This window comes from Undibacterium sp. MH2W, assembly GCF_049340215.1.
GTDB lineage: Bacteria > Pseudomonadota > Gammaproteobacteria > Burkholderiales > Burkholderiaceae_D > Undibacterium.
In genome coordinates, this window is record NZ_JBMPPA010000005.1 from 172,605 (window position 1) to 398,277 (window position 225,673).

Sequence of the window (225,673 nt, forward strand, 5' to 3'; positions counted from 1 at the left end):
GTGTCGCGACACCAACTGGGCACGTATTGAGGTGACATTTACGCATCATGATGCAACCTTCAACCACCAATGGTGCTGTCGCAAAGCCGATTTCATCGGCACCCAACATCGCCGCAATCGCGACGTCGCGACCCGTCTTCATCTGACCATCAGCCTGAACACGAACACGACCGCGTAAGCCATTCAGTACTAGTGTCTGCTGTGTTTCAGACAGACCCAGCTCCCATGGTGTGCCGGCATGTTTGATGGACGACAATGGAGACGCGCCCGTTCCGCCGTCATGGCCAGCGATAACAACGTGGTCTGCTTTCGCTTTAGAGACACCAGCAGCAATCGTACCCACACCCACTTCAGAAACCAACTTCACTGAAATCGACGCTTTTGGATTCACGTTTTTCAAATCATGAATCAACTGTGCCAAATCTTCAATCGAATAAATATCATGGTGTGGCGGTGGTGAAATCAAGCCCACGCCTGGTACAGAGAAACGTAATTTAGCAATGTATTCAGAGACCTTGTGGCCTGGCAACTGACCACCTTCACCTGGCTTCGCACCTTGCGCCATTTTGATCTGAATCTGATCCGCAGAAATCAAGTATTCTGCCGTGACACCAAAGCGACCAGAGGCCACCTGTTTGATTCGTGAACGCAGTGAATCACCATCCTGCAATGGAATATCGACTTCGATCTGATCACGGCCAATCACCGACGCTAAGCTTTCACCTTGCTTGATTGGAATACCTTTAAGTTCTTGCGTGTAACGCGCAGGGTCTTCGCCACCTTCACCAGTGTTCGATTTACCACCGATACGGTTCATGGCAATGGCCAGTGTCGCGTGTGCTTCGGTACTGATCGAACCCAAGGACATCGCACCAGTCGCAAAACGTTTGACGATTTCTTTGGCTGGTTCAACTTGATCCAATGGAATCGCTTTCGCCGGATCAATTTTGAATTCGAACAAGCCACGCAGAGTCATATGACGCTTAGATTGGTCATTGATGATCTGTGCATATTCTTTGTACGAATTGTAGTTATTGGCACGTGTGGAGTGCTGCAATTTAGCAATCGCATCCGGTGTCCACATGTGATCTTCACCACGAATACGGAACGCATATTCACCACCGGCATCAAGGGCATTTTCCAGAACAGGATCAGCACTAAACGCCAGCGAATGCAAACGCAACGCTTCTTCTGCGACTTCAAACACGCCAATACCTTCGACGTTGGACGCGGTGCCTTTAAAGTATTTATCAACCAACGATTTATTAAGACCAATGGCTTCAAAAATCTGTGCGCCACAGTAAGACATGTAAGTCGAAATGCCCATTTTGGACATGACTTTCATGAGGCCTTTACCAATCGCTTTGGTGTAGTTGTAAATCGCTTTTTCAGCGGCAATGCCACCAGGCAAGCTCGGTGCCATGTCTGCGAGTGTTTGCATCGCCAGGTATGGATGCACTGCTTCAGCGCCGTAACCTGCCAACAACGCAAAATGGTGTGTCTCACGGGCAGAACCTGTTTCAACAACGAGACCTGTTGTCGTGCGCAGGCCTTTGCTGACCAAATGCTGATGCACGGTCGATGTCGCCAACAGAGCTGGAATCGCAACGAAGTTCGCGTCCATTTTGCGGTCAGTGATGATCATGATGTTATGACCGGATTTCACCGCATCGACGACCTCAGCACAAATCGATGCCAAGCGGGCTTCAATCCCATCTTTACCCCAAGCGACTGGATAACAGATATCCAGTTCGTACGATTTGAACTTACCGCCAGTATTAGCGCTGATATTGCGCAGTTTGGCGATATCATCAAAATTCAGTACAGGTTGCGCCACTTCAAGACGCATCGGTGGGTTGATGTTGTTGGTATCAAGCAGATTAGGCTTAGGACCAATGAACGACACCAAGGACATCACCATCGCTTCACGGATCGGATCGATTGGTGGGTTTGTAACCTGCGCAAACAAATGCTTAAAGTAGTTATACAGCGGTTTGAGCTTATTCGACATGACCGCTAAGGACGAGTCATTTCCCATCGAGCCAATTGCTTCTTCACCACTCACTGCCATTGGCGTCATCAAGAATTTGATGTCTTCTTGGGTGTAACCAAAAGCTTGCTGACGGTCAAGCAAGGTCGCGGACTCTGGTTGTGCGTCAACAGTTCCTTTGAGCTCGTTGAGCTTGATACGAACAGAGCTAATCCATTGTTTGTAAGGTTTCGCGTTAGCGTAAGTATCTTTAATTTCTTTGTCATCAATGATGCGACCTGCTTCGAGATCGATCAAGAACATCTTACCTGGTTGCAGACGCCATTTTTTGATGATTTTTGATTCTGGAATCGGCAAGACACCTGATTCCGACGCCATGACGACGAGATCATCGTCGGTCACGATATAACGCGCTGGGCGCAAGCCATTACGATCAAGCGTACCGCCAATCTGACGACCATCCGTAAACGCCATCGCTGCGGGACCATCCCATGGCTCCATCATCGCTGCGTGGTATTCATAGAACGCACGACGGTTTTCATCCATCATGCCGTGGTTTTCCCACGCTTCAGGAATCATCATCATCATTGCCTGTGCAATTGGATAACCCGCCATCACCAACAACTCTAAGGCATTATCGAAGCTCGCTGTATCCGACTGGCCTTCAAAAATCAGCGGATAGAGTTTTTGCAAGTCGTCGCCCAATACGGCCGACTTCATCACGCCTTCACGCGCACGCATCCAGTTGAAATTGCCTTTGACGGTATTGATTTCACCGTTGTGCGCAATCATGCGGTACGGGTGAGCCAATGGCCACTCAGGGAAGGTATTAGTAGAGAAACGTTGATGGACTAAAGCTAACGCAGAGACGCAGCGTTCATCTTGCAAATCTTTGTAGTAGACGCCTACCTGATCGGCCAACAACAAGCCCTTGTAGACAATCGTACGCGCTGACATGGAGGGCACGAAGTATTCTTTGCCGTGGATCAGCTTTAGTGCTTCGATCGCATGCACTGCGGACTTACGGATCACGTACAGTTTGCGCTCTAACGCATCGGTCACCATGATATCTGGACCGCGACCGATGAAAATCTGACGAATCACTGGTTCTTTTTCACGCACGGTCGGCGACATCGGCATATCGCGATCCACAGGCACATCGCGCCAGCCCAAGACGACTTGTCCTTCAGCGCGCACTGCACGCTCGATTTCTTGCTCGCAAGCCAAACGAGAAGCGTGTTCTTTTGGCAAAAAGATCATACCAACGCCGTATTCGCCTGGTGGAGGCAATTGGACGCCCTGCTTCGCCATTTCTTCGCGATAGTATTGATCTGGAATTTGGATCAAGACACCCGCACCGTCACCCATCAGCGCGTCCGCACCAACAGCACCCCGGTGGTCAAGATTCTTCAAAATCAGCAAGCCTTGTTCAACGATGGCGTGATTTTTCTTACCCTTGATGTGCGCAATAAAACCGACGCCGCAGGCATCGTGTTCGTTCGATGGATCGTATAAACCTTGGGCTTGCATAGCTATCTCCAGAGAGCAAAATTGAAAGTCTGAGAAAGAGGATAGTGCAGCGCAAAAGAAACTTCAACAAGAATAAATAGGGTCAGAGTGCATTAAAAATATAAATCATTTGCGTGTTTTTTTATTGGGGTCAGAGTCGATTTTTATCATTAAAAAGAAGCAGATCACCTCTGCTTCATTCTGATACAGCATCACGCCGCATTCAAGCTTGACTACACTTGCTTACGAGGACGTCCCGGTTTGGCAGGCTCAATCCGACGCTCGACCAACTTTGCCATGTCCACTTTAAAATCGGTTGTGCCGAGCAACCACCCTTTATTTGTCGCTTCAGTCAGGACATCAATCTGTTTTGCAGAAACGGATGCGGCAATCATCTCTTTGTAATTGGCCTCCCGTTGGAACGGGGTATTTCCCAGCGCCCAAAAAATCGGATGATCTGAGACCAGCGGATCAAGCCTTTGTCCCGCATGATGTTGATAACTTGACCACGGATAATCGGCTGTCTCACTGACAAGGCCCGCACGAACCGGATTCGTCTCGATGTACACACTACAAGGCAAAAAATACGATTCAGCCTGCAACACCGTCGCCTTGAAACGCCCTTGCCACAAACTACCGCCTCGCTGATATTTGTGATTAAAGTACGGCACGTAATACCGACCGATATGTTGCATCATCTTACTCAACCCCTGTTCGTCGGAAGGAGTCAGGGCAAAATGGACGTGATCCGGCATCAAGACATAAGCATGAATCGCGACCCGAAATTGTTTCGCAGCTTGCGTGAGAAAACGAAGAAAAGTCTGGTAATCATCATCATCTCGAAACAAAGAAATGCCATCGTGACAACGTTGTATCACATGGTGCAGCGCCTGCGGAATGACCAAACGGGGTAATCTTGCCATACTGTAAAGGTAAATTGCGAAATAGCTTGATTGTAGAACAGATCGTTCACCGACCCATCAAAAACCGATGGCGAGACGACATCCACCGATTTTATGAGAGTCATGAAGCTTTCACCATGTTCTGCGAGAATTAACGTTTCGCGATACTTTTGCAAATTTAATAGGCAGTCGACACCACCTACACCACATTCACGTATAAACTGTACATCGTGAACATTGCAGCTTAGCAACAATTAACAACATGACCCTAGCCAAATTAAAACGATCGAGACAAGCATGAATTCATTCACACATCACTTATCCGTAGGAAGACGCCTCGGACTAGGCTTCACGCTCATTCTGGTTTTGACACTGATTACCACACTGATGGCACTCTCGCGCTTAAGTCATGTCGCCACGTCAACGCGAGAATTATTAAACGACCCTCTCACGACTGAGCGCCTCGTCAGTGACTGGTATAGAAATATTCATACGGGTATTCGTCGCACTTCTGCCATTGCAAAAAGTAGCGACCCATCACTGAATGCATTCTTTAAAGCGGATCAGGAAGAATCCACACAAAGCTCGGCGGCACTTCAGAAAGCGATTGAAGCGCACATGAACACCGACAAGGAAAAAAGCCTCTTTAAAGAAATTGGCGAGGCACGCAAAGTCTATGTCGAAGGCCGAGAAAAAGTACTCACGTTAAAAAAAGAAGACAAAGCAGACGAGGCAAACCAAGCATTGGAACAAATTTTTATTCCAGCCTCTGTTAATTACATCAAAAAAATTGAAGAACTGCTCAAGTTTGAGCGAGAGCAAATTGATCAGACCGGTGCAGATATTGAATCAAGTTATCAATCAAGCCGCACAATCATGATCATCTTGTCCTTGATTGCTGTGAGTTTATCCGCTGCACTGGCTTGGATCATTACACGATCCATTACAACGCCATTGATCGAAGCGACCGCGGTAGCAAAAAGAATGGCACAAGGCGATTTGACGCAATCGGTAACAAATCAACGCCAAGATGAGATCGGAGAATTGGTCGATGCCATCAACGGCATCAATACTGGCTTAAGCTACGTGATTGCGGACGTCAGACAAGGCACCGAAACGATTCATGTCGCAGCCAGTGAGATCGCCGCTGGTAATGCCGATTTATCCTCCCGCACAGAATCTCAGGCAGGCTCTCTCGAAGAAACCGCTTCCTCGATGGAAGAACTGACCTCCACCGTCCGCCAGAATGCGGATAATGCCCGACAAGCGAATCAGTTGGTGGTTACCGCCTCAGGCGTTGCAGTCAAGGGCGGAAGCGTCGTCGAACAAGTCGTGACGACTATGGGCTCCATTAAGGAAAGCTCCAATAAAATCGTGGACATTATTTCGGTAATCGATGGCATTGCTTTTCAGACCAACATTCTGGCATTAAATGCCGCCGTCGAAGCAGCACGTGCTGGAGAACAGGGTCGTGGATTTGCGGTCGTGGCGTCCGAAGTACGTAGCCTGGCACAACGCAGTGCTTCTGCTGCAAAAGAAATCAAAACATTGATTGACGATTCCGTCGAAAAAGTCGACTTCGGCAGTAAGTTGGTCGATACCGCTGGGATGACGATGAAAGAAATTGTCTCCAGCGTGCAGCACGTTGCGGACATTATGGCGGAAATTAGCTCAGCGAGTCAGGAGCAAAGTTCGGGCATCGAACAAGTCAATATCGCGATTAACGAAATGGACCAGATGACGCAACAAAACGCGGCGCTGGTTGAGCAAGCGGCCGCAGCCGCTGAGAGCATGCGCGACCAGTCGACAAAATTGTCACAGGTTGTCGCGCAATTCAGGCTATCTGATGAACACAACGCCAAACTCACAGCAACAATCAACAAGCCTGCAAGCCCAACGAGACCGTCTCCACGATTGGCACCATCGACAGTAAGACCGACACCGCGCAAAGCGATAGCGCAAGTGCCGTCTCGCGGCGCGGATAACCCCGCTGAATGGGACGAGTTTTAAGATCGATGCAGAGGGATGCAAGGGCTGTCGTTGTCAGATACCGATTGCATCCCGCTCTCGCAGCATGACAAGAGCGAGAACATCTGACAAAAATACTAACGGTATAAAGAGCACAAAAAACACAAAAAGCACAAACAGCTGCTGACTGTTTGTGCTTCTTTGACTTCAGTAATGCAGACCTGAATTAGAGGTAAGCTGCCACCAAATCACTCTTTTGTGCCTTCAGGCGAAAGGCGCTTAATGCTTTAGAAGCGTCTGGCACTTCACGCACCTCTGGCTGCGCGCTCATCAATTCGGAGATGCGGCTTTTCAGTGCTTTGGCCTGTGTCGCTAATTTGAAGTGTGCCTGACGTGTTGTCTGAACAATACTCCAACGTACAACAGGTGCCTGTAATGTACCGTCGAGCAGTGCACGGTCACGCAACCATTTTTCAAAGGAACGTGAAGGCAAGTCACTTTCAATCCAAATCAAATTGTCCGATGTCATTTTTTTATTATCGGAAGAGCGCACCAAAATTTCGTAAATCATTTCCAGACTCCTTTAAGATGGAACCTTCGCTGTCTCCAATAAGTGCTGGCAAAGATTCTGTAGTATCCAAAACGAGAGTAGCTGGACTCCGGTTGACAAGGAAAGTTACAAAAACCCGAAATTTTTAAATTATTTTTCCTTTTTTTGATAAAAAATTCTGATTACGTGGCTTTTTTAGCAATTAAATTATCATTTTTATTATTTAATGCGCGGAAAAAGTAATACAAATTGTAAGCGCCATTCACTTACCCTCACCCCTTTCTTCAGATATCGACAAAGTGACTGCCATCGATGGTAGGAACTCTGCAACACTCCCTCTTCAATCACCACGGATGTTGTTGCTTTTCTAACGGCAATTATTGACAATAGAAAAGGAAGCTGCGACGCAACAAAGAGCGTGTCACTGCCTACACCGTTCTACCAGAGCATCAAATCTCGCTGCAACCAGCACCACATTCAACACACACCGCACTCTCCTCCCATGAGACGCCCGGCACGTGTTGCACAAGACGCCGCATTCGCAACGCACTATTGTCTGACTCCATCGGAGATATGTATGAATTTGACGTTGAAACAGAAATTGCTTCTTATTGTGTTGGTGGTCGGCATTGGCCTCACCACGATCTCCGGATTTATTCTATTCGAGTTAAACAACGTCTTTAACCAAGCTAATTATGGCAATGTCAATACCGTAGGCAGCGTATTGATCCTTGGCGATACACGAGAAGAATTCAACCGCACGCGTACACTAGTGGAGCTGCACGCTTCCAACAGTGATCGACAAAAGCGCATAGACATTGAAAAAGACATCAAAAAAAGCCGCTACGCACTGACAGAACTTTTGACGAAATATGAAAGGAATGGCTGTGTGAGTACGAGTTGTATTAGTGATGACAAAGATCAACGCTACCTCAACTTACTGAAGTCTATGTTGCAGGACCTGAGTACAGATATCGATACTTTTCTGACTTCGTCAAAAGATAAAAATGGTGACGTGCTGTTAGACGACAATTTAAAGGCGCAATTTGATCAGTGCAACACCCTGATTCAAGACATGCTTTTGTATAACGTCAAACTAGGAAACGATAGCGCGAACGATGCCCAGGCATCAAAAAATCAAGCGCTGATCAATGGCAGCCTGATTTCCATTATTTTATTGGTGATCGTGACACTCATTTGTCTGTTTCTTGCTCGTGCCGTATTACGCAATTTGGGAGGAGACCCACAAGAAGTAACAGACATCGTCAAACGCGTCGCAACGGGCGATCTACGGCTCAGCCATATTTTAGACTCTGCCCCCGAAAACAGCCTGTTAGACAATATTAAAAAGCTCGTCCAAAATCTGGCTGATTTAGCTGTCCAGACCGATCTGATTGGTAAAGGTGATTTTTCCAAAGAGGCGCGTGTATTATCTGATCACGATAGACTCAGTATATCCATCAATAATATGACCAGCCTGTTGCGTGCTGCAAAGCTCGACAACGATACCCGTAACTGGCTCAAGGATGGTAACAGCCAAATAGCCACTGCGCTCACGGGAGACTATTCCATCCAAGAGCTCAGCAATCTCAGCGTCACCATTCTAGGGCGTTATCTCAATGCCGGACGCGCCGTCATGTATATCTACAAAGAAGACGAAGCAGCGCTCGATCTCATGGGTAGCTATATGTACACCGAACGAGAACACCTCGGCGCTCGTTGCAAACTCGGTGAGGGTGCGATTGGTCAAGTGGCACGTGAACGCAAACCCATCATTCTGACGACCATCAGTCATGACTCCGCCCCCATTACGACCGGCACCACAAGCAATAAGCCCTTATTCACTTACACGTATCCACTCATGAGGGATGAAGCACTGCTCGGTGTCATTGAGCTAGCGAGCTTCGTCAAATTTGAACCGATACACTTAGAGTTCGTATCGAATGCGTGTGGCGTCATCGCCTCGTTCTTGTATATCGCTGAACAGCGAGACAGTATCCGCGAACTCTTATCAAAAGCCACCGCTGCAGAACAAGATGCGCGTCAGCAAAGCGAACGCTTGCAAGAAACCAACGCGCAAATGGAAGAACAGCAACAACAGTTGCAACAACAAAGCGAAGAACTACGGCAAGCAAACGCCCAAATGGAAGAGCAGCAGCTTGTTCTGGAACAGAATAATCAGGCATTAAAGCAATCCCAACTTGAACTCAACCTGAAAGCCAAAGATCTCGAAAATTCAGGCAGATACAAATCCGAATTTTTAGCGAATATGTCGCATGAATTGCGGACGCCGCTCAATGCGATTATCTTACTTTCGAAGCTCATGGCAACAAACAGCGACCATTCGCTGTCTTCGGAAGATGTCAAACGCGCCGAGGTGATTTTACGCTCTGGGAAAGATCTCTTGGCATTGATCAATGATGTGCTCGATCTATCAAAAATTGAAGCAGGCCATATGGATATCGCCTATAGCGAGATCACAACCACGGCCTTCACCTCGTATCTGCAAGACCTCTTCGGTGCGCAAGCGGAAGAAAAGAATCTCCAGTTTATCATCGACGATCAGTTGAAATCTGACTTTGTCAGTGATCACGACAAGCTCGCTCAGATCATGAGAAATCTGCTGTCGAATGCATTCAAGTTCACCAAAAAAGGAAGCATCACCCTCCGCATTACAAAACGTTCCGGACACAGGCTACCCATTTGTCTCAGCGTGATCGATACGGGCGTCGGTATTCCAAAAGAAAAACAAGAAGTCATTTTTGAGGCTTTCCGACAAGCAGATGGTTCGACATCTCGTGAGTTCGGTGGTACGGGACTTGGTTTAACGATCAGTCGTAGTATTGCTGCCTTACTCGGTGGGACAATTGATATACAAAGTGTGGAAAATCAGGGAAGTACTTTCTCGCTTTATTTACCTGAAAAACCAGCCGGTTGGGTCGCTAAAGTAAATCATCACACCACGTCCACACCTTTACCAGGATCCATACTCACCCCCGTAACGGATGACCGCTTGCACATCAACCCCGGCGACAAACTGATCCTGCTGATCGATGACGACCCCATATTCCGTATGGCACTACTAGAGATCAACCGTCGTCTTGGTTACAAGACACTGCTTGCAGAAAATGGTACGCAAGGTATTGCCATGGCACATACCTACCAACCCTCAGGAATCCTACTTGACCTCGGCTTGCCGGATATGGATGGCGCACTTGTCCTAGAAAAAATTAAGTCATCGCAAGACCTTGCTTCCATTCCTATTTATATCGTCTCAGCAAGGGATCATAGTGCTGCGAAGGATCTGACACACAGCATCGGCTATCTACAAAAACCTGCAAATGAGAGCCAATTAATCGAAGCGGAAGCGACTTTACTTTCGTTTGTCCGCCAACCGAATGCACACGCCATTCTTACGATCACCAGTGGTGGTGTCACTGCGGAGGAAATAAAAACATTACTTGTGAATCAGCCTGCTCACGATCAAAAAATGTTTCGAGAAGTGCGCGCGGAAGAGGATATCTCCGCTGCTCTTAACGAAGGCATCTGGAGTATCGCCATTATTGATTTAACGGGCATTTCAGTTCAACGCGCCATCGAGATTGCGCAGGCAACGAAAGAAAGGAATACGCATACGGCACTCATTTTTATGAGTACCATTGAACTCAATGAAACCGATGAGGCAAGCTTACATCGCTATTCTGACTGCATTATTATCAAAACACCCCAATCCGAGTCACGTCTGCTACTCAACATTGAACGATTCCTCAATCAAATCAAACATGTCCCAGCGATTAAACAATCGGCCAACCGACCTGAAACACAACGCAAAGAATTAGCAGGCCAATCCATTCTGGTCGTCGATGACGATCCCCGTAATCTGTTTGCAGTCACGGCGGCATTAGAACAACACGGTGCGAAAGTGCTCTGCGCCATCAATGGAAAACTCGCCTTAGCAATGCTAGACAAAGAGGGTGTTGACCTTATTCTGATGGACATCATGATGCCTGAGATGGATGGCTATGAGGTGATCGCCGCTGTCCGTGCCAACGCACAACTATCAGAGATACCCATCATTGCATTAACCGCTAAAGCGATGCCGCAAGATAAGCAAAAGATTCTAGATGTTGGTGCGAACGACTATTTGTCTAAGCCAGTCGATTTTGATGAGTTAATCCATTTGTCAAAAAAATGGATTAGCAGTAAGGGGCAACACTAAGGTGGAGATTTTCGTCAGGCAAACTGAACAATTACACCGAATTTGTATTCTCGGGGCGATCGAGAACGATCAGCACTGTCAGACAGTGTCGTCCGCCATCAATGCAACGCCGATCAATCACGCATTACAAATTGATTTTTACGATGCAGATCATGTGGATAGCAACGTACTAGCAATACTCCGTGATTGTGCTGACAAGCGCCCCGCATTTAAAATCGTCGCTTATCATCATCTGTTGGGCCAACGCTTGGTACGCCTCAATTTACCTGTACTGCAAAAGCAGGTAGAGGCAACGATCACGCATCATGTCCAATGCCAGGTGGTGGCGATCGCAGGATCGGCAAATAGTCTTGATAAATTAATGTACCTTGTTGAACAATTGCCGGTCACGGAAAGTTGCCTCTTCGTTCTACAGCATGTACTAGAAGACCAGATCAGCTTGTTAGACAGTCTCTTGCGGGTAAAAACCGACTACACGGTCGTGATGCCGCATCATATGCAAACTGTCGAACCAGGAACTATTTATGTCGCCCCACCTGGGCATCATATGAGAGTCGCACATGGTCTGATTTATCTCACGAAAGATAAAAAGATCCAATTTTCGAGACCATCGATTGACGTGCTATTGACGTCCTTGGCACTGGAATATGGTGACAAAGTGACCGCGGTTATTTTGTGTGGCTTAGGTAATGACGGAGTCGTAGGCTGCGGCGCGTTGAAGAAAGCAGGTGCCACGGTCATTGTCGAAGACTCGTCGGAATGCGCCGGTGCTGACGCGATGCCAGACGCTATTGTAGAAGCAGGTCATAGTCACTACGTTTTCAAGCATCACGTCATCGCCAGCGTGATGAGAGCGTACCTCGATGGTAAGACCTCCTCGATCAGCGATCAAACAATGAATGGCTTTTTACACGCGTTAGATATTCAATACGGATTCAACTTCTCACAGTATCAACGCGGTAGTCTGATGCGACGCGTTCATCATCTGATGAACCGATTTCACCTTCCCAGCTTCGCTGACTTTCAACTCGCGATTCTCTCCAATAGGGCGTTGTTTGAAAGAATGCTCGCAGAAATGTCCGTCGCTGTAACACAATTCTTTCGTCATCCAGCGCAATTCGCTCAATTACGGCACGTCGTATTACCTTATCTAGCTAGTTTTCCGGTCGTACGCATGTGGTCGGCGGGCTGTGCCACGGGGGAAGAAGCGTACTCGCTATCTATTCTGGTCCATGAGTTAAATATCGAAAAAAAGTGCCGACTATTTGCGACAGATATTAACCAGCATTTACTCAATATCGCCGTTACAGCCTGCTACCCGCTAGAGGAATTGGCGCAAGCATCGAGCAATTATTTGCAAACTCAAGGTACCGGTCAATTTAACAATTATGTCGATATACACTCTCGCTATCTGAGTATCAAAGATCATTACAAAAAACTTCCTGCTTTCCATCAACACTCGTTGCTAAATGATGGTAGTTTTAATGAATTTCAGCTTATCATCTGTCGTAATGTCTTCATTTATTTTGATACTGAATTACAGAAAAAAATATTGCTGCGTTTTTTTGATTGTTTACATAGAGATGGTGTTTTGGTGCTGGGTCCACAGGACGGGATAGACGTTCTGGCACGCTCAGTGGGTTTTACTCCTTTCATTGAAGGTACGACGATTTACCGTCGGAACAACGAGAAGAATAATGGCTGAAGAATTTGTGGTGCTGATCGTCGATGATAATGTGAATAACATCTTCGCATTGAAATTGTTGCTGACAAAATTGCCTGGCATGAAGATCATTGAAGCGAGCTCTGGAGAGGATGCCTTACTACTATGCATCCAACACCAAGTACACTTGATCTTACTCGATGTACAAATGCCCAAAATGAATGGCTACGAAACAGCGCGCCATCTACAAATGATGGAGCGTACACGCACGATTCCTATCGTTTTTCTGACAGCCCATCTGCGTAGTGAAGCGTTTATCCAGCAAGGATATGCACTGGGTGCCGTTGATTACCTCACCAAACCTATTGACGATAATTTGCTCCTCAATCGCGTTCGCCATTATCAGCATCTGCATGATCGCGAAACCAATTTATGGGAACGCACCAAAGAACTGCAAAGCACAACCGATCAATTGCAAAACACCCTGAATCGCTTAAAGCAAACGCAGGCCCAACTCGTTCAATCAGAAAAATTGGCCGCTCTTGGCCGTATCGTCGCGGTTGTTGCACATGAGCTCAACACACCAATCGGTAATTGCCTCACAGTCGCCTCTACGCTCGATGAAAAAAATCAGGCATTTGAGAATATAGTGAAAAGTGGAGAACCCTTAAAGCGCGGACAAATGCTCGATTATCTGTCGCAAACACACGAAGCAATGGGGATGATCTCACGTGGTTTAGGCAGAGCTGGTAAGTTAGTAGAAAATTTTAAAAAAATATCAGTTGATCAGGAGTCGGATGTAAAGAAGCAATTCGACCTCAAAACACTCATCGAAACGACACTCTCCTTGCAGTCCTTAAACGATAAGGAAAATCGTTGGGAGGTGGATATCGATGTCCCACCGACCATCGTTCTCCATAGCTATCCGGAGACGGTCGCACAAATTATTTCGATCTTATTTGATAATGCCGTCACGCATGGGTTTGAAGGTAGACAGAACGGTCATATCCGTATCGCTGCGAGAGACAGCGATGACAAATTATGGCTCGATTTTTCTGACGATGGCTGCGGCATGTCAGAAGAAATAAAGCAGCGTGTTTTTGATCCGTTTTTTACAACCCGCCTGGGAAAAGGAAATAACGGACTGGGTATGAGTATTTGCTATAACCTCATCGAAGGCATCCTTGGTGGTCATATCAGCATTCAGAGCCAACAAGGTAAAGGAACGATCATTCACATTGAAATGCCCTTGGTCGCACCGGCACTTGGTTTTAGCTGAGTTTCGATTTGTCGCCAGTGCGTCGGCGACATGCCTACAACAAGTTTAAATGCACGTAAAAAACCAGCTTGGCTGATATAGCCAACGCGCTCAGCCACAAGTTTTAAGGGGACTCCCTCTTTAATCATGGTTTGCGCTAACGTGACGCGCCATCGAGTCAAATAATTGCCGGGAGAGTCGCCGACCTCATTCTTAAAGGTCGTCGCGAAGCTGCTTCGTGACATACCAGCGACGTCTGCCAATGTTTCCAATGACCACTGACGTGCTGGCTCGGCATGCAATACCGCCAGTGCTTTACTAATTTGCGGGTGCGTAAAACTCCGCAATAGGCCAGGGTCGCGATCTTCTTTGGCGAGCACCGCCCGCAATACATCAATCAATAACACTTCAAACAAGCGATCCAATATCTCTTGTCGTCCAGGTTTGTTATCAAACGCCTCGCCAAACAGCAGAGTCAACAACGCCTCCGCACCATGTAAATCATGCAGCGGACAAGAGAATCGGGCGGGCAACGCCCGTAAAATTGGATTAAAGGTTTGGTGCTCAAAGCGCATGGAAGCACAAACCAAATCGGCACCGCCGTCAGGCGAAGGGAGGAACCGATGTTGGAGAGGTCTGGAGTAAAACACCAGCGTTGGCTCCTGCAAGGTCACCACATAACCAGTGTCATCTTGCATGCTAATGCTACCGGCTTTGAGCAAATGCAGAAAACCCGTTCCAAGGTCCGCACCAAACGTGACGTCGTTACACAAATTACCTGAAAAAAATAATTGGGCTTGCGCTTTGAAATGCGCGAGAAGCGGCGCGAGAGGATCATGGGTCATTTTGGACGATTCGCAATCAATTTGATACTTTTGTTTAACAAACGTCTTTCAGTATAGCCTATTCTCTCTTCTGTCGCTCACATCGAGAGATAACACTTTACTTTCATTGACCAAGGATTAATCATGACTTATATCGCTTCTTTAACGATGGACCAAGCAGATTCAACAACAGCAGCAACCTTAAATGCGGTCAAAGCGCAAATCGGGATGATTCCTAATTTGTTTGCAACGTTAGCAAAATCACCAACAGCATTACATAGCTTGTTAGGTCTGAATCAAACGATTGCCAGCGGTCGTTTATCAGCGAGTGAACGTGAGGTTATCGCGTTAGCTACATCACAAGCAAACAGTTGCCAGTACTGTGTCAGCGCGCATAGCTTGTTAGGTAAGAATGCCGGATTAAACCAAGAACAACTCCATGCGGCGCGTTTCGGTGATGCCGTCACTGATCGTGCTTCTGCCATCGCAGGTTTTACTAAGGCATTAGTAGAGCATCGCGGCCACGTCAGCATTGAGACGCTGGATCAGCTCAAAGCGAATGGCTTGAGCGAAGCGGACTTTTTAGAGATCATTGCTAACGTGGTTGCAACCACATTGACCAACTACACCAATAATATCGCTAGAACAGTGATTGATTTTCCTGTTGTCGCGCTCAACGCGTAAGCAGTTGTGGATGAACGGTGATCGGAGCAACCTACCCTCTGGATTGATGGTAGATTCTCCGGCATCGTATCTTTCTTAAAGAGAGTGCAGGAGCAGATTTCTGATGACATCAACGACATTACCTGAATTGATACATGCGGTCCGTCAATGCACTTTATGCGAGGCGCACTTACCTTCGCCGCCGCGTCCGATCATTCAAGTACATCCAAACGCCAGAATCCTGATCGCGGGTCAAGCACCAGGTAGCAAAGTGCAAGCATCGGGGATTCCATTTGATGATGCAAGTGGGGATCGCTTGCGTGAATGGATGGGGGTGGGCAAAGATACTTTTTACGACGAACGACAGATTGCGATTTTACCGATGGGATTTTGCTATCCGGGCACTAGTCAGTCAGGCGATCTACCACCACGCAAAGAGTGTGCGCCACAATGGCGCTCACAATTATTGGCACATCTACCTCATATAGAGCTTTGCCTCGTGATCGGTCAGTATGCGATGGCATGGCATCTACCTGAGAGTAAAGCGCGCAACGTCACGGAACACGTCAAACATTGGCAGCAGCACTGGCCAACTGTGCTGCCGCTACCGCATCCTAGTCCACGCAACAATATCTGGCTTAAACAAAACCCATGGTTTAACGACGACGTGTTACCTGCGTTGAAAGAGCGTATTGCGCAGCTCTTGGGGTAATCATCATGAAAAAAACATTTACTGACAAGTAATCTGTGCCGTCACACCATTACCAACCGTGCCAGTACCGTTGGTCACGGTACACGTTTGCTTGGAGGGCTGTGTATAAACCGTCACCGTGTAACTCGCACCCGCCGTCAGCGGCGTTGGGAAAATAAAGCTACCACCTGTACTGGTGTAGTTGTCTTTGCCATTGTTCTGCAAAACGACACTCTGTCCTGACTGCAATCCAGTCACATTTCCATAAACATAATTACTACTAGAGATATTCTGCAGACAACTTACTGTAACGTTGGTGACATTCGAACTATTGAAACTGGCAATCGAGCCAGAACCATTTGTTACTGAACATGTTTCATTAATTGGCTGCGTACCCACGGTCACTGCATATGCTGCACCTGCTGAGATTGTTTTTGCAAATGTAAAACTCCCGTTCGCAGTCACCGTCAGAGAATCGGTGCCATTGTTGAGCAAGGTGACCGACGTGCCACCAGCAAGTCCGCTAACCGTACCACCAATGGTTCCCTCAAAAGTACCGCCACACCCACTCAGAACAATAGCGCTTGATGCGCTCAGTAAAGCCAATTTTAAATAATTCATACCATTCATTCTTTCTTCAAAGGGGAGTCCCCTCACGGTTTTTATCGCGAGCGGCAATCGTCACTAATCGGTCCGGATCAATGAAAATGGCCTGTGCGGCTTCAAAGCGATGGTGCGATATGGCAACGTCGCATGGCATGCCATACACTACTAGTTGCATTTTATCCCTCACTAGGGGTGCAATTGGTAACAATTTATGTCTTTTTACCTGCTTTTACGTCCACTCCCAAGATCCGTCCCTTGTGATGAAACATATCAAAGACATTGGACTAATGCCGCCATGACCAAATGTGATGCGCCAACGCGCCTGAAACGAAAATTTACACAAACCCCTTCGTTTCTTTTTGACTTCAGCCACTTGGAGACCTACTGTACCTATATCTATTTATTGACAGAAATAAATAGGTCACAAGCGAAGGTATAGAGAACTATGGTGATGCAGTGTCATTTTTCTTGCTTTCTAAAAAGACCTTGCAATGATGCAATAAGGTCAATTCACAGGAGATAACCATGATTAAAAAAATGTTACGTGGATTATTTGTTTTCTGCTCGCTCTTCCTGTTGCAATCGTTCAGTTACGCAGCTGACGAGCATGGCAACACAGAGGAAGCGACAGCCCTCGTTAAAAAAGCGGTCGCGTATTTAAAGGCCAATGGTCCCGAAAAGAGCTTTACCGCCTTTAACGATAGTAAAGGAGAATTTATCAAAAAAGATCTCTACATCTTTGTGATCAATCGACAAGGCAAAATGCTTTCACACGGGATGCTTCCTAAAATTATCGGAAAAGATGTACTAGAAATGAAGGACGCCGATGGCAAGGCGCTGTTTAAAGATATGCTGACGGCAACAGCGACAAAAGACAGTGCATGGATCAATTACAAATGGCCCAATCCGACTACCAAACGGATTGACGACAAATCAACCTATCTAGAAAAGGTCGATGACATGGTGGTGGGCTGCGGTGTATATAAAAATGGGAATTAGCTACGCGTAACATCAGACATTGGACGTTAATTGGAAGCGAACGCGGCGGCCCTGCCTTCCCTCGCTTCCACCTCAACTCTTACATTCCCCTGCGAAAGGTCATGATCGATAGAGACGCTATCATCACCTTCGCTTCACTACCGTTTTTGTGCGGTCACATCCCAGTTCGCCCCAATGATACGCGTAGGTCGCCCAATCTCGTCCCGGGTGACGCGGCCGGTGCTGCGTAAGAATCGGATCGTTTTGTCAGGCCACAAAATACGAAACTCGACATCAAGTAAAGCGGATCCGGCGATCGCCGTTTGCATGGCGGCATTGGTTGTGGTGACGTCATCGGGATGAATCGACTTCGTCCATAAGTCATAAGCGGAAATACCATCTTCCTTACTCGTGCCATAAAGACGATACATCCAAGCGTCCCAATTCAACGTATTGTTGACCATATCCCATTCCCAGATGCCAATCCCACCAGAATCTGTTGCGAGGGAAATTCTTTCCTTGGCTTCTTGCAAGGCTTTTTGCTCCGCGATTCTTTCCGACACGTCCTCGTGAGTGCCAAACATCCACTCAGGTGCCCCATCAGCGGTCCACGTCATGACTCGCCCCATGCTCCGGATCCAAACCCAATGTCCATCGCGATGCTGCATCCTAAATTCACACTGGTAACTCTTACTCTGATCGGCAAAATGCTGATCAAGACGCACACCCGACATTTTCACGTCGTCGGGGTGCATGTTATTGATCCAATACTGTATCGAGGGTGGCGAAAAATCCGCCAGAGTGTAGCCAAGAATCTCGGCCCAGCGTTCGTTTAATATCACCTCACCACTTTGCACATTCCACTCCCATGTGCCAAGCTGTGTGCTATCAATGATATGCATCAGCCGCTGGTGCTTCTGCTCGAGCTGATGCTTCATGATTCGTCGCAGCGTCACATCTTCAATCACAACAATGCTGTTATAAGAGTTTTCTTTTGCATCATGCGCCAGCACTGCTGAGAGCAACACATCAATGATCTCTCCGCTTTTTTTGACCATTTGGTACGGCACGTTATCACACCGACCCGTTTTCAAAAAATCAGGGAAAACGACACTGTTTGCGTACTCCCTTGACGCTGGCGTCAGAAAATCAATGGAATACCGACCAATCACCTCATCGCGTTCGTAACCCAATTTTGACAACCAGGTATCGCTCACGGTTAATAGGCGACCTTGATCATCGATCGAATGCAACATTGCTGGGGCAGCTTCATACAACCGTCGTAAATGCGCCTCGCTCTGCTGAAGTTCGTGCAGTGCCTGTTTATAGCCCCGAGTCGCGCGACGACCTTCGAGGGCAGCCGCTGCTGCTAGTGCCAAATTTTTTAAAGTAGCACGCTGTTGATCATCTAATTTTTTTGGTTGATGATCGATCACACACAGCGTGCCAACGCGATGACCATCACTCAGGACAATCGGCGCACCTGCGTAGAACCGAATATCAGGCGGACTAACAACGAGAGGATTATCGACAAAGCGCGGATCCGCCAGCGCGTCAGACACCTCCATTAAATCGTTACCAAGGATTGTGTGCGCACAGAATGCGATATCGCGTTGCGTTTGAGAGACGCCTGGTAGACCAACGTTCGCCTTAAACCATTGCCGCTCAGCGTCGATCAGACTAATCAAGGAAATCGGTGTCCCGCAAATGGACGAGGCAATTTGTACTAGCGCGTCAAACTCGGCTTCTGGTGAGGAATCAAGTACCTCAAGTGCTGCTAACGCAGCGAGGCGTTCTTTCTCATTGTTGGGCAAAGGGGCTGAGTTCATGTCGTTTTCAATAGCATCAATTATTAATATACTAACAAAACTATCAGCAAAGCACAGGGAACCTCAAACCGCGCCAGCACGTACTAAAGGGACACAACCACGTTTTTGTTCATCGGAAAGAGTAGCAGAAGTTGATTGCTTACATTCGTGTCTGTACAAAAATAGTTTCAGATCATGCTGAAAAAGGACAAAAATGCGAGGCAAATAGCAACATATAGGCGGAAAACCATACAAATACCGTTTAAACGGTCATTTGACGAAAAAAAACGCACAGAACACTAAGTAGCCTGTGCGTTAGGTAGGTTTCAATGGAGAGGTTACGGTGTTTTTTTCGACGGCTGCGCGACTTTAACGATACTTACTGCAGCGGCGGCGCAGATCAGTAATACGCCAGCCAATCGAATCACATTTTCGGGATTGCCGTTAAGCCATCGGTGATAAATCAGTGGTAACGTAAAAATCTGAATAATCATCGGAATCACGATGAACATATTAAAGATGCCCATATAGACCCCTGTCCGGTGTGCCGGAATACACCCTGCGAGCATCACATAAGGATTTCCCATGATACTGGCCCATGCCAGACCAACGCCAATCATCGGCAAAAACAGCACTGCAGGCGTATGGATATCTGGCAAACTCAACATCGCTATCCCCGCCAGAGATAAGCAAATGGCATGGGTTATCTTCGGACCAAAACGACGCACAAACGGTACCAGCGCAAATGCAGCGATAAAGGCGACAAAATTATAAAAGGCGCCAATTTGTCCGTTGAGTAGTCCTGCATCACGAAAGCCATCTGTCGCCGGATCGTCTGTTCCAAAAATACTACGTCCCAACGACAACACAATATATTGCCAGTAACAGAACATCGCATACCACTGAAACAATTTCACCAGCGCCAACTGCTTCATGGTGAGAGGCATCTCTTTCACCGCCTGCACAATATCGCTGACCGTTGCTTGCCATCCGGAGGGCTGGCTTGCAATCTCTGCGATCTGTTCTGCATCCATTGGGAGCTCTGGTGTCGTTTTAAGACTCCATAGAATACTGGTAATCGAAAACACGGCACCGATCATAAACGCCGTAATCACAATGTAGGGAATATGATTGGTGTTGACCGCATTGCTGTTCATTCCAAATGCAACCAGTAACGATGGCGTCAGATAGGCAAGCGTCTGACCAAGTCCCGTGCACGCGCTTTGGGTCAAAAAGCCCGCTGCATGTTGCTCTGAACGGAGGCGGTCACTGACATACGCACGATAAGGCTCCATCGTAACGTTATTGGCTGCATCGAGAATCCACAGAATACTTGCTGCCATCCATAAGCTTGAGCTAAATGGCATGATCAGAAGCCCCAAGCTACAAATGAGTGCCCCAATCAAAAAGTACGGTGTACGACGTCCCCAACGACTAACGGTACGATCACTCATCGCGCCGATAATAGGTTGCACAATGAGTCCAGTCACAGGGCCCGCTAACCATAAATAAGGCAAGCTCGCCTCATCCGCACCGAGGTACTTATAAATCGGGCTCATGCTACTTTGCTGCAATCCGAAACTAAACTGCAAACCAAAAAAACCAATATTCATGTTCAAAATTTGCCAGAACGAGAGCCAAGGTTTTTTGTTGCCGGTACTTCCGATTGCTGCGTGATTCATGATGTGATTGCCCGATGAGTTACGTTAGACGGTACTAGCCAGCATTGCGACCACGGTGCTATTGTCATTTGATCGCTACACATTTGTTGACTGAGTAAATCCTGCCAATCATGCATACGCAGAGAAGGTGGCAACAGCACTTCTGTCGCAACCGTACACGCATGCTCCGAAAAATTACCAATAAATATCACTGGATGATCATCATCCCCCCGCACAAACGCCAGCGTTTCTGGCGGCGCTGCAGAAAGCAAACGACGCGGCTGGTGAGCAGCCAGTTGTGGCAATGTCCGGCGTGCTGTCAGCAATTTTGTCAGCCCTGCAAACATCACACCAGCATTTGTTTGCGGAAGCAAGCGTTGTTCGTATAACGCTTCTGACCAGTGTGGTCGATGCAACCAACGACTATCGAGCGCTTGCGACGGAATATCGCGGTAATCGACGTCGTTTTCTTGTGCGAGCTCATCCCCCATGTAGATAAAGGGCATCCCTCCAAAGCATAAACTCAGTCCGTATAACAGCAACATCCGATGTAACGCAGGCGTCTGATCTGCCGAACTTAAACTGTCACATCCCGCCAGTGCCGCTGCCATTCCCACGCTGCCGTGTACTGCCGCCGGATCATTCGTCTGAAAACTCGCACCACGCGCAAAGCTCGTACCCTCGCCCGCAAAAAAACGTCCTACGGCAGCCAACCGGCTTTGGACATCCTGTGCACTCAAGCTCGCTTCTGGCCGCAATACATTCCATCCGATATCATCGTGACACCGCACATACGTCAACCAGCTGGTATGTGGAGGTAATGGTGGCGTCGCACGAATCACCTCTTGCATCAGGCTCGTATTCTGCTCGGTGATGGAAAGCCAACCCGACGCCATCAGTGTGCTGTGATACGCCAAATGACACTCGGCTTGTGCGCCATCAGCACTGCCCAGATAAGCAGGCAAATCCGCCGTTGGTACAATAGCTTCGGCTTTGAGTAATACCCCTGGCGCAGCAATATCGATCAGATGTCGCATTGCCCGCAACAGCGTATGCGTTTCTGGTTGATTCATGCAGTTGGTACCAAGGCGCTTCCACAAGAATGCCGTCGAATCCAATCGGAAAACTTCCACACCACGGTTCGCCAATTCCAGCATCGCAATGACCATATCCGCAAACACAGCAGGATTACGATAATTTAAATCCCATTGATAGGGATAAAAAGTGGTCCATACCCAGGACTGCATGGCGTCGTTATACGTAAAATTGCCAGGTGCGACTTCAGGAAACACTTGACCCAAGTTCGCCTCATACTGATCGGGCAACTCGCGATCTGCAAAATGATAGAAGTAGTCTTGGTAGCGTTTATCTCCCGCTTTCGCCGCAACGGCCCAGGGATGATCGTCTGCGACATGATTTAAAATAAAATCAGAACACAAACTAATACCGGCATGACGCAAAGCAAGCGTTAGCTGCGTTAAATCCTGCATCGTGCCAAGCGTCGGCTCAATCTCATCAAACGCAGAAACTGCAAACCCACCATCATTCTCACCTGCTCGCGCCTTTAAAAACGGTAGTAAATGCAAGTAGGTAACACCCATCTCTTTCAGGTGCGGGATCCGCTTCATCACACCCTGCAAATCTCCACCAAAACGATCGACGTAGGCACAGTAAGCGAGCATGTGTTCATCGCAAAACCAATCGGGATGCTGCTGACGTTTCAAGTCCAATGCAATGAGATCAGGTGAGCGCTGCCCAATCGTGTCAGACAAACGAACGCAAAGCTGCTCTACCCAACGTTGAAAATCATGCTGATTCTCAAACGCACTACCGTAGACCGATTCCAGACTCGCCAGAAGATCCGCTGAACGCGTACTGAAACGCCCCACCACAATCGCCTGCATAGCACCAGGCAACGTCGTTGATAAGGCTTGCAAACAAGCCGACTGGAGGGATTGGAAATCCATCGTGAATCACATTTCAAAAAATAAGAGACACCAGAAAAATGGCTCTCCCTGCTACCGGAGTAGAAAGAAGAGCCGAAACACACGGGTAAAGTGTTTATGTATGTTCAACATCGAACCATAGACTGCTAGCGGCACAACATGAGCATCAATGCGATATAACGATCTCACCAGAAGTGCAGCTGATGGGGGAATTATCCGACAAACGAAAATTCTTTGCAATCGATTGCAAAGATGCGCCGCAGCATTCGGCTGTACGCCGATATTTTACAAAGGAAGGTATGCAGCGATGCTGGGTAGACTGCGATTCATTTCGTTTTTCCGTCAGAAAAATGCGTCTATATTTAGCAACACCCTATCCAATTAGTTGAAAAAATGCGGCGATGCAGCATATATTTTTTTCGGAAAACGAGTAGCCAAACGGCATATGAGAAAGATGAACCGCACATTAATTGCAAACGTTTGTAATTGATATGTAAAGATGATATCGAGCATAGAATCAGATATCGCTGGGACGTTGGTATCACTCAATCGAGCGATATCGTCATAAATACGCTATTCGGGTCATCCGCGTAGTCCCCGAAGGGTGGACATAATTCAAACCCAAAGCTCGCGTACAACTGGCGTGCTGGCTCAAAGAACTGCACCGAACCCGTTTCAAGACTCAATCTCTTGTAATGCTGAAGACGCGCTTGCTCAATCAAATGTTCTAGCAAAGCTTTTGCTGCACCACGCCGACGCAATTGACGGGGCGTACGCATCGATTTAATTTCGCCGTGATGCTCATCGATAGATTTCAGTGCGATGCAGCCCACAAGGATGTCATCATCCCAGATCGTCCAGAATGTGATCTCCGGATGACGCAATTTCTCCACATCAAGCGCATGTACACTCTCAGCCGGACTTGTGGCATACATATCATCCAAATGCTCTTGCAGTAAGCGACGGATCTCATCTCCTTGCAAATCATCTATTCTTATTTTCATCTCAGTCTCTTACTTGCAATGACATGTATTCCGATAACAGACAAACAGCACTCCTCGAGGCTTTCTGTCGAGGCCTGCTTTTTCCTATAACTCAGTCCATCGAGGCAACTGATGCTTACGTCCACTGTACGCGTAATATGCCCCCATAGATAATCCAAACAACACACCGGCGCATGAGGCAATGATCAGCGCATCGAACGGCGCTAAACCTTGGCGAGACCACAATGCGGCCCACATCACGAGCCCCCAAGCGATAGCAAATACTGTACCCGTCAGCAACACGTTAGCAAAGAAGCCGCCAAAATGTGGTGGCGGTACATCGAATCCCATTTTCCAGAGAAACCGAACCAGTGGTGGCGCGTAATTACTGCGCCTGATACCGCTGGATTCAAGAATAGCTAACGCCGCCTCTCTCTTTCTAGATACGCTCATTGTTCCACTCCCTGTCAAAAATACGACGACTGTTATGGCCTAAGGCACTCAGTGTTACTCACCACGTTTTGATGTGCAATTTCAAACCGGCAATCAATGCTCTTTTTGATTTTAATTTTAGCATCATGATAAGTCGTTTTTCCCCAAAATTAACTTTTTGGGCAGGGACATTGCTCTACTAGATGAGTACTTGTCGTGATCAAATGAGGAGGTGCGATTAAATGGGCCACCCGCCTGCGCAGCGCGTACGCACCACGCACTTACATATCGAGCTCAAGCTGCCCGTAAAATGGTACTTGATTCCATGTCTGGGAAAGCACTGATACGGCATCATACAAATCAACTTGGGGGTCAATGAACCGCAAATCCGGCGCTTGCTGCCCTCGGATAGCGCACGCGCTCTCGATTCCAATCAAAAACTGATCTTGATCAAATTGACCGTTCCACAGTTGCGCCTGCAAACTTTCCACTATGGCCTCGGCGTGTATCGTTTGAGCTGCTAAAGTTTCATTTTGAATGTCGTGTGACTGCTCCATCACAAGGGCAATCTCAGAACCTTTCGCGACTAATCCCAAAAAGCCATACTCATAACCTAGCGCAGTTTCAACAACATAATGAATCAAATCATGCGGCAATATGCCTTGACGCGGCATCTTTGTTGCCGTCTCAGTTCCATTTGCTCTGATACAACGCAATGCGTCGTATTTTGCCGATTTCTCATGTTTAGTCGCAATTAATTTCATGGCAGTGAAAGAGAAAAGTCATCGAAATAGTTCACCTGATTTTATATGATTTACAAAACATCCTAGTTGCGATCGATGCCTCTTGAGGAAGTTAAAGCACTAAATACCACCACTCCGTCATTCCCGCGCAGGCGAGAATCCAGTGCACACTAGCGCTTTCGGCCTTAATCACATATCACCATCATCCAACCCTCAAGGTGCTCACGCACCACTGGATCACCCGCCTGCGCGGGTGATGACGGTGCGAATGGTAACGTTGTTTTGAACTCTTGATTGTGGTTGATTCTCGACTGTGGTTGATTCCTGATTGTGGTTGATTCCTGACTGTGGTTGATTCTTGACTGCAGTTGACGCTTTTCACCCGTGGTAGAAGCGGGCTTTTCATTGGCGGTCGAATCAACTCTGAGTCAGTACATCTTGGAAAAGTTAAAACACTGCATACCACCACGCCGTCATTCCCGCGCAGGCGGGAATCCAGTGCGCGTCTGCGCTTTCGACCGTAACCACATATCACCATCGCCCAACCCTGAAGGTGCTCACGCACCACTGGATCACCCGCCTGCGCGGGTGATGACGGTGCGAATGGTAATGTTGTTTTGAATTCTTGACTGTGGTTGTTTCTTGACTGTGGTTGATTCTTGACTGCAGTTGACGCTTTTCACCCGTGGTAGAAGCGGGCTTTTCATTGGCGGTCGAATCAACTCTGAGTCGTACACTTTGGAAAAGTCAAAACACTGAATACCACCACGCCGTCATTCCCGCGCAGGCGGGAATCCAGTGCGCGTCAGCGCTTTCGACCTTAATCACATATTCACTTCCCAGGAAAACAAACATTCCTCCTCAACGCGTTGGAACCCAGTTCATAAGTCGATCATACTGTCGACGATATTGGTCGCCTATACATTCAACCAATGCAGGTGCAGTTTCACATGCAGCATTGCGGCTCTTGATCCATGTGCGTTGAAGTACATCTAACTGATTCTGTGCACCAACGGTACCACTACCGCGTCGAATGTCGATATACAGCGCTGCTACATCGAGATCCTGTTTCGCCAACGCGGGATGACTGCAAATGGCAGTCTCAATGTTGGTACTGGCCTTTTTACAATCAAATGAAGGCCCCTCGGGCGATGGGCGAAACTTTTGCTTTGGTAAAAACTGCTCCGAGTTGATATCGGTAACGCGTCCATCACGAGCGACGAACTGAACAGTGTGTGGCTGGATATCAACATCACTTAGCCAAGCAATCAGTGACTGACGAGCCTCAACTGGCAATTCGTCTGACGATAAGCGACTCGATCCGAGGACTAACTTGTCCTCTGAAAGATACGCACCAAGTTCGATGTCATTGAGGGTGTCGATCCAGAAAAATCCTTTGTCCATGCAAGCATGAGGCACACAGGCGGAAACACGAACATAACGGTGGTCAACGACAAGCACCGGATCAGGCGGACCACCTAGCGCAGACAACAAGTCTGCTGCCATCTTAGCGGGAACGCTATTCTTGATAAAACTATGCGCCCGCTTGTCCCAGATAAAAGCATTGGTTGATTGCCCTTGATAGGAAAGCACCCATTCAGTTGCTCTTTCTTTCGCCAGCGCGGTAAGCGGCGCCACAAAGAGGCTACAAGCGATGAGCCACAAGACAGTAAAGACACGTTTTTTCAGGCTGGGTGAGGAGATTAAATTGTGCATGGTCATCATCCTTATAAAATTCGCGCAGCGACATTAACACCGTGAAGACTCAAGCCAACTCACGGTCACAATTCATCTTCAGATAGGGTAGTCAGCTTCCAACTAACATAGAGCGTCGGCAAACTAACAAAGTACGCCGCATTAGCAATAAAAAGGGCAAAAGCAAGACCGATAACATGCTCACGCCCCCATCCCTTTTCTGCGATGGTTAGCAGTATGAATGACTCACCAATAATATTCGACATGGCGAGGAAAGCCATGCAAAATAAAAATGCATTTTTGCGCAGTGCAGCTTCTCTTTCATCATCTTCAATAGCGGGCTTACCTAATGGGCCATTGATAGCGATAGCCGAAACAATCACGGTGATTGCACCGCCAAGGCCATAAATGAAATGAGGTAACGTGGTTGTGATCGCATAGAAGATGAGTGCTGTTCCCAGCGCCATTGGCATCAGCGGTAACCATCGCATTGAATAGTAGCGCCGTTCATTTGAATCCATTGTCATGTCGCATTGAACTCTCTCGGATGCATTAGTCCACCACACCAATGTGTCCATCCTTTGCAATATCGTTTTATGCTTTGCACTCATTCTTCTTCTCCTGCCCGTTTTAGCGTCATGGCGATTGGTTCAAAGCGTTGAAAGGAAAACAGCATTTCAACACTGACATTGAAGTATTGGGATATTTTCAGGGCCAACTCCAAGCTGGGTTTGTAATCACCGCGCTCAAGATAGCCAATGGTCTGATTGTTGACGCCCACGGCTTCAGCCAATTCCTTTCGCGAGATTCCACGCTCTGTACGAAACAGCGCTATTCTATTGTGTATAAACATAATTATATTAAATTAGACAAGGTTATATTGTGAGTACACAACAATTTAATGTGTATGTCAATAAAATCATGCATCATAAGGATGTTCAATTGTCTTGATTTGCCTGTCTGAACAACCATGAACCCGCGGCGCGGCCTACATAGAGTCAGATTCATGGAGGTAGATGTTTTGCTCGTCTATAGGTTTGAAAGGACCGCTTTTTAGTGCCCTCGCTCTTGTTTGGGTCCGACACTTGTGTTGGGGCAAGGATAAATCTGAAATAACATCGAGAAAAACCGTCAACGATGCAATAAATCCTAATGTCTGTCCCTGAACAAACAACTGGCATATGCTGAGCAAATGCAAAGTATCCGTCCGACGCGAAAGGCGCGCACGCGCCACTGGATCACCCGCCTGCGCGGGTGATGACGATGCGAACGGCAATATTGTTTTAACTTCTCGCCTGTAATCACCGCAAATGACACTAAGTCATCGCTGCTGCATCTCATGCGGGGTTGCAGTAGCTCTTTCGTCGTTGGTTGTAGCAGTAGCGAATCTATAGATATTGCAGCTTTTCTTCTTTGCGCCTTGAAAAATTCGAGGCGCTGAATGACATTCTTTGCAAGATTACCCACCACTTCGTCATTCCCGCGCAGGCGGGAATCTAGTGTAACCAACTACATGTTGAGGTACGTCCTCACCCTCTGACATTCTTAATTCCATTGCGCAATTTTTTCCACCAAAAATCCGAATACCAGTAAATTATTTTTTAGCGCGACAAAGCGACAGAGTTCATTTAGTGGAGAGTAATTCACGACTGAGTCGTACCATTTGTTTTTCTTTGCTATGGAAGATAACTTCGTATCCGTGGCGACCATAAAGTGCAATTAACGGATGATTGTTCTCAGCAGTATCTGTAGCAGTTCGAAATAATCTACGACTTAAAAACCAAGTATGTGCAGCACCAAGTAGGGTGCTAGCAATACCCTTCCGACGCATTTCAGGCAATACATAGGCGGTGGTTACGAGGCCAAATTTGCCATGCTCATCCTCCTCTTGTCTCACGATAATATGACCCACATTTTGACTCTCAGGACCAACGCGTGCAATATAGATCGCGCCTAACAGACGACCATCGATATGTGATACGGCACGATCATAAAGCCATTCGAGCGAATACATAGATTCACCGACCTCTTCGCCAAGAACGTCAATTAAGGTATCTCGCATCCTTGAGGCGACGATTTGCAAGTCTGGGCTGCCGAGTTGTATAGGATCAATAATGATGCTCATATAGGACAATTTTCAAAATGAATACATGTCAGAAAGGTTCATAGCGATTCGACGCTACAGATATTTGCACGCCACTGGATCACCCGCCTGCGCGGGTGATGACGATGCGAACGGCAATATTGTTTTAACTTCTCGCCTGTAATCACCGCAAATGACACTAAGTCATCGCTGCTGCATCTCATGCGGGGTTGCAGTAGCTCTTTCGTCGTTGGTTGTAGCAGTAGCGAATCTATAGATATTGCAGCTTTTCTTCTTTGCGCCTTGAAAAATTCGAGGCGCTGAATGACATTCTTTGCAAGATTACCCACCACTTCGTCATTCCCGCGCAGGCGGGAATCTAGTGTAACCAACTACATGTTGAGGTACGTCCTCACCCTCTGACATTCTTAATTCCATTGCGCAATTTTTTCCACCAAAAATCCGAATACCAGTAAACTAGCTTTATCGGCAGTCGTTTCCCAAATCGATTTTTCCGAATAATCCGCTTCGAGAGCCATTCAATGTCAAAGCCAGCCCACTCAGGTGCTGGCAGAAATAATAAATTAAACCAGACAGCGGGGCGTACTTCGTTCCAATAGATCGCCTCTAGTTCATCAATTGAATATTTAGATTCGGCACAAATTTCTATAATCTTAGGCAACAATATTTTTATGTCGGAATCCATCCAGAACATTTGCATCATGTCCCAAATTTTTTTCCTATCATCTAAATCATCAGTCGGTGGCAGCATATCAATTGAAATATGAAATTCGTTATATAGTTAAGTCGCAAAACGACCTTCATTCAAAAAAACCATTAGCTCCAATGCCAAAATGCTCGCGCAATAGACCCTGAGGCGAATTACGATTTTGTGCTGCGAACGATTCAACTGTGAGCTTCCACTTTTGCGTATAAACATGACATCGCTCAGTAAGACGATCATTTCACGATGACTTATATGAGCCTTATCCCAAAGGTGATGATGAAAACGACATATGCTACTCCTGCAACTAAAACACCAATTCCCGCCAATGCGATGAAGAATATCAGCGTAGACATCACGCCATGGGCGTAAATAACTCCACCGACAGAAAAATATTTTTCAATCAATACAAACATCATGATCGGAAAAATCGTCGGTGCGACCAGCGCCTTACCTGACGGTAAACGTTTGTGCTCTTTGCTCACTATTCACCACCTCCTATATCCAGCAAACTTCCTCTTCAAACATCTGAATTTATCAAAATTAATTTACCGGTCTGAGAATTCGTTAATTCTTCTTTCGAGAACATTCACCTTGTTGAAGAGCGGCATATTTTCTGGTGATGACTTTAGCACTTTAGTCGCTCAGATAGGACGACAGTGGCGATCGATTACAGCACCATTCGATGCAATGTTCCCACTGCACCCATACTGAATGTCTGAGCAACATTGGGAGCCGCAATGCTAAGATTGTTAACAACCCGGGTCCATTCTGCCAGTATCTCGTCATCATTCTTAACGGTCATAAGAATAGCCCAACTTTCAACCCACCCGCCTTTCTCAGAACCGCTAGAATTAATGGCAATTGCAATCGCGTTGGTACTATAGCGCGTTACCTTAAAACTATTTGGCATCACTTCGCGCCATTCTCCGTCGTCGAATAAAAATACTTTTGCATTCCAACCATCCAACATTACTCGAAGCTTGAGATCGTCAGTGTCTGGGGACTTTGTAAGGTCCGGGGATGTTAGCGGCTCCCGCTTCTTTAAGCTTCCCTCCCATTGCCCATTTAAAATCGAGTCAACTGGGCGAGTGAATCGCGGCTTCAGAGAATCGATATTGCTCGTCGGTGCTGTGGTACATCCTCCGATTGCACATAGAAGAAAAATAGCATTGGCGCATAACAAAAATCGCGATTGAAACATATATTTAAACTTTCTCTTATCACAGTTAAATAAAAAAAGTGATCTACAATTTCGCTATTGCGATCATTAAAATACCACTCGTCGCTTCGTCATTCCCGCGAAGGCAGGCACTCATTCAACATCAGCACATGCGTTCAACAACATATTCATCATCGTCTTACGCTGGAGGCGCGTTTGCACCGATGGATTCTCCGCTTTCGCGAAGAATGACGGTTGTGTGGAGTGTTTCATCAAAAATAATCTTATTCCGACATTGATCTCTACATTGCCCTAATTCAATTTGTACGGCAGCTTCATTAATTCATCATGGTAAAAATCAAGTGTCGCTTGATTCGGAAATAAAAAATCTTTGTAAGTTGTCCAATCTGGGTCATTTTTAATATTTGTGTATGTCTTGCATTCTGGGCACTCTTTCAAATAGAACGCTTTGAGTGCCTCCTCAACTTTTGAGCTATCTTTCACATAGACATAATGTAGACACTCCCGGTTGTACTTGAATGTCCCCGCATGTACTGCGGCTGTGACATTTTCGATCGTTTCAATCAGCTTTGAGGACAGTTTATTTAAATGATCAAGGTCAGAAGTTTCTGGAAGCCCATCTCTTCTTTGTGTCGCATAAGTGACCCCTGTAATAATTAAGGTCGGATATGTTGACAAAGGTAGCTGCTTTTTCAGTCCAAGATTAACGGTAATTGATCCAGGACCTTGATCATAAGAAGCTAAATAGGCCCACCAGAAATCAGCAGGAATAGCTTGGCTATGCAGATTCAATGGAGTCGTTTCGGTTGCCATTGAAACATCCAGTACCGTAGCAAGAAAAAGCGCGATCAATGGTTGGATTAATTGTTTCTTCATTAGTTATGCGTATTAAAAAATGGAGTGAAGGTCAAGTGAATGCTCCGCAGATCCAGTCATATGTCTGCTTGGTGCAAGAAAGTGACTTTGCACCAAAACTTACCTTTAAAATAATAACTTATTTATATTATTCATATCTCAATTTTTAGCGCATTAGGCTGACGTTGCGTGCGCAACATTGGATTCTCTGCCTTCGGAGAGAATGACGGATGGGTGGAGCGTTTCTTAGAAATGGATCTTGCTCGCGTTAAGGAGCACGGATGCGTCATACGATTGCTTGTACGCATTTTTGGATAAACTAGTCTGCGATCGGTCTTGCATCGAAAAGAACAAGCCAATAAAGAAAAAACCCGTTCTCTTTCGAAGAACGGGTTTCAGTCAACGTTGTCTAATAACGTCCTATTTAAAACGGAATATCATCATCCATATCCGAGAAATTCGGTGCAGGGCGGGATGCTGGTGCTTGTTGACGTGGTGCAGGGGCAGCTTGGCGTGGTGCTGGGGCTGGTGCGCCGCCGTAGCCGCTGTCGTCCATTGCTGCGCCGCCGCCCATGCCTGGACGTCCGCCTAACATTTGCATGCTGTCAGCTTTAATGTCGGTAGCGTATTTTTCTACGCCGTCTTTGTCGGTGTATTTGCGTGTACGCAGGCTGCCTTCGACGTAGACTTGGGAGCCTTTTTTCAGGTATTGGCCTGCGATTTCAGCGAGCTTGCCGAAGAACGTGATGCGGTGCCATTCGGTTTGTTCTTTTTTCTCGCCAGTTGATTTGTCTTTCCAGCTATCGGTTGTTGCGACTGTGATGCTGGTCATTGCGTCACCACTTGGCATATAGCGTGTTTCCGGATCGCGGCCCAAATTGCCAACGATAATAACTTTATTGACGGATGCCATGGTTTTCTCCTGTTTTCCTGATAATTTCCAATTGATAGTGGTCATAGTAAGCCGACACAACATCGCTCCACCACGCGAGCGTGGCAGGGAAGCAATGTTTGCGTCGGTGCTATCGTAATGTGCGGTTTTAGACCTCTTGCGGTGTCTGACGAGCAGAACGGCGGGGTATTTCCGGCATGTTGTACGCGATTATAAGCCAGATAAGTGTCAGTAAAGAACACAAACCGAAGATGGTTGGTGCACTTGCCACCTTACTCATCAAGCCACCCGCTGCGGCACCAGAGGCAATGCCGAGGGCTTGCAGGGTGTTGTAGACGCCTAAGGCGGCACCTTTGGCGGCGGGCGGCGCGATTCTGGATACCAGCGATGGTTGGCTGGCTTCGAGGGTGTTAAAGGCAATAAAGAAACCAAATAACAACGCAATGAGGGCAACAGGATGCTCTAACAATTGCCAAAAGCCAACCTGTACGACGAGTAAGACAGTGATTGCAATCAGAAACACCTGTTTCATTTTTGCATACTTTTCTCCGACGATGATGGCCGGCAACATGGCTATAAACGAGACCAGCATGACCGGCAAATACACTTTCCAGTGACTTGCCAAGGGGATCTCTGCAACGCGCACCAATGCCGAAGGCACAACAACGAACATGGCCATTTGTGCGAAATGCAGGACGTACACGCCAAAATTCAGACGCATCAGCTCGCGATTACCAAGCACTGCTGAAAATGGAACACGTTCTGCAGGCAGCGGTGGTGCATCGGGTGTCACCCAAATGATGACAGCGATAGCGGCAACGCCAGCAATGGCCATCATGACAAACATCGCAGGCATGCCGACCGTTTCAAACAGGACTGGCGCGATCACCATCGCCAACGCAAAGGTAATGCCAATGGAGCCGCCCACCATCGCCATGGCTTTGGTCCGGTGTTCTTCACGGGTGCTATCCGCAATCAACGCAGTAATGGCGGCAGAAATCGCGCCCAGACCTTGGATGCCACGTCCAATCATGATGCCTGTAAGGCTGCTGGATTCCGCGCAAATCAAAGCGCCCAGCACAAACATCGCCATACCAGCGATAATGACAGGCTTACGCCCGAGACGATCCGAGGCCATTCCCAAAGGAATTTGGAAAAAGGCCTGCACGAGACTAAACATCCCCAGCGCCATGCCAACGAGAATGGGATTGTCACCGCCAGTGAGACTTCTTGCATAAATAGCAAAAACTGGCGATAAAATGAACAACCCGAGCATGCGCAAAGCAAAAATAGACGCTAACGATGCACTGGATCGAATTTCTGACCGGCTCATGCCCGGCTTGTCATCCTGAACATCGGAGGCGTTGGTGTAATTTGTTGCCAAAGTCATATTTAAAACCTGGTTGTACAAGGTAATTTGATGAAAGCGCGGAGGAGTCCGCGGTAATTTTCAAAAAACCGTTATAGTAGCAGGTTGATTGCCCCCGCCAACATTCGGATCGGACTGAGAATGAGATCACTGAACATGAAATTAATATTCAGACAATATTCAAACACGACTCAGTCACTACTCGCTACTACTCGCTAACACTTAGTTCATACTCAGTAAAAACTCAGTTCAACATACTATGACGACACGACCAAAAGCCGTAAAAGCCAAAGCAGCAAACAAACCCGCTGAAATCGAGTTCGGCGCAGATGATATCGCACTCATGCAGAAACGTGAGTTGATCAGGATCAGAGGAGCACGCACTCACAACCTGAAAAATATCAATCTTGATCTGCCCCGCAATAAACTGGTTGTCATTACTGGCTTATCTGGCTCTGGCAAATCGTCACTGGCGTTTGATACCTTATATGCCGAAGGTCAGCGTCGTTATGTGGAATCGCTGTCGGCCTATGCGCGTCAGTTCTTGCAATTGATGGAAAAACCGGATGTCGATCTGATTGAAGGTTTGTCTCCAGCGATTTCCATCGAGCAAAAAGCAACCTCGCACAACCCACGCTCGACCGTCGGTACTGTCACAGAAATCCACGATTATCTGCGTCTGTTGTATGCCCGCGTTGGGACACCTTATTGCCCCGACCACCCAGAAAACCCGCTCGCAGCGCAATCTGTGTCGCAAATGGTGGATGCGGTGCTGGCAATGCCAGAAGACACCAAGCTAATGATCCTCGCTCCTGTGGTTGCGAACCGAAAAGGGGAGCATGTCGATTTGTTCGAACAAATGCAGGCACAAGGCTTTATTCGCTTCCGGATTCAAAGTGGCACGCATGAAGCCAAGATCTATGAAGTCGATGATCTGCCAAAATTAAAAAAGACCGAAAAACACACCATTGACGTGGTGGTGGATCGCGTCAAAGTGAAAGAAGACATCAAGCAACGCTTGGCGGAATCGTTCGAAACTTGCCTGCGCATCGCCAATGGCCGCGCGCTGGTGGTCGATATGGATACCAAGGAAGAGCAACTGTTTTCGAATAAATTCGCGTGTCCAACTTGCGGGTACTCATTGCAAGAATTAGAACCACGTTTGTTCTCGTTCAACAATCCCATGGGCGCGTGCCCCGAATGTGATGGATTGGGACATATTGAGTTCTTTGATCCAAAGCGGATCGTTGCGTTCCCTAACTTATCGCTCGCCAGTGGCGCAGTCAAAGGCTGGGACCGTCGTAATCAGTTTTATTTCCAGATGTTGTCGAATCTGGCAGCGTTTTTTGAGTTTGATATTGATACGCCGTTTGAGCAATTGCCTGAATCGGCGCAACAAATTATTTTATTTGGCTCAGGCAAGCAACTTATTCCGTTCACCTACATCAACGAAAAAGGACGCGCTGTCGTCAAAGAACATACGTTTGAAGGTGTAGTGAATAATCTGCAGCGACGTTATCGCGAGACCGATTCGATGGCGGTCAAAGAAGAACTCGCGAAGTTTATCAACGAAAAACAATGCCCTTCTTGCGATGGCGCACGTCTGCGTATTGAAGCGCGGTATGTCAAAGTGGGAACAGGTAAGCAAGAAAAAGCGATTTACGACATCAGCGCCATGCCGCTGCGTGAAACGCTGCATTTCTTTGAACACCTGAAATTACACGGAGCGAAACGAGATATTGCTGACCGCATTATCAAAGAAATTTCTTCACGTCTCACCTTCCTCAACAATGTGGGTCTGGATTATCTGTCGTTGGATCGTAGCGCAGATACGCTCTCTGGCGGCGAAGCACAGCGGATTCGTTTGGCCTCGCAAATTGGCTCGGGTCTGACAGGTGTGATGTATGTCTTGGACGAACCGTCGATTGGTTTGCATCAGCGTGATAACGACCGTCTGATCGATACGCTGAAACATTTACGCGATATTGGTAATAGTGTCTTGGTGGTAGAGCATGATGAAGATGCGATTCGCTGCGCGGACTTTGTCGTCGATATGGGTATTGGTGCTGGCGTACACGGTGGTGAAGTGATTGCACAAGGTACCGTTGCCGATATCATGAAGAGCGAGCGCTCTCTGACAGCGCAATACCTCAGTGGTGCGCTGGAAATCGCTGTGCCAAAAAAACGTACAGTCAGTGATCCAGATAAACAGCTGGTGATCGCTGGAGCACGTGGAAATAATCTTAAAGATGTCACGATGCATCTGCCTGTTGGACTGCTCACTTGCGTCACGGGGGTTTCTGGTTCCGGTAAATCGACATTAGTGAATGACACGCTGTACCACGTGGCAGCACGTCATTTGTATGGTTCACAAACAGAACCAGCCACGTTTGATCATGTGAGTGGCTTGGAGCATTTTGATAAAGTCATTTCGGTTGATCAAGCGCCGATTGGTCGGACACCACGCTCTAATCCAGCCACCTATACCGGTTTATTCACACCGATCCGCGATTTGTTTGCGACCGTGCCAATGGCCAAAGAACGTGGCTACAGTGCAGGACGCTTCTCATTCAACGTCAAGGGTGGTCGCTGCGAGGCTTGCCAAGGTGATGGCGTCATTAAAGTCGAAATGCATTTCTTACCAGACGTGTATGTTCCTTGTGATGTGTGTCATGGCAAACGCTATAACCGCGAAACATTAGAAGTCCAATACAAGGGTAAGAATATTCATCAAATTCTTGAAATGACGGTCGAGGATGCGCATGAATTCTTTAAACCTGTGCCGGTCATTGCACGGAAGCTGCATACCTTACTGGATGTGGGTCTGGGTTATATCCGTCTAGGACAGAGTGCTACTACTTTGTCAGGCGGTGAAGCGCAGCGCGTGAAGTTGTCGCTCGAATTATCAAAACGCGATACAGGCCGTACTTTGTATATTTTGGATGAACCAACGACTGGTCTGCATTTCCATGATATCGCGCTGTTGCTCAAGGTGATTCATCGCCTGCGTGATCAAGGCAATACGCTGGTCATTATTGAACACAACCTTGACGTGATCAAAACCGCGGATTGGCTCATCGATCTGGGACCAGAAGGTGGTGCGGGTGGTGGTTTGATCATTGCCACTGGTACGCCAGAAGAAGTGGCGGCGAACAGCAATAGCGTAACAGGAAAGTACCTGTTACCTCTTTTAAAAAAACATCAGCACTAAGCGACATCAGTGCACATTATGTCAGTGACAGGATGGCTGCGCGCCTGTGCAACCATCCTGCGTAACTTTGTTAAACCAACATGTCTATTCGATTGATAGTAGGACTCGGCAATCCGGGTCCAGAATACGAACAAACCCGCCACAATGCGGGGTTCTGGCTGGTCGATCAGTTCCCAGTCAGTCTGCAACGCGATAAAAACTTCAATGCCTTGGTCGGTAAAACACGCATCGCCGGTAACGAAGTGTGGTTGCTTGAACCGCAAACTTTTATGAATCGCTCCGGCCAATCGGTAGGGGCACTCTGCCGATTTTATAAAATCAATCCTGATGAAGTGCTGGTGGTGCATGATGAACTCGATATCATGCCAGGCATCGCTAAGCTCAAAAAGGGGGGATCTTCTGGTGGTCATAACGGTCTCAAAGACATTACGGCAGCATTAGGCACGCAAGATTATTGGCGCTTACGTATCGGTATCGGCCATCCACGGACGCTCAATCTACAACAAGGCGTTGCCGATTTTGTGTTGCATCGTCCCCGTAAAGAAGAGCAGCCACTCATTGATGAGGCGATTGCCAAAAGCATGGATATTCTGCCCCTGCTTGCCGAAGGAAAGTTTCCAGAAGCAATGACGCAATTGCACACAGCAAAGTGAGCGGCGCATCGTCTCCATCCCTTGGCTTTGAGACCACTGGCTCGTATTTGATTGTTATTGTCGTTGATTGAATTGATCCCTATGCATTCAGCACTACAGATTCACGTCGGAAAAACTGCTTACGCGCACCTGCAACACCATGGCTTGCGGGCGCAGGATATCGCTGTCATCCCCGCTGCGGCTGGCGGACCAAAAGGCTTGATTTTGCAAGCGATGGATCAATGGTTATTTGGCGAGTGGTTGCCATCAGCACCACGTGAGCGAAGCCTCATTGGTGCCTCGATTGGGTCATGGCGAATGGCTGCGGCAAGTTGTGCTGATCCGGTTGCGGCATTCGGGCGACTGGGAGATTTGTACTGCGAACAAAGCTATCCAGAAAAACCGAGTGCTCACTACGTCACCACCGAAATACAAAGCCTGCTCAAGGCCTTTATCGGTGGCTATGAAAAAGAAATCGTAGAGCAACCTTGGCACCGTTTACATTTAATGACCAATCGAGGGCTTGGCAGACTCGATGCGCCTAGTTCTGAGGCCAAGGCCAAGTATGGATTTGTTGCGGCGACCTTTGCGAACCTCGGATCGCGTTCGCGTCTCGCGAAGCATCTCGACCGCGTTGTCATTGGCGATGCACGCGATCCCTTGCCGTGGTTGAAAGCCTCATTTGATCGCTTCAACACCCAGTTTTGCCCCCTAGCACAAGACAATCTCACGCCAGCGCTATTAGCGTCAGGTACCTTGCCGCTGATTATGGAACCAGTCAATCATATTCCCCACGCGCCTCGTGGCACCTACTGGGACGGTGGCATCATTGACTATCATTTGGCATTTCCGTATTCACGACTGAACGACACAACAGACGCCAACAATGCCAGCTCCGAATTGGTGTTGTACCCCCACTTCACCGATCACATCATCCCTGGCTGGCTCGATAAGGCATTGCCGTGGCGTCGTGCACACGCATGGCAGCATCGCCATTGGCTCGACAATGTGATCATGGTCTCGCCGTCGAAAGATTTTTTGAAGATGCTACCGCGCGGTAAATTGCCGGATCGTAAAGATTTTTTTCATTACGGCACCAACCACCATGAGCGCATCTCCGCATGGAAAACCGCCATCGCCGAAAGTGCCCGTCTGCGCGATGAATTGATCGCCTTTATCGAAAAACCTGATCTCAATAAGGTACAACGTTTTTATTGAACGTACCGTGGTCGCTGATGAAGGACCACTACTCTTCTGCAGTGGATGAGGCGTCTGGTCTAGGTGACTCAGGTGACTCAGGTGGCTCAGGTGATTCGAATGGCAACGGAGGTAGTTGACGCCCCCGCTGCATGAGGGCTTGTCGCAACAAGTACTCTACTTGCGCATTCGCACTCCGTAATTCTTGCGCAGCCAACCGTTCGATCTCTGCCCATAAGGCAGGATCGATACGTAAAGGAAACGATTTTTTACCTGGACTTGCCATCGTTATCTTATCCAGACAAACGTTAGTTATACAGCGTACCGGTATTCACCACAGGCTGTGTCTCTTTATCGGAACATAAGACAACCAGCAAGTTGCTCACCATCGCTGCTTTACGTTCGTCGTCGAGTTCAACGATTTTGCGTTCTGACAGTCCTTGCAAGGCAGCCTCCACCATCGTGACCGCACCGTGAACAATTTTTTTACGGGCGCTGATGATGGCCTCGGCTTGCTGACGGCGCAGCATCACCTGTGCGATTTCGGCAGCGTAAGCCAAGTGGGTTAATTTGGCATCTTCTACTTCAATGCCTGCTGCTGCAAAACGTAAATGCAATTCAGCCCGCAATGCCCCCGCGACAATGTCGACACCTGCCCGCAAGGTAGTCTCCCCCGTTGCCAAGTCTTCACCATCATCGTAGGCATATTGTGCTGCCAAATGACGGATCGCTGCTTCTGCCTGTACATTCACAAAGCGGTCGTAATCATCCACGTTATAAATCGCTAATGCCGTATCCTGCACCCGCCACACAATGGCAGCACCGATTTCGATAGGGTTACCGCGTTTGTCATTCACCTTGAGTGGTGCAGTGTTCATGGTGCGCGCACGCAGGCTAATTTTGCGATTACCGTAAAAGGGATTCACCCACCGCAAGCCCTCACTGCGATCTGTCCCTTGGTATCCACCAAACAAGGTCAATAAGATAGCCTCGTTTGGCTGCAACATATAAAAGCCTTTTAAGATAAAGACCCCTACCACGATCATGAACGCTCTAACCGCCACCGCCGACATGCGTGGTTCTGCAATTTGTTGGGATAACTGCACAAACAGATAGACCGCTCCGCCGATTAATCCCAACGCAATAATAAACATCACATAACCATTCCACGACGTGAGATTGCGCTCGCGTAAAAGGAGACGTGCAGTGCTGGCTCTGTGGGATGATGGTTCAGGTACTTTATTAACGGTACTCATGGTGACTCCAATAAGAATTGAATTTCTGGTTTTTATTCTTGAATCAATACTGTGCTCATGACATGTGACTCACATCGTCATCAAGCGATCTCAGGATGAAATCAAAGTGATATCACTTTAGGATAAAATAAGGGGAAGTCAAGGCAGATGTGGCATATATTTCAATTACTAAATTGCCATCGTTCAATACCCTTCATACGTCGGTGTATTTCCGCTGCCCCTCTCCGCCGAGACATATCCCAGAAGTCATACCGCCTATCATCACCAACCACCCCTTTTCATGGGGCAATAAGGTAAGCTAGCGCGCTATTCTGAAAAAAGTCTTTATTTCCTATGAAAACCCGTATCCGCACCGAAGCCGCCGCGTTGTGGCAACTCGCCTGGCCCGTTCTCGTTGGTCAACTTGCTACCGTTGGGATGGGCGTTTCCGATGTCGCCATGACAGGCCATCTGAGTGCAGAAGAATTAGCCGCTGTTTCCCTCGGGGCCTCACTCTGGTCCATTATCTTGGTCACCGTCATGGGTACGATGATGGCAGTCAATGCGGTCATTGCCCACGAAGTCGGTGCCAATAGCCTCGACAAAGTACCGCACACCATGCGCCAAGCCGTGTGGATGGGGGGCGGTGTGGGTCTGCTCGCTTGCCTTATTCTGAATGCAGCCACCATTATTTTTGATTACCTGCACATCGATCCTCTGGTAAATCAAAAGGCGTCGCAGTTTGTGCATGAGATTAGTGTAGGCTTACCTGCGTTTGGGATGTACCGTGCACTGTATGGCTACACCACCAGTCTCAATGAAACCAAGCCCGTGATGATGATTGCTTTGGGTGGTCTTGGATTTAATATCCTCATTAACTGGATTTTTATTTATGGTCATTTGGGGATGCCGCAGCTTGGCGCGACGGGATGTGCTTTGGCAACAGGTGTCGGTCTCTGGCTGATGTTGGTCGCGATGCTATTGTGGATGCGGCGCGCTGAGGTGTATCGCGCTACCTACCCTTTCACCCACGCAGAAGGACCGGTGTGGCATGAAATCCGCTCGATGCTCAAATTGGGCTTGCCAATTGGTGTGACGTATTTTGCTGAGGTGTCGGCATTTGGTGCGGTGGGCTTGCTTGTGGCACGGTTTGGCGTCATTCCAGTATCAGCGAATCAGATTGCCCTCAACTTCTCGTCACTGGTATTTATGGTGCCGCTAAGCATCGGCATTGCCTTGACCACCCGCGTAGGGCAAGCGCTTGGGGAAGGCGACACACAACGAGCACGTTTCATCTCTTGGGTTGGTGTGGGCTTGGGACTGGCTTTTGCGATCCTCTCTGCGACGTTCATTACCGCTTTCAGGGACATCATTGCTGCGGCCTACACCACCGATCCTGCTGTCCAGAAAATGACGGCAACCTTGTTGCTCTTTGCCGCCATTTTCCAGTTATCAGATGCTGCGCAGGTCACGACATCTTGCGCGATCCGGGGCTACAAAGTGACGCGCACTCCCATGTTGATCCATCTGATGGCGTTTTACGGCTTTGCCTTACCGATTGGTTGCTACTTAGGGCTCGCTCCTGCGTGGATGCCATGGGCGCCAGCCACTCCCATGGCTGCACAGGGTTTCTGGATAGGATTGGTACTGGGTCTGACCGTCGCTGGGGGCTTCTTACTGGCTTATTTGCAGCGAATCAGCACGATGCGAGTCAGATTAGCGGCTAATTCCGGTAAAATAGCGGGTTGATTGGATTTATTCAGCGAGTTTCTTGCCCGTCTGGCGCCCGAGTGGCTTGCCTGACTGGCATCTTTATCGTACACCCTCTGTGTACAAGGACATATTATGAGTCTCAAATGCGGCATCGTCGGCCTGCCTAACGTCGGCAAATCTACTTTATTTAATGCACTGACAAAAGCGGGCATTCCGGCAGAAAATTATCCTTTCTGCACGATTGAGCCAAACGTTGGTATCGTTGAAGTGCCTGATCCACGTCTCAAACAGTTGTCTGAGATTGTCAAACCAGAACGCATCCAAAACGCGATCGTTGAGTTCGTGGATATTGCTGGTTTGGTCGCAGGCGCATCAAAAGGTGAAGGTCTGGGTAACCAATTCTTGGCACACATCCGTGAAACAGACGCTATCGTCAATGTGGTGCGTTGCTTTGAAGATGACAACGTGATTCACGTTGCCGGTAAAGTCAGCCCACTGGACGACATCGAAGTCATCCAAACAGAATTGGCGCTCGCTGACATGGGTAGCGTAGAAAAAGCGATTCACCGCGAAAACAAAAAAGCACGTTCTGGCGATAAAGACGCTGCAAAATTGGTCGCTCTCTTAGAGCGCATCATGCCGGCACTCAATGACGCTAAGCCAGTGCGCGCGTTGGGCTTGGATGCAGAAGAAATGGCATTGCTCAAACCACTGTGCCTCATCACTGCAAAACCCGCAATGTACGTCGCCAACGTGTCTGATTCTGGTTTTACAAATAACCCATTACTGGATCAATTGACGGCCTTTGCTGCTGCACAAAACGCACCTATCGTCGCCATCTGCGCCGCGATCGAATCCGAAATCGCTGATCTGGACGACGCTGACAAAGCAGACTTCCTCGCCGACATGGGCATGGAAGAACCAGGTCTTGACCGCCTGATTCGCGCCGCATTCAAATTGTTGGGTCTGCAAACCTACTTCACTGCTGGCGTTAAAGAAGTCCGCGCGTGGACCATCCATATCGGCGACACAGCACCACAAGCCGCTGGCGTGATCCACACCGATTTCGAACGCGGTTTCATTCGCGCTCAAACGATCGCCTTTGAAGACTACATCGCCTTCAAAGGTGAAGCAGGCGCGAAAGAAGCAGGCAAAATGCGTGCTGAGGGTAAAGAATATGTCGTGAAAGATGGCGATGTGTTGAACTTCTTGTTTAACGTCTAAAACATCACTTTCGATCAGCAATAAGATAAAAAAAACCGCGATGGGATTTCTCTCCATCGCGGTTTTTTTACGTCTTCGTTCGTTAAGCTTATTTTTTCGGCTTATCGTTGATGTCGTGACCGTTCACTTTTTTCATGCCATTCGCGTAATCAAATACGACGCTCAGTTGATCATTTTCTTCTTTAATCATGCCTGCAGCAATCAATGCTTGTAGACCCGCATTGGTCTGTTGCTCAGCGTCAGGACCTGGCTTGAGTGAGCTCACCAATTTTGTGATTTTGAGCGCCAGCGCTTTTGGCATCGTCAGTTCAACATGCGCAGCAATTTTCTTGAACAGGAGAGCTGGGCTACTCATGTCTTGTTTTTTAGGATGATCTAACCAGACTGCGCCTTTCAATACAGCTTTCAACGCTTGGTAAACAACCGACAATTCTTTGATTTCAAAACGTGAGTTTGGAGAAATCACTGGCAACAATTTTGTGTCAAAGATCTTTTTGGATGCGACTACGCGTTGGTCAAAATCGGGGGTATTTCGATTGAGATCGACGATTTGACGCAGAAATTCTGCTGCTGGTGCTTCGTTGATATTTAAAATACTGTAGTCAAAACGAATCGGTCCAATCATCTGACCACCAACAAATACCTCGTCGACGCCGCTCGAAATATCCATGTTCATGAGAGGTCCTTGCTGAGTCGTGTTTGAATTCAATTCAACACCACGGACATAACCCATTTTGCCTGCATCGCCGAAATGAAAATTGACTTCGGGGATAGAAAAATGTGCTTTGCCTAACGTCAGAAAGTGCGCATTGTAGAAGGCATCCTGCGAGATATGCATTTTTTTGAATTCAATACTGGCATCATTGCCAAAACCTTGAGAAAAATAAGGCCAATCAGCAGAACTCACAAAGTGTTTGAGGTCCTTGCTGTAAGTCACTTGACCGGACATCGGTTCCCAACGGCTCTGCGTGTTGAATTTGCTGTCTTTATAGTCCAGTGACTGCATCAGGAAAGTCAATTCTACGTCACCGTTGGGTAAATCCCGCAGGCCAAAATGCAATGGATCAGGGTTACCAAACATTTCTTTAAAATCCGCCTGTGCCGCAGCGGAAAATTGGAAATCGACAAAGCGATTCAGACTCGCCTTGGTAACAGGCTTCATCGAATATGGGACTAAGATTTCTTTTGCGACTGCCTCATAGACACGTAAAACCGGCGTATGTTTGACGATGCTCTCGACATCAGGTGCGTGCGGTGTAACCGTTTGCGTTCCGGATGGCGTATCCGTCACCTTGGTCGTTGATGTTACCGCCGGTGGTGCTGGTACGACTGTCGTTGACTGGGTGGATGTTGCGTCTCCAGAAGTAACGGTTATCTGGGGTGTCGCGTCCACTGGCAAACTAACAATTAACGTGGAACACATGGCGGTGAGAAGCGCGGTTTTTTTCATAGTCGTTATAGAGGTCAACTTCAATCAGATATTCCACGGCAGATCAAACTGAAAAAGCATGATAAACGGTGTCGCACAGCGCGGAACGGAGTTGCCAATATATCTACTTATTCATCGAAAGTACAGCATGCACGCGATAAATTGCCTCCTTGTTGAGGTTCTTTGTCGATAGCAACCAACACATCCGAGACGGTCACGCGTTGTGGTGGGTATCAACGATAGCGTGCACGTTGCGGGGCGCTGATTTCATCTGTTTGTCACAAAAAAGGAAACCCGCAAACTATCTCTGCGTCGCGTCGGTATTGCATTAAAATAGCTGATATCCGAATTACAACAACAGAACTTTGACAGGACCCGGCATGCCGAGCATTACCGAGCTGACTCTCTATCCGATTAAATCCTGCGCTGGCATTGCCGTCAGCGAGGCAACAATGACAGCGGCAGGCTTACGTGTCGGACAGGTGAATGACCGCGAGTGGATGCTCGTGACACCACAAGGGCAGTTCATCAGTCAGCGAGAATATCCACAAATGGCACGCATTCGCTGCATGATTGGTGCGCAGCATTTACAAGTCGACGCGCCAGACATGCCGCCCCTCTATTTGCCGCTACAGACAACGTTCTTACCGAAAAGTGACATCAAAAAGCGGTCAGTTGTGATCTGGGAATTTGCGTTAGAAGCGGACGATTGTGGTGACGCGGTCGCTACCTGGTTTAGTCACTACCTTGGTACTGCATGCAGGCTAGTCCGATTTTCTGAAGACGCACAACGCTACGCCAATACCAAGTGGACGGGTGACACGCTCGCTCCTACGCGGTTTTCTGATGGCTATCCCTTGCTGCTGATTTCTCAAGCATCATTGGACGATCTCAATGAGAAATCCATCCAGCAAGGACGTGCGCCCGTTCCCATGAACCGGTTCCGTCCCAATATTGTGGTTGATGGGATTGAGGCATTTGAAGAGGATTATGCGGAAAGCTTTGCGATTCGCAATCAGATACAATTACGCCCTGTCAAACCATGCCCGCGCTGCCCCATGCCTGCGATCGATCAGGAAACCGGCATTCCGGGACCGAGTCCGGTCGATATTTTGCAAGCCTATCGAGCAAATCCTATCGTTGATGGCGAGATTACTTTTGGTATGAACGTCATCCTCGACAGTGGCATCGGCGCAACAATTGCCGTCGGAGACGACGTCGAGATAACTATTGCCTTTTGATACCACATAGATTAGCTTGCATGTCTGCACTCGTGCAATTTGAGAGAAATTGATGAACGGTACTGCCCCTCTTTCCGCCTCACATCCGTCGCACATTTCTGTGCAGGATGAGTTGCGCATGGAAAATCGTATTCTGCGCGCGCGGTTGGATGACATTCTTGAGCATGCACATCGCAATCAGAATATTATGGAGCGGCACCAAAAATTCGAATTACAAATCATTGGTGCAAGCCACTTTCGGGAATTAATTACTAGCGTCTTCAGCTCACTGGCAACAACGTCAGAACTGGATGTGGTTAGTTTGATTTTGATTGATCCACGGCAGGAATTGCAGCAGATGCTGCACGACTTGCGCATCAATTTGCGCGAGTTTCCCCATATGCTGTTTGTACGGACAGAACGCGAACTTCAAACCCCAAGCATTAGTGCGACCAAACCCGTTCTTGGCCCCTACCAGCGCCATCTCTATGAACAGTTTTTTCGTAGCTATAGTAAAAAACCCGCCAGCGTGGCATTGATCCCGCTAATCCGGCAAGGTCGCCTGATTGGTTATCTCAACTTGGGCAGCTATGCTGTTGAGCGATTCTTGCCTACGATGGCAACCGATTTCATTCAGCGACTCGGTTCGATCATTGCGATTTGTCTTGAGAACGTGATTAACAATGAGCGCCTGACGTACATTGGTCTCACAGATCCACTCACCAACGTCAGCAATCGCCGTTATGTTGAGCAACGTACTTTGGAAGAAATTGCACGTGCTCGTCGTCAGGGTTATGGCATTGCTTGTATGTATCTGGACATTGATTTCTTCAAGAAGATCAACGATCAGTACGGGCACCAAGGCGGAGACGATGTTTTGTGCGAAGTCGCCCGTCGTATCAAAGCGGAACTGCGCCTCAGCGATACCTTAGGACGATTTGGTGGCGAAGAATTTGTGGTACTACTCATCAACGCGAATCTACAAGACGCGATGCTGGTAGCAGAACGCATCCGTCGTAGCATTGCGGAAAAAGCGTTTCAGTTATCCGAATCAGGGGTGTGCCAATGCACGATCTCGATTGGCTTAACGACGGTCTCAGAAAAAATAAATCGGGGCGATGAAACGACCGTCGCAAAGGAAATGATTTCTCGCGCTGACCGCGCCTTGTACGACGCGAAACGGTCGGGGCGGAATATGGTTCGCTGCGAGTAACTTGTACTCACTCGCTCATCGTCATCGAGACGACGACCACCATGACTCTTTAGGGTATTACTTTGTTTGTTCCGCCTGCAGACGTTCGTATTTGGCTTGTAGCTGATCTTTCGATTCGCGCCATTCTGGATTGAATGGAATGCAGTTCACAGGGCAGACTTGTTTGCACTGTGGTTCATCGTAGTGACCGACACATTCAGTGCACTTATGGGGATCGATTTCATAAATTTCCGGACCCATGAAAATCGCGTCATTAGGACATTCGGGCTCGCACACGTCGCAGTTAATGCAATCGTCGGTAATCATTAAAGCCATACTTACTCACTTCTCTTTCTACACTTCAGACCAGGCGAGGTGCCCGATCTGATGTTGATGCAGCCGCCATGGGCTGCAGTACTTATTTGTTTTCGTTCGCAGCGGCGACTTTTTGCTTGAGCCAACGATCAACGGAGGGGAAGACAAATTTAGACACGTCACCACCGAACATCGCAATTTCGCGCACAATCGTGCCGGAGATAAACTGGTATTGATCAGAAGGTGTCAAAAACAGGGTTTCTACATCGGGCAGCAGATAACGGTTCATCCCTGCCATCTGGAATTCATATTCGAAATCAGACACAGCACGCAAACCACGCACGATCACGCGCGCGTCATTTTTCCGGACAAAGTCTTTGAGTAGCCCTGAAAAACTCTCCACCCGCACGTTCGGATAGTGCCCCAGTACTTCATTGGCAATATTCAGACGCTCTTCGAGTGAAAAAAATGGCTTTTTGCTTTTGCTATCCGCAACACCCACCACCAGCGTATCAAACAAACCTGAAGCGCGACGTACCAGATCTTCGTGACCGCGGGTCAGCGGATCAAATGTTCCCGGATATACGGCTGTGACCATCTTCACTCCTATTTTCGCTAATTGCATAATCATATGCACCAATTTGATCTGCCATTATGCCTGATTTTCGTGCGGTTTACGTGCTCAGATGTTGCATTGCAAAATATGAAAATACACACTTCCTGCTTTATCGGCACGTATCACCTGCCATCCACTCAGCAGTGCCTGCATATTTTCATCATCGCTCTCGGGTTCGAGCGGGAATTCAGACTCGACATAGACACAAGAACGTGCATGGATCACTTCTTTACACAAAGGCAAGATTTTCGCTAACCAGCCTTGCTCAAACGGTGGATCCAAGAAAATAACATCAAATTGCTGACCCTGCGCCGACGCATTGGCAAGGACTTTGCCTGCATCACCCCGAATTAACTGGCACTGCGCGGCTTGCAATTTCGCTTTGACCTGCTCTAGCTGCTTAAAGGCGGGCGTATGTGACTCCACCATCACCACCTGCGCGGCACCACGGCTCGCGGCTTCAAAGCCCAATGCGCCGCTGCCTGCAAACAGATCAAGACAGCGCAATGGCGTCCAATGGGCATCGACCAAGTGATTGAGCCAGTTAAATGTGGTTTCTCTGACACGGTCTGGCGTTGGTCGTAAGCCTTCGGCCTCGATCACACTCAGCAGGCTACGCTTCCACTGTCCTCCTATGATGCGGACCTGATGGGCGGCGCGTTGCGGGGAAAGAGGCTTTTTGGTCTTGGGTTTCATTGTTTGCTTGACACTGGTAAATCGAATTACCGGGCGTGGTCTGTTAGAATGGCAGCATTCTATAATACTTGGGTGGGCTGTTGACAGCCATCCATCTTCCGACAAAATCATCCCCGATGTTTAGTTTTTTCAAAAGAAAACCCAAAGATGAGCCAGCGCCAGCGCCGCAAAGCGTTGCTGCGCCTGCTTCTCCAAGCGTCAGCCCTGCTCCTGCAGAGGTGATTCCCGCCGCCGTCATAGAGACAGTCGTCGACCACCAAACCCCCGCAACGAGTGAGCCGACGCCAGCCCCCGTGGAGCAAAAACGCTCTTGGTTGAGTCGTTTAAAGACAGGTTTGGCAAAAACGTCGTCCAATCTCACGACATTATTCATTGGCGCGCGAATCGATGACCAACTGTATGACGAATTAGAAGCCGCGCTGCTGACTTCTGATGCAGGCGTCGAAGCGACCTTATATTTGCTGGATGCCCTGAAAAAGAAAGTCAAAGATGAAAAACTGACTGACGCAGAGCAAGTCAAGGCAGCACTGAAGGTTTTATTGTTAGATTTACTGACGCCACTGCAAAAACCCCTCGAACTTGGTCGCCATCAACCAATGGTGATGATGATCGCCGGAGTCAATGGTGCCGGCAAAACGACGACGATTGGCAAATTGGCCAAGCACATGCAAGTTCACGGACAATCGGTGCTCTTGGCTGCCGGCGATACGTTCCGCGCTGCAGCCCGCGAACAATTGTCCGTGTGGGGTGCGCGCAATGATATTACGGTGATTTCGCAAGAATCCGGTGATCCAGCTGCCGTTGCGTTTGATGCCGTTGCGTCTGCCCGCGCCAAAGGAACAGACGTTGTGATGGTCGACACCGCTGGTCGCTTGCCAACGCAATTGCATCTGATGGAAGAGCTGAAAAAGATCAAACGCGTCATCGCCAAAGGGATGGAGGGCGCGCCACAAGAAGTCTTGCTCATTATTGACGGTAATACAGGTCAAAATGCCTTAGCGCAAGTCCGTGCCTTTGACGATGCATTGCAATTGACGGGTTTGGTGATTACCAAGCTGGACGGAACAGCCAAAGGCGGCGTGCTGGCTGCGATCGCTAAAAATCGTCCCATTCCGGTGTACTTTATTGGTATTGGCGAGCAGATTGAAGATTTGCAGCCATTCAATGCGCAAGAATTTGTCGACGCCTTATTTAACTAGAGCCCGCTCATTACTCCGCCATGATCGAATTCGATAACGTCTCTAAACTGTATGCCGGCGATGCCTGTGCCTTACGTGATATTTCTCTGACCATTCAAGACGGTGAGCTGATTTTTTTAGCAGGACCGTCTGGGGCAGGCAAATCAACGTTATTAAAAATGATCGCGGGTATCGAGAAGCCGACCAGTGGTCGTGTCATGGTCAATGGTCAGGACATGAGCAAGTTGCAAGCAGGCAGTCTGCCGTATTTGCGCCGAAAACTCGGCTTGATTCTGCAAGACCAAAAGCTGCTCAATGATCGTAGCATTCTCTCGAATGTGATGTTACCCCTCATCGTGACTGGCGCGGCTGCGCACGAAGCAGAGTCCCGTGCCCGTGTTGCGCTTGAGAAGGTAGGTCTGGTCGATAAAGCCCATGCGCTTCCATTGACCCTCTCTGGCGGCGAACAGCAACGTGTGGCGATTGCACGGGCGATTGTGAATCGGCCCAAAATTATTCTCGCGGATGAACCCACTGCCTTTCTGGACCGCGATAACGCCAACAAGGTGTTAAATGCGCTCAAGGTCTTCCAAAGCGCGGGCGTGACGTGCCTGATTTCCAGCCACGATGAACAGTTTTTGGATCAAGCAAGCCGCGTGATTTATCTCAATAACGGACAAATCACGGATGCCTGGAATGGTAACCATATCGCCGCCTGATCACGTCTTTTCAAGGAATTTTCTATGACCATCTGGTTTCGTGAGCATCTGTTTGCGTTAAAAAGTGCCTTTACCCATCTGCGTGCCGGCACTGGAAATTTTTTATTTAACGTATTGGTCGTTGCCATTGCACTGGCACTGCCGATTGCTGGCCTCACCCTGATAGAAAATATTCGCCCTATTTCTTCGCAATTGTCGATTGAGCCCGAAATCAGTATTTTCGTGAGCCCAGACACACCACGCGAAAGTGCGACAGCCTTATCCCTTCCGATCAAGCGCTTGCTAAAAGAAGACGGTATCACTGGAAAACTGTCTTTTATCCCCAAAGAAAAAGCGTTATCTTCGATGCAAGACTCGTCCAGCCTTGCAGAGGTCTTATCAACATTAGGCGGCAATCCCCTGCCGGATGCCTACGTGTTGTCGCTGTCGAATAACGACGCCGCTCAATTAGACCGCTTGGTTGAACAAATCAAAGCTTTGCAAGATGTCGACGTGGTCCAAGTAGATTCCGCATGGGTCAAACGCTTGGCGGCACTGGTACAGATTTTCCAAATGGGTTTGTTGTTTATGGCCATTACGCTGGGTGTCGTGGTGATTGTGGTGGTATTTAACGCAACACGGCTGCAAGTGATCTCCCATCAAGCAGAAATCTCTGTGACCCGCTTATTGGGGGCAACCAACAGCTTTATTCACCGCCCGTATTACTACACTGGTGCGTTATTAGGACTACTGGCAGGCGTTCTGGCACTCGGTGCGATTGCCGCGTCCCTGGCACCACTGAACAAGGCGATTGCTGAATTTGCCAAGCTCTATGCCTCAGAGTTCCGACTGACACCATTGGGCATCTTACCAAGCTTAGGATTACTGGCAGTCAGTATGTTCCTTGGCTTATGTGGTGCTTACCTGTCCGTACGACGCCAACTGGCCCGAGCGAGCTGATCTTTTGCTCCCACGCGGTCGTGCATCAAACAAGTGATGCAACTTTTTTTGTTTTCACTACTCTAACGAGGGTAAATAGGTAATTGATCAGCCTTAAATACCCTTAAATAGACGCTGAATCGTTATTGATGACGCCATAGACACATGTTGTCGCCATGACGCTGTCGGGAAAATCGTATTTTATTGTCAAAATATAATTTTCAAGGCACAAAAAGGGAATGGTCATCATCTTTCCCCATGGCAAATTTGACGCTTACCAGTCTGAGATTGGACCATCAATTTCAACTATTAGCACTCTTCTTCAGAGAGTGCTAATATAAGGGCTTATACCGCTCAGTTTGATTATTTTTAATCAGACTGGCAGCAATGAGGAGGAACCTTCGCAATGACTTCGACACAACTTATCCCTACGACAGAGAGCACCGCACTGGCACTGGGTTTTAGTGGCACGCTCGGAAATATTGACGCTTACATCTCTGCCGTCAATCGTTTGCCGATGCTGAGCCATGAAGAAGAAATCGATCTGGCAAGTCGCCTGCGCAAAGACAATGATCTGGGCGCTGCGCAGCAATTGGTTATGTCACATCTGCGCTTAGTTGTTTCCATTGCCCGTGGTTATCTAGGTTATGGCCTGCCCCACGCCGATCTGATTCAAGAAGGCAACATTGGTCTGATGAAAGCCGTTAAACGCTTCGATCCAGATCAAGGTGTGCGTTTGGTGTCTTACGCCATGCATTGGATCAAGGCGGAAATGCACGAATACATCCTGAAAAACTGGCGCTTGGTGAAGGTAGCAACCACCAAAGCGCAGCGTAAGCTGTTTTTCAATCTGCGCAGCCATAAAGAAGGCTTGGAAACCATGTCTCCAAAGCAGATCGACGCTTTGGCAAAGACTTTGGACGTAAAACGCGAAGAAGTCATTGAAATGGAAATGCGCCTGTCAGGTCACGATATCGCATTGGATGCGCCAACGGATGACGATGACGAAAAATTCGCACCCATCGCTTATCTGAAGACCGACTCCGATGAGCCAACCCGTGTGCTTGAAACGCGTCAATATGACCGCTTGCAAAGTGAAGGCTTAGAAAGCGCCTTGTCCAAATTGGATGCGCGTTCACGCCATATCATCGAGGCACGCTGGTTGAAAAATGACGACGGCTCAGGCGCGACACTGCATGAATTGGCGGACGAATATGGCGTCTCTGCTGAGCGTATTCGCCAAATCGAAAGTGCTGCATTGAAAAAAATGAAAGGTGCGCTGGCAAGTTACGCGTAAAAAAGCCAAGCGCCCAAAAAAAAGCACACGATTTGCGTCGCGTGCTTTTTTGTTTTCTGGCAGTCTCGATGAGATTGCCAGTGAATGTCTTCTTCGCTGCTTTATTTCAGCAACAATTTGAGATCGTGCACCACTGGTGCTGTTCCCTGTCCATGGCGTAAGAACAGGCGAATATGTCCCTCGGTATCAAACACATAGCTCCCTGCGGTATGGTCCATGGTATAGCTGTCAGGCGCGTTACCAGGTACTTTTTGGTAATACACTTTAAACTCTTTCGCCACCTTTGCTGTCGCTGCGGCATCACCGTACATACCTAAGAAACGCGGATCAAAGTTAGGGACATACGACGCCAGCAACGCTTGAGTATCGCGCTCAGGATCAATCGTCACGAAAATTACCTGTACTTTGTCTGCTTGCGGGCCTAATTGCTTCATGACATCGGCCATCTCGGCCATCGTGGTTGGACACACGTCAGGGCACTGCGTATAACCAAAAAACATGACTACCACTTTGCCTTTAAAGTCGGCCAAGGTACGGGGTTTGCCGTTGTGGTCGGTCAGTGCAAAATCCTTGGCGTAATCAATCCCTGTAATGTCGGTATTGCTAAATTTTTCTGCAGGTGGATTACACGCTGACAACAGTGACGCCATCGCTAAAGTGACGATGAGCAAAAAACGGGAAGAGAGCTTTTTCAGCATGATTAAAATTTCAAGTAATGGTCGACCAATAACGCTGCGAAGAGCAACGACAAGTAGACGATGGAGTAAGTGAAGGTCTTACGTGCCAAGATATCGGTATAGTTGCGCAGCATCTGCCATGCGTACCATAAGAAAATACCACCCAGCAACACCGCACTGATCAGATAAATCAAACCACTCATGTGCACCGCAAACGGCAACATGGTTGTGGCAAATAAAGCGATGGTGTAGAGCCAAATATGCAACAGGGTAATTCGAGGACCATGGGTAATCGGCAGCATTGGCAAACCGGAACGCGCGTAGTCGTCACGGCGATACATTGCCAAGGCCCAGAAATGCGGTGGCGTCCAGATAAAAATAATCATCACCAGCAACCACGCTTGCATCGGCACATCATTCGCCACAGCAGCCCACCCTAGCGCAGGCGGCATCGCCCCTGACAGACCACCGATCACGATATTTTGTGGCGTCGAGGGCTTCAGAATGATGGTGTAAATAATGGCATAGCCCACAAAGGTGACAAACGTCAGCCACATGGTGAGTGGATTCACCATCGTATCGAGGATCCACATCCCTGCCCCGCCAATGACGCCAGAAAACACAAGGGTCTGGAGCGCACTGATCTCACCTTGTGCGGTAGCGCGACGTGCAGTACGTGCCATGCGGGCGTCGATTTCTCGTTCAACGAGGCAATTCACTGCAAAGGCAGCACCCGCCAACAACCAGATACCGATTGTTGCTGGCACAACAATGCGCCAGTCTGGTAAATCTGGGGTAGAGAGAAACATGCCGATGACAGCGCAAAATACGGCTAATTGCGTCACACGCGGCTTTGTCAGCGCCCAATACTGAGCGAGACGGTTGGAGGGCAAACTTAAAGTTGTCATGTTAAATCACTGAACTGGCTGCATGGCTCGCATGCCTAACACGATAGTTTAACATGGTCAGTAACAGCACTAGCATTGCCGCACCACCATTGTGCAAAACTGCTAACAGTAAAGGCCACGAAAAAAAGACGGTAGAAATGCCAATCACAACTTGGAAAATGATGGCCGCCATAAGTTTTTTTCCCAATGATTCAATACCCGGTGTGCGTATCGCCCGCCAAGCAACATAGCTGACAACCGCCAGCACCAACAACGCAACGTTTCGGTGAACCCAGTGAATTGCTACCAGTGCTGGGAAAGGCAAATACTCTCCATTGGCTGTTTTTCCTAATTGGCGCCATAACGTAAACCCCTGTTCAAAATCCATCGTTGGGACCACCTGCCCCTGGCACAAAGGGTAATCAGCGCAAGCAAGTGCCGCATAGTTAGTACTTACCCAACCACCTAATGCAATTTGCACAAAAACCAATAATAAGGCCAAGGCGGCAGGTAAAGCGAGGGCTTTGAGCAATAACGTAGCGGGCGAACTCACGCGCAAAGGAGTCCGGTGTTGCTCAAGCACCGCTGCCAACAGCGCCAGCAAACTCATACCAAGGAGCAAATGGGTAGTCACGATGACTGGTTGCAGTTTCAGCGTCACGGTCCACGCCCCAAAAGCACCTTGAACACAGACGCAAAGCAAGGTCGAGGTGGATAGCCAAGGCGATATCGACGTCGTTTTTCTACGAATCCACGCCAGTGCCACCTGCGCACAAATCAGCGCGCCAACGCTCATGGCCAAATAACGATGAACCATTTCGATCCACGCTTTCTGGACAGTGACAGGCCCTTGCGGCATGGCGATCTCTGCCGCTTTAATCTCTTGATGGGACAATAAAGGATTCGCTTGACCGTAGCAGCCTGGCCAATCAGGACAACCCAGTCCTGAATCGGTGAGGCGAGTAAATGCCCCAAACATAATCAATTCAAACGTCAGTGCCACCGTGACGGCAATGAGCTTGCGATGTTTATTTTTTTCTTTCGACAAGAACACCAGGCAAAACGGGATCACCGCGACACCGAGTCCTGTCAGAGCAAGTTGCAACAACATAAGACTTAACCTATCGCCGAAGCGCGTAATAATTTACCCAGATCTTTTTTGATGCGATTGGGATCGGCATCTTTTGGAAAGCGCATCATCAGGTTGCCGAGTGGATCGATGATGTAAATATGATCACTGACCTGTGACTCACCTGTTGCTGGCAACCATCCTTGCAAGGCCTTCACGTCCGCATGCATCACATGTAAGCCATCGTGTTCACGCAGCAAGGTCGTGGCAACGGGCTGATCGTCGGTCAATAACCAGACGCGCTCAATACGGTCCATTTCCTTCCCTTGCGTTAATCGGACCTGACGAACGTCAATGAGCTTTTTCTGGCACGCGTCAGCGCAAGTGCCACTATCCACCGTTAGCATGATCCACTTACCCTGATAAGCAGCGAGGCCAGTGGGCTTTCCGGTCACAGCAGGCGTCTCGTCGCCGAGTAATCGGGCATGCAGCTCAGGCATAGGGTACTGACGCGGATCGAGAATCGTTCCGTAGTTAGTACGTCCACTGGGCTTAATGACGTAATACGAGAGATAAGACGCAATCATCGGGGCCGCGCAGACGGCGATGATGAGTAATAACTTCCAACGGCCTTTCGCCGTCTCAGCGGGTTGTCGCATGGTCGGTGGCGCTATGGTGGGCATTGGTGTCTGATACTTTGTGTTTTCCACGACGAATTCCTGTCACAACAAAAAAAAGGCATGCCATTGCAGACAACGCATACCATTGGAAGGCATAGGCTCGGTGTTTCTCCACCCCAGCAGACGGCATCGGCCACTGACGCAGCAAACCATCGCCCGTATCCGATACCTGTTCAACAATCAACGGTTCAAATGACAACCGACTTTGTTGAGCAAGTTGAGCGATATCGATATTCTGCACAATCGCCGCTGGCTTGAGGACATCGGCTTGTCCCAACTGCATCACACGATCTAACTGTTGACGCACGATACCTTCAATTTCTACCGTCCCTGTCGGCGTAGACAACGGTGGGAGCATTTTCCTGTCCTGTTGGTTCCGCGCTTGCCATCCACGGGCGACGAGCACGTAGGATTGCGTTCCTTCCAGCCGAAAGGGCATCAAGACATAGAGACCCGCATTCCCCTGCATCGGTCGGTTATCCAAATATAACGGCCACTGTGCAACATATTCACCACGCATCACAACGTGGCTGAACGGTGGGATAGATGATAATGCTTTTTCTGATCCGACGTGCACCGCAGGCTGTTGCGATAGTGCCTTGATTTGGCCAGCGATTTGCTCTTTTTCAAGCGCACGGCGCGTTTGCCATTGTGCGAGGCTTATACCGATGCTGACCACCACAACCGTCGCAACGAAGGGAAAAAATTTCAAGCGAAACGAAATAGACATGGGCACAGAACGAAAGTATTACAATAGAAATCCTCAAGCGCATAACGCGCTGTTGGCAGGCAACGATATCAACATTGAGGCGGATCGATCAATGTCATATCAGCGGACAATGTATTCAACCTAGTATGACGTCATCATAAAGTTTACGCATGAAAATTCTCGTCGCCATCGCTTTTATCCTGATTATAGTCAGTATGGGATCTGCCTTAGTGTTTTTAATGAAAGACAAAGGCAAGAGTAACCGAACAGTCAAAGCGTTGGCATTGAGGGTTGGTTTTTCGGTTAGCTTATTTTTGTTGATTTTGATCGCTCATCACTTTGGTCTCATTCAACCGACTGGTATCCGCTAAACCAAACGCAACGACATCACCGACCATATCCACTTCATGAATCATCATGGATCGTCATGGTTCGTCATGGCTTGATCGGGATCATCCGCTCCTGAGATCAATGCACGGTATGCCGCTGGTAAGGGCACAAAAAAACCGCACTGATGCAGTGCGGCTTTCTTCAGTCAATGCTGTGCGAAACTTGACTTACAACCAGTACACAACAACGTACAAGACGAGCCAAACGACGTCAACAAAGTGCCAGTACCATGCTGCGCCCTCAAAGGCAAAGTGGTGCTCTGGTGTAAAGTGACCTTTCATCACACGATACAACACCACAGACAACATGATCGCGCCCATCGTGACGTGGAATCCGTGGAAACCCGTCAACATAAAGAATGTTGAGCCGTAAATACCTGAAGTCAATTTGAGGTTCAGTTCATGGTAGGCCTCAATGTATTCATACGCTTGGCAACCCATGAACGTTGCACCCAACAAGATCGTCGCAAACAGCCAGAATGCTGTTTTTGCACGATGACCTTCACGCAGCGCATGATGGGCGATTGTCAGTGTCACACCCGATGTCAGCAACAAGGCCGTATTGATCGTTGGGATCGGGAATGGTGTCATTGTTCGGAACGATTCAATCGTGCCTGCAGGACCGGTATTGCCCCACTGTGCAGAAAAATCAGGCCACAACACTTTGTGATCGAGATCAGCCAGCCATGGCATTGAAATACTGCGTGCGTAAAACAATGCACCGAAGAACGCGCCAAAAAACATCACTTCGGAGAAAATAAACCAGCTCATACTCCAGCGGAAAGAGACGTCAATACGCTCACTGTATTTACCACTTTCAGACTCCGCAATCGCATCGCCGAACCAGTTATACAACACGACCAGTGTCAGAAAAATACCAACGCCATTAGCGTAAGGGCCCCAACCTAAGCCGTTCACCCAAGCAGATGCACCGAACATGGTGAGTAATAAAGAAAACCCTGCCAGCACTGGCCATTGCGATGGCCCTGGCACAAAATAATATGGCGCTTTCGCGTTTGAAGAACTCATTTCCATCTCCTGATGCAATTGAATATGCTTACTAGAATTGTTATTTTGCGACAACTTGTTTTACGATCATGATGAGCGTACCGATAAAGAGCAACGCACCAATCAGCCCTGCAATGATCACGTGAATGGGGTTCAGCTTCGCTGCGTCCTGTTCGTAATCATTTTTCTTCCGAATACCAAGAAACGACCAAAATACTGCTTTCATTGCCTGAAAAAAAGACGCATCGCGCTTTTTCGTTTCCTTGCTATCACTCATGACTTACCTTGTTCTGTTGCACTACCCACTTTTGCTGCACCACCAACTTCAAAAAACGTGTACGACAACGTAATCGTCTTCACATCTGGCGGAAGGGCAGGATCGATATAAAACACAACGGGCATTTGTCGTGCTTCATTCGGTCCCAGCGTTTGCTGCTTAAAACAAAAACATTCAATCTTCTTAAAGTAGGCGCTCGCCTGTTGAGGCGCATAGCTTGGAATGGCCTGCGCATCCATCTTGTAAGACTGCTTATTCACCACCTCATACATAATCTGCGACATCTCGCCCGGGTGCACCTTCATACTAGGCACCGTTGGACGAAAACGCCATGGACCTTGCGTATTGGCGTCAAATTCAACCGTCACTTCACGACTGCGATCAATCTGTGAATTCGTCAGATCTTTCGCTGAAATATCTTTTGGCGTCAGAATGTTAATGCCGGTGATTTCACAAATTTGCTTATAAACAGGAACCAGCGCATAGCCAAAACCAAACATCACTACCGCGACAACAATCAACTTCCCTAACATCGTCGCATTTAATTTTTTAACTGAATCCAACAACTTCGGGTCTTCCAGAGACATGCGACTCCCGTTTTAAAAACGCAGGGTTTGCTTCAGGATCACGCCAGCGAAAAAAATCACCGCAACAGACGCAAGGATTAGCGCCGTTCTCAAATTGTTAGGCTTTTTTTGATCATTTTTCATGGTGACAGATGCTTTCCATGACGCTGCGTTGGAGGCGCAGCGTCGGTTTTCATTCATTATTTAAAGACAGGAGGCTCTTCAAACGTGTGGAAAGGAGCAGGACTTGGCACTGTCCACTCTAAGCCTTCAGCACCTTCCCATGGGCTCGCTGGGGCTGGTTTGCCACCTTTGATCGATGGAATCACCACAGCCAGAATAAAGAAGACTTGGCTCAAACCGAAACCAAACGCACCAATCGTTGCAATCTGGTTAAAGTCCGTGAACTGCGCTGGATAGTCGGCATAACGACGTGGCATACCCGCCAATCCCAAGAAGTGCATTGGGAAGAAGGTCACGTTAAAGAAAATCAAACTCGCCCAGAAATGGATTTTGCCGCGTGTTTCGTTGTACATGAAACCGGTCCATTTTGGTCCCCAATAGTAGTAACCCGCAAACAGCGCGAACAGAGAACCCGCCACCAACACATAGTGGAAGTGCGCTACCACGTAGTAAGTGTCTTGCAACTGGATGTCGATCGGTGTAACCGCCAGAATCAAGCCAGTAAAACCACCCATCGTGAACACGAAAATAAAACCAACAGCAAACAACATAGGCGTCTCGAATGTCATCGAGCCTCTCCACATTGTCGCTACCCAGTTAAACACTTTCACGCCTGTTGGTACAGCGATGAGCATCGTGGCGTACATGAAGAACAATTGCGCGGTGACTGGCATCCCTGTTGTGAACATGTGATGCGCCCAGACGATGAAAGACAAAATCGCAATAGACGCTGTTGCATACACCATCGATGCATAGCCAAACAAACGCTTACGAGCAAAGGTAGGAATGATCTGGGAGATGATGCCGAACGCTGGCAAAATCATAATATACACTTCAGGATGACCGAAGAACCAGAAGATGTGTTGATACATCACTGGATCACCACCACCCGCAGCGTTAAAGAACGACGTACCAAAATGGCGGTCTGTCAGCGTCATCGTGATCGCACCTGCCAACACGGGCATCACAGCGATGAGCAAGTAAGCAGTGATCAGCCATGTCCAGCAGAACATCGGCATTTTCATCAATGTCATGCCTGGGGCACGCATATTAAGAATCGTGGTGATGATGTTGATCGAACCCATGATCGAGGACGCACCCATGATATGCACAGCAAAAATTGCCATGTCCATACCAGGGCCCATTTGGGTGGACAACGGTGCATAGAGTGTCCAGCCAGCCGCAGTCGCACCGCCGGGTACCCAGAATGAGGTCACCAGCAAAATCGCTGCAGGTGGCATCAGCCAGAACGAGAAGTTGTTCATCCGTGCAAATGCCATATCGGATGCACCGATTTGCAATGGAATCATCCAGTTCGCAAATCCCACGAAGGCCGGCATAATCGCACCGAACACCATGATCAATCCGTGCATGGTGGTCAATTGATTAAAGAATTCAGGTTGCACCAATTGCAAGCCAGGCTGGAATAACTCGGCGCGGATAATCAATGCCAAGACGCCGCCCGACAGCAGCATCGTGAAAGCGAACCACAGATACAGTGTGCCGATATCTTTATGGTTCGTCGCAAATAACCAACGACGCCAACCATGGGGATGGTCATGGGCGTGGTCATGGTCGTGACCATGAGAATGATCGTGATCGTGTGCGTGATCAACGGTTGTTGTGCTCATCTTGTCTCCTGTACTGTTCTGTGCAATTACTTACGCGCAGCCAACACTTCGGCTGGCTGGACAATGTTTTCTGCGGACTTATTGGACCAGTTATTACGGGTATAAGTAATCACGGCAGCAATTTCGGTATCAGACAGCGTTGCCTTCCAGGATGGCATCACACCTTTACCATTCAACAGCAGATGCACCTGCGCGTCTTTTGGACCAGCAACGACACCAGAACCATCTAACGCTGGGAACGCACCAGGCACACCTTTACCCGACGCCTGATGGCAGGCGACACAGTTCGATGCATACACTTTTTCGCCACGTTGCTTCAGCTCGTCAATGGTCCAGACTTTGTTTGGATCATCGGCTTTGGCCGCCATTTCTTTTTTCTTACCGTCGACCCACAGTTTGTAGTCTTCTTCCGATACGACTTTGACGACGATTGGCATAAACGCGTGCTCTTTACCGCACAGCTCAACGCACTGGCCACGATAGATACCAACCTTTTCGGCTTTGAACCAGGTATCACGAACATAGCCAGGAATCGCATCTTGTTTCACGCCAAAAGCGGGAATGGTCCATGAGTGAATCACATCGTTCGCTGTCGTGATCAAACGTACTTTCTTGTTGACCGGAACAACGACTTCATTGTCAACTTCGAGCAAGTAGTTATCACCACGCGCTTCCGTTGGCGCGACGCCTGGTGCGCCGACCTGCGTCCGTGGAGTAGCAAGTGTGGACAAGAAGGAAATCCCTTCACCCTCGCCCTTGAGATAGTCATAGCCCCATTTCCACTGCATACCGGTGGCTTTAATGGTGATATCCGCATTGGATGTGTCTTTCATCGCGACAACGGTTTTCGTTGCTGGCAATGCCATACCGATCACAATTAAGAACGGAACGATGGTCCAAGCGATTTCAACGGAAGTGCTCTCGTGAAATGTAGCTGGTTTGTGACCAAGAGATTTGCGGTGCTTCAGGATAGAGTAAAACATGACGCCAAATACTGCCACGAAGATCACGAGGCAGATAATGAGCATCAAATTATGAATTGAGTAAATCTGTTCAGCTATTTGCGTGACAGGTGTTTGCAAATTGAGCTCACGTACCGCTGGACCACCTTGGCTATCGACCACGGCCCATGTCGGCAAACTGGCTGCCAGAAGCGACGCCCCCAGCAGGAACGACTTTAATCGCTTTGCTTGTTTCATGTTATCCCCAAAACCCCGATTAGAATTCTTTAGGAGTAACGCATTCAAGCCATAGCAAGCGATGAACCACGGGAACACGATTGTGCCCGTCCGCCGTCGTCCTACCAAAGACCTTCCTGCATCATCCTATTCTTTTATGATTTGTGCACCAGCGCACACCATCATGACAACAATGACATTCAGAGCTCACGCAAACGATCACTGCAAGGCGCAAATGCATTCGGGGCTAGGGAAATATCCATCATCGACCATTGATCAATGCGGTTATTCGTTTTGTCGGTAGGAACCGGACAGCAAAGTGGTTCATTTTCCGACTACACCATATCGACGAAGGCAGTGCAAATTGTACTAGGTTGAACCTTGAAGCTTTGATACCAACAGCGGCATTTTTTGCATAAGACCTAACAAAGTGCGAACTGGCAACTTCTACAACGACTTGAGTATAAGATGGAAAGTGAAAGGATATCAAGCAGAATGCGTGACAGAAATCGTTGATCTGGCTCAAATGAAACAAATCTTAAAGAAATACATTATTTGTTTTTACAACTGTTTTTGATCTGCGTTAAATGTGCGTTTGCACAATGCACCGCATTTTCCAATGAAGCAAAAAAAGCAAAAGAAATACGTTTGATCTAGACCCCACCTGTTCTCCCCCTCTTTTGGCCGCCAATGGCCGAGCACACGACAACCTCAGATAGGTCATACAGTTTTGTGTCAATGCAATATGAATAGTGCCAGCTATTGAGGGGAACACACCGACACGTGAGCACCCTACGTATTTAAAAAGCGACACCTTTGTTACATTTAATTGCCAATAAATTAATAGTTATCGTAGCATCGGGGACACGTTAATCGTGTTGTTTCTGCCTATCTTTCGTTTCTTCCATTATGCTCAAACGTCTACATCAATCTGTCATGGTCACGTTAATGGCCCTTGTTACTGGCCTCACATCGACCGCTTCTCTGCCTGCGAAGGCGACCGAAAAACCACCTATCGATGCATTTTTTCAAAACCCTGAAATACAAAAGCCCACGTTATCCCCAGACGGTAAAACCTTAGCCATGTTGGTTCCGCAAAAATCGAGTGGTTACTTGCAGCTCGTCGTTCTCGATCTCGCTACCATGGCACCACGCATTGTGGCCAACTTCTCCAATGCGGACGTGGCTTCTTTTAGCTGGGTGAACAATCAGCGACTGGTGTATAACGCGGGATTTCACGATGTTGGCGAAGGCGATGTGCGTTTTTATCCCGGTTTGTTCGCTGTCAATATGGATGGCACAGAGCGCATGGAACTCGCCAGCCCTGTACCAGAGAGCATGATTAACAGGATCAGTACGAACATTGTCTCGAAACAACTCACTGGTTATACCTGGCTCATTGCCACCGACCATCACAAGGAAACGAATGATGTTTATGTGGGGCAGTATGCGCGAAGTAATATCGGTGACGTCAAAGCAATTAAATTACTGAAGCTCGACACCAAATCCGGTCGATCAACCGTCTACCAACGCGCGGGCAATACGATTCAATGGCTGATTGATCCTGCCGGTACGCCAAGGGTCAATGTCACACTCGATAAAGGCATCATAAAGGTCTTCTATCTCGATCCTGCCAATGAGGAATGGCGTAAATTGGATGAGTTTCCGCAATTTCCCCCCCGTCAATTTAACCCCGAGTCCATTGGACCAGACGGGTCCCTGTATGTCACAAGCAACGCAGGCAAAGATACCAGCGCAGTCTATCGTTACGACGTCACGCAAAACAAAATAGCATCGGAGCCACTGGTCACCCTTGAGGGATTTGATTTTGAAGGCAAATTACTCATGGACGATACAAAGAACAAGCTTGTTGGCGTCCGCTTTGTGACCGATGCTGCAGGCACTGTCTGGCTCGATAAAGACATTGATGCCATCCAGAAAAAAATCGATCAGTTATTACCAGCCACGATCAATCAATTAAGCTTATCGCGTCATCACACCGATCCCTTTGTTGTCGTTGCAGCATTTTCTGACCGTCAACCCGTCGTCTATTATTTGTATCACCAACAGAGTGGCGAGTTATCGCTGATTGGAAAGACGCATCCTGCCATCAATCCCAAAGACATGGCAAAGCAGGATTTTGTTCATTACCCAGCAAAGGATGGTTTATCGATTCCTGCCTACCTCACCTTACCAAAGGGTGGCGAGAAAAAAAATTTACCGCTCGTTGTGCTCGTTCATGGTGGACCGTGGGTACGCGGAGCGGATTGGGGTTGGAATCCTGAAGTACAGTTCCTCGCTTCACGCGGGTATGCAGTACTCCAGCCTGAGTTCCGCGGCAGCACAGGGTTCGGCTTAAAACATTTCCAAGCGGGATTCAAACAATGGGGTCTCAGCATGCAGGAAGATATCGCAGACGGTGCTCGCTGGGCGATTGCCCAAGGCTACGCTGATCCACACCGCATCTGTATCGCGGGGGCGAGTTATGGTGGATATGCAACGTTGATGGGACTTGCTAAGAACCCTGAGTTGTTCCGTTGCGGCATTGAGTGGGTTGGTGTCACGGACATCAATCTGATGTTTGAATCAAGTTGGTCGAATGACGCAACGATAGAGTGGCAGAACTACGGTATGCCGGTGCTCGTTGGTGATCAGGTCAAGGACGCCGAGCAACTCAAAGCAACATCCCCCGTCAATCTCGCTGCATCCATCAAACAACCATTGCTGATGGCCTATGGTGGTGCGGACCGCCGCGTGCCGATCAAACACGGCGAAATCTTCCGTGATGCCATCGCCAAATCCAACAAGCAGGTGGAATGGGTTGTGTACTTTGAGGAGGGCCATGGATGGCGTCTCCTGAAAAATCGAGTCGACTTCTGGGGGCGTGTAGAAAAATTCTTAGATCAGAACTTGGCACCACAATAAAAGAGTGCTCGCCCACTGAGGGCAAGTCAATGTAGGGCGTTCGTCAGGCAACGAATGCCCTTGTCTTTATTAGGGCGTTCCCTTTTTCGGCAGATCAAACCGGACAATCGATTCGCCTGCCGCCGTTTTCCGACTCACGGGACGGAAGGCATGACCATAAACCACCTCAAAACTCAGTTTGATGCGACCATCTGCACCACGCTGCCGCTCGAGGGCAGCAAGCAGGCGGCGGTAGGGGTTCTTACCAAAGAGACCACGGCGTCGAGTCGCCAGCGGGTTGCCGCCAAGCGCGCGGACCTCTGCCAATAACCGATGGGGGTCTTGGTAGGTCAAGGTGATCTTCTCCATGTCCATCACCGGCGTAGAAAAACCCGCATTCACCAGCATATCGCCATAGTCATGCATATCAACAAACGGCAAGGTATGCGGCATCTCATCGACCTCTGCAAACGCTTGGCGCAACTCAATCAGCGTATCTGGACCAAAGCACGAAAACATCAGCAACCCATCGGTTCTCAATACACGGCGCCATTCCGCAAAAATCACATCAGGCTGCGGATGCCAATGCAATGCCAAGTTAGACCAGATGAGATCGACGCTCTGTGCCGCCAGCGGAATACCGGCAAAGTCACCGCAGAGCAGCGACGCTCCTTGGTCGCCACGTAGCACTGCAGGCGTCCATTTAGCCAGCAAACGCCCAACCGCACTCATCGCTGCTTGCTGTTGCTGTTGAATGTCGGACAGCATCAGTAAAGCGCCATCGAGTCCAATCACATGCGCGTCAGGGTAACTGCGCTGCAATTCAGACAAATCCGCGCCAACCCCGCAACCCGCATCGATGATGCTCAATGGCGTGATTTTGACAAGTTCGAGCTTTTCGCGCATGCGCCCCGCAATTTCACGACGCAAAAAATCGGACGGTGCGATTTTTTCAGGGCGAGAAAACAGCTGACGAACCAGTTGAAGATCGATAGGAGCACTAAGCATAGGATAGAAGCGAACGAACCTTGGTGTTGATGAGAGTAAGCGTATTGAGGCGGGAGTTTACACGTTTGTGATTTCTAATGCTTAAATACGAGCTTTTTTGTGGAAATTGACCGCATCTGACCCGATTTTATGCACGACCTATCTACCATTATCAAAAAAACACTCACTGCCACGTGGCACACACTGATGCCATGCGCATGTGCGTTGTGCCATGCGCAACAAGACGCCATGGTCTGTAGCGACTGCCGTCACACTTATTTTACTTCCGTTAGCGTACGCTGCCAGCAATGCGCCATTCCGCTCTCAGCGAATGAAGACAGTACTCTCTGCGGTCATTGCCTTCAACACCCGCCCGCATTCGACGCCAGTATTGCTGCCTGTGACTATGGAGCCCCACGCGATCAACTCGTCTTAGCATTAAAATTTGGTCATCAATTAGCCCTTGCGCCGTTGTTTGCGTCGATGTTACGTGATGCCATTTTGCGTCACGATCGTCATCGTTTACCGGATTTACTGTGCGCAGTCCCTTTGGGACAAGGTCGATTACGCGAGCGTGGTTTCAATCAGGCAACAGAAATTGCACGGCCCTTGGCGCAACATCTCGGTGTCCCTTTCGCCGTCGACGCATTACATCGCCTGCGTGAAACGACCCAACAAAGTACACTCAAGCCAGATGCGCGCATTGATAATGTCAAAAATGCCTTTATGCTGGATGAAAAATGGCTTCACGAGATCAAAGATGCCCATGTCGCTGTTGTGGACGATGTAATGACCACTGGCATGACCCTGCACGAAATCGCTACAATGCTCAAACGTTTCGGTGCCGCCAAAGTGACAAACTATGTGTTTGCCCGCACCCCACCCCATTTTTAGTAAGGAACTACCTTGTTTCACGTCGTCTTAGTTGAGCCAGAAATCCCGCCAAATACGGGCAACATCATCCGTTTATGTGCAAACACTGGCGTACAGTTACACCTGATCGAACCATTGGGGTTTCCATTGGATGACAGCAAAATGAAGCGTGCCGGTCTTGATTATCATGATTATGCGACGATGAAAGTGCATAAAAACTGGGAAGCGTTTCTTGCCCAAGAACAACCGGATCCAACCCGCATGTTCGCGCTGACCACCCATGGTTCAGGCGTATTCGCTAAAGCTGAGTTCAAACCGGGAGACTATTTCGTTTTCGGCGCCGAAACACGCGGTCTCGCCCCCGAATTACGCAATAGCTTTCCAGAAGCACAACGCATCCGCTTACCGATGCGCCCTGACAACCGAAGCCTCAATTTATCCAATACCGTCGCTGTCGTTGTGTACGAAGCATGGCGCCAAAATGGATTTGCGGGTGGTGCGTAGTGCGAGGATTTACGGGTGTTGCGTAGTGCGAGGGTTTGAGGTTTGAGGTTTGAAGTCCAAGCACTACCATCCCTTTTTCTCGTCATACGCCCGTCTCTTTTTTTTCGTCATACTCCGCGAAAGCGGAGTATCCAGTGCGCGAACGCGCTTTCCCCCAGTAATCAACAAGCGACCAACAAAAATGGCGCTTACGCGCCACTGGGCTCCCGCCTTCGCGGGAGCGACGGGATAGAAGGCATGGGGCTTTACTCCATTCTCCTCGTCATCTTCCGCACAATCCCATCTCTTTTTTCCCTCGTCATACTCTCGACATTTGTTCCGTCATACTCCCGCCCTTTTTTCTCGCCGCACTGCAATCCTTTTCTCTCGTCATACTCCCGTCTCTTTTTTTTCGTCATACTCCGCGCAGGCGGAGTATCCAGTGCGCGAACGCGCTTTCCCCCGGTGATCAACAATCGTCCAACAAAAATGGCGCTTACGCGCCACTGGGCTCCCGCCTTCGCGAGAGCGACGGGATGGAAGGCATGAGTTTTACCCCATTCCCCTCGTCATCTTCCGCACAATCCCATCTCTTTTTTCCTTCGTCATACTCTCGACATTTGTTCCGTCATACTCCCGCCCTTTTTTCTCGTCATACGCCCGTCTCTTTTTTTTCGTCATACTCCGCGAAAGCGGAGTATCCAGTGCGCGAACGCGCTTTCCCCCAGTAATCAACAAGCGACCAACAAAAATGGCGCTTACGCGCCACTGGGCTCCCGCCTTCGCGAGAGCGACGGGATAGAGAACGTGGGGTTTACGCCAATCCTCTCGTGCCTATCTCTTTTTTTCGTCATACTCAGCGAAAGCGGAGTATCCATTGCGCGAACGCGCTTGCTGCCCGTCATCAACCAACAAGAAATCAAAGAACGATACGAAACGACGCCGGGACAGCGTATTAACTAACGCCCCGTACTTTCTGGAGCAACCGCGTTGTCGAACGCTCGTGTTCAAAAGCGATTGCGTGTACCTGTCCGCCGTAGGCCAATACGGCTTGTCCTTCCGGAATCGCGTCCATCTGGTAGTCACCACCTTTCACGTAAATATCAGGTCGTGCTTGCTGAACGACTTCCAACGCTGTGTCTTCATCAAAGGGCACAACAAGGCTCACCGATTCGAGTGCTGCTAACACGGCCAAGCGGTCTTCGCAAAGATTGATCGGACGATCGTCTCCCTTGCCGAGACGTTTGACGGACGCGTCGGTGTTGACTGCGACGACCAACGAGGCACCGATCGCGCGGGCTTGTGCGAGGTAAGTGACGTGACCGCGGTGCAAAATATCAAAGACTCCATTGGTCAACACCACTGGTTTTGGTAAAGCAGCAATACGCGCAACGAGTTCTTCGCGGCTAGTGATTTTTTGTTCAAATGCAGGCATGGGATAGGAACGTTAAACGATCGATAAAAATGAAAAAGCCGCTACGGCGGCGAGGCGTAGCGGCTATTGTACCAGCGAGCTTGTTGGTTGCGGCTTAAACTGGGGTTGGGACAAGTCGTTGTGCAATCTCTTTGCGGTAGCGGTTGAGATCTTGCACCGTTTCGAAACTACGTTCGAATAACAGCGACATGTTGTGCAGAATGCGGTCGACCACTTTCTTTTCCCACACGCCATCAAATTTGATTTGTCCATCCAACCAGCGTTCCAACCAATCTGGATCTGGCAACCGGCTTTGAATCGTATCCTGGGGGAATAGCGCCTGATTCACATGCAGATTGGTAGGATGTAAGGGCTTTTCAGTCCTTCTGGCAGATGCCATCAATACACCAATCTTGGCAAATGCTGCGCGGGCCACATCGCCCACTTCTGCCAATGATTTTTTCATGTAGCGGAGGTAAGCACCGCCGTGTCGTGCTTCATCTTGGCTAATGATTTTGTAAATATGCTTGATAACTGGCTCGGTGTGCCATTCCGACGCACAACGGTACCAATGATTCAGCCGAATTTCACCACAGAAATGCAGCATCAGCGTCTCAAGGCGCGGAGCGGGATCGAATTCAAAGCGCACGTTGTCGAGCTCGGCTTCCGTCGGTACCAGTTCAGGATGAAAACGACGCAAATACTCCATCAGAACCAGAGAATGCTTTTGCTCTTCGAAGAACCAGATCGACATAAATGCAGAAAAATCACTATCGTCACGGTTGTCGCGCAAGAACATTTCTGTGGCAGGCAGAGCGGACCATTCGGTAATGGCATTCATTTTGATGGTCTGCGCCTGTTCTGGTGTGAGTTTCGAGGCGTCGTATTGGTCCCAAGGAATATCGGTGTCCATATTCCAACGTACTTGCTCTAGGGATTTGAACAATTCTGGATAAAGCATGATTAGCCTCGAAAGAATAAACAGGGAAGAATATCCGCGTAAAATTCTAACAGAGACACATGACAGCTGCACGACAGGCCCCAAACACCAGCAGATGGAAAAACCACAGCGTGGCGGAGGGAGAGAAAGGAAGAAAAAGCGGCAAGTAGCAAACTTGCCGCAATGTCAAAATTTACGTCTGGTCAGTTTCGCTGACAGCAGCAATGATCTCTTCTTTGCTGACACCAGGCGCAAACTGACGGATAAAATCATAAGTGTATGTCCGCAAGTACGCGCCACGACGGACGGCCAGACGCGTCACGTTTGGCGTGAACAAATGATCCACGGCAATCGTACGCAAGTTGTTATTGCGGTTAGCCTCAATCGCCATCGATGCCACAATACCAACACCCAGATCCAGTGCCACATATTGCTGAATCACATCAGAATCCATGGCGGTCAGGACGATGTCCGTACGTAGTCCCGCTTCCTGAAATGCGGCATCAATATGACCTCGTCCGGTGAAACCAACGTCATACGTGATCAGTGGATAATTCGAAATATCTTCTAATGAGACATTCTCTTTCTTCAATAGCGGATGATGCTCTGGGACCACGAGAACGTGATTCCATTGATAGCATGCAAACGACACCAAATCCTTAAATTGTGACAAGCCTTCAGTGGCAATGCCAATATCCGCTTTACCAGACATGACCCATTCAGCGATGTGATCAGGAGAACTCTGTTGTAAGGCAATACGTACATCCGGAAATGCTTGGCGAAATTGCTGAACCACTTTCGGCAACACGTAGCGTGCCTGAGTATGGGTAGTGGCAATCGTCAGTGTGCCTTTGGTCTGGTCCGAATATTCGTTACCTGCTTGCTGCAAATTTTCTGCTTCCAGCAATAACCGTTCGACGATAGGCAAAATACCTTTGCCCGGCTCCGTCAAGCCTGTGAGACGTTTGCCATTGCGCTCAAAAATATCAACGCCTAGTTCTTCTTCCAATTCGCGAATCTGGCGGCTTACACCCGGCTGCGAAGTAAAAAGAACGTTGGCGACTTCGGTCAAATTAAAGCCACGACGTGAGGCTTCGCGGATAGAACGTAATTGTTGGAAATTCATAATGAACTCTCGCTTCTGTGCGTCTGTCGATGAATAATTGCTCGGTAATGTGTAACCAGCTTTTGTACTTTTGTTTTGTGGTTATTGCGGCGTATCAACGAATACGTGTAAGCGTTTCGGTTTTACCACCAATACTTCGCCGACCTTCAGTTTTAAATATTGATAACGCTCACTCGAAATCATGACCTCCAGAACATCCCCGTTATCTTCACGCTCAAGCTCTAATTGCGCCAACGGGCCGATACTATGGATACGACGCAGTTGGGCAATCAACCCTTCCGCACCCGGCGAATAGCGATCTACCTCAAACTCATGTGGCCGCACATAAGCTGTACCAAAAGCATCTCGTGTTTCTGCATGTGCAGGCGACGCTAAGGCCACGCCATCGGCGTCTAACACACCTTCATGAACGCGACCACGGAACAAGTTCACATTACCCAGAAAGCCATACACGAAAGGTGTTGCGGGATGCTGATAAACCTCAGCAGGTGCTCCGACTTGTTCCACTTTGCCATGGTTCATCAGGACGATTTTATCGGCAACCTCAAGCGCCTCTTCTTGATCATGCGTCACAAAAATACTCGTGACATGCAGATCATCATGCAAGCGGCGCAACCAGCGGCGCAGTTCTTTACGCACCTTCGCATCCAGCGCACCAAAAGGCTCATCAAGCAGTAAAACGCGTGGCTCTACCGCCAAAGCGCGTGCCAATGCAATACGCTGACGCTGACCACCCGACAACTGTGGCGGATAGCGATCAGCCAACCAGTCTAGTTGAACCAGCTCAAGTAACTTGGTGACTTTTTCTTTGATCTCTGCTTCGCTCGGACGTTGGCCGCGTGGTTTCACACGTAAGCCAAAGGCAATGTTTTCAAAGATCGTCATGTGTTTAAACAAGGCGTAATGTTGAAACACAAAGCCCACCTGACGCTCACGCACATGCTGCTGAGACGCATCCTGACCGTCGAGCAAAATCTGTCCCTGATCAGCGTATTCAAGACCAGCGATAATGCGCAGCAGGGTGGTCTTGCCGCAGCCTGAAGGTCCTAGCAGGGCAGTCAGCTCACCATCTGGAAACTCTAACGATACGTTATCCAGTGCCGTGAATTGGCCAAAACGCTTTTGTAATTGTTTAACAGCGATACTCATCATTTCTCCGGCAAATGCTTAATGAACCTGATCCAGTGGGGTCTGACTTTCATTGGTACGCCATTCAACGAGTGCCTTCAAAGCAAGCGTCAGTAAAGCCAATAAAGTCAACAAAGAAGCGACTGCAAATGCAGCGGCAAAGTTATATTCGTTATACAAAATCTCAACTTGCAAAGGCATGGTGTTGGTCTCACCACGGATGTGTCCCGATACCACAGAAACGGCACCAAACTCACCCATTGCACGTGCATTACACAAAATCACGCCATACAACAAACCCCATTTAATGTTGGGCAATGTCACATGCCAGAAAGTCTGCCAGCCCGACGCACCCAACACCAAGGCGGCTTCTTCTTCCTCACTGCCTTGTGACTGCATCAAAGGAATCAACTCGCGCGCAACAAAAGGAAACGTCACAAAAATCGTCGCCAACACAATGCCCGGCACGGCGAACAAAATCTTGATATCGTGATCACGCAACCACTCACCAAACCATCCTTGCGCACCAAACAGCAAAACGTAAATCAAACCTGAAATCACCGGTGACACAGAGAATGGCAAATCAATCAATGTCAGCAATACACTTTTGCCTCTGAACTCAAATTTGGCGATCGTCCATGCGGCAGCGACACCAAACACCAGATTCAGCGGAACAGAAATACCCGCAGCGATCAGGGTGAGACGGATCGCCGATAAAGCATCCGGATCAGTCACGGATTCGAGATAGACCTGCCATCCCTTTTTAAACGCTTCTGTAAACACGGCCACTAATGGCACAAATAAAAATAAGGTCAGAAAGCCGAAAGCGATCAACATCAGGGTATAGCGGATCCAACGTGGTTCGGTTGTCGCCGCCAGGCTCAGTGGTGGCTCAATGCGACGACCTACTGTCGTTGGTTGTACTGAAATAGCACTCATTACACACTCCCTGATGATTGACGACGACGCATCCACGCTTGCAACGCATTGATCGTCAATAACAAACTAAATGACAACATCAACATCACTACCGCAATCGCCGTTGCACCGGCATAGTCGTATTGTTCCAATTTAGTAATCATGAACAGCGGCGTGATTTCCGAAATCATCGGCATATTGCCGGCAATGAAAATGACCGAACCGTATTCGCCAGTAGCGCGAGCGAAGGCCAGCGCAAAGCCTGTCATGAGGGCAGGTAAAATCGTCGGCAACGTCACACGCACAAAGGTTTGCCAGTGGCTTGCGCCCAAGCTCAGAGCGGCTTCTTCGAGTTCTTTTTCTGCTTCTTCTAAGACAGGTTGTACGGTACGGACCACAAAAGGCAAACCGATAAACGTTAAGGCAACAAGAACACCCAACGGCGTGAACGCCACCTTGATGCCCAAGGGAGCCAACAAATGCCCTATCCAGCCATTTGGCGCATACAGCGTGGCTAAGGTGATACCAGCGACAGCCGTCGGTAAAGCAAAGGGCAAATCGACCATCGCATCAATAAATCGCTTGCCTGGAAATTCGTAGCGAACAAGCACCCAAGAGACAATCCCACCAAACAAAACATTGATTAACGCCGCCAAAAACGACGCACCAAAAGTCAGCCGATAGGAGGCAACAACGCGGTCAGAGCTGATCGTGTCCCAAAATGCCTGCCACGTCATCGTGAACGTTTTCAGGAACACGGCTGACAGCGGAATAAGCACGATCAGTCCGAGATAAAACAAGGTAAAGCCCAGCGACAAGTGAAAGCCAGGGATCACTCGCTTGCGGGTCGATACAGGTGATGAGGTCGTTACAGCCAATGCCATGTCTAGCCTTCAAGAGAGGACAGCCCGAAAGCCATCCCGGTAGCATCGTGGCAGCGTGTGTGGATGGGTCAAATGCCAGACCAACAACGCTTCGCACACAGCGACAGCGATCCGCTGTGCCTTTGTCGTTGGCTACCTTGCCGGGAGGATTTCTTCTTTGTCCTAATTACGAAATCAACTAAAGAACGGACATATTGGCAGGTTTTAGATATATGAAAAACGAATTTTTTGTTATGTCTTTAGACGTTTAACGCATAACGAACCGCATTAGACGCACAAACGGTCCAGCGCAATGGCCGTTTCTGGTGGCGATGTGGCGTCAGCATCGGCGATCAATGTTGCTCTAGGTTGATCAAATAAGAAACCCTGCACAAAATACGGATGCACGGTGTTCAGCGCTTGTTGTAGGTGCGTCCATTGGCGATCTGTTTCGATTTTTCGGAAAATCACCTGACATTGGCTGCGATCAGCCTGTTCTAATAAGGCCAGTTGTGCAGCTGGATGATGCGCAGTACTGACGTCCACTTTCAAGGAATCGGGTCGGACCCGCGCCAGTAAATCACTTCCCTGCTCCACCGTGGCCGCATTGACGCCAATACGAAAACCATTTCGGCGATAATTCTCAGCAACATGGGCTAACACCCAACGTTGGCTGGGTGTTATTTGCGGTAACTGCAAGACAATCTGCTGGTGAGGCAGCTCAAGGACATCCAGAATCCGACGAAAGGCCGCTCCGTGATTCCCTTCAACAGCCGCTAATAGACGACTATGCACGCTTAAAAACAAATCCAACTCACCCACAGTTTGTTGGCGATAAAAGTTAATCGTATGCAGTAAGCGGCATAAGCGATCAAGCTCAACGGATTCTTCATCGTTGGCGACATAGTCGAGCAGTCGCCAGATATTGAGTCCTTGATCGTTTGGATCATAGCTACGCGCATAGCCTTCAAAAGCCACAACACGTAAATCATCACCAGCACGGATGGCCTGAAATGCACTGGTCAGACTTGCATTAAAGTAGCGCCCGCGGGCCCTTCCTTGATCATCCAGCCATAAGTTACTGCTGGCCAATGCGCCCTGCAAGCGGCTCAGATAATGTTGTAAAGTCACGTGTTGCATCGTCTTTATCCTCGTGGGTTCTACTGTCTGACGTCAATCCCCGCTTGTCTTTACAGCTTAGCGATCGACACTTCCGTCGCTTTGACTAAGGCAACGACTTCCGTACCAATCACCAGATTGAGATCTCTGATCGACCGAGTCGTGATCACCGACGTCACGATACCGGCGGGCGTCTCTACGTCGACCTCAGACACGACAGATCCTTCGATAATCGCTTTGATTTTGCCGCGAAATTGGTTACGAACATTAATAGCTTGAATTGTCATGATGAACTTTCTTTTGAGTGAGATGCTGTGTCGTTGTCCAATGACAGATCAACGACCAGCGCAAAATACATAAAGCAACAAAAATAGAAAAATAAAAAGCGCTAGTCTCTACACCGCCCACGCCAATGGATTAAAGGTTGCTAACCCCGACGATGCTAAGGCCTCTTCCGCCTCGCCAAGGCCATCGCCACCATCGCCATCATCAGCAGATGGACGACGTAAAACACGTTTTAATATGTGATCTTCCAACTCTGCAAAGTGCGCATCACCGCGGGCGCGAGGTCGTGGCAGATTCACTTTCAGATCAAGGCTGACCTTACCCTCCTCGATCAAAATGACACGGTCTGCCAACGCGATCGCCTCCTGAACATCATGCGTCACCAATAAGGCAGTAAATCCTTGCTCTTGCCATAATTGCTCAATGAGCGTCTGCATCTCAATACGAGTGAGCGCATCTAAGGCCCCTAACGGCTCATCTAACAATAACAACGACGGTTGATGAATCAAGGCACGCGCCAAGGCCACGCGTTGCCGCTGACCACCGGATAAGATGGATGGCCATTCAGAAGCACGGTCTGCCAAATCGACTTTCGCTAACGCGGCTTGTGCGATTTTTTTTGTATGATCACCATCACCAGATAAGCCGAGCCGAACGTTATCTAGTACCGTTTTCCATGGCAGCAGACGCGCATCCTGAAACATCACACGTGTCCCGCTATCTTCAATGCTTGGTGACGAGACAGTAGATTGATCGTGACCGAGTTGTAAGGTCCCTGCATCAGCGCGTTCTAAGCCCGCCAACAAACGTAATAAAGTGCTTTTACCGCAGCCACTCCGTCCAATGACAGCAACAAATTCGCCCGGTGCGATATGGAGATCAAGCGACTTCAATACCTGACGGTCAGCATACGATTTTTGTACCCGACGCAAATCAATGGTGGTACCGGTTGGGCGATCTGACGTCACCGTTAAACGACCATTGACGGTCAATTCATGATCGTCATCCAGTTCCTGACGTAAGGCAGCAATCCGCGCAACGGTCGATGAGGAATATGCCAGTAGATCAGCCATGACGATGTTTCCTTTGATAACCCGGATGCCAGCGCAATGTACGATATTCAATCGCTCGCGACAGACTATCCGCTAATTTACCCAACAAGGCATATAACAAAATACCCACCAATACGACATCCGTTTGTAAAAACTCTCGGGCATTCATGGTCATATAACCGATACCTGCTTGCGCAGAGATCGTTTCCGCGACAATCAACAACACCCACACCAATCCCAATGCAAACCGCACGCCTACTAAGATCGACGGTAAGGCACCAGGCAAAATCACATCGCGGTATAAGCCCCAACCAGAGAGCCCATAGCTACGAGCCATTTCGATTAAGCCCTTATCGACTGACCGAATCCCGTGAAATGTGTTCAGATACACAGGAAAAAATACACCCACGGATACCAAAAACAATTTGGCCGTTTCATCGATCCCAAACCATAAAATGACCAAGGGTAAAAGAGCCAGCGCTGGAATATTACGGACCATTTGTAGTGTCGTATCGATTAATGTCTCGGCCGTCTTAAACGTTCCAGTCAACAAACCGAGTGCTAACCCTAAACCACCCCCAACCAAGAATCCCGAGACAGCGCGCCACAAACTAGTTTTGACATGAATAAAAATTTCGCCCGATACCGTGAGGCTCCAAAACGCTTTCACTACCGCAAGTGGCTCTGGCAAAATCCGGCTCGATAAATAACCAAACTGCGCAGCCAGTTGCCAACCAATGATCAGAAAAAATGGTACCGCCCACGGTAACAACCAAGGTGTGACGTGCTGTAGTAACCGGCTCAAGTTGCTCAAGATGGCCGCGACGTCATCGCCAATGACCGATGAGGGACGATCATTGACTGAGACACGTTCCGCAACACTCGGATCCGCTGCGACCTCGCTGACTTCTGTAATAAATGGTCCCACTTCTGTGACTCCTCTTGACGCTTCCTGTGTACCTTGCATTTAGCTTTGTGACACTTTGGGTGCAATACCATTGGCCATGATTTCACCGAACGGTCCCGTCACAGAACTCGTCACGCGTGGTAAAGCTTTACCGATCAATGGGAATACCAATTCTGCAAACCGATACGACTCTTCAAGATGCGGATAGCCGGAGAAAATAAAGGTGTCGATACCCAGATCCGCATATTCCTTGATCCGTGCAGCGACTGTTTCCGGATCACCCACCAAGGCAGTACCCGCACCACCACGCACCAAACCAACACCTGCCCAGAGATTCGGAGAGACCTCTAATTTGTCGCGCTTGCCACCGTGCAAAGCAACCATCCGTTGCTGCCCAACGGAATCCATTTTCGCAAACGCTTTTTGTGCACGAGCGATCACGTCATCGTCAACATAACGAATTAAATCATTCGCTGCTGCCCACGCTTCTTCATTGGTTTCACGCACAATCACATGCAAGCGGATACCAAAGCGCAGCGTGCGTCCATGCTTTGCAGCACGTGCGCGCATGTCGGCGATTTTTTCGGCGACGGCAGCAGGTGGTTCGCCCCAAGTCAGGTACACATCCACTTGCTCAGCAGCGAGTTCATGCGCAGGCTCCGATGAGCCACCGAAATACAACGGAGGATGGGGCGTCTGCACGGGGGGATACAGTGTTTTCGCCCCTTTGACATTCAGGTGTTTCCCTTGGAAATCATAGCCAGCATCACCACCCTCTCCGGCTAACGATGCGCGCCAAATACGTAAAAATTCATCGGTAATCTCATAGCGCTTTGCGTGATCAGCCCACAGTCCGTCCGCTTCAAGCTCACCCTGATCGCCACCGGTAACGATGTTGATGAGTAAGCGTCCGTTGGACAAGCGATCAAAGGTGGAGGCCATCCGCACAGCCAGTCCAGGTGTCGTCAGGCCAGGTCGCAAGGCCACTAAAAATTTCAGTTTGCGTGTGGCACTCATGAGGCTAGATGCAACAACCCACGCGTCTTCGCAAGAGCGACCTGTTGGCAGTAATACCCCATCGTAACCTTGGGTATCGGCCGCTACAGCGATTTGACGCAAATAATCGTAATTGATATCGCGTGCGCCTTGCGTTGTTCCTAAATAGCGGCTATCGCCATGGGTAGGGATAAACCAAAAAATATTGAGACTCATGATGTGCTCCTTATTTATTGCTGAATTTGATATCAATGACAGCGTCTTTTATTTGGATCTTTTTGGGAATTAATTTCAGGTCAGCGAAAGTGTCCGCAATACTTTGCTGCTCTCGAATAACTTGTTCTGTGATCGGCTGAACGTGAAAGCTGAAGCGTCCATTGGATAACTCGACCACATCCGCTGGTAACCCTGTCTGCGCAGAGAAAATCGTCGATGTTTCTTTGACGTTTTGCAGTATCCAAGCATCTGCCCTCGCGAGCTCATCAAGTAAGGCTTTGAGTACATCTGGACGCTTTTGGGCGTAAGGACGGGAGGCTAAATAGAACTGATGGTTACTCACGATGCCTTTGCCATCGGACAGAATGCGTGCACCAAGTTGCTTTTCTGCTGCGGCTAAGAATGGGTCCCAAATCGCCCACGCATCGACGCTGCCGCGTTCAAATGCCGCACGGGCATCCGCCGGTGGTAGGAAAATCGTTTCAATATCGCGGTAAGCAACACCCGCTTTTTCTAAGGCCTTCACCAGGAGATAGTGAACATTCGATCCTTTATTAAGGACGACTTTTTTTCCTTTGAGCTCAGCAACCGATTTAATCGATGAATTCTTTGGTACGACAATCGCCTCTCCACCCGGCGCTGCTGGCTCATTGGCGACATACACCAAATCCGCTCCCGCTGCCTGCGCAAAAATCGGCGGGGCTTCACCGGTCGTGCCAAAATCAATACTGCCAACATTAAGCCCTTCCAGCAATTGTGGCCCCGCAGTAAATTCCGTCCATTTCACATCGACACCCAAGGTGGCTAACCGTTTTTCCAGCGCTCCTGTTCCCTTGAGAATCGTCAACGGACCGTATTTTTGATAACCAATACGAAGCGTGCTCGTTGGCTTATTTTGAGCCAAGCCCGAGGTGCTCACGCTGGTCAAACCAGCCGCCACCATCGCGGACAGCAAGGCAATGGTGTGGCGACGTTTTTCTTGGTGATCGGTCATTTCGCTATCCTTCTCGGATGAAATTGTTTGTACTGTTGGCTCACATGAAAAAGGCGAAGACGATACTGCCCCCTGCATCACTTAAGTGCATTCTCTCTCAGGTGAGTGACGATATTTTTTCTGTGGATGAACGGCGCTAGGCTCGCTTACACCGTCAGCGGTTCAACGCGGCTCGACTCTTCTTGAGCGATTCGCCCCTGTTGTGCATAGTGGCATTGCAAACTATCAAGCAATGTATCAACACCTTGTGCAACCCGCTTTTCAATCTCTGAAGCAATCTGCAGACCTGTCGTCTCATTCCAAACGACCTGCGCCTCTGTCGCGTAAATACTTTGCAGAACATGGTGTGCACCGAGTGCTTGCAAGATCGGGCGGAGACCGTAATCCAATGCCAGCATGTGCGACTGACCACCCCCTACTGCTAACGGCAACACAATCTTTCCCGCCAACCCTTCTTGCGGCAACACATCCAAGAAGGTTTTCAGCAAGCCGCTGTAGGCAGCCTTGTAGATCGGTGTAGCAATGACAATCGCGTCCGCTTGCTTAATGAGTTGTTGCGCGGCCTGCAGTTCGGGATCACTAAAATCAGCGTGCATCAAGGCTTGTGCGGGCAGATCGCGGACATGGATACTCACCGTGCGTTCGCCACGCTCATTGAGCCGTTCACCGATATGATGAAGCAAACGACCAGAACGCGATGGCGTCGAAGGACTACCAGAGAGAAGAAGGATAGACATACGTTATTCTTTCAAAAAAACGGACCGCGCCAGGGCAGTAAGGCACCGACGCGGTAGCCGCTTTATTTTTTTCCATTCAGGTAAATCTGATCAAAAATCCCACCATCGGCAAAATGATCTTTTTGCGCTTTGGTCCAACCACCAAACGTATCATCGACATTGAACAATTTAATCGCGGGGAAAGTGCTCGCAAATTTTTTCGCTGCACGTTCGTCGCTTGGACGATAGAAGTTAGCGCCGATAATGTCTTGTGCTGCATCGGTGTAAAGGAAGTTCAGATAGGCCTCTGCAACCTTACGTGTGCCGTGTTTGTCGACTACTTTATCAACCACAGAAACTGGAGGTTCCGCTAACACACTGATCGATGGCGTGATGATTTCATATTTATCAGCACCAAATTCTTTCAATGCTAAATGAGCCTCGTTTTCCCACGACAACAAGACATCGCCGATACCACGTTCCGTAAAGGTGACTGTTGCACCACGCGCACCCGAGTCTAATACTGGGACGTTTTTAAACAGCTTAGATACATACTCTTTAGCAGTTGCCGGTGTACCGCCTGGTGCCTTTTGCGCATAGCCCCACGCTGCCAAATACGACCAACGTGCACCACCGGAAGTTTTTGGATTGGCAGTAATCACCGACACACCTGGTTTGATCAGGTCTGGCCAATCTTTAATGCCTTTGGGATTTCCTTTGCGTACCAAAAAGACGATCGTTGACGTGTAAGGTGTTGCATGATGCGGCAACCGTTGTTGCCAATTCTTGGCTAACAAACCTCGTTCAGCAATCGCATCCACGTCATACGCCAGCGCCAACGTGACCACGTCCGCGTCAAGACCATCGATCACAGAGCGAGCCTGTTTACCCGAACCACCATGGGATTGCTTGATAGTGACTTTGTCGCCAGTCTTTGCCTGCCATTGTTTGGCAAAGGCTTGGTTCACATCCAAAAATAACTCACGCGTCGGGTCATAAGAGACGTTAAGCAGCGTGATATCGGCACTATGTGCCGCGACTGGTAACAGTGTGGAAACGCCAAGTACGAGAGTGCTCAGCAAACGAGTGAAGCGAGTTGATTGTTTTCTTGTAATCTGCATTGGATATCCCATGTGAGTAATTCAATCTGGGTTGCAGAATAAAGCGCTGCTTTATATTTGAAAACGAAGTTTTTCGTGGATTCATATTCAAATTTCATATAAAGAGCGTCATCAGCAGACTTTTCTGGTCTCGGCTACTATTGCATTCTCATTATTAGGAGTCCGACATGTACAGCAAACTCATCATTAGTATGGCGTTACTCGCAGGTTTTTCCGGCAGCGCATTTGCCGATACACCGGAAGCATGTCCCGCCATTCTGCATCACACCTTCAACCGCCTGCAGGACGACAGCCCACAAGATTTGTGTCAATACAAAGGAAAAGTGGCACTGGTCGTCAACACGGCCAGTTATTGTGGCTTTACCAACCAATACGAAGGCCTAGAAAAAATGTACGCGAAATACGCGGACAAAGGCTTAGTGGTCTTGGGTTTCCCCTCCAACGATTTTGGTAAACAAGAGCCAGGCTCCAGCAAAGAAATCGCCGACTTCTGCTACAACACCTATGGCGTGAAATTCCCGATGTTTGCGAAATCGTCCGTGAAGGGTGACCAGGTCAATCCTTTACACGCCGAGTTAATCAAAGCGACGGGGACAACACCGAAATGGAATTTCTACAAGTATCTGATTGACCGTAAAGGAAACGTTGTTCAGGCGTATTCGAGCATCACTACACCGGATGACAAAAAACTAGTAGCCGACATCGAAAAGGCGCTCGCGCAATAAGCAGATGATTGAACGGTCTTGTTGTCCTGCGCGTTGATGAGTGACTCAGTAGTCTCGTCATACTCCGCGCAGGTGAGCCACAGTTTCACTATCGTCATACTCCGCGCGAGCAATCCACACTTTTACTATCGTCATACTCCGCGCAGGCGGAGTATCCAGTGCGCGGCAGCGCTTTTCATCGGTAATAGGTTCTCATACGTCGATAAGGTGCTCACGCACCACTGGGCTCCCGCCTGCGCGGGAGCGACGGGGGGGCGGGAGCAACGGCGGGTACTGGAATGACGGCGAGGTGGGTGTGACGGTGGGGTGGGTGTGACGGCGAGGTGGGCGAGAACGATGCTGTGCGAGGGCGGGTAAGACCACCCCCAGTGCCGTCCTACAACCAGATTAAAGTGCACTTCCCCGCGCGTTTTCGGATAAAAATCCACCAATCGTCGCGTGCACCATGGCATCGACGATCTGCTCATGTGTTAACTTTTTATCCCGCAACAAAAACTCCATCGTCGGGTCGCAGGCGCGTGAGTACAGGGTATATACCAAGACGTCATCGGGTACCAATGGGGTCAACGCGCCCTGTTCACGTGCTGCGGCGACCATGGCGTGAAAGCGCTTATGGACCTTCAGTGCCACCATCACGTAATCAAGATTGAGCATCAAACTACGTTGCAATGTCAGGCTCGTTGAGGGCAAATGAGGAACACCACCTTGCAAACGTAAACGTAACGACCACGCCAGAATGTGTTTGATTTTTTCAATTGCCGACTGAGTTTCTGGCAATTTTTCCAATTCTTCTAAGGTCGCTTTGAGCAAGCGCGTCAGGGCAGCAGCGGCGAGGCGTTCTTTGGATGAAAAGTGTTTGTACAGACTGCCTTTGGCAATCCCAACGGCATCCGCGACATCATCCATCGTCATCAGGTCATAGCCTTTTTCAGATAAAAGACGATTCACCGCGTCGATGATGGCTTCTTCACGTGCGTCAAACTGTTGTTTTTTAAAGGGAATTTTTATTTTCATTATTTTTTCTGCACAAAAGAAGACTTTGTAGTATATTTTGTGACTGATGAGTCACGAAATGAAATTAACGGTCATATTTTATCCCATGCGGTAAATCTTCGCCGACTTAATTCAATTCGTGTGCAGCAAATGCATGTCGTTTCACCACAACGCAGGGTCTCTTGCCATGTCAATTGATGGTAATGAGACAAAGTTGCTGATGAAAACAACGCATGACGTGTTATTGGTTTACGATGACGTTGCCATACCAGCAATGTCCATGACTTCATTTGATAAAAAGCGAGACAGCCTTATGACCAACATCGCGGTGATTGGCTCCGGTATTTCCGGACTTTCATGTGCTTATGAGCTGAGTAAAGCAGGCTACGAAGTCAGCTTATTTGAAGCCAATGATTACTTTGGTGGTCATACGCATACAGTGGACGTGTCACTTGAGGGGCATACTTATGGCGTCGACACGGGTTTTCTGGTGTTCAACCACAAAACTTACCCGAATTTGGTGCGTTTATTCGCAGAGCTTGAGATCGACACTGCAGCAACGGATATGTCCTTCTCCGTCAAAATGCCGCTCGGTCGTCGAACACTGGAGTGGGGTGGTGCAGATCTGAGTACGGTGTTCGCGCAAAAACGTAATCTGCTCAGTCCAGGATTTTTGCGTATGCTGCGCGACATACTGCGTTTCAATAAGCAAACCACGGCACTCGCCCTGAGCAAAGATCAACAAGAATTCCAAACGCCGCTCGGTACCTTCTTAGACCAACACCATTACAGCCAAGAATTCCGCCATTGGTATCTGTTGCCGATGGCCGCATGCATTTGGTCATGCCCTACCGCGACGATGATGGCGTTTCCCGTGGCGTCGTTTGTGAATTTCTGCCATAACCACGGTCTTCTGCAAGTCACGGATCGCCCGCAGTGGTACACCGTGCGTGGTGGTGCCAAGCATTATGTCGAGAAAATGCTTCCCCACATTGCCCATCGCTATTTGCATACTCCTGTCAAAGCGGTCTACGCCAACCCAGCTGGAAAAATGGTGGTCCACTCTGCCAATGGCTTGCAAGAATTCAATGATGTCGTGATGGCGACGCACAGTGATCAAAGTGTAAAACTGCTGACCGATGCCAATGAACTTGAAAAGCAAATTCTGTCTGCGGTGAAATACCAGCCGAATCGCGCTGTTCTGCATACGGATAGTCGCTTCTTACCTGACAATAAAAAAACGTGGTCCGCTTGGAATTACCAAAGTAAGACGGGCGATGAAAGCCGCGTTTGTGTGCATTATCTGCTCAACCAGTTACAGCCATTACCATTTAAGACACCAGTGATCGTGACGCTCAATCCCATTGAGGAACCTCGGGCAGATCAGATCATTGATAGTTATGACTACGCGCATCCAGTGTTTGATAAAGCGGCGGTTCGTGCGCAGCAACAATTGCCCACGATCCAAGGCAAACGCGGGGTGTGGTTTGCTGGTGCATGGACAAATTATGGATTCCATGAAGATGGTTTGAAATCAGGTTTGAACGTGGCAACAGCAATCACTGCCCGCGATGCAACCGATTATCACCCTGCTGAAAGCAAAGCCGCCTGAGATGATTTCTCCCTTGTCCACTGCTGAAACCGCGCCTGTGCGATTGTGCATTGGTGAAGTCGCGCATACACGTCTTCGCCCAGCGAAAAATGCGTTTCGATACGGCGTCTATTTTTTACGTGTATCTGTGCGTGCCATGGCTACCTCAGCAGCGCTCACACAGAGCCGCTGGTTTTCTCATAACCGCTTTAACTTATTGTCCTTTTTTGACAAAGACCACGGCGATGGCCAGCAACCCTTGAGTGACTGGATTGATCAGCTATTGGAGAACGAAGGCATCCACGATGCCAAAGGCGACATCTGGCTTCAGTGTTTCCCGCGTGTATTTGGTTATGTCTTTAACCCTGTTTCATTCTGGTTTTGCCACCGTATGGATGGCAGCTTACGCGCCATCGTGTGCGAGGTCTGCAATACGTTTGGTGAAAAGCACATGTACTTGCTAGAACACGGCCAAACCATGACCAATGGCGAAGAGTTGCGAGCAAAAAAAATCTTTCATGTGTCGCCGTTTTGTCCCGTCGAAGGGGGATACCGTTTTCGCTTCTCTGAAAAAATGCGTGCAAGTGACGGTTCGACAAGACCACACCATGTCGCAAGAATCGACTATGACGATGCTGCTGGCCCTCTGCTACTGACCAGTATCATTGGCACCGAAGTACCGCTAACCGACAAAAATATCGTGTCTTTGATATTCCGTTATCCGCTGATGACCTTAGGGGTCGTGGTCAAAATCCATGTACAGGCACTACGACTCTTTATCAAACGCGTTCCATTCTTTTCCAAACCACTTCCACCAGCCAAAGAGGTGAGCCGATGAGCACAATACACCCCACTGTCACATCGACGACGATTCATGAAAACCATTTAGATATGGCCCATTTTCCTGCTGAGGCGCGCTTTGTAGTCAGCTTGCTCAACAAGCTTGAACACGGCTCATTGACCATCCAATTTCCAGACGGACAGATCGCCCACTTTGGTCGTGCGGATGACGGCAATCGGCATGTCAGCCTGAATCTGAAAAACTGGCAAATCTACCGCGCTGTTCTCAAATCCGGAGATATTGGTTTTGCTGAAAGCTATATCGCTGGTCATTGGACTAGCAATCATTTAGCGGGGCTCATCGAACTGATTACCCGCAATCGCGGTCATCTTGAATCCGTGATTTATGGCACATGGTGGGGTAATTTGCTCTATCGGATTAAGCACTTCCTTAACCGCAATTCAAAAGCAGGTAGCAAAAAAAATATTCACGCGCATTACGATATCGGCAATGACTTTTATCGCTTGTGGCTCGATCCTTCGATGACCTACTCCAGCGCGCTCTTCTCGGGCGATCAGGTCGACAATCTGCATGATGCGCAACAAACGAAATACCGCCGAATTCTGGACCAGTTGGCGCTTCCACCGAATGCAAAAGTGTTAGAAATCGGCTGTGGTTGGGGTGGCTTTGCAGAAATGGCGACAAGAGACGCCAATGCGCACGTGACGGGCCTGACGCTCTCCACAGAACAGTTGCACTTTGCCCATGAACGTCTTCAACGGGCTGGTTTACGTAATCGTAGCAACTTACAGATTCAAGATTACCGTGATGCCCATGGCGACTATGATGCGATCGCCTCGATTGAAATGTTTGAGGCCGTTGGCGAAGAGTACTGGCCAGGCTACTTCTCGTGTTTGCAACGTAATTTGAAACAAGGTGGACGTGCCTGTGTACAAAGTATTGTGATTGCGGATGAGTTATTTGAACGCTACCGCAAGGGTACGGATTTTATCCAGCAATATATTTTCCCGGGTGGGATGTTGCCGTCTATCGAGATTTTTCAAAAGCTCGCGAACGACCACGGTTTAGAAGTGATCGATACCTTTACGTTTGGTCTTGACTACGCGCGGACTTTATTAGAGTGGCGTAAAACCTTTATGGAGAAAATCGCAGAAGTGAAAGCCCAAGGGTTTGATGATGAATTTATCCGAACCTGGGAATTTTATCTGGCGTATTGCGAAGCGGGATTCCGTGCAGGCAATATCGATGTAGCGCAATTTACGTTGGTCAAAAAATGATTCCCCGCCGCAGGTCACTGATGTCGGCTTGCGCGTTATGGCTATGTTGCGCAGGTCTGCCAATCGCTTTTGCGGATGCGCCCGTCGCTGCGCCACCCCACATTGCTTCTGAGTTGCCCCAAGCTGGACTCAAAGGAAGCGGTACGTATCGGTGGTTTGGTCTCAGTATTTACGATGCGAGTTTATGGACAGGGCCAGAGCCTTTGACCGACTGGCAAAAGCAAAAGATCGCCTTAGATCTGCGGTATGCCAGAAATTTAGTCGGACACCGGATCGCCGATGCGAGCGCACAGGAAATGGAAAAGTTACATCAGGGGAGCACTGCACAGCGCCAGCAATGGCTGCGTCAGATGACAAGCTTGTTTCCGGATGTAAAAGAAGGCACGCACATCACTGGGATGTATGTCCCTAGTGAAGGGGCAAAATTTTATGTGGATGGAAAGTTATTGGGAGAGATTCGCGATGCGGAATTTGCGCGCGCCTTTTTTGCCATCTGGCTTGATCCACAAACTTCCGCACCAGAGTTAAGAAAAAAGTTACTCGGCCTCACTCCGCCATCCCACTGATCCCACTGAATTTCCGCACTCATAAGGACGTATCATGAAATCCTCATTCACCCTGCGCTGCTTAGCAGTACTCAGCCTGCTGTTGCTGCTGACGTCGTGTGCCAGCAATTTCGATCCGGCCATCTATCGGCAAGAAAAACCTGCATTAGATTTAAGGACCTATTTCAACGGTACCGTTGATGCATGGGGCATGTTTCAGGACCGTTCAGGAAAAATCGTCAAACGCTTTACGGTAGTCATGCAATGCCAATGGGAAGGTGACACAGGAACACTCGATGAAGCCTTTGACTATGCGGACGGCACCAAACAACGCCGCGTCTGGACGTTGAAACAAACGGGTAAAAATCGCTTCATCGGTACTGCTGCGGACGTCATCGGCAATGCCGAAGGGATCGTTTCAGGCAACACCCTGCATTGGAATTATGTGTTGGCCTTGCCCGTGGACGGCAGTATCTACCACGTGGATTTTGATGACACGATGGTACTCATGGATAACAAAGTCATGCTCAATCGCGCCATCATGCGTAAATTCGGCGTCGAACTTGGTAGCGTGACCTTGTCCTTTACCAAGCGTGAAGGCCGTCCGTAATGAACCCGCCCATCAACGATTGGAAACAACGACGCGTCTGGGTCATCGGCGCTTCGACGGGCATTGGTGCTGAAACGGCAAAACGCCTTCTTAGCTACGGTGCGGAAGTCGCTTTATCTGCGCGGCAATTACTGGGTCTGCAAGAAACGGCAAAAGGCTACCCACAAGCCATCATCGAACCTGTCGACATCACCGACCTCGCAAGCTTGCAAGCTGCCCATGCACGCCTTCTCCAACGTTGGCAAGGGATCGATTTAGTGTTGATCGTTGCGGGGACGTATAACGAAATGCGTGCCGATAGTTTTGATATGGCGGCGGCAAACCAACTATTAGACATCAATATTCGTGGCGTTTATCATTGCCTTGACGTCGTTTTGCCAACGTTTTTACAGCAAGGCCATGGCGGTATTGGGATCGTTGGCTCGGTGGCGGGATTATCGGGCTTACCCAAGGCACTGGTCTATGGTCCAAGCAAAGCCGCGATCATCAATTTATGTGAATCACTGTATATGGATTTACGCCCCCATCATGTCGCGGTCTATCTGATCAACCCAGGCTTTGTCGCGACACCACTGACAGAGAAAAATGATTTTGAGATGCCCGCGTTAATGACCGCCCACGACGCCGCCGCTGCTCTGGTGGATGGGCTGGAGAAGGGTGACTTTCATATTCACTTTCCAAAGCGTTTTACCAATTGGTTACGGTTAGCGCGATTACTTCCCTACCGCGCTTATTTTTATCTGGTGCATAAAGTCACCGGTCTATGAGGAAACCTAATGATGGATCACCAAGCCAGCTTACAACAAGTGGTACAGTTTTTTGAAACGCTAACGCCAAAACAAGCGAAGGATTTGTCGCGGATTTATACCTTGGATGCTTACTTCAAAGATCCATTTAACGAAGTACGCGGCCTTGAGGCAGTGACGCGTATTTTTGAGCACATGTTTGTTCAGGTAGAACAGCCCCGTTTCAAAATCACGTCGACCGTACTCCAAGACGACGCGGCATTTTTGTGTTGGGATTTTTATTTTTACATGAAAAAATTCAAACCCGAGGAGCAATGCATTCGCGGTGCAACGCATATTCGTTTTGCACCCGATGGCAAGGTCCACATGCACCGAGATTATTGGGATGCGGCAGAAGAGTTATACGAAAAGTTGCCGGTGCTTGGCGGTTTGATGCGATGGTTGAAGCGAGTAGCAAATAAATAATCCACTTCAGTACGACGAGAGGGGCGGCAAACCCAAGCCCCTCCGTCACAGTGTACTACTTAGATCGTCGCCCCTAAGCGCGTTCCCTGATTAATCGCCCGCTTTGCATCTAACTCTGCCGCAACATCTGCGCCACCAATCAAATGCACCGTTTTGCCCGCTGCAACTAACGCGGCCTGCAAATCACGACGTGGCTCTTGGCCTGCACATAAAATCACATTGTCCACGGGTAAAGTTTTTGGCTGACCATCAACAGTGACATGCAAACCCTCGTCGTCAATTTTGTTGTAAGTCACACCGGCGTACATATGGACGCCATGGTTTTTGAGCCCTGTGCGGTGAATCCATCCCGTCGTTTTGCCAAGGCCATCACCCACTTTCGAGGTTTTACGTTGCAGTAAAAAGATCGTGCGCGGTGATTTTTCGATGTGCGGTTCAGTCAGACCTCCGACATGTTGGTAATCGGTATCGACACCCCATTCTGCAAAGAATTTTTTCGGATCAAGGCTGGCACTCTTCCCTGCATGGCTGAGGTATTCAGCGACGTCGAAGCCGATACCACCTGCACCGATAATCGCAACGGTTTTACCAACAGGTGCTTTCGATTTGATCACGTCAATATAGCTCAACACTTTGGGATGGGTGACACCCTCAATGTCAGGTGTTCGTGGCGTAATACCGGTCGCTAAAACGACTTCATCAAAGCCACTCAATTCTTCCGCATTCACGAAGGTATTCAAACGCAATTGCACACCCGTTAACACGATTTGTTTTGCGAAGTAGCGCAAGGTTTCATAGAACTCTTCTTTCCCTGGTACTTGCTTTGCAATATTGAATTGCCCACCAATTTCTGATGCTGCATCAAACAAGGTCACCAGATGACCACGTTGAGCGGCAGTGGTCGCAAAGCTCAAGCCTGCTGGACCGGCACCGACGACAGCAATTTTCTTCGGTGCGGTCACGGGCGCATCGATAATTTCGGTCTCATGGCATGCACGTGGGTTGACCAAACATGAGGTCAATTTGCCACCAAAGGTGTGATCAAGACAGGCTTGGTTACAGCCAATGCAGGTATTGATCTCGTCGGCTTTACCCTGCTCTGCTTTACGGAAAAACATCGGATCAGCCAGCAATGGACGCGCCATCGACACCATGTCGCAGAAGTTATCTGCCAATAATTGCTCAGCGACCTCTGGCGTGTTGATACGGTTTGTCGCGACCAATGGAATAGTGACGTGACCTTTGAGTTTTTGTGTCACCCATGCAAACGCCGCACGGGGCACTTTCGTCGCGATCGTTGGAATACGGGCTTCATGCCAGCCGATCCCTGTGTTGATAATGGTGGCACCGGCTGCTTCAATCGCTTTGGCGAGTTGAATGACTTCTTCTAACGTTGAGCCACCTTCCACCAGATCGAGCATGGATAAACGATAAATAATGATAAAGTTCGCGCCTACTTTTTCACGGATACGGCGGACGATCTCTACAGGAAAACGAATACGGTTTTCATAAGCACCGCCCCATTCGTCATCGCGTTGGTTGGTGCGTGCAGCGATAAATTCGTTGATCAGATAACCCTCTGATCCCATCACTTCGACACCATCGTATCCTGCAAACTGCGCCAGTCCAGCACAACGGACAAAGTCACTGATCGTTTCTTCGACCTCTTCCGTCGTCAGGGCATGCGGTGTGAATGGGTTAATTGGTGCTTTGATTGCACTAGGTGCGACGAGACTTGGCTGATAGGAATAGCGACCGAAATGCAAAATTTGCATGGCGATTTTTCCGCCAGCTGCATGCACAGCATCTGTCACGATTTGATGGTGAACGGCTTCGGCTTCGGTGGTTAACATCGCACCACCATGCATAGGACGCGCCCGTTCGTTCGGTGCAATCCCGCCGGTGACCATCAATGCCACGCCACCACGTGCCCGTTCCGAGTAAAACGCGGCCATCCGTTCAAATCCATGATCAACTTCTTCAAGACCAACGTGCATCGAACCCATGATCAAGCGATTCGGTAAGGTCGTAAATCCCAGATCTAATGGCTTTGTCAGGTGCGGATAAAAAGACATGGCGTTTCCTTCTTCGGTAAGTGGGCTGACAACAAGAGCAACATTAACGCGAGAAAGGCGTCGTTGCTCATGTTGGTGGGTTTCCTATGCGGTCGGTAATTCTGTCATCAGCACTCACAATAGGGTGAATGCAAAAAGAATACAGAAAAGAATAGCGAAAGAACGTTGTTTATGCAACCAGTTGCATATAAAATCGATGTCAAACCACATCGAGCAGGCACTCTAACTTTGTCTTTTTATGTCTTTACAGCACGCTTTACTCACATCTCTGGTCGAAAAACCCTGTTCTGGCTACGAACTAGCACGACGTTTCGATAAATCGATCGGCTATTTTTGGCATGCGACCCATCAACAGATTTATCGCGAATTGGCACGCATGGAAGAACAAGGCTGGGTGCAGTCCACCGAAGTGGAAGGAGGGCGTGCCGGAAAGAAAGAATTTGCGGTCTTGCCAGCGGGACGAGAAGAGTTGCAGCGCTGGGCCGCGGAGCAAAGCGATCCAATCCGCCTGCGCGATGACATGATGGTCAAGCTGCGGGCAGATGCGGCGGTGGGACCATTGGGCTTGGCAGACGAGTTTGCGCGTCGCCTTCGTATGCACGAGCAAGAATTACATACCTACCGCGACATTGAACAACGTGATTTCAGCACCACGCCGCTCTCGCGTGAAGCACAAATTCATTATTTGATTCTCAAGGCAGGTATCGCCTTTGAAGAAAGCCGCGTGCAATGGACAAAAGAAGCGATTGCCATGTTACGCGGTGACGAAAGCACTTGATCGTATGTCTGATGCACGGCACATAAAAAAAGAGCCGACCAGTTGATTCCTGACCAGCTCTTCTATTGTGTGGTGGATGCGTTGTCAGATTGACCTGAAAGCGTCGATCAGCGATAAAACGCTTCGACTTTACCTTTCAATTTAATCAACATTGGCTTACCCTTGCGATCGAGGGTTTTGCCAGCAGACACTTTGATCCAGCCTTCGCTGATGCAATATTCATCGACATCCATACGTTCTTTGTCGTTGAACTTGATACCAACGTCGTGCTGGAACACGTCACGGTTAAAAAATGGGCTGCTTGGATCAATCGACAAGCGGTCCGGTAATGGGGGGAGTTGAGAGATATCGTTCATAGGCGCAATTATCTACCAGAATCCAACCAAGAACAACTTCCCGCCCAGCCTTTATAGCACCGCTCTAATGAGGTGATTGATCAAGGCACCACCCACAATCAGGTAGAGAAACATCACTGCGGCTAACAACAGTGGTTTGACACCTGCCTGACGGATGGCATTGATATGCGTTGCCAATCCCAGCGCAGCAGTTGCCATCGCCAGTACCCACGTATCCAGACGCAAGCCCATGTCGCTGACGGACGCTGGCAATATGTGCAAGGAGTTGATCCCCGCAACCACGATAAACAATAAAGCAAACCAAGGAATCGTCATACGACGTGGGCGATGTGCAATTTGATCGCTTTGTCCCTGCACTTGTTTGCGATCCCACCACAATGACAAGCACACCAAAAACGGCGCCAGCATCATCACCCGTAGCATCTTGGTAATCACCGCTGATGCTGCCGTACTGTCATCCATCTGCATCCCCGCCGCAACGACTTGCCCCACATCATGCATCGTCGATCCGGTGTACATGCCGAAACTTTGCGCATCGACCAACCAACCAAGTTGATGATTTAATTGAAATAAGAAAGGATAAATAAACATCGCCAAGGTACCGAAAATCACCACGGTCGACACAGCAACAGCCACTTTGGCGGCATCGGCTTTGACGACGGACTCGGTCGCCAAAATGGCAGACGAACCACAAATCGCGCTGCCTGCGCCAATCAATATCGATGTTTTGCGGTCTAATTTGAAAACACGGGTTCCTATTTGATACGCCAGAAAAAAGGTGGAGCACAAGACGATCCCATCAATGAGCATCCCCGCCCAACCCACCTGACTTATTTGCTGAAACGTAATCCGAAAGCCGTATAAAACGATCCCGAGCTGTAACAAGCTTTTTTTCGCGAAGAGAACACCCTCCCCGGTGTGGGAAGCGATGGCTGGATAGACAGTATTACCGATCAACATTCCCAACAGCAACGCCACGGTCAGTGCAGACGCATGGGTGTGTTCAGCGATGGCTGTGTGGCTGATGCCCACCGCAATGGCAGCAATGCTGGCGGTGAGGACGATTCCGGCGAGTAGCGAGCGCTTATACATGATTGTTCTATGCTTATGCGAAAAACGATGAAGTGACGCCAGTGTAGTTTCCTTCCAAAAATAGGTAAAACAGATTATTTTGATATTCAATATCGGTTTTTCCGATTATGATTCCCATCACCTGTCGTCGTCGTCCTCGACATCAGCTTCTATTCACCACCCTCTATTCATTACGTCGCGAACCATGCATATCACGTTGCGTCAACTTGAAGTCTTTGTTGCTGTTGCCCGCACTGGCAGCGGGACAGCCGCCGCCAATCAACTGGCGCTCTCTCAATCGGCGGCCAGCAGTGCCCTCAGCGATCTCGAACAGCAACTCGGCGAACCGCTCTTTAACCGCATCGGCAAGCGCTTGCAACTCAATGAAAACGGGCGCTATCTCTTACCAAAAGCCGAAGCTTTGCTCGAAGGTGCCAACGATATCGAGCATAGTTTTAAGACTGGTGTCCCTGTGCGGTTGAGCCTCTATGCCAGTATGACCATCGGTAATGACGTGCTGCCGGGCTTAGCGGCGGCATTTCTGCGCGACGAACCAGCGAGCCGCTTGGAGATTGCGATTGGTAATTCGCAGGATGTCACTGAGGCGCTATTGAGCTTTCGGGCAGATTTTGGCCTTATTGAAGCCCCGTGCCATGACAGCCGCCTCATTGCCGAGCCGTGGCTCCATGATCAGATGCAATTGTTCTGCCATCCCAGCCACCCACTGGCCAACACAACGCCTGACCTCGCGCAATTACAGCAGGCAGCATGGATATTACGAGAACCTGGTTCTGGATCGCGTGAAGTGACCGAAGCGGCCTTTGCACCTCATTTAGGCGTGATGAATAGCGTCTTAGAATTAGGCAGTGCGGAAGCCATTATGCGGGCAGTCAGCACAGGGCTGGGTATCGCTTGCGTCTCGCGGCGCGCGATTCATGAGAAACTGTTGAGTGGTGAGTTTGCCGCGATCCATACGCCGTGGGCAGCATTAAGCAGACGGTTTTATTTGGTCTATCACCAAGAAAAAATTCTCTCAGGTGGCTTACAGCGGTTTCGAGCGCTCTGTCGTGCGAAACTCATCGAAGAGACCGACACGTCGTCTCCTTGATGAGATTTCTCACTGCGTCGCGTTACCACCCCTAGGATGTTGGCGTAACTTTTTTCGCTTTCGCTGAAGCGGTCGTTTTGCGCGTGGCAGCACCTTGGGCAGACTTGCTCGACGTTTTCTTACTGGCTGCTTTATTGCTGGCAGCGTTGTTAGCTGTCGTCTTGGTCGAAGCGGTTTTGGCCGCGGTTTTGGCCGCCGTCTTTGGTGCGGCGCTTGTTGACGCCTTGCGCTGAGAGGTGGATGTCGGCTTCGATCGAGGCTTCGATTGCGGCTTAGATTGAGGCTTCGATGTTGTGCCCCCCTCTGATGCGCTCGCTTCTGCCGTGGTCGTTGGTGACAGCGGCGTCGTCAGACCGCTCGCAAACGATGGCTCGCTTTCCAGCGCCTTCGTCACCGCTTGCTTGAACTGATCCTGCAATAAGCCCCACCATGCAGCAGGCGTGGAGAACGGCGTGCTCGTCGTGGATGCAGACTCGCTCTCTGGTGTCGGTGTCGTGGCCTCTGAGACTGGCTCAGGAGCGGCAGTGACAGAAGGTTCAGGATGTTCGGGTGGCATCTCGATGTCATCGTCGTCTTCATCCTCTTCATCTTCCACAGCAGGCTCAGGCATTTTGTGACTACCTGAGGGCATTGGCCAGTCTGCGTTGTTGCCCTTCGAGAACGGCGTTGCGGCAGAAGGTGCTGTGGCGGAGGTAGGAGGGGCTGCGGGCGCAGCAGATGACGTAGCAGACGGCGTGGTCGCCTGCTGTGCATGCTGTGCAAAAGTCTCACTTAACGACTGCAATGCCGCGAGCGTTGCACGTTGCACCTCTAAGGCTTGTATCGTGCCCCGCAGCATATTCATGTTAACGTTGAGCCAGGATTCAACCGTCTTCAGATCCTTGATTTTTTTATCAAGTTCGTCCACTGACATCGGCGGTGCCACCATGCCTGGGATATTCATACTCCCCCACAGATTCTTAATAAATCCCAGTGGATCCCCCATCGGATTCGAGCCGGATGGTTCAGTACCAGAAAACGGATTACTCATCAAAATACTCCTCAATCTTTGGGGGTCGGTCGATTAGGTGAGGGCGACACCGATACGACTGTTGTTTGCATCATCCTCTTACTTGTCCATCTTGCATGAGCTAGGCAACGCCGTCAATCTTGAATCAAAAAAAGCTTCTGTCTTAAACCCGTAGCCGCTTCCTTCATTATCAAAACGGGTACCGGTCTCGCCTTTTTTTTGCATCACTGAAACATACAAGGGCTGCAATAATTGGTGATCCTGTGCCCGCATTTGTGCGTGATGAAAACCATTATTAAAACGCGCACCTTCTAAGGCTTTGGCGACCGCGGTCGCATCGGTCGAATGAGCTGTTTGGATCGCGGTGCGCAACATCTCTATCATGACGTGCATCCGCATCAATAGGTAATCGTCTTGCGGGTTGGGATAGCGCTGCCGAAATGCTTGATAAAACGCATCGCTGTCGTTACCGCCCACATTCGGATGCCATTCGGCGACAGCACGCACACGCCCTACGCCCGCATCGCCAATGGCAGCCGGTGCCCCAAGTGCGTTGGCATAAAACGTATAAAACTTCAGGCTCATCCCTGCATCTTTGACGGCCTTCACAAGTAAGGTCAAATCATTTCCCCAGTTACCGGTCACTACCGTATCTGCACCGCTGGCTTTGATTTTAGCGACATAAGGAGAAAAATCCTTGATCTTACCGATGGGATGCAGGTCTTCACCAACGATATGAATATCCGGTCGCTTACGCGCTAACATCGCACGGGCACTCTGATTGACGCCACGTCCAAAACTATAGTCCTGTCCAATCAAATAGACATTCTTGGCACGTGAGTCATTTTTAATCACTTCCGTCAACACATCCATCCGCATATCTGCATTCGCATCAAACCGAAAATGCCAGAAGCTGCATTTGTCATTGGTGAGCGCCGGATCAACAGCAGAATAATTCAAAAACAGTACCCGTTGATCAGGTGCACGTTGATTGTGTTTATTGATGGCATCCACCAAGGCTAAGGCGACGGCGGAACTATTGCCTTGAATGACAAATGGGATATTTTGGTCTGTCACCTGCTTCAATGCGCTTAAGGACTCTTCGACACCTTGCTTATTGTCAAAGACGTTCAGCAAAAGACGATGTCGTCCATCTGGCAATATCACACCGCCCTGTGCATTGATGTGATCTATCGCTAACTGAATATTGCGCTGAACTGCCTGTCCCGCGTTAGTGAACGGTCCGCTCATTCCTTCGATCATCGCGATACGGATAGGCGATGACGGGGTATTTCCGGCATCCTTCGCAGAAACCAATGTGACCGGTGCGATCAGCAACGACAGCGAGCACACAACGGCGCAACAAGCACGGAAAGGCGAAAAGGAGGAGAACGAAAAACGCATGGTATTATTTTTCAAAAGGAGAAGTCAGCATGACATGAAAGACCGTCAGCACTACTGACCTGCATCAATAGCGAACATCTGCTATTTTACCCGTATCAATGCCCCACCCAACGACAACCTCTGGTACCCATCAGGCTTATCAACACGCTGTATGACTCTGTTTTCTTTTGTTCACCTGCCACGACGCCTGACACGACATATTCCACGCAGAATAGTTTTCTTTGCAGGGCTGGCTTTATTTTGTCATTGGTTGTTGCTTGACCGACTTTCTGACGTATCGATGTTATCGTCACCCGCGAATTCAGAACCAAAGGAAGTGACCGTAGAACTTGTTCCGGCGTCGCCCGCCGCAACAATGCCAGCACCAGCGCCAGTACCACTTGCTGCGCCAGTGACGCCACTAACAAAACAACGTCAACAACCGGCCCGACCGGTAACGTCGCCAATAACGCCAGCAACACCAGCAGATCCCTCAGAACCGATTCAACAAGCAACACCTGTTGATGCTGCCAATACACCGACAGAAACTGCATCATCGTCACTTACCCCCTCGACAACCGATATAAACAACGTCGCGACAACGTCACAGGACGCATCGACCGCGCCTGCTATACCACAAGAGAATCAGATCGATTTGTCACAGCTTCATATCGTGCCGCCCCCCTCTGGGACGATGCAGATGAAGCTGATCTATGTCGCAAAAAATATGAACCCTGTCTATGGCGTCGGGCGAATCGACTGGGTCACTGCCGATCGTCAATATGACATGCACATTGAGGCGTCACTGGATCTTCTTCTCACCACGTTGCGTCTCTATCAACTACAGAGCGAAGGATCACTCGGGGCACACGGCATTGCACCGCGTACGATGACTGAAAGTCGCCGAGGACGTAGCGAAACGGCGACCCATTTTCATGACGATACCAACATGATCAGCTTTTCTGCGACCACCAATCAAATCGCGATGACCGCCGGCGCACAGGATAAAGCGAGTATTTTTATGCAACTGGCAGGCATCGGTATCGCGTCTCCAGAACAATTCGTGGCAGGCCGTAAAGTGACGATACAAGTCGCCGAAAATCGCGAAGCCAACGCCTTTGAGTTTGTCATTCAAGGGCAAGAGGAGATCACCACGCCGCTTGGTAAAGTCATGACCTGGCATGTCATTCGCCCACCACGCCCTGGCTTTTACAATGCCACCTTAGAGCTCTGGTTCGCACCAGCGTATCATTGGTATCCATTGCAAATTCGTAATACGGAACCAAACGGTGCCGTTACCACTCAAACAGTGACACAGATTCAGTTCAATCCCACTCTGGACAAATAATATGCGTTTTTTAACTTTTTCTTCGACACTCGTCCGTCGTACGCTGATGGTGATCGGTATGCTCAGCACTTCGCTCGCTTTTAGTGCGGATGGCATCACGAAGACGCCTTTCCAAACACCCCCCGCAGCAGAGCTTCAATACACCATTAAAGCCAAACAAAGTGGCATTTCACTCGGCGGCTCAGCGAGTGTGAAATGGTTACCGACCAAAAATACATATCAGATTCTGACCGAAACACATGCCAATTTATTTGGAAAAATTTTGGATGCCAGCAGTATTGGGGCTATCGATAGTTTTGGTTTGGCACCTGAAAAATTTGTCGAAAAACGATTCGGCAAACAACCCACCACGACCACATTTGATCGTGACGCGAAAACGATACGCTTTACCGCCTCGCAAGAAACCTATTCCATCAAAGGTGGAGAACAAGATCGAACCAGTGCTACCTGGCAATTAGTCGCACAAGCACGCGCTGCCGGCGATCAATTCAAACCGGGCTCAGAATGGAAAATGTTTGTCGCCGGTCGGCGCGATGCGGAACCATGGAGTTTCAAAGTCATCGCGATCGAGAAAATCACAACGGCAATGGGTGAGCAAAATACCATCCATATTAGCAAGGCACCGCCACCAGACTCCAAAGATCAGACACTCGATATTTGGCTTGCCCCCGATCTTGAATGGTACCCAGTACGCTTAAAATTCAGCGATGCCAACGGTGAATTCATTGATCAAATGCTTGAAAGCGTCAAGAAACTATAAGCACTATGGCATGCACCTCGCTCTGGTGCATGCCTTCCCTCCCTCCTCTCCCACCTGACACACCCAGATCCAACGGCATGCCTTAGCGCGCTGTGCTTTTAGCGCAGATCAACTAGTCACATTAAAAAGTAACGATAATTTCCCGAAGGGCGCGAAGTAAAATTTCCATAGGGAAATTTTTGATCAAATATTTTTCTTTCTTTTGGAAAAAATTCAAAATTTAGATGAAAATGTGACCATTTTTTACTTTACGAAGTTTGTCATAGGCTATCCTAGTGCGCTCAAGTGTTGCTAACTATTATTAAACATGGCTTACGTCCACACGTTTCCTCATTTTCGACTGCGTCATAGTTGCTCCAAGGCAAATTGTCTAAAAAAAACAATGCGCCTGGGTACTGACATTGTTTGGATTCCTGAGATAGAACAGTCCGTAGCGCAGTTTGGCGACCGCTATCTGTATCGCTTGTTTTCCTTGCAGGAACTGCAGGACTGTCGTCAAGGTCAGCAACTCAATTATCAAAAATTAGCCGCCAGAGTCGCCGCAAAAGAAGCCACCATGAAGATATTGGATGTGAATAACAACACCGCCATTCCATGGACTTCGATTGAAGTTGTCCGACATGGCAATGGCAGGCCTTGTATCCGATTACATCGCGAGGCCAAGTCATTAGCGCAGGCTGCCGATCTGGATGAGTGCGTATTAAGCCTCAGCCACGACCAAGATTACGCCATTGCCACGGTCGTTACCCATGGCAAAGCACCGATAAAAAACCGATCACGCAACAGCAGAAGCGTCGGTCAGCCCCTACCACCATGATCAGTATTGATTCATGAACGTTTAAAAACGAAACCCACTTTCACTCAGCCATCGAGAGACTTTTATGAGCAAAGAACAAATCCGCCAAGTATTAAAAGAACACGGTAAATTTTCCGCTGATATCGATACCATTTCAGATGACGCGGACTTATATGAAGCCGGAATGACATCGCATGCGAGCGTCAACGTGATGCTGGCATTAGAAGATGCGTTTGATCTGGAATTCCCTGACCGTATGCTGAAACGTAGCGTTTTTGAAAGCATTAACGCTATTCATGCCGCGATAGAAGAACTGACTGCCTAATATGACAACCGAATCCACGTTACTCACTTCGGCGCGCTTAGTCGCACGAGAGTTTGCAGCGCCACATGCTGACGCTGTCGATAAAGAATCACGTTTTCCGATTGAAGCAGTCACTGCACTCAAGCAAGAAAAATTATTAAGCGCGTATGTGCCGACAGAGTTGGGCGGTGCTGGTGCAAGCCTGAGTGAGTTGGTGGAAATCTGTGACGTCTTGGCACGTCAATGTGCATCAACAGCGATGGTCTTTGCGATGCACCAGATTCAGGTGATTACACTTGTCGATCATGCTGTCGATCACCCTTGGTATCGTCAATACCTCAAAGACTTAGTGACGCATCAATACCTGATCGCTTCGGTTACATCAGAGGTCGGTGTCGGGGGTGAAATGCGGCGTAGCCAATGCGCTGTCGAGATCAATGGTGATCGTTTCACCTTAGTCAAAGATGCGACGACAATTTCGTATGGTGCTCAGGCAGATGATTTGTTGGTGACAGCACGTCGCCATCCAGAGGCCGCCAATAGCGACCAATCATTGATTTTGGTTCGCAAAGCAGATTACACCCTCGAGCAAAAAGGAAAATGGGACACGATGGGGATGCGAGGTACATGCAGCCCACCATTTCTACTTACCGCCAGTGGTGACGTCGCGCAAATTATGGAAGTTCCTTTCGGTGACATGTCTGCACGTACTGTCGTACCCGTCTCTCATCTTTTGTGGGGAGGGTGTTGGACAGGGTGTGCCTCTGCCGCAGTGAACAAAGCGCGTACTTTTGTTCGTGGCCAAGCGCGTGCCAATCCAGGCACAGTGCCTCCCACGGCATTACGTCTGGCAGAACTCGTCGCCATGCTGCAAAGCTTACGGACTTCAGTGCAAGCCTGCTTGACCGAGTACGAAGTATTGGCAGCAGCCGATGATGCTGAAAACGGTGCATTATCCTCCATCGGTTATTCCCTCAAAATGAATAATCTGAAAGTAGACGCAACGCAAGCCTTGCCACAAATCGTCATTAAAGCCTTGTCGATCTGCGGCATTCTCGCCTACAAAAACGATAATAAATTCAGTATGAGCCGACACTTGCGCGACGCCTTATCGTCGATGCTCATGGTTGGTAACGACCGTATTTTGGCAACCAATGCCAATCTGTTGCTTGTTCTCAAAGACGACTAATACCATCAAAAAAGGAAAACCATGTCTATCGATTTTTCTCCTGAAGTGCTGACCAACGATCTGGTCGAAGCGGGTCATATTATTCCAGTCGGCGTGCAAGGCATTTTTGGTCGTGGCCCTGTATTTGAAAAAGTACTGCGTCTATTTGATGATTATGTTTCTCGTGTTGCCGCCAACGACAACGCGACAAAAATGTCGTTTCCTCCTTGCCTCGATCGTAAGGTCTTAGAGCGCAGCGAATATCTCGATTCGTTTCCGCAATTGGCGGGGACTATTTTTAGTTTCACGGGTAATGAAGCCCAGCATAAAGAACTGATTGAGAACGTTCATGAAGGTCGTCCTTGGACGCATCTGCAAACCATGACGGGTGTTTGCTTGACCCCGGCAGCATGTTATCCCGTGTATCCAAGTTTCACAGGAACCTTGCCAGCGGATGGTCGCTTAGTCGATATGCAAAACTGGGTGTTCCGCAATGAGCCATCACCAGAGCCAACCCGTATGCAATCGTTCCGCGTTCGTGAATTTGTGCGTGTGGGTACACCTGAGATGGTCGTTGCATGGCGTGATACGTGGCTGCAACGTGGTATCGACATTCTGCGCTCTTTAGAGTTGCCTGCGCATTCCGAAGTGGCTTCTGATCCATTCTTTGGTCGTGGTGGTCGCATGCTGGCAGCGAATCAACGTGAACAGCAATTGAAATTTGAAGTCGTGATTCCGGTGATCTCACAAGAAAAACCAACGGCTGTCTGTTCATTCAACTATCACCAAGATCACTTTGGTAAGTTGTTCGATATTAAAACAGCCAGTGGCGATGTCGCACACACAGCATGTCTTGGTTTCGGGCTAGAACGCATCGTCATGGCCTTATTCAAAACCCACGGCATGGACACTGCCACGTGGCCAACGACAACCCGCGACATTCTCGGATTATGACTCTCTGCGCTTTACCGACAATTGATCACGCCAGTTATCAGCCTCATGCACTGCATGGGGCCGAACGGGCTTGGGCGGAGACGAACTGCTACATCGACGTCTGGGTTGAGGTATTGCACGCGCAAAAACTCAACCCCTTGGCATGCCTCGCAATGGTCTTTGCCAATGACTTTGATGGCGATCAGTGGACGTTTTATAAGCCACCGCATGAGGATCTATTTGCCTTGTACGGCATCGATGTGCAAGAGCTCAATGTCTGGCGTGGCTTGTTACCCAATGCCTGCGAACAATTAAAACGTGGTCGCTTGGTATTGACGGAGAGTGATGCATTTTATCTGCCAGATACCTCGGGCACGGATTACCGCACCAATCACGTCAAAACAACCATCGCCATTCAAGAAATTGATCTGGAAGCCCAGCGAATGGGTTATTTCCATAACAGCAGTTACCATGAACTCGCGGGTGAAGATTTTATTGAAACCTTCCGTGTCAATAAGCCTCATGACCCGACGTTCATGCCCTTATTTGCCGAATTTGTCCGTCTTGACCGCGTACAACATCATGACGACGCAATCTTGGCGAGTATGTCGCTCAAGCTGCTGCACAAGCATCTAGCGCGCCGTCCTGAGCAAAATCCCGTGCGCGCGTTTGAACCCGTGTTTCTCCGCGACGTGGAACAATTAAAAGACGAAGGAATGGCAGCCTATCACGCCTATGCGTTTGCTACCTTGCGTCAACTGGGTGCAGGATTTAGTCTGGGTGCCCAATACCTGCGCTGGTTGGAACAACAAGGCCAAGGGCAGTTTGCGATAGCGGCGCAAGAATTTGATCTGATTTCCGAAACAACGAAAACCTTACTGCTGAAAACTGCACGTGCGGTGATGGGAAAACGCGCTGTTGATTTAGCACCATTAACCACCCAACTGGCATTACATTGGGATCAGGGTATGGCTGCACTAGACCACTCTCTGCAAGGGACGCGTTAAACAATGTTGAGCCACACACCAGACAATCAGGACAACAGCCTGCTTGCTGCTGACTGGCGCATGTCAATGACAGCGCCTTCAGCGTGCGCTTTGCCCTCCGCATTGGAACAACAAGCGCTCGCCGCCATGCCAGTGACCGTGCCTTGCACTGCAGCGTCTGCCCTGCGAGAAGCCGGTCAGTTTTCCTATGATGCCTGCCCGTTTGATGATCGTGATATCTGGTTTTGTGCTGACACAGAGATCACTGACGATATGCGTTTTATCCATTTCGACGGTCTCGCAGGAATCGTCGACGTCTTCTGGAACGATACCTTACTGGCACGCTACGATAATATGTTTGTACGCCATAGTCTTGATGTGGCAGCACATCAACTCTCTGGTAAAGGCGTACTGAGCCTGCGTTTCGTTGCGCTCAATACAGTGTTAGCAGACCGTCGCCCGCGACCGCGCTGGAAAACAAAATTAGTCGAACAACAGCAATTACGATGGATTCGGACTAGCCTGATTGGCCGTATGCCAGGATGGTCGCCACCTGTTCCCGCCGTCGGTCCCTACCGAGATATTGTCGTTGAACGTCGCAGCCCACTGCGCTTACTCCAGCATGAGATCCACAGTAAGCTCATGGGAAGCGATGGCATCGTTCATGCGCAATTACTATTTGATGGCACCACGCCGATCGAGGACATTGCGCACATCCGATTGCATGTGGGTGACCGGACGCAAGAACTTCATACTGAAAAAGCGACCGATGGCAAACTGATGGCGACAGGTGAGCTGGTGTTCACCGATGCCCAATGGTGGTGGCCGCACACCCATGGCAAACCGCATTTATATACGACGTTTGTCGAAGTCATTCGCCATCACGCCACTGAACAAGTATCACAATTTTTTTCCTTAGGTGAATTAGGTTTCCGTCATATTCATTTGGTCCAAACTGACGATGACTTTCATTTGCATGTGAACGGTGTCTCTGTTTTTTGTCGCGGTGCCTGCTGGACGCCTGCCGACTTTTTATCGCTCAACGCCGATGAATCCGCCCAAAAGGCCATGCTGACCTTAGCGCGTGATGCAGGAATGAATATGCTGCGTGTCGTCGGGACCATGGTCTACGAAAATGCAGCCTTTTATCGTTTATGCGATCAACTCGGTATTCTTGTGTGGCAGGACTTCATGTTTGCGAACATGGATTATCCCGTGGGTGATTTACCGTTTGCGCTCAACATTCAACAAGAAGCAGAACAATTCTTACGTCGTACGCAGCTCTCACCATGTTTGGCTGTGTTGTGTGGCAATAGTGAAATCGAACAGCAGGCTGCGATGTTAGGACAGCCGCCCGAGTTGTGGCGTAATACGTTTTTCGCGGAAACTCTGCCGCAGCTTTGTCATCGTCAACGACCTGATGCGCTCTATTGGCCATCAAGTCCTTCTGGCGGTGTTATGCCATTTCAGGTCGATGCGGGTGTTGCGCATTACTTTGGCGTCGGCGCTTATCTGCGTCCGCTGGACGATGCCCGCCGTAGCGATGTCCGCTTCACATCCGAGTGTCTTGGTTTTTCCAATATGCCAGACGAAGCATTGATTGACGGATTACTGGCGAATGGCGTCGTGCCCGGTCCGCATCCTGATTGGAAACGTCGTGTACCGCGTGACCATGGCACGGGATGGGATTTTGAGGATATCCGCGACCATTACATGGCAAGTCTATATCGCGTTGATCCTATGCGATTACGGTACGCAGATCGCGAACGCTATCAAGCATTGGCACGCACCACCACTGGCGAGGTCATGGCGCAAACACTGCGTGAATGGCGTCGACATGGATCACGCTGTCATGGCGCATTGATCTGGTTCTGGCGTGATTTGTGGGCAGGCGCGGGGTGGGGTGTGGTCGATGCCACAGGACAGCCTAAAGCAGCCTATTATTTTTTAAAACGGGCCATGGCACCATTGACCGCCTTCCTCACTGATGAAGGCTTAAACGGACTCGCGCTACACGTCATTAACGATACCTCCCATGACTTTCAAGGTGAGATGGAGTTATGCCTCTACAAGCATGGTGACGTCTGCGTTGCCCGTGCCCGTCAGCCCGTCCATGTGGCGGCGCATGGTAGTCAAACATGGCGTGCAGATGCCTTACTCCCGTATTTCCTCGATACCACGTATGCATATCGCTTTGGTCCTCCTGGTCATCATCAGGCGGCTTTGCATTTGTACGCGACAGGTAGCGACAATCCGGTGTGCAGTGATTACCACTATCCGCATGGACAAGATTTACCGATGGAACGCGATCTAGGAATCACCGGCACTTTCATCGAAGAGACGCCTGGCAAACTGACGCTGTCGATTCAAACAAATCGCATGGCACAATCGATCGCGATCTCGGCACCGGGTTATTCATTGGACGATAATTATTTCCATCTTAGCCCTGGAGTACACAAGCAAGTACATCTCACGGCCGTTAGCACACCAAGCGTATCAAGCACACCCAAAATCAGTCTCCTTGCGCTGAATATGCACAGCAACACGAAGTGTCATTTGACGACTCGCCCTCTACCATCCGAATAACGAATAGGTCAACGTGGACGCACAACTCCATCCAAGTAAAGAAATTTTATTTACACCTCAAGCCATGTGGTTTGGGGATGAGCAAGCATCGCTATTAGGATGGTATCACCCTGCCCGAAAGCGTGATCTGGGGGGAAGCAGACGATGTGGGGTGGTGCTTTGTCCACCGTTTGGACACGAATATATGGTGTCCTACCTGTCGTATAAGCATCTGGCTGTTGCCTTAGCGAAGGCAGGTTTTGACGTCCTATTTTTTGATTACAACAACAGTGGCGATTCCACCGATGCCAAGGGAGATCGTGTCGCACTGTGGCAAGCAAATATCAAAGCCGCCGCTCAACATCTCCGTCACGTGTCTGGCGTCAAAGACATCAGTTTATTTGGTCTTCGATTAGGTGCACTGCTGGCGGCGAGCGTTGTCGACGAGGTTGGCGCATCGTCTCTCGTGACATTTGCCCCAGCTGTCTCTGGTCGTGCTTATTGTCGCGAGTTACAGATCTTGCGTAACATGAGTGCCCACCAAGGAGATGCAGAAACCGTGCATGAAGGGGCAGGATCGAAAGTGACTGAGGATGAACTCACGGGCTATGAGTTCACGGCAGAGACACGCAGTCGTATCGCCAAATTAGATATGCTCAAAATGCCACCACCGACCATTCCTGTGCTAGTGATCGCGCGTGATGATGTGGTGGGGCAAGAAGAAAAACTAGTCGCTCACTGGGGCGAGACTAACCCGCAGGTCCAATTAAGTACCAGCCCAGGTTATGCAGCGATGATGCCAGCAGATGCCTATGCAACCATCGTACCGGATGAAGTCTTACTAGAAATCGTCGTCTGGCTGTCTGCACAATTCGACATTGACGCCACACCTCCGCAAATCGATCTGCCGCTGAGAACGGCAGCGAGAATGCAATGCAATGGAAAGCCCATCATTGAAGAAGTCGTGACCTTTGACGGGCTTGTCGGTGTAATCAGTCTGCCTGAACATCGTCATCCAGCGCAACGTGCAGCATTGGTACTGACTAACATCGGGGCGAATCACCGTGTCGGCACTCACCAGTTATACGTCAAATTAGCGCGTTCGATGGCAGCCGCTGGGTTCACTGTGCTGCGATTTGATAAATCAGGTATTGGCTATAGCAAACCGAACGAAAACGGTAAAGAAAACGATGTCTATGCCAAGAGCGGTGTCGCTGATATGCAATCAGCGATGCACTTTTTACGTCATCGTTACGATAGCGCTAGTTTCATCGCTGGGGGCTTATGCTCGGGGGCGTACTTTTGCTACCTGACAGCACTCTCCGAGCCAGACATCAAAGGGCTGATTTTGATGAATCAGTTGGTCTATCACTGGAACGAAGGCGATAGTCTTGAAGTACGTAAAAAGGAGTCGATTAAATCGACCCACTTCTACGTCAAAGCGATCCGTAATGCGCATACGTGGAAAAGACTGCTGAAAGGACAAATCCAATTCAGACAAATTTTGATCAAACTGTCGCAACGCGTTCAAAAGCGGTTACACACCATGTCCCAGGCCTTCATCACGAAGTTTGTGGAGAGCCATTATTTTCTTGGAAAAATCGCACGCCAATTCCGTCAGATGGAGTCGCGAGGAACAGAAATCTTGATGCTCATGGATGCTGGTGACAGCAGTGTTGATCTAATGACTGAAAATTTCGGTCGCCACGGTGCGCTGTTGGGGAAAAGTCCGCGCATCCGGTTAGAAATTTTTAAGGGATCAGACCACACCTTTACGCCGCTGTGGGCGCAAAAGCATGTCATTACCTTGATCACGACGCATTTTGTCAGGCGGTTTGAGGTGGGTTCTGCAGACGCGGAAAAATAAATTTCCACACCACGATCGTTTCAAACAATTCAACAAAGATCAGTGCAAAAATGGCGCCTGGCGTTCCCCAGTGGGGAATCGTGTAAGAGGTGATAGCGATGACCAGTAAAAAGGTCACGGATCCGAGGTAAAACATGGACCGGAATGCGCCACCACTCATGAGCCAGGTAGTGCCAATCCAGCGCACGGCATTGACTGCAAAATAAGCACCCCACATCATCATGAGGGGATTAAGACCATGGTACTTGGTCTGACTACCAATCCAATGGATTTCGATGTACGGAAACGTCAGCAGTAACACGCCGACATAGGCGACGACAATCAGCTCAATGCCTGTAATCGACAAAAAAGTGAATCGTTTAAGACGCGCCCATTGTTGGGAGGCAATCAAGCGTCCTGCTTCGGGCCGTGCCACCCTTGACCACGCCGCAACGATCAATGGAATCGGCATCAATAAGGTACGCGATGCATTTAAGTCTGCGACGGCTTCGCTGTTCATCCACAGTTCTGCCAGATACAAATAACTATAGTTTGTCAGCCATCCAACAATCACTCCCACGACAGCCCAACGACCGTGCCCTGTGATGGTGGCTTGGTGCTGCGCGATGAGTTCTTGATCCTCTTGATCAATCTCGGATGCGGTAGTGGCAGTTCGTTCACGCAATCGCTCAATACCGAAGGCTGTGGATAGAAATGAAGATACTGCTAAAACAGTAAAGACGAAAATAACGTCAACATGTTGACCAATAATTAATATCGCCAGCCCAGAAATGACCGCCAGCACATACACAATATCCTGCCGGAAAACACTCCGCAAATCGGACTGAATAAAGCCCACAGTGCGACCGTATTCCCGTAAGCCATTCCCAATCACATAGCTCGCGAAAACAAGACCCGTAAACCCGTTGATATTGATATGAGAACTAAAGACGGGAATAAACTCCACTGCTAAAAAAGTAACGCCCCCGATCCATAAGGTACAAAAGACCTGCCGCTGCCAGTATCGACGGAGCAATATTTTTTGCGCACTTTCATGAACAACGTTCGCCACCGTCGCCAAAGGACCCGCAATCCAAGAATCGATCAACAACCCAGCGAGCAAACCAACGGCATATAGCAGACTGTACAACCCGTATTCACTTTTTTCGATTAAACGCCATAAAAGCATTCCAATGAGCAAGTTCAATGCGCTCAACATGCCTTGGTCAATGACGGAGATAAACGATGTGGAAAGAAATTTTTTAGAAAAATTCATGGGGTTGCGATAACATTCATATCAAGCTTACCTTACCATCTCTGCGTTTAGATGTAATAAAAAGTTTCCGTATTTTACATTTAAGCGTCAACATTTACTTTGCGTTATATGAAACCTCTCACCAGTAATGACCGTGCCCTCGTGCTCTTTAGCGGAGGGCAAGACTCGACCACCTGTCTGGCATGGGCATTATCGAAGTATGCTCACGTCGAAACAATTGGGTTTGATTACGGGCAACGTCACGCCATAGAACTGACCGTCAGACCAGAATTATTAAAAAAAATGCGCAGTTTTTCACCAGAATGGGCCACCCGACTCGGTGAGGATCACATGATCGATCTCTCCTTGATCTCACAGTTATCCCACACTGCCATGACTGAAGATATTGCGATTGAAATGCAAGAAAATGGCTTACCCAATACCTTCGTACCGGGTCGCAACCTGATGTTTATGATGGTGGCAGCCACACTGGCTTATCGTCGTGGCCTCAATGTATTGGTTGGCGGCATGTGCGAAACCGATTTTTCTGGCTATCCCGATTGCCGGGACGACACCATGAAAGCGCTGCAAGTCGCGCTCAATCTGGGGATGGCAACACGCCTCAAACTCGAAACACCTTTAATGTGGATCGATAAAGCCCAAACTTGGGAGTTAGCAGAACAACTTGGCGGTCAAGCAATGATCGATCTGATTCGTGCTGATACCCACACGTGCTACCTCGGCGAGCGCGGTGCACTGAACGATTGGGGGCATGGCTGTGGCACCTGCCCCGCCTGCGAATTACGCGCTCGTGGTTACCAGCAGTATAAAAATCGTCAATAATAAGATTGGTCTGCACAGTGTCTTGTGTGGTGTCGTGTACATTGACGGTTCGCTTGTAAGGCTGGAGTTAGATTAAGCACTTACCATCCCGCAAACAGGGTGTGGTAATGTGTGGCGATAGCCCTTTCTCCCGGCCTCCCCGCCTTAGCTGATTTTGATGATGTGAGTGTAACAATACTATGCTGCTCGCTTTAATGACTGACCTGCATGCCAACCGCGAAGCGTTGAGCGCTTGTCTGGCCCATGCTGAACAACAAAAAGTAAGCAACTATGCTTTCTTAGGGGACATCGTTGGTTACGGTGCTGATCCAGCATGGGTACTGCAAACGGTCATGGACTATGTTGCCAAAGGCAATTGGGCGCTCATCGGTAACCATGATGCGGCGATTTTGCAAGAAAACCGAAACGGGATGAACCCGCTGGCAAAGCAAGTTGTTGAATGGACACGTGCGCAACTGAGCGAAGAGCAAATCAGCTTTATCGCTGCCTTACCGTACCGGATCGAGTTACAAGATTTGTTATTCGTACACGCCAACGCTTGGGCACCTGAAAAATGGGAATACATTGATGGAGTCATGGAAGCCATGCGGAGTATGCATGCGTGCAAAGCAAACATTACGTTTTGCGGCCATGTCCACATGCCAACTCTCTATCACATGACCCTCACGGGCAAAACAGGTGAGTTTTTACCCACGCCAGAAAACAGTATCCCTCTAAGTAAGCAGCGCCGTTGGCTCGTTATTCCCGGCTCGCTTGGCCAACCACGCGACGGCAATCCCGCCGCCTGCTACGCCACATTTGATACTGATAGCCAAGAACTGACCTATTATCGTGTGCCTTACGACCACGAGACAGCGGCGCAGAAAATTCTGGCTGCAGGGCTACCAGCAGCACTGGCAACACGCCTCTTAACAGGGGAGTAAGATGAGTACGCGTAGCCTCCAAATCGGTATGGAATTTGACGGCTACCGCCTCGAAGAAAAATTGCACGTTGGTGGTATGGCAGCGTTATGGCGTGTCAGTGATTTGCGCCAACGGCATTTCAATAAGCCAGGCTTAGAGCAAGGTGTGCCGCCGCTGATTATGAAGGTGCCATTACTGTTCAATAGTGACGATCCGACCGCGATTGTGGCGTTTGAAGTTGAGCAGATGATCATGCCTAAACTCAAGGGCGACCATGTACCACGCTACTTCGGTGCAGGTGATTTTGATGCGCAGCCTTACATTGTGATGGAACAGATTGCGGGTGAATCGTTGCGCAGTCGTTTTGAGCAGGCACCGCTACCAATCGACGAAGTAGTGAGTGTGGGTATCAAGATCGCCAATGCCTTACAAGATCTCCACCGCCAGCATGTCATCCATCTGGATATTAAGCCCAGCAACATTATGTTCCGCAACGGCCTTGCGGTCTTGATAGACTTTGGTCTATCTCGTCATGACCGCTTGCCCGACCTTCTCGATGAAGAATTTCGACTGCCAATGGGTACCGGTCCCTACATCTCGCCAGAGCAGGTCATGGGGGTGCGCAATGAGCCGCGCAGTGATTTATTCTCATTAGGGGTGCTGCTATACCACCTGGTCACTGGAGAACGACCATTTGGTCATCCAACTTCTGTATCAGGATTAAAAAAGCGCCTTTACCGCGATCCGATTCCGCCACGCAATCACCGTTCTGAGATACCAGAATGGTTGCAAGAGATTATTCTGCGCTGTCTTGAGGTTGATCCTAAGGCACGTTTTGACACCGCTGCACAATTGGCGTTTTTATTGCAGCACCCAGGTCAACTGACGTTGACCAATCGCGCCAAAAAAGATCATCAAGATGGCTACCTTGCTGTTGTAAAACGCCGCTTCAAAGCAGTGGGGGCCGACTTATTATTGCAACACAGCGTGTCAGAACAACTGTCAAAAGCGCCGATTATCGTGGTTGCACTCGACTTAACGCACAGTTCTGTGGCACTAGCAGAAAGTTTGCGTCAAATTACCCGTCGCATGTTGCAGACCGAACCCGGCGCACGACTGGCCTGTCTCACCATCAGAAAAACCAGTCGTCTTGGGATGGATGAAAGTCTGATCCAGCAAGGAGAAAATATTCACGTCAAACAACTGGTTGAACTGAAACATTGGGCACGTCCACTCAACCTCAGCACCGATAAAATTACGTTTCATGTGCTTGAATCGCCTGACCCTGCTGTCGCGATCGTCGATTATGCGCACAATAATGACGTGGATCACATCATCATTGGGTCACGCGGAACGTCAGCGTTAAGACGCTACCTTGGCAGCGTGTCAGCACAGGTCGTCGCAGACGCTACCTGTACTGTCACTGTGGTCAAACACAACGAAAAATAAACGATCTCGCGCTGGCTTATTTTGTTCTGACAATGAGTGCGCTGTTGGCATCTTCTTTGTACGCATAGGCCACCTTACCGCGTCGTACTTCCCCCATGAACAGCATATTTTGCGTGATTGCCTCATGGTCATTTTTTGAGAATGGCTTTTTGTAGCGTGTTACCACGGTGGAAGTGGCCTCGTACTTCATGTCTTCTAGGGCATTTTTAATTTGCTCTGGTGCGGTACTGTTGGCCTGCATAATCGCCAAACTCAAGATACGCAATGCGTCATAGGTCTGTGCAGCAGCGACGGCAGACGGGATGTGTTTCGCATTATTGAGCCGCAAATACGAGAGGACAAAACTATCACTGCGCGTTGATTCATTCTCGATAAATGTCACTGGCATCCGCACGCCTTCGGCATTGTTGCCTGCTTGTTCGATAAAACCATAATGTGACAAGGTCCACGAGCCTACCAGCGGAAGACCTGCTCTGATTTTACCCATACTGTTGGCAAGCGCCGCCGCCTCGTGTGCGAGGCAGTAGGAGACGATAATTTGTGCGCCTTGCTGCTTGGCATGTGCAATCTGACGTGTCATATCCTGATCGCCGACCTTAAAACTCTCAACGGCTACCGGCGTTAAGTGACGACGCTTCATTTCTGCAATCAGACTCTCACTACCAAACTCCCCATAGGGCGTGTCGTCATGCAAAATGGCGATCTGGGTGAATTTTCGCTTATCGATAACTTCATTGAGCATCGACACTGGCTGCAAGTTATCACTCGCGGCAACGCGGAAGACATAGCTATTCGGCACCGCTGGTGGCATAAACTGTGTCGTTACTTTTGCGCCTGTCGCTGCGCTGACAATGAGGGGAATCTTCGCATTCTGAAACACCGATGCGGCTTGCAAGACTACCCCCGTATTGGCAAAACCAACGACCGCAACAACTTTTTCTTTTTCGATCAAGTCTTTCGCCATCGCAACACCGATCTCAGGCTTGGCTTGATCATCCCGCTCGACTAATTCTATCTTGCGTCCCAAGACGCCACCAATTTGGTTCAGATCGCTTTCAAAAACACGCGCACCACCGCGAATACTCTCACCCATATCAGAAGAGGAACGGCTCGTGAAAGGGCCAATAATACCAATCCGAATGGGCTCTCCCTCTGCCAAGCACTGGCTCACCGTCGTCATGCATAACAACGTACCGATGACGATCGCCTTGACCGTAGATTGAATGCGCATCTCTTCTCCTGAACTTTCAAGCAAATAATGTCATACCAAAGTGTTGCTACAGATCCCGCAAGTCAGGATTCTGGCAACACCAAATAACGGAAACAGCGAAAACAGTGCAATGAGCAAGAAAGACGACCCCCTGATATCGTTAGGAATAGGTTTCTGCTTTTTCGCACGAGACAGACCGTAACCGAGGAGGACAATGTTTTCAACTAGTAAGATGTACAATGAATTGCTTATCTGATTGTAATCATTCACGAATGAAGACCGCCTCAGGCACCTACATAAAGGGGCAATGGGGCGCGGGGCTTGGCGTAGCGCAATGTTTGCTCTCCGCAATCAAGGTGCATCGGCATCGCTATTGTGCGGTTCAAGTATTAGTGGCAAAGTGTTGTAAATTGACACAAACTGGGTCGTTATGTTTTCTTTAAGCAAAATCCAGTCCGCCATCGATCTGATAGCACAGTCTGACGGGCTCGTTATCGCGGCAGGCGCGGGAATGGGTGTTGATTCGGGCTTACCTGACTTTCGGGGTAATGAGGGCTTCTGGAAAGCCTATCCAGCGCTTGGTGCGCAAAAAATGCCGTTTCATGAGATTGCCAGCCCTGCTGCCTTCCGCCGTCGCCCTGCAGAAGCATGGGGGTTCTATGGGCATCGGCTGAACCTATACCGCCGAACGATCCCCCACGTCGGTTTTGACATTCTCTTGAAGTGGGCCACAGCAAAACCGATGGGCTACAGCATCTTTACGAGTAATGTCGACGGCCAATTCCAGCGGGCGGGATTTGATCCGCAACACATCCACGAATGTCATGGCTCTATCCATCACATGCAATGCATGTTGCCCTGCCGCCAGAACATCTGGTCTGCTGAGGCGTTTCATCCTAAGATCAACACCGACACGTGTCAGTTATCGAATCGCCTCCCCGTTTGCCCCCATTGTGGTGGCTTGGCACGACCAAATATTCTCATGTTTGACGATTGGGATTGGCTAGACCTCCACCAACAACAGCAATGGGCGCGGCAGCAAGCATGGCTGGAAACGGTACGTCGGCCGTTGGTCATCGAGATCGGTGCGGGTACGGCGATTCCGACGGTACGTCACTTTAGCCAGCGCATCGTACAGCGTCATGGTGGAAGACTGATTAGGATTAACGTTCGCGAGTCAGAGGTCGCTAGCGAGAAAGATATCGGATTTGCGGCCGGCGCTGTTGATACGCTCACCGCAATCGATCAAGGACAACGAGATCACTAAAAACGCATTACGCGATTTGGCGTCCTTGCTTCCAGACACCCAACACCACTGGAATCCCTTGAAAGATCCTGACGCGTAAAAAATCAGCACGCAAACCCACGGCGACTTCACCCCGATCGGTGAGACCGATTTGCTGTGCAGGATGGCGGCTGACCGTCGCGATAGACTGCGGCAAAGAATAACCACTTTCCTGCAATAAAAAGGCACCATGCAAAAGGCTGGAAGGCACATAATCCGAGGATAAAATATCGACTAAGCCATGTCGTGCTAACTCTGCGGCAGAAACGTTACCAGAATGGGATTTGCCACGAACTGCATTGGGTGCCCCCATCACCACGGCAAGCCCATGTTCGTGTGCCGCCTGGGCCGCACGCAGCGTCGTCGGAAATTCGGAAATACGCATGCCGTCACGCACCCCTTCACTCACGTGCTCAGGCAGCGTGTCATCGTGTGTTGCAAGCGGCACATGACGTAATTGATCTCGACACAAAGAAATGACTTTTTCGCGATTTTGGTTCACGTAACGTTGCTGTCTATCGTTAAACACAGCAAGCATGTGATCAATATGCTGCTCACTCCAACAGTGTCTCGCCGCAACATGGGCACGGTATGCGCCGATATCCGCCCATTGTCGCTGCCCTGGTGTGTGATCCATCAAGGAGACCAATTTTAAGCGTTGATGACGCGCCAGAGGATTAAACAGGGAGAGCAGATTTTCTTCGCCGAGTTCGAGGCGCAGGTGCAAATAATGGTCAGCACGTAATAGCCCCGCCTCTCTGGCATCATCAAAACCCTTCACGCAGGCATGCAGCGTCTGTGTTCGCAAACTTTCAGGCTCTAAGTCACCCACCGCAATGGCGTCAAGGACGGTGGTGATACCAGCGCTCACCACTTGTGCATCATGCGCCATGACGGCGGACGGTACTGGCCAACACACCTTCGGACGTGGCAGTAAGTGCTTTTCAATATTATCCGTATGCAATTCGACTAAGCCGGGTAATAAATAATCACCAGCCCAGTCTTCTCCGGAGAGCCCATGATGGTCTGATGTTACGTCGTTGAACTCTCCTTGATACACACGAACACCACCGGTAAAAACCTGATCGGCGGTGACGACACGTGCATTACGGATAGAAAATTCGGTACGTAGATCAAAACTCATGAAAATTGCCCTGTGGAAACTGATGCAGCTAGCAGGTTACCATGCTTCGCCTTCAAACTGACTATACCTTAATCGAAAGTTGTAATTATTTGTAAAATAAATAACTATCGTTTTTACAACTTTCATCAATAAATTTAACCCTGATTCGAGCACAACAAAATCTTATTTGAGGAATGGTCGCGATTTCATTCTTTTGTACTGCGTAGAGGCTGTTAAATTGAATGTGATAAATCATTCTATCGACGACGCGGCCCCAAGCGCGCTCACCAACACGTCGCGTTAGCTGTGATTTTTCCTTGGTCTATAACGCTTTACGACTGAGCATGTCAGCCACTTATCGATAGAAACATGAGCCGTTACGCACTTTATTTCGCCCCAGAACAACAGAGTCCGTGGTGGCAGGCTGGATGCAAATGGCTAGGCCGCGATCCAGCCGCTCAACGCACACTGGAACAAATCCGCTTACCCCATGTCATGCCAACCGTATTGCATCGCCTGACCAACGACGCCCGTCGCTATGGCTTTCATGCAACACTCAAGGCACCGTTTCGTCTTGCAGAAGGGTTTGATCTTCACGCGCTCGACGCCGCCCTGACGGCATTTTGTGCGCAACAACAGCCTGTTGTTATTCCATCGCCACAGGTGGAATGGATTGGAGACTTTCTCGCACTGCGACCTGATAAGCACGCCACAGAAGCAGAGATCAACGCGATCAATACCCTTGCCATGCAATGTGTCAGTCATTTTGATTACCTACGCGCCCCTCTCCGTCCCGAAGAATTGGCCCGCCGTCAACAACAGCAATTGAGTGCCCGCCAGCTTCGCTTGTTGCAACACTGGGGCTACCCCTACACGGCCGAAGAATACCGTTTTCATATGACGCTCACTGATGCGCTCAACAACACCGATGCAGCCGACGCGATTGAACGTGGCGCGCGCAGACATTTTGATATCGCCGAACCACTCAGCATCCAAAGCATCGCTCTTTTTGTCGAAGCGGCACCGGGCGACCCATTCACCTTGGTCAGGCGTTATTCATTCGATGGATAGACACGGTCAGCGACGTGATCAACGTGTCGGAGATAAACCACAAAATTGCTTACTTTTTACGCAAAAATAAACACCATAAAAATCATAAATAGCAATTTAGCAACAATACCACTTTACTCTACAGCATTATTGTTTGATGCAATAAGCAAAAAAATTAACCGCATGCATTGCAAGGTTATATTTATAAAAATAAAGAATTGTTTGAAATTAATGTCATTTAAAGACTGATTGATGATTATTAGAAGATATTGTTTATTTTTAACAACTTCCTGTTTTTTCTATACGTCATTCTTTTCTGCATCTCGCCTCCCTCATTACCTAACATCATCATTTTGCCGTCAGTCACTTAAGTGACCTGCGGCAATACCACATTAAATTTTTATTGCCTTTTTTATATTTTTAATTCACACTATATTTAACTTATCAATTATTTAACTTTTTGCGAGGTGTTACATGAAAACACTCCTAATTATTCTGCTCGCATTCACCATCACCTACGTAGTCACTCTGCTGTTAAAGAAGTCACAACGCACCCCAAGTGGTGAAAATAAATGGCCTTTTTATGTGAAGCGTCCGATGGGAGCCGCCGAACAAGTCCTGTATTTCCGCTTAATTCAAGCACTGCCACAGCACATCATCCTTGCGCAAGTAAGTGCTTCGCGCATCCTCAATGTGAAACCGAGTTATAACTTTTTAGAGTGGAACAAGCGGATTGAACATCTCAGCTACGACTTTGTTGTCTGCGACCAGCATTTCAGGGTCGTCGCAGCGATTGAACTCGATGACACGAACCCAACCCATTTGTACAAACAAGATGCAGACGCAAAAAAAACAAAAATCTGCAAAGACGCTGGACTCCGTTTAATCCGCTGGCATGTGAAATTATTACCAGACGAATTTGCGATTCAAGCAGCGTTTAGTGAACCCGTCATCACCAACAATCTGCCACCGAAGCATGTGCATGACCAAGAAGTTGATCAACTTCTCTCAAGCGGTGGATGAGGCGTCGCTCAATAACGACGCAATGCCGACTTCCTTCCCTTATCGACGAAGTTTCTATTCATAAAAAACTTGCATACTTTGTGTGAAGAATTTATGTTGTTACTTATGTTGTCGATATGACGAACGCCGTGAAGACGACATCACACGATGCAAATGCGCATGATGGAAACGCGGACAGGGAAGGAGAGAAAAACATGAAACGTGCTTTTTATAGTGGCTTATTCATGATCCTCTGTGCTAGCGCTGCCACAGCCCAGGAAATGAAAGCAGCACCACTCAGGACGGACCACCCTCTCGTCGGCGCATGGAAAATCGAGCTCCCCGAGTTATCCTGCTACGAGATGCTGAACCTGCGCGCCAATGGCACCAAACGCACCATGAGTGGAAAAGAAATTTCTGAATCAATCTTTCAGATGTCCGCTTATCCTAGCCGACGTGGATTCTATAAATGGGTCGATAAAATCATCAAAAATAACGGCAAGCCTGATTGCACGGGCGACATCACGCCGATTGGTGATATCGCAGTGAGCTATATTTATTTACACCCAGATGGCACACGCTTTTTGCTCTGTGCAGCAGAAAATCTCAATGAATGCATCGGACCTTATGTGCGGCAGGAAATCATCTAAGGTTGACTTGCACACGTCCAAACCCACATCGTTAAGTGTCGTCGATATCTCCTTCGATATCGACGTCTGTTCCAATTGACGACGCATCCGGTGAGTACGCCAGAATATCTCCAGGCTGACACCCAAGGACGGCGCAAATTTTTTCAAGCGTATCAAAGCGAATCGCCTTTGCCTTCCCTGTTTTTAAGACGGACAAATTCTGCGGTGTAATACCAACCAAATCAGCGAGGGTATTAAGGCGCATTTTTCGCTGAGCAAGGACAACATCAAGGTTAACGATAATAGACATAATAATTAAATCGTGAGTTGTGCTTCTTCATTCAGCTCCGCGCCAATCTCTAAAGACCAAATAATCAGTAGAGACACGCCAACCCACACGGTATCACCAACAATATTCGCAAGAATCATGAAGAAATCACTGCGATGACCCGCATTGAAAAACATTAAGCTATAAATCAGCGTGACCGTTTGCACCACGTAGAAAAATAGATTGCTGAAGACAGCGGCATGAAAGGCAGCGCGGGCATGACGAACGGCGTTTTTATTAAAAATTTCTCCACTGCGAAAACAGGTCAGCAACTGATTAAGTTGCACCATGACATATTCGAGCGTCGCAGCAATCAACAATGCGGTCAACGTAAGAAGAATTCTCGCCCCAAAGGTAATGCCATGCGCGCCCAACGCTTGCCAAAAGTCATCCGTCGTTCGAATGCTTTGCAGAACCACTTGTGAAGCCGTGAAATCACCGGCTGGCGCATGGATCCAAATGACCAGCACGGCGACAAGACAAAGAATTGGCACTATGCAGATGAACGCGACAGTAAACCAAATCAAATAGGAACTCACTTTGGCAATAGCACTAGTTCTAGAGGGCAGAAGGCGTTCCATGAGGAAACTCCAAGAATGATTGAAATTAAAATCATTCTAGTCGACATTTCACTTATTTCAACCAATTTTTATCGTTTATCGATAATTTAATATCGATAAATAGAAAAATAGATCAAACGTATCAAAAGAACTCTCTCCGTTGTCCTAGGTTTAATCCGCCCCCTGCATCCATGCCTTCAAGCCATTGACCCATTTTGCAGCGGGTAGCTTCATCGTCAGGCGGATTTCTGTGGCACGTTCGTAGAGTGCATCAAAATCAACCGAAGGAGACTGCTTAAAAGCGATCGCTACCGTATTGGCGTCATGGACCATCGGTAACCAAACGACAGCGTCAAATGCAGCCTCTAAGGCTTCTAAATTCGCAGTACAGTTCGCTTCATAGTTATCGGGATTGCCAAACAGATTCACAGTTAGCATCCCGTCCTCCGTCAAACAATCTGCACATGCCTGATAAAACGCGGGACTCCCCAATGCCGGCGCTTCGGCTGCGGCATCATATAAATCAACCTGCAAGATATCGAGGGTGCCGTGATGCCGCTCGTCCGTCACGAAATCCATGGCGTCCATTTCGATGACCTGCAAACGCTCATCATTTGCAGGCAATTTGAAATAGTCGTAACAGGCCTGAATGACATGCGGGTTGAGTTCAATGGCAGTGACTTTCGCTGTCGGGAATTGTCGATAACAACACTTGGTGAGTGCCGCGGCGCCTAGTCCCAACTGAGCGATGTGGCGAGGATCTTTTTTGAACAGCAACCACATCATCATCTGCTGTACGTATTCAAGCTCAATCTGATCGGGCATCGCCAATCGCATCGAACCCTGGATGGCATCGGAAGATAAGTGCAGATTACGCACCCCAATAAACTCAGAAATACTGACTTCAGGATGCGTTTGCGCCCGTTGCTGTGCGCGGTACAAATTAATCGCCTGTTTCACGTCGCGATCACTCCCGGCCAATCGCTGAGCTGCTCAATGGCATCCATTTTTTTCCAACTTGGGCGTGTTGTAATCAGTTGCACGAGGCGACGAAGCGCTGGCCATTCAGTGGCAGGCTTTGGCATGTTGCGTGACCACCGCATCAACATGCATAACAATAAATCGGCCCCTGAAAATTGTTCACCAAGCAAGTAAGGCCCCTGCTGCGCAAGGTGGGCATCAATCTGGGAAAAGATCTTTTCAATTTTATGTTGCAATGCTTGCCGCACTGGTTCTGGGTGCTCTTCGGAACCAAGATCACGCGGATAAAACCAGAAGCGAAATGCAGACTGCAGATCGTTACTCAAATAAACAATCCACTGGCGCCAGCGATCATGGTCAACACTGCCCAGCGGCGGCGTTAATCCTGCCTCGGGATGTCGCTCTGCCAATAACATCAGGAGGGCAGCCGATTCAATGTAGGGCTTTCCATCAATGATGAGAGTTGGCACGACGCCATGCGGATTTAATGCCAAATAGGTGGGGTCCTTTTGCTGTTGGGATTCAAAATCGACCAACTTTAATTCATGGGGCGCACCAATTTCTAACAACGCCAAATGCACCACCATGCTGGCAGTGCTCGGGCAATAATACAGTGTGTACATCGTCGGATTTCCTTAGGAGGGTGAATGAGATGGCTGACCACAAACCGGACAGGCCGGATTTTTTTTGATACCAATACGTGTCCACTCCATGCTCATTGCATCGAGCATGAGTAAGCGTCCAGAGAGTGTTCGCCCGATCTGCATCACGACTTTTAAGGCCTCTGCTGCTTGCATTGTGCCAATGATACCAACGAGCGGTGCAAAGACGCCCATGCTGGAACAAAGTACTTCTTCAAATTGCTGCTGGGGTGGGAAGACGCAGGCATAGCACGGTGCGTTCGGGTCTCGTTGGTTGAAGACGCTGATCTGACCATCAAAACCAATCGCCGCACCAGAGACCAGTGGAACAGCATGTTTGACACAAGCGGCATTGACTGCGTGGCGAGTGACAAAATTATCACAGCAATCAAGCACCACATCGGCACCTTGCACTAACTCGTCGAGCCGCGCACCTTCGGCACGCTCTTGTAATGCAATGACGGTGATCTCTGGATTGATCTGTTGCAGACTTATTTGACCGGATTCCACCTTCGGTTTGCCGACCCGCTCTGTCGTGTGCAGAATCTGACGCTGCAAATTGGTTAAATCGACGGTGTCGTTATCGACCAAAGTAATCTGCCCTACACCAGCACTAGCAAGGTAAAGCGCGGCAGGTGATCCTAAGCCCCCCGCACCCACGATCAGCACGCGGGCTGCATTGATTTTTTCTTGCCCTTCAATACCAATCTGTTCGAGCAGAATATGGCGTGAATAGCGCAAAAGTTGATTATCATTCATCAGACTAAGCAATACTGTAAAAAGAAAAGATGCCTCAGCGAATGGTGACCGCACATGGCATAACGAAGAGCAGATAATAAAAAGGCCGCTGTGCGGCGGCCTCTTTCACTTTACAACACCTTATTTCTTCTTATCAGACTTGTTGTTTTTATCATCCGCATCTGGCTTCTCTGCTTTCTCTGCTTTCGCCGGTTTGTCGGATTTATCTGCTTTGTCTGACTTATCACCGTCCTTGTCACCGTCTTTATTTTCTTTGACGTCTTTTGGTTCAGTGACTTTGACTGGCAATCCTTTGAGATGGTTCAGGGCTTGGGCTAACTGATAGTCATCCTTGCTACCATACTCTAAAGGCTTACTTTTCTTCGCCAATGCAATAAGGCGCTGTTCTTCTTCAAGCTCATCGACTTTTGGACGTGTGACTTCCGCTTCTTTATCGTTCGACAGATGCTTTTGCAAATCTGCTTCACGGGTACGCAGACTATTGAATCCATCACCCTCTGCCGTTTCTTCTACATTGAAGTCTGGCACGATTCCTTTTGCCTGAATCGAGCGTCCGTTCGGTGTGTAATACCGCGCTGTCGTCAACTTGACGGCGGTATCTGCTGAAATCTGGCGAATGGTCTGAACCGACCCCTTACCAAAACTTTGCGTACCAATGATCGTTGCACGTTTGTAGTCTTGCAATGCACCAGCGACGATCTCCGAAGCAGAAGCAGAGCCAGTGTTGACGAGCACTACCATCGGTACATTTTTGATGGCCTCAGGCAATTTAGCCAATGGATCGCTCGACGTACGGGCTGTGTAAAATTCGCGTTTTGCGTAGAAAGTCGCCTTAGAATCAGGCAACTGACCGTTCGTTGAAACAACTGGCACATCTTTTGGCAAAAACGCAGCTGCAACACCAACAGCACCTGGCAACACGCCGCCCGGATCATTGCGTAAATCCAGTACTAAACCTTTGATGGCGGGATCCTGCGCATAGAGCATCTGAATCTTTTTCGCCATGTCTTCGACGGTCGGTTCTTGGAATTGCGAAATACGCAACCAAGCATAACCAGGCTCCACCATTTTTGCTTTGACGCTTTGTTGCTTGATCAACTCGCGCGTAATCGTCACGATAATTGGTTTATCTTCATTCTTACGAGCAATGGTCAGTGTGATTTTGGTGTTAGGCTCACCACGCATTTTTTTGACCGCTTCATCCAGCGATAAGCCTTTGACGGGTACTGAATCGAGGCGTGTAATCAGATCGCCTGGTTTGAGACCAGCACGATAGGCAGGGGAGTCTTCGATAGGCGAAATGATTTTGACGTAACCATCTTCCATGCCGACTTCAATTCCCAGACCCACAAATTTACCTTGTGTGCCCTCTTTCAATTCTTTAAACGCTTTTTTGTCGAGGTAGGCTGAATGGGGATCCAGCGAATTCACCATACCTGCAATCGCTTCGGATAACAGTTTGCTGTCATCAACAGGCTCAACGTAATCGGATTTAATCAGGCCAAAGACATCGGCAAGCTGACGCAGCTCTTCGACGGGGAGCGGGCTCGTGGCACTTTTTTGCGCCATGGCTGAAAACTGCATGGATGCTGCCACGCCTGCGACCATACCCAGGCCGATTAAACTGAAATTCTTAAATTTGCTGCCCATGTTTCACCTAAAGCCTATTTAACGACGATCCAGTTAAGCGGATCAAATACCCGTCCTTGATGACGGATTTCAAAGTATAAACCTGATTGCTCATTGCCGCCGCTGTTTCCCGCGCTGGCAATCACGTCACCGGCTTTGACCATGTCTCCGACATGTTTCAAGACGGCTTGATTGTTACTGTACAAACTCCAATATTGATCACCGTGATCAACAATGACCATATTGCCGTAGCCTTTGTACCAGTCAGCAAAAACGATCTTTCCTGGCGCAATGGCTTTGATCTCTGTACCTTCTGGGGCTTTGATAAACAAGCCTTTCCAGCTCGGACCATCGCCACGCTTGGACCCGAAGCGCGCCAGAATATCGCCCTTCACCGGTAAATGCATTTGGCCTTTCAAGCGTTCAAACTCGCCAGAGGGGGTGGCTTCCACCCTGGTTTTCTTGGGTGGCTCATCCGCATCAATCGCGTTTGGATTGCTTGTCGTGCCTGCACTATTCGTGTTGCCAGCAGTGACTGTCGGCGCTGGGGCAGGCTTTTTACCCGCTTTTTTATCCAACGCCGCCTGCGCTGCCTGTCTTGCTTTCTCTTTTTGTGCTGCTGCAAGCCGTTCCTGGCGCTGCTTTTCCTCGCGCTCGGCACGCTCTTTGTCCGCCTTGGCCTGCTCTTCAATCAACTGATTTAAACGTGAGACCAGATTACTGAGCCTTTGTTCATCTTTTTGTAAATTATCTGCTTGTTTTTTTTGTGCATAGAGTTTGTCAGATAATTGACTGACAAGAGCAGCGTGTTTTTTCTTTTCTTTTTCTAATGTTTCTTTTCGTTGCTTTTGTTCTTCAGCAATGTCGTCCAAATCGGCTTTGGCGTCTTGGGCATCTTGGGTATTTTTTTCAACAGCTTGGAGTGTGCCACGCAGGCGATCGATCATTTTTGCCTGTGTTTGTGATACGTAGCCCATGTACTGCAAATCGCGGTTGATGCGGTTTGGATCATCGCCTGATAGCAACAATTTGATACGATCGCTGTCGCCACGCATGTACTGGCTGCGCAAGAAACGAGAAAGCTGGGCCTTCTGTTTTTCTACCTGGGCTTTGAGCTCAATTTGCTGCTTCAGCAGTTGTTGCAGCTTTTCTTCGGTATCGATCTGTTCCTGTTGGAGATCGCGCAAAGAACGATCCGCCTCCGAGATTGCCTGCTCAGATTCCGCTAAAGCATCGCTCGCGTGGTCTTTGGCGCTCTCGGTTTTATTAATATCGGTTTTCAGCGATTTTAATTTTTGTTGTAATTCTGCACGCGCCGCCTCTGCTTGGGCCTTTTGTTGCGTTCGCGCATTACTCGCGCCCAGACTGAGACACGCTGTACCTCCAAAAGCGAGGCACAGCGTAGCAGATAACAATAAACGGGTCGGTTTTTGCATTCAGGCTTATTTAGACTTACCTTGGCTAGCAACCGCTTTAAGCGCAGCATCAATGGCTGCTTGGTCGCCGAGGTAGTAATGCTTGATTGGTTTCAAGTCAGCATCAAGCTCGTAGACTAAAGGCTGACCATTCGGAATATTGAGATTAACGATATCGTCGTCGCTAATACCATCGAGCATTTTAATCAACGCACGCAGACTATTGCCATGCGCAGAAATCAAAATACGCTTACCGGCACGAATGGCTGGCGCAATACTGTCATCCCATGCAGGCATCACACGTGCAACGGTATCTTTCAGACACTCTGTCAGCGGGATTTGTGCACGGTCCAAACCAGCATAGCGTGGATCATTGAAGGAGGTGCGATCATCATCTTCTGCCAACGGATTTGGCGGTGTATCGTAGCTGCGACGCCATACCAATACTTGCTCGTCGCCGTACTTCGCTGCGGTTTCCGCTTTGTTCAAGCCTTGCAACGCACCGTAGTGACGCTCATTTAAACGCCAATCGTGCACAACCGGCAACCACATCAGATCCATCTCATCGAGAGTGCCCCACAGTGTACGGATCGCGCGTTTCAGAACGGACGTATAAGCAACGTCAAAGGTGAACCCTGCTTCTTTGAGCAATTTACCTGCTTGTGTCGCTTCGGCGACACCCTTGGCCGTCAGATCAACATCGGTCCATCCTGTGAAACGGTTATCGAGGTTCCAAGTGGATTCGCCGTGGCGCATTAAAACGATTTTATACATGATGTGGTAGTAAGGTAGTGGTTAGTAGTCTTTAAAATTACTGCGCGCATACGAACAATGGGGTATTCATGCGTTAAATAATATGCGTCTTCAGCATCTATTTTATAATGACGAGCTTCTGATAACCATTTTTACTACTGGAAAACTGTGAAATTCATTCTTGATAATATCTTTCTGATCGGTATTGCCCTTATTTCTGGTGGTGCGTTGTTGTTTCCGTTGCTGCAAAATCGTGGTGCCAAAGTGTCCCAATTGCAAGCAACCCAGTACATGAACCAGGGTAAAACCCTCGTACTGGACGTTCGCGACGCCGCAGAATTTGCCGAAGGTCACTTGCCAAACGCAAAAAACATTCCTCTGGCAGAATTGAATAATCGTTTAAAAGAAATTGAAAAATCAAAAAATACGGTAGTCATTACCGTGTGCGCAAAAGGCATGCGATCAGCGACTGCGACAGCATTGTTGACCAAAGCCGGATTTGCCCAGGTGTTTAGCCTGGAGGGTGGCACTGAAGCCTGGAAAACCCAGGGTATGCCCATTATTAAATAAGTTGGAGTAATAACATGACTGCTCAAGTTTTGATGTATAGCACCGCGGTTTGCCCCTATTGTGTCATGGCAGAACGTTTGCTGAAATCCAAAGGCGTGGAAGAAATCGACAAGGTCAGAGTCGACCTCGATCCCGCTGTGCGCGAAGAAATGATGACCAAAACAGGTCGTCGTACCGTGCCGCAGATTTATATCGGCGATACCCACGTCGGTGGCTTTGACGACCTTTCTGCGCTCGACCGCGCTGGAAAACTCGACGCACTATTACATCCCCAAGCTTAACGCACGTTATTGCGGCAAACTGACCAGCACAAACAAATAACGATTGCCATAAAGAAACAGGCGATCGTTGTTTGGCGTGCTGGTTTTTTTTCAGCTTTCTTTGAGATTTTTAAAGGATTTTACCCAGACTGGTGCGGTAAATTGCTGTTTCTGGGGTCTACTTGCTACAATATGCCCGCGCGATCTTGAAATGGTCATAAATGGCCTTATCTGTCAGTCTCGCTGTTCAATGTCAGGGCTTACGTCACATTGTCCAGGCTAGGCGACACGATGGCGACGAAGGCGGTACAAGAATACGACGAGAAGCCATATCGCCGTTGGGGCGGTTTTGTGTAAGTCCTCATTAATTAATCTTTTAGCATTTTAGAAAGTCTCACATGTCTGACGAAAATCTGCAGCCCGTATTCCAAATTCAACGCGTTTATCTGAAAGATTTGTCGCTTGAACAGCCAAACTCTCCAGCTATTTTCCTGGAACAACAGGCGCCTGCTATCGAAGTTTCCGTTGACGTTGGCTCCGAGCAGCTGGCTGATGGTATTTTCGAATCCACAGTGACTGTCACCGTAACAGCAAAAATCGGCGACAAAGTAGCGTTCCTCGTCGAAGGCAAGCAAGCAGGTATTTTCGAAGCACGTAACATTCCTGCAGATCAACTCGACCCATTGCTGGGTATCGGTTGCCCAAATATCGTCTATCCATATCTGCGCTCTAACGTCGCTGATGCGATTACACGTGCTGGTTTCCCACCGATCCATCTGTCTGAAATCAATTTTGAAGCGTTCTACGCGCAGCGTTTGCAAATGGCTGCTGAACAAGCAAAATTGGCAGCAGGCGGTAATTCCGAAGCGCCAGCAACTATCCAATAATTTCTCTAAACCGACGTGGTCCGATGTAATGAGTTCGGGCCACCTAGGTTGTGAAAGCAGTCCATGCGTCGTTTGATCACTATATGCAGTGTCGGTATGCTGGCTTTGATGGTCAGCATCGGAGCGCAGGCCATTGAGTTCCGTTCTGTCGGTGCTTCACCGATTGTGATGTACGATGCGCCGTCCCAAAAAGGGGGCAAGTTGTATGTCGCCCCCCGTGGGATGCCATTAGAAGTCGTCTTTACATCGGGTGCATGGAGTAAAGTCAGAGATATGTCAGGGGATTTAAGTTGGGTTGAGTCGAAAGACTTAGTGACCCGTCGTAACCTGATGGTGCGTGTTGCTAACGCACAGATTCGCGATAAAGCCGATGAATCCTCTGCTTTAGTATTTACTGCAGACAAACATGTATTACTGGAAATGGCAGAACCAGCGGCAAATGGCTGGGTCAAAGTCAAACACCGCGATGGTCAAGCGGGATACGTCAAAATCAATGAAGTCTGGGGACTATGATCGTCCGCAACGTCATTTAGTGCTGTACGATCTCTTGCTGCCACTTGCACTGCTTTGCTAGTGAGCGAATAACATCATAAAAAGGACAGCATGCTGTCCTTTTTATTTAACACCACATGCCGTTCAATTTGAATATCGGGTAGGACCATGAACATCAGCGTATTGGGCGCAGGCGCCTGGGGCACGGCAGTTGCCATTGCTTTGACAGCCAAAAATAATGTCCTGTTATGGGGACGCAATGCAACCGCGATGCAGCATATGGCAAGCACACGTGACAATGCGACCTACCTGCCTGGACACCCTCTGCCCGCCACTCTTGACATCACCGCCGATTTTGAACGCGCGGTACGTCATGCGAGCGGCGCACAAGATCTGCTGGTGATTGCCACCTCCGTATCAGGATTGCGTCCGACATTAGTCGCCTGTCAACCTTTTGCGCCCCACAACGTAATTTGGTTGTGCAAAGGTTTCGAAGAAAACACCCAGCTATTACCGCATCAAATCGCCAAAGAGCTTCTCGGCGACAATATCAATACTGGCGCCTTGTTGGGCCCGTCCTTTGCCCAAGAGGTCGCAAAAGGCATGCCTTGCGCCTTGACGATCGCCTCCCATTCACAGGATCTGTGCCGATTAGTTGTCCAAGCATTACATGTCAATGCAATGCGGGTGTACTCCAGTGACGATCTGGTCGGCGTCGAAGTGGGGGGTGCAGTCAAAAATATTCTCGCCATTGCAACCGGCGTAGCGGACGGCATGGGACTCGGTCTCAATGCACGCGCAGCGTTAATGACACGCGGTTTAGCTGAAATTTCACGCCTTGGCGTGGCCCTCGGCGGAAAAGCGGAAACGCTGATGGGTTTGACTGGTGTTGGTGATCTCATCCTGACGTGTACGGGAGACCTGTCACGCAACCGTAAAGTCGGCCTCGCCCTCGCTCAAGGAAAAACACTAGCAACGATCGTACAAGAACTCGGTCACGTCGCTGAAGGCGTCCGTTGCGCCCAGGCGGTACGCGGATTAGCAGCCAAACTGGGAGTCGATATGCCGATTACTAACGCAGTCGCGGGAGTATTATTTGACGGTATCTCGGCCACCGATATGATAGGACGCTTGCTTTCTCGTGATGCCAAGCAGGAAACGCTGTAACACATCCTTTCCTTGTCTTCGCATCGTCTCGCCCACGACGACGCACTAGCGTCGGTATTGTGGCGTCAAAAAAACGCGCTGGATCACATGCTCGGGAACCATCTGCTGACGAAGAAAATCCATGGCACCCGCCTGACCCAGCACGGGCTCATAGTTGACGCCAATATCCACTAAAAAACGCGTTACCAGATCCCGTCTTCTCAACGGCAACACATGTTTGCGGTGCGCCTTACGGCGTCGACAACCTGGCATGGCAATCTCCCTCTAGGATGGATGCTTCCTAGTGTAGATGAGGAAAAGCGTTGACACCAGACCTTTGACGATAAATCCGTACGCGATGAATCAGTAAACCGGCGCGAAACGCGCGCCGGTGATTGTTCTGCGCACTTAGGCAATCAGATCAGTCGCCGCTACGAAAGCAGCAACCATCGCCTCTAAGCCTTGCTGATCTTCTACCGAAAAACGATTGAGACGTGGGCTATCGATATCAAAAACGCCATACAAAACGCCATCCTTGATCACCGGAATCACGATTTCGGAATTAGAAGCTGAATCACACGCAATGTGTCCAGGGAAAGCATGGACATCTTCCACAAGAATCGTTTTACGTTGTGCGGCGGAGGCACCGCAAACGCCGCGGTTAAAGGGAATGCGGGCGCAGGCAACTTTGCCTTGGAAGGGTCCCACCAACAAATCGTTCGGGAATTCAGGGGTCGGATGATTCGCTGGCGTGCACAAATAGAAGCCAGCCCAGTTGAGGTCGCTAATGCTGTGGTAGACCAAGGCAGAAAACTGAGCCGCGTTGGCAGTCAGATTTCGTTCGCCCTCTAAAATACTGCTGACCTGACGTGCGAGAAGAGCGTAATCAGGTTTTTCGCTTGCGGCGGCGGTTTCAAACATTGTCGTTCCCGTTATGGTGACTATCATTCTGTGCGGCATCGCTTGTCAGACCGCACAAAGATGGTGGTGTTAGTGTTGGTGTCGCTACTGCTGTAGATGGTAATGCTGGCGTGACGGTAGTTTTGACAGCTGATGCAACGGCTGTGGCATGTTTGGCCGCCGACGCTAATTTCGTCGGATGTTTTGCAGGAAAACCCGGCGCCATCGCAGGACGACGCTGGTTTTTCAGATGTGCAGGCATCTGCGCAGGCTCCACTCGGAACTGCATCCGCTGCCGGGTCGCTAATGCTTTATTTGCCATTCGCCGTCCTGTCCGTCACGTTACGCTTTATTTTACAGTACGTAGCGCGACAGATCTTCGTTCACAGACAACGCCTGCAAACGTTGATCGACGTACGCTGCGTCAATCGTCATGGTTTTCCCGCTATGTTGATGGGCGTCGAATGAAATTTCTTCCAGCAACTTTTCCATCACCGTGTACAAGCGACGCGCTCCAATGTTTTCTGTGGTTTCATTGACCGCGTAGGCAATCCCGGCCAGTCGTTCAATGCCTTCTGGCGTAAAGTCGACCGTCACGTCTTCCGTTGCCAACAAGGCTTGATACTGCCGTGTCAGACAAGCATCTGTACTGGTCAAAATGCGCTCAAAATCGGCCACAGATAAGGATTCGAGTTCAACGCGAATCGGGAAACGGCCTTGAAGCTCAGGAATCAGATCGGACGGCTTGGCAAAATGGAACGCACCAGACGCAATAAACAAAATGTGATCTGTTTTGATCATGCCGTATTTGGTATTCACGGTCGTACCCTCGACCAATGGCAGCAAATCACGTTGCACACCGGCGCGCGACACCTCAGCGCCGCCTACTTCAGAACGGGAGGCGATTTTGTCGATTTCATCAAGAAAAACGATCCCGTTCTGCTCGACGTTACGAATCGCTTCTTGCTTCAGATCGTCTTCATTGACCAGTTTTGCCGCTTCTTCTTCGGTGAGTAACTTTAACGCTTCTTTGATTTTGAGCTTACGTGCTTTTTTCTTTCCATTTCCCATTCCTGAGAACATGGTTTTGATCTGTTCCGTCATTTCTTCCATGCCCGGTGGTGCCATGATCTCCATGTGCGTCACTGGCTCTGCGACTTCGATCTCAATTTCTTTGTCGTCCATCGCGCCTTCACGCAGGCGTTTGCGGAATGTCTGACGGGTTGTATTGTCAGGCTGGGTGGTTTCCGCATTTTCTGGATGAATACCAAAATCGCGTGGTGGTGGTAACAGAATATCGAGGATACGGTCTTCAGCAGCGTCTTCTGCGCGTGCGCGGACTTTACGAGTCGCCGCCTCGCGGGTTTGTTTAATGCCAATATCGACCAAATCGCGGATGATGGTATCCACATCCCGTCCCACATACCCTACTTCGGTAAATTTGGTTGCTTCAATCTTGATAAAAGGGGCATCTGCTAACTTAGCTAAACGACGTGCGATTTCCGTTTTACCAACGCCAGTAGGGCCAATCATGAGAATATTTTTTGGCGTGATTTCGTGACGCAGGGGCTCTTGCACCTGCTGACGACGCCAACGATTACGTAAGGCAATCGCTACTGCGCGTTTGGCTTTGGACTGACCGACAACATGTTTGTCTAACTCAGAAACGATCTCTTGCGGAGTCATGTTCATAGTAATTCCTATCTCTTCCTCTGCGAGACGCTACCGCGTGTGGCAGAGAACAGGTTATATCATTGTTAATATAGGCGCGGGAAAATGCGCGTTATTCCAGTGTCTCAATCGTATGAGACAGGTTGGTATAGATGCACAACTCACCCGCAATCGTCAGTGATTTTTTCACGATGTCCACTGGTGATAGGTCGGTATTTTCAAACAAGGCAATTGCGGCTGATTGGGCAAACGTTCCGCCAGAACCAATGGCACCGATGCCTTGGTTGGGCTCCAACACATCGCCATTACCGGTAATGACGAGCGTGGTGTCTTTATCTGCCACCAACAACATGGCTTCAAGACGACGCAGCATACGATCTGTGCGCCAGTCTTTGGCCAATTCGACCGAAGCGCGCATGAGATGACCTTGATGTTTTTCTAATTTGGATTCGAAACGCTCGATCAGCGTAAAAGCATCTGCAGTGCCGCCTGCAAACCCTGCTAATACTTTGTTGTGATACAGCTTACGTACTTTACGCGCTGTACCTTTCATGACGATGTTGCCGAGTGTGACCTGACCGTCGCCACCAAGTGCGACAACATTGCCGCGTCGTACTGTCAGGATTGTTGTTCCGTGAAATTGTTCCATAAATGACCTCATGCATGTTTGAAACCTACATTTGCTTTATGAGAACAAATGCAAGGGGCTTGGGCGCGAGCGCAAGCGGACTTCAAACAAAATGGGGCGTTTCTGGAAAATTACAAGATTAGTGTTTGCGCAGTGTAATACTGGCAATATTTTTGAGACCCATGGCATTAAAGAGCATCATCACGAGGTAATTGACGTCACGAAACTCGATCGTCATACCGCGCTTACCAGCGATGGGCGCTAGGCCATTGAGCAGTTCTGCGGAGGCGCTAAACTCAACACGCTCTAGTCGTGAGCAGTCCAGCACTAAGGGGTTTAAGGTCTCAGCGCGAGCAACGATTTGTTTAACCAGCGGAGCGATGTTGCCTTCGATCGACGCTGGCATCATAAAGCGGTCAGGAAATTCGTCTTCCTGCAGGGCGTTAATCTCAGGAAATGAGCTCGTGACGTTGATTTTTGGCGCTTCGAACGAGGGTGGCGACACTTCAAACGTGATGCAATAATCCATACTCGCTTCTTCGAAAGCGCGCTCAAAGTGGAGTAATTGCAGAATTTCAAGCAACAGCAGCCACGGTGCCTCGGTTTCATCCCGACGTCCGACTTGGAGAATGGCGCGGATTTTTTCTGCCATGTCCTGCGCACCAACCAACATCAAATCATGCTTGGTTTTTTTCAAATTCTTCAATGAGCGAAGCAGCAATCCACAACCAATGGGATTGACCGCAACAATGCGACTGAAATCGAGCTTCAAGGATTGGCTCTTGGCGCTCAATACCTGCATTTTACTCAACACTTTAACAATACCCCCATCCAACATCGCAGGGAACACAACACTTGGCGTGACGCCGTCGGTATCGTTACGCGTATCGGTATTGGCGAAGATATTGGTCTCTGGCCATAACGGAGGCGAGGTTTCAAACTTATTGGCATAGTCGAGAGAGAGGCTCTCGAACATGTGCTGATTATTGGTGATTCGATACAGATCAAACAGCATCTGCCAACCAATCTCTTCTGCGGTACTGAGTTTTTGATGATGAACCGCGGCACTCAACATCTGCTCTGCCACGTCAATCTGACCACTCGCGAACAAAATGGCAGCCTCTTCAAGGACAGGCACGGATTCGCTGTAGGCAACCGCAGAACTAGACATTTCTGAATAATGACCAAGGAGATAATCCGTTGGCATACTCATTGGCAATGTCGTCTGAAATTCAACGCCTGACGCAGGTCGGCGATCAAGCGGTTGCGTTTGCTGAGAAAGGTCGTATCTCGTTTGTCCAATCACAGTGTTGGATGCCTTAGGGACATCCATTTTAGTGATGGTCGGGGGCCGCGTTTTGACGATGTCCCGCGACATTTCAAACTCGATGGCATCAATTTTACGCTCTGTTGCACGCGCAATATGGCGTTGAGCAATGATGGAATTAGTAAAAATTTCACTTTCGTGAAAGCCGGTGATTACGGTATTGGCAGATTTTGAACGAGTTTTCTTATCAGAAGATTTCTCAGAGGAGTGATCTTCTTTTCTGCTGCCTTTTTTACCAAAAAGAGAAAAAATCCCCACCGTATTCCCGAAGTGATTAACTATGCTGTTATTACAATGTTTTGTTATAGACCAAGTATATTCTGAATCAACCTGCATTTGTAAGGCGTGCAAACACGCTTTAACCTTTTTTTATAATTCTCGCAAGAGAAAATTGCCGTAGAGCATTAAAAAGTACTGTATTCTAGTTGATTCACATTTCTTTGTATGGCTTTTCGAAAAAAAACCAAAGAATACTTTTTTTCTCGACCATGCACCGACAACTGCAGATCGCAACCACTTACAATCAGTAACACAATTTTAAAGACAGTTGCAATTTTACGCAGTAAATGTGTGTCTTTTTCGGTCTATAAAGGTAAAAAATAAACGGCACACGCTTGTGATGTGACAATGCCGCGCGGGTATTTATAGAGTGCCCCCCTCTCGATGGCATAAAAAACAAAAGCGTGCTGTTATCAGCACGCTTTTTTAAAGAGGACGGACCTGAGCAATTAGTCGCCGTACAATTTTTGTTTCATTTCACGTCGTTGCTGTGCTTCGAGCGATAACGTTGCTGTGGGACGTGCCAACAAGCGTGGAACACCGATCGGTTCGCCAGTTTCTTCGCACCAGCCATAATCTCCCTCATCAATGCTGGCAATTGCTTGCTGCACTTTCTTGAGGAGCTTACGTTCACGATCGCGCGTACGCAACTCTAAGGCGTGCTCTTCTTCTATCGTCGCACGGTCTGCCGGATCCGGCACTAGTACAGTTTCACGAAGATGCTCGGTCGTCTCATCGGCATTCTTCAATAAATCCTTTTCAAGCTGCTGCAAACGGGCCTTGAAAAATGCCAGTTGTGCAGCGTTCATATAATCCTGCTCTCCCATCGCGAGGATTTGTGCCTCGGTGAGCAGAGCTTCGGGGGCGCTGACTGTAGCAGTCGATTTAGGTGATTTAGTTGCCACTTCGCTTACTTTCGATACAACGGGTTAATACGTAGAAAAAATCTAAAATAGTTATTATTTTAGAAAATTATCCTCCCCTTACTGACAAGGTGAGTTACACGAACAACAATTACATAATATACAACAATTGATGCTCGTAGGACTCACGCAAAATGGTCTTTTTAGGGAGTGGACACGGGCGAGCGCCATGAGGAAAAGCGCTCGTTTCTCGTGCCACGAAGGCAATTTTGCATGAGTCCTATTATCAGTAGCCCGATAGTTTATACCAAACAGTGCTCTAAACCTTGAATAAATATGTCTTTCGGTAGATTTTTACCAATAAACACTATTTTACTTTCTTTTAATTCACCATCTGCCCACTTTGCACCGACATCTGTTCCCATAATTTGGTGAACTCCTTGGAAAATGACTTTTCTATCGGCGTTCTGCATATACAACACCCCCTTGTATCGCAGCATCCGCGGTCCGAAAACCTGGACTAAGCCGCCCAGAAACTCATCGAGTTGCCCTGTATTGAAGGGACGTGTGCTCTTAAAGACAAAGGCAGCGATGTCGTCTGTATGATGTGCGTGATGGTGATTTTGATGTGCTTCACCATGGTGACCGTCATGATCGTGGTGTTCGTGATGACAGGATTCACCGCAATGTTCGTGATCATGGTCATGGTCATGCCCATGGGCTGCTTCCTCTGCACGCAAAAATTCCGGATCCAAATCCAGCTTTGCATTGAGATTGAAGCCTTTCAGGTCTAATACTTCCGCGATCGCGATGTGGCCAAAATCCACCGTCGACACCGGCGCACGTGGATTCATGCGCGTCAGACGAGAACGCAATGTCGCCACATCCTCCGGCGCGACCAAATCTGTTTTTGATAACAATAACTTGTCAGCAAAACCGACCTGACGTTGAGCCTCTTCATTACTATCGAGCTGTTGCATGCCATGACGTGCATCAACCACCGTCACGACTGCGTCTAACATGTAGTAAGTACCAACCTCCTCATCAACAAAGAAGGTCTGCGCAACAGGTCCTGGGTTGGCTAATCCTGTCGTCTCGATAATAACGTGATCAAAATCGATCTTGCCGGCGTTCTTTTGTTCAATGAGTTTAGCGAGCGCAATGATCAAATCACCACGGACCGTACAGCAAATACATCCATTGTTCATTTCAATGATTTGCTCATTGCTGTCTTGAACAAGAATCTCGTTATCAATATTTTCCTGACCAAATTCATTCTCAATCACAGCAATCTTAAAGCCATGGTTTTCTTGCAAAATGCGATTGAGCAACGTCGTTTTGCCAGCGCCTAAGAATCCGGTCAGAATCGTGGTGGGGATCAGTGCCATAAGTGCGTTAATGTTGGGTTAAATTGAAATTAAAAAGAGACGTGTCGCTCAGTGTATTGAGATCTATGCGGCGCACTCTGCGCACCAGCCTTTGATCGTCAATTCGATTTCCTGACTTTGAAAGCCCGGACCGAGTGCCGCCTGGAGTCGGGTTTGCCATTGTTGATACAAAAGTTCTGGATGCCGTTCATCATCGAGACAAAACACCCGCGTGCAGCGAGTACATTTGAAATGCGCATGGGCATGCTGAGCACCAGCAACGCTCCCGCCACTAGTTGACTCGCTCCCCGTACTGTAACGAAAGACGCGGTCGTCCCCTGAAATCTTATGGGCAATGCCCGCATCCGTCAGGCAATCCAGCGCTCGGTAGAGGGTGACACGGTCCATCTCAGGTAAGGCGCTTTGTACCTCCAAATGGGACAAGGCACGCTTACTGTCCAGCAACACCATCAGCACTTGGCTTCTGGCCCCGGTCGCACGGACACCATTGGCCAAAAGCAAAGCTGTTGCTGGGTCGGACGCGGTGGTGCTATGGCGGTGTGGCGTAGATTTCATCGGACAATCATTGGTGAGCAAGCGAATATTATGCACCATTTTGCAATTGAGTTGCAAAAGTAACGAAAATCGTCCGACGACCAATGCATGGACAACCTAGATGTATTCATTCTCAAGAGGTACGGGGTATACCGACAGTCTTTGCCGCGCTTTCCAGCAGAGATGGCCCGTCACTTTTTAGCGCGAGGGTGCGTAGCATCATACACTTTTGCCAGATGTTGAAAATCGAGCGCCGTATAGACCTGTGTCGCGGAAATTGAACTATGCCCCAACATCTCTTGCACCGCACGAAGATCGCCAGACGATTGCAGCACATGCGAGGCAAAGGAATGACGCATCATGTGTGGGTGAACATTCGCAGGGATGCCTAAGGCCTGCGCATGAGCTTTAATACGCAACTGCACTATCCGCGACGAAATGCGTGTGCCTTTTGAGGATAAAAAGAGAGGGGTTGGATCCGTTTTGACGAATTGACCCCGCACGGCAATCCACGCCCGTAATGCCGCAATGGCCGGAGCACCGACAGGAACGATCCGAGGCTTGTTTCCCTTACCAGTCACATGGACCTCTGCCTCACGCAGATCGACCCACCCTTCAGAGCGATAATCTCCGCTCTGCACGTACTCAATATCCAGTCCCGTCAGTTCCGATACCCGTAACCCGCTGGAATACAATAATTCAAACATCGCGCGATTAACGAGCGCCGTCGGTTGATCTCCGCCTTGATAAGATACCAACCGCACCGCATCATCTGCACCCAATGCTTTGGGTAAAGGTTTGCTTTTTTTCGGCGCACGAATGCCGTCAACGGGATTATTTTCTAATCCATGTTGTTCAATGAGCCAATGAAAATATCCGCGCCAACTCGATAGCTTGCGAGCAATGCTACGCGCATTGAGTTCTCGGGCATGTAGCTGAGAGGTAAAACGTCGAATCTGGGCAAAATCGAGTTGAGGTAAGCCTTGTGCTCCCGCGAGTTGCTGCAACTCTTGCAGATCTAGCTCATAACTTCGAACGGTATGCGCCGACAACTGTCGTTGCGTACGCAGATAATGGACGTAGGCAGCGATGCTCTCAGGCGCATTACCCCCATCCTGCGCAGTGTCAGGATGGGAATCAGTCTGTTTCATGATGGGGAATGATCAGCAATGATCGGCGAGGCTTATTGATCAATCAGGCACGCCAGCGCGGCGCTGGTGGTGTCAGCAATCTTGACCAAAAAGTCCGTTGCCATTTCTTTGGTATAGCGAGCAGGATCAGGTGACCCTAATACCAACAAACCAAAAGTCGGCGAGGTAGGCGACAGGCGTAAAGGCAACATCGCAATCGATGCGACGGGTTCTGAAGCATCGATCCAACGTGCCGCTTCAAAATCTTGATTGGCACCACAAAATGGCGCTTTCAGACCTTTTGCAAACAACATGGCGTCTTCATTGACGGCTTCAGCGAACCAGGTATGAGAAAACTCTGGCGCGACGTCCCACAAACGTAAGGTTGCGTGAGGCAGATCGAACGTATCCTGCAAACCTTGCGTCAGAATAAATGGCAAATCGACGTCATTGCGTGCCAACAATAAAGTGCGGGTCCAAATCTGAAATTTATTGGTGATATCCAGATTTTCATCTGCAATACGCATCAAGTCAGCCAGTTTTAATTCGAGGGCACGGTATTTTTCCCGTACCACTTCCATTTGCCTCTCTTGCAAAGAGATAGCGCGGCCCATCACAGGGCTGGTGAGCTTAATGGAACTCAGCAGTTCGGCATGTTCTTCAAAGAAATGCGGATGCTGTATCAGGTAGGTTGCGATGTCAGTTGAATTCATTACGTTGTTCAGAGATTAATTTCGCCTTCGAAAACCGTCACAGCGGGCCCACTCAGCATGACGGGAGTTCCTTCTCCATGCCACGCAATAGAGAGCTCACCACCGCGCATAGTCACACGAACCGGGCTATCGAGCAAGCCACGGCGTATTCCTGCGACAACGGCAGCGCAAGCACCCGTGCCACAGGCGAGCGTTTCACCTGCACCGCGTTCAAAGACGCGTAAATCAATATGTTGACGGTTGTTGACCTGCATAAATCCGGCATTCACTCGACGCGGAAAACGGACGTGATGCTCAATAATAGGGCCTTCAATATCCACTGGATAATGCGCGACGTCCGTCACGACTTGGACCGCATGGGGGTTGCCCATGGACACAACAGAAAACAAACAATGTTTCCCTTGAATATCAATAGACCATAACTGATCCGCTGCTTGTGCCACAGCGTCGAGACCCGTGGCATCGAAAGGGACCTTGACAGGATCCAGTATCGGAGCGCCCATATCAACGGTGATTCGGCCATCCGCTTCCATCCGTGGCTCGATGATGCCGCTCATGGTTTCTACGCGAATACGGGATTTGTCAGTCAGTTTCTTGTCGATCACAAAACGGACAAACGCTCTTGATCCGTTACCGCATTGTTCCACTTCGCCACCATCGGCGTTATAAATGCGATAACGGAAATCAACATCCGCTTGTTGCGGGCGTTCAACAACCAGAATCTGGTCGGCACCAATACCAAAACGGCGGTCAGCAATGTGCTTCCATTGTTCCGTTGTGAATTGGATATCTTGATTGATAGCATCGATCACGACAAAATCATTGCCGGCGCCATGCATTTTGGTGAATTTGAGTTTCATCCAGATATTATATCGCGGGAAACCCTTCCTGCTGCAGCGATCATTCAGGTTTTATAGATACCGCACCCCAGAACCAGATTATCGTTGACGATCTCAATGTACGAGGTTTTGTGTTCTATCTTCCCAGAAGTCGGATTGGTAATGTCGTAATCAACCCATCCACCATTATCTCCGACACTAAACGCATCAGAAACCAACTTTCTTCCATCAAGCCCTGGGACCCGGAATAAATTCACCTGAAGCTTAGATGAGTTACCACCAAAGGCGAGGTATTGCCCTTCCCGATTGAACGCAAAGACGTACATATCCTTTTCAGCGAAGAGATGTTGCGGATCAGAGGTGATCAACGCTAAGGCTCTTTGCCCCTGCTGCTCGTAGAGCGCAACAGCACGCTTCACCATGGCATGCGCCTCGTTTGCTGTCCCCTGCCGTAGCTTAAAGGTAGCAACCGAAGTAGCCAGTACTGCAGCACGTTCTTCAAGATTAATCGCGACAAACTTGGCCTGCTCCGCCATTTGACCATTGCTTTGGGTGATCTGATCCAGATTACGTAAAGCTTCAGATATCTGGTTGAGTCCGTTACTTTGCTCGACCGAAGCGGAAGAGATCTGGTTAATACTTCCCGCCAGCTCACGGATACCTTTGACGATATCGCTTAGAGTCTGATTGACGTCGTTAATTTGTTGAACGCCATCTTTGACTTGATGGACGGACTCGTCGATCAAAATGCGAATTTCTTTGGCAGAGGAGGCACTGCGTTGCGCCAGATTACGGACTTCGGCAGCGACCACTGCGAAGCCACGGCCTTGCTCACCCGCCCTTGCCGCTTCCACCGCTGCGTTCAACGCCAGAATATTTGTCTGGAAGGCAATACTGTCAATCATACTGACGATATCCTGAACCCTGACCGCACTGCTCTCGATTTGCTGCATCGATTTCACCGCTTGCAGCATAGTCGCTCCGCCCGATTCCGCAATCAGGCTGACGGTCGATGCCATGCGATCAACCTGACTCGCATTGTCGGCGTTCTTTTTGACGGTATCTGCCAAATCTTCAATACTTGCTGAGGTCTGTTCCAGACTCGAAGCCTGCTGCTCGGTGCGCGCTGACAAATCGCTGATATTGGCCGATAACCCCTGCCCCACCTGCGACACCATATGTGAGTTGCTACGGACATTGGCCACCAAAGCGGACAATGTCAGGTTCATCTCTTCCAGTGTTCTGCCGGTGACGGCAAGTTCATCCAAACCCTCAATGTGGATCTGGCGGGTAAGATCTCCGCTCGATACCGTCTGTGCAGATTCCCGCAAGGAATGAACGGTTGCCATTAGATTGCGATAGAACGCCATCAGAAAAGCAAACATCAATAGTGCGCACGCCAGCGTGCCAAAGAAAATCAGGCGTCTAGTCAGTTGAAATTGATCGACCCGGTCTGATAACAACGTATGGAGGCGCGTCGTCAATACGAGTTGCAAGTCCAGTGCTTTGTTAATGGCATTGGTTCCTTGGGCAAAATACTCAACAGCATCTCCACTAACTTCTTCACTCAGGAGGTTCTTTTGCGCAGATGCAGCAAATTCTTTACTGGCATTGATGGCTTGGGCATATTCTGGCGGAATGGTCTCGTTTGCTCGCTGAAGCGGACCTTGCGCATCATTCATCGCATCCTGTCCTGTGCGGAGCGCATCCAACCTTGCAGCAACCAAGGCTTTATCGGTCAAGGTCATTGTTTTCGATTTGATATAACCCGCCCCCATGCCCCGTAGCAAGGCAATTTGCTCTACCCACAGTGGCAATTTTTGAATGGAAGCATCAATCAGGAAATAGGTATTTGCCTCAGGATCGAGCAGTAGACCGCTTTGCTCAGCGATCAGCGAAGCGAGTTGTTGGAGATGCTTAATCAGCAGCGTGTGCTGACGCATGTTTTCGGCGGGCACCGTTGCAATTTTTCCGGCGGCAAGTTGTGTTAATTCTGCCTCTAGTGGCTCCCAAGTCGCAGCAAGCTGCCACTCTGGTTTTGCTTTGACGTCCTGCGACACGAGACTGATCTCGTTTTTCAACGCAGCGCGGGTCTTTTCGAGCTCCGCATCGACATTCTGTCCAGCAAGTTTCAGATTGGTCTGGCCTCGATGCTTCTGTGTTTGAATGATGAGGTCCATCTGATGTCGGCTCAATGCCATGCCAGCTACTTCTGCCTCAGCCACCTCAAGGTCTGCCGCCGCCCGCTTCAGCAGGTAAGTACTCATACCTAGAATGGGAAGCAAAGCGATCGCAAAAACAACCAAGAGTTTTGTTCTTAGGCGCAGATAGCCGAGCATCTCAATGGCGGGACGAAGCATGTTACTGACAAAAGAAGACATGAAGACTCCCTGACATAACGAATATGATCAACACATTGTTACACGAACATGTTCCAAACAATAAAGATGCAATAAGTAAAAAATGTTAAACGGTTGCGTTTAAACAACCGCATTCTCAAAAAGACCTTTCTAGACTTTCTATCAACCAAAAATCTGCTTGCTTCGGGACAATGACACAGCGGCAATAATACCAGTACACTTTGGCAAAGTGTCAGTCATACTGTACTGGTCTATTTGTGATGTACTGTCCATGGGGACGAGCAATACAGCATGGTAATGTGCGACCATAAATTAAAGTATATGATGCACCCACAAGGTGATTCTGTTTTGTTGTGACAACCCATCACGACATGAAAATAAAGAGCACGGAGACCCCATGAACGCACCCCTCACACCCGAGCAGCAGGCGCTGATCGACAATACCATTACCCTCGACGATAAATACACGCTGGAGCGCGGACGCGCCTTCATGACGGGCACACAGGCATTAATCCGCCTGATGATGTTACAGCGCCAAGCGGATGAAAAAGCAGGCTTAAATACAGCTGGCTTCATCAGTGGTTATCGCGGCTCACCCCTTGGTAACGTTGATCTCACTGCCGCCAAAGCGAAGAAGCACTTATCGAAATACCACGTCAAATTCCACCCTGGCGTGAATGAAGATCTCGCAGCGACCTCGGTATGGGGCACGCAGCAGGTCAACATGTTCCCGGGTGCAAAATACGATGGTGTTTTTGCGATGTGGTACGGCAAAGGTCCGGGTGTTGATCGTTGCGGTGACGTGTTCAAACATGCTAACTTGGCAGGCACTTCCAAGCACGGCGGTGTACTGGTCGTTGCAGGTGACGACCATGCAGCAAAGTCTTCCACGGCCGCCCATCAAAGTGAACACATTTTAAAAGCCTGCGGTATTCCAGTCTTGTACCCATCGACTGTGCAGGAGTATCTGGATTACGGTCTGCATGGTATCGCCTTGTCGCGTTATACCGGTTTATGGGTTTCCATGAAATGCGTGACCGATATCGTTGAATCGGGTGCGGTGGTGGATATTGATCCAGACCGTGTCAAACCGATTATTCCGACAGAATTTGTTCTGCCTGCCGATGGCGTCAACATCCGTACGCCAGATCCAGTCTTGGCACAAGAAACACGGATGAACAACTACAAATGGTACGCCGCGCTGGCCTATGCACGTGCCAACAAACTCAATCAAATCATCTGGGATAGTCCAGATGCGAAGATCGGTATTATCACTGCCGGTAAATCCTATCTCGATACCCGTCAGGCATTGGCCGATTTGGGCATCGATGAACAGGTCGCAAAAGAAATCGGCATCCGCCTTTACAAAATCGGGATGACCTGGCCGTTAGAATCAGAAGGTGTTCGCGATTTTGCGACCGGTCTTGAAGAAATTCTGGTCGTCGAAGAAAAACGTCAAATCCTCGAATACGCGCTCAAAGAAGAACTGTATAACTGGGAAGACAGCGTTCGTCCACGCGTGGTTGGTAAGTTCGATGACTCTGGCGAATGGAGTAATCTGCACGGCTCAGGCCACGGTGAATGGTTATTGCCGGCGACTTATGAATTAAGCCCCGCACAAATCGCCCGCGCTATTGCGTCACGCATTACCCGTTATTTTGCGGGTCATCCGGTAGAGCAACGTGTACAGCAACGCGTTGCCTATCTCGAAGCGAAAGAGCAAATGCTCAACACGGTTGGCAAACCTGACGCTAACAAAGACCGCGTTCCTCATTTCTGTTCAGGTTGCCCCCATAACACATCCACCAAAGTACCAGAAGGAAGCCGCGCGCTGGCCGGTATTGGTTGTCACTACATGGTGACATGGATGGACCGTGAGACCTCCACCTTCACGCACATGGGTGGAGAAGGTGTGACGTGGGTTGGCGCAGCGCCATTCACCAACGAAAAACACGTGTTCTGTAACCTCGGTGACGGCACATATTACCACTCTGGATTATTGGCGATACGCGCTGCCATTTCAGGCGATGTCAACATCACCTACAAGATTCTGTTTAACGACGCCGTCGCCATGACAGGAGGTCAAGAGTTTGATGGTCCACTCGACCCAGGCATGATTTCACGTCAGATTGCGGCCGAGGGCGTGCATCCGATTATTGTTGTGACGGACGAACCAGAAAAATACCCAGCAGGCTATCCATGGGCACCTGGCGTGACCGTACGTCATCGTTCCGAGCTCGATGCGGTTCAACGCGAATTGCGTGAATGCAAAGGCGTGTCCGCGATGATTTACGACCAAACTTGTGCTTCAGAAAAACGTCGCCGTCGGAAAAAAATCGACAAAAATGGTGTTCCTGCCTTCCCTGACCCTGCGAAACGCGCAGTGATCAATGAAGCAGTGTGCGAAGGGTGTGGCGATTGCTCTGTGCAGTCGAACTGCCTTTCCGTTGAACCATTAGAAACCGAATTAGGCCGTAAGCGTCAGATTAACCAATCGTCGTGCAACAAGGATTTTTCTTGCGTCACGGGCTTTTGCCCTAGCTTTGTTACTGTTGAAGGCGGCAAACTTAAGAAACCAGCAAAAACAAAGATCGAACCAGGTAACGCACTCGACGTGACAACGCTGCCTTATCCAGCGTTACCAAAAACCGAAGTACCTTTCGGTGTTTTGGTGACAGGTGTCGGCGGCACCGGCGTCATTACCATCGGTCAGATCATGGCGATGGCAGCTCACTTGCAAGGCAAAGCTTGCTCCGTGCTAGACATGACTGGTCTGGCGCAAAAAGGCGGCGCGGTCATGTCGCACGTGCGTCTGGCCGATAAAGCAGAAGATATCCAATCAACACGGGTTGGCACGGGTATGGCCGATTTGGTCATTGGTTGCGATCTGATCGTCACTGCCGGTAAAGATGCCTTATCACGCATGGGTGAAGGCCGTACCTTTGCGGCGATTAACGCCAATGGCACACCAACGTCAACGTTTATCAAAAATCCGAACTGGCAGTTCCCTGGCGAATCCGCAGAACACGATATCCGGAAAGCATGTGGTGCAGACCGTGTGGATATGATTGATGCTGCATCAATAGCGACAGCGCTCATGGGTGACAACATTGCCACCAATATGTTCATCTTGGGCTATGCATGGCAAAAAGGCTGGGTGCCGCTCGAGCTGGCAGCGTTGACACGTGCGATTGAACTTAATGCGGTATCGATTGATTTCAACAAACAAGCCTTTAACTGGGGTCGTCTGGCAGCGCATGATCTGGTCGCCGTCAAACGTCTGATCACGCCCGCCCAAATCGTCGAATTAAAACGCGCGCCTAATTTGGAAGATACGATCAATCACCGCATCGCCTTCCTGACCGACTACCAAAACGTCTCGTACGCACAGCAGTATGCGGATTTTGTGGCACAAGTCAAAGCGGCAGAAACCGCCGTCGCTGATGGAAAACCATTACGTCTGACAGAAGCCGTCGCGAAATATCTGTTCAAATTAATGGCGTATAAAGACGAATACGAAGTCGCACGCCTCTACACAAACGGTAAGTTCCAAAAGAAAATTGCCGACATGTTTGAAGGTGACTACGCAATTAACTTCCATCTGGCACCACCATTGTTTGCGAAACGCGACCAACAAGGTCACTTGATCAAACAACAGTTTGGCCCTTGGATGATGAAAGCGTTCGGCATATTGGCGAGCATGAAATCCTTACGTGGCACAGCGTTGGACATCTTTGGTTATACCGAAGAGCGCCGCATGGAACGCGCATTACCCGTCGAGTATAAGCAAACCATCAGCAAATTACTGCCGCTGTTGAATGCCGATAATCTTGCAAAAGCGGTTGCTATCGCAAGTATTCCTGAAGACATCCGTGGTTACGGTCATGTGAAAGAACGTCATCTGGTTGCTGCGAAAAACAAAGAGGCAACACTGATCGCTGAATTCAATACGGCGAAGGCACCACAAAAAGTCGCGTAATGACGTCGTGCGTTACACCAAAATGACCAGCGTAGGCTGGTCATTTTTTTTGTCTTTTCTGATAGTGCTACTCAACAACGAATGCTGGCATTGAGATGTTCCGTGCAAAAAATGCGGCAATGATCAATAACATGACAGCACATGCCGTGAAAAACACCGGCAAAAGCAAGATAGACTTTCCTGAGAAAACCACCGCGCTCACACCAAGCGTCAAGTTGGCCAGAATTACACCACCATCGGCTGAACAGGCTGTAACCGCCGTCATGCTTCCCCTGACATGATCTTCGCTTTGACAAACCACATAAGCAGCAATCGCTGGATAGATAAAGCCCAATGCACTTCCGCTCAGGAAGGCACCGATCAACACAAATGGACTCGATAACATCACATACGTACATGCACAGCCAACGAATGCGCACAGGGCAGCAATGAGAAACGCACAAGTCGGAAACGAATGACCCGCAGGCATATGGTCTTTTAATAAGAGCCGCGGCAACAGCATAGCAATCGCGTAAATCAATAAGTATCGTGAGGCATAACTCTGATTCGCCGATGCTAACAAGCCTGGTAAGAAGGAAACGGTGACACCGCTGATGGTATAAAGAAAGCCCAAACTCACTAAGGCCAAACAAAGCTGTGGGCGACATACGGTCATTAGAAGTGCGCGTAACGAGAAATGCGTATTGCTACGTTGCCCTCCCACCTCGGGTGAAGTGTATTCAAGAAACAGCGCAAGTGCCAGTCCCATCAAAGACAGCATCGTCGCTAACCAGACAACCGGTTTTACGCCCGTATAGTGAATGATTTCTAAAGAAAGAGAAGGCGCTAAACAGGTCGGAAGCATACTAAAAAAAGTATAGAGGGCGAGATGTTGACCTTTCTGTTGATGAGATTCAGCAGAGGCGATCGTGTGGTACATGAGTACGGTCGACAAAATGCCGAGCGAAACGCCAATCAAGACGCGGCCCAACATCACCAGTTGAACAAAGGGTGAGCTCAGGATTGCAAAAAATATGACATAGGCGGCAGTGATGATAGTCATCACATACCGCCCACCCACTTTATCCATGTAAACACCAGAAGCCAGTCGGCACACCATCGTCAAGCAACTCGCTACCCCCACCACAATACCAGCGATGCCATTTGATATCTTCAATGCGCCTAACAAAAAGGGATAGCTATAAAACACCAACGCATTAGCGAAGGAAATAACAAACGTGATGGCAGAGATAGCGAAGCGTCGATGGTTCATAGTCAGGCATTCAATGGATGCTGACTGACTCTGACTCCGGCTCGACCTCGACCATAATCGCTGTCGATGCAGAATGTACGTACACCAATGCCTGTTCTGCGATCGGTCCCGTCGCAACAACTTGTGCCACATACCCCATCATATCGGTCGTTGGTTTGGCATAATCGCCAACACCAATACCTGGATATACCGCGTGAACATGCGGATACTTGCTACAGGTCTGCATCCCCTTGATTTCTTTAATGACGCCCGCCTTCGGAGCATAAACGACATATCCTGCAGTCGCTTGCTTGGTCACCAGTGATGTTGGAAATGTTGATTCATCAAACAAGGCATTGACAAGAATATCGTACACATTCACACCGAAACTCAATGACATCAATTTGCCAAGTTGAAGACCGCCAAGACGAGGATTAATCTCAATCATGTAAGGCGTCTCATCCGCAAGCACAAACTCCGTGTGGCAAAAACCAAACCGGTAATCGAGTTTTTCTAAAACAAACTTCGTTGCGTCTTCAAGCCTCTTTCTAACGACCTCAGGATAATGGCAAGGAAAGGCATAGCCCAGTTCAACAAAATAAGGCTGTTGGCTCATCAAACGGTTTGTCACACCGAGAATGTGATGCTGTCCATCACAAGAGAATGATTCAACAGATACGAGAGGTCCGACTTTGAATTCCTCAATCAGAAAACCACCCGTGTTTTCTCCCGTAAAAAGAGACTCCGCTAACGGAAGATCATGTTCGTCCGTGACGATCACAACATCTTTACTCCCGGAACCACCAATAGGTTTCACAATAAACGGATAAGGCATCAATTGAATCAGCGCATGAAATTCATCCAGCGTTGTCGCAGGTAAATAATTAGGAGAAGCGAGTCCACTATTTTGAAATAGCTCCCGCGCTAGATATTTGTTGCGTGCAATATGTACTGCTTTCGCTGATGTAAATGGCATACCCAGCTCTTCTGAAACACGAGCGACGGCTTCAATGAACGCGTCACGTTGCGTGTACAACACAAATTTCTCATCCAAATTGAGTAACTTGATCACTTCTGCTTTCACCGAAGTGAGGCGCCAATCGACAGGGATGATGGTCATCACGCGCTTTAAGTCGACTGGGATGTTTCTTCTCGCCCATTCCATTTCCGATGTCAGAAAAATGACATGAATATCCTGAGCAATGGCGGCTCTCATGATCTCGAGCCCAGATCCTGTATGAAGTGTTTCGACTAAGATAAGATTTTTTTTCATGAGGCCAACGTAAGTTGAGGTTTGTAATAGGTCTCGCTGACATGACGAAGATCAGTGATCGTGTACGGCATCACACCGAGATCACGCAATAAATTCGGCTTGTCATTGTTAATAATCGTGGGAGAGCTCTGTTCACATACCAGACCATCCAAGAGCTTGGTCAATGAATCAAGGCTGGTATCCGTCGATATGTCGTTCGCGTTAAGCCAGGCATCGTTAAACAGCGTCTGCAGGTAACGCTCGCCGCTGTCGCCCAGAATCGCGACCAATGGCTGGGTATTTTTTAATTGTCGTGATAACGCCAGCGCCGCGAGTAACACCGCGCCAGAAGAGACGCCGACCAAGATGCCTTCGTTTCTGCACAGGACACGTGCCGCAGCAAATGCCATCTCGTCTTTGATGCGGTAGATGAAGTCAATTTTATTGACATCGGCAATATTGGTCGGCGTCCAACTGAGACCGACACCCGGAATTTTATAAGCGTGAGCAGTGCCACCAAATATCGTTGAGCCATACGCATCAACGGCAGCCAGGACATATTTACGTGACTGTTCTGAAAAAAATTCCGCTAAACCGCCGATCTGACCTCCTGTGCTGACTGCTGCAACCGCACCGGCGATATCGCCATCGGTCTGATCGAATAACTCTTGTGCAGTAGATTGTTTATGGGCAAAGCAGCTCAATACGTTAAAGCATTGATCAGGGCGATACGCGCCGGGGATACGCATTGCTAATTCATTGGCTAACTGAATCCGTGTCTTATGATACGAACCTGAGTCATCTTTTTGATCGACGACGATGACTTCAGCGCCGTAAGCCTTCATGAGCGCAATATTCGTTTCCGTCGTTTTGGGATCGACGAGGATGATGACGCGGTAACCTTTGGCCGCACCAATCATGGCAAGACTTATGCCAAAATTTCCTGAAGACGATTCGATAATCGTTCCTCCAGGTGACAACAGTCCATGGCGTTCTGCATAATCAATGATGTATACCGCTGGCCTGTCTTTGATGCTACCGCCAGGATTGGTCTTCTCAAGTTTGACGACAACATTCGTTCCGCAGAGGCGATTAATTTTATCGATAGAGATAATCGGAGAATCTCCAAGACATGCCAGAATATTTTTTTGGTTTGGTCTCATACTGTTATCTTTTTTATGATCTGGTTAGCCATGAACTAGCGCAACAAGGAGAGACTGATATTGGTCTGACGTAACGTCTTAGGGAAGGTGTGATGGGTCGATTTAGGTGGGAACATTTGTTTTGTTTTTGCCGCATCAAGAACGATCTGCTTGTCCAGATCGTCATCCGTTCCCCATTTGCGCAACTCAACACTGGTGCTGTGATAATCAATCAAGTAAGCAGGAACGCGCCGAAGATGGAGACGTTTGGCGATCTCAAAACGGTGATGACCATCCAAAATAACAAGTCCCTCACGACTCACAACAAGAGGGTTGGTCCATTTATTTTCACGCAAGAGCTTTTGGTGTAATTCATCGGCTGCCTCTTGATCAACGTTTTCATGAGGCATGAGTTTTTCGACAGCGATCAATTCAAAGACTTCATTCATATTCCCTCCTTCTTTTGACAACAAAATTAAACGGGCATACATCATCTATTTGAGACCATCACGAACAAGTCGTGCTGAAGCTAAAATCATTGTATGTACGGTGAAATAATGAAATCAAACGGAGTTACACAACTGAAATTTGGTTTCCACTGGTTACAAATGGACACCGATCTACGGCCATGGTGTTTAATTGCAGAAATTAAAAAATCAGTTTTTTCGCGTAAATAGCTGGCTTTGTTCGGTGAATTTTGGTTTTATTAAATCTTATTTGTGATGTCGCAGTGCACACCATAAATGCCTCATCCATAGCGAAGCTCTGAATTACAATGCTCGCCACACAAACGGGAGTTCATTTTGTCTATCATTAAACAAAAACTATCAGGCATACCAGAGGGATCGGCAGCCTTATTTTTCATCCAAATTTTCGCCACGCTGGGGTTTGCGATTCTGTATTCGACCTTGGTTTTATATGCCACCAAAAAGCTGCACTTCAGCGTCAAAGAGGCGACCGCGATTATGGGGGTGTTTGGGGCCTTCAATTATGGTCTGCATCTCTTCGGTGGCTACCTCGGCGGTCGCTTTATTAGCAATCGCAATTTGTTTGTTGGCGGTATGGTGTTACAAGTACTCGGCTGCGCCTGCATTTCAGGTGGGACGGTGATGCAGTTGTACTGGGGTCTTGCGCTCTTCTTAACGGGTAGTGGCCTTAATGTGACCTGCATCAATATGATGCTGACGCAACGTTTTACACCAGAAGATAACCGCCGTGAAGGTGCCTTCTTATGGAACTATGCAGGGATGAATTTGGGGTTTTTTATCGGTTTTAGTGCTGCGGGTTATTACCAACTGCAGGAAGACTATCCAAGCCTGTTTATTTTCGCCACGATCGGTAACTTTATCTCTATTGTTCTTGCCGCGGTGTACTGGAAAACGCTGAAAGACCGCAATACCCCGTTGTCGTTATCGACGCCTACTGAATTCAAGAAAAAAATGCTGGTGGGCTTGGCCGTCTTATTTGGTTTGGTGCCCGTCGTGTTTTACATGTTGCATCAAGCGGAATCGACAGCGCAGATTATTCTTGCCATTGGCGGCCTCGTTGCGCTCACGCTCATTTATCTGACCGTTACCCATGCAGACCTGCGTGAGCGTCGCAATATGTCGGCCTATCTGGTGTTCACGGCAGGTAATGTGGTGTTCTGGACCTTGTACCAGATGGCGCCGACGGGTTTGCAGTTGTTCACTGTCAGCAATGTTGACCGCATCGTCATGGGTGTAGAAATCGCACCGCAATGGATTCAAAACATCAATACGTTTGTGATTGTGTTTGGTGGCCCGTTGATGGCGATGTGGTTTAACCAACTCCGTGCAAAGGGCTGGAATATCGATGTGTCGGTACAATTTGCGACCGCCTTGGTATTGATTGGCATTGGCTTCTTGGTATTGCCACTCGGCATCATGCTGGCACCTGAGAACGGGATGGTTACGTTTAAATGGATTTTTATTAGCTATGTTTTCCAGAGTATCGGTGAATTGCTCATTTCCCCTGTTGGCTACGCAATGATCGGTCGTCTTGCACCCGCCAAATATCAAGGGGTGATGATGGGTACGTGGATGCTGGCCACTGGTATTGCGTCCATTTTATCGAGTGATTTTTCAGGGATGGTCCCTGAGGCGTCAGATGGACTACCGATCGTCACGAACCCCACCTATAGCCATGTTTTTGGCATGCTAGGATGGGGCAGTGTCGCGGTGGGTATTGTCCTCTACGCCCTGATGCCATTGATGCGCCGCCTGATCACGAGTGGACCGGCGAATGACCAACAGGCTGAAGTCCTATGAAACATTCCACGTACATCGCGATTGCCGCAATTAACATGTTCATCGCTGTTGGGGCAGGTGCATTTGGTGCGCACGGTTTGAAAGCAGTACTTAGCGCGGAGATGCTTGCCGTCTGGCAAACCGCCGTACATTACCACATGGTCCATGCGCTGGGATTGTTGGGGGTTGGCGTGCTGATGACTCAGTGGAACGATGCCCAGTTACTGCATCGCGCAGCGCTCTTCATGCTCACGGGGATCGTAATTTTTTGCGGCAGCTTGTACGCCCTCGCTCTCACTGGTATCACATGGCTGGGGGCTATCACCCCCTTAGGCGGCGTCGCGTTTTTGCTCGCGTGGGCAACACTGGCGTGGTGTGCTTACCGACGCCAGTCGCTACCGACTTAATGTAGATTTTCAGTTGGTTTAGTTAAACGCACAGCAACGTTGTTATGTGGCGAGTGTTCATCACTCGCCATTTTTTTGCACGGCACGTTGGTAAGCAGGACGCGCCTCAACCATCTCCACAAAACGAGTCAGATTCGGGAATGCCGTACGTCCTGCAGCGCGAACCGCCATCTGTACTGCAAAAGACAACTGCACATCCGCCGCGGTTAAGGTATCGCCGACAAAATAATCACGCCCTTCCAGCGACGCATTGAGATAGCCAAAATGGTTGGCGAGCTCACTGTTAATGCGTGGATGTAAAGGTGCTCCTGCTTCACCCAAACGGCCGACATACAGCTTCAACAATAAAGGCAGCATGGCTGAACCTTCAGCGTAATGCATGAATTGCAGATAACGGTAATAGTCGGCAGTGCCCTTCGCTGGTACAAACTTTCCGTGACCGTATTGCTCCACCAGATATTCCAAAATCGCACCCGATTCGATCAATACCAGTTCGTTGTCCTTGAGCACTGGCGCTTTACCTAGCGGATGAATCGCTTTGAGCTCTGGCGGTGCTAAACGCGTCGTGGCGTCGCGGTCATAGCTGATGACGGTATAGTCGACGGCAAGCTCTTCAAGCATCCAAGTAATGCGGCGGGAACGGGATTCTTTCAGATGGTGGATTTCGATCATGGCGGCCTCAATGAATAGGTGGTTAAAGAGATAATCCTTCATTATGCCGAGGTTTCAGAAAGCCCGCTGAACGAACGCAACGGACAAACTAAACGAACCGACCTTCGCTTATTGAATATCAAAAATTAATATCAAAAAAAGCACCCATTCCCTCTCGCGAGCATCCTCCAATACGCACATTGCTCTAGGAAACCAGATCTCGGTAGCAGGTGTCGCATGGAAACAGCAATGTCATGTTCATGTAAGGTCTGAGGAGAATGATCATAGGTTAAGGCTACAAGTGGTGCCCTCGTCCAGCAATCAAGTCAGTTGGTCGTTGGCAGAGGTGCTTGTGGTGGATGGAGACTCCTTACAAAAAAAGAATTCATGCTGCACCGCACGATCACGACTTCATCGGTCGATGGATGCGCTCTTCATGGATTCGCGATAAACAGAAAGCGTGGTGCGAGATGTCATTTCAGACGGAATATCAGCAAAAATTGTGCTCTGCGGAAGAGGCACTGTCGTTTATTAAAGACGGGGACAGTATTATCGTGCCGACAGGGGTGGGAGAACCGCCTGCTTTGTTGACGGCGTTGTCTGAACATCGTCGGCGATTTCATGATGTCAAAATCTCACAGATTCTGGCGGTCAAAAAATACGGCTACTTTGATCCAGAGACAAGCGCACACGTCCGACATGAAGCCTTCTTCTTTGGTGCTGCATCCCGTGCGGGTGGTCAAGCGGGTCTCATCGATTTTATTCCAAGCTATTTTTCAGAAATGCCGATGCTCATTGAACGTGGCTACATTCGCTCTGATGTGGTGTTATCGATCGCATCGCCCATGGATGAAGAAGGCTATTTCTCATTGAGTTTAGCGGCTGATTACACAATGGCCGCCATTGCAAAAGCCCGTGCCATCGTGCTGGAAGTCAATCCCAATGTCCCTTATGCGTTTGGTGATTGCCGAATCCATATTTCACAGGTCGCAGCCATCACAGAGAGCAGCGATGCAGTGACCGAAGTCGGCTTGCCAAAAATCGGACCTGTGCAGCAAGCGATTGGTAAGTACGTCGCAGATATGATTGACGACGGTTCGACATTGCAAATTGGCTACGGCGGTATTCCTGATGCTGTCGTCATGCAATTAACCAGCAAACATGATCTTGGTATTCATACAGAAATGATTGGTGACGGCATTTTGACCTTGGTTGAAAGCGGCGCCGTCAACAACAAACGAAAGAATTATTTACCCGGCAAAATGGTAGCAACCTTTGCCCTGGGTTCCAATAAGCTGTATCAATTTTTGCATCGCAACCCGATGATGGAAATGCATCCGGTCGACTTTACGAACGACCCTTACCTCGCCGCAAAGAACGATAAACTCGTTGCCATTAACGCGACACTGCAAATCGATTTATTAGGCCAGTGTGGCTCAGAAAGTCTGGCCCATATTCCGTATTCTGGTACAGGCGGTCAGGTTGATTTTGTACGTGCGGCGAATCGCTCAAAAGATGGCAAAGCCTTTATCGTTTTACCATCCACGGCAAAAGACGATTCCATCACCCGTATCGTCCCGACACTGAGCCCAGGAACACACGTCACTACGGGTAAAAACGACATTAACTTTGTGGTCACAGAATTTGGTGTCGCACAATTACGGGGCAAATCAGCCAAGCAGCGTGCAAAAGAGATGATCTCGATTACGCATCCAGATTTCAGAGCAGAATTAACGGAACAAGCAAAGCGCCTTAATCTCATGTAACTCGTGGTTAGACTCACCGCCACGCATCATGCCCTCCATGAAAATCCGAAGCGCCCCTGCTTCGGGTTTTCTATTTTCTGCAAAAGCGGTTGTCGACCATGGTATGATCAAATCGCGTATTTCGCATTCACCGACACATCCACTATGCTCAAACACATTGCCCTCGTCTGCACCCTCCTCCTTCCCTTGAGCTGTCTGGCCCAGTCGGCTGTGTTTAAGTGCGAAGAAAATGGCCATACAGCATGGTCAGAGTACCCCTGCAAATCCAAAGGAAAAGCAGTGCGGGTAAAGCGTCTCGGAAATGGAAAATCTAAACCGATACAAAACAGTGACGTCTCAAAGCCAACGGAAAAATCGCCCAGCAAATAAGCGATGAAGTTAAAAAAAATGGCGCAGTAAGCGCCATTTTTTACTTGATCAGCAATGCTGTTTAACGTCGAATGTACGTTGGATTCACGCTCGCGTTTGCGTTTTTACTCCTTCTCTTTCGATCGCTCATCTTTTTCACGCCGTGGGCTACGTTGCTCGGCTTTCTGCTCAGACCGTTGTTCAGTACGCTGCTCCACCCGCTGCTCTACGCGCGGGGTCGGCACTGCTTTACGCTCCATCTCTTCTCGCATACGGCTGTCGTTTGGCTGGTTGGTTTGTACTGGCCGTACTTCCTGATAAGTTGGCGACGGATTACCCGAACGCTGCACTGGCATGACTTGTGTCGGCTCACTGCGCTGGGAAGGCTGTCCCATTGCTGGCGGCTCTATCACTCGACGTTGCACCTGCGGATTGTAGTCTGGTTGCGATGGCGTCTGCTGATGCTGCTGTACGGGAATATTCGTCATCGGCGGCGCAGACTGCGGTTGCTGAGCTTGCTGAGGTTGCTGATGCTGCGGCGCTTGCCCATAGGATGATTGGGTGGCCGGCGCTGGGACGGCTTGGTTATTCATCCGTACTGGCTGCGGTGCTGGCAAGTTGATCGGCGCACGACCTGGCGTGTAAGCGGGAATAGGACGGTTGGATACGGGTTCAGGTGCCATTGCTCTGACGACTGGAGGCAGTTGCGCAGCGAGATGGGCTTGTACCGGCACCGACTTATTCACTGCCTGACCATTCGCAGTCGATCCTGCAGGCGCAATAATCGTTACGTTATTGGTCACGTTATTAATGACCGTCGTATTATGACTATTATTTTCGATATGAACACGCATCCCAGGATGAACAATCGGTGGTGCACCAGTCACCACTGCAGGCGCTGTACCCACTGGCGCAGGCACAATTAATCCCCGTCCAGAACCCGGCGGCGCAGGAACGAAAACACCATCCGGTCCAATCGGACGAGGCCCAGGAATGACACCAACATTCACATGCGCAAATGTCAGATGTATCTGCAGCGATGGTTGAACAAATTGGACACCCGGCGCAGCCCAGAAGCCGTTAACGAACACGACGGCACCGCCTCTGTTTTCGTAATACGGATGAACCCAGCAGTAACCAACTTGTGGCGGGGCCGACCAGCGACCATGCGCCCAGATCCAGTTACCTTCCCAGACCCAGTACCCGCCCGTCCATACTGCCGCCGGATACGGCTGTGGCGGTGGCACCTCCACCAACATCGGCGGTGGCGCCCATTGAACAAGTATCGGCTCTGGCTGCACTAATGGCGGTTCAACATAAGCACTGACAACTTGGTCTTGCTGCTGAGCGTTGTAGTCTGAATAATTTCCTTGATTGGAAGGCGCGGGTTGATACACAACACGCGGCGGCGCTTGAACATAAACGCGCTCAGGAGATGCCTGAATCACACAACCACTCAGCCCAGCAACGGCCAACAAAGCACTTTTTTTCATACGTATTCCATGATAGTCGGGAGCGATATCATCGCCGAGTGCCAGCGAAAGTCAAGACTGGCGCTTAAAAATGTTTTTGATAGTTCCATAACGGCAGCACCGTAAGAAAGGATGACCTATCCCCACGCTGGCTTGTAACGCAATGTAATCTTAAAATCGGTTTCGAGGTCGTTACGGGACGCAAAATCTACGGTCATTCGACATTTCGCACTCTATAATCACGGCTTCGATCTGTTGAATTTAATTTCATGTCTATTGCAGCTGTACTACTTCGTCTTAAAAAGCACTTTTTCATCACTTTCGCTCTCCTGCTGGCTACCTTGTGCGTTTTCAGTCTCATTTATCTGGCGCTGACTTGGGCTGCGGATAAATCGGTCGACGACTTACGCCAAAAATGGGCCCCGCCACCGTCGCAATTCATTGATGTCAGCGGACTGATGGTGCATGTGCGAGACGAAGGATGGCACGAAGATCCTGAACCTGTGATATTGATTCATGGTGCATCGTCCAGTCTGCATACCTGGGAAGTTTGGGCCAAAGAACTCAAAAAGCAGCACCGTGTCATTACCATGGATTTGCCTGGGTTCGGCCTAACTGGACCTCACCAGACTAACGACTACAGCATGACAAGTTACATTCAGTTCATGATCGATCTGATGGACACACTCCACATCACGCGTGCAGCCCTCGGGGGAAATGCGCTCGGCGGTGAGATTGCGTGGGAAACAGCGATTGCGGCACCGAACAGAGTGACGCGTTTAATCCTCGTCAATCCGACCGGCTATGCGACGCCACCGCATGCGGTGCCGTTTGATTCTTCGTTAGCACGGGTGCCAGGTCTGTCATGGCTTAGGACCTGTTGTCTCCCTCATTCGACGGTGGAGCAAGGGGTAAAAGACCTGTACGGCAACCCAGAAAAAGTGACCGCATCACTTGTCGAACGCTATGAAGCGATGATGTTACGGACAGGCAATCGTAAAGCATTCGGCATGTATCTCAAGCAACGAGATCACGATAGCGATATCGAATTAATGAAGCAAATTGCAGTACCAACACTGATTTTATGGGGCAGTAAAGACCCATTCATCCCCATGGAGAATGCAGAACGTTTCCATCAAGATATGGCTGGTAGCAAACTGATTATGTTTGATGAGTTAGGCCATGTGCCGCAAGAAGAAAATCCTATCGTGACCCTGGCAGCGGTGAATATCTTTTTGCAGTAAACTCATGACTCCCTCACAAAAAACGTCGCGATAACATGAAGAACAACACTGTTTTAGCTTCTGGATTTCTTTGGCTGGGTCTCATCCTCAGCAGCAGCGTCTTCGCACAATCAGAGGATGAGCAAGGAAAACAATTATTCACGCAAAAAGCGGTACCTGCCTGCGCCTTTTGTCATAGCCTCAAACATGCCGATTCAATGGCAGAGAGCGGTCCTGATTTAGATAGTTTGCAACCGGATGCCAAGACAATAGAAAACGCGATACGTCATGGCAAAGGTGACATGCCTGCCATCAAAGGCTTGAGCGAAGAAGAAATCAAAGTGCTCGTCGGCTACCTGCAACGGGTGGCGGGAAAATCTTAATGTGAATTGACTGTCCGTCGTTTGAAAATGCGGACATAAAAAAGCCCACCACAAAATAGTGGCGGGCGATACATTCATTGCAACGACTCATTACCAACCCATGCTATCTGCGTGGTGTCACTAACGAGAGCAGTGCCCGTGCTATCTGCGCGGTGCCTGCGGTGAGTCGCCTATTCCTGTCTGTGTCAGCGATATCTCAATGATGATGCAGATGACAGAGTTAAAACGAATGTTAACTTTCACAACTCCTTCAGAGCAAAGCCTCATTGAACACAATGCTGCCATTGGCGCATCGTACTACCTTAGTCTTTGATACAAGGATGCATGATGAAACATCGACCATTCATTACGCCATTTTCTGACAACCCATGCTATCTGCGTGGTGTCACCAGCCGGTGAGAATGAATGATGCATCAGTTATTCGCGTGAGAGCGAATGCGTGACATGTGAAAGTTTGTCGTAAAGAAGAAGCCTGTTCACCAGATGCCCATGCTATCTGCGTGGTGCACCAGGCCGGTATTTCAGAACAATCAGACGTCGATACGACAGAAAACGAACCAGCAAAAACGTATTACTATCTCAGCAGATTCTGGCGAAAACCTCCGCCAGTTGCTCGATAAATTACGCGATGACTTGGATGTTACTTGCTTTATCGCCTTTAGGACCCGAAGTGCGTTCGAAAGAAACGCGCTGGTTTTCACTCAGGCTTTTGAAGCCGTTTGATTGAATGTCCTGAAAGTGAGCGAACAAATCTGCGCCACCTGCATCTGGAGCGATAAAGCCGAAGCCTTTAGCGTCGTTGAACCATTTAACGATTCCGGTTTGAGTAGTCATGTTATTTTCCTTTTTTTTATCTGGCGCAGACGACATTGCCCGCATGCCTTGAGGCACTCGAAACCAAGAAATAAAACCGGAGGAGAAAAAACAGAACAGCCAGAGGATACAGCTATGCGGAATTGGGACCAACAATATAACGACTTGATGCAAGTACAGGACGCAATATACACACTATTTACGAAATCACCTAATCTTTTTTTGCCTAAATAATGAGCGGGTTAAAAAACAGACAAGTTGCGGTGGTGCCACCGCACCTTTGTTTAATCCTCTCGTTGTCGATGCTGTGTACCGACGCCAGCCGTAATAAAGACCGCGGTCGCTGAAACGGCAATATCTGCCGTATGCCATACCCCTGGCGGATTGATCACATAATCGCCAGGCCTCAATATCACTTGCGTTGTCGATCCGTTGGGGTGTTCTTGATAGAGGGTCATTTCACCCGCTGTACATAACACCAACTCGGCGCCGTGCGGATGCATTTCCCACATCTTCCATGACGTATCCGAGGTATGCATCGACACTAAGCGCCCCTCTGCGCCATCGGATAGATGGCGATTCACATAAGCGTCGTACCACTGCATGTCACCAGTAAAAGCGGGTTCCGCGCTAACGGTCGCTCCCAAGCCCAAATGTGCTGGAAAATGTGCCAATGAAATTGCTGTCATGTTGACTCCACCATGCTCTTTGTCATCCACAGGCGTCCACATTGTTAAACTTGTCTGAGCGTGTCCACCCCATGTTGCCCTGACTATTTCTCACAAGCTTCCACCAGGTCATTGTACTAACACCGTGATCGGGCAACGCCGCCCTCAGGTTGTCACCACTGTCGTACACGTTACCTCGATACCAAAACTTAAAATAACCTTCGCCCAACGGCGTTAAAAAGTACACAACATCACCGGAATGCAGCGTTAATTGCGGTGCCTCATCCTTTTGAATAAAGCCGTCTTTTACCGTTTTGTTGATCTTCACGGGTATCGGTTTTTCTGTCACCACAACGCCCGTGAGCGCCATGACCTGTTCATCCTTTTGCAATTGAAAAACGACAGGTGACCTTTCATCACGACCACGATGCACTGGAATCTTTTCTTCCGCCGTCCAGTCACGATAGGTACAACATTCAAATGGACAAACACCCCAATTTTCGTAATGCAAGGGAGGCTTTTCCTGCGCTGCGCTCATGCCATTCATGAACAACAAAGAAAGAGCCATCGACGCTTTGATCACGACGTTTTTTTGTCTGGTAAGTACGTGCATGTTCACTCCACAGAATTTTGCTTACTGTGCTCAGAGACAGGAACAAAAGGACCTTGCATTTGCCTCTTACGATAAGCTTCGCCGTTTTCTCCACCATAAGCTTTGATACGCAAGACAATCCCCACAATCACCGCCAAGATAACGACGACCAATACACCATTTTCTGAAATCATTTCCATTGTTGTCTTCCTTCGTTTTAGACATTCAAATGAAAACCCAGATCAATCTCCGACGCAGGTAAGCCGCGAATGCCCCAGTTATCTAGCGGTGGTTCGTGCAATACGATCAGGATGTCAGACGGTTGAATGCCCAAGACACCAAACCGTTGAACGATACCTTGATACAAGCGACGTTTGGCCTCCAGCGAGCGACCTGGGAACAAAATAAATTCGACAAAGGTGTAATTCTCTGTTTTACCTGGGGGTATCGGACAATGCGCTGGCAGATGCTCAATATAGCGAATTTGTTTATCATCGTCAGGCACCTTGAGTGCCTCCAACTGTGCGTGGTAAACGGCATCGATCATCGCTGCGACTTCGTCAGATGAACGGGGGCGACAAACTTCGATTTTCGCGATAGGCATAAAAGAATAAGATCAAAGAAAGATGGATAGCGTCTGCGTTGATTATAGACTTTGTGGCAATAAATACAAATAGTATTGGTGGCGCAGTCACGGCGATAAAGACGCGTCGATCGCTCTTCAAACGACGTGGCGCGCCCCCTTTATTTCTTCGCCAAGCCTAAATAGGTATCAACAACGCGCTGATCCTGCGCAAGGTCGCTGGCCGCACCTTCTAAGGCGATGCTCCCCGTTTCTAAAACGTAGCCATAATCAGCCACCTGGAGTGCTGCGCGGGCATTTTGCTCTACCAGTAAAATAGCGACGCCTGTTTGCTTTAAGCGTTGAATAATCTGAAAAATTTCTTTGACGATCAAAGGTGCCAATCCAAGACTAGGCTCATCGAGCATGAGCAACTTTGGCTTTGCCATCAAAGCGCGTCCTAAAGCCAACATCTGACGCTCACCGCCCGATAAGGTGCCAGCTTGCTGCTGACGTCGTTCTTGAAGTCGAGGGAACAAGTCATAAACCACTTGCATCTGATCTGCATAGTTCTTTTCGCCTACCTGATACCGACGATAGCTACCTAGCAGGAGATTGTCTTCGACCTTCATCGTTGCAAATAACTCGCGCTTTTCTGGTACCAGCGACATCCCTGCGGCAACGCGGTGTTCAATCGTCTTTCCCGTTAAAACTTGTCCATCAAAAACGACCTCGCCAGATTGGCTTCCCAGCGTGGGCAAAGCACCTGCAATGGCGTTGAGCATGGTCGACTTACCTGCACCATTAGGACCAATCACGGTCACAATCTGTCCACTTTCAATACGTAAGGACGTCGGTTGTAATGCCTGCACCTTGCCGTAAAACACACCGAGATGAGATACCTGTAATAAGCTCATTCGTCGACTCCACCAAGGTAGGCTTCGAGGACGGCAGGGTGCTGTTGAATGACCTGAGGGGAGCCTTCGGCGATCTTCGTGCCGAATTCCATGACGACCAAATGGTCGGTCAGATTCATCACAAAATCCATATCATGTTCTACCAATAAAATGCTCATGCCATCTGCGCGCAGTTGATGCAAGAGTTCTGCCAGCACTTGTTTTTCTTTGTAGCGTAGCCCAGCAGCTGGTTCATCGAGTAATAAGAGCATCGGATCGCAGCATAATGCGCGAGCGATTTCTAAAATGCGTTGCTGTCCCAGTGCGAGACTACCCGCTTCTTCATGCATCAGATGGGCCAAACCCACTCGCTCCAACTGACGCTGCGCCTCTGCCAGCAGTCGCTGTTCGATCGAGTGATTTTGCCGCAGCATACTCGTGATCACTTCGGTCACGTCTGCACCTTTCTCGCGCAAATGAGCGCCAATAGCGACATTTTCTAGCACCGTCATGGTCGGCAATAAACGTACGTGTTGAAACGTCCTCGCAATACCACGTCGAACAATCTCACGGGACGGCAAACCCGCAATCGGTGTCAGACCCGCTTTGCTATAAAATGTGATGGCACCCGATGTCAGTGGTAGTACACCAGTTATCAAGTTAAACATCGTCGATTTACCGGCTCCGTTGGGGCCAATCAATCCCATTATTTGACCTGCACGCAATTGAAATTGCATGTCATTCACCGCCACTAAGCCACCAAATTGCTTACGTGCCCGATCAACGTTTAAGATCACAACATCGGTAACTGGCTGCTGACATCGTGGTAGCGGAGCCGCCGTCAGATCAACGGCAAGACGTGGCGGTGTTGGTACCCATTTTTCAGTCAGCCAGTGTGCCCATCGTGCAAGGTACGGCCACACACCGTCACGCGCATACTGCAGTAACAGGACCATGAAAACACCAAAGACGATGATTTCAAAGTTCCCTTCACTGCCCAATAGCGCAGGCAAGATCGTTTGTAGTTTGTCTTTCAGCACAGTCAGTAGCGCGGCACCCAATACGCCGCCCCATAAGTGACCAGCGCCACCGACTACTGTCATAAATAAGTATTCAATACCCGCATTGAGTCCGAAGGGGGTTGGATTGACGGCACGTTGTAAATGGGCGTACAGCCAACCGGACACGCTCGCGAGCATGGCAGCAATCACGAAAATAATTAATTTCATTCTGACCGTATTGACCCCCATGGCCTCTGCCATCACCACCCCACCTTTGAGTGCGCGGATTGCTCTACCGGGGCGGGACTGCAAGAGATGGTGCAGGGCGATCAAACAAAGAAATAATATGACCCAGATGAGTACAAACATCGCACGGCCGCTATCGAGTACCACTCCTGCTAAAGAGATCGTTGGAATGCCATTGAGTCCATCGTATTTCCCTAAAAATTCCATATTGCCGAACAAATAAAACAGCGATAGCCCCCAAGCAATCGTGCCTAATGGCAGATAGTGTCCGGATAAGCGCATTGTGATAGCGCCGATCGCGATCGCAGCGATCATGGTGATCCCAAGGCCGACGAGCAATCCAGTCCACGGTGAATAACCAAGGGTAGTGCTCAAGTACGCACTGGCATAAGCACCAATGCCAACAAACGCAGCCTGTCCAAATGACGTCAGCCCAGCGATGCCAGTCAGCAAGACTAATCCCAGCGCTACGATCGCATACAAGCCAATATAATTACCCAGCGTAATCCAAAACTCGGGAACGGGAAGTGCAGGAACCAACAGCATCAATACCATGAAAAGGGTCCGACCGGGATGTTTCAGCCATGTCATGCCTCATCCTCCTCATCATGGGTTCCTGCGGTGAAGGATCGCCATAACAACACTGGGATAATCAGCGTAAAAACAATGACTTCTTTATACGCACTCGCCCAAAAAGACGAATAGGACTCCAGCAGCCCGACTAGCAACGCACCTGCTGCCGCCAACGGATAACTCACCAGACCACCCACAATCGCACCAACAAAGCCTTTCAGCCCAATCAAAAAACCACCGTCGTAATACACCGTCGTCATTGGCGCAATCAAAACGCCACATAAGGCACCGATGGCCGCAGCCAACGTAAATGCAGTGCGCCCCGCCTGTGTCGTACCGATCCCGACTAATTGTGCACCCAGCCGATTCACCGCCGTTGCCCGCAGCGCTTTGCCTGCCAAACTCCGCTCGAAATAGAGATATAAAAAAGCGATCAGTAGTATTGACACGGCCATCACGACCAAGCTTTGACCAGACATGCTTAGCGCACCCAATTCGAATCGGGCATCACTAAAAGCCGTTGTCCGCGCCCCCTCTGCGCCAAACATGACTAACCCTAATCCTGTCATCGCAAAATGCACACCCACCGACACAATCAATAAGACCAAGGTACTTGCCTCTGCAAGCGGTTGATAGGCCAAGCGATAAATCAGCGGACCCATCGGAATCACGAGTAACAACGCGAATAAAGCTTGGACAGCTAACGGCCACTCCTGCATCGCAACGTGATGTGTGATGGCCCACAAAAGCAGTGGCAACATGACCAACTTTACTCCGGAAGTAAAAAGCGAAGACATCATGCCAGCGCGATCTGAACGGGTATGCTTGCGCCACAGTACAACACTCTCTTTCAACCAGCACAACACACCCAAGGCTAGCAGCAATATCGCGGTCTGTGGTGCTTTGCCACTCTGAATCGTCGCCAACGTCAGTGCGCCGTAGGCCACGAACTCGCCTTGCGGAATAAAGATCACACGGGTAACAGAAAAGACGAGCACCAAGGCCAGTGCCAGCAAGGCGTAGATCGCGCCGCTGGTCATGCCATCCTGAGCAAGGATGGCCGCAATCGAAAAATCCATAGATGAATCACTTCCAGAACAGAAAGGGACGTGACACCATGCCGCTATCGAAGCAGCATGGTGTGGCAAATCGAGCTTAGTTACCCTGTCCGATCAACTTCCACTTACCACCAACGATTTGCACCATCACGCGAGAACGTTGATCAAATCCAAGATGGTCCGTGGGGTTCATATTGACGATGCCATGCGAAACCGCCAGGTTATTGGTACTTTCAATGGCACTACGTAATGCAGCACGGAATTCTTTGCTGCCAGGTTGCCCTTTTTTGAGTGCAGTTGGCACCGCGTTGACCAACAACATCCCCGCGTCCCACGCGTGTCCACCAAAGGTCGATACACTGCCCGCTCCATAGGCTTTTTCATAGGCCGCTGTGTATTTGAGTGCAGAGGCTTTGACAGCATTATCCGCTGGTAACTGCGCTGCAACTAACAGCGGACCAGCGGGTAAAAACGTTCCTTCACAGTCTTTGCCACAGACGCGTAAAAAGTCGTTATTGGCCACACCATGCGTTTGATAGATTTTTCCTTTGTAGCCCCGCTCTTTGAGCGTTTTTTGAGGCAACGCGGCCGGTGTGCCAGCGCCAGCAATCAGAACAGCATCTGGGTTACTCGCGACGATTTTTAATACTTGCCCTGTCACTGACGTATCCGGTCTAGCGAAACGTTCATTCGCGACAATTTTGATTTTTTTCAGCTCTGCTAATTTCGAAAATTCTTTATACCAGCCTTCGCCGTAAGCATCGCTAAAACCAATAAAAGCCACCGTTTTCACACCCGCATCAGCCATATGGCTGATGATAGCGGTCGACATATGCGAATCGTTTTGCGGCGTTTTAAAAATCCAAAACCGTTTAGCATCCATGGGGGCAATAATCGCTGCGGATGCCGCCATCGAAATCATGGGGGTTTCGCTTTCAGCGGCAACGTCTATCATTGCCAATGAGGGCGGTGCAATGGTGGAGCCAATCAGCAAGTCCACCTTATCTTCGGAAGTCAACTTACGGGCATTTTTTACCGCCGTCGTGGTATCGGAGGCATCATCTAAAATGATGTACTCCACTTTTTTGCCAGCAATCTCTTTCGGTAAGAGTGCAATCGTATTTTTTTCCGGAATGCCTAACGAAGCACCCGCACCCGTGGCCGACACATTCACACCCACTTTGATTTGTGACCAAGCGGGGGCACTCAGAAGTAATGAAAATAGGGCAGGTATCGCCGCAAGAATAAAGCGTTGCTTCATGGACAGGTCTCCGGTCATTGAATTATTGTCGTGATGGGATGATCAATTGGGCATGTGTCTGCCTTCTCCTTTGAGTTTAACCCGCGCACTGAAAAAAGTACAAACACTGACGTCGCCTCGTGCCCATTTTCCAAAAAAGACGTCGTCGTGTAGGTACATCCTGATCACAATCACCCCAGATCAGTGATCAAGTCGACCCCAAAGACACCCCGGAGCGCATTACACAGCATCAGATGTTCCGCTCGCATGAGATCGTCGCGGCGCACAGATTGTTCAGTCAAACGATAGCGTGGATCCTTTAACAAGACGGTGCGCATCACCCCTGGCAATACACCATCGCTAAGCGGTGGTGTTACCCAGCGGCCATCCAAAAACAATAAAACATTACTGCGTCCACCTTCGGTCAAGTGCCCTTGTTCATTGAAGAACAACATATCAAACGAGCCTCGTTTTTCTGCGGCTTGCCATGCTTCGTCATACTGCTGACGGACACTGGTTTTATGTCGTAGAAATAGATCATCGCTTGCCGTTGTTATGGTAGCCAGTAACACAGTAGGACGGCCGACCAATGGCGTCAGCAATGCTGTCTGCACTTCCACTTCCCCATCGGGTCGCAGACTGAGACGTAGACGATGCGGCTGTTGCGGCGGCATTAAATCGCAGGTGTCCTGCAGCAAGTGCTGAATCTTTGTCTCATTCCATGCAAAGCCAAAATATTGCGCAGATTGCCGCAACCGTTCTAGGTGCAGATGCCCATGACGACAGCCATCTTCATGCGTTGCATACATCGTTTCAAACAAGACGAATGGCGCTTGAAGCCCCGTCAAAAAACGGGCTTTCAAACGGCACTCTGCAAACTCTTCTGCTGCAACGCTGTCATAAACAATTCCCGCTCCCACACCCATCACACCACGTCGAAGGGGTGTCACTGCCGTTGATGAAGTCTGATTGGCAGGTGCCTGCAATTGCAAGGTACGAATCGGCACCGATAAACAAAAGTCTCCGGGCATCGCTGGTTGTGATGGTGGGTCAAACCAGCCAATCGCGCCGGTATATAGATCGCGCGGCGCTGTCTCGATTTCTCGAATAATCTCCATCGTCCGACGTTTTGGTGCCCCTGTGATCGAACCACACGGAAATAAAGCAGACAACATATCGACCAAGCGCATATGAGGACGTAATCGCGCATTGATCGTCGATGTCATCTGTAAAACGCTGGAGAAACGCGTCACTTCAAATAGTTTCGGGACAGTCACAGAACCGACCTCGGCAATACGCCCCAGATCATTGCGCAGCAGATCAACGATCATCAGATTTTCTGCTCGGTTTTTCGTATCCTGCGCTAACGCGTCGGCGGTATGCTGATCAACTGTCGCGTCACCTGTAGCGGCTGCCGTCCCTTTCATCGGACGTGCTTGCAATTGTCCTTGATGATGACGAATAAAGAGTTCGGGCGACATCGACACCACCGCCTCCCCTTCTGGCATCACGATCAACGCCCCATAGGGAACGGGTTGACGCTCTCGGAGGCGTCGGTAGAGTTGTAGCGGACTGCCATAAACATCAAAATGCCAGCGATAGGTGAAGTTCACCTGATACGTGTCCCCTGCAGCGATATACGCCTGCACTTTGGCAATCGCCGCGTCAAATTGTGGCTCGGTCAGTGATGGGTGCGTATTCGCGATACCTGCAATGTGAGCGTGTGGTGCAGTGTCGCTAGAGGACATGGCTTCAAGGAACGCCTGAACCTCAGAGGACGATAACTGGTAACACGTACTGAAAATGAGAACGGTCGATACTGCTGGGGTGTCTCTGGGGGCGATCTCTTGTAATTGCGCACCCGTTTCATATGACAAGAGACTCACCGCAAAATAACCTTGCGCCAAGGCAATATCTAGTTGCTCAATAAAAGCCGGCCAATCCTCTTTTTTTTCACACAATAAGACCCGCTGCAAATGCACATACAGCCTCGACTGTGCTGCTTCCGCATGGGCATCATCGAGCAATGCATAAGCCTGAGGTGTCTGCAGCAACGCTGCAGCAACGGTAGAACAATCAAAAATGGAAGACACAATGTTGACTCAACATGAAAGAGTGTCAGAGTTTACTCGGAGATGCCCTGCTTTGCATTAGTTACCCTCGACCGGAGTCCGTTCCTTACGCCATCTATCCATCCCTATCTGACAAGGATGTCGTGCCCACAACGCGGATGAGACAGAAAGTTAACAAAATAACTCTCATATTTCCCAAAATCAAATATTGAAACGGTCCTTTACATTTTATGTAGAGACAGGATAATACGACCATGCCAAGATACTCCATTGACGTTTTCGCCCTATCCTGAACGAGTGACGCACCTCCCCGCCCATGTTGCAATTAAACAAGATAACAAAGCGGCCAACGAAGCGCACTCCTCTGGTTACATGATCAACAACTCACCGACATCAGTCACTCTCCTACTCACTATGGAACACAGTACGCTTCGTTCTCCTGCTGCACAGATGTTCACGCAACATTTGCGCTTGTTATCGCTGACGATGGGCGTAGCCTTATTTTTCTGCACAGGTTTTGCTAGCATTGAACTCTATAAACAATGCCGCAGCGAGATGCTGCTCAAAACCGTCGTATTGGCAAACAATGTGGCAGACCAACTTGTCGCTGGCGATGTGCGCGGCATGCAAAATCTCGTGCTCAACACCGAGCGGGATACCGATATTACTGATGTCACCTTGTATGACCACAAAGGGCGCGCAGTACTGAGTTCAAATAATGGAACATTAATTACGACCGAGAAGCTACCGGAAGTCGATATCGAAAAAACATCGAAGGTCTATTTTTCAATGACCAATCTGATCATTAGCACGCCGGTATCTGATACGTCTGGCGTACATGGTCAACTTATCGTTCAAAGCAAAACGACGTCACTATACCGTCGTATTTTTCAGCTTTTTCTATTGAATTTGACCGGATTCATCGCATTAACCGTTGTCACGGCCTATGCTCTCGCAAAACGTCAGATTCAACGTCTGCAGCCAGCATTCGTTCTCTCTGAGATCACTCAGAAAGTCGCCGCTTCGGGTGATTTCAGCATCCGATCAACCATCGATGAGCATGAAGATCTAGCGCGACTGCACCAGCATTTTAACCAGATGATGGCCAGGATAGAGAGCTGGGAATCCGATGTGCATAGTGAAGCGCGTGAGCGACGCGAAGCCGAGAATCGACTGCATATTCTCGAAAATCACGATAGTCTGACAAAACTACCCAACCGTCATTACTTCCACCGTTTGCTGACCAATAATGTCGAGGATGCCATCGCTAATCAGGAGATGATGGCGTTGATGTTTATCGATCTGGATCATTTCAAAGACATCAGTAATACGTTTGGCTACGACGTCTGCGATCAAATTTTATCGATCATGGCACAACGCTTATCGGAAGTGCTACGCAATACGGATAGTTTATGCCGGGTTGATGCCGATGAATTTGCGGCGGTATTACCGCGCGTCGACAGTCTCGATACGGTAAGAAGTCTTGCCTCTCGCCTTGTTCTAGCGATGCAAAAGCCCATGACCCTACAAGGGAAACATTTTGTGGTCACAGGCAGTATTGGTATTGCATGCTGCCCATTGCATGCGGTCGATCAGCGTCTCTTTTTACACTTTGCCGACTTGGCGCTCAAAAATGCGAAAAGTTCCGGGCGCAACACCTGGTCACTGTATGACCCGAACACGATGAAAAGTGATGATCCGTTGATCTAATCGCACCTCATGCACGCGACTGCACAAGATAGGCGCATGCACCAGCATCATCACCAGCACGAATGCCATCACCTTAGAGAGACAATGACAAGCCAGTGTGCAACCACACTGGCCGATGAGGTATTAGTACTTCAGGTTCAACCGGCGGTACAAAAAGCCGAGAACAAACAACGGTCCAATCAGTAAAAAACGGAGGTCATCAAAAAATGACGGTTTTTTACCTTCGATTTTATGACCGATAAATTGACCAATCCACGCCACCACAAAAACGAGTATCGATATTTTCCATACCGATACTTGCGGTAGTTGCTGCAAGACAAATAGCATGGCCGCCGACATCAGCAGCATGCCAATCGCAAAGCGTGGCGATAAGAAGAAGTAATAAATCAAACTAGTCATCACTGCAGCACAAGCAGCGAGGGGATGGGCAGACCAAATCATGCCTAAAAAGGAAAAGACAATCGCCGGCACACAGACACAATGAATGATTTCATTGACGGGATTGAGATGGCTCTCCGCATATTTGGTGAGTAATACATCAATGTGACGACGCCTTACCTGCGCGTCTTGGCCTTCGCCGACGTGGCTATCAGAAAGTTTCATGCTGTCTCCTGTCACAGTTTTTTACTGTGTAATTGTATGATGTGAGATGCTCAGCACTTAGCGTACCGGCGCTACATCATACTTCGGAAACATAAAAAGTGGCGGATTTTGCGGCGTTAACGTAACAGCATCGCGATCTGAATCGCAGCTTGGTCAGTTGGTAATTGTTTAAACCCTGTTTTTGCAAAGCGCATCCAACGGCCCAGAATGAAGCTACACAGCATCGAAGCACGCGCTGCCGCTTCTGTCTCAGGCAACCGCCCTTGGGATGCAGCTAAGCGCAGCGATTGACGAAATGCCATCTCAATACGCTCTGCAAGTTGGTTCATTCGCAGTTGAAGACGATCGTCTTCATTGACGAGCACGTCACCGATCAGTACGCGCGTCATCCCGGGATTTTTCTCGGCAAAATTCAGTAGCATGTGAATAATCGCCTGCGCTTGCAGCAAACCGTCTTCTTGTTGATCGCTAATCTGATTAATTAACCCGAAGATCGATGACTCGATAAACTCGATCAGGCCTTCAAACATTTGCGCCTTGCTCGCAAAATGACGATACAAAGCAGCTTCGGAAACCTCGACTTTTGCGGCTAAGGCCGCTGTCGTGATTTTTTCGCCCTTTGGATTTTCGAGCATGCTCGCCAGCGTCTGGAGTATTTGTAATTTGCGCTCGCCGGGTTTGGTACTTGCCATTTTTCTTTGATCTGAGTAACGAGTTTATTTCATGAAGTGAACAAGTTGAGCAGCGGTACATCAAACCCACCACTACCATTATCCACGGTGTCTGCATCCGCATTTGTCGCGGGCTTCAGATTCTATGTGAAACCAGCTATGAATGTGAAGTGATAAAAAGAATATTCTGTCAGAAATTCGACTTGACTTAAGCGGCGTTTTCACCAGCTTAAACCATAAACTCAGACAGAGGGTAAAAACTGTCTACGACGCCGTGGCAGTGTTGCCACCGATTGAGCACGAATATCGACACAGGCTGCTGGACGCTGACGTAAATGCGCCGGCGTATAAGCATTCACCAATACGGTGCGTAAGCCTACCTTTTTTGCTGCCCGCAAATTATCTAGACTGTCCTCAACCAAAATACAACGCGATGGTGACCAACCATGGGTTGCACATAATTTACGCAAATAGGACAGCGAAGGTTTGGGTTGTAATTGCCCATGAACACGCATTTCTTCTACGGAAATATGATCATCGAAATAGCGGTGCAGATTCAGATGACGCATGACGCGCTGTGAATAGTCGCGTGGTGCATTGGTCAATAAAACTTTTTTACCGGGTAACTGCTTTAGAATTCTCAGCAGACCGCGTTGGGCACGGATCATCTGCGGTAAATGATCAAAGGTATGTGCTTCTTGCAAAAAATCTGCGGCTTTCACACCATGATGCCTCACCATGCCCAGCATCGTGATGCCATAGCGTTGATAGTAATCCTGCCGTACCGCATTCACCGTTGCCTCATCTGCCGGATGCACCCCGTCGCCTAATACCTTGGCGATGTAGGCATTCATATTCCGATTAATTGCCGGAAAAATCGCATGTGAAGCATTATGCAAGGTGTTGTCGAGGTCAAACAGCCAGACCAGCTGGGGCGAGTTGGTACGACGCCTCATGTCCCACACGCGCGTATCGACAAAACAATGACGCCCCACTCATTACAGAGCAAGGCGTCAGTTGGCATACAAAGAGGTCTCAAATTAATGACTACGAATCATGGTACCGAATGCTTGTTCGGTCAGCACTTCGAGTAAGAGCGAGTGTTCAATACGACCATCAATGATATGCACAGTGTTAACACCAGACTTCGCGGCATCGAGCGCGGAAGAAATTTTTGGCAGCATACCGCCAGAAATTGTGCCATCAGCAAACATTTCATCAATTTCACGTGCGGACAAATCCGTGACCAGATTGCCTTGCTTATCCAGAACGCCTGGGATGTTGGTCATCATGATCAGCTTTTCTGCCTTGAGAATCTCAGCAATTTTACCGGCCACCAGATCAGCATTAATGTTGTAAGCCTGACCATCTTCACCGAAACCGATGGGCGAAATAATAGGAATAAACGCATCATCCTGCAATGCTTTGACGACCGCTGGGTTAATCGCGTCGATTTCACCCACATAACCGATGTCGAGCATTTCACCCGGATGTTCACGATCAGGCATCATCATCTTGCGTGCACGGATCAAACCACCGTCTTTACCAGTCAGACCAACTGCTTGACCACCGTAGTGATTAATCAGCATGACGATATCCTGCTGAACTTCACCGCCGAGCACCCATTCGACCACTTCCATGGTTTCTTCGTCGGTAATACGCATACCTTGGACGAAATTCCCTTGTTTACCGACCTTTTTGAGCGCATTGTCAATTTGTGGGCCGCCACCATGCACAACCACAGGATTCATGCCCACCAGTTTCAACAAAATGACGTCACGCGCAAAACCATGTTTGAGGCGTTCTTCTGTCATCGCATTACCGCCGTACTTCACCACAATGGTTTTTCCGTGGAATTTACGGATATAAGGCAACGCTTCGGCCAGAATTTCCGCTTTAATAACGGGTTCGACACCGGCTAATTTATCAACTGGTACTGCTGCGTTTGCGTTCAAATCGCTCATAATGACGGTATCCTGAAGGTATCATGAAGGGTTTATTCGATAGACCCGAATTTTACAGGATAATAACCCGTTTACTGGCACCAATTCATGTTCAATTTATGACATCTCTCATCGATTTGCATCAACAACTGGAAAGCATGCGCCCTGTGCTGCTCCGCTTCGCCTTTTTGCAATTACGGAATGACAACGCTGCTGAAGATGCTGTGCAGGAGGCCTTGCTCGCGGTGCTTGAAAAGCCTGAGAGTTTTGCCGGTCAATCCAGCTTGCGCACCTATGTGACGGGTATTTTGAAGTTCAAAATTATCGATCACCTACGAAGCCTGAAACGCGAAGTGGCTTTAGACACCAATGACGACGAATCAGAGACTGATTTGATTGATAGTTTATTTAAAGCTAATGGACACACCGTGAGTATGCCCAACGCTTGGGGTGAGCCGGAATCGACCTTGCAACAAAAAGACTTTTTCCGGGTGTTAGAGATTTGTCTGGAGAATTTGCCCGAAAAAACCGCGCGTGTCTTTATGATGCGAGAATGGCTAGAACTCGATACCGAAGAAATTTGTAAGGAATTAGGCCTGACCGCGTCTAATCTATGGGTTGTCCTATACCGTGCCCGCTTACGTCTTCGCGAATGCTTAGACCTGAATTGGTTTGGCAATCACTAACTGGATGGATGGAAACCAATTTATGCGATTTTTCTTATATTCCTGCAAACAAGCTCACCAAATTGTCTCTGAGGGCTTAGACCGTCCATTGACGGTCAGCGAAAAAGCGCGTCTAAGGATGCACTTATCAATTTGTGACGCCTGCACCAATTTTAATGGTCAGATGCAACTATTGCGCAAAGCGATGCATCGAGTTGCCTTAGACCCCGATCCGACCAACGCGACATCGACTGACCCTAAGCAACGATGAGCGTTTGTCAACGATGTCGACAAGAATTCGTCTGTGCAGTTGCAGACAACAAGGGCGAGGCTTGCTGGTGCATGGCTTTGCCTGTTGTCGACGTCACTCTAGTACCGCAAGAACACGCCACCACAGAGGTAACGTGTCTATGTCCTGCATGCCTATCTGCTTGTAAAAGACCAGTAATCGGGGTCGACAGCAAACTATAAAGAATTCAGTTACCATAGACTTCTTGATAAAGACCCTTCCGATAGGAATTAAGCATGTCTAATGATACGTCCATCGCTTACCAAGCGGTCAGCATCCCCACTTCACAACGCATTCGCGAGCGTTTATTGGCAAGTAAAACCCGTTTCCATGCCAATGACAATATTGCTAAGTTCATCGAACCAGGTGAGCTCGCCGAATTGCAGGCAGAAGTCGAAGAAAAAATGCGCGCCGTCCTCCAAAGTCTGGTGATCGACACAGAGAGTGATCACAATACACAAGACACAGGACGCCGCGTTGCAAAAATGTTCATCAACGAAGTGTTCCACGGGCGCTACGTGCCGATGCCTTCCGTGACAGAGTTTCCGAACGCGTCGCATCTGAATGAATTAATGATCATCGGCCCGATCAGAGTGAGAAGTGCATGCTCACATCATCTTTGCCCGATTATGGGGAAGGTATGGATTGGCGTCATGCCAAATGAACACTCCAACCTGATCGGCTTATCCAAGTATGCACGCATCGCCGAGTGGATCATGTGTCGTCCACAAATTCAGGAAGAAGCGGTCGTGCAGCTCGCCGATGCCTTGCAAGACAAAATGCAGCCAGATGGTCTCGCTGTTGTGATGGAGGCGGACCACTTTTGTATGCATTGGCGCGGTGTGAAAGACACGGATGCCAAAATGATCAACAGTGTGATGCATGGTTCTTTCCTGAAAGATCCCAATCTGCGTCGTGAATTTTTATCGCTTATCCAACGTTAATCCAGACAGGGAATCCTATGTTAGTTCGTTTGTTATATGCCAGCCGTGCTATCGACACGAATATTTGCGATACCGTGCAATCGATCATGCAAACTTCGCGTTCACACAATCCACAGAACGGCATCACCGGTGTGTTATGCCACACGGATACGGTCTTTATGCAAGTTCTCGAAGGTGGTCGCGAAGCGGTGAATCAACTGTATAGCCACATTCTGAAAGACCAACGCCACACTGACGTGATCTTGCTCGATTATGAAGAAATCACTGAGCGCCGCTACGGTGGTTGGACGATGGGGCAAGTAAATATGAGTAAGCTCAACCCATCGATGCTACTCAAATACTCCCCATTGCCAGTGCTGAATCCACACGACATGCCAGGCAAAATGTTGTTAGCCTTGATCGACGAACTGATGGCAACGGCATCGATTATCGGTAGATCTTAATCGTTGTGCTTGCGGTCACCATCGGTGACACAAGCAGCACGCGTAATAGCCAAAAAGCCCTTCTTCCGTTATGGAATGAAGGGCTTTTTCATGTTGATGCTTTGAATGAACTTGGGTACAAGCCTAAGCACAATCGAAGAGTCAACTTCCGAGCGCTGTTACTTCGGGTACGGGAGCATCAAGCGCCGCACAAATGGCACGAATCAAATCAATCATCGACGCACTCATCGCACTCTCTTGCATTGACGACGGCGTTACAGACGCCGCAGCCATCAGTGCCTTGATCAAGAAAGGCTTCGCAAGCGGTGCAAGTTGATTTAATTTCTCGAGTGCTTGGCGGATAACAAAAAAATCAACCGTCGTCGAAGCGATCAAATCAGCTTCCGTGAGTGCCAGTTCCGGCAACAGCGCTCCCGCTCTCACCAACGCTGCCGACGCATCCTGATCATGTGGATGACTACGTGCAACGAGGGACAATAGCTGAACCACTTCCGGCTTCAAGGTTCGAAGGTCGTTGTACCGGACTTTGACGAGACGCCCAGATTGCGGACCTAGACGACGTTCCAACACGGTTTGCAGGACAAATTCCGACTGACTCATACGTTGGTCCGCTGCAATCAGTTTGGCACAAAAGGACAACAAATCCATTCTCGCTGGCGGGGACAATTGCTTTAATGCAGGCATCGCTAAATCAAGCAAAGGCAAACGTGGACTGCCCTGCATGGTATCGAGATGGTGTAACAGTTGATCGGTTTGTGTTGCTTTTTCAGGGCTGATACGGGCAATCAGCGCGAGTTGTGATTGATACACGGCTGTTTGCGTGGCGTCACACAACATCGCAAAGACCAGTGCATCGGCAGCACGCGCATCGCGTGCGGCACTGAGGATTACCGGGTCAATACCGTGCGACGTTGCGACGGGAGTCGTGGCTGAAGTAAGCTCAGACGTCCCTGCAATCTGTGCGTTTGCTGTATCGCTGGCGGCGAACGCAGTTGGTAGGGTCTGTCCGCTATGCTGTCCAAAAGCAGTCGTCAGTGATGCGCCTGCCTGCATCGCGTCGCCGCCAGAGGATTGACCAAACCGATGCGCATTGGCATTCACGATCACATCTTGTACGTCATGCTGATGGGCCGGATCAATGATCTCACTGGCATCTAAAAAATCAACATGCCGTCCATACACGCGTTGCAAACGTTCTTCGATCGGCGGGTGGGTCGCGAACAATCCATCCATCAAATTAGGACGGGCAGCACCTAAAAACATATGCGACATTTGTTCCGCCCGAGGATCACGGATGCGTGAACCGCACTGATTGACCCGAGTCAAGCCGCCAATCTTCCGTAAGGCACCGCCAATTGTTTCTGGGTTACGCGTAAACTGCACTGCGCTGGCATCGGCAAGAAATTCACGCTGTCTGGAGACTGCAGATTTAATCAGTCGACCAAAGAAAATCCCGACATACCCGATCACAAACAAAGCAGCACCGACAACCAATACGACTAACTGAATCGGTGGTCCTTTTTCTTCACGGTCTCGGCTGCTAAAAATCTGCGATGCCCAGTACATCAACTCTTGACCAAATCCTGCAATCATCTGAATGCCGAATAGAACACCGATGAGTTGAATATTCATCCGCATATCGCCATTGAGGATGTGGCTGAACTCATGACCAATCACCCCTTGCAACTCGTCCCGCGTCAGCCGCGTTAAACTGCCTTGGGTAACAGCAACCACCGCTTCGTTTTGATGATAACCCGCAGCAAACGCGTTGATGGCATCCTCGCGATCGAGGATGTACACGCGGGGGCACGCGATGCCAGAGGCCAGCGCCATTTCTTCGACAATATTGAGTAAGCGGCGTTCTTTGACGTCCGTTGATGACGGCATCACCAAGCGACCACCTGCCATCTGCGCAACCGCGTCGCCACCTTCCCGCAATCGGAAGGTTTCAAACAGGGTACCGCCGCAAATAAATAATAAGGTGACAGCAGTATTGACGTAGAAAAAGCCAACCGGGTAATCAGGGTGGCCATGGGTACGGAAGGCAAACGCCCATTTCCAGATCAACGCCAAACTAACATTGACGGCAATCAGAATCGCAATGACCGCCAGAAAAAACAAGAAGAGTAATTTCCGGCTTTGTTGATGAGCGTGATCCTGCTGTTCAAAAAAATCCATCATGATCGTCGGTTCTGCAAGAGAACTCAGAACGACACTTTGACGGCTTGACGCTCTTGCGCTGACTCAGTTGCCTGTAACAGCTCTGCCTGTTTAAATCCGAAATTGTTTGCCACTAACGAGCCTGGGAACTGCTCAATGCCAGTGTTGTATTGCATCACACTATCGTTATACGCTTGGCGTGCAAAGGCAATTTTGTTTTCTGTGCTAGTCAACTCTTCGGTGAGCTGAATCATGTTTTCGTTCGCCTTTAAGTCTGGATAAGACTCGGAGAGCGCGAACATTTTACCCAGAGAGGCAGTAAGCGTACCTTCAGCCGCCGAAAGTTGCGCCACAGACGCAGCGTCAGCGGGATCGAGGCCCGCTTTACTGTTGGCGGTGACCGCTTGATTACGTGCAGCGATCACTGCTTCAAGTGTTTCCCTCTCATGCTTCATGTAGCCTTTGGCGACTTCAACGAGATTGGGAATCAAATCATAGCGGCGCTTCAGTTGCACATCGATTTGCGCGAACGCATTTTTAAAACGATTACGCAGACTGACTAAACGGTTATAAACACCAACCACCCAAAATCCAATCAGAACGACAACTGCCAATATGATGATCAACGTCATTTTTACTCTCCGGACAAAAAGAAAACCGATGAAATATCATCGGTTATGGTTGTGTTGATGAAGATTATTGCGCTTTTTCGCTTTTCTCTGCACTAACTGGTTGCACCAGTAAAGCTTTGAGCTCTTCTTCCGTCATATATTCAAATACTTTAACCACTTTACGCACACCATTGACGCTACTTGCAACGTCTGCTGCGTGATTCCCTTCACGCTGGGTAACACGTCCCATCAGATAAACCACACCCGCTTCTGTCACGACCTTATAAGAGTTGGCATACAAATCCTTGGTATCAAGGAACGATGTTTTCACTTTCGTGGTAATCAACGCGTCGTTAGAACGGGCAGTCAGGTTAGAGACACCAGCGATTTGAATTTCATTGATCACTGACTCCACACCTTCGACAGCCTTGAGTTCATTTTCAGCTTTGTCTTTGGTCTGCTGGTCTGGTACCTCACCGGTCAATAATACATGACGGTTAAAGGAATTCACATTGACATGCGCGTTATCGTTCAACACTTTCGACAATTTCAACTCGCCTTTCACAACGATCGACTTGTCTTCTGTTTGCGCACCAAACGTACGACGATCGGCAGTCGATAAAGCACCTGCAACGGCACCACCTACTACCAGCCCTACACAACCCTGCAAACTCAACACCGCCGCAGCACACACACCTGCAACGCGTAAAGACCGTGAAAACTGACTCAGGCTTTGTTTAATCATTCACATCTTCTCCAAAGAGGGCATTATCAATACCATCACAAATACAATGGATTGCCAACAAATGAACTTCTTGAATCCGTGCCGTTTTGTCATGCGGAACGCAAATGTTGACATCCGACTCAGTTAATATATTTTTCATCGCTCCACCGCCTTTACCGGTTAAAGCAACGATGCGCATATCGCGCTCTAGTGCGGCATTGATGGCATTAATAACACCGGTTGAATTACCGGAAGTAGAAATTGCCAACAAAATGTCGCCCGCTTGTCCAAAGGCCTGCACTTGCTTAGAAAACACATCCTGATAGCTGTAATCATTGGCGATCGCCGTCATAATTGAGCTATCCGTTGTCAACGCCATTGCCGGCAGCGGCAGACGCTCACGTTCAAAACGACCCACCAGTTCAGCAGCAAAATGCTGGCAATCCGCAGCAGATCCACCATTCCCGCACGCGAGAATCTTGTTACCGTTAGACAGCGCCTGGAACATTAGTTCAACAGCGGCAGAAATAGGCGCTGCGAGTTCTTCAGCAGCGGTTCTTTTTAATTCGGCACTTTCATTGAAGTGCGCCAGGATACGTTGGTTTGTCATAGTGAGTCTGATTATACGATAGTGGCTAGGCAACAATAATGTTTTGCAACCAGTGAATTGTACCCGCTTCGATGGCAATTACGTCAAATCGACATGCAGGCTGTGGTTTCAGTTGCATTAAATACAATTGTGCAGCATGCCGCATTTTACGCAATTTTGCAGGCGTGATGCTGGCAATTGCGCCACCAAACCGCATTGAGTTACGCACCCGTACTTCGACAAAGACCAAGGTTTTCTGGTCGCGCATAATCAAATCAATTTCACCGCCCTTGCACAGAAAATTCCGTTGTACCAGCCGTAATCCCGCTTGTTCAAGGTAATGTAAGGCTCTGTTTTCGCCGTCATCGCCTTGGATCCGGCGGCTCGTTCTCTTATCTGATGGGGTAGTTTCTTGAACGGTTTGACGTCGCATTGTCGTACAATCTGGTTTTGATTATTGAGGATGGCTGGGTATGAGTTCCACCGAATCGACACTGTCGACAAGCACAACGGCGAGTCCAATGATGAGTCCCACTGTGATTGATGCCGTTGTCCGCCAAAGTTATCCGGCCGGCACATTATATGTAGTGGCTACCCCCATCGGGAACGTTGCTGATATTTCCTTACGTGCTTTACACTTGCTTTCAGTCGTCGATGCGATTGCCTGTGAAGACACCCGAAATACCGCACAACTGCTCAGTCGCTACGGCATTCAGAAACCCTTAATCGCCGCACATCAGCACAACGAGCGCGAAGTCGCAGAAAAGATCCTGATGCGTCTTCAGGCAGGAGAACGAATCGCTTTGGTTTCTGATGCCGGCACGCCGGGAGTCTCTGACCCAGGTGCAAAGATCGTTGATGTCTTGAAGCAAGCGGGAGTGCCTGTGACGCCACTCCCAGGTGCGTCGGCTGCGATCAGTGCATTGTCTGCCAGTGGCTTGTTATCGGACCGTTTTTATTTCGTCGGCTTTTTGCCCGTCAAAGCAGGACAGCGCGATACCACATTGCGTAGTTTGCTCAATATTCCAGCCAGCCTGATTTTTTATGAAGCACCTCACCGCATCACCGAAACGATTGCGGCCATGCTTGCGGTATTCGGCGGTGACCATCAAGTCGTTTTAGCACGAGAAGTGAGCAAATTATTTGAAGAAATCCATCGCTGCCCACTCAGTGCTGCGCCTGCATGGTTGGCAGCCGACGCGCATCGTGAAAAAGGCGAATACGTCCTATTGCTCGACGCAAGTCAGGAAGCGACCGGAGAAAATGATCTCGAAGCACGCAGAGTATTGAAGATCTTATTGGAAGAATGCTCGGTGAAGCAGGCAGCGCATCTGGCCGCACAACTCACAGGTCTGAAAAAGAACGCCTTGTATCAACTCGCCTTGGAAATGAAGCCAAAAGAGGAAGAAGAGTAAGAGGCATCACAGGAAAAGCAGGGCGTACTCCCCTGCTTTTTTGCTTTTTGCTTTAGCGTTGAACGACCAACGGGCGCCCTACACCCAAATCTCCCGCCTGCGCCAGCGCTGTCATTGCCTCAGAACGGCTATGGAAGGGGCCACTGACCAAACGATACAAACTGCCTTGCTGGACAATGTCAAAACCTGGTAAGCGGTTTTCAGCACGGCTCTTGAGGTGGTTCAGAATCGACTCTGCATTGGAGCGAATCGCATACGCGCCGAACTGCAAGTAGTAGCCACCAGGCGTGCCTGCTGCTTTATCGGCGCTCTTATCGGCACTCTTATCCGCACTCTTATCGGCGCTCGTTATCGCTGCGTTCGCGACGGCGGGTTTATCCGATGAATCCACTGTGACACCCTGCTTAGCCTGCTGTGAAGCAATCAACTCATCAATCGTGATGGTGTCACCAGTCGGTGGCGTAGATTTGGGTACAGCGGCCACGGTTTGTACTACTTGTGGCGTCGGTACTTGCGGCACAGGCTGATTGTGCGACACATCGTTCGCTGCGACCGCTGTGCCGTTACTCGTTTGGTTTTTACGATTCTCTGCCATGCGCTCAATATCCGCCGGCAACAAGCGCTCGACTTCAATTTGCGTGCTTCCTTTACCCAACAAATCGAGCTTCAGCGCACCGGTGTACGATAAGTCAATAATCCGGTTGGAATGAAACGGACCACGGTCATTAATGCGGACGATGATTTGTTTGCCATTGGAAAGATTAGTGACTCTGGCATACGAAGGAATAGGCAAGGTCGGATGGGCTGCGGTGATTTTGTACATATCGTACGGTTCACCAGACGAAGTACGTTGTCCATGAAACTTTTTACCATACCAGCTGGCAATACCGCGCTGAATAAATGGTGTCGTATTATCAACGATCGGAGAATAGGTTTTACCGAATACGACGTAGGGTTTGTTGGCGGAGCGGGAATAATCTTCAATAACAGGGATCGGATCGACCGTGAATTCTAGGCCGGGAGGTGGGTTATCGCCGGGTCCGTCATCCTTGTAGTAACCGCCCTTACCAGATCCTGCTTTCGGCAATACGGGGGCGGGACTCGGCGCGCCCGTCGTTGCAACAGGGCGGCTGGTGTCAGCGATAATGGTGGGCTGCTTTGGCGCTGTACCGCAGGCTGCTAACAATATCGCCGGCGCGGCGACCAAATAACATCGCTGCAACTGCTTTGTTGAAAAAAACATGGTCATGTCTGCACCAACTTACGGTTACGTTGTACGCTCATCATAATCCCTGCAGCCATCCCTAGCGTCACCAATGCAGTACCACCGTAGCTCAGGAACGGCAATGGCACGCCCACCACAGGCAAGATACCACTGACCATCCCCATGTTCACGAAGGCATAGGTAAAGAAGATCATGGTCACCGACCCCGCCATCAAACGGGCGAAAAGTGTCGGGGCATTTGCAGCAATCATCAAGCAACGTAGTATCAATAAAAAGTATAAAGTCACCAATACCAAATTACCAATAAAGCCAAATTCTTCGGAAAAAACCGCAAAAATAAAGTCCGTTGTTCTTTCAGGAATAAATTCCAGATGGGCTTGTGTTCCCTTTAACCAACCTTTTCCATGCAAACCGCCAGAACCCACAGCGATCGTCGACTGAATAATGTGAAAGCCTTTCCCCAAGGGATCACGTGTCGGGTCTAACATCGTCAGCACCCGATCTCGTTGATAATCATGCAATAGATAAGGCCAGACGACCGTAGGGGTGACTACCGCCACAAATGTGACCAATGAGATCAAAATTTTCCACGATAATCCTGCCAGAAAAATCACAGCAAACCCGGCGGCAACCACAAGTAACGCCGTACCGAGATCAGGTTGCTTTGCAATCAAGCCCGTTGGAATCAACAAAATCACCGTCGCAACAATAAAGTCTTTTAAACGTAATGCCCCTTCCCGTTTCTGGAAATACCACGCCAACATCAAGGGTGTGGCAATTTTCATGATTTCGGAAGGTTGAATGGGCGTACCCACATTGAGCCAGCGACGGGCGCCTTTTTTAACCATACCAAACGCCGCAACCGCTAACAACAAGGCAACACCAAAGCTGTAAATCGGGATCGCAAAGCGCATTAAGGTTTGCGGTGGAATATTGGCGAATATCCACATAATGACAAACGACACCAAAATATTACGCAGCTGGTCTTCAACGCGCCCCGGAAAATCGATACCCGCCGAGTACAAGGTGACGATACCGATCGACATAATGAGAAACAACAAAATCGCTAATGGTGCATCAAAGACCATAATGTGCGATCGCATGGATTGCCAGTTAAAGCGTGAATGTTGCATGATCAATCCCTTATTTCTTGTGCTGCAGGGTCTGCGGTACCATCTGCCTGAGTCGCCGACGTTGCAGCAGCATCCGATTTCGCTGCGGGTACTTTGTCTTTATCGGATGGACGTTTGCCAAGCAGGTAATAATCGAGCGCTTTACGCGCGATCGGCGCGGCCGACTCGGCACCAAAACCACCGTTCTCTACCACCATTGCCAATGCAATTCGCGGCTTATCTGCAGGGGCGAAAGCAATATACAAGGCGTTATCCCGCTGACGTTCAGCGGTATTTTTTGCGTTATATTTTTCGCCTTTTTTAATACCCACGACCTGCGCTGTTCCTGTTTTGCCGCCTGAGATATATTCAGCGTCATGGAATTTCGCATAACCCGTACCACCCGCCACGGTCGTCACGCCTACCATGGCATTTTTAATAAAGTCGATGTTTTCCTGTTTTAACGGAATCCGGTAGCTCTCTTTCGGTACCGTCAGGGTCTTTTGCTTGGTCTTCGGATCTTCGGTCATCTTGACCAAATGCGGCTTCATCACAATGCCGTTATTAGCAAGCGTCGCAATCGCATGCGCCATCTGGAGCGGTGTAAAGCTGTTATAGCCCTGACCAATCCCTAATGAAATCGTCTCGCCAGCGTACCATTTTTGTTGGACTGCTTTTTTATAGGCAGTCCGTTTCCATTCTGTGGAGGGCAGTAATCCGACTTTTTCATGCTCCAAATCGATGCCCGTTTTTTGACCAAAACCAAACGGCTTCATGAAGTCATGAATCGTATCAACACCAAGGTCATTGGCAAGCATGTAATAGTAGGTGTCGCACGAGACAACAATAGAGCGGAACATATCAACCACGCCGTGACCACCCGGTTTATCATCATTAAAGCGATGACCACCAAACATAAAAAATCCAGTGTCAGCGACTGATTGCGATGGCGTACGTCTACCAAGTTCAAGTGCTGCCAAGGCCATGTAAGGCTTGTAGGTTGAGCCAGGCGGATACGTACCCGACAAGGGGCGATTTAATAAAGGTCGGTCTTCAGAAGTATTTAACTCTGTCCAACTTTGCTGATCAATCCCCTCAACAAACAAGTTGGGATCATACGTAGGCTTAGACACAAAAGCGAGGACATCACCTGTTTCAGGCTCAATCGCCACCAACGCACCACGGCGATCACCAAAGGCTTCTTCGATCACTTTTTGTAATTCGATATCCACCGATAGAATCAAATTTTGACCGGATGTTGGCGGTGTACGCGACAACGTACGTACGGCTCTGCCGTTGGCGGAAACCTCCACCCGTTCAAAACCGGTCGTGCCGTGTAACGCCGTTTCGTAGCTTTTTTCCAGCCCTTCTTTGCCGATATAGTCGGTGCCGTTGTAATTGGCACTGTCTTCCATGTCGTCAATAAGATCAGCATCTTTCGGACTGATACGACCAATATAGCCAATCACATGCGAAGCACTATCCCCTTGTGGATACTGACGGAATAAACGCGCCTGAATATCAACGCCGGGAAAGCGGAAGCGTTGCGCCGTAAATCGGGCCACTTCTTCATCGGTAAGACGGGTACGGATAGGGAGGCTTTCGAAGTTCTTTGATTCTTCTAACAGCTTACGAAAACGCTTACGATGCTTCGGCTGAATGTCGACCAAAGCGGAGAGGTCATCGATCAGTTGATCCATATCCTCGGTGATCTTAGACGGTGTGATTTCTAACGTGTAGGCTGAGTAGTTTTGCGCCAGAATCACGCCATTGCGATCCATGATTAAGCCACGGTTAGGCACCACCGGTACGATATCGATCCGGTTTTCGTCAGCGAGAAGGACGTAGTCGTCATGTTTGACGATCTGTAACCACACAAAACGTGAGATCAACGCCGCAAAACAGGCAAACACGAATATACCGATAAAAATCAGGCGCAGACGGAAAAAATAGAGTTCACGTTCCGTGTTCTTGAGTTCATTCATGATGTTCAGTTGGCTTACAGCAACTACAGTAAAAAAGCATGCAGATTAAATCGGACGGGTATCATCTTTGTTAATCGCACGACGTTGCGGTGCCAACAGGACTAACGTTGCAACCGGCCACAAGGCAGTGGTGACGATACTTTCTGAAAAATATAACCAGCCTGGAAAATGGGCATCCGGCGCAACGATCAAGCGCACAGCGATTTGCAGACACTGCACAAACAGAAACAACGGAAAGACGTGCAGCGACTGTGTCAATGGATGAAACCACAAGACGCGGCGGTGAATGGTAATCGCGAAATATGTCAGCAAGGTGTACGCCAGTGCATTTTCACCGAGATGAATCGCGTCATGGACATCCATCAACAGCCCCATAGAAAACGCGACACCAATACCTACTTTACGTGGCTGGTGAATACTCCAAAACACCAACACCAAAGCCACAAAGTCAGGCACCGCAATGAAGCCGCCCCAAGGCAAAAAATTCAGCAAAAATGCGAGCGCCAGACTAAAAGCGATAAAAACAGGATTTACTGGCAACAAAATGTAATGCGGTTGCGTCATTTTCCTGCTTCCTTATTCGCTGGTTTTGTTACGACTGTTTGAGATGCCGGGGCTTTGCCGCTATCCATTTTCACCGTGTCAACTTTGGGGGAATCGGTTTTTGTTGGGTCGACTTTTACCGGATCGGTTTTCCCGCTTTGAGCGCGAGCAGCCTCAAGGTTGGCCGCTTCTTTGCTCGCAGTCTGCGCTAGCGACGGTTGATCAACTGGTTTTGTATCACTCGGTGGTGGCGTGGTGTCACGCGTCACTTTGCGATTGATTTTTTCTTTCTTCGCCCGCACGTCTTCTGTATCAGGACGCGGCAAATTGTCTGTCGACACCTGCAAGATCAACAATTGCTTGTTACGGTCGATACCTGCCGTTGGCACGCACAAAATATTCTCTAAGGTGGTGACTGCTTTACTCTCGACTTGGACCACCTTGGCCACCGATAAGCCGGGAGGATAGATCCCATCGATACCAGAAGTCACTAACTGATCGCCATTCTGAATGTCCGCATTCGAGGTCAGACGCATATCGAGATAGGCTGACTCGCCACGACCATAGGCAACACTGCGCAAACCATTGCGTAAAATCTGAACAGGAATAGCCTGATTTTTATCTGTGAGCAGGGTGACTTCGGATGTCAACGGAAAAACCCGCGTGACTTGTCCAACGACACCCAAATCGTCGATCACTGGCTGTCCAAGGGCAACGCCATCTTTGATACCACGGTCCACAATCACTTTGCGGGTCGACGGATCACGCGCATCGTAAATAATTTCAGCCAATACGGATTTGACGGGCAAACGCTCACGGGCGTCGAGTAACTTGCGTAAATGGTTGTTTTCAGACTGAAGCTGCGCTGTTTGCTGCAACACGTCGGCATGAGCAGTGTGCTGACGCTTCAGATTGGCATTCTCTTTTTCTAGGTCGCTCTGTGACACAAAATATTGCGACAGATTTTTCACCGTCATACTTGGAACAGCCGCAATCATCTGTACCGGATACAGCACAGTACCGATGACCTGCCGAACGAGCGTTAAGGATTTGAGACGCGAATCAACGACCAGCAAGAAGATGGCCAGAATCGTAAAAAAAATAGCTCTAGCACGAGCGGATGCGCCTTGCTTAAAGAGAGGTGGCGGGCTGTAATCCATACTATATCAATCATCAGAGACAGGTTTGCCTATCCGCTTCGCACGGCCATCAAGGACTGCGAGCGTTCCAAAAGCAAAAAGCCGACAGTTCAGCGGCCGGCTCTACAACAATTTTTACGTGACTATCAGAGTAAGACGGAGGGGCGAAAAGCGACTTCGATTGCATTCCACCACGATGTATCTTCTGCCAGCACGCGCTTCTTACTCTACCCTGACAGAGAACAAACTCGACGAACTAGAAGTAGCAGACCACATCTTGCTCATCGAGGCTTTTCCAACCGTCAGCTATCTATCTCATGTTGAACGTTCTTTCGATGACCATCGCACTGACGGGTCATCGGTCAAAACCAATTACTCGTAAGAGAAGATAGAACCGAGCTTGTCCATCCGCTCTAACGCCATGCCTGAGCCACGGACCACGCATGTCAATGGATCTTCTGCCACGATCACTGGCAAGCCAGTTTCTTCCATCAACAGACGATCCAGATCGCGCAGCAATGCGCCACCGCCGGTCAACATCATGCCTTTTTCAGCAATATCAGCGCCCAACTCTGGTGGTGTTTGCTCTAACGCGTTTTTGACGGCCGAAACGATGTTATTGAGTGGATCTGTCAATGCTTCCAGAATTTCGTTGCTGGAAATCGTGAAGGAGCGTGGAATGCCTTCGGACAGATTGCGTCCTTTGACTTCCATTTCTTTCACTTCTGAACCTGGGAATGCGGAACCAATTGCTTTTTTGATCGCTTCAGCGGTTTGCTCACCGATCAACATGCCGTAGTTACGGCGGATGTAGTTTACGATCGCTTCGTCAAACTTGTCGCCACCAACGCGGACAGAGCCTTTGTAGACCATGCCGCCGAGGGAGATAATACCGACTTCTGTTGTACCACCACCAATATCGACTACCATCGAACCAGTCGCATCAGACACTGGCAAACCTGCGCCAATCGCTGCCGCCATCGGTTCTTCGATCAGATAAACCTGAGACGCACCAGCACCCAATGCTGATTCACGAATCGCACGACGCTCCACTTGTGTAGAACCGCAAGGAACGCAAATGATGATGCGAGGGGATGGCTTGAAGAATTTGGTGTCGTGCACCATGCGAATGAACTGCTTGAGCATTTGCTCCGTCACGGTAAAGTCGGCGATCACGCCGTCTTTCATTGGACGAATGGCTTCGATATTGCCTGGTACTTTGCCCAGCATTTGTTTTGCTTCTTTACCAACAGCTTGAATCGTTTTTTTGCCGTTTGGTCCGCCTTCTTGACGAATCGCCACAACGGACGGCTCATCAAGGACGATGCCTTGGCTACGGACGTAAATCAATGTATTTGCGGTACCAAGATCGATCGCCAGATCGTTTGAAAAATAACTGCGTAAGAAACCAAACATGTATTGTCCTGTATTTAAACGATTGTTGCGTGCAGCTACTTGCATAGCTCTCTTTATAGACGACAAAAGTGAGCTGCACCACGAAATTTTTACCCCATCTGCTTTCAGAGACGCGCTGCTAAATCACCGTTACTCCACCACAGATGAGGTTAAGTTAAGGGATTTAGTAAGCCATTAGGGCATTAACCCGCCATTCTACCTTATAATCTTCTTAAATTTACTCGATACCAACACCTAAAATAGTGTATCGGGATTTATAAAAAGTTGGTTGGAATTAACACAAAATTATGACATTAAGTCATCAAATGTGTATTTCTGGGTCTTTGTTGCACAGACACATCTCATCAGCACGAAGTTCACGCAATCACGACATTTTTTTGTAACACCTCCAGCACACTTTTTTGACACTCTTTTGGACTATTTTTGCGCTTGAAGCGCCTATAAATCATGTCATTGACCATCAACGATGTAACGCGCATTGCCAATTTGGCAAAATTAAACATCTCGCCATCCGAAGCCGACTCCACCCTCGATAAGCTCAATGGCATTTTTTCGCTCGCCGAACAGCTCAAGGCCGTCGATACGACTGGCGTTGCACCACTGAGTCACCCGATCGCTGCGCTCCTGCCCGAATTGGCATTGCGCTTACGTGAAGACGTGGTGACAGAGACAAATCACCGTGATGCGTACCAACAATGTGCACCAGCCACACAAGATGGTCTGTACCTCGTGCCTAAGGTCATTGAATAAGATTTCTGGAATAAACACATGCATACTAAAACTCTTGCCCAATTATCTGCCCTGCTGCACAGCAAACAGATTTCTGCGACAGAACTCGCACAACATTTTTTAGACCGTATTGCCGCCAGCGATCTCAATGCATTCCTGCATGTTGATCCAGCCTTCACCCTGCAACAAGCGGCGACGGCCGATGCAATGTTAGCCAGTGGCAACGCAACAGCGTTGACTGGTATTCCGATTGCGCATAAAGACATTTTTGTGACGCGTCATCTGCGCTCAACAGCTGGCTCTCGCATGCTGGAAAACTACGTCAGCCCATTCGACGCGACCGTCGTTGAAAAGCTCGCACAAGCGGGCATGGTGACCTTAGGTAAGCTCAATTGCGACGAATTCGCGATGGGCTCTGCCAATGAAAACTCTTATTTTGGTCCGGTGAAAAACCCATGGGATAAAACAGCGGTACCCGGCGGCTCATCTGGTGGTTCTGCTGCTGCCATTGCAGCACGACTGACACCGGCAACCACAGGAACCGATACAGGTGGCTCTATCCGCCAACCGGCTGCGTTTTGTGGCGTCACTGGCATCAAGCCCACCTACGGTAGTGTCTCCCGTTATGGCATGATCGCTTTCGCTTCTTCGCTCGATCAAGGCGGTCCGATTGCCCAAACAGCCGAAGATTGCGGCATGTTACTTAATGCCATCGTTGGCTTTGATGACAAAGACTCGACATCGGTTGAGCGTAAAGCAGAAGATTTCAATCGTGATCTGAATAAATCTTTGCAAGGTTTACGTATTGGCGTACCAAAAGAGTTTTTCAGCGAAGGTTTGGCGCCAGACGTGGAACAAGCAGTCCGTGCAGCATTGGATGAATACGTCAAACTGGGCGCAACGCTGGTCGATATTTCATTGCCCAAAACAGCCTTGTCGATTCCGGTATATTACGTGATTGCACCAGCCGAAGCATCGTCTAATCTGAGTCGCTTTGATGGCGTACGTTATGGTCATCGCGCCGCAGACTACAAAGATCTGAACGATATGTATCGTCAATCACGGACCGAAGGCTTTGGCAATGAAGTGAAGCGTCGTATTTTGGTTGGCGCGTATGTGTTATCCCACGGCTACTATGATGCGTATTATCTGCAAGCACAAAAAATCCGTCGTTTAATTGCGCAAGATTTTGCGGCAGCATTCCAGCAATGTGATGTCATCATGGGTCCAGTGGCTCCGACCGTTGCGTGGGATCTTGGCGCGCAGTCGGATGATCCGGTTGCGAACTACTTGGCGGATATTTTCACGCTCTCCACCAGTCTGGCAGGCTTGCCTGGCATGTCGATTCCTTGTGGTTTCGGGCAAGGTGAAAAGAATGCAAAACGTCCGGTTGGCTTGCAACTGATCGGTAATTACTTTGATGAGGCACGATTGCTCAATGTGGCGCATCAATACCAACAAGTCACTGACTGGCACCAGCGTACACCCGTATGAAAATGACCCTCTTCCCACTGAAGTTCGTCGCTGCCCTGCTTCTCAGCAGCGCTAGTATGATCTCGTTGGCTGATGAGCCCACACTTGATCTCCGTTTGCAGTGTACACAGACGAAGTTGGAAGACGGTGATGGTGAACGCCTGATTTATGCTGATCAGGCACACATTCAACTGCATGGTGAAACGATCGACGATTTTCAATGGGAATCCTCATTATTTCGCACCGATCACGGTCACGAGTGCAGTATTGATAAAGACGACCAGTTACAGGCACAAGTAACCGACAAAGGATGGCGGATCACGCTCAAAGACGCCGTTAATGCCCGTACGGAACGGGGTTACGATTTTGATCGTGGCTACCAGTGCAGCATCCGTGTGGAGCGTGAGGGAGAGTCCGTTCACATCAGACCAACTTGTCCAGCACTGTGTGGGTCTCGGATGAACTTTACCGAGCTGAAAGTCGATGTCAAGAGTGGACAGTGCCACTACGAAGAATAACGGAGCGCTGCGCAGTCTGACGTTAAGACAAGCAGCCTCATACGATTGACGACAATTGACCGGGATATCAACAGACTTGTTCCCGGCAAGATGAAAGAGAAGGAACTGCTATGCAATGGGAAGTAGTTATCGGCTTTGAGACGCACGTGCAACTCAAAACGAATTCAAAAATTTTTAGTGGCTCATCCATTCAATTTGGTGCAGAACCAAATACGCAAGCCAGCCCCGTGGATCTTGCCCTGCCTGGTGTATTGCCAGTCATGAATAAAGCAGCAGTAGAAAAAGCGATTCAATTTGGCCTCGCCGTCGGTGCAACGATTGCGCCAGAATCGATCTTCGCGCGTAAAAACTATTTTTATCCAGATCTGCCAAAAGGCTATCAGATCAGTCAATTTGAGATTCCTGTCGTGCAAGGCGGCTATGTTGCCTGCGTTGTTGAGAAAGATGGCAAATCCGAAGTCAAAAATATTCAATTAACCCGCGCGCATCTCGAAGAAGATGCGGGTAAGTCTTTGCATGAAGACTACCAAGGGATGACAGGTATCGATCTCAATCGTGCTGGTACACCGTTATTAGAAATCGTCACTGAACCTGTCATGCGTAGCGCAGCAGAAGCAGTCGCTTACGCAAAAGCCCTCCATTCGCTGGTCATGTGGCTCGATATCTGCGATGGCAATATGCAAGAAGGCTCTTTCCGTTGCGACGCCAACGTGTCGGTACGTCCGGTAGGTCAGAAAGAGTTCGGCACCCGTGCTGAAATTAAAAACCTCAACTCTTTCCGCTTCCTCGAAGAAGCGATCAACCACGAGGTACGTCGCCAGATCGAACTCATCGAAGATGGTGGCACAGTGGTGCAAGAGACCCGTCTGTACGATCCGGACAAAAAAGAAACTCGCTCGATGCGTAGCAAAGAGGATTCTCAGGATTATCGCTATTTCCCAGATCCCGATTTGCCTCCGTTAAAAGTCAGTGCAGAATGGATTGAAAAAGTACGTAGCACCATGCCTGAATTGCCAGGTGCAATGCGCAGTCGTTTTGTCGAGCAGTTTGGTCTTCCGGAATACGATGCGACCATCCTGACGCAATCGAAAGGTGTTGCGAGCTATTTTGAAGCCGTCGTACAAGCAGCCGGTGTTGCGCAAGCAAAACCTGCTGCTAACATGATGATGGGCGATGTGGCATCGACGCTCAATCGCGAAGGGATTGATATCAGCGCCATCCCTGTCTCTGCAGCCCAATTAGCCGTACTGTTACAACGTATCGCGGATGGCACGATCTCTAACAAGATTGCCAAAGAAGTCTTTGCTGCCATGTGGCAAGCGCCTTCCGCCGATGTCAATCTGGCAGATCAAGTGATTGAGTCCAAAGGATTAAAACAGATTTCAGACGTGGGCGCACTGGAAAAAATTATCGATGAAGTCATGGCTGCGAATCAGCAATCGGTCGATGAATACCGTGCTGGTAAAGAAAAAGCCTTTAACTCGCTGGTGGGACAAGCGATGAAAGCAACTAAAGGCAAAGGCAATCCTGCGCAGGTCAATGAACTGCTCAAGAAAAAATTAGCAGGCTAATTGAATAACCGCGACGTACTGCAAGACAAGACAACACAAGACGTTCTAGCAGCACCACCGCCGCAGATAACGAAAGAATACAATGAGCAATTTACGACAAGAATTTATCGAGTTTTCAGTGAAAGCGGGCGTGATCCGCTTTGGTGATTTCGTCACCAAAGCAGGTCGCAACTCACCTTACTTTTTTAATGCTGGTCTTTTCAATGACGGCGCTAATTTGGGCAAACTCGCTGCATTCTATGCCGATACCCTGATCAATTCCGGCGTTGAATTTGACATGCTGTTTGGCCCCGCCTACAAAGGTATTACGCTGGCATCTGCCACCGCCGTTGCATTAGCAGCGCGTGGTCGGAATGTTCCGTTTGCGTACAACCGCAAAGAAGCAAAAGACCATGGTGAAGGTGGCACGATCGTTGGTGCAGAGCTCAAAGGCAAAGTCGTGATCATTGATGATGTGATCTCTGCTGGCACATCTGTACGAGAGTCCGTCGAAATGATTCGTGCAGCAGGCGCGACACCATGCGCAGTGCTGATTGCTTTAGATCGTATGGAGCGTTCTGGCAAAGATGATGCCTTGTCAGCGCACTCGGCAGTGCAAGAAGTCAGCAATGCCTACAACATGCCTGTCGTTTCTATCGGCAATCTCAACGACCTGTTTGACTATCTGTCTGCAGCGGGTGCGGATGCACAACTGACACAATACAAAGCAGCGGTGGCAGCCTATCGCGATAAATACGGCGCAGTATAAACGTCACTAAAGATCGTGCGCCGATGCCGTTGTGAGTAGGTGGATCCTACTCAATGTTCAACGAGAACGCTGCACCACATGAAAGAAAAAAACTGACTGAAATAGCCATTCACGTCAGTTTTTTTGTTTTGTTGATGAAGTCAATTTACGGAATATGTCATGACAAAAATCGTCTCTGCCAATTTAAATGGTATTCGCTCTGCAGCCAAAAAGGGCTTTTTTGAATGGATGGGAAAAGAAGATCCCGACTTCGTCTGCGTGCAAGAACTGAAAGCCCAGGCAGAAGACATGACCCCAGATTTTTTGACGCCGCATGGCTACCATGGTCATTTTCATTATGCCGAGAAAAAAGGATATTCCGGTGCAGGCGTCTATAGTAAGCAGCAACCCGATGCTGTTCATATCGGCTTCGGCAATGCCGAATTTGATGCTGAAGGGCGGTACGTTCGCTGTGATTTCGGGAATATGTCAATCATCTCCGTTTACTGCCCCTCGGGCTCTTCGTCTCCCGAACGTCAAGAGGCGAAGTTCCGTTTTATGGATGCCTTTTTCCCCCACCTGGCGACACTAATTGCACAAGGACGTGAAATCGTTATTTGTGGTGACTGGAACATTGCCCACAAAGAAATCGATCTCAAAAATTGGAAGAGCAACCAAAAAAATTCAGGCTTCCTGCCAGAAGAACGCGCCTGGATGACGCGCTTGTTTGACGAGCAAGGCTGGGTTGACGTCTATCGTCGCCTACACCCCGACACCACCGGCGAAGCCTATACCTGGTGGAGTAACCGCGGTCAGGCATGGGCAAACAATGTCGGGTGGCGTATTGACTACCATGTTGCCACTCCAGGTATCAGCGCCACCGCCACATCTGCATCTATCTACAAAGAACAGCGTTTCTCTGACCATTCGCCGTTGATTATCCATTACGGCTAAAAGAAGCCAGCGCAAGAATGCGATTCGCTCATCCGCCTTAAGCTTCTTCGCTGTTTCGATTTTTTTCTTTTCCACAAAAAATCTCCTCATTCCTGCTTGTGTTCAGCAGGAATGACCTCGCGTCTCTTTCAACGTCTTGTCGACCTTGCGCCTTTGTTTTTTTACTCTAAGCAACGAAGTTAATTTGCCACACAAAGCAGAGTAGATGTTTATGCAATAAACGCTGATATGTTAAACTTTTCTCATTGATATTATAAAATATACAATATTGATTTATTGTGTTCATGTGCCGAAAAAGGCATGTCGATCAGGTATCGGACAACGGAAGCGAGTATCACAGACAGAGTAACAAACCAGCTTGATGTCATTCTCGTACCGTAAAACCTTCATCATTGTTAGACGTTAATCGCTTGAACATCTGGAGTCCCGCATGGTTGCAGCTGTAAAGAATAGTTTGTTTTTAAAGGTGTTGTTGGTGTTGGCGGGGCTTCTGATCATTGGCTTGCGCTACTTATCTGAAGCGCAAGCAGCACCTGTTGCTCAGGCCTACCTCGTTCGGCAAGGGGATCAAATTGCAGTGTTAATAGGTGAAACGCACTTTGGTGGAGAATTTGAAAATAGCTCTTTTCTCGAGAAAGTCGTCAAGCCTGTTTTAGCGCAAAAAAATGCGAAGATTTTTGCTGAGGGCGTCTGGACTGAAAAAGTTAATCCTGCCAGCAATGAAAAATGTCTCGACCATTCTACTCAGCGATTGGATCCGATAATTGCTGACTTTCGGAAAGCTGCAAAGGCAGCAAATTTTACTGTTCCTTACGCCATTGAACATTACGATAGCCTACCTGAGATGTTACTTTATCAAAGTGCTCTTTCGACAGAGTATTCCATTGTTTATCCACCGGGAATTTCCACGAAACGCGCAGAGAATAGAAAAAAAAATTTAGCGTCTTTTAACTTTGCCGATTACAACTCTGAACTGGCAAAGACAAATCAACGCTCCAGAATCATTGGTTTAGATAGCCCCAGTCAATTATGGGACAATTTTTGTCTTGAACCGAAAGCGACACGTGAAATCATCGTTGCAGACCGTCTTCAATCCCTCGTCAAGTTACTGCGCCTCGTGGTTGAAGATCCTGACTTAACATCAGGTCTCATCAAGAGAACCACGAGATCGGTATATTACTACACACTAGCGTGCATCGATGCAGCACAACCTTGCACTGTAGAAGAATTGAGTCATCTGATGGAAGAACCATCAGCAGCGAGAACGCCATTGACCATCGGTGCTGAATATCTTAGCGTAGTCTTTCCCTTTTTATGCACGACACGCAATATTACTTGGGCCTCTATTATTAGCAGTAATCTAAAAAAGCATAAAAAAGGGGTGATCACCGTAGGATCAGCGCACCTCGCTGACTATCGTTTGAATGACACACTTTATCCAGGGCTGATTTCGTTATTGAGAAAAGATGGGTACCGTGTAACGCCGATTTATACGGTGAATGACATTCCAGCCGCATTTTTTGAAATGAGTTGGAGTGACAAAATACGAGGATTTTTTTATTAATTGGCGGCTCAACTTATTGTTGATTCAATCTATTGTTTGGACCAACATTAACGATATATCCCGAGTATAGTTTTACTCGTCCAGCGATGAACACATGGAGGAAAAAAACTTGGGAGTAACTGCTAGCACCTGCTAGCAACTACTCCTCAAGCGCGGACCATCAACTCACGGCTGATGCTGAACGCGATTCAAATTCACACCCGCATCAATCTGGGCGATGTGACTCACCAAGTATGCCTCCAGTGCATCGAGATCACGGCCAATTACTTTGCGATCGCGACCTTGTTTGAACACTGTAAAACTATCACCACCATCGGCCAAGAAGTTGTTTGCGACGACGGTATAGTTGCGTGTCATCTCCAGCGGCTGACCATGAATGCGAATATTGGCGATCTCAATTGCCGTACCTGATCCTTTTTTCCACGTGTAGGAAAGTGACTCAGAAACAAACAACTTACGCGGCTCATCGGTGGGTTTTCCGGCCCATTGTTGCTGCAATAGTTGAACAATTTCGGCACCGGTGAGTTGCATGCTCATCAGCATATTGCCAAAGGGTTGCGTGGCGTAGAGATCACCAAAAGTAACCGTCATCGGCGCTGGTCGTTGGCCGGAAGGTAAATCGTTACGGATGCTACCTTCGTTGATAAACGCAACATCTGCATGTCCATGTTGATTAGCATAGCTCAGATGTGCATCCGCAATCACGTTACCAAAGACACTGTCAAAATGCGTACCATCACTGTCACGCATTAAGGGATGATTGAGGGTAACGACAGGACGCAGACGCATCGCCGCTGTTTGTGTCGCCACTTGTGTTACCAATTCTTGTGCATGCGGATCAGCAACAAGGCGCTTCTGATCAATCAAATGATTAACGGCAACCGCTTTGATCACTTGATGGGTTTGCTTATCGATAGTTAATGTGGACTCCGTCAAAAACGCGCCATAACTACGACCTTGCACGACCAGATGTCCACCAATCTTGCACGTGTAGCCCTGATGGGAGTGTGCTGACACAATCAAACTAATACGTCGATCGAGTTTGTTAGCGATGTCGATAATCGGTCCCTGCAAGCCTTCGCAGCGGTAAGTCGGATCGTTTTCGTCACCTTTGTACATCCCACCTTCATGGATCAACACGACAATCGCATCAACACCCTGTTTCTCTACTTCGGGCACATAGCGATTAATCGCCGTTGCCTCATCCTCAAAACGTAACTGACGTACGACATCGCCTGCGACGATATTGGGTACATCCGCAGTTACCGCACCGATAAATCCAATCTTGACATCGCCGACCTGGCGAATCACATAAGGAGGTAACCAAGGTGTCGTCGATCCAAGCTGTGAGACATTGGCGCCGAGATAGGCATAGTTCGCGCCATGAAAGCCAGTAAAAGCGCACCCTGATGCCGGACATGTGCCGCGAAGCTTTCTCATCAGCTCATCTGTACCGCGGTCAAATTCATGGTTACCAATCGCAGTAACGGACAAACCGAGCTGGTTCATTGCTTCTATCACGGGCTCGTCGTTGAGTAGTGCCGATCCCATCGGTGACGCTCCCATGAGGTCACCGGCGCCAACCAAAATACTGGCATGTACAGCGGCACGGCGCTCTTTGAGTTTCGTGGCGAGATAAGCATAACCACCTGCTGGTCTTTTTTCTACTTGGCCTGGGTGCTGTGGGTCGGGGATGTTTGCAAAATAGGGAACGGGTTGTTCCGCTTGTAAATTGCCGTGAAAATCATTGATGCTAAAAATAGTGACGTCTTCGTAACGTGTCGTTTTGGCGTTTTCACCGTTAATCGCGCAAGCGGATAACAGTGAAAGAGCTAGCAACGATGCGGATAGTTTTTGACCAAATGGGTGCTTGAACGCGGGTAATAATGAGGGCATTCCGAGTCTCTTTGAATAAGGGGCTAAATCATATGACGAATAGGTTGCATACCAATTTTCTTCTATTGCGATGCGCGAAAACAATAAGAAAAGGCCAGTAACAATCACGTTGTTACTGGCCTTTTGACTATATCACCGCTGTCTGATTACGACAGCATATCTCGCTTTGTCAGATTAGAAATCTGTCTGCAACGAAACGGATACAAAACGTGGTGCACCGAGGTAGTAGTAGACATTCTTCGCACTTGCGGCACCAACAGCAACCGCATTCAATACGTTAAAGCTGGATGGGCTCAGGTATTGTTTGTTGGTGATGTTGCTGACGTTCAGACGCAGTGTCGTTTTCTTGAACATACCAGCGTTCGGGAATTGATAACCTGCATCAAAGTCGTACGTTGTGTAGCCAGCAACAGACTGGTCATTGGTCATTGTTGCAAATTCTTGACCGGTGTATTTGCCTTTCAGGCGAACATACCAAGAATTAGTTTCGTATTGACCACTGATACCTGCTTTCCATTTTGGTGTATCAGTCATTTGCTTGCCATTCGTTGGCAACGCTACGCCAGACGACATGATGTCGTTTCTGATCTTGGTATTGATATAACCTAGGGATGTGTATGCAGACCAGCCGTGGATCGGTGTATTACCAATTTCAAACTCAGCACCTGTGGAGCGAACTTTACCAGCGTCAACCAATGTGCTGTTGAGTGTGACTGGATCTGTTGTCGAAGCCAAACGATCTTTGAAATCAACAGCAAATACAGTTGCTTGCGCAGTTACTTTGTCTGTTTGCAGACGGTAACCTACGTCCAGGTTGTAAGACGTTTCTTGCTTCACGTCCACTGGCATTGTTGGCTGACCATTCACGACAACAACGTTACCTGTCGTTGCGTAAGCAAAGTTACCAGGTACTTTCATGTTCTTCGCCAAGCTAGCAAACAACTGATTGTCATGATCGATCTGATATTTCACGCCGATTTGTGGCAAGAAATCGTGGTAAGTACGCTCGATAGTGTAACCAGCAGTTGGCTCGCCTTCACTTGCTTTGTCTGTGAATTGACGCTTCATCGTTGGTGCACGCATACCAATGTTCAATGTCAACTTATCGTTCAACAAGTTCATTGTATCTTGTGCAAAGAACTGATAAGCAGTACTAACTGTATGCCAGTCACGGGACTCGTAAGGTGTGCCGTCTGGGCGCAGAATACGGCCATTACGCAACCAGATATCAGCAGCATTACCATTTGCATCAACAGCGACCATCGGACCAAATTGATCCTGAGAAGCGCGTTCGATCCAGAAACCAGCGAGGAGCTGATGATTGTCGATGGTGTGTGTGACAGAACCAGTAATACCTGGACGGTTGGTACGTGTCATGGAGCTTGAAGCAACGATGACTTTGTCTTTTGTATCGCCGTCACCGTTCAGATCAACACCGGCACCCAACTTACCTGTCGTCGTGTTGAGGAAGCCTGTTTCAGACATCAGTTTTTGCTGAACGCCGCCAGTACCCAGACCATACCAGTAGTAAGGGATGATTTTTACATCAGTGTTTTCATTGATGCGGAACTTACCAGTCACAGAAGCAATCATGTTCTGGAATGGGTTTTGTGACAATTGGTAGTAAGAATCACCGCTCGCTTGGCTTGGATCAGAACCCGCTGTGCCTGGTGTTTTTGCTGCGTGACCAATGAATGTTGTTGAGTAATCGTAGTAGTAGCCGTGCTTCGCCAGATCAGACAACGTAATGGAATTGATGTTGTTGTTCATCTCACGGTTCATCAACACGGTACCGCTGATCGAGTTGAAACGATCAAAGTCCGTACGGAAGCCCATGTCTACGTGGTAACGGTCACCACCGCCTGCACCTTTCCACTTGTCCGCGTAAGCGTGGGAAGCAGAAATGAACAAACGTGTTTTTTCATCGGACAACATACCTGTGTCATAGCGCATGTATGTTTTGTACATGTTGAGCGAACCGATCGTCTGCGCTACGCGGAAACGTTGTTCTTTGGATGGATCACATGTCGTGATACCGATAATACCGCCCGATGCGCCGATTTGTGGAGAGTCAACGTCTGTCGAACCCTGTGTAACGAATTCAGTACATGTATTTTCTTGGTCAACGAATTCTTGTGGGTACAAAGAGAAAGAACCGGAGTCATTCACTGGCACGCCATTGATGGTCATACCAATTTGATCGCTGTTGAAGCCGCGCAGTGACAAACCACCACCGAACAGACCTGTCGCGTCATAGTTGAAACTATTCACGGAAGGCATCAATTCCAGAGCTTGGTATGCATTGCCTGTAGGACGCTGTTTCGCCAACTCTTCTGCATTGATGGTACTACGTGCTTTAGGCGCGCTTTCTTGCACCATCAAGCCCATACCGACTTTTTTACCGGTAATAGTAACTTGCTTGGAATCAACTGGATCGTTATTCGTTTCAGGCTGTTCAGCTGCAAACGCAGAAGACATACTCAGGCATGCTAATTGGCATGCAATTGCAACCATCGACAGGCGCGGTAACAACGCTGGCGATTTTGTGGTTTGTTTCATTTACTGCTCCCTAGTCAGATTTCAGATAAATTAAATGTCAAAATAAATATCAATTTCTTGTCAAACGTCATGCGTTTTCTACTTCATATCTGGTCAGATGTTGTCTCCGTCGCCATCCTATACACCAGATTTCATTGGCTTTTTAGTATTCGTTTTATCACCGTTTGCCCTTGCGAACCCGCACCAAAAGCCTTACGCAAACGATTGCTTACTACACCGAAAGAGTTGGCGTAGATTGCGCAAACGATTGCTTGAAGGATGAAAAAAATAGACGCCGCTCATTTACCCGTCTATTTTTGGGGTGTTCGAAGTGCAAACTTCCTATCGATCTTGCAACAACTTCTTACAAAATAAATATATTGATATAGCGAAAAAGTCTATCACAGAAGTTTTTAGAACCGAGCAGAGTGTTACATCCAATTATGAAAGGATGATGACAAATACCCGGAAATGCCCGAAATGTGTCATAAACACACCACAAAAATGCATTTTTATTAATGATTTTAGGCAGTTTTGACGATAGTTAAGTAATAACTACGTGAAAATTTGCGAAGTCTTAAAGATGACTTAAAACTGCAAAATGAGAATTTATGTCATAAAGACAGTAAGGAAATGTTACGCTTTTGGGATTTTTTTGTAACAGTCTATATAGAAAAATGCATATTTTTCTTCTATTGATTTATGGATAGGCAACGGCATCGATGCCTTTAACGTTGGTTTGATAAGGGGCAAGTTTATTGACATTGTATCCGTGTGCTTTGGCATACAGCGGCATCACCTCTGGTAGGTGCTTCTGAATCTCTAGAATGCGGTTAGTACCAGCGGGATGCGTCGATAGCCATTGAGGCGGGGATGATTTATTGACCATCGCCATTTTCTGCCACAAAACGATCCCTGCACGTGGGTCGAAGCCTGCTCGGGCAGCGATGTCCAAACCAACAATGTCTGCCTCGGTTTCATCTTGGCGTGAAAACGCCAACATCCCAACTTTGGCCACACTTCCAGCAAGCGCGCCCGCAAACCGTGGGTCGTAGCCTTTTAATCCAGCGACAATTTCCGTGCCTTGCACCATGAAATTCAGAATATTCGCTTTACCAGCACGCTCGGCACCGTGTTCGCGCAGAGCATGGGCGATCTCGTGTCCCATGACAATCGCAATTTCGTCGTCAGTGAGTTTCAGTGTATCGAGGATACCGGAATAAAATGCAATTTTGCCACCAGGCATGCAATAGGCATTAATTTGTTTCGACGCGAGTAAGTTGATTTCCCACTTCCAATTTTTCGATCGCGCATTCCAGCTCAACGTGTAGGGGATCAGCTTGTTGGCAATGGTTCTCAAGCGAACAACCTGCGGAAAATCATCCGGTCCCAAGGCACGCTTCTGGCGGGCATCCTGAATCACTTGTGCGTATTGGAGTGCCGCTTGTTGTTCTATCCCGCTACCGCCAAATTTTCGGGTCCAAGACATCCCGCCAACATTGACACCATCCTGACGTGGCGGTGCCTCTTGGGCATAAGTAACACCGCCCACAAGCGCACAGCACAACAGAAGGGGGTAAGGAACAATTTTCATGACAGAATCGCGTAGGTTGTTATGCTGCACATGGTGTCACACGCCAACGTTTTAAAGCCCTTGGTATTACGCACGGCGCTTTTGTAAGCGGAACACAGCGAGACTACCGCGCCAGTTCGGTAAAACGTGGACCTGCTTTCCTTCATGCAAGGCCACACATTCCACCACTTCTAATCCCACTTCGTTCGCCAGATCAGAAAAATCATAAATCGTGGCACAACGCACGTTTGGCGTGTCATACCACTGATACGGCAACGACTTTGAGACCGGCATTTTACCCATCAATAGTGCGGTACGATGCGGCCAATATCCAAAGTTAGGAAACGATACGATCGCATCCCTCCCCACCCGCGCAATATCACGCAGTAAGGGCTCAACGTGCTTCATCATTTGCAGCGAGTTGAGACACAACACCGTATCGAATGCGTTGTCGTCGAACATACTGAGGCCGTTTTCCATGTCTTGCTGAATCACGTTGACATGGCGTGTCGCACAGGCCAGCACTTTATCATCGGCGATTTCGATTCCGTAACCGACGCAACGTTTATCCGATTGCAGATAATCAAGCATGACACCATCGCCACAACCCACGTCAAGAACATGTGAATCGGCTTTCACCCAGTCAGCAATGAACGCCAGATCCGGACGCAGGCGGTTTAAGTCTGAGAAATTCATGCTGGTATTCCTTGTAATTCGGTATCGATGCGGTCAAAGTAAGCGGCAATCAAATTGAGGTAGCGCGAATCATCGAGTAAAAACGCGTCGTGCCCGTGTGGCGCATCAATTTCAGCGTAACTGACTGTCCGTTTATTCGTCACCAGAGCACGAACGATTTCACGGCTGCGTTCCGGCGAAAAACGCCAGTCTGTCGTAAACGACGCGACGAGAAAGCGTGCTTTCGTCCGCGCCAGCGCTTGACTCAGATCGCCGTCAGTGTGTCTTGCAGGATCGAAATAATCGAGGGCTTTCGTGATCAACAAATAGGTGTTGGCGTCAAAGTAGTCAGAGAACTTATCACCCTGATAGCGCAAATAGGATTCAATTTCGAAATCGACGCCATAGCCAAACTGGTAATCACCTGACTTTAAATCACGACCAAATTTCTCTGCCATATCGTCATCGGACAAGTATGTGATATGCCCGATCATACGTGCAACGCGTAAGCCATTACGCGGCACGACACCATGCGCATAAAAGTCACCACCATGAAAATCAGGGTCCGTCAAAATGGCTTGTCGCGCCACATCATTAAATGCAATGTTTTGCGCGGAGAGTTTTGGTGTGGAGGCGATGACAACGCAGTGTTTCAGACGATCTGGATACAAAATACTCCACGCCAATGCCTGCATGCCACCCAGCGATCCCCCCATCACGGCGGCAAATTGGGCAATGCCCATTTGATCAGCAACACGTACCTGAGCATTGACCCAGTCTTCGACTGTCACGACCGGAAAATCAGCGCCATAAGGCTTACCCGTCGCAGGATTACTATGCATGGGTCCGGTGGAGCCGAAACATGATCCCAGATTATTGATGCCAATGACAAAAAACCGATTGGTGTCCACAGGCTTGCCTGGGCCAACCATGTTGTCCCACCAGCCTACGTTTTTTGGGTCGTCGGCATAATAACCAGCGACATGGTGCGAGGCGTTGAGCGCATGACAAATCAGAACCGCGTTACTTTTGGTGGCGTTAAGCGTACCGTAGGTTTCGACCATCAAGGTATATTCAGAAATACTCGCGCCACTTTGCAATCGTAAGGGCTGATCGAAATAAAATGCTTGTGGCACCACGGCGCCGACAGATTGAGGTGAGGCTGACATACACACTTCCATCGAGAAATTTCTCGTTCAAAAAAAATTCAAGGAAGGCTAAAAGATGGGCTGAATGAGAGAGAAAGAAAAGCAGCATTCAAGCTCGCTTTAGCCGTATTTATTATCCGGATTCTCCGGATTGCGCCCGCAAGCTGATTTTCAAATCGGCGCATCAATGCTACAAATTAGGGTAGGACCGCTAGGATCAGTCAATACCACTGATCCTTACGTTATCCAACCCGTTAAGGATAACCAAGTCTCGGGCGGACGTCAAACAGTGCAGAGAGCGCCCGTTCCGATAAGAGCACCTCGTAAGACGTCCGCATCGCATGTCACTTAATGAACAGTTTGCCCTACACTCTCCATTGCCGCCAATGTTTCACGAATAACAACAGGATCGTAACTACGCAATATCTTTTTGACGTAAGGTTGTACGTTTTCTAGGTGCGTATTGAGAATCGCCTGTTTAATTTCTGGCAACAATGCGGCTGGCATAGAGAGTTCACGGAACCCCATGCCCGTTAGCAAACGGGTTAAACGCAGGTCACCCGCCATCCCGCCACAAATCGACACAGGAATGTTGGCTTTTTCGGCCGTCGTTACAATCATGTGAAGCAACTCAAGGATCGCTGGATGAAGATCATCATAGAGATGGGCCACTTCGTGATCTGCCCGATCAATGGCCAGGGTGTATTGAATCAGGTCATTGGTTCCAACGGACAAGAAATCCAGTTTTTTGACAAACATGGGCAAAGCCAAGGCAGCGGCAGGGACTTCAATCATCGCACCAACAGGCACGTTGGCATCAAACGCTTTACCCTCCTCGATCAGTTGCTTTTTCGCTTGCTCTAGCATGGCAAGGGTCTGGTCGATTTCAAAACTGTGCGCCATCATCGGAATCAAGATCTTGACGGGACCAAACGCCGAGGCCCGCAAAATAGCACGTAGTTGCGTTAGGAATAATTGTGGCTCACTCAAGCAATAGCGAATAGCACGCAATCCCAGCGCGGGGTTGAGGATATTATGGTCGGAGGCATCCAATGGCTTATCTGCGCCAACATCGAGCGTCCGAATTGTGACAGGACGACCCTTCATCCCTTGTACAGCCGTGCGGTAGGCCTCAAATTGCTCTTCTTCTGTGGGAAGCTTGTGTTCTTGCCCACTACGTTCCATGAACAAAAATTCAGAACGGAACAGACCAACACCGCTGGCACCTGCCTCAAGGGCATGTGCGGTGTCTTCGGGTAATTCGATATTGGCGAGCAAAGTGACTTCGACACCATCCTGCGTAATCGCCGGCGTCTTTTTGAGCTTACTGAGTTTTTTCCGCTGTTTTTGAAGCAGAATCTGGCGCTCGCGATATTGCTCCAATACTTGCGACGTTGGCGCAACGATGACCACACCTGCATCGCTGTCAATGATGAGCCAATCGTCATGTTCGATCAATTGTGACGCATTGCCCATACCTACCACGGCGGGAATACCAAGGCTGCGAGACACAATAGCGGTATGAGAGTTTTGCCCACCTTCGTCCGTGACAAAACCGGCAAAGGCGACATCGCGAAACTGCATCATGTCTGCTGGAGAAATATCCTTCGCAACAACGATCATATTCGCACTGCGTTCATCGATACCTTCGGAACGCGGCACCTCGTTTGCAGACCCAGTAAGTACCTTCAAAATCCGTTCGGCGACTTGCTGAATATCGGCTTTGCGTTCGCGCAGATATTCGTCTTCGATTTCATCAAATTGCGCGGATAGTTCCTCGACCTGCGTCACCAGCGCCCATTCGGCGTTGTAGTGGCGGGAGCGGATGATATCCAACGGTGCTTCAGACACCATGGGATCAGATAAGATGAGAACATGAACGTCAATAAAAGCGCCAAGTTCTGTCGGTGCGTCCTGTGGCAAATCAGCCCAGATGGCTTGCAACTCTTTGTGGACGTGGGCAATCGCAGTTTGCAGGCGAAGCACCTCGGCTTCTACCTGTTCTTGTGCAACCAGATAATGTTCAACATCCAGCGCAGCTGGACGTAAAAGGTGCGCTCTACCAATCGCAATGCCACGGGAAACTGGGATGCCCTGCAATGTAAATGATGCCATGCCTTGTCCCCAATCTTCAATGTATTATATTCATCCCTGCGGTGATGAATCTGATGTTGCTGGCCTGTTTTGTCTGTATTTTGTCTGCATTCCGCCTGTCCGTCACTCTTTCAAGAGGAGTTATTTTGAATTCAGAGGACAGAAAGCAAGGACCAGCAACATGTATTAAGCTGACGTCAGTTTATTCGCCTTCACCAAATTTATCGTTGATTAAGGCCAACATCGCTGTAAAGCAATCCTGCTCATCTTCACCATTGGTCTCTAACAGAATCTTGCTTCCTTTACCGGCCGCCAACATCATGACACCCATGATGGACTTGCCATTGACGCGACGATTATTGCGGCTAACCCATACTTCACTTTTGAATTTACTAGCAAGCTGGGTAAATTTTGCGGAGGCGCGAGCGTGCAATCCCAGTTTGTTGACGATTTCAATTTCTTGTTGAACCATGTTTCACTTTCAAATTAGTTAGGGGAGAGCCGCACTCTATTGTCTATTCGCAAAGCACCATTTTGTCCGCCAGCGAGTGCCATTTCGACGACGACATCGAGCACATCGCTCCGGTAGGTGATCGCACGTAACAACATTGGCAAACTAATCCCGGCAATAATGGCAACTTGATCAGGCTCACCGAGGTGGCGACAGCAATTCGATGGCGTACCGCCCATAATGTCTGTCATCACCAACACACCGGAACCATCATTGAGGCGCTCGACAGCAGCGCGCGCTAGCTGATTGACTTCCTCGGTGTTCTGATCGGCAATCACATCAATCGCTTCGATTCGTTCAGGCTTGCCACGAAAAACATGCGCCGCTGCCTCGATAAATGCAGAACCCAGCGGGGCGTGTGTCATCAAAAGTATACCGACCATCTTTTCTCTATCTCGGGTGTACGCGAATGAATCGCCACATGTTCAATTGGTGCCATCCGACGTTTCACCACCCCGGCGCGAGTATAGTCAACGCACCATCGTAGTGTATGTCAAATGTTATCGTTTTTGTAAGCACTTGTGACGGCAATTTCGAGGGCATCGATAAACATTGCCGCGACATCAAATCCTTTTTGCTGCGTAATTTCTTGGAAGCAAGTCGGGCTAGTGACATTCACTTCTGTCAGACAGGACCCGATCACATCTAATCCTACCAGCAACAAGCCCCTTTGATAAAGCTCTGGAGCCAAAGTCTGTGCAATCTCAAGGTCACGCGCGGACAGTTCTTGCGCAACACCAACACCGCCCGCCGCCAAATTGCCGCGTACTTCGCCATTTTGCGGAATCCGTGCCAAGGCGTAAGGCACCACTTTGCCGCCGATCAACAAAATACGCTTATCGCCGTGCACAATCTCCGGAATATACCGCTGAACCATGATAGTACGTGCACCATTGAGTGTCAGCGTCTCAATCACTGAGCCCAAATTCATCCCATCCTCGCGGATACGGAAAATACCCGTACCACCCATGCCATCGAGTGGCTTGAGAATAATGTCCTGATGGGTACGATGAAAGGCACGGATCCGTTGTTCGTCGCGAGTGACCAAGGTAGGGGTCGTGAACTGACTAAATTGCGCAATACTCAGCTTTTCGTTGTGATTACGAATCGCGGCAGGTTTATTAAAGACTTTGGCGCCCTGACGCTCTGCCATTTCTAGCAAATACGTGGCGTAGATATACTCCATATCGAATGGCGGATCTTTACGCTGCAGTACGGCGTCGAAGCTGCTCAGTGGCAACGCTACAGGTGCATCCGCCCGAAACCAGTCGTGTTCATCGCCGGTGAGGGTAATTTTGCTGATGTTCGCAATCACCTCTCCAGACTCCAGCGCCATATCTTGCGGACCAAATGCATAGATCTGGTAACCACGTCGATGGGCTTCGCGCATCATGGCAAAGGTTGAATCCTTGTAGGTTTTGAACTGCGCTAAAGGATCAGTCAGGAAAGCAATTTTCATAGCAAATTTCCGTAAGCCGGATGAACCAGCAATTTAGTAAATCTCAGGATTAGGGTCCGTTTTTTCCATCTCTAACGAGGCAGCGAGCAAGGCTAGGCGGGCGACGACACCGTACATATAAAAACGATTCGGTGCCGCAGTACCCGGTTTTGCTTTCATATCCGGCACCGCATGTTGTTGCGCAAACGCTAACGGCACAAAATGCATTCCTGGGGCATTGAGGTTTTCATCGACGCCACGTTCTTCATGGAATCGGTAAAAACCACCCACAACGTAACGGTCAATCATGTACACCACAGGTTCGGCAACCGACTCTCTGATCTGTTCAAAGGTGTACACACCCTCTTGAACGATCACGTCGCGCACTTCCATGCCGTCTTTGACGACGGACATCTTGTTGCGCTGCTTACGATTGAGATCACGCACCTCATCAGAGCTATGGATCGTCATAATGCCCATGCCATACGTGCCGGCATCGGCTTTGACGATGACGAATGGCTTTTCTTTGATACCGTATTCTTTGTATTTTTTACGGATCTTGGCGAGGATCGTATCGACTGCCGCCGCTAGGGCGTCCTCACCAGTATGTTCGTTAAAATCGACATCTTTTACCTTGGTAAAGAAGGGATTGAGCATCCACGGATCAATGTCGACCATTTTGGCGAATTTTTTGACGACCTCGTCATACGCTGAAAAATGGTTACTTTTACGACGCAATGCCCAGCCTGCATGCAGCGGTGGTAGCAGTGTTTGTTCATTGATGTCTTCCAAGATGGCTGGAATGCCAGCGGAAAGGTCGTTGTTAAGCAAAATCGTGCAAGGGTCAAAATTTTTCAGACCCAGACGGCGACCATTGGCCGAACGCTCCAGCGGCTCCAGAATCAGCTGCGTACCATCTGGCAGGTCGATGGGCGTTGGCGCTGTGATATCCGGAGAAAGAGAACCGAGGCGGACATTGAGACCTGTCTGACGGAAAATTTGCATCATCCGAGCAATATTCTGCAAATAAAACGTATTGCGGGTATGACTCTCTGGAATCAACAACAGGTTCTTGGCATCAGGACAATATTTTTCAATCGCCGCCATCGCCGCCTGAACAGCCAACGGCAACATTTCATTGGCAAGATTGTTAAATCCACCCGGAAACAGGTTGGTATCGACGGGCGCAAGCTTAAAGCCGGCGTTGCGTAAATCGACCGAACAATAAAATGGCGGCGTATGCTCTTGCCATTCCATACGGAACCAGCGTTCAATCGCGGGGGTCGCTTCAAGGATTTTCTTTTCTAGATCGAGCAGTGGCCCATTCAGAGCCGTGACGAGATGCGGAACCATATTGACCTTTTTGATGAGCTGCCTGAATCACCGGCAGCTGTAACCAAAATACACTGACCAGACCACCGGTGTTTGATGACTTACCTAGCTTGGGGTGAATCCACAGGAATCAAGACGCTCCTGAAGATACCCCTACAAGTATCAGGCCGATTTTGCTAACAGATTAAAATGCTCTACCACGGGGGCTTGAGCAAAAAATGGACCGACAATGGCGCGCCATTGTAAGAATGCAGGCGATTCGCGGAAATCAACGGTGTGATTTTCGAGCGTTTCCCAGTAGATCATCAACACATAACGTTCTGGCGATTCAATGCCATGATTGACTTTGAATCCACTAAAGCCTTTGGCGTGGCGAATCACTTCGTCGATACCGCGTTGTATCGCTGCGTTAAACTCAGTTTGTTGTCCAGGATGAATACGGATGTCAGCAATTTCGAGAATCATTTTAAGCTCTTAGGTCGTCGTGATAGTTGATAATCATGGCAGGCTGACTGTTCATTACGATGATCGATCGAGGTGCCTTACCTTGGTCGGAAAACAGATCAAACCGTTTACAGACCTCCATTATGGCACTAATCAGACCAAACCATTGTCGCTCAACTCCTTTTTGAGCAACGCATAGAAAACCGGTGCAGCAACCAGACCCGGAACACCAAACAAGGTCTCCATCACTAAAATTGCCGTCAGTAATTCCCACGCTTTGGCATTCACCTGTGCTCCGATAATACGGGCATTTAAGAAATATTCCGCCTTGTGTACCACTACCATAAACACCAATGAAGCGATCGCTGTATTGAGAGAATGGGACAGCGCAATGATCACCAAAATTGTATTAGAGATAATATTTCCAGCCACAGGGATTAAACCCGCCACGAAAGTGACGGCAATCATGGTTTTCGTCAACGGTAAATGAACACCGGACAAAGGCAATATCACCAATAAATACAATGCGGCCAAACACGTATTGATGAAAGATATCTTGACTTGGGCAAAGACAATTTTTTCGAAGATCAGCGCCAGATTACCAATACGTTGCTGGAGTGCGGCAGCAAAGGGCTTGTTCTCAACGGTCTCTTGCGTCTCACGTAGCACAACCATGCACCCAATGATCATCCCTAAGATCAAATGAACGATGAGATGTCCTGCCTCTGGCACAAGCAATTTGGCCTCGCCTGCGTGCTCACGTAGCCATTGCGTGATCATTTCCTGCAACGCGCCGACATCTTCTGGAAAGTAGGTACTTACCCATTCAGGAACTTGTCCGCGTGAAGCTTCAATAATGTCCGCCAGTTTTTGCAAGAGCGTATGTAAATTTCCGCCATCAGAGCGCAAAAACACATGGAGCGCCCACGCTGCGATGATGAGCGTACTGATCAACACGGTCCCCAACACGGCTACCGCGACCATTCTAGGGCGACGCTGATGGGCCATCCGAGCGATGATTGGTGCCATGAGGTGAATCAGCGAATACAACAGGAGCCCAGAAAATAAAGCGACTAACAATCCCGCCTTTAAAACGACGAAAAGAGCACCGCCCATGAGGACGTAAGAAGCCACCGTCGAGGCAGACATTTTTGTATTGGTCATTATCTTGATACCCTTAATGAATGAGTCCGGTCAATCCGACAACCGCCCCAAGCAACAAAACGACGCTCGCCAACATCGAAATCACAAATCCTGGCCCCCTTGTTTTCGGATCTTTCAGGTAGCTGATCGCATAGACAATACGTCCCGCAACCCAGATTGCTCCGAAAATGGCAGCGAAATGATCACTCAACCACATCGCACAGAGCCACATCGCTGGACCAAAAAAGACGAGCTGCTCTACGGTATTACTTTGGACTCGCAACGCACATAAAAAGTCGTCAGGTCCATCGACCGATGGTGCTTTGACACCATGCTTCCCGCGGGCTTTTCCAACAACAAAAAACGTCCAGAAATACATCATCAACACGACGACGCTCACCCACGATGTCCATAAAAATGGCATACCGACTCCCTCAAAATTTGAACAAACAGCCCTGACGACAATTGCGCAAGGTCATCTTAAAAAATACTCAAATAAGACTAGCATTTCAGGGTTTAAGCCTAACATAGAGGGTAACGAATACAGCTCCACTTTCTGATATGAAGCTGAATAAAATAATTACAAGAATCTCTGAACTGTTATTTTGGCAATAATCACTTTCGTGATGGTCGATATTTCGCTTGCTTCATCCCGTTACCCACATAAAACTATTTTTTGTTGTTGTCATCTTTTGGGGAACTTTAAGCGTTAAATGCTGACTAATTGATGACAATTGCATCGAGGAATACAAAATGAAAACGACACTAAAAACACTGTCTCTCTCCGCAACCATTCTGGGCGTTGCATTGATGGCGCCGACTGTTCAAGCGGCTGATTTTGAAGAATATGCACGCGTAGTCAACGTCGTGCCCCAAGTTGAGCAGGTCAATATTCCTCGCCAGGAATGTCAAACTGTCTATGAAAACGTGCAACAACCCCAAGAGCGGAGTAATGCAGGCGGCATCATTGGTGGTATCGCAGGTGGTTTGTTAGGTAGCCAAGTCGGCGGCGGCAATGGTCGTATCGCTGCGGCAGCAGCGGGGGCAATCACTGGGGCAATCGTGGGTGATCGCGTTGATAACAACAATAATCAGCCACCAGGCTATACCACACGTCCTGTACGTCAATGCCGTAATGTGGATAACTGGCAAACACGTACCAATGGGTACGCAGTGACGTATGAGTACAACGGTCGTAGCTATACTTCGATGATGCCGTACGATCCAGGTTCTCGTCTTCGTCTGCGTGTTTCAATCACGCCACTGCCTTAAATAAGGCACAAAGAGGACTCAAAAAGGATATTTCCTGAGGAGGAAGTGTTCTGTCAACATTGAGACCCGCTGTTGTAAAAATACGCAAAATGCCGCTCTCTGCGGCATTTTTCACGAATATTGCCTCAAAACAACTTTAATCCGACGTGATATTGAGCGGAAAACGCATGGGTTTATAGTATGATCATACAGCAAAATTATTGCTCACCCTCCGTCTACAGCTCATGAAAAACAAGTTAAAAAAATATGGTCGGCTGATATGGCTATTTCTGATTCTGGTTATTGGATTTACTGGCACACAGGTTGCCAGTTTTTTTATTGGGCAAAATACATTGACCCAGTCCATCACTGAGCAAAGCTTGCCTGCGCTCAGCGACCATCTCACTTCAGAATATCAAAAAACTTTTTTACGTCCATCGGCCGTCGCACAACTCGCCAATAACGTTTTCGCACGAGACTGGTTAATCAATGGCGAGGCGGATACAGAACAACTTACCCAATTTCTGAAAGACATTAAAAATAAACACAATGCTCGCGAAAGCATCCTCGTTTCGGAACAAAGCAGACATCTCTATTCCAGCACGGGCAACATCAAAACATTAAGCATTACAGAGCCACGCGATAATTGGTACTTCCAATTCAGAAATTTAAAAATACCCTCCGAAGTCAACATTGATACCGACCCGCTCAATCACGATGTGATGAGCATGACAATCAATTACAAACTCCTTGATCCGAGTGGAAAATTCATTGGGATCATCGGCCTGCACGGCATCAATATCAATGCAGACTTATTGAAGAATGTCATCGATCGCAACGAGAATTACTTTCATAGTTCAATTTACATCGTCGATAAACACGGTGATGCCGTCCTAACAGGAAACCGTGCTGAGTTTCGTCGCGACAACCTCAACAACACGGATGGCATCAAAACAATCGCTGCAACCATCTTGGGCAATAAAAAGAATATCCCAGTAGCACTTCAATACAGCAGCGAAACCAGTGCTCATTTTGTGAATATCAGAGCACTCCCTGAATTAGGGTGGCAGTTAATTATCGACAAAAATAAGGACGCTGCACTCCAGCCACTATTGAACGTCTTAATATGCAACCTCGCAGCGGGTCTCACATTGACCATCGTGTTGACGCTGATGGCTTTTTTTGTGATCAAAAAATACGAAACAAGACTCGAAAAATCAGCGACGACCGACACACTCACGAATCTCTTAAATCGTCACGCGTTTGATTTCATTTTTCAGCAGGCCCTGCTCGATGCCGAGCGGTCACGACAACCGATGTGCGTCCTCTTGCTCGACATCGATTTTTTCAAAAAAATCAACGACAAACAAGGACGCCAAGTCGGTGATCATGTACTCCGAGAAATCGCCGCGATTTCGAAACGATCCCTGCGCGAAAGCGACGTCATTTGTCGTTGGGGTGGCGAAGAGTTTTTGATCTTACTTAAAAACTGCACCCTAGAAAAAGCAACATCGATTGCTGAAAATTTGCGCAGCACCATCGCGGCCAACGATTTTTCACGCACCACGGATCTGACCAGAACACGGCTCAGTATCACGGTTAGTATGGGCGTGGCTGAATGCCGTGAAAACGAAACGGAAGACAGTGTCTTTGATCGTGCCGATGAAGCATTGGCACAAGCAAAGAAAAATGGCCGTAACAGTGTTTATTTCTCAGAATGATGTTTTAACAGTGCCAGATCCTGCGTTGGCGAAATAAATGCCTCATATACTCGGCCCGCTTTGACATCCCATTGTTGGACCACTTCCTGCTGCTTGACGACCGTGTGCATGTCCCCTCGAGCAATCGGACCAGTCAATGCCTTTGCCGCACCGAGTGCAAAGACGTTTTCCATCGATTGGCGTGCCAATGGTGCCGCCATCGCCAAAGCTAATTCAGCGGGTACACCGGCTGCTTGATAAGCGCGTAATGCTGTATCGAGTAGCGTCACCAGATAGTTACTCGCTAAAACAGAACCAGCGTGGTAGAGCAATTTAGTATCTGCGCTGATCTCAACGACTCGCGCACCAATGGCATTAAGTGCAGGGATCAAGACATCTAACGCCCGTTGTTCTCCCTCAATGCTACAGATGGTCCCTTGAAAATGCTGAGCGACCTGCTCCGGATCTGCAAAACTCGCAACTGGGTGAATACTGGCAACCGCAGAACCGCACGCCAAGGCGGCACTCAGCTCCGTAGATGCTTTCGCGCCGCTGCAATGAAACACAATACTGTCTGCGTTCAATAACTGCTGTTGCTGTAACTTCTCGCACACTGAGGCAATCTGATCGTCACTGACCGCCAACATCCATACGTCAGAAGGTTTGAGGAGCGCCTCATCGGCGCATGCCAATTGCGTGTCAGCACCGATAAATTCACAAGCACGTTGTGCGCTGTCGAGTCGACGATTGAGGACCTGTGTGAGTGTGAATTGGCGTTCTTGCTGCAAGCGTCGGCCAAAGACTTTCCCTACCTTGCCTGCACCAATGATCGATAATGTTTTCATCTTAGTATGCACTCCCCGCCATGTTAAATCTGCTAAAGAATCAGATTATGGCCTAAATGATGGAGAATATCGCAAGCAAGAGATCACAAACATGCACTCACGAAATCAGGCGCAATGAGGCTTCTGCCAACGTGACTACCAATGACGGCCTCCGTGAAAGCCCCAACCAGGCGCAACAACAACAGGCACGGGTGCGACGACATAACCACGTGGTGCGGGCGCACACACGACGCATCCACTCGTCATGACGGTTGCAACGACGATGGCTATCAGGGTGAAAAGTGTTGATTGACGAGTACGCATGATGGGCTCCTTGAGCATGTAATCACCGGCACATAAAGTAACGACCGATGAATCTATAAGCGTCTGGAGCCCACTTTCGTTGACAGCGTTGATGTATGGCTATGTAGCAGATAAACGATGGAATGTAACAACCGCAAACTATTCCGCAACACCAACTTAGTTCGATTCTTTAATCAAACGACCACTGGTTTTTTGAATTGGTCGCGCATTCATCGGATACAAGCGATTAAAAATTGCCAATTGCTCAGATGATAATTCAATCGGTTCTTTCATCACCATCCATAACACGCCCTCGGTACATGGCGGTGTTGTGAGTGACCCCATATAAGTGAAGTAGTCGCGCTTTGCAGGAAGTAATTGATTGAGGTCTAACGGTGCCATTGCCTCTTGCGGTTGATTCTTTTCTAACGGCAGGTTATTCCACACCTGCTGCACCGCACTTTGTGGTTTACCGCGCTCAATTAATACGGCAACCACGGCTAATTTTCCGTCCGCATCTTTATGAACAAGATGAATCACCATTTCGGCGCTACGTCCATTCACGCGTTCTTCAGACGGTTTATGGAAATGAAATTGGACTAATTCGTAGTTACGCCCCAGGACGGTAATATAGTTACCAGCGCCAACGTTGACCTGAATCGTATGACCATTATCAACAACATTAAATCCTGAAGATCGGTAATCAAAAACAATGGGATCAAGATTCACTTTAATGCCATCGCGAATATCGATCGGTGATTGACGATCACCCGATTCACATTTAGCGTTAGCGGGACTTAATTTGCCCCAGCTGAGCGGACCGTTATCGCCCTGATAGGCCCAACCGCCAGCACCATGTGCATCCATTGCTGCTGCGATTGCTGCTGCGCCATGTTTTTCCTCGAGGGTCATTTCCACCTTCGGCTTCGGTGCCTCAACGCGACGCGGTGCATAAGTAGGACGCATCACTGAACGAGCCGCTGCTGCGGGGCTCACTGATTCTTTTTCTTTTTTTAATATCGCTAATCTTTCGGCAATTTTTGCTGCCAGTTCATCCGCTGCAAGCGCTTCCTTTGCCGCGTCTTTGCTTTCTTTGCTGTCCTTGCTTTCTTTTCCTTCTTTGGATGATTTTTTGCTTTCTTTCTCTTTTTCTTTTGACGAGCTGGAAGACTCTTCTTTCTCTTTTTCTTTCTCTTTAGATGAAGCCTGTTTAATTGGCTTGGACGCAGAAGAAGACGACTCTTCGCTCGCTGAAGCGGAAATCGCCAACAACAATGAAATCAGGAGGATGGAGTAGCGGCGCATAATAAGAAAAGAATGAGAGAAGATAATCCGGTTACGGCAGATCTCTCTTTAAACTTGAATTGTTTGATGCGAACTAGCCGGAAGCTTGTCTTTTTAATCCTACAAAATAATGCCGATCATGAAATAACCGGCATTATTTGGCACTTCAGTTCCCTGTCAACAAACGCGCTTTGGCGGCCGCATACTCGGTCGCAAAACGCGCCACAACATCAGCAACAGACGGCGTGTCATCCATCAACCCGACACCTTGACCTGCACCCCAAATATCGCGCCACGCCTTTGCTTTATTGCCACTTGTACCAAAATCCATTTTGCTCTTATCAGCAACAGGCAAATTATCCGGATCGAGACCAGCAGCAACGATCGATTTCTTTAAGTAATTACCGTGAACACCAGTAAATAAATTCGTGTACACAATGTCAGCCGCCGTCGATTCCAGAATCGCCTGACGATATGCATCATCCACATTCGATTCGGGTGTCGCCAGCCAACGTGATCCAATGTAGGCAAAATCGGCACCCATTGCTTGCGCAGCCAAAATAGCATCTCCCGTCGCAATCGAGCCAGACAGCGCAATCGGGCCTTTAAAAAATTTGCGTACCTCACCCACCAATGCAAACGGTGACAAGCCACCCGCATGACCACCCGCGCCAGCGGCGACCAGAATCAGTCCATCGACGCCTGCTTCTAACGCTTTTTGCGCGTGACGAATAGAAATCACATCATGCAGCACGATACCGCCATAACTATGAATCGCATCAAGCATCTCTTTTGGCGGCGCACGTAAGGAAGAAATAATGATAGGAATCTGATGTTTTACACAAACCGCGACATCATGGGCGAGACGGTCATTGGACTGATGCACAATTTGATTGACCGCAATTGGACCAACAATCGCCTCTGGATGCGCAGCCTGATACGCGGCCAATTCCTGTTTGAGCTCAGTGAGCCAAGTGTCGAGCAATTCTGCAGGACGGGCATTGAGTGCTGGGAAAGAACCGACAATACCTGCTTTACATTGTGCAGCAACAAGCTTTGGACCACTGGCAATAAATAAAGGTGAGGCAATCACGGGTAACGCGAGGCGTTGTAATACGGTCGGTAAATGCGCATTGCTGGACATAATGAGTCTCCACACAGGGTTGGTTTACGTTATTTGTTGGTTTTGTTGCTCTTTGATGATCACGGCTGATATGATGTTATCAGAAAAAACGTTGTTTTTTTAAATCCTTGTATTTTCTCTCTCGCCATGAAATCTAAGCTCGTCGACTTTCGTCAAGAACAGGAAGCATTAAGACATTCGATGCGTGAAGGCATGCTCGAAGCAGCCAGCCGTTTATTACTCGAAGAGGGTGCAGCAGCGTTGACGGTTCGTCGGGTTGCCGATGCGGTCAATTGCTCAACGACGCTGCTCTATTCTATTTTTGGTGGTAAAGACGGCTTATCTAACGCACTATATCTCGAGGGATTTGCCCTCTATCGGCGCGAATTCCCAGCCTATGCAGCACAACAAGCTGGCGCACCGGTTGCTCGCGGCATCGACAGTTTGCATTTGTATGCCAATTATTACCATGCGTTCGCTCGACGCTATCCTAGCTATTACATGGTGATGTTTGGTGATGCCATTGCGGGTTTCGTACCACCTGAAGCCTCACGTATCGCCGCATGGGAGAGTTTTACTCCGCTTATTGCTGAGTTTCAGTATTGCATGCAACACGGCAGCTTACCTGTCAGCAGCGCCAGTGCTGCAGCGCGACTGATGTGGGCAGCCATGCACGGTGTGATCAGCCTAGAATTAAAAGGGTTTTACCTCAAACAGACGCATGCAGATACCCTGTTCCAATCAGCCGTGCGCGCCGTTTTATTTTCTCTTCAGCACCCAACGACGCATTCAACACAGTAACCACCACAACCACCCTCCTAGGACTGTTTATGACTTATCAATGTTTTGAATTTAGCATCGACAATAAAATCGCCCATCTGCGTTTTAGTCGTCCGGATAGCCTCAATACAATGCAGCCCGTGTTTTTTAAAGAGTTGGTAACGATTCTGAAAGAACTCCAACAGCAGGCGTCGGCACGGGTATTGGTTATTTCTTCCAGCGGCAAGCATTTCACCGCTGGGATGGCATTGGATGTCTTTGCGGGCGGCGGCATTTCTCTCGATGACAATAAAGCGGTAGGTCGGGCCAATATTGCGCTGATCCTCAATGACATGCATCAATCGTTTAATCTGATCGAGCAATTACGCATGCCTGTTATTACTGCCATTCAGGGCGGGTGTATTGGAGGTGGGGTGGATTTGGTTTGCGCAGCGGATATTCGCTTGGCGACAAGTAACGCATTTTTCTGTATTCAAGAAATTAATATCGGAATGACAGCTGACTTGGGTACCTTACAACGTCTACCGAAACTCATCCCTGAGGGTATCGTGCATGAGATGGCCTATACAGGTCGACGCCTCAATGCGCAGCGGGCACTCCAATGCGGTCTCGTCAACGACGTCTTTGACACCCCCGAAGCAATGTTAGAAGCAGCATTACAAATGGCGAAGGAGATCACTGAAAAACCACCGGTAGCGATCTGGGGAAGCAAGCAGGCCATTCACTATGCACGTGATCACAGCACACACGATGCGCTCCAACAAATGGGCTGGCTACAATCAGGCATTTGGCAAAGTGAAAATCTGATGGAAGCGTTCATGGCCAAGCAACAAAATCGCCCAACCAATTACGCCGACTTGGCGCCAGTCTCATCATTCAATGATGCACCGTACCAGCTCAAATAAGGTCCTGAACACACACCGAACGAGCGTGTAAGTTCTCGGGATTATGTACTCACAATGTGCTCGCCCTCGAGGCGAGCAGCTCCTGCCCTGATGAGCTCCTGAATCAACTGTGGCAACAGCAGATCGATAGGGGTCGCCAGTTGTTCTACGGCTAAACGCATCATTCGTACATCGGCGATCATTTGTACGAGCTGCGTCATGCTTAATTGACGTCGATCCAGCAACAAAAACGCGATCAAGACTTTCACAGCGTTGCGCGCGTTGCGTTTGGGATCGGCCGCCAGATAATCGAGTCGGCTACGCGCGCGATCAATCGCTGCTTGTTTGTCGGTGAAGGCTGCACCATGCCCCGGGATGACAAGCCGAACATCGAGTTCTTCAATCAATTGCAAAATCGCCGCTTGTTCAGCGAATCCAGACGCACCTTCTAATTCTGGAAAAATGACGCCGAAGCCGTTCTCCCATAAGGCATCTGCTGAGATCAGCAATCCTTCTTGTGCACAATACAAAACCACCGAATGAGGATCATGACCAGGCGCCGCGAATACGTGCCATTGGAGCGATCCGAGTTGGAGAGAGGAACCGTCTAATAATCCATCGTTCGCGACAAACCGTGGGCACTCTTGCCCTGTCGCGTCAAACGAGAGTTGCGCTGTATCCCACTCGTCCACAATGGCTCTATCCGCCGCTGGAATGAGGGTGTGACAGCGATAGGTTTGTTGTAAGAGTGCGTTGCCGCCGCAGTGATCAGAATGCAGGTGGGTGTTAATCAGCAGATCGAGTTTGCGCCCCTGCAAAACGTTCTCAACCAAGGCTAAGGTTTGTGGGGCGTGCCGAACATAGCCGCTATCCACTAACGCTGTTTCAGTATCGCTGACGAAGAGAATGTTATTGGACGATAACCAACCACGTTCAAACAGGTGTATTCCAGCCGGAAGTGAAAACGCAGTATCGCTCATCAAATCACTCTCAAAATAACATCGTTAAAATAAGCGGTGCTTGACCTGATGCCAGATCTCTAATTTACGTTCATTGCTGGCCGTACCCCAACCACGTAACTCATCCAAAGTACGGAAACAACCGGCACACCAGCCCGCCTGCTCGTCCATTCTACAAACGCCGACACAAGGTGATGGTACCGGTTCCGCCGGAGAGGCTGTGCTTGGTTCAAAGTCGTACAAAATACTCATAATGCGGATTCAATTCAAGAAAGCAACGCGACGTCGGCGACAGGTGCATGGGTCATCGCGATTAATTGTTGGGGAGACAAGCTAAAAACCGCATGGGGATGCCCTGCCGCCACCCATATGGTTGTGTATTTCAATAAATCCTGATCGATCAGTAGAATCGTTTTTTCTGGATGTCCGATCGGACAGACGCCACCGATCGCGTAGCCGGTTTTTTCTCGAACGAAACGCGCATCGGCCTTCCCTAGGGGACCAACAATGGCGGCGACCTTCTCAACATCAACACGGTTGATACCGCTCGCGACGACCATCACACCCGCATCATCCGTCAATCGGCGAAAGACAATCGATTTTGCAATCTCAGCCACATGACAGCCCAAACCGGCAGCAGCCTCTGCGGCAGTTTTTCCAGATGCAGGAAGTACTACAATAGACTGATCGTGCCTAATGCTCGCTAACAAGCTGGCAACACGCTGGGACGATTCGGGTAAATCAGAGGGGGCGTTGGCAATATTCATCATTGAAGTCAGGGGATCGCATATCGGATAAAAAACCTCTTTTTATCGTTTATAACACACTCAAACGAGACCCGCTGTTCATTGATAAAGGTTTGCTAATCGACTTATCCGCCCCAGCTTTCGAGCAATTCTCGATGTTGTGGCGGGAAATCAGTGCATTTCATTCCAGCACGATATTCATTGCCACTCAAGATGGTGTATTGACAAGTGCCTTTGCAAACGACTTGAGTACGGGCTGACGCATCTTTGTGGCTCGGGACTTCCATCATCATCGGATAAGTCTGCTTTTCTCTGAGCATAACGCTCGTTTGAATTTGGATACCAGCAGCAGAAAAATTGATGATTTTTGCAGGCACAATACGACCTGCCGCTATCTGGATAGCAGCCCGCCATGCAACCGCAAGACGCGGGGAAGTTCTGGAGTCACTCATAAAAACGGTCAATACATCGAATCAGGAATTTTGCTAAACGGCAAAAGCAAGATTGTAACAACTAATCGTGCTTACTTGCAGGTGGATTCTCAAAAACGGTGATTTTATTGATCGTCAGCTTATTTGTTTTTCAATAAGGCATGAAGCATAGGCAAATACGTTCTCATCACCAACGATAATCAACAGAGATGCTCGCGTACAACTTGAGGGTCACGACGCTGCCGCCGTGCTCGCTATCCATTGCTGAAGCAGTTGGTTTGCCGTTGCTTTGCCGCTTGCCAAACAGGCAGTTAACAAATACCCCCCAGTAGGCGCTTCCCAATCCAACATTTCGCCTGCACAAAATACATTGTGACAAGCCTTGAGCATCCCCTCTGGTGTCAATGCTTCAAATGTGACACCTCCGGCACTGCTGATTGCTTCATCAATGGGACGTGGTGCAAGCAAGCGTATAGGTAATTTCTTTATCCACAAACTCAGTTCAGCAGATGACTGCATTTGCTCTTTTGACAGTATTTCGTATAACAACGCTACTTTCAGTGCATCCAATTTGAGCGTCGTTTTTAGATAGCTTGAAAAGGAACGCGAACCGCGACCCGCGCTGAGCAATTTCTGTAGTTTCTCTAGGCTAGTATCAGGCATCAGATCGAGCTCCAGCGTCGCATAGCCTGCTGTGTTGATCTGTTCACGCAGTGCCGATGACAAGGCGTAAATCAAACTCCCTTCTACTCCCCCCTCGGTAATGACAAATTGCCCCTTCCGCATTCCATCTAGGGATCCCGCCACCCGCGCAGCAACGGTGAGCACCGGGCTACCTGCAAATTTTTCTTTAAAAAAAGGACTCCACTCGAGGTCGAAACCGCAATTGGCTGGCTGCAGTGGAGCAACTTCAACACCACGTTGCTGCAAGAGTTCGACCCATTTACCGTCCGATCCAAGACGCGCCCAACTCCCCCCGCCCAAAGCGAGGATCACCGCATCAGCACGTGCCTCATGGGATCCATCAGGTGTGGCGAATACCAAATGTGAGGCATCGTCAGACCAGCCGATCCACCGATGTTTCATTTGAAATTGCACGCCTTGTTCGCGGAGTTGATGCAGCCACACCCGAAGTAATGGCGCGGCTTTCATATCCACAGGAAAAACGCGCCCCGAACTACCAACAAAAGTCTCAATACCCAATGATTTCGCCCACGCGCGCACTGCCGTGGCATCAAAGGACGTTAATATCGCTGCCAGATCACCTGCGCGATTGCCGTAACGGGAGAGAAAGGCGGCAAAGTCCTCTGAGTGGGTAAGATTCATTCCCCCCTTACCTGCAAGCAGAAATTTTCGACCTACAGTTGCCATCGCGTCATATACATCCACCCGTACGCCCTGTTGTGACAACGTATCAGCAGCCATGAGACCTGCCGGTCCACCGCCAACAACAATGACGTGCTTGGTTGACAAGAGCGCGGACAACGGACGCGAGGCAGGAAGACTTGTTTGCATGGGTAAGATCGACAGTAACTTGGAGCTCAATAATAAACGCACCCGATGAAATCAATGGGCGGGGCGCTATCATACGCCCTCTCTAGGCTCCATGAAAACCACATAGCGCGTTGAGAAGCACGATGTGATTCCGTTATTTGGCTTTTACGTCAACGTAGCTTCTCGAAAAGCACGGTGGTCGATCGTTATTTTAACCAGCTCTGTTGGTAGTGGTTGCGATAATCGTTCGCAGGATCAAAGGTGTTTTTAACGCCACCATCATAAGCAATATTTTGTGCAGTCACCAAATGAACTGGTGTCACATATCCACTGGGCTGTTGGCCTGTCATGGCGCGATTAAGCTCATCGACCAATTGCCAAGCATGTAAAGAAAGCGGCTCAGGAACGGTACCGGTCTGAATATCATTGGTACGGATACGTTTATATGCAGTCGGTGACCCATCTCCTGCCGACACGCCAACAAGTTTATTAGACGCAACCAATGGTGCAATCGTCGAAGCGTTCAGAAGATCAAAGTAGTAGTCATTCACTGCAATGACATGGCTCCATTTTGCACCATGTCGTTTCACTAAATTCTCGACGACGCCGTGCATTTTGAGATAGGCATCATTCATTGCCACATCCTCGACACTCAACAAGCGACATCCTTCACATTGCTTAATTGTCTCGACGATGGCATTCGATTTCGCCAACATGTAGGGGTTTGTCGAATCGGTGAAAACAACGATACCCGCTTTGTTATTCGACTCAACCACCGTGTACAACGCCGCGAGTTGAGCAACTTCTTTGGGATTAGATGTAATATTGGTGAATAAGCCATCAACAGCACCACTTTTTACAGAGGCATGCCAACCTACGACAGGCACTTTTGCGTTGGCGGCTGCAGTCAGCCCTTTTGACTGCGTTCCCGCGTCAACACCAGCCAAAATAATACCGTCCGCCTTCATCGCGATTGCTTGGGTAATAATTGCAGCTCCCTGATTGCAACGCCCGCGACAATCGATAAATAAGGTCTCCCACCCACCGGCAGCTGAGGCCTCTCTCACTCCATTAAAGACGGCGGCAGTGCCTGCATCGCTCATATCACCGCCAATAAAGATAATCTTTTTTTTCTTTTGCAATTTGGGACTATCGATGGGTCCTTCCCAACGATTCTTGACCGCCGCTGCACGCGCCACTTTGGCGTTCGCATTACTCAAAAATTGCATCGGATTTTCTTGTGCGAACGCACTGGGAATCAAACAAACTGCTAAAAACAACGCTGTCAGGCACTTACTGTTGATAGTGGTCATAGTTCTGGGGGTCAGGTTGAGAGCAAACCCGCGTTGTCTTGCGCGGGTAAAACAGTTCACTTATGAAACAAATACTTACAGCCGCGCGCTGATTATTACAGAAAAATTTCCACACAAATATAGTCACATCCACAACAGAAGAGCATTAGGGTTTAATTTTGCATATTAGGATTATCTTTGAATTTTTGATGGTTTTTTTAGCTTTCAACAAACTTTTTATATTATTTAAAAATTAATATTTATTTACCAAGAGGCAATTTTACAACAAACATTGCGTTTAAATATATTGGCAAGTAAAGAAACGATCGCTGAAAATGACGCATATAACCCGCGTTTATACGTCATTTCAGATGATTAACGCCAAATGACCTGACCAGAGCCAGTGTGCTGAATCACTCTCCGCGAGGGGTTTCCTTGGATCTGACATTGACCACTTCCCGTTATCGCGGCTTTGATCTCTTCAATCACATTAACCGCGACATCGCCTGAACCAGACATCTGGATCGTCGCACCGTTGGATTCGAGTGCGATAGCATTCAGCCCACCCGAACCAAGGACATCTGCGTGTAATTGTGTCGTTTTTCCCTCCAGCGAAATACTCCCTGAGCCGCGCGACAACACTGTCGTGTCTTGACTGTTTGTCACTCGTAACTTGACGCTGCCACTGCCCAATGCCTTCACGCTTATTTTTTGAAACAGAGCGGTCATAGAGAGGTCACCACTTCCACGTGAATCAATATCTAGGGTATTTCCCTTCATTTCTTGTACTAACACTGGGCCACTACCAGACAAAGCCAGCTTTTCAAGAGAGGACAAGCTCAACTCAACAACAGGTGCCGGCATCTTGCCAACAGCAACAAAAATACCTCTTGTTCCAATGTAAAGCGTATTTCCCTCAATGCGCGTCGTGACTTTTTCAACCAATTTCGGATCGCCTTGAATAAATAACGCTGGCTGTAAGCTGGATCGAAGCATTAATTGCATTGGCCCACTCATCACGACGTTCGTCACATTGGCTGTTAATTCACGACGCTCCCTGGCTTGCCCACCGTGCGTGTCGACGGTAACTTGTGCATAGGCGACGTCAGAAAAAATACAGAGGCCACTCGCAATACAAAAACAAACGGCGATGAGTCTTGATTTCACGTTGGTCGTTTTCATCATCAGCTCCAAGATAACAAGGTGCTCCAGCACCTATGTTCTTATCAAAAAACGAGCACTGGCAAACCAAAAGTTCACCAGTACGAGAAACACAAATTGGTTTCGTAAGATAAGAATAGGGGTCTTTCATGCTTGATGCGAACGGCTTGCGATAGTGCGTCAAACGCGAGGGATGAAAAGCAGAATTGAGGAGATGATCCGGAAATCGGGATTCACTCCTTCGGCAGAGTAACACCGCGTGAGGAATGACTTCGACAAAGAGGACGGCTAATGGAGTAAGCGGCTCGCATCATAAGTGCGTAACCACGTCAGCTGTAGAATCCGCGCATCGTTACTAGCGCGATGGCGATTAACGTTGAGATCGATCTCAACCTGGCTTTTCGTCTGATGCCACAGTTCTTCCTGACGAGGGGAAATGATCTCTCGAAAGTCAGCGAGCCTGAAGTGCGGCTGCTGCTCAGCAGCATCAAAGAGTCTCGCTAGCCACACATAATCGTGCGCCCAACCATCTGTGTAGACTGTTTGCCCAACGAGAAGCTGATTTAAATGTTGAGCGACCTGGCTGGCAGGACGACCGCGCTCGACGAGTATCTCCCGCGGAATTCGATGTACCTGAGCCGCATGTGCATCCCAATGCTGCCAATCATCCTCAGGCCGAATAAGCGTACACCACCCTTCGCCATGACGACGAGAGAATCCTATTTCAATGGGATAGCTACCGGCACCAAAGCCGGAGGCTTCTATATCCATCACGATTGGGACAGTCATCATGATTAAAGCTCCGTTTTGGCGAAATCAACATAGAAGCGTAAAGTTTTATACGAAACAGTTAACTCCGCAAGTTTTTTATCAATACAACGATGTTGACCGATCGCTTTGATTCATATTTACGACGGTGAGAAAAATTGGAGGGCAAGACTCAGGGTTCGACCGCGGGGGAATGAGAAAAAGTGAGAAGGGTTAGGGCTCAAAGGGTGTGATTAAAAATGCGGTGGGTCCCTAGGAGAATAGCGACCTGCCCCGGAGAGCGATGGATGCATAAGGTTCACCGATGAATGGCTAAGGGAATGAGATGTGGTGATTGGTTCTCGAAAGAAGAGAAAAGAAGTATGGTGGGTGGTGGGTGTTAGGGAGATTCGACGAGTGAAGGTTGAGAGGTAGATGGTTTAGTGGTTTGATTGTCCCAGAAATTGAGAAATTGAGAAATTGAGAAATTGAGAAATTGAGAAGTTGAGAAGTTGAGAAGTTGAGAAGTTGAGAATTTGAGAATTTTGAGAATTTGAGAGTCTGAGAGTCTGAGAGTCTGAGAGTGTGAGAGTGTGAGAGTGTGAGAGTGTGAGAGTGTGAGAGTGTGAGAGTCTGTAGATTTTAGGGTTTGGTAGTTTGATTGTCAGAGAATCTGAGGATTGGAGGGTGTGGGATTTGGATTTTGAACATCCCAGAGCCATAACGATGCGGGACTTACAAGCGACTGATGGTGAGCATCTAAGCCTGAGCGCTTCAGTCTGATACCTGATCTGTACGCCCCAATCTGAACGCCTCTAGCCTCTAGCCTTTAGCCTTTAGCCTTTATTTGAACACCCCAATCGGAGCGCACAAAAGCAAAACCCCTCACTGCGATAGCAGAGAGGGGTAGCAATAGGGAGCCTGACGATAACCTACTTTCACACTGGTTGCAGCACTATCATTGGCGCAGAGTCGTTTCACGGTCCTGTTCGGGATGGGAAGGGGTGGTACC

The 225,673-nt window shown here is 48.9% G+C and carries 217 protein-coding genes, 1 rRNA gene and 1 pseudogene (1 of these 219 running past the window's edge); 77 read left to right on the plus strand and 142 right to left on the minus strand.

The annotated features are described in order from the left end of the window. Window positions 1-3,520: the 5' portion of a glutamate synthase-related protein gene (locus ACO0K2_RS13695; protein WP_423019705.1), read on the minus strand. Its footprint begins 1,166 nt before the window's first position; the window shows 3,520 of its 4,686 coding nt (coding positions 1-3,520); its start codon is at window positions 3,518-3,520; the stop codon falls past the left edge of the window. Between the two features lie 212 nt (window positions 3,521-3,732). Then, entirely contained in the window at window positions 3,733-4,422 is a 690-nt protein-coding gene (locus ACO0K2_RS13700; protein WP_423019707.1) for an REP-associated tyrosine transposase, read from the minus strand. 276 nt (window positions 4,423-4,698) lie between these two features. On the opposite strand from ACO0K2_RS13700, the gene ACO0K2_RS13705 reads away from it, so the two are divergent. Further along, window positions 4,699-6,411 (plus strand): methyl-accepting chemotaxis protein, encoded by a 1,713-nt coding sequence (locus tag ACO0K2_RS13705; RefSeq protein WP_423019709.1) that lies wholly within the window; start codon window positions 4,699-4,701, stop codon window positions 6,409-6,411. A 184-nt stretch (window positions 6,412-6,595) separates the two neighbouring features. Here the strand turns inward: ACO0K2_RS13705 and ACO0K2_RS13710 are convergent, their stop codons facing one another. Continuing rightward, window positions 6,596-6,940, minus strand: coding sequence for a hypothetical protein (locus tag ACO0K2_RS13710; protein WP_423019711.1), 345 nt, complete (start codon window positions 6,938-6,940; stop codon window positions 6,596-6,598). Between the two features lie 556 nt (window positions 6,941-7,496). Between ACO0K2_RS13710 and ACO0K2_RS13715 the strand changes: the two genes are divergently transcribed. The 3 genes from ACO0K2_RS13715 to ACO0K2_RS13725 are packed head-to-tail and all read left to right on the plus strand — an operon-like array spanning window position 7,497 to window position 14,080. Further along, complete coding sequence (locus tag ACO0K2_RS13715) at window positions 7,497-11,138, plus strand: response regulator (RefSeq protein ID WP_423019713.1); 3,642 nt, start codon at window positions 7,497-7,499, stop codon at window positions 11,136-11,138. A 1-nt stretch (window position 11,139) separates the two neighbouring features. Next, complete coding sequence (locus ACO0K2_RS13720; RefSeq protein WP_423019715.1) at window positions 11,140-12,843, plus strand: chemotaxis protein CheB; 1,704 nt, start codon at window positions 11,140-11,142, stop codon at window positions 12,841-12,843. Then, window positions 12,836-14,080, plus strand: a complete 1,245-nt coding sequence (locus tag ACO0K2_RS13725; RefSeq protein ID WP_423019717.1) for a response regulator — start codon at window positions 12,836-12,838, stop codon at window positions 14,078-14,080. The genes ACO0K2_RS13720 and ACO0K2_RS13725 overlap by 8 nt, the downstream gene beginning before the upstream one ends. Here ACO0K2_RS13725 and ACO0K2_RS13730 read toward each other — a convergent pair. After that, the gene (locus ACO0K2_RS13730; protein ID WP_423019719.1) at window positions 14,035-14,904 is read right to left on the minus strand and encodes an AraC family transcriptional regulator; all 870 of its coding nucleotides are present in this window, start codon (window positions 14,902-14,904) and stop codon (window positions 14,035-14,037) included. The genes ACO0K2_RS13725 and ACO0K2_RS13730 overlap by 46 nt on opposite strands. Before the next feature lie 123 nt (window positions 14,905-15,027). Between ACO0K2_RS13730 and ACO0K2_RS13735 the strand changes: the two genes are divergently transcribed. Next, the gene (locus ACO0K2_RS13735) at window positions 15,028-15,567 is read left to right on the plus strand and encodes a carboxymuconolactone decarboxylase family protein (protein ID WP_423019721.1); all 540 of its coding nucleotides are present in this window, start codon (window positions 15,028-15,030) and stop codon (window positions 15,565-15,567) included. A 103-nt stretch (window positions 15,568-15,670) separates the two neighbouring features. Beyond that, window positions 15,671-16,258: a uracil-DNA glycosylase family protein gene (locus ACO0K2_RS13740; protein ID WP_423019723.1), complete on the plus strand. Its 588-nt coding sequence runs from the start codon at window positions 15,671-15,673 to the stop codon at window positions 16,256-16,258. 18 nt (window positions 16,259-16,276) lie between these two features. Here the strand turns inward: ACO0K2_RS13740 and ACO0K2_RS13745 are convergent, their stop codons facing one another. Next, window positions 16,277-16,858: a hypothetical protein gene (locus ACO0K2_RS13745; RefSeq protein ID WP_423019725.1), complete on the minus strand. Its 582-nt coding sequence runs from the start codon at window positions 16,856-16,858 to the stop codon at window positions 16,277-16,279. A gap of 16 nt (window positions 16,859-16,874) precedes the next feature. Continuing rightward, window positions 16,875-17,018 (minus strand): hypothetical protein, encoded by a 144-nt coding sequence (locus ACO0K2_RS13750; RefSeq protein WP_423019727.1) that lies wholly within the window; start codon window positions 17,016-17,018, stop codon window positions 16,875-16,877. Between the two features lie 350 nt (window positions 17,019-17,368). Between ACO0K2_RS13750 and ACO0K2_RS13755 the strand changes: the two genes are divergently transcribed. Then, entirely contained in the window at window positions 17,369-17,842 is a 474-nt protein-coding gene (locus ACO0K2_RS13755; RefSeq protein WP_423019729.1) for a cache domain-containing protein, read from the plus strand. Window positions 17,843-17,979: 137 nt separating this feature from the next. Here the strand turns inward: ACO0K2_RS13755 and ACO0K2_RS13760 are convergent, their stop codons facing one another. From ACO0K2_RS13760 to ACO0K2_RS13835, 16 genes are all read right to left on the minus strand, one after another. Next, a complete protein-coding gene (locus tag ACO0K2_RS13760) occupies window positions 17,980-19,650 on the minus strand; it encodes a PAS domain-containing protein (protein ID WP_423019731.1) in 1,671 nt (556 codons plus the stop codon). A 317-nt stretch (window positions 19,651-19,967) separates the two neighbouring features. Then, complete coding sequence (locus tag ACO0K2_RS13765; protein WP_423019733.1) at window positions 19,968-21,311, minus strand: MFS transporter; 1,344 nt, start codon at window positions 21,309-21,311, stop codon at window positions 19,968-19,970. After that, a complete protein-coding gene (locus ACO0K2_RS13770) occupies window positions 21,308-23,257 on the minus strand; it encodes an alpha-amylase family glycosyl hydrolase (RefSeq protein WP_423019735.1) in 1,950 nt (649 codons plus the stop codon). The genes ACO0K2_RS13765 and ACO0K2_RS13770 overlap by 4 nt, the downstream gene beginning before the upstream one ends. A gap of 524 nt (window positions 23,258-23,781) precedes the next feature. Beyond that, the gene (locus ACO0K2_RS13775) at window positions 23,782-24,240 is read right to left on the minus strand and encodes a GNAT family N-acetyltransferase (RefSeq protein WP_423019737.1); all 459 of its coding nucleotides are present in this window, start codon (window positions 24,238-24,240) and stop codon (window positions 23,782-23,784) included. Window positions 24,241-24,324: 84 nt separating this feature from the next. Beyond that, window positions 24,325-24,672: a DUF6404 family protein gene (locus ACO0K2_RS13780; RefSeq protein WP_423019739.1), complete on the minus strand. Its 348-nt coding sequence runs from the start codon at window positions 24,670-24,672 to the stop codon at window positions 24,325-24,327. A gap of 260 nt (window positions 24,673-24,932) precedes the next feature. Next, a complete protein-coding gene (locus ACO0K2_RS13785; protein WP_423019741.1) occupies window positions 24,933-25,415 on the minus strand; it encodes a hypothetical protein in 483 nt (160 codons plus the stop codon). Between the two features lie 840 nt (window positions 25,416-26,255). Further along, the gene (locus ACO0K2_RS13790; RefSeq protein WP_423019743.1) at window positions 26,256-27,110 is read right to left on the minus strand and encodes a lysozyme inhibitor LprI family protein; all 855 of its coding nucleotides are present in this window, start codon (window positions 27,108-27,110) and stop codon (window positions 26,256-26,258) included. 65 nt (window positions 27,111-27,175) lie between these two features. Continuing rightward, on the minus strand, window positions 27,176-27,700 hold the full coding sequence (locus ACO0K2_RS13795) for a hypothetical protein (RefSeq protein ID WP_423019745.1): 525 nt from the start codon (window positions 27,698-27,700) through the stop codon (window positions 27,176-27,178). Next, window positions 27,697-27,942, minus strand: a complete 246-nt coding sequence (locus ACO0K2_RS13800; protein ID WP_423019747.1) for a helix-turn-helix transcriptional regulator — start codon at window positions 27,940-27,942, stop codon at window positions 27,697-27,699. Before ACO0K2_RS13800 ends, ACO0K2_RS13795 begins: the two co-directional genes overlap by 4 nt. Window positions 27,943-28,713: 771 nt before the next feature. Further along, entirely contained in the window at window positions 28,714-29,214 is a 501-nt protein-coding gene (locus ACO0K2_RS13805) for a GNAT family N-acetyltransferase (protein WP_423019749.1), read from the minus strand. Between the two features lie 370 nt (window positions 29,215-29,584). Continuing rightward, on the minus strand, window positions 29,585-29,944 hold the full coding sequence (locus ACO0K2_RS13810) for a DUF7079 family protein (RefSeq protein ID WP_423019751.1): 360 nt from the start codon (window positions 29,942-29,944) through the stop codon (window positions 29,585-29,587). Between the two features lie 203 nt (window positions 29,945-30,147). Further along, entirely contained in the window at window positions 30,148-30,381 is a 234-nt protein-coding gene (locus ACO0K2_RS13815; RefSeq protein ID WP_423019753.1) for a hypothetical protein, read from the minus strand. Window positions 30,382-30,566: 185 nt separating this feature from the next. Beyond that, entirely contained in the window at window positions 30,567-30,869 is a 303-nt protein-coding gene (locus ACO0K2_RS13820) for a hypothetical protein (protein WP_423019755.1), read from the minus strand. A gap of 501 nt (window positions 30,870-31,370) precedes the next feature. Then, window positions 31,371-31,955, minus strand: coding sequence for a DUF695 domain-containing protein (locus ACO0K2_RS13825; RefSeq protein ID WP_423019757.1), 585 nt, complete (start codon window positions 31,953-31,955; stop codon window positions 31,371-31,373). 403 nt (window positions 31,956-32,358) lie between these two features. Next, window positions 32,359-32,847, minus strand: a complete 489-nt coding sequence (ssb, locus tag ACO0K2_RS13830; protein WP_423019759.1) for a single-stranded DNA-binding protein — start codon at window positions 32,845-32,847, stop codon at window positions 32,359-32,361. Between the two features lie 127 nt (window positions 32,848-32,974). After that, entirely contained in the window at window positions 32,975-34,216 is a 1,242-nt protein-coding gene (locus ACO0K2_RS13835) for an MFS transporter (protein WP_423019761.1), read from the minus strand. 322 nt (window positions 34,217-34,538) lie between these two features. Between ACO0K2_RS13835 and uvrA the strand changes: the two genes are divergently transcribed. The 3 genes from uvrA to ACO0K2_RS13850 all read left to right on the plus strand — a co-directional run bounded on the left by uvrA (window position 34,539) and on the right by ACO0K2_RS13850 (window position 39,256). Next, on the plus strand, window positions 34,539-37,406 hold the full coding sequence (uvrA, locus tag ACO0K2_RS13840) for an excinuclease ABC subunit UvrA (protein ID WP_423020135.1): 2,868 nt from the start codon (window positions 34,539-34,541) through the stop codon (window positions 37,404-37,406). An 80-nt stretch (window positions 37,407-37,486) separates the two neighbouring features. Then, the gene (gene pth, locus ACO0K2_RS13845) at window positions 37,487-38,059 is read left to right on the plus strand and encodes an aminoacyl-tRNA hydrolase (RefSeq protein WP_423019763.1); all 573 of its coding nucleotides are present in this window, start codon (window positions 37,487-37,489) and stop codon (window positions 38,057-38,059) included. An 81-nt stretch (window positions 38,060-38,140) separates the two neighbouring features. After that, entirely contained in the window at window positions 38,141-39,256 is a 1,116-nt protein-coding gene (locus ACO0K2_RS13850) for a patatin-like phospholipase family protein (RefSeq protein ID WP_423019765.1), read from the plus strand. 28 nt (window positions 39,257-39,284) lie between these two features. On the opposite strand, the gene ACO0K2_RS13855 is transcribed toward ACO0K2_RS13850, so the two are convergent. Then, the gene (locus ACO0K2_RS13855) at window positions 39,285-39,521 is read right to left on the minus strand and encodes a hypothetical protein (RefSeq protein WP_423019767.1); all 237 of its coding nucleotides are present in this window, start codon (window positions 39,519-39,521) and stop codon (window positions 39,285-39,287) included. A gap of 22 nt (window positions 39,522-39,543) precedes the next feature. After that, on the minus strand, window positions 39,544-40,491 hold the full coding sequence (locus ACO0K2_RS13860) for an SPFH domain-containing protein (RefSeq protein WP_423019769.1): 948 nt from the start codon (window positions 40,489-40,491) through the stop codon (window positions 39,544-39,546). A 333-nt stretch (window positions 40,492-40,824) separates the two neighbouring features. On the opposite strand from ACO0K2_RS13860, the gene ACO0K2_RS13865 reads away from it, so the two are divergent. Both ACO0K2_RS13865 and ychF read left to right on the plus strand, forming a co-directional pair. Then, window positions 40,825-42,219 carry an MATE family efflux transporter gene (locus ACO0K2_RS13865; protein WP_423019771.1) on the plus strand — a complete coding sequence of 465 codons (1,395 nt, stop codon included), beginning with the start codon at window positions 40,825-40,827 and terminating at the stop codon, window positions 42,217-42,219. A gap of 96 nt (window positions 42,220-42,315) precedes the next feature. Next, window positions 42,316-43,407 carry a redox-regulated ATPase YchF gene (ychF, locus tag ACO0K2_RS13870; protein WP_423019773.1) on the plus strand — a complete coding sequence of 364 codons (1,092 nt, stop codon included), beginning with the start codon at window positions 42,316-42,318 and terminating at the stop codon, window positions 43,405-43,407. Between the two features lie 88 nt (window positions 43,408-43,495). On the opposite strand, the gene ACO0K2_RS13875 is transcribed toward ychF, so the two are convergent. Then, a complete protein-coding gene (locus ACO0K2_RS13875) occupies window positions 43,496-44,857 on the minus strand; it encodes a DUF945 family protein (protein ID WP_423019775.1) in 1,362 nt (453 codons plus the stop codon). Window positions 44,858-45,216: 359 nt separating this feature from the next. On the opposite strand from ACO0K2_RS13875, the gene ACO0K2_RS13880 reads away from it, so the two are divergent. Continuing rightward, window positions 45,217-46,077, plus strand: coding sequence for an MOSC domain-containing protein (locus tag ACO0K2_RS13880; protein ID WP_423019777.1), 861 nt, complete (start codon window positions 45,217-45,219; stop codon window positions 46,075-46,077). A gap of 118 nt (window positions 46,078-46,195) precedes the next feature. Next, a complete protein-coding gene (locus tag ACO0K2_RS13885) occupies window positions 46,196-47,269 on the plus strand; it encodes a DUF484 family protein (RefSeq protein ID WP_423019779.1) in 1,074 nt (357 codons plus the stop codon). Between the two features lie 57 nt (window positions 47,270-47,326). On the opposite strand, the gene ACO0K2_RS13890 is transcribed toward ACO0K2_RS13885, so the two are convergent. The 3 genes from ACO0K2_RS13890 to rsmD form a co-directional block, all read right to left on the minus strand. Next, window positions 47,327-47,584 carry a YfhL family 4Fe-4S dicluster ferredoxin gene (locus ACO0K2_RS13890; RefSeq protein ID WP_423019781.1) on the minus strand — a complete coding sequence of 86 codons (258 nt, stop codon included), beginning with the start codon at window positions 47,582-47,584 and terminating at the stop codon, window positions 47,327-47,329. A gap of 82 nt (window positions 47,585-47,666) precedes the next feature. Continuing rightward, a complete protein-coding gene (gene coaD, locus ACO0K2_RS13895; protein WP_423019783.1) occupies window positions 47,667-48,161 on the minus strand; it encodes a pantetheine-phosphate adenylyltransferase in 495 nt (164 codons plus the stop codon). Between the two features lie 84 nt (window positions 48,162-48,245). Beyond that, on the minus strand, window positions 48,246-48,875 hold the full coding sequence (rsmD, locus tag ACO0K2_RS13900; RefSeq protein WP_423019785.1) for a 16S rRNA (guanine(966)-N(2))-methyltransferase RsmD: 630 nt from the start codon (window positions 48,873-48,875) through the stop codon (window positions 48,246-48,248). 116 nt (window positions 48,876-48,991) lie between these two features. Between rsmD and ftsY the strand changes: the two genes are divergently transcribed. From ftsY to rpoH, 4 genes are all read left to right on the plus strand, one after another. After that, window positions 48,992-50,074: a signal recognition particle-docking protein FtsY gene (gene ftsY, locus ACO0K2_RS13905; protein ID WP_423019787.1), complete on the plus strand. Its 1,083-nt coding sequence runs from the start codon at window positions 48,992-48,994 to the stop codon at window positions 50,072-50,074. Window positions 50,075-50,094: 20 nt separating this feature from the next. Further along, window positions 50,095-50,772, plus strand: a complete 678-nt coding sequence (locus tag ACO0K2_RS13910) for a cell division ATP-binding protein FtsE (RefSeq protein ID WP_423019789.1) — start codon at window positions 50,095-50,097, stop codon at window positions 50,770-50,772. Between the two features lie 24 nt (window positions 50,773-50,796). After that, window positions 50,797-51,711: a cell division protein FtsX gene (locus ACO0K2_RS13915; protein ID WP_423019791.1), complete on the plus strand. Its 915-nt coding sequence runs from the start codon at window positions 50,797-50,799 to the stop codon at window positions 51,709-51,711. A 385-nt stretch (window positions 51,712-52,096) separates the two neighbouring features. Beyond that, window positions 52,097-52,987 (plus strand): RNA polymerase sigma factor RpoH, encoded by an 891-nt coding sequence (gene rpoH, locus ACO0K2_RS13920; protein WP_423019793.1) that lies wholly within the window; start codon window positions 52,097-52,099, stop codon window positions 52,985-52,987. 101 nt (window positions 52,988-53,088) lie between these two features. Here rpoH and ACO0K2_RS13925 read toward each other — a convergent pair whose 3' ends face one another. Genes ACO0K2_RS13925 through ACO0K2_RS13945 form a run of 5 tightly spaced genes read right to left on the minus strand, consistent with a single transcriptional unit; the run spans window position 53,089 to window position 57,030 of the window. Further along, window positions 53,089-53,685: an SCO family protein gene (locus ACO0K2_RS13925; protein WP_423019795.1), complete on the minus strand. Its 597-nt coding sequence runs from the start codon at window positions 53,683-53,685 to the stop codon at window positions 53,089-53,091. A gap of 2 nt (window positions 53,686-53,687) precedes the next feature. Continuing rightward, on the minus strand, window positions 53,688-54,572 hold the full coding sequence (gene cyoE, locus ACO0K2_RS13930) for a heme o synthase (protein WP_423019797.1): 885 nt from the start codon (window positions 54,570-54,572) through the stop codon (window positions 53,688-53,690). Between the two features lies 1 nt (window position 54,573). Further along, a complete protein-coding gene (locus tag ACO0K2_RS13935) occupies window positions 54,574-55,662 on the minus strand; it encodes a COX15/CtaA family protein (RefSeq protein ID WP_423019799.1) in 1,089 nt (362 codons plus the stop codon). A 5-nt stretch (window positions 55,663-55,667) separates the two neighbouring features. Further along, window positions 55,668-56,303: an SCO family protein gene (locus ACO0K2_RS13940; protein WP_423019801.1), complete on the minus strand. Its 636-nt coding sequence runs from the start codon at window positions 56,301-56,303 to the stop codon at window positions 55,668-55,670. Next, window positions 56,263-57,030 (minus strand): SURF1 family protein, encoded by a 768-nt coding sequence (locus tag ACO0K2_RS13945; RefSeq protein ID WP_423019803.1) that lies wholly within the window; start codon window positions 57,028-57,030, stop codon window positions 56,263-56,265. Before ACO0K2_RS13945 ends, ACO0K2_RS13940 begins: the two co-directional genes overlap by 41 nt. Window positions 57,031-57,179: 149 nt before the next feature. Between ACO0K2_RS13945 and ACO0K2_RS13950 the strand changes: the two genes are divergently transcribed. Beyond that, a complete protein-coding gene (locus tag ACO0K2_RS13950; RefSeq protein WP_423019805.1) occupies window positions 57,180-57,380 on the plus strand; it encodes a twin transmembrane helix small protein in 201 nt (66 codons plus the stop codon). Between the two features lie 186 nt (window positions 57,381-57,566). Here the strand turns inward: ACO0K2_RS13950 and ACO0K2_RS13955 are convergent, their stop codons facing one another. From ACO0K2_RS13955 to coxB, 6 genes are read right to left on the minus strand one after another with little or no spacing between them, the layout of a single operon-like run. Continuing rightward, entirely contained in the window at window positions 57,567-58,427 is an 861-nt protein-coding gene (locus ACO0K2_RS13955; RefSeq protein ID WP_423019807.1) for a cytochrome c oxidase subunit 3, read from the minus strand. A 40-nt stretch (window positions 58,428-58,467) separates the two neighbouring features. After that, a complete protein-coding gene (locus ACO0K2_RS13960; RefSeq protein ID WP_423019809.1) occupies window positions 58,468-58,683 on the minus strand; it encodes a DUF2970 domain-containing protein in 216 nt (71 codons plus the stop codon). Then, entirely contained in the window at window positions 58,680-59,270 is a 591-nt protein-coding gene (locus ACO0K2_RS13965; RefSeq protein WP_423019811.1) for a cytochrome c oxidase assembly protein, read from the minus strand. The genes ACO0K2_RS13960 and ACO0K2_RS13965 overlap by 4 nt, the downstream gene beginning before the upstream one ends. Before the next feature lie 12 nt (window positions 59,271-59,282). Then, entirely contained in the window at window positions 59,283-59,450 is a 168-nt protein-coding gene (locus tag ACO0K2_RS13970) for a cytochrome oxidase small assembly protein (RefSeq protein WP_423019813.1), read from the minus strand. Then, window positions 59,450-61,063 carry a cytochrome c oxidase subunit I gene (gene ctaD / locus ACO0K2_RS13975; RefSeq protein WP_423019815.1) on the minus strand — a complete coding sequence of 538 codons (1,614 nt, stop codon included), beginning with the start codon at window positions 61,061-61,063 and terminating at the stop codon, window positions 59,450-59,452. Before ctaD ends, ACO0K2_RS13970 begins: the two co-directional genes overlap by 1 nt. A 26-nt stretch (window positions 61,064-61,089) precedes the next feature. After that, on the minus strand, window positions 61,090-62,262 hold the full coding sequence (coxB, locus tag ACO0K2_RS13980; protein ID WP_423019817.1) for a cytochrome c oxidase subunit II: 1,173 nt from the start codon (window positions 62,260-62,262) through the stop codon (window positions 61,090-61,092). A gap of 915 nt (window positions 62,263-63,177) precedes the next feature. Here coxB and ACO0K2_RS13985 point away from each other — a divergent pair. Beyond that, window positions 63,178-65,166 carry a prolyl oligopeptidase family serine peptidase gene (locus ACO0K2_RS13985; RefSeq protein ID WP_423019819.1) on the plus strand — a complete coding sequence of 663 codons (1,989 nt, stop codon included), beginning with the start codon at window positions 63,178-63,180 and terminating at the stop codon, window positions 65,164-65,166. Window positions 65,167-65,235: 69 nt separating this feature from the next. Here the strand turns inward: ACO0K2_RS13985 and ACO0K2_RS13990 are convergent, their stop codons facing one another. Then, window positions 65,236-66,153: a methyltransferase domain-containing protein gene (locus ACO0K2_RS13990; protein WP_423019821.1), complete on the minus strand. Its 918-nt coding sequence runs from the start codon at window positions 66,151-66,153 to the stop codon at window positions 65,236-65,238. A 129-nt stretch (window positions 66,154-66,282) separates the two neighbouring features. Between ACO0K2_RS13990 and ACO0K2_RS13995 the strand changes: the two genes are divergently transcribed. Together ACO0K2_RS13995 and trmL are read left to right on the plus strand one after the other, a co-directional pair. Further along, window positions 66,283-67,026 (plus strand): ComF family protein, encoded by a 744-nt coding sequence (locus ACO0K2_RS13995; protein ID WP_423019823.1) that lies wholly within the window; start codon window positions 66,283-66,285, stop codon window positions 67,024-67,026. A gap of 12 nt (window positions 67,027-67,038) precedes the next feature. Continuing rightward, complete coding sequence (trmL, locus tag ACO0K2_RS14000; protein ID WP_423019825.1) at window positions 67,039-67,509, plus strand: tRNA (uridine(34)/cytosine(34)/5-carboxymethylaminomethyluridine(34)-2'-O)-methyltransferase TrmL; 471 nt, start codon at window positions 67,039-67,041, stop codon at window positions 67,507-67,509. A 934-nt stretch (window positions 67,510-68,443) separates the two neighbouring features. Here trmL and rfaE2 read toward each other — a convergent pair. The 14 genes from rfaE2 to ACO0K2_RS14070 form a co-directional block, all read right to left on the minus strand. Continuing rightward, entirely contained in the window at window positions 68,444-68,923 is a 480-nt protein-coding gene (rfaE2, locus tag ACO0K2_RS14005) for a D-glycero-beta-D-manno-heptose 1-phosphate adenylyltransferase (protein ID WP_423019827.1), read from the minus strand. Window positions 68,924-69,017: 94 nt separating this feature from the next. Beyond that, entirely contained in the window at window positions 69,018-69,863 is an 846-nt protein-coding gene (locus ACO0K2_RS14010) for a ferritin-like domain-containing protein (RefSeq protein ID WP_423019829.1), read from the minus strand. A 172-nt stretch (window positions 69,864-70,035) separates the two neighbouring features. Further along, the gene (locus tag ACO0K2_RS14015; RefSeq protein ID WP_423019830.1) at window positions 70,036-70,968 is read right to left on the minus strand and encodes a CysB family HTH-type transcriptional regulator; all 933 of its coding nucleotides are present in this window, start codon (window positions 70,966-70,968) and stop codon (window positions 70,036-70,038) included. Window positions 70,969-71,049: 81 nt separating this feature from the next. Next, entirely contained in the window at window positions 71,050-72,117 is a 1,068-nt protein-coding gene (locus tag ACO0K2_RS14020; RefSeq protein ID WP_423019832.1) for a sulfate/molybdate ABC transporter ATP-binding protein, read from the minus strand. A gap of 18 nt (window positions 72,118-72,135) precedes the next feature. Beyond that, window positions 72,136-73,035 carry a sulfate ABC transporter permease subunit CysW gene (gene cysW / locus ACO0K2_RS14025; protein WP_423019834.1) on the minus strand — a complete coding sequence of 300 codons (900 nt, stop codon included), beginning with the start codon at window positions 73,033-73,035 and terminating at the stop codon, window positions 72,136-72,138. Further along, complete coding sequence (cysT, locus tag ACO0K2_RS14030; RefSeq protein ID WP_423019836.1) at window positions 73,035-73,898, minus strand: sulfate ABC transporter permease subunit CysT; 864 nt, start codon at window positions 73,896-73,898, stop codon at window positions 73,035-73,037. The genes cysW and cysT overlap by 1 nt, the downstream gene beginning before the upstream one ends. 267 nt (window positions 73,899-74,165) lie before the next feature. After that, entirely contained in the window at window positions 74,166-75,017 is an 852-nt protein-coding gene (locus ACO0K2_RS14035; RefSeq protein ID WP_423019839.1) for an EAL domain-containing protein, read from the minus strand. Window positions 75,018-75,067: 50 nt separating this feature from the next. Continuing rightward, window positions 75,068-75,283, minus strand: coding sequence for a TOBE domain-containing protein (locus ACO0K2_RS14040; RefSeq protein ID WP_423019841.1), 216 nt, complete (start codon window positions 75,281-75,283; stop codon window positions 75,068-75,070). A gap of 108 nt (window positions 75,284-75,391) precedes the next feature. Beyond that, window positions 75,392-76,354 (minus strand): ATP-binding cassette domain-containing protein, encoded by a 963-nt coding sequence (locus ACO0K2_RS14045; RefSeq protein ID WP_423019843.1) that lies wholly within the window; start codon window positions 76,352-76,354, stop codon window positions 75,392-75,394. Further along, window positions 76,347-77,261, minus strand: coding sequence for an aliphatic sulfonate ABC transporter permease SsuC (ssuC, locus tag ACO0K2_RS14050; RefSeq protein WP_423019845.1), 915 nt, complete (start codon window positions 77,259-77,261; stop codon window positions 76,347-76,349). The genes ACO0K2_RS14045 and ssuC overlap by 8 nt, the downstream gene beginning before the upstream one ends. A 39-nt stretch (window positions 77,262-77,300) precedes the next feature. Continuing rightward, window positions 77,301-78,452, minus strand: a complete 1,152-nt coding sequence (ssuD, locus tag ACO0K2_RS14055) for an FMNH2-dependent alkanesulfonate monooxygenase (RefSeq protein ID WP_423019847.1) — start codon at window positions 78,450-78,452, stop codon at window positions 77,301-77,303. 10 nt (window positions 78,453-78,462) lie between these two features. Continuing rightward, complete coding sequence (locus ACO0K2_RS14060) at window positions 78,463-79,446, minus strand: sulfonate ABC transporter substrate-binding protein (protein WP_423019849.1); 984 nt, start codon at window positions 79,444-79,446, stop codon at window positions 78,463-78,465. 146 nt (window positions 79,447-79,592) lie between these two features. Continuing rightward, entirely contained in the window at window positions 79,593-80,183 is a 591-nt protein-coding gene (gene ssuE / locus ACO0K2_RS14065) for an NADPH-dependent FMN reductase (protein ID WP_423019851.1), read from the minus strand. A 62-nt stretch (window positions 80,184-80,245) separates the two neighbouring features. Next, the gene (locus tag ACO0K2_RS14070; RefSeq protein ID WP_423019853.1) at window positions 80,246-81,283 is read right to left on the minus strand and encodes a sulfate ABC transporter substrate-binding protein; all 1,038 of its coding nucleotides are present in this window, start codon (window positions 81,281-81,283) and stop codon (window positions 80,246-80,248) included. Between the two features lie 191 nt (window positions 81,284-81,474). Between ACO0K2_RS14070 and ACO0K2_RS14075 the strand changes: the two genes are divergently transcribed. Continuing rightward, entirely contained in the window at window positions 81,475-82,008 is a 534-nt protein-coding gene (locus ACO0K2_RS14075) for a glutathione peroxidase (protein WP_423020137.1), read from the plus strand. 387 nt (window positions 82,009-82,395) lie between these two features. Here ACO0K2_RS14075 and ACO0K2_RS14080 read toward each other — a convergent pair whose 3' ends face one another. Beyond that, complete coding sequence (locus ACO0K2_RS14080) at window positions 82,396-83,022, minus strand: TetR/AcrR family transcriptional regulator (protein WP_423019855.1); 627 nt, start codon at window positions 83,020-83,022, stop codon at window positions 82,396-82,398. A gap of 259 nt (window positions 83,023-83,281) precedes the next feature. Between ACO0K2_RS14080 and ACO0K2_RS14085 the strand changes: the two genes are divergently transcribed. From ACO0K2_RS14085 to ACO0K2_RS14115, 7 genes are read left to right on the plus strand one after another with little or no spacing between them, the layout of a single operon-like run. Next, window positions 83,282-84,613, plus strand: a complete 1,332-nt coding sequence (locus ACO0K2_RS14085) for an NAD(P)/FAD-dependent oxidoreductase (protein ID WP_423019857.1) — start codon at window positions 83,282-83,284, stop codon at window positions 84,611-84,613. Next, window positions 84,573-85,430 (plus strand): DUF1365 domain-containing protein, encoded by an 858-nt coding sequence (locus ACO0K2_RS14090; protein WP_423019859.1) that lies wholly within the window; start codon window positions 84,573-84,575, stop codon window positions 85,428-85,430. The genes ACO0K2_RS14085 and ACO0K2_RS14090 overlap by 41 nt, the downstream gene beginning before the upstream one ends. Then, on the plus strand, window positions 85,427-86,671 hold the full coding sequence (locus ACO0K2_RS14095) for a class I SAM-dependent methyltransferase (protein ID WP_423019861.1): 1,245 nt from the start codon (window positions 85,427-85,429) through the stop codon (window positions 86,669-86,671). Before ACO0K2_RS14090 ends, ACO0K2_RS14095 begins: the two co-directional genes overlap by 4 nt. A 20-nt stretch (window positions 86,672-86,691) precedes the next feature. After that, window positions 86,692-87,237, plus strand: a complete 546-nt coding sequence (locus ACO0K2_RS14100) for a chalcone isomerase family protein (protein ID WP_423019863.1) — start codon at window positions 86,692-86,694, stop codon at window positions 87,235-87,237. A gap of 34 nt (window positions 87,238-87,271) precedes the next feature. Next, entirely contained in the window at window positions 87,272-87,826 is a 555-nt protein-coding gene (locus ACO0K2_RS14105; protein ID WP_423019865.1) for a DUF3833 domain-containing protein, read from the plus strand. Continuing rightward, entirely contained in the window at window positions 87,826-88,593 is a 768-nt protein-coding gene (locus ACO0K2_RS14110) for an SDR family NAD(P)-dependent oxidoreductase (protein ID WP_423019867.1), read from the plus strand. The genes ACO0K2_RS14105 and ACO0K2_RS14110 overlap by 1 nt, the downstream gene beginning before the upstream one ends. Window positions 88,594-88,602: 9 nt before the next feature. Beyond that, complete coding sequence (locus ACO0K2_RS14115; protein WP_423019869.1) at window positions 88,603-89,037, plus strand: nuclear transport factor 2 family protein; 435 nt, start codon at window positions 88,603-88,605, stop codon at window positions 89,035-89,037. Window positions 89,038-89,096: 59 nt separating this feature from the next. Here ACO0K2_RS14115 and ACO0K2_RS14120 read toward each other — a convergent pair whose 3' ends face one another. Continuing rightward, entirely contained in the window at window positions 89,097-91,112 is a 2,016-nt protein-coding gene (locus ACO0K2_RS14120; protein ID WP_423019871.1) for an FAD-dependent oxidoreductase, read from the minus strand. A gap of 238 nt (window positions 91,113-91,350) precedes the next feature. On the opposite strand from ACO0K2_RS14120, the gene ACO0K2_RS14125 reads away from it, so the two are divergent. Next, on the plus strand, window positions 91,351-91,890 hold the full coding sequence (locus ACO0K2_RS14125) for a PadR family transcriptional regulator (protein WP_423019873.1): 540 nt from the start codon (window positions 91,351-91,353) through the stop codon (window positions 91,888-91,890). A 107-nt stretch (window positions 91,891-91,997) separates the two neighbouring features. On the opposite strand, the gene ACO0K2_RS14130 is transcribed toward ACO0K2_RS14125, so the two are convergent. Continuing rightward, window positions 91,998-92,246, minus strand: a complete 249-nt coding sequence (locus tag ACO0K2_RS14130) for a DUF3297 family protein (protein WP_186912714.1) — start codon at window positions 92,244-92,246, stop codon at window positions 91,998-92,000. A gap of 51 nt (window positions 92,247-92,297) precedes the next feature. Further along, window positions 92,298-93,338 (minus strand): YeiH family protein, encoded by a 1,041-nt coding sequence (locus tag ACO0K2_RS14135; RefSeq protein ID WP_423019875.1) that lies wholly within the window; start codon window positions 93,336-93,338, stop codon window positions 92,298-92,300. Between the two features lie 184 nt (window positions 93,339-93,522). Here ACO0K2_RS14135 and ACO0K2_RS14140 point away from each other — a divergent pair, with 184 nt between their 5' ends. Continuing rightward, a complete protein-coding gene (locus tag ACO0K2_RS14140; RefSeq protein WP_423019877.1) occupies window positions 93,523-94,425 on the plus strand; it encodes a LysR family transcriptional regulator in 903 nt (300 codons plus the stop codon). A 31-nt stretch (window positions 94,426-94,456) separates the two neighbouring features. On the opposite strand, the gene ACO0K2_RS14145 is transcribed toward ACO0K2_RS14140, so the two are convergent. Together ACO0K2_RS14145 and ACO0K2_RS14150 are read right to left on the minus strand one after the other, a co-directional pair. Continuing rightward, window positions 94,457-95,455: a PhaM family polyhydroxyalkanoate granule multifunctional regulatory protein gene (locus ACO0K2_RS14145; protein WP_423019879.1), complete on the minus strand. Its 999-nt coding sequence runs from the start codon at window positions 95,453-95,455 to the stop codon at window positions 94,457-94,459. A 78-nt stretch (window positions 95,456-95,533) separates the two neighbouring features. Then, complete coding sequence (locus tag ACO0K2_RS14150; RefSeq protein ID WP_423019881.1) at window positions 95,534-96,838, minus strand: branched-chain amino acid ABC transporter substrate-binding protein; 1,305 nt, start codon at window positions 96,836-96,838, stop codon at window positions 95,534-95,536. 151 nt (window positions 96,839-96,989) lie between these two features. On the opposite strand from ACO0K2_RS14150, the gene ACO0K2_RS14155 reads away from it, so the two are divergent. From ACO0K2_RS14155 to ACO0K2_RS14195, 9 genes are all read left to right on the plus strand, one after another. Beyond that, a complete protein-coding gene (locus ACO0K2_RS14155; RefSeq protein ID WP_423019883.1) occupies window positions 96,990-98,165 on the plus strand; it encodes a DUF3108 domain-containing protein in 1,176 nt (391 codons plus the stop codon). 1 nt (window position 98,166) lies between these two features. Then, window positions 98,167-98,925, plus strand: a complete 759-nt coding sequence (locus ACO0K2_RS14160) for a DUF3108 domain-containing protein (protein ID WP_423019885.1) — start codon at window positions 98,167-98,169, stop codon at window positions 98,923-98,925. A gap of 382 nt (window positions 98,926-99,307) precedes the next feature. Next, a complete protein-coding gene (gene acpS, locus ACO0K2_RS14165; protein ID WP_423019887.1) occupies window positions 99,308-99,742 on the plus strand; it encodes a holo-ACP synthase in 435 nt (144 codons plus the stop codon). A 64-nt stretch (window positions 99,743-99,806) separates the two neighbouring features. After that, on the plus strand, window positions 99,807-100,046 hold the full coding sequence (locus ACO0K2_RS14170; protein WP_423019889.1) for an acyl carrier protein: 240 nt from the start codon (window positions 99,807-99,809) through the stop codon (window positions 100,044-100,046). Between the two features lies 1 nt (window position 100,047). After that, window positions 100,048-101,214, plus strand: coding sequence for an acyl-CoA dehydrogenase family protein (locus ACO0K2_RS14175; RefSeq protein WP_423019891.1), 1,167 nt, complete (start codon window positions 100,048-100,050; stop codon window positions 101,212-101,214). A 21-nt stretch (window positions 101,215-101,235) separates the two neighbouring features. Beyond that, window positions 101,236-102,147: an amino acid--[acyl-carrier-protein] ligase gene (locus ACO0K2_RS14180; protein WP_423019893.1), complete on the plus strand. Its 912-nt coding sequence runs from the start codon at window positions 101,236-101,238 to the stop codon at window positions 102,145-102,147. Continuing rightward, a complete protein-coding gene (locus ACO0K2_RS14185; protein ID WP_423019895.1) occupies window positions 102,144-103,133 on the plus strand; it encodes a DUF1839 family protein in 990 nt (329 codons plus the stop codon). Before ACO0K2_RS14180 ends, ACO0K2_RS14185 begins: the two co-directional genes overlap by 4 nt. A 3-nt stretch (window positions 103,134-103,136) precedes the next feature. Beyond that, complete coding sequence (locus ACO0K2_RS14190; RefSeq protein ID WP_423019897.1) at window positions 103,137-105,698, plus strand: glycosyl hydrolase 2 galactose-binding domain-containing protein; 2,562 nt, start codon at window positions 103,137-103,139, stop codon at window positions 105,696-105,698. A gap of 13 nt (window positions 105,699-105,711) precedes the next feature. Continuing rightward, window positions 105,712-107,544 carry a serine aminopeptidase domain-containing protein gene (locus ACO0K2_RS14195; protein ID WP_423019899.1) on the plus strand — a complete coding sequence of 611 codons (1,833 nt, stop codon included), beginning with the start codon at window positions 105,712-105,714 and terminating at the stop codon, window positions 107,542-107,544. On the opposite strand, the gene ACO0K2_RS14200 is transcribed toward ACO0K2_RS14195, so the two are convergent. After that, entirely contained in the window at window positions 107,504-108,799 is a 1,296-nt protein-coding gene (locus ACO0K2_RS14200; RefSeq protein WP_423019901.1) for a lipopolysaccharide biosynthesis protein, read from the minus strand. The genes ACO0K2_RS14195 and ACO0K2_RS14200 overlap by 41 nt on opposite strands. A gap of 108 nt (window positions 108,800-108,907) precedes the next feature. Between ACO0K2_RS14200 and queC the strand changes: the two genes are divergently transcribed. The 3 genes from queC (at window position 108,908) to ACO0K2_RS14215 (ending at window position 111,973) form a co-directional block, all read left to right on the plus strand. After that, on the plus strand, window positions 108,908-109,621 hold the full coding sequence (queC, locus tag ACO0K2_RS14205) for a 7-cyano-7-deazaguanine synthase QueC (RefSeq protein WP_423019903.1): 714 nt from the start codon (window positions 108,908-108,910) through the stop codon (window positions 109,619-109,621). A 179-nt stretch (window positions 109,622-109,800) separates the two neighbouring features. Beyond that, window positions 109,801-110,544 carry a metallophosphoesterase family protein gene (locus ACO0K2_RS14210; RefSeq protein ID WP_423019905.1) on the plus strand — a complete coding sequence of 248 codons (744 nt, stop codon included), beginning with the start codon at window positions 109,801-109,803 and terminating at the stop codon, window positions 110,542-110,544. Between the two features lies 1 nt (window position 110,545). Continuing rightward, window positions 110,546-111,973 carry a protein kinase domain-containing protein gene (locus tag ACO0K2_RS14215; RefSeq protein WP_423019907.1) on the plus strand — a complete coding sequence of 476 codons (1,428 nt, stop codon included), beginning with the start codon at window positions 110,546-110,548 and terminating at the stop codon, window positions 111,971-111,973. 16 nt (window positions 111,974-111,989) lie between these two features. Here the strand turns inward: ACO0K2_RS14215 and ACO0K2_RS14220 are convergent, their stop codons facing one another. Beyond that, window positions 111,990-113,204: an ABC transporter substrate-binding protein gene (locus tag ACO0K2_RS14220; protein ID WP_423019909.1), complete on the minus strand. Its 1,215-nt coding sequence runs from the start codon at window positions 113,202-113,204 to the stop codon at window positions 111,990-111,992. 409 nt (window positions 113,205-113,613) lie between these two features. On the opposite strand from ACO0K2_RS14220, the gene ACO0K2_RS14225 reads away from it, so the two are divergent. Next, a complete protein-coding gene (locus ACO0K2_RS14225) occupies window positions 113,614-114,450 on the plus strand; it encodes an SIR2 family NAD-dependent protein deacylase (RefSeq protein ID WP_423019911.1) in 837 nt (278 codons plus the stop codon). Between the two features lie 7 nt (window positions 114,451-114,457). Here the strand turns inward: ACO0K2_RS14225 and ACO0K2_RS14230 are convergent, their stop codons facing one another. Further along, window positions 114,458-115,612 carry an alpha-D-ribose 1-methylphosphonate 5-triphosphate diphosphatase gene (locus ACO0K2_RS14230; protein ID WP_423019913.1) on the minus strand — a complete coding sequence of 385 codons (1,155 nt, stop codon included), beginning with the start codon at window positions 115,610-115,612 and terminating at the stop codon, window positions 114,458-114,460. A gap of 348 nt (window positions 115,613-115,960) precedes the next feature. On the opposite strand from ACO0K2_RS14230, the gene ACO0K2_RS14235 reads away from it, so the two are divergent. The 3 genes from ACO0K2_RS14235 (at window position 115,961) to ACO0K2_RS14245 (ending at window position 118,293) form a co-directional block, all read left to right on the plus strand. Then, the gene (locus ACO0K2_RS14235) at window positions 115,961-116,662 is read left to right on the plus strand and encodes a DUF1045 domain-containing protein (protein WP_423019915.1); all 702 of its coding nucleotides are present in this window, start codon (window positions 115,961-115,963) and stop codon (window positions 116,660-116,662) included. A gap of 453 nt (window positions 116,663-117,115) precedes the next feature. Beyond that, entirely contained in the window at window positions 117,116-117,664 is a 549-nt protein-coding gene (locus ACO0K2_RS14240; RefSeq protein ID WP_423019917.1) for a DUF2726 domain-containing protein, read from the plus strand. A 194-nt stretch (window positions 117,665-117,858) separates the two neighbouring features. Then, on the plus strand, window positions 117,859-118,293 hold the full coding sequence (locus tag ACO0K2_RS14245; protein ID WP_423019919.1) for a hypothetical protein: 435 nt from the start codon (window positions 117,859-117,861) through the stop codon (window positions 118,291-118,293). A 31-nt stretch (window positions 118,294-118,324) separates the two neighbouring features. Here ACO0K2_RS14245 and ACO0K2_RS14250 read toward each other — a convergent pair whose 3' ends face one another. From ACO0K2_RS14250 to gpmA, 8 genes are all read right to left on the minus strand, one after another. Beyond that, the gene (locus ACO0K2_RS14250; RefSeq protein WP_423019921.1) at window positions 118,325-118,582 is read right to left on the minus strand and encodes a helix-turn-helix domain-containing protein; all 258 of its coding nucleotides are present in this window, start codon (window positions 118,580-118,582) and stop codon (window positions 118,325-118,327) included. A gap of 5 nt (window positions 118,583-118,587) precedes the next feature. Next, entirely contained in the window at window positions 118,588-119,181 is a 594-nt protein-coding gene (locus ACO0K2_RS14255) for a DUF2975 domain-containing protein (RefSeq protein ID WP_423019923.1), read from the minus strand. Between the two features lie 150 nt (window positions 119,182-119,331). Beyond that, window positions 119,332-120,120 (minus strand): spermidine synthase, encoded by a 789-nt coding sequence (locus tag ACO0K2_RS14260; protein WP_423019926.1) that lies wholly within the window; start codon window positions 120,118-120,120, stop codon window positions 119,332-119,334. Next, entirely contained in the window at window positions 120,117-120,764 is a 648-nt protein-coding gene (locus ACO0K2_RS14265; protein ID WP_423019928.1) for a glutathione S-transferase family protein, read from the minus strand. The genes ACO0K2_RS14260 and ACO0K2_RS14265 overlap by 4 nt, the downstream gene beginning before the upstream one ends. 12 nt (window positions 120,765-120,776) lie before the next feature. Further along, window positions 120,777-121,541 (minus strand): HesA/MoeB/ThiF family protein, encoded by a 765-nt coding sequence (locus tag ACO0K2_RS14270; RefSeq protein ID WP_423019930.1) that lies wholly within the window; start codon window positions 121,539-121,541, stop codon window positions 120,777-120,779. Between the two features lie 120 nt (window positions 121,542-121,661). Then, window positions 121,662-123,191, minus strand: a complete 1,530-nt coding sequence (locus tag ACO0K2_RS14275) for a S41 family peptidase (protein ID WP_423019932.1) — start codon at window positions 123,189-123,191, stop codon at window positions 121,662-121,664. A gap of 14 nt (window positions 123,192-123,205) precedes the next feature. Further along, entirely contained in the window at window positions 123,206-124,606 is a 1,401-nt protein-coding gene (locus ACO0K2_RS14280) for a peptidoglycan DD-metalloendopeptidase family protein (protein ID WP_423019934.1), read from the minus strand. A 6-nt stretch (window positions 124,607-124,612) separates the two neighbouring features. Then, complete coding sequence (gpmA, locus tag ACO0K2_RS14285) at window positions 124,613-125,359, minus strand: 2,3-diphosphoglycerate-dependent phosphoglycerate mutase (protein ID WP_423019936.1); 747 nt, start codon at window positions 125,357-125,359, stop codon at window positions 124,613-124,615. Between the two features lie 147 nt (window positions 125,360-125,506). Here gpmA and ACO0K2_RS14290 point away from each other — a divergent pair, with 147 nt between their 5' ends. The 5 genes from ACO0K2_RS14290 to ACO0K2_RS14310 all read left to right on the plus strand — a co-directional run bounded on the left by ACO0K2_RS14290 (window position 125,507) and on the right by ACO0K2_RS14310 (window position 128,714). Continuing rightward, window positions 125,507-125,908 carry a rhodanese-like domain-containing protein gene (locus tag ACO0K2_RS14290; RefSeq protein ID WP_423019938.1) on the plus strand — a complete coding sequence of 134 codons (402 nt, stop codon included), beginning with the start codon at window positions 125,507-125,509 and terminating at the stop codon, window positions 125,906-125,908. 14 nt (window positions 125,909-125,922) lie between these two features. Further along, a complete protein-coding gene (gene grxC, locus ACO0K2_RS14295) occupies window positions 125,923-126,189 on the plus strand; it encodes a glutaredoxin 3 (RefSeq protein WP_423019940.1) in 267 nt (88 codons plus the stop codon). Window positions 126,190-126,566: 377 nt separating this feature from the next. Continuing rightward, on the plus strand, window positions 126,567-127,055 hold the full coding sequence (secB, locus tag ACO0K2_RS14300; protein ID WP_423019942.1) for a protein-export chaperone SecB: 489 nt from the start codon (window positions 126,567-126,569) through the stop codon (window positions 127,053-127,055). 63 nt (window positions 127,056-127,118) lie between these two features. Next, the gene (locus tag ACO0K2_RS14305) at window positions 127,119-127,568 is read left to right on the plus strand and encodes an SH3 domain-containing protein (protein WP_423019944.1); all 450 of its coding nucleotides are present in this window, start codon (window positions 127,119-127,121) and stop codon (window positions 127,566-127,568) included. Between the two features lie 147 nt (window positions 127,569-127,715). After that, entirely contained in the window at window positions 127,716-128,714 is a 999-nt protein-coding gene (locus ACO0K2_RS14310; RefSeq protein ID WP_423019946.1) for an NAD(P)H-dependent glycerol-3-phosphate dehydrogenase, read from the plus strand. A 45-nt stretch (window positions 128,715-128,759) separates the two neighbouring features. On the opposite strand, the gene ACO0K2_RS14315 is transcribed toward ACO0K2_RS14310, so the two are convergent. The 13 genes from ACO0K2_RS14315 to ACO0K2_RS14375 form a co-directional block, all read right to left on the minus strand. Beyond that, window positions 128,760-128,966, minus strand: a complete 207-nt coding sequence (locus ACO0K2_RS14315; protein ID WP_423019948.1) for a hypothetical protein — start codon at window positions 128,964-128,966, stop codon at window positions 128,760-128,762. A 135-nt stretch (window positions 128,967-129,101) separates the two neighbouring features. After that, on the minus strand, window positions 129,102-129,614 hold the full coding sequence (locus tag ACO0K2_RS14320) for a GAF domain-containing protein (RefSeq protein WP_423019950.1): 513 nt from the start codon (window positions 129,612-129,614) through the stop codon (window positions 129,102-129,104). Next, window positions 129,607-129,915: a hypothetical protein gene (locus tag ACO0K2_RS14325; protein ID WP_423019952.1), complete on the minus strand. Its 309-nt coding sequence runs from the start codon at window positions 129,913-129,915 to the stop codon at window positions 129,607-129,609. Before ACO0K2_RS14325 ends, ACO0K2_RS14320 begins: the two co-directional genes overlap by 8 nt. 32 nt (window positions 129,916-129,947) lie before the next feature. Beyond that, window positions 129,948-131,285 (minus strand): ATP-dependent protease ATPase subunit HslU, encoded by a 1,338-nt coding sequence (gene hslU / locus ACO0K2_RS14330; protein WP_423019954.1) that lies wholly within the window; start codon window positions 131,283-131,285, stop codon window positions 129,948-129,950. Between the two features lie 91 nt (window positions 131,286-131,376). Beyond that, on the minus strand, window positions 131,377-131,913 hold the full coding sequence (gene hslV / locus ACO0K2_RS14335) for an ATP-dependent protease subunit HslV (RefSeq protein ID WP_212680124.1): 537 nt from the start codon (window positions 131,911-131,913) through the stop codon (window positions 131,377-131,379). A gap of 118 nt (window positions 131,914-132,031) precedes the next feature. Continuing rightward, window positions 132,032-133,477, minus strand: coding sequence for an STAS domain-containing protein (locus ACO0K2_RS14340; RefSeq protein WP_423019956.1), 1,446 nt, complete (start codon window positions 133,475-133,477; stop codon window positions 132,032-132,034). Between the two features lie 470 nt (window positions 133,478-133,947). Then, window positions 133,948-134,352, minus strand: a complete 405-nt coding sequence (dksA, locus tag ACO0K2_RS14345) for an RNA polymerase-binding protein DksA (protein WP_423020139.1) — start codon at window positions 134,350-134,352, stop codon at window positions 133,948-133,950. 311 nt (window positions 134,353-134,663) lie between these two features. Then, complete coding sequence (locus tag ACO0K2_RS14350) at window positions 134,664-135,749, minus strand: CobW family GTP-binding protein (protein ID WP_423019958.1); 1,086 nt, start codon at window positions 135,747-135,749, stop codon at window positions 134,664-134,666. 63 nt (window positions 135,750-135,812) lie between these two features. After that, window positions 135,813-136,304 (minus strand): Fur family transcriptional regulator, encoded by a 492-nt coding sequence (locus tag ACO0K2_RS14355; RefSeq protein ID WP_423019960.1) that lies wholly within the window; start codon window positions 136,302-136,304, stop codon window positions 135,813-135,815. Between the two features lie 170 nt (window positions 136,305-136,474). Then, entirely contained in the window at window positions 136,475-137,434 is a 960-nt protein-coding gene (gene xerC, locus ACO0K2_RS14360) for a tyrosine recombinase XerC (RefSeq protein ID WP_423019962.1), read from the minus strand. A gap of 32 nt (window positions 137,435-137,466) precedes the next feature. Beyond that, window positions 137,467-138,138: a DUF484 family protein gene (locus ACO0K2_RS14365; RefSeq protein WP_423020141.1), complete on the minus strand. Its 672-nt coding sequence runs from the start codon at window positions 138,136-138,138 to the stop codon at window positions 137,467-137,469. Continuing rightward, a complete protein-coding gene (gene dapF, locus ACO0K2_RS14370) occupies window positions 138,135-138,986 on the minus strand; it encodes a diaminopimelate epimerase (RefSeq protein ID WP_423019964.1) in 852 nt (283 codons plus the stop codon). The genes ACO0K2_RS14365 and dapF overlap by 4 nt, the downstream gene beginning before the upstream one ends. 44 nt (window positions 138,987-139,030) lie before the next feature. Next, window positions 139,031-141,346 (minus strand): methyl-accepting chemotaxis protein, encoded by a 2,316-nt coding sequence (locus ACO0K2_RS14375; protein ID WP_423019966.1) that lies wholly within the window; start codon window positions 141,344-141,346, stop codon window positions 139,031-139,033. Window positions 141,347-141,722: 376 nt separating this feature from the next. Between ACO0K2_RS14375 and ACO0K2_RS14380 the strand changes: the two genes are divergently transcribed. After that, window positions 141,723-145,304: an indolepyruvate ferredoxin oxidoreductase family protein gene (locus ACO0K2_RS14380; protein ID WP_423019968.1), complete on the plus strand. Its 3,582-nt coding sequence runs from the start codon at window positions 141,723-141,725 to the stop codon at window positions 145,302-145,304. Window positions 145,305-145,371: 67 nt separating this feature from the next. Here the strand turns inward: ACO0K2_RS14380 and ACO0K2_RS14385 are convergent, their stop codons facing one another. The 4 genes from ACO0K2_RS14385 to ACO0K2_RS14400 are packed head-to-tail and all read right to left on the minus strand — an operon-like array spanning window position 145,372 to window position 149,378. After that, window positions 145,372-146,556 carry an MFS transporter gene (locus tag ACO0K2_RS14385; RefSeq protein WP_423019970.1) on the minus strand — a complete coding sequence of 395 codons (1,185 nt, stop codon included), beginning with the start codon at window positions 146,554-146,556 and terminating at the stop codon, window positions 145,372-145,374. Between the two features lie 10 nt (window positions 146,557-146,566). Beyond that, a complete protein-coding gene (locus ACO0K2_RS14390) occupies window positions 146,567-147,808 on the minus strand; it encodes an ATP-grasp domain-containing protein (protein WP_423019972.1) in 1,242 nt (413 codons plus the stop codon). Next, window positions 147,805-148,950: a cysteine synthase family protein gene (locus ACO0K2_RS14395; RefSeq protein ID WP_423019974.1), complete on the minus strand. Its 1,146-nt coding sequence runs from the start codon at window positions 148,948-148,950 to the stop codon at window positions 147,805-147,807. The genes ACO0K2_RS14390 and ACO0K2_RS14395 overlap by 4 nt, the downstream gene beginning before the upstream one ends. A gap of 35 nt (window positions 148,951-148,985) precedes the next feature. Beyond that, entirely contained in the window at window positions 148,986-149,378 is a 393-nt protein-coding gene (locus ACO0K2_RS14400; protein WP_423019975.1) for a ParB N-terminal domain-containing protein, read from the minus strand. Between the two features lie 354 nt (window positions 149,379-149,732). Between ACO0K2_RS14400 and ACO0K2_RS14405 the strand changes: the two genes are divergently transcribed. Both ACO0K2_RS14405 and ACO0K2_RS14410 read left to right on the plus strand, forming a co-directional pair. After that, window positions 149,733-151,217, plus strand: coding sequence for a peptide MFS transporter (locus tag ACO0K2_RS14405; protein WP_423019977.1), 1,485 nt, complete (start codon window positions 149,733-149,735; stop codon window positions 151,215-151,217). Beyond that, on the plus strand, window positions 151,214-151,603 hold the full coding sequence (locus tag ACO0K2_RS14410; protein ID WP_423019979.1) for a DUF423 domain-containing protein: 390 nt from the start codon (window positions 151,214-151,216) through the stop codon (window positions 151,601-151,603). Before ACO0K2_RS14405 ends, ACO0K2_RS14410 begins: the two co-directional genes overlap by 4 nt. A gap of 60 nt (window positions 151,604-151,663) precedes the next feature. Here ACO0K2_RS14410 and ACO0K2_RS14415 read toward each other — a convergent pair whose 3' ends face one another. Continuing rightward, window positions 151,664-152,275: a glutathione S-transferase family protein gene (locus ACO0K2_RS14415; RefSeq protein WP_423019980.1), complete on the minus strand. Its 612-nt coding sequence runs from the start codon at window positions 152,273-152,275 to the stop codon at window positions 151,664-151,666. A gap of 449 nt (window positions 152,276-152,724) precedes the next feature. Here ACO0K2_RS14415 and ACO0K2_RS14420 point away from each other — a divergent pair, with 449 nt between their 5' ends. After that, window positions 152,725-154,020 (plus strand): acetyl-CoA hydrolase/transferase family protein, encoded by a 1,296-nt coding sequence (locus ACO0K2_RS14420; RefSeq protein ID WP_423020143.1) that lies wholly within the window; start codon window positions 152,725-152,727, stop codon window positions 154,018-154,020. Window positions 154,021-154,493: 473 nt separating this feature from the next. Here the strand turns inward: ACO0K2_RS14420 and ACO0K2_RS14425 are convergent, their stop codons facing one another. Further along, window positions 154,494-155,861, minus strand: a complete 1,368-nt coding sequence (locus ACO0K2_RS14425) for a hypothetical protein (RefSeq protein ID WP_423019982.1) — start codon at window positions 155,859-155,861, stop codon at window positions 154,494-154,496. Between the two features lie 248 nt (window positions 155,862-156,109). Here ACO0K2_RS14425 and ACO0K2_RS14430 point away from each other — a divergent pair, with 248 nt between their 5' ends. After that, on the plus strand, window positions 156,110-157,084 hold the full coding sequence (locus ACO0K2_RS14430) for an alpha/beta fold hydrolase (RefSeq protein WP_423019984.1): 975 nt from the start codon (window positions 156,110-156,112) through the stop codon (window positions 157,082-157,084). Between the two features lie 35 nt (window positions 157,085-157,119). Next, window positions 157,120-157,446 carry a c-type cytochrome gene (locus tag ACO0K2_RS14435; RefSeq protein ID WP_423019986.1) on the plus strand — a complete coding sequence of 109 codons (327 nt, stop codon included), beginning with the start codon at window positions 157,120-157,122 and terminating at the stop codon, window positions 157,444-157,446. Window positions 157,447-158,067: 621 nt separating this feature from the next. Here the strand turns inward: ACO0K2_RS14435 and ACO0K2_RS14440 are convergent. The 11 genes and pseudogenes from ACO0K2_RS14440 to pabB form a co-directional block, all read right to left on the minus strand. After that, window positions 158,068-158,280, minus strand: coding sequence for a cold-shock protein (locus tag ACO0K2_RS14440; protein WP_423019988.1), 213 nt, complete (start codon window positions 158,278-158,280; stop codon window positions 158,068-158,070). Window positions 158,281-158,543: 263 nt separating this feature from the next. Then, window positions 158,544-158,948: a cupin domain-containing protein gene (locus tag ACO0K2_RS14445; RefSeq protein ID WP_423019990.1), complete on the minus strand. Its 405-nt coding sequence runs from the start codon at window positions 158,946-158,948 to the stop codon at window positions 158,544-158,546. Window positions 158,949-158,970: 22 nt separating this feature from the next. Further along, on the minus strand, window positions 158,971-159,540 hold the full coding sequence (locus ACO0K2_RS14450) for a hypothetical protein (protein ID WP_423019992.1): 570 nt from the start codon (window positions 159,538-159,540) through the stop codon (window positions 158,971-158,973). 2 nt (window positions 159,541-159,542) lie between these two features. Next, window positions 159,543-159,719, minus strand: coding sequence for a hypothetical protein (locus tag ACO0K2_RS14455; protein ID WP_423019994.1), 177 nt, complete (start codon window positions 159,717-159,719; stop codon window positions 159,543-159,545). A gap of 17 nt (window positions 159,720-159,736) precedes the next feature. After that, window positions 159,737-160,123, minus strand: a complete 387-nt coding sequence (locus tag ACO0K2_RS14460) for a tautomerase family protein (protein ID WP_423019996.1) — start codon at window positions 160,121-160,123, stop codon at window positions 159,737-159,739. A gap of 140 nt (window positions 160,124-160,263) precedes the next feature. Further along, a complete protein-coding gene (locus tag ACO0K2_RS14465) occupies window positions 160,264-160,998 on the minus strand; it encodes an ABC transporter ATP-binding protein (RefSeq protein ID WP_423019998.1) in 735 nt (244 codons plus the stop codon). Next, window positions 160,995-162,815, minus strand: a complete 1,821-nt coding sequence (locus ACO0K2_RS14470; protein WP_423020000.1) for an ABC transporter permease subunit — start codon at window positions 162,813-162,815, stop codon at window positions 160,995-160,997. Before ACO0K2_RS14470 ends, ACO0K2_RS14465 begins: the two co-directional genes overlap by 4 nt. Further along, window positions 162,812-163,597: a branched-chain amino acid ABC transporter permease gene (locus tag ACO0K2_RS14475; protein ID WP_423020145.1), complete on the minus strand. Its 786-nt coding sequence runs from the start codon at window positions 163,595-163,597 to the stop codon at window positions 162,812-162,814. The genes ACO0K2_RS14470 and ACO0K2_RS14475 overlap by 4 nt, the downstream gene beginning before the upstream one ends. A gap of 53 nt (window positions 163,598-163,650) precedes the next feature. Further along, window positions 163,651-163,876, minus strand: a pseudogene (locus ACO0K2_RS14480) (branched-chain amino acid ABC transporter permease); the annotation flags it as partial. A gap of 76 nt (window positions 163,877-163,952) precedes the next feature. Beyond that, a complete protein-coding gene (locus ACO0K2_RS14485) occupies window positions 163,953-165,116 on the minus strand; it encodes an ABC transporter substrate-binding protein (protein WP_423020002.1) in 1,164 nt (387 codons plus the stop codon). A gap of 170 nt (window positions 165,117-165,286) precedes the next feature. After that, window positions 165,287-167,188, minus strand: a complete 1,902-nt coding sequence (pabB, locus tag ACO0K2_RS14490; RefSeq protein WP_423020004.1) for an aminodeoxychorismate synthase component I — start codon at window positions 167,186-167,188, stop codon at window positions 165,287-165,289. A gap of 249 nt (window positions 167,189-167,437) precedes the next feature. On the opposite strand from pabB, the gene ACO0K2_RS14495 reads away from it, so the two are divergent. After that, complete coding sequence (locus ACO0K2_RS14495; protein WP_423020006.1) at window positions 167,438-168,877, plus strand: diguanylate cyclase domain-containing protein; 1,440 nt, start codon at window positions 167,438-167,440, stop codon at window positions 168,875-168,877. A 123-nt stretch (window positions 168,878-169,000) separates the two neighbouring features. Here the strand turns inward: ACO0K2_RS14495 and ACO0K2_RS14500 are convergent, their stop codons facing one another. The 4 genes from ACO0K2_RS14500 to argB form a co-directional block, all read right to left on the minus strand. Next, a complete protein-coding gene (locus tag ACO0K2_RS14500) occupies window positions 169,001-169,480 on the minus strand; it encodes a DUF962 domain-containing protein (RefSeq protein WP_423020008.1) in 480 nt (159 codons plus the stop codon). Between the two features lie 116 nt (window positions 169,481-169,596). Continuing rightward, on the minus strand, window positions 169,597-170,172 hold the full coding sequence (gene slmA / locus ACO0K2_RS14505) for a nucleoid occlusion factor SlmA (protein ID WP_423020010.1): 576 nt from the start codon (window positions 170,170-170,172) through the stop codon (window positions 169,597-169,599). A gap of 221 nt (window positions 170,173-170,393) precedes the next feature. Next, on the minus strand, window positions 170,394-171,107 hold the full coding sequence (locus ACO0K2_RS14510; RefSeq protein ID WP_423020012.1) for a pyrimidine 5'-nucleotidase: 714 nt from the start codon (window positions 171,105-171,107) through the stop codon (window positions 170,394-170,396). 84 nt (window positions 171,108-171,191) lie between these two features. Continuing rightward, window positions 171,192-172,115: an acetylglutamate kinase gene (gene argB, locus ACO0K2_RS14515; RefSeq protein WP_423020014.1), complete on the minus strand. Its 924-nt coding sequence runs from the start codon at window positions 172,113-172,115 to the stop codon at window positions 171,192-171,194. A 98-nt stretch (window positions 172,116-172,213) separates the two neighbouring features. On the opposite strand from argB, the gene ACO0K2_RS14520 reads away from it, so the two are divergent. The 5 genes from ACO0K2_RS14520 to ACO0K2_RS14540 are packed head-to-tail and all read left to right on the plus strand — an operon-like array spanning window position 172,214 to window position 174,435. Continuing rightward, window positions 172,214-172,780, plus strand: coding sequence for a sigma-70 family RNA polymerase sigma factor (locus ACO0K2_RS14520; RefSeq protein WP_423020016.1), 567 nt, complete (start codon window positions 172,214-172,216; stop codon window positions 172,778-172,780). Between the two features lie 22 nt (window positions 172,781-172,802). Then, window positions 172,803-173,030, plus strand: coding sequence for a zf-HC2 domain-containing protein (locus ACO0K2_RS14525; RefSeq protein ID WP_423020018.1), 228 nt, complete (start codon window positions 172,803-172,805; stop codon window positions 173,028-173,030). Continuing rightward, the gene (locus ACO0K2_RS14530; protein WP_423020020.1) at window positions 173,027-173,230 is read left to right on the plus strand and encodes a cysteine-rich CWC family protein; all 204 of its coding nucleotides are present in this window, start codon (window positions 173,027-173,029) and stop codon (window positions 173,228-173,230) included. The genes ACO0K2_RS14525 and ACO0K2_RS14530 overlap by 4 nt, the downstream gene beginning before the upstream one ends. A 54-nt stretch (window positions 173,231-173,284) precedes the next feature. Next, window positions 173,285-173,992, plus strand: a complete 708-nt coding sequence (folE, locus tag ACO0K2_RS14535; protein WP_423020022.1) for a GTP cyclohydrolase I — start codon at window positions 173,285-173,287, stop codon at window positions 173,990-173,992. Between the two features lie 17 nt (window positions 173,993-174,009). After that, on the plus strand, window positions 174,010-174,435 hold the full coding sequence (locus tag ACO0K2_RS14540; protein WP_423020024.1) for a BLUF domain-containing protein: 426 nt from the start codon (window positions 174,010-174,012) through the stop codon (window positions 174,433-174,435). Window positions 174,436-174,576: 141 nt separating this feature from the next. On the opposite strand, the gene ACO0K2_RS14545 is transcribed toward ACO0K2_RS14540, so the two are convergent. The 5 genes from ACO0K2_RS14545 to ACO0K2_RS14565 all read right to left on the minus strand — a co-directional run bounded on the left by ACO0K2_RS14545 (window position 174,577) and on the right by ACO0K2_RS14565 (window position 178,952). Beyond that, window positions 174,577-176,616 (minus strand): M48 family metallopeptidase, encoded by a 2,040-nt coding sequence (locus tag ACO0K2_RS14545; protein WP_423020026.1) that lies wholly within the window; start codon window positions 176,614-176,616, stop codon window positions 174,577-174,579. Window positions 176,617-176,639: 23 nt separating this feature from the next. Then, entirely contained in the window at window positions 176,640-177,227 is a 588-nt protein-coding gene (locus ACO0K2_RS14550) for a LemA family protein (RefSeq protein ID WP_423020028.1), read from the minus strand. Between the two features lie 64 nt (window positions 177,228-177,291). Then, entirely contained in the window at window positions 177,292-177,951 is a 660-nt protein-coding gene (locus ACO0K2_RS14555) for a BON domain-containing protein (RefSeq protein WP_423020030.1), read from the minus strand. Then, on the minus strand, window positions 177,944-178,540 hold the full coding sequence (locus tag ACO0K2_RS14560) for a phosphoheptose isomerase (RefSeq protein WP_423020032.1): 597 nt from the start codon (window positions 178,538-178,540) through the stop codon (window positions 177,944-177,946). Before ACO0K2_RS14560 ends, ACO0K2_RS14555 begins: the two co-directional genes overlap by 8 nt. Before the next feature lie 25 nt (window positions 178,541-178,565). Beyond that, complete coding sequence (locus ACO0K2_RS14565; RefSeq protein WP_423020034.1) at window positions 178,566-178,952, minus strand: YraN family protein; 387 nt, start codon at window positions 178,950-178,952, stop codon at window positions 178,566-178,568. A gap of 40 nt (window positions 178,953-178,992) precedes the next feature. Between ACO0K2_RS14565 and rsmI the strand changes: the two genes are divergently transcribed. Beyond that, window positions 178,993-179,934 (plus strand): 16S rRNA (cytidine(1402)-2'-O)-methyltransferase, encoded by a 942-nt coding sequence (gene rsmI, locus ACO0K2_RS14570; RefSeq protein WP_423020036.1) that lies wholly within the window; start codon window positions 178,993-178,995, stop codon window positions 179,932-179,934. Between the two features lie 52 nt (window positions 179,935-179,986). Here the strand turns inward: rsmI and ACO0K2_RS14575 are convergent, their stop codons facing one another. The 6 genes from ACO0K2_RS14575 to ACO0K2_RS14600 form a co-directional block, all read right to left on the minus strand. Continuing rightward, entirely contained in the window at window positions 179,987-181,177 is a 1,191-nt protein-coding gene (locus ACO0K2_RS14575) for a septal ring lytic transglycosylase RlpA family protein (RefSeq protein ID WP_423020038.1), read from the minus strand. A 2-nt stretch (window positions 181,178-181,179) separates the two neighbouring features. Beyond that, window positions 181,180-182,292, minus strand: coding sequence for a rod shape-determining protein RodA (gene rodA / locus ACO0K2_RS14580; RefSeq protein WP_423020040.1), 1,113 nt, complete (start codon window positions 182,290-182,292; stop codon window positions 181,180-181,182). A 2-nt stretch (window positions 182,293-182,294) separates the two neighbouring features. Further along, the gene (gene mrdA / locus ACO0K2_RS14585) at window positions 182,295-184,256 is read right to left on the minus strand and encodes a penicillin-binding protein 2 (protein WP_423020042.1); all 1,962 of its coding nucleotides are present in this window, start codon (window positions 184,254-184,256) and stop codon (window positions 182,295-182,297) included. A gap of 45 nt (window positions 184,257-184,301) precedes the next feature. Continuing rightward, window positions 184,302-184,820 carry a rod shape-determining protein MreD gene (gene mreD, locus ACO0K2_RS14590; RefSeq protein WP_423020044.1) on the minus strand — a complete coding sequence of 173 codons (519 nt, stop codon included), beginning with the start codon at window positions 184,818-184,820 and terminating at the stop codon, window positions 184,302-184,304. Then, on the minus strand, window positions 184,817-185,959 hold the full coding sequence (gene mreC / locus ACO0K2_RS14595) for a rod shape-determining protein MreC (RefSeq protein WP_423020046.1): 1,143 nt from the start codon (window positions 185,957-185,959) through the stop codon (window positions 184,817-184,819). Before mreC ends, mreD begins: the two co-directional genes overlap by 4 nt. A gap of 351 nt (window positions 185,960-186,310) precedes the next feature. Beyond that, window positions 186,311-187,354 (minus strand): rod shape-determining protein, encoded by a 1,044-nt coding sequence (locus tag ACO0K2_RS14600; protein ID WP_176801730.1) that lies wholly within the window; start codon window positions 187,352-187,354, stop codon window positions 186,311-186,313. 447 nt (window positions 187,355-187,801) lie between these two features. On the opposite strand from ACO0K2_RS14600, the gene gatC reads away from it, so the two are divergent. From gatC to ACO0K2_RS14635, 7 genes are all read left to right on the plus strand, one after another. After that, on the plus strand, window positions 187,802-188,104 hold the full coding sequence (gatC, locus tag ACO0K2_RS14605) for an Asp-tRNA(Asn)/Glu-tRNA(Gln) amidotransferase subunit GatC (protein WP_423020048.1): 303 nt from the start codon (window positions 187,802-187,804) through the stop codon (window positions 188,102-188,104). Window positions 188,105-188,122: 18 nt separating this feature from the next. Next, window positions 188,123-189,577 (plus strand): Asp-tRNA(Asn)/Glu-tRNA(Gln) amidotransferase subunit GatA, encoded by a 1,455-nt coding sequence (gatA, locus tag ACO0K2_RS14610; RefSeq protein ID WP_423020050.1) that lies wholly within the window; start codon window positions 188,123-188,125, stop codon window positions 189,575-189,577. Then, entirely contained in the window at window positions 189,574-190,074 is a 501-nt protein-coding gene (locus tag ACO0K2_RS14615; RefSeq protein ID WP_423020052.1) for a hypothetical protein, read from the plus strand. The genes gatA and ACO0K2_RS14615 overlap by 4 nt, the downstream gene beginning before the upstream one ends. Before the next feature lie 110 nt (window positions 190,075-190,184). Beyond that, window positions 190,185-191,645, plus strand: coding sequence for an Asp-tRNA(Asn)/Glu-tRNA(Gln) amidotransferase subunit GatB (gene gatB / locus ACO0K2_RS14620; RefSeq protein ID WP_423020054.1), 1,461 nt, complete (start codon window positions 190,185-190,187; stop codon window positions 191,643-191,645). Between the two features lie 82 nt (window positions 191,646-191,727). Then, window positions 191,728-192,393 (plus strand): orotate phosphoribosyltransferase, encoded by a 666-nt coding sequence (gene pyrE / locus ACO0K2_RS14625; RefSeq protein WP_423020056.1) that lies wholly within the window; start codon window positions 191,728-191,730, stop codon window positions 192,391-192,393. A gap of 159 nt (window positions 192,394-192,552) precedes the next feature. Continuing rightward, window positions 192,553-193,326 carry an exodeoxyribonuclease III gene (locus ACO0K2_RS14630; protein ID WP_423020058.1) on the plus strand — a complete coding sequence of 258 codons (774 nt, stop codon included), beginning with the start codon at window positions 192,553-192,555 and terminating at the stop codon, window positions 193,324-193,326. Between the two features lie 577 nt (window positions 193,327-193,903). Continuing rightward, the gene (locus ACO0K2_RS14635; RefSeq protein ID WP_423020060.1) at window positions 193,904-194,890 is read left to right on the plus strand and encodes a hypothetical protein; all 987 of its coding nucleotides are present in this window, start codon (window positions 193,904-193,906) and stop codon (window positions 194,888-194,890) included. A gap of 165 nt (window positions 194,891-195,055) precedes the next feature. On the opposite strand, the gene ACO0K2_RS14640 is transcribed toward ACO0K2_RS14635, so the two are convergent. The 13 genes from ACO0K2_RS14640 to ACO0K2_RS14700 form a co-directional block, all read right to left on the minus strand. Next, a complete protein-coding gene (locus tag ACO0K2_RS14640) occupies window positions 195,056-196,786 on the minus strand; it encodes a bifunctional metallophosphatase/5'-nucleotidase (protein WP_423020062.1) in 1,731 nt (576 codons plus the stop codon). Window positions 196,787-196,960: 174 nt separating this feature from the next. Beyond that, complete coding sequence (locus ACO0K2_RS14645) at window positions 196,961-199,345, minus strand: TonB-dependent receptor (protein WP_423020064.1); 2,385 nt, start codon at window positions 199,343-199,345, stop codon at window positions 196,961-196,963. Window positions 199,346-200,024: 679 nt separating this feature from the next. After that, the gene (locus tag ACO0K2_RS14650) at window positions 200,025-200,918 is read right to left on the minus strand and encodes a M48 family metallopeptidase (RefSeq protein WP_423020066.1); all 894 of its coding nucleotides are present in this window, start codon (window positions 200,916-200,918) and stop codon (window positions 200,025-200,027) included. 66 nt (window positions 200,919-200,984) lie between these two features. Next, complete coding sequence (gene metW / locus ACO0K2_RS14655) at window positions 200,985-201,593, minus strand: methionine biosynthesis protein MetW (protein WP_423020068.1); 609 nt, start codon at window positions 201,591-201,593, stop codon at window positions 200,985-200,987. Next, window positions 201,590-202,741: a homoserine O-succinyltransferase MetX gene (gene metX / locus ACO0K2_RS14660; protein WP_423020070.1), complete on the minus strand. Its 1,152-nt coding sequence runs from the start codon at window positions 202,739-202,741 to the stop codon at window positions 201,590-201,592. Before metX ends, metW begins: the two co-directional genes overlap by 4 nt. A gap of 327 nt (window positions 202,742-203,068) precedes the next feature. After that, window positions 203,069-204,835 carry a phosphoenolpyruvate--protein phosphotransferase gene (gene ptsP, locus ACO0K2_RS14665; RefSeq protein ID WP_423020072.1) on the minus strand — a complete coding sequence of 589 codons (1,767 nt, stop codon included), beginning with the start codon at window positions 204,833-204,835 and terminating at the stop codon, window positions 203,069-203,071. Between the two features lie 181 nt (window positions 204,836-205,016). Next, entirely contained in the window at window positions 205,017-205,286 is a 270-nt protein-coding gene (locus tag ACO0K2_RS14670; protein ID WP_423020074.1) for an HPr family phosphocarrier protein, read from the minus strand. 14 nt (window positions 205,287-205,300) lie between these two features. Next, complete coding sequence (locus ACO0K2_RS14675) at window positions 205,301-205,708, minus strand: PTS sugar transporter subunit IIA (RefSeq protein ID WP_423020076.1); 408 nt, start codon at window positions 205,706-205,708, stop codon at window positions 205,301-205,303. A gap of 110 nt (window positions 205,709-205,818) precedes the next feature. Next, entirely contained in the window at window positions 205,819-206,784 is a 966-nt protein-coding gene (gshB, locus tag ACO0K2_RS14680; protein ID WP_423020078.1) for a glutathione synthase, read from the minus strand. 33 nt (window positions 206,785-206,817) lie between these two features. Beyond that, a complete protein-coding gene (gene gshA, locus ACO0K2_RS14685) occupies window positions 206,818-208,116 on the minus strand; it encodes a glutamate--cysteine ligase (RefSeq protein ID WP_423020080.1) in 1,299 nt (432 codons plus the stop codon). 141 nt (window positions 208,117-208,257) lie between these two features. Then, window positions 208,258-208,560 (minus strand): antibiotic biosynthesis monooxygenase family protein, encoded by a 303-nt coding sequence (locus ACO0K2_RS14690; protein WP_423020082.1) that lies wholly within the window; start codon window positions 208,558-208,560, stop codon window positions 208,258-208,260. 132 nt (window positions 208,561-208,692) lie between these two features. Then, entirely contained in the window at window positions 208,693-209,703 is a 1,011-nt protein-coding gene (locus ACO0K2_RS14695; RefSeq protein ID WP_423020084.1) for an AI-2E family transporter, read from the minus strand. Between the two features lie 13 nt (window positions 209,704-209,716). Further along, window positions 209,717-210,106, minus strand: coding sequence for an MAPEG family protein (locus tag ACO0K2_RS14700; protein ID WP_423020086.1), 390 nt, complete (start codon window positions 210,104-210,106; stop codon window positions 209,717-209,719). A gap of 329 nt (window positions 210,107-210,435) precedes the next feature. Between ACO0K2_RS14700 and ACO0K2_RS14705 the strand changes: the two genes are divergently transcribed. Then, complete coding sequence (locus tag ACO0K2_RS14705) at window positions 210,436-210,954, plus strand: glycine zipper 2TM domain-containing protein (protein WP_423020088.1); 519 nt, start codon at window positions 210,436-210,438, stop codon at window positions 210,952-210,954. 224 nt (window positions 210,955-211,178) lie between these two features. Further along, window positions 211,179-212,654 (plus strand): sensor domain-containing diguanylate cyclase, encoded by a 1,476-nt coding sequence (locus tag ACO0K2_RS14710; RefSeq protein WP_423020090.1) that lies wholly within the window; start codon window positions 211,179-211,181, stop codon window positions 212,652-212,654. Here ACO0K2_RS14710 and ACO0K2_RS14715 read toward each other — a convergent pair. The 4 genes from ACO0K2_RS14715 to ACO0K2_RS14730 all read right to left on the minus strand — a co-directional run bounded on the left by ACO0K2_RS14715 (window position 212,639) and on the right by ACO0K2_RS14730 (window position 216,188). Further along, window positions 212,639-213,478: a Rossmann-like and DUF2520 domain-containing protein gene (locus ACO0K2_RS14715; protein ID WP_423020092.1), complete on the minus strand. Its 840-nt coding sequence runs from the start codon at window positions 213,476-213,478 to the stop codon at window positions 212,639-212,641. The two genes, ACO0K2_RS14710 and ACO0K2_RS14715, sit on opposite strands and share 16 nt — an antisense overlap. A gap of 135 nt (window positions 213,479-213,613) precedes the next feature. Beyond that, the gene (locus ACO0K2_RS14720; RefSeq protein ID WP_423020094.1) at window positions 213,614-213,781 is read right to left on the minus strand and encodes a hypothetical protein; all 168 of its coding nucleotides are present in this window, start codon (window positions 213,779-213,781) and stop codon (window positions 213,614-213,616) included. A 156-nt stretch (window positions 213,782-213,937) separates the two neighbouring features. After that, on the minus strand, window positions 213,938-215,065 hold the full coding sequence (locus ACO0K2_RS14725) for a carbonic anhydrase (protein ID WP_423020096.1): 1,128 nt from the start codon (window positions 215,063-215,065) through the stop codon (window positions 213,938-213,940). Window positions 215,066-215,210: 145 nt separating this feature from the next. Next, window positions 215,211-216,188, minus strand: coding sequence for an NAD(P)H-dependent flavin oxidoreductase (locus tag ACO0K2_RS14730; protein WP_423020098.1), 978 nt, complete (start codon window positions 216,186-216,188; stop codon window positions 215,211-215,213). A 126-nt stretch (window positions 216,189-216,314) separates the two neighbouring features. Between ACO0K2_RS14730 and ACO0K2_RS14735 the strand changes: the two genes are divergently transcribed. Together ACO0K2_RS14735 and ACO0K2_RS14740 are read left to right on the plus strand one after the other, a co-directional pair. Next, window positions 216,315-216,968: a TetR/AcrR family transcriptional regulator gene (locus ACO0K2_RS14735; RefSeq protein ID WP_423020101.1), complete on the plus strand. Its 654-nt coding sequence runs from the start codon at window positions 216,315-216,317 to the stop codon at window positions 216,966-216,968. 29 nt (window positions 216,969-216,997) lie between these two features. Next, window positions 216,998-217,852, plus strand: coding sequence for an enoyl-CoA hydratase-related protein (locus tag ACO0K2_RS14740; RefSeq protein ID WP_423020103.1), 855 nt, complete (start codon window positions 216,998-217,000; stop codon window positions 217,850-217,852). Window positions 217,853-217,893: 41 nt separating this feature from the next. Here ACO0K2_RS14740 and ACO0K2_RS14745 read toward each other — a convergent pair whose 3' ends face one another. The 9 genes from ACO0K2_RS14745 to rrf form a co-directional block, all read right to left on the minus strand. Next, window positions 217,894-218,811 (minus strand): MBL fold metallo-hydrolase, encoded by a 918-nt coding sequence (locus ACO0K2_RS14745; RefSeq protein WP_423020105.1) that lies wholly within the window; start codon window positions 218,809-218,811, stop codon window positions 217,894-217,896. Between the two features lie 24 nt (window positions 218,812-218,835). Then, complete coding sequence (locus tag ACO0K2_RS14750) at window positions 218,836-219,042, minus strand: DUF1289 domain-containing protein (protein WP_423020107.1); 207 nt, start codon at window positions 219,040-219,042, stop codon at window positions 218,836-218,838. Between the two features lie 14 nt (window positions 219,043-219,056). After that, window positions 219,057-219,560: a YbaK/EbsC family protein gene (locus ACO0K2_RS14755; protein WP_423020109.1), complete on the minus strand. Its 504-nt coding sequence runs from the start codon at window positions 219,558-219,560 to the stop codon at window positions 219,057-219,059. 101 nt (window positions 219,561-219,661) lie between these two features. Further along, on the minus strand, window positions 219,662-219,988 hold the full coding sequence (locus ACO0K2_RS14760) for a PilZ domain-containing protein (protein WP_423020111.1): 327 nt from the start codon (window positions 219,986-219,988) through the stop codon (window positions 219,662-219,664). Between the two features lie 210 nt (window positions 219,989-220,198). Further along, window positions 220,199-221,482: a TIGR03862 family flavoprotein gene (locus ACO0K2_RS14765; protein WP_423020113.1), complete on the minus strand. Its 1,284-nt coding sequence runs from the start codon at window positions 221,480-221,482 to the stop codon at window positions 220,199-220,201. 185 nt (window positions 221,483-221,667) lie between these two features. Continuing rightward, window positions 221,668-222,774, minus strand: coding sequence for a substrate-binding domain-containing protein (locus tag ACO0K2_RS14770; RefSeq protein WP_423020115.1), 1,107 nt, complete (start codon window positions 222,772-222,774; stop codon window positions 221,668-221,670). 354 nt (window positions 222,775-223,128) lie between these two features. Continuing rightward, the gene (locus ACO0K2_RS14775; RefSeq protein ID WP_423020117.1) at window positions 223,129-223,938 is read right to left on the minus strand and encodes a GIN domain-containing protein; all 810 of its coding nucleotides are present in this window, start codon (window positions 223,936-223,938) and stop codon (window positions 223,129-223,131) included. Window positions 223,939-224,202: 264 nt separating this feature from the next. Next, window positions 224,203-224,706 carry a hypothetical protein gene (locus ACO0K2_RS14780; RefSeq protein ID WP_423020119.1) on the minus strand — a complete coding sequence of 168 codons (504 nt, stop codon included), beginning with the start codon at window positions 224,704-224,706 and terminating at the stop codon, window positions 224,203-224,205. A gap of 874 nt (window positions 224,707-225,580) precedes the next feature. Beyond that, window positions 225,581-225,673: ribosomal RNA gene (rrf, locus tag ACO0K2_RS14785) — 5S ribosomal RNA — on the minus strand; the annotation flags it as partial.

Coding starts and splice junctions, on each gene's coding strand:
- ACO0K2_RS13700 (WP_423019707.1), bottom strand. CDS start 4,422: ATGGCAAGATTACCCCGTTTGGTCATTCCGCAGGCGCTGCACCATGTG.
- ACO0K2_RS13705 (WP_423019709.1), top strand. CDS start 4,699: ATGAATTCATTCACACATCACTTATCCGTAGGAAGACGCCTCGGACTA.
- ACO0K2_RS13710 (WP_423019711.1), bottom strand. CDS start 6,940: ATGATTTACGAAATTTTGGTGCGCTCTTCCGATAATAAAAAAATGACA.
- ACO0K2_RS13715 (WP_423019713.1), top strand. CDS start 7,497: ATGAATTTGACGTTGAAACAGAAATTGCTTCTTATTGTGTTGGTGGTC.
- ACO0K2_RS13725 (WP_423019717.1), top strand. CDS start 12,836: ATGGCTGAAGAATTTGTGGTGCTGATCGTCGATGATAATGTGAATAAC.
- ACO0K2_RS13730 (WP_423019719.1), bottom strand. CDS start 14,904: ATGACCCATGATCCTCTCGCGCCGCTTCTCGCGCATTTCAAAGCGCAA.
- ACO0K2_RS13735 (WP_423019721.1), top strand. CDS start 15,028: ATGACTTATATCGCTTCTTTAACGATGGACCAAGCAGATTCAACAACA.
- ACO0K2_RS13740 (WP_423019723.1), top strand. CDS start 15,671: ATGACATCAACGACATTACCTGAATTGATACATGCGGTCCGTCAATGC.
- ACO0K2_RS13745 (WP_423019725.1), bottom strand. CDS start 16,858: ATGAATTATTTAAAATTGGCTTTACTGAGCGCATCAAGCGCTATTGTT.
- ACO0K2_RS13750 (WP_423019727.1), bottom strand. CDS start 17,018: ATGCAACTAGTAGTGTATGGCATGCCATGCGACGTTGCCATATCGCAC.
- ACO0K2_RS13755 (WP_423019729.1), top strand. CDS start 17,369: ATGATTAAAAAAATGTTACGTGGATTATTTGTTTTCTGCTCGCTCTTC.
- ACO0K2_RS13760 (WP_423019731.1), bottom strand. CDS start 19,650: ATGAACTCAGCCCCTTTGCCCAACAATGAGAAAGAACGCCTCGCTGCG.
- ACO0K2_RS13765 (WP_423019733.1), bottom strand. CDS start 21,311: ATGAATCACGCAGCAATCGGAAGTACCGGCAACAAAAAACCTTGGCTC.
- ACO0K2_RS13770 (WP_423019735.1), bottom strand. CDS start 23,257: ATGGATTTCCAATCCCTCCAGTCGGCTTGTTTGCAAGCCTTATCAACG.
- ACO0K2_RS13775 (WP_423019737.1), bottom strand. CDS start 24,240: ATGAAAATAAGAATAGATGATTTGCAAGGAGATGAGATCCGTCGCTTA.
- ACO0K2_RS13780 (WP_423019739.1), bottom strand. CDS start 24,672: ATGAGCGTATCTAGAAAGAGAGAGGCGGCGTTAGCTATTCTTGAATCC.
- ACO0K2_RS13785 (WP_423019741.1), bottom strand. CDS start 25,415: ATGAAATTAATTGCGACTAAACATGAGAAATCGGCAAAATACGACGCA.
- ACO0K2_RS13790 (WP_423019743.1), bottom strand. CDS start 27,110: ATGCACAATTTAATCTCCTCACCCAGCCTGAAAAAACGTGTCTTTACT.
- ACO0K2_RS13795 (WP_423019745.1), bottom strand. CDS start 27,700: ATGAGTGCAAAGCATAAAACGATATTGCAAAGGATGGACACATTGGTG.
- ACO0K2_RS13800 (WP_423019747.1), bottom strand. CDS start 27,942: ATGTTTATACACAATAGAATAGCGCTGTTTCGTACAGAGCGTGGAATC.
- ACO0K2_RS13805 (WP_423019749.1), bottom strand. CDS start 29,214: ATGAGCATCATTATTGATCCTATACAACTCGGCAGCCCAGACTTGCAA.
- ACO0K2_RS13810 (WP_423019751.1), bottom strand. CDS start 29,944: ATGCTGCCACCGACTGATGATTTAGATGATAGGAAAAAAATTTGGGAC.
- ACO0K2_RS13820 (WP_423019755.1), bottom strand. CDS start 30,869: ATGTTGGATGGTTGGAATGCAAAAGTATTTTTATTCGACGACGGAGAA.
- ACO0K2_RS13825 (WP_423019757.1), bottom strand. CDS start 31,955: ATGAAGAAACAATTAATCCAACCATTGATCGCGCTTTTTCTTGCTACG.
- ssb (WP_423019759.1), bottom strand. CDS start 32,847: ATGGCATCCGTCAATAAAGTTATTATCGTTGGCAATTTGGGCCGCGAT.
- ACO0K2_RS13835 (WP_423019761.1), bottom strand. CDS start 34,216: ATGACTTTGGCAACAAATTACACCAACGCCTCCGATGTTCAGGATGAC.
- uvrA (WP_423020135.1), top strand. CDS start 34,539: ATGCAGAAACGTGAGTTGATCAGGATCAGAGGAGCACGCACTCACAAC.
- pth (WP_423019763.1), top strand. CDS start 37,487: ATGTCTATTCGATTGATAGTAGGACTCGGCAATCCGGGTCCAGAATAC.
- ACO0K2_RS13850 (WP_423019765.1), top strand. CDS start 38,141: ATGCATTCAGCACTACAGATTCACGTCGGAAAAACTGCTTACGCGCAC.
- ACO0K2_RS13855 (WP_423019767.1), bottom strand. CDS start 39,521: ATGGCAAGTCCAGGTAAAAAATCGTTTCCTTTACGTATCGATCCTGCC.
- ACO0K2_RS13860 (WP_423019769.1), bottom strand. CDS start 40,491: ATGAGTACCGTTAATAAAGTACCTGAACCATCATCCCACAGAGCCAGC.
- ACO0K2_RS13865 (WP_423019771.1), top strand. CDS start 40,825: ATGAAAACCCGTATCCGCACCGAAGCCGCCGCGTTGTGGCAACTCGCC.
- ychF (WP_423019773.1), top strand. CDS start 42,316: ATGAGTCTCAAATGCGGCATCGTCGGCCTGCCTAACGTCGGCAAATCT.
- ACO0K2_RS13875 (WP_423019775.1), bottom strand. CDS start 44,857: ATGAAAAAAACCGCGCTTCTCACCGCCATGTGTTCCACGTTAATTGTT.
- ACO0K2_RS13880 (WP_423019777.1), top strand. CDS start 45,217: ATGCCGAGCATTACCGAGCTGACTCTCTATCCGATTAAATCCTGCGCT.
- ACO0K2_RS13885 (WP_423019779.1), top strand. CDS start 46,196: ATGGAAAATCGTATTCTGCGCGCGCGGTTGGATGACATTCTTGAGCAT.
- ACO0K2_RS13890 (WP_423019781.1), bottom strand. CDS start 47,584: ATGGCTTTAATGATTACCGACGATTGCATTAACTGCGACGTGTGCGAG.
- coaD (WP_423019783.1), bottom strand. CDS start 48,161: ATGGTCACAGCCGTATATCCGGGAACATTTGATCCGCTGACCCGCGGT.
- rsmD (WP_423019785.1), bottom strand. CDS start 48,875: ATGAAACCCAAGACCAAAAAGCCTCTTTCCCCGCAACGCGCCGCCCAT.
- ftsY (WP_423019787.1), top strand. CDS start 48,992: ATGTTTAGTTTTTTCAAAAGAAAACCCAAAGATGAGCCAGCGCCAGCG.
- ACO0K2_RS13910 (WP_423019789.1), top strand. CDS start 50,095: ATGATCGAATTCGATAACGTCTCTAAACTGTATGCCGGCGATGCCTGT.
- ACO0K2_RS13915 (WP_423019791.1), top strand. CDS start 50,797: ATGACCATCTGGTTTCGTGAGCATCTGTTTGCGTTAAAAAGTGCCTTT.
- rpoH (WP_423019793.1), top strand. CDS start 52,097: ATGACTTCGACACAACTTATCCCTACGACAGAGAGCACCGCACTGGCA.
- ACO0K2_RS13925 (WP_423019795.1), bottom strand. CDS start 53,685: ATGCTGAAAAAGCTCTCTTCCCGTTTTTTGCTCATCGTCACTTTAGCG.
- cyoE (WP_423019797.1), bottom strand. CDS start 54,572: ATGACAACTTTAAGTTTGCCCTCCAACCGTCTCGCTCAGTATTGGGCG.
- ACO0K2_RS13935 (WP_423019799.1), bottom strand. CDS start 55,662: ATGTTGTTGCAACTTGCTCTGACAGGACTCGGTGTCGCGGTGATCCCG.
- ACO0K2_RS13940 (WP_423019801.1), bottom strand. CDS start 56,303: ATGCCCACCATAGCGCCACCGACCATGCGACAACCCGCTGAGACGGCG.
- ACO0K2_RS13945 (WP_423019803.1), bottom strand. CDS start 57,030: ATGTCTATTTCGTTTCGCTTGAAATTTTTTCCCTTCGTTGCGACGGTT.
- ACO0K2_RS13950 (WP_423019805.1), top strand. CDS start 57,180: ATGAAAATTCTCGTCGCCATCGCTTTTATCCTGATTATAGTCAGTATG.
- ACO0K2_RS13955 (WP_423019807.1), bottom strand. CDS start 58,427: ATGAGTTCTTCAAACGCGAAAGCGCCATATTATTTTGTGCCAGGGCCA.
- ACO0K2_RS13960 (WP_423019809.1), bottom strand. CDS start 58,683: ATGAGTGATAGCAAGGAAACGAAAAAGCGCGATGCGTCTTTTTTTCAG.
- ACO0K2_RS13965 (WP_423019811.1), bottom strand. CDS start 59,270: ATGTCTCTGGAAGACCCGAAGTTGTTGGATTCAGTTAAAAAATTAAAT.
- ACO0K2_RS13970 (WP_423019813.1), bottom strand. CDS start 59,450: ATGAATGAAAACCGACGCTGCGCCTCCAACGCAGCGTCATGGAAAGCA.
- ctaD (WP_423019815.1), bottom strand. CDS start 61,063: ATGAGCACAACAACCGTTGATCACGCACACGATCACGATCATTCTCAT.
- coxB (WP_423019817.1), bottom strand. CDS start 62,262: ATGAAACAAGCAAAGCGATTAAAGTCGTTCCTGCTGGGGGCGTCGCTT.
- ACO0K2_RS13985 (WP_423019819.1), top strand. CDS start 63,178: ATGGTCACGTTAATGGCCCTTGTTACTGGCCTCACATCGACCGCTTCT.
- ACO0K2_RS13990 (WP_423019821.1), bottom strand. CDS start 66,153: ATGCTTAGTGCTCCTATCGATCTTCAACTGGTTCGTCAGCTGTTTTCT.
- ACO0K2_RS13995 (WP_423019823.1), top strand. CDS start 66,283: ATGCACGACCTATCTACCATTATCAAAAAAACACTCACTGCCACGTGG.
- rfaE2 (WP_423019827.1), bottom strand. CDS start 68,923: ATGCCTGCATTTGAACAAAAAATCACTAGCCGCGAAGAACTCGTTGCG.
- ACO0K2_RS14010 (WP_423019829.1), bottom strand. CDS start 69,863: ATGCTTTATCCAGAATTGTTCAAATCCCTAGAGCAAGTACGTTGGAAT.
- ACO0K2_RS14015 (WP_423019830.1), bottom strand. CDS start 70,968: ATGAATTTCCAACAATTACGTTCTATCCGCGAAGCCTCACGTCGTGGC.
- ACO0K2_RS14020 (WP_423019832.1), bottom strand. CDS start 72,117: ATGAGTATCGCTGTTAAACAATTACAAAAGCGTTTTGGCCAATTCACG.
- cysW (WP_423019834.1), bottom strand. CDS start 73,035: ATGAGTGCTATTTCAGTACAACCAACGACAGTAGGTCGTCGCATTGAG.
- cysT (WP_423019836.1), bottom strand. CDS start 73,898: ATGGCATTGGCTGTAACGACCTCATCACCTGTATCGACCCGCAAGCGA.
- ACO0K2_RS14035 (WP_423019839.1), bottom strand. CDS start 75,017: ATGCAACACGTGACTTTACAACATTATCTGAGCCGCTTGCAGGGCGCA.
- ACO0K2_RS14040 (WP_423019841.1), bottom strand. CDS start 75,283: ATGACAATTCAAGCTATTAATGTTCGTAACCAATTTCGCGGCAAAATC.
- ACO0K2_RS14045 (WP_423019843.1), bottom strand. CDS start 76,354: ATGGCTGATCTACTGGCATATTCCTCATCGACCGTTGCGCGGATTGCT.
- ssuD (WP_423019847.1), bottom strand. CDS start 78,452: ATGAGTCTCAATATTTTTTGGTTTATCCCTACCCATGGCGATAGCCGC.
- ACO0K2_RS14060 (WP_423019849.1), bottom strand. CDS start 79,446: ATGACCGATCACCAAGAAAAACGTCGCCACACCATTGCCTTGCTGTCC.
- ssuE (WP_423019851.1), bottom strand. CDS start 80,183: ATGTCTATCCTTCTTCTCTCTGGTAGTCCTTCGACGCCATCGCGTTCT.
- ACO0K2_RS14070 (WP_423019853.1), bottom strand. CDS start 81,283: ATGCAGATTACAAGAAAACAATCAACTCGCTTCACTCGTTTGCTGAGC.
- ACO0K2_RS14075 (WP_423020137.1), top strand. CDS start 81,475: ATGGCGTTACTCGCAGGTTTTTCCGGCAGCGCATTTGCCGATACACCG.
- ACO0K2_RS14080 (WP_423019855.1), bottom strand. CDS start 83,022: ATGAAAATAAAAATTCCCTTTAAAAAACAACAGTTTGACGCACGTGAA.
- ACO0K2_RS14085 (WP_423019857.1), top strand. CDS start 83,282: ATGACTTCATTTGATAAAAAGCGAGACAGCCTTATGACCAACATCGCG.
- ACO0K2_RS14090 (WP_423019859.1), top strand. CDS start 84,573: ATGCAACCGATTATCACCCTGCTGAAAGCAAAGCCGCCTGAGATGATT.
- ACO0K2_RS14095 (WP_423019861.1), top strand. CDS start 85,427: ATGAGCACAATACACCCCACTGTCACATCGACGACGATTCATGAAAAC.
- ACO0K2_RS14100 (WP_423019863.1), top strand. CDS start 86,692: ATGTCGGCTTGCGCGTTATGGCTATGTTGCGCAGGTCTGCCAATCGCT.
- ACO0K2_RS14105 (WP_423019865.1), top strand. CDS start 87,272: ATGAAATCCTCATTCACCCTGCGCTGCTTAGCAGTACTCAGCCTGCTG.
- ACO0K2_RS14110 (WP_423019867.1), top strand. CDS start 87,826: ATGAACCCGCCCATCAACGATTGGAAACAACGACGCGTCTGGGTCATC.
- ACO0K2_RS14115 (WP_423019869.1), top strand. CDS start 88,603: ATGATGGATCACCAAGCCAGCTTACAACAAGTGGTACAGTTTTTTGAA.
- ACO0K2_RS14120 (WP_423019871.1), bottom strand. CDS start 91,112: ATGTCTTTTTATCCGCACCTGACAAAGCCATTAGATCTGGGATTTACG.
- ACO0K2_RS14125 (WP_423019873.1), top strand. CDS start 91,351: ATGTCTTTACAGCACGCTTTACTCACATCTCTGGTCGAAAAACCCTGT.
- ACO0K2_RS14130 (WP_186912714.1), bottom strand. CDS start 92,246: ATGAACGATATCTCTCAACTCCCCCCATTACCGGACCGCTTGTCGATT.
- ACO0K2_RS14135 (WP_423019875.1), bottom strand. CDS start 93,338: ATGTATAAGCGCTCGCTACTCGCCGGAATCGTCCTCACCGCCAGCATT.
- ACO0K2_RS14140 (WP_423019877.1), top strand. CDS start 93,523: ATGCATATCACGTTGCGTCAACTTGAAGTCTTTGTTGCTGTTGCCCGC.
- ACO0K2_RS14145 (WP_423019879.1), bottom strand. CDS start 95,455: ATGAGTAATCCGTTTTCTGGTACTGAACCATCCGGCTCGAATCCGATG.
- ACO0K2_RS14150 (WP_423019881.1), bottom strand. CDS start 96,838: ATGCGTTTTTCGTTCTCCTCCTTTTCGCCTTTCCGTGCTTGTTGCGCC.
- ACO0K2_RS14155 (WP_423019883.1), top strand. CDS start 96,990: ATGACTCTGTTTTCTTTTGTTCACCTGCCACGACGCCTGACACGACAT.
- ACO0K2_RS14160 (WP_423019885.1), top strand. CDS start 98,167: ATGCGTTTTTTAACTTTTTCTTCGACACTCGTCCGTCGTACGCTGATG.
- acpS (WP_423019887.1), top strand. CDS start 99,308: ATGCGCCTGGGTACTGACATTGTTTGGATTCCTGAGATAGAACAGTCC.
- ACO0K2_RS14170 (WP_423019889.1), top strand. CDS start 99,807: ATGAGCAAAGAACAAATCCGCCAAGTATTAAAAGAACACGGTAAATTT.
- ACO0K2_RS14175 (WP_423019891.1), top strand. CDS start 100,048: ATGACAACCGAATCCACGTTACTCACTTCGGCGCGCTTAGTCGCACGA.
- ACO0K2_RS14180 (WP_423019893.1), top strand. CDS start 101,236: ATGTCTATCGATTTTTCTCCTGAAGTGCTGACCAACGATCTGGTCGAA.
- ACO0K2_RS14185 (WP_423019895.1), top strand. CDS start 102,144: ATGACTCTCTGCGCTTTACCGACAATTGATCACGCCAGTTATCAGCCT.
- ACO0K2_RS14190 (WP_423019897.1), top strand. CDS start 103,137: ATGTTGAGCCACACACCAGACAATCAGGACAACAGCCTGCTTGCTGCT.
- ACO0K2_RS14200 (WP_423019901.1), bottom strand. CDS start 108,799: ATGAATTTTTCTAAAAAATTTCTTTCCACATCGTTTATCTCCGTCATT.
- queC (WP_423019903.1), top strand. CDS start 108,908: ATGAAACCTCTCACCAGTAATGACCGTGCCCTCGTGCTCTTTAGCGGA.
- ACO0K2_RS14210 (WP_423019905.1), top strand. CDS start 109,801: ATGCTGCTCGCTTTAATGACTGACCTGCATGCCAACCGCGAAGCGTTG.
- ACO0K2_RS14215 (WP_423019907.1), top strand. CDS start 110,546: ATGAGTACGCGTAGCCTCCAAATCGGTATGGAATTTGACGGCTACCGC.
- ACO0K2_RS14220 (WP_423019909.1), bottom strand. CDS start 113,204: ATGCGCATTCAATCTACGGTCAAGGCGATCGTCATCGGTACGTTGTTA.
- ACO0K2_RS14225 (WP_423019911.1), top strand. CDS start 113,614: ATGTTTTCTTTAAGCAAAATCCAGTCCGCCATCGATCTGATAGCACAG.
- ACO0K2_RS14230 (WP_423019913.1), bottom strand. CDS start 115,612: ATGAGTTTTGATCTACGTACCGAATTTTCTATCCGTAATGCACGTGTC.
- ACO0K2_RS14235 (WP_423019915.1), top strand. CDS start 115,961: ATGAGCCGTTACGCACTTTATTTCGCCCCAGAACAACAGAGTCCGTGG.
- ACO0K2_RS14240 (WP_423019917.1), top strand. CDS start 117,116: ATGAAAACACTCCTAATTATTCTGCTCGCATTCACCATCACCTACGTA.
- ACO0K2_RS14245 (WP_423019919.1), top strand. CDS start 117,859: ATGAAACGTGCTTTTTATAGTGGCTTATTCATGATCCTCTGTGCTAGC.
- ACO0K2_RS14250 (WP_423019921.1), bottom strand. CDS start 118,582: ATGTCTATTATCGTTAACCTTGATGTTGTCCTTGCTCAGCGAAAAATG.
- ACO0K2_RS14255 (WP_423019923.1), bottom strand. CDS start 119,181: ATGGAACGCCTTCTGCCCTCTAGAACTAGTGCTATTGCCAAAGTGAGT.
- ACO0K2_RS14265 (WP_423019928.1), bottom strand. CDS start 120,764: ATGTACACACTGTATTATTGCCCGAGCACTGCCAGCATGGTGGTGCAT.
- ACO0K2_RS14270 (WP_423019930.1), bottom strand. CDS start 121,541: ATGAATGATAATCAACTTTTGCGCTATTCACGCCATATTCTGCTCGAA.
- ACO0K2_RS14275 (WP_423019932.1), bottom strand. CDS start 123,191: ATGGGCAGCAAATTTAAGAATTTCAGTTTAATCGGCCTGGGTATGGTC.
- ACO0K2_RS14280 (WP_423019934.1), bottom strand. CDS start 124,606: ATGCAAAAACCGACCCGTTTATTGTTATCTGCTACGCTGTGCCTCGCT.
- gpmA (WP_423019936.1), bottom strand. CDS start 125,359: ATGTATAAAATCGTTTTAATGCGCCACGGCGAATCCACTTGGAACCTC.
- grxC (WP_423019940.1), top strand. CDS start 125,923: ATGACTGCTCAAGTTTTGATGTATAGCACCGCGGTTTGCCCCTATTGT.
- secB (WP_423019942.1), top strand. CDS start 126,567: ATGTCTGACGAAAATCTGCAGCCCGTATTCCAAATTCAACGCGTTTAT.
- ACO0K2_RS14305 (WP_423019944.1), top strand. CDS start 127,119: ATGCGTCGTTTGATCACTATATGCAGTGTCGGTATGCTGGCTTTGATG.
- ACO0K2_RS14310 (WP_423019946.1), top strand. CDS start 127,716: ATGAACATCAGCGTATTGGGCGCAGGCGCCTGGGGCACGGCAGTTGCC.
- ACO0K2_RS14315 (WP_423019948.1), bottom strand. CDS start 128,966: ATGCCAGGTTGTCGACGCCGTAAGGCGCACCGCAAACATGTGTTGCCG.
- ACO0K2_RS14320 (WP_423019950.1), bottom strand. CDS start 129,614: ATGTTTGAAACCGCCGCCGCAAGCGAAAAACCTGATTACGCTCTTCTC.
- ACO0K2_RS14325 (WP_423019952.1), bottom strand. CDS start 129,915: ATGGCAAATAAAGCATTAGCGACCCGGCAGCGGATGCAGTTCCGAGTG.
- hslU (WP_423019954.1), bottom strand. CDS start 131,285: ATGAACATGACTCCGCAAGAGATCGTTTCTGAGTTAGACAAACATGTT.
- hslV (WP_212680124.1), bottom strand. CDS start 131,913: ATGGAACAATTTCACGGAACAACAATCCTGACAGTACGACGCGGCAAT.
- ACO0K2_RS14350 (WP_423019958.1), bottom strand. CDS start 135,749: ATGGCACTGATCCCCACCACGATTCTGACCGGATTCTTAGGCGCTGGC.
- ACO0K2_RS14355 (WP_423019960.1), bottom strand. CDS start 136,304: ATGAAATCTACGCCACACCGCCATAGCACCACCGCGTCCGACCCAGCA.
- xerC (WP_423019962.1), bottom strand. CDS start 137,434: ATGAAACAGACTGATTCCCATCCTGACACTGCGCAGGATGGGGGTAAT.
- dapF (WP_423019964.1), bottom strand. CDS start 138,986: ATGAAACTCAAATTCACCAAAATGCATGGCGCCGGCAATGATTTTGTC.
- ACO0K2_RS14375 (WP_423019966.1), bottom strand. CDS start 141,346: ATGTCTTCTTTTGTCAGTAACATGCTTCGTCCCGCCATTGAGATGCTC.
- ACO0K2_RS14380 (WP_423019968.1), top strand. CDS start 141,723: ATGAACGCACCCCTCACACCCGAGCAGCAGGCGCTGATCGACAATACC.
- ACO0K2_RS14385 (WP_423019970.1), bottom strand. CDS start 146,556: ATGAACCATCGACGCTTCGCTATCTCTGCCATCACGTTTGTTATTTCC.
- ACO0K2_RS14390 (WP_423019972.1), bottom strand. CDS start 147,808: ATGAAAAAAAATCTTATCTTAGTCGAAACACTTCATACAGGATCTGGG.
- ACO0K2_RS14395 (WP_423019974.1), bottom strand. CDS start 148,950: ATGAGACCAAACCAAAAAAATATTCTGGCATGTCTTGGAGATTCTCCG.
- ACO0K2_RS14400 (WP_423019975.1), bottom strand. CDS start 149,378: ATGAATGAAGTCTTTGAATTGATCGCTGTCGAAAAACTCATGCCTCAT.
- ACO0K2_RS14410 (WP_423019979.1), top strand. CDS start 151,214: ATGAAACATTCCACGTACATCGCGATTGCCGCAATTAACATGTTCATC.
- ACO0K2_RS14415 (WP_423019980.1), bottom strand. CDS start 152,275: ATGATCGAAATCCACCATCTGAAAGAATCCCGTTCCCGCCGCATTACT.
- ACO0K2_RS14420 (WP_423020143.1), top strand. CDS start 152,725: ATGTCATTTCAGACGGAATATCAGCAAAAATTGTGCTCTGCGGAAGAG.
- ACO0K2_RS14425 (WP_423019982.1), bottom strand. CDS start 155,861: ATGAAAAAAAGTGCTTTGTTGGCCGTTGCTGGGCTGAGTGGTTGTGTG.
- ACO0K2_RS14430 (WP_423019984.1), top strand. CDS start 156,110: ATGTCTATTGCAGCTGTACTACTTCGTCTTAAAAAGCACTTTTTCATC.
- ACO0K2_RS14435 (WP_423019986.1), top strand. CDS start 157,120: ATGAAGAACAACACTGTTTTAGCTTCTGGATTTCTTTGGCTGGGTCTC.
- ACO0K2_RS14440 (WP_423019988.1), bottom strand. CDS start 158,280: ATGACTACTCAAACCGGAATCGTTAAATGGTTCAACGACGCTAAAGGC.
- ACO0K2_RS14445 (WP_423019990.1), bottom strand. CDS start 158,948: ATGACAGCAATTTCATTGGCACATTTTCCAGCACATTTGGGCTTGGGA.
- ACO0K2_RS14450 (WP_423019992.1), bottom strand. CDS start 159,540: ATGCACGTACTTACCAGACAAAAAAACGTCGTGATCAAAGCGTCGATG.
- ACO0K2_RS14455 (WP_423019994.1), bottom strand. CDS start 159,719: ATGGAAATGATTTCAGAAAATGGTGTATTGGTCGTCGTTATCTTGGCG.
- ACO0K2_RS14460 (WP_423019996.1), bottom strand. CDS start 160,123: ATGCCTATCGCGAAAATCGAAGTTTGTCGCCCCCGTTCATCTGACGAA.
- ACO0K2_RS14465 (WP_423019998.1), bottom strand. CDS start 160,998: ATGAGCTTATTACAGGTATCTCATCTCGGTGTGTTTTACGGCAAGGTG.
- ACO0K2_RS14470 (WP_423020000.1), bottom strand. CDS start 162,815: ATGACATGGCTGAAACATCCCGGTCGGACCCTTTTCATGGTATTGATG.
- ACO0K2_RS14475 (WP_423020145.1), bottom strand. CDS start 163,597: ATGATGTCTTCGCTTTTTACTTCCGGAGTAAAGTTGGTCATGTTGCCA.
- ACO0K2_RS14485 (WP_423020002.1), bottom strand. CDS start 165,116: ATGAAGCAACGCTTTATTCTTGCGGCGATACCTGCCCTATTTTCATTA.
- ACO0K2_RS14500 (WP_423020008.1), bottom strand. CDS start 169,480: ATGAAACTTTCTGATAGCCACGTCGGCGAAGGCCAAGACGCGCAGGTA.
- slmA (WP_423020010.1), bottom strand. CDS start 170,172: ATGGCAAGTACCAAACCCGGCGAGCGCAAATTACAAATACTCCAGACG.
- ACO0K2_RS14510 (WP_423020012.1), bottom strand. CDS start 171,107: ATGAGGCGTCGTACCAACTCGCCCCAGCTGGTCTGGCTGTTTGACCTC.
- argB (WP_423020014.1), bottom strand. CDS start 172,115: ATGAGCGATTTGAACGCAAACGCAGCAGTACCAGTTGATAAATTAGCC.
- ACO0K2_RS14520 (WP_423020016.1), top strand. CDS start 172,214: ATGACATCTCTCATCGATTTGCATCAACAACTGGAAAGCATGCGCCCT.
- ACO0K2_RS14525 (WP_423020018.1), top strand. CDS start 172,803: ATGCGATTTTTCTTATATTCCTGCAAACAAGCTCACCAAATTGTCTCT.
- ACO0K2_RS14530 (WP_423020020.1), top strand. CDS start 173,027: ATGAGCGTTTGTCAACGATGTCGACAAGAATTCGTCTGTGCAGTTGCA.
- folE (WP_423020022.1), top strand. CDS start 173,285: ATGTCTAATGATACGTCCATCGCTTACCAAGCGGTCAGCATCCCCACT.
- ACO0K2_RS14540 (WP_423020024.1), top strand. CDS start 174,010: ATGTTAGTTCGTTTGTTATATGCCAGCCGTGCTATCGACACGAATATT.
- ACO0K2_RS14545 (WP_423020026.1), bottom strand. CDS start 176,616: ATGATGGATTTTTTTGAACAGCAGGATCACGCTCATCAACAAAGCCGG.
- ACO0K2_RS14550 (WP_423020028.1), bottom strand. CDS start 177,227: ATGACGTTGATCATCATATTGGCAGTTGTCGTTCTGATTGGATTTTGG.
- ACO0K2_RS14555 (WP_423020030.1), bottom strand. CDS start 177,951: ATGATTAAACAAAGCCTGAGTCAGTTTTCACGGTCTTTACGCGTTGCA.
- ACO0K2_RS14560 (WP_423020032.1), bottom strand. CDS start 178,540: ATGACAAACCAACGTATCCTGGCGCACTTCAATGAAAGTGCCGAATTA.
- ACO0K2_RS14565 (WP_423020034.1), bottom strand. CDS start 178,952: ATGCGACGTCAAACCGTTCAAGAAACTACCCCATCAGATAAGAGAACG.
- rsmI (WP_423020036.1), top strand. CDS start 178,993: ATGAGTTCCACCGAATCGACACTGTCGACAAGCACAACGGCGAGTCCA.
- ACO0K2_RS14575 (WP_423020038.1), bottom strand. CDS start 181,177: ATGTTTTTTTCAACAAAGCAGTTGCAGCGATGTTATTTGGTCGCCGCG.
- rodA (WP_423020040.1), bottom strand. CDS start 182,292: ATGCAACATTCACGCTTTAACTGGCAATCCATGCGATCGCACATTATG.
- mrdA (WP_423020042.1), bottom strand. CDS start 184,256: ATGAATGAACTCAAGAACACGGAACGTGAACTCTATTTTTTCCGTCTG.
- mreD (WP_423020044.1), bottom strand. CDS start 184,820: ATGACGCAACCGCATTACATTTTGTTGCCAGTAAATCCTGTTTTTATC.
- mreC (WP_423020046.1), bottom strand. CDS start 185,959: ATGGATTACAGCCCGCCACCTCTCTTTAAGCAAGGCGCATCCGCTCGT.
- ACO0K2_RS14600 (WP_176801730.1), bottom strand. CDS start 187,354: ATGTTTGGTTTCTTACGCAGTTATTTTTCAAACGATCTGGCGATCGAT.
- gatC (WP_423020048.1), top strand. CDS start 187,802: ATGTCATTGACCATCAACGATGTAACGCGCATTGCCAATTTGGCAAAA.
- gatA (WP_423020050.1), top strand. CDS start 188,123: ATGCATACTAAAACTCTTGCCCAATTATCTGCCCTGCTGCACAGCAAA.
- ACO0K2_RS14615 (WP_423020052.1), top strand. CDS start 189,574: ATGAAAATGACCCTCTTCCCACTGAAGTTCGTCGCTGCCCTGCTTCTC.
- gatB (WP_423020054.1), top strand. CDS start 190,185: ATGCAATGGGAAGTAGTTATCGGCTTTGAGACGCACGTGCAACTCAAA.
- pyrE (WP_423020056.1), top strand. CDS start 191,728: ATGAGCAATTTACGACAAGAATTTATCGAGTTTTCAGTGAAAGCGGGC.
- ACO0K2_RS14630 (WP_423020058.1), top strand. CDS start 192,553: ATGACAAAAATCGTCTCTGCCAATTTAAATGGTATTCGCTCTGCAGCC.
- ACO0K2_RS14640 (WP_423020062.1), bottom strand. CDS start 196,786: ATGCCCTCATTATTACCCGCGTTCAAGCACCCATTTGGTCAAAAACTA.
- ACO0K2_RS14645 (WP_423020064.1), bottom strand. CDS start 199,345: ATGAAACAAACCACAAAATCGCCAGCGTTGTTACCGCGCCTGTCGATG.
- ACO0K2_RS14650 (WP_423020066.1), bottom strand. CDS start 200,918: ATGAAAATTGTTCCTTACCCCCTTCTGTTGTGCTGTGCGCTTGTGGGC.
- metW (WP_423020068.1), bottom strand. CDS start 201,593: ATGAATTTCTCAGACTTAAACCGCCTGCGTCCGGATCTGGCGTTCATT.
- metX (WP_423020070.1), bottom strand. CDS start 202,741: ATGTCAGCCTCACCTCAATCTGTCGGCGCCGTGGTGCCACAAGCATTT.
- ptsP (WP_423020072.1), bottom strand. CDS start 204,835: ATGGCATCATTTACATTGCAGGGCATCCCAGTTTCCCGTGGCATTGCG.
- ACO0K2_RS14670 (WP_423020074.1), bottom strand. CDS start 205,286: ATGGTTCAACAAGAAATTGAAATCGTCAACAAACTGGGATTGCACGCT.
- ACO0K2_RS14675 (WP_423020076.1), bottom strand. CDS start 205,708: ATGGTCGGTATACTTTTGATGACACACGCCCCGCTGGGTTCTGCATTT.
- gshB (WP_423020078.1), bottom strand. CDS start 206,784: ATGAAAATTGCTTTCCTGACTGATCCTTTAGCGCAGTTCAAAACCTAC.
- gshA (WP_423020080.1), bottom strand. CDS start 208,116: ATGGTTCCGCATCTCGTCACGGCTCTGAATGGGCCACTGCTCGATCTA.
- ACO0K2_RS14690 (WP_423020082.1), bottom strand. CDS start 208,560: ATGATTCTCGAAATTGCTGACATCCGTATTCATCCTGGACAACAAACT.
- ACO0K2_RS14695 (WP_423020084.1), bottom strand. CDS start 209,703: ATGACCAATACAAAAATGTCTGCCTCGACGGTGGCTTCTTACGTCCTC.
- ACO0K2_RS14700 (WP_423020086.1), bottom strand. CDS start 210,106: ATGCCATTTTTATGGACATCGTGGGTGAGCGTCGTCGTGTTGATGATG.
- ACO0K2_RS14705 (WP_423020088.1), top strand. CDS start 210,436: ATGAAAACGACACTAAAAACACTGTCTCTCTCCGCAACCATTCTGGGC.
- ACO0K2_RS14710 (WP_423020090.1), top strand. CDS start 211,179: ATGAAAAACAAGTTAAAAAAATATGGTCGGCTGATATGGCTATTTCTG.
- ACO0K2_RS14715 (WP_423020092.1), bottom strand. CDS start 213,478: ATGAAAACATTATCGATCATTGGTGCAGGCAAGGTAGGGAAAGTCTTT.
- ACO0K2_RS14720 (WP_423020094.1), bottom strand. CDS start 213,781: ATGCGTACTCGTCAATCAACACTTTTCACCCTGATAGCCATCGTCGTT.
- ACO0K2_RS14725 (WP_423020096.1), bottom strand. CDS start 215,065: ATGCGCCGCTACTCCATCCTCCTGATTTCATTGTTGTTGGCGATTTCC.
- ACO0K2_RS14730 (WP_423020098.1), bottom strand. CDS start 216,188: ATGTCCAGCAATGCGCATTTACCGACCGTATTACAACGCCTCGCGTTA.
- ACO0K2_RS14735 (WP_423020101.1), top strand. CDS start 216,315: ATGAAATCTAAGCTCGTCGACTTTCGTCAAGAACAGGAAGCATTAAGA.
- ACO0K2_RS14740 (WP_423020103.1), top strand. CDS start 216,998: ATGACTTATCAATGTTTTGAATTTAGCATCGACAATAAAATCGCCCAT.
- ACO0K2_RS14745 (WP_423020105.1), bottom strand. CDS start 218,811: ATGAGCGATACTGCGTTTTCACTTCCGGCTGGAATACACCTGTTTGAA.
- ACO0K2_RS14750 (WP_423020107.1), bottom strand. CDS start 219,042: ATGAGTATTTTGTACGACTTTGAACCAAGCACAGCCTCTCCGGCGGAA.
- ACO0K2_RS14755 (WP_423020109.1), bottom strand. CDS start 219,560: ATGATGAATATTGCCAACGCCCCCTCTGATTTACCCGAATCGTCCCAG.
- ACO0K2_RS14760 (WP_423020111.1), bottom strand. CDS start 219,988: ATGAGTGACTCCAGAACTTCCCCGCGTCTTGCGGTTGCATGGCGGGCT.
- ACO0K2_RS14765 (WP_423020113.1), bottom strand. CDS start 221,482: ATGCAAACAAGTCTTCCTGCCTCGCGTCCGTTGTCCGCGCTCTTGTCA.
- ACO0K2_RS14770 (WP_423020115.1), bottom strand. CDS start 222,774: ATGACCACTATCAACAGTAAGTGCCTGACAGCGTTGTTTTTAGCAGTT.
- ACO0K2_RS14775 (WP_423020117.1), bottom strand. CDS start 223,938: ATGATGAAAACGACCAACGTGAAATCAAGACTCATCGCCGTTTGTTTT.
- ACO0K2_RS14780 (WP_423020119.1), bottom strand. CDS start 224,706: ATGATGACTGTCCCAATCGTGATGGATATAGAAGCCTCCGGCTTTGGT.